The following is a 228395-nucleotide window of genomic DNA, read 5'->3' on the forward strand; positions in this document are numbered from 1 at the left end:
GCACGTCAAGAGCAAGTAGGTCGGATTAGGGGCGAAGCGCCGTAATCCGACACCATTGTTGGCATCGCAGTGTCGGATTACGCGCTTGCGCGCTAATCCGACCTACCCAATAACCCCAGGTTTTACATCACTATCCACTGCCCCTTGATGCGTGCTTCCAGGGGCTTGAAATTGATCTTGTAGGCCATCTTCGGGCTTTGCTCTATCCAGTAGCCCAGGTAGACATACGGCAGGCCCAGCTCCCGCGCCTGGGTGATCTGCCACAGCACGTCAAGAGCAAGTAGGTCGGATTAGGGGCGAAGCGCCGTAATCCGACACCATTGTTGGCATCGCAGTGTCGGATTACGCGCTTGCGCGCTAATCCGACCTACCCAATAACCCCAGGTTTACATCACTATCCACTGCCCCTTGATGCGTGCTTCCAGGGGCTTGAAGTTGATCTTGTAGGCCATCTTCGGGCTTTGCTCTATCCAGTAGCCCAGGTAGACATACGGCAGGCCCAGTTCCCGCGCCTGGGCGATCTGCCACAGCACGTTGTAGGTGCCGTACGAGGCGCCCGCCACGTCCGGGTCGAAGAAGGTGTACACGGACGACAGGCCATCGGCCAGCACGTCGATGATGCTGACCATGCGCAGCGTGCCGTCCGGCTCGCGGAATTCCACCAGGCGCGTGTTGACCCGGCTTTGCAGCAGGAATTGCGCGTACTGGTCGCGGCTGTCCTGGTCCATGCCGCCGCCCGCGTGGCGCGTGCTCTGGTAGCGCAGATACAGCTCGTAGTGTTCGTCGAGGAAGGACAGGGTGGCGACGCCGGCCCGCAGGTCGGCATGCCGGTTCCAGGCACGGCGCTGGTTGCGGTTGGGCGCGAATTCCTGCGCCACGACGCGCACGGGAATGCAGGCCTGGCAGCCGTCGCAGTACGGGCGATAGGTAAAAATGCCGCTGCGGCGAAAACCGTTGCGCACCAGTTCCGAATACACGTCGCTGTTGATCAGGTGCGAGGGCGTGGCCACCTGCGAGCGGGCCTGGCGGTCGTCCAGGTAGCTGCACGGGTAGGGCGCCGTTGTGTAGAACTGCAGGGTGGCAAACGGTAGTTCGTTCAGGTGCGTCATGCTGATCCTGTCTGGTCTGGCCGCGGCAATGGAAGTCTGCGTGGAGATATCATAGCTTTTTTATGCCGGTGTTGCAGATTGCCAGTCGGTGATTTGCGCTGCTTCAATGGCGCTGCGCACATGGGTGAGGAAACGCGCGCGTGAAATCGGCGCCGCGCCCAGCGAGGCCAGGTGTTTTGTTTCCTGCTGGCAGTCAATCATGGCCACGCCGCGGTCCTGCAGGAAGCGCACCAGGTGCGCCAGCGCGATCTTCGAGCCATCGGTCACGCGGGCGAACATCGACTCGCCATAGAACATGCGTCCGATTGACACGCCGTACGCGCCGCCCACCAGTTCCCCGTCCAGCCACAGTTCCGACGAATGCGCGTAGCCCAGCTTGTGCAAGCCCGTGTAGCCGGCGATGATTTCGTCCGAGATCCAGGTGCCCGGGCCATCCTTGCGCGGCGCCGCGCAGGCGCGCATGACGGCTTCGAAATCGCCATCGAAGCGCAGTTGCCAGCGTCCGTCCGTGGCGGCGCTGCGCTCGACCCTGCGCAGCGCCTTGGCCAGGCTGTCGGAGACCTTGAAGGCGTCCGTCATCAGCACCATGCGCGGATCGGTGCTCCACCAGAGGATGGGCTGGCCCTCGGAAAACCACGGGAAGATGCCGCGCCGGTAGGCGTCGAGCAGGCGCGCGGGCGACAGGTCGGCGCCAGCCGCCAGCAGGCCGGGCGCCTCGTCGGTGAGGGCGCGCGAGACGTCGGGAAACGGGGTGTGGATATCGAGCCAGGGGATCATGCGGCGTCACAGGTGGCGGTTGGACGGGGCTTACTCGGCATCGGCGCGCGCCATCGGGCGCGTGATGTCGCCCGTATGGAAACCATAGCTGCCGCCTTCGCGCATCTTGACCCTGTCGGCGAAGAACAGCTCCAGGGTGGCGCGGATGGTGGGGAAGGCCAGGTCATCCCAGGGAATCTGCGCTTCCGTGAACAGCTGCACTTCCAGGCTTTCGATGCCCGGGGCGAAATCGAGGTCGCGCAGGCGCGCCAGGTAGAACAGGTGGACCTGGTGCACGCGCTGCACGTTCAGCAGCGAGAACAGGGGACCCAGTTCGATATTGGCGCCCGCTTCTTCCACCGTTTCGCGCTCGGCCGCGTCGGAGGTGGTCTCGTCGTTTTCCATGAAGCCGGCCGGCAGGGTCCAGTAGCCGTAGCGCGGCTCGATGGCCCGCTTGCACAGCAAGACCTGCAGCTGGCCATCCTCTTCCCACACGGGGATGGAGCCGACCACCATTTTCGGGTTCTGGTAATGGATGGCATCGCAGTTGGCGCACACATAGCGCGGACGGTTGTCGCCCTCCGGGATGGTCAGGCTGACGGGATGGGCGCATTCGGAGCAGAATTTCATGGGCGGACTTAGGATAATGATGATGTCTAGTGTAACGCTTACTGTACACCGATTGCGCGTGGCGTGGCGTGATGGGCGGACACAATTCCAACCAGTAATTGGCCGAGCTTTTTTAATTAAATGGATCTATTGCAGTCGAAGTGGAGATAGCTATTGCCTAAGCCGTCAGTTTGCCCGTATAATTCGAGTGCGGGGTGGAGCAGTCTGGCAGCTCGTCGGGCTCATAACCCGAAGGTCACAGGTTCAAATCCTGTCCCCGCAACCAATACCGGAAAGCCGCTGATTCTTGCAAAAGATCGGCGGCTTTTTTCATTGTTATCCGACGGTAAACTCCGGCAGGCCGGCTGCGACTGAAATTGTCAATTTACGCCCTTTACGCTGCGCAACAATCTGGTATATAATTCGCCTGCGGGGTGGAGCAGTCTGGCAGCTCGTCGGGCTCATAACCCGAAGGTCACAGGTTCAAATCCTGTCCCCGCAACCAATTCGAAGCCGCTGATTCCTCGCAAGAGGGTCAGCGGTTTTTTCGTTGTGCGCGGCCGTTCACTGCACGGCCTGGCGCGCATACACCACCAGCCGCAAATGGCGGTCCGCATCGATGGTCAGCGAGGTGTGCTCATGGGCGATCTCTTCGCCGTCGACCAGCAGCGTGCGCACGCCCGCGCATGGCGCATGCACGTCATGGCGGCGCCACCACAGCTTGAATTCCGGCGAGACCTTTTCCAGTTCCTCGACCAGCGCATGGATGTCCGCTTCCTGCGTGGCGCGCGCGTAGTCGCGGCGAAAGCTCGACAGCATCAGCGGCGCCTGCTCTTCCCAGCCGACAAGGCGCTGGCGCAGCAGGGGATCGGTAAACAGCAGCCACAGCAGATTGCGGCGCGCGGCGGCATGCGCGCCGAAGCCGAACATGGTGTCGGCGTCCGCATTAAACGCCAGCACGTCCCAGCGCAGGTTGAGCACGTACGCCGGATGCGCCAGTTCGTGCATCAGGCGGCGCACCAGCGGCGGCACCACGCAAAACGTCTTGCCCTCTTCGGCGGGCGGACGCGCGTGCGCCAGCAGGAACAGGTGGCGGCGCTCGGCCGCATCGAGTTTGAGCACTTCAGCCAGTTTGTCGAGGAAGGCGCTGGAGACGCCGATGTCGCGCCCCTGTTCCAGCCAGGTGTACCAGGTCAGTCCCACGCCGGCCAGCGCGGCCACTTCCTCGCGGCGCAAGCCCGGAGTCCTGCGCCGTCCGCCGCCGGGCAAGCCCACGTCGTCGGGCGACAGGCGCGCGCGCCGCGCCTGCAGATAGGCGGCCAGTTCGTGGCGGGTGCGGGCCAAAGTGCGCATGCTACGGTCTTTCCGGTGAGCCTGTTGCTATCAGTAATAGCATAAACAGTTAAATTGTAATTGTTTATATTGTATTCCAGAATGCCTGCTTTCTTCCTGAAGGCCATTCCATGTCCGATTATTCTTCCCCTGGCGCCGCGACGCCTGCATCCCGTGCCGCCGTGCTGCCCGCCGCCGTCCACCTGATCGCCATCGGTGCGTTTGCGCTGGGCATGGCTTCGTATGTGACGGCGGGCCTGATGCCGCTGATCGCCGGCGCGTTTGCCGTTTCGATGGCGATGGCCGCGCAGCTGGTGACGGCGTTTACGCTGGCCTACGGCCTCGGTTCGCCGCTGGCCGTGGCCCTGCTGCCGGGCCGTGCGCAGCGCGCCGGCCTGTTGTGGGCGCTGGCCGTGTTCGTGCTGGCGAACGGGGCCAGCGCGCTGGCGCCCGATTTTGGCGCTTTGCTGGCCTTGCGGGCGCTGGCAGGCATCGCGTCCGGCGTGTATCTGGCGCTAGGCATCGCGGCGGCTGCGGCCGTTGCCGCGCCGGAGCAGCGGGGCAAGGCCATCGGCATGATCATGGGGGGCATGGCCAGCGGCACGGTGCTGGGCGTGCCGTTGAGCCTGTTGCTGGCCGAGCGGCTGGGCTGGGCCGCGGCACTGTGGCTGGTCGCCGCCCTCGGCGCGCTGGCGCTGGCCGGCTTGCTGTGCAGGTTGCCGGTCTTGCCGGCGGCGCCGGCGACCGCGCTGCGCCGCAAGCTGGCCTTGCTGGCCGATGGGCAGGTGCTGGTCATCTTGCTGGTGTCGCTGCTGGCTGCCATCGCCAGCCTGGGCATGTACACCTTCGTCGCGCCGCTGCTGGCATGGTCGACAGGCGGCGCCGCCCTGCCGGTGACGCCGTTCCTGTGGGCCTGGGGCCTGGGCGGCATCGCCGGCAGCATGCTGGTGGGATACTGGGCCGACAAGGTGGCGGCGCCGACGCTGACGCAAACCATCCTGTTGCTGCTGGCGCTGGCCTTGTGCGCGCTGCCGCTGGCGGCGGCGTGGTCGGCCTGGCTGATGCTGGCGCCGATCGTGCTGTGGGGGGCGGCCGGCTGGGCCCTGCAAGTGCCGCAGAACCAGCAGCTGCTGGCCGCGCGCGCCGCGCAGGGCGATGGCAACCTGGCCATTGCCCTCAACGAGTCGGCGCTGTACCTGGGCAGCGCCATCGGCGCCGCCAGCGGCGGCCTGTTGCTGCTGCTGGACTGGCCCATGTGGCTGCTGGTGGCCGGCGCCGCCGTGGTGGCCGCCGCCGCGCTGCTGCTGCAGTTATGTCACGCGCGCAGCGGCTAAGCCTTCTTCGCCAGCTGCATGGCCACGGGCAGGGCGCGGATGCGCTTGCCCGTGGCGGCGAAGATGGCGTTGCACAGGGCCGGGGCAATCGGCGGCGTGGCCGGTTCGCCCACGCCGCCCAGTTCCATGTCCAGCGTGCCGGGTACCAGGTGCGTGTGGATCACGCGCGGCGCGTCGGCGGCGCGCAGCACGGCGTAGTCGTGGAAATTGCTTTGCTCGACCCGGCCATTCTTGAAACTGATCTCGCCGCTCATGGCCAGGGACAGGCCCATGATGCAGGCGCCCTCGATCTGCGACCGCACGCGGTCCGGGTTGATCTGCGGACCGCAATCCATGGCGATGTCGACCCTGGGCACGATGACTTCGCCGGCTGCGTTGACTTCCACCTCGATCACGGCCGCCACATAGGTGACGAAGCTGTAGGACACGGCCAGGCCCAGGCCCCGACCCTTGGGCAGCTTGCGGCCCCAGCCCGCCTTGGCGGTCGCCAGCTCGATCACGTGGCGCATGCGGCCTATATCCACCGGATATTTTGCCGGGTCCTCGCCATAGTTCCAGCCGTCCGACAGGTCGGCCGGGTTGATCTTGCGCGCGGGGCCCAGGAGCGCCAGCAGGTAGTCGCGGTGGTCGCGCCTTGCCGCATGGGCCAGTTCGGCCGTGAACGACTGGATGGCAAACGCGTGCGGGATGTTCGACACGGAACGGAACCAGCCGATGCGCGTGTGGGCCGGCACTTCCGGCACCTCGACGCGGATGTTGGGAATCGCATACGGCACGTTGATGGCAGACATGCCCAGCTCGGACGCCGACTGCGTCTTCGCGTCCAGCGCAAAGGTCGAACTGATGGTGGGCGCGGCCGTGCGGTGCAGCCAGGCCGTCGGCATGCCCTTCGCGTCCAGCGACGCTTCCAGCCGTTCGACGGACACCGTGTGCAGGTAGTCGTGCTGCAGGTCGTCGTCGCGCGTCCACGTCAGCTTGACGGGCGCGCCATCCATGGCTTTCGACAGCAGCGCCGCCTCGACGGCGAAATCGGGCTTCGACTTGCGCCCGAAGCCGCCGCCCAGCAGGGTCACGTGCACGGTGACGTCGTCGAACGCCAGGCCCAGCGCCTTGGCCACGTTGCTGCGCGTCGCTTGCGGCGCCTGCACGCAGGCCCACACTTCCGCCTTGCCGCCGGCGATGCGCACGGTGGCGGCGGGCGGTTCCATGGTGGCGTGCGCCAGGTGGGGCAGGTAGTACTCAGCACTGAGCTTGCGCGCGGCGGGGGCGGCGGCCAGGGTGGCCACGGTCTTGCCCTGGTCGCGCGCCGGTTTCGCCGGCTGGCGCACGGCCGCTTCCAGCGTCTTGCGGAAGGCTTGCGAATCGTAAACGCCATTCGGGCCGTCTTCCCATTCCAGCACCAGCGCTTCGCGCCCCTTGATGGCGGCCCAGGTATTTTTCGCGATGACGGCCACGCCGCCCAGCGGGTTGAACATGGCGGGCGGCGGACTGCCCGCCAGTTCCACGATGCGCAGCACGCCCGGCACTTTCAGGGCCGCCGTCTTGTCCACGCTCTTCAGCTTGCCGCCAAACACGGGCGGCCTGGCGATGACGGCATACGCCATGCCATCGAGGCGCGTGTCGATGCCGAAGTGGGTGTTGCCCGTGACGATATCGTGCAGGTCGATGCCGCGCGTGCTGGCTTGCCCGATGTAGCGCAGCTCGCCGGCCGCTTTCAGGCTGATGCGGGCGCGCGGCGGCACGGGCAGCCTGGCCGCTTCCTCGGCCAGGGCACCGAACGACAGCGTGCGCCCGCTGGCCGCATGCACGACCGCGTGGTTGACGGCTTTCACCTCCGTGACGGGCACGTCCCAGCGCACGGCGGCCGCCGTTTCCAGCATCAGGCGCGCGGTGGCGCCCACGTGGCGCATGGCGCGGAACGAGTGGCGCATGCTGCGCGAGCCGTCCGTGTCCTGGCTGCCGTAACGCGCCTCGTCGGCGGGCGCCTGTTGTACGCGCACCTGGGCCCAGTCGGCGCCCAGTTCATCGGCCGCCACCATGGGCAGGCTGGTACGGATGCCCTGGCCCATTTCGGAGCGGTGCACCACGATGGTGACGATGCCGTCGGCGCCGATCGACAGGAATACCAGGGCGTCGTCGACCACGCCGCCAGCCATGCGCGCGCCGCCATATTTGACGGCATCGGCCGCCATCACGAGGCCGGAAGGACCCGCCACCAGGGTCAGGCCGGCCAGCGCGCCGGCGGCCTTGAGCCAGTTGCGCCGCGCGGGCGAATGTGCGGCAGGAGTGTCATGGATGCTCATTTGGCCGCTCCTTTCGCGCCGATGCTGGCCGACGCCTGCTTGATGGCCGCGTGGATGCGCGTGTAGGTGCCGCAGCGGCAGATATTGCCGCTCATCGCCTCGCGGATCTGCTGGTCGTTCGGTCTCGGCGTCTTGTGCAGCAGCGCCGTGGCCGACATGATCTGCCCGGCCTGACAGTAGCCGCATTGCGGCACGCCGTGTTCCTGCCACGCCTGTTGCAGCGCCAGGCCGACCTGGTCCTCGCCCACGGCTTCGATGGTGGTGATGCGCTTGCCGGCGGCGGCCGAAATCGGCGTCACGCAGGAGCGGATGGCCTCGCCGTCCATGTGCACGGTGCAGGCGCCGCACAGGGCCATGCCGCAGCCGAATTTGGTGCCGGTCATGCCCAGTTCGTCGCGCAGGGTCCACAGCAGGGGCGTGTCTTCAGGCAGGGCAACGTCGTGCTGCTTGCCATTGATGGTCAGGGTCGTCATGGTTATTCCTCGGAGTGGGATGGTACGGGGACGCGTGACGGCCATCCTTCCACGGATTGGCGCATCAGTAGCAGATGGTAGCATCAGCCGCCATGCGCTGCCGGGCGGCGGTTCCGGCACTGGCAGGCGGGCCCATAAAATGAATGCCTGCACAAGTTCTTCTATACTGCGGCTCCTGACATTGGGAGTTTGCTATGGCACACATCACACCGGCGCAAGGCTTGCCGGATATTCTCGCTCCCGGCTTGCAGGTGGTTTTTTGCGGTCTCAATCCTGGTGTGGACGCGGCGGCGGCCGGCCATCATTTTCTCGGCCGCGGCAACCGCTTCTGGCCGGTAGTGCACCTGGCCGGCTTCACGCCGCACCTGGTGGCGCCGCAAGACGATCGAAGCGTGCTCGCTTTCGGGCTGGGGTTGACGGCGGCCGTCGGGCGTCCCACAAGCCGCGCGGACCAGGTGGGGACGGACGAATTCGCGCAAGCGGCGGCGGGCCTGCTGCACAAGCTGGCGTGGGTGCGGCCGGAGTGGGTCGCCTTCCTCGGCAAGGCCGCCTATGCCGCGATGACGGGAAAACGCCAGGTGGACTGGGGCGAACAGCCGGAGCGCTTCGGCGGCGCGCGCGTGTGGATACTGCCCAATCCCAGTGGACTCAACCGCGGCTATTCGAAGGAGCGGCTGGTCGATGCGTATGCGGAATTCAGACGCGCTCAGCAGACGTCCCGCTGACGCGCGCGCAGGCGCGGCGTGACGAGCGGGAAAGGCGCGCAGTTTCAAGGGCAGCGGCGCCTGTCCCTTGTGCAGCAGGCTGACGGGCGATGGCGCTCAGCCCTGCCTCAGCGAGGTGCTTCGAGCTGCGCGTACACGGCGTTGGCGATCTTGCCCAGCTCCTGCCTGGGCAGGCCGGCCGACAGCGCGTAGCCGAGCTGGCCGTCGATCCAGTAAAACACGCTCAGTTCCTTTTCCTGCGTGTAGCGGAACGCCGTTTCCTGCCTGCCGGCCCGCTCCTTCGCCACATACAGGGTCAGGCGCTTGCCGCCGCCATCCTCGTACATGAATTGCGCCACGGGGCCGTCGCCGTCGCCAGGCAGCAGGCGACCGCCGATCAGCTGGTAGCCGAGCGGCGACAGCACGGGCGGCCGCAGCTGCGTGCCCAGGCGTTTCGACAGCCATTGCACCAGGTGGGCTTCCTGTTCCGCGCCCACTTCCACCGGGTGGCGCACCTCGGGCGTGTAGACGGCGTGCGCGATGGCGGCGCTGCGCGCCAGGGAAACGGAGGCGCTGGCGCTGGCCGTCGGGCCGTCGCTGCCGCCGCGCAGCAGCCAGCCGCCCGCGCCGCCAGCGACCACCAGCACGATGGCGGCCGCCGCCTGCATGGCGTGGCGCTGCCAGGCGCCGTTCGCCGCTGGCGCTGGCGGCGCGGTGGCGCTCAGCAGGGCTGCCGGCAAGGCTGCGTCCAGCACGGGATCGAACAGGGCGCGCAATTGCCGGTTCTGTTCGCGCCAGGCGTCCACCCTGGCGGCATCGTCCGGATGCTGGCGCAGGTGGGCTTCGAGCGCCGCGCGCTGTTCCTCGGGCAGCACGCCATCGGCCAGGGCATGCAGTTGCGCTTCGCTGATGGCTTGCGTATTCATTTCACGACTTTCAGGGTGGGCGCGCTGCCGCTGGCGGGACGGCCATCGAGCAGGGCGCGCAGTTTGTCGCGTCCCCGCGACAGGCGCGACATGACGGTGCCGACGGGGATGTCCAGGGTGGCCGCCACCTGCTCATACGGCATCTGTTCGAGCGCGACGAGCAGGATCACTTCGCGCTGCCCCAGCGGCAGGCGGGCCAGCGCCGCATCCATCTCGCCGATGGCGATCGACTGCCCCGGCGCCCGCTCCGGCGCGGGCAGCAGGGCGTCATCGTCGATATCCTGCAGCGCCAGGCCGGGACGGCGCAACTGGTCCACATGCAGGTTGTGCATGATGGAAAACAGCCAGGGACGCATCTCGCCGCCGCGCTGCCATTGGCCGAGCTTGCGCCAGGCCCGCTCGACCGTATCCTGCACCAGGTCGTCCGCGTGCACCTCGCCCGCCAGCGCGCGCGCATAGCGGCGCAGGCCCGGCAGGCAGGCTTGCAGCATGCGGCTGTCGTCAAATGCGGTCATCGTGACGGCGGGCCGGGATGCTCAGGGCTTGACGATGTGCCACACGTTCTTGAAATTGTCGCCGGCCACGTCGCCCGGCTTTTTGTCTTCCTTGTACAGGTACAGGGGCTTGCCCTTGTAGGTCAGCTGCATGGCGCCATTGTCTTCGCGCTTGATGCTGCCGTACGGGGCGGCGGGTGTCGCTTCGGTGGCGATGACGGCGGGCCAGGCGACCAGGCAGCCGCCGCTGCAGGCGCTCTTGCCGCTATCGGCGACATCCTTGTCGAACACATACACGGTCATGCCGCTGGCATTGACCAGCATGCCGTTGGCGGGCATGACGTCGGCGGCGAATGCCAGCGGGACGGACAAGGCGGTGAAAAGGGCGGTGGCGGCAAAAGTAGTAAAGCGCATGACGGTCTCCTTGAGGTTGTTGGGGGCTTGCAAGGGATAGACGCCTGCCGCCCGCCGTTTATTCCCGCTCGGGTGAACTATTTTTTTCCGCCGCGTGCAGGCTGGCCCACAGGTGGGCGGCCGCCATGGTGCGGTGCGGCGCGTACTGGCGCAACCACTGCTCCGTGCGCGCCATGTCCGGCTTGCTCTCTTCGCCGAGCAGCTTTTGCAGGGCGGCGCGGATGGCCACGTCGCCGTGCAGCGAGCAGTCGGCATAGCCGTAGCCGCGCAGCAGCGCGTAATTGACGGTCCACGGGCCGATGCCCTTCACGGCCAGCAGCGCCTGCGAAATGGCCGCCACCTCGCCCGATGCGTCCGGCTCCAGCGACAGTTCGCCGTCATCGACGAGGCGGGCCAGGCGCAGCACGGTTTCCGCCTTGGCGCGCGAGAATTTGCGGCCCGTCAAGTCCTCGACGGCCAGCCGGGCCACGTCGCGCGCCTCGGGGTAGCACCACAGGCCGCTGCTGTGCCGGCGCCCGGCCTGCAGAATAAACGTGCGGCGCAGGGCGATGGCGAACGGCAGGTTGATTTGCTGGCCGATGATGGCCCAGGTCAGCGCCTCGAACGGGCTGGCCGATTGCACGATGCGCAGGCCCGGGTTGACGCGGACCAGGGGCGCCATCAGCGGGTCGCCCGCCGCCAGCTGCGCGAACGGCTGCGGGTCGATGCGCAGGCCGAGGATGTTGAGCAGGGCGCCGTGCAGCCGTTCCCGCAGGCCCGCATCCGCATCGCTATCGCCATCGATGTCGGCGCGGCAGATGGCCGCATCATGCGTGAACGCCACGTCCAGCACGACGGCGGCGCCGGCAAGCAGGATGCCCTTGCGCAGGCCCGTGGCGGTGACCTGTTCGGCCACGGCTTCCGCATCGCGGCTGTGGAAGGCGATGACGTCGTCGCGGCGGTAGCCGGCGGGCAGGGGGAGGGTCCAGTGCAGCAGGGTCATGGCGGTCCGAAAATCAGGGAAAGTATCACGGTGGCGATGCGGGACGCATCCTGTTTCTTGCTGTCTGGCGCTAGCGCGCGCAGATGGCGGGCGTGGGCGGCGTCAAGGCCGCCGCGTGCTGGATCTGCAGGGTCTCGGGCACGCCATTTTTGACGGCCGTCAGTTCGGCCAGGATGGAAATGGCGATTTCGGCCGGCGTCTTGCTGCCGATGTACAGGCCGATGGGCGCGTGCAGGCGTGCCAGTTGCGCGGCGCTGACGTCGAACTGCAGCAGCCGTTCGCGGCGTTTGGCGTTGTTGGCGCGCGAACCGATGGCGCCGACGTAAAAGGCCGGGGATTTGAGCGCTTCCATCAGGGCCAGGTCATCGAGCTTGGGATCGTGCGTGAGGGCGACGACGGCGCTGCGGCTGTCGAGCTGCAGTTCCAGCACGAGGTCGTCCGGCATGGCGTGCAGCAGCGGCACGCCCGGCACGTTCCAGCCGCCGCGGTATTCCTCGCGCGGGTCGCAGACGATGACGTGATAATCCATGGCCATGGCGATTTGCGCCACGAAGCGCGACAGCTGGCTGGCGCCGATGATCAGCAGACGCCAGCGCGGGCCGTGCTGCGTGGTCAGCACCTCGTTTTCCAGGGTCAGCGCGGCGCCCGGCGCGGCGCGCCGCAGGGTGACGGCGCCGCTGCGCAAATCCAGGCGGCGTTCCACCAGTTCATGGGCTTCCAGGCGCGCCAGCAGCTCGGCCACCTGGCTGTCCGCATGCAGCGGTTCGATGGCCAGTTCGATGGTGCCGCCGCAGGGCAGGCCGAAACGGTGCGCCTCGTCGGCGCTGATGCCGTAGCTGACGATTTCCGGCTGCGTGCGCACGATGCCGTGCACGCGCACCGTGTCGATCAGGTCATCCTCGATGCAGCCGCCGGACACGGAACCGACCACCGTGCCATCGTCGCAGATGGCCAGCGTGGCGCCCACGGGACGGGGGCTGGAGCCCCAGGTCTTGATGACGGTGACCAGCTCGCACCGGTGCCCGGCGGCGAGCCAGGCGGCGCTGGTTTTCAGAACTTCAAGGTCGATGCTGTCCATGGGGCGCGAAGGTGGAATGCCGCGTGATGGCGGCGAACTATGGAATATACTACGCGTTCACCCAGCCTGCAGAAAGACGCTATGCCGCTAGAGAATCAACCGGAAGACGATGGCAATCCCAAGTTCGGCAAGCTGCTTGTCGTGCTGTTCCTGGCGGTGGTGTTCTGCGCCATCCTGACCTGGGTCATGGGCGCCTACTTCCCGAACTTCCCTGGCGCCTGAAGCAGCATTTGCTGTTCCAGGCGTCACGCTGATTACGGTTTCAGCGGTTTCTTCGCCGCCTGCTTCGCGCGCACGTCGATGACGGCGCGGTTGATGGCCGCCATGCGCGAGTTGGTGCCCGGATGCAGGGCCGTGTAGCCGTTGGCGACCGTGGCCGGCACTTGCGTGGCCAGGCGCTGCCAGAAGCGGGCGGCGTTGTCGATGTTGTAGCCGGCGCGCGCCAGCAGGTAGATGGCCAGCGTGTCGGCTTGCACGTCGAGTTCCTGCGGCATGGCCTTGATGCCGGCGGCGCCCGTCAGCATCGAGACGTCGGGCTGCACGGCGCCCAGGCTGTCGATGATGCTGCCGGAGGTGCCGGCCGTGCGCTGGCTGCGCGCGTGGTCGAGGATGTTGTGCGCCATTTCGCGGGCGATGACGAAGGCGATGCCTTCGTCATTTTGTGCCGCATTGACCATGCCGCGCGTGAGCATGATGCGCGAGCCGTCCGAATACGCATTGATATTGTCCGCATTGCCCAGGGCGACGCGGAAGGCGCAGGCGCGCGTGACGGGAATCTTCAGGTCCTGCTGCTGGCCGTCGCGGGCGATGGTCATGTTCAGGCTGGCGCTTTTCGAGGCCAGCGGGCCGACGATGGCGCCGAACGGGCCTTCCGCCTTGGGGCCCGAGGGCAGCGGCTTGCCTTCGGCCGCCAGCAAGCCGTCGCCCTTGCGCAAGCCTGCGCGCGCGGCGCCGCTGCCCGGCAGCACGCCGGACACCTGCATCTGTTCGCCGTAGCCGAGCGCCGCCTGCGCCGCGTCGGCATAGATGCCCGGATACGAATACTTGTTCTGTGCCGTGAAGCCCAGCAGGTTGCGCGCATACGTCTTGCACAGGTCCGCATTGTTGATCAGCAGGGGCGCCGAGACTTTCGACAGCCGGTCCTGCAGGGCCACCATCTTCACCAGCTCGTCCTGCGCCGCCTTTTGCTGCGCCGTCAAGGCCGGCGCGTCGGGTGCCGGCACGACATTGAACGGACCGCTGACAGTCGTCGCCGGCGTGGTGCAGCCGGTCAGGATGGCCGCGCTGGCCAGCAGGAGGGGAGTGGCCAATCGGCGCAGCGAAGTCTGGGCTGAGATCAGATGGCGGAAACCTGGCATAGACTATTCCTTCTTGTAACTCCTGACAAAACCTGCTGCGCGGCGCGATTTGCGGCCTCCGATGCTCACTGTGCATACGCACAGCTCGGCGTCCCGGCCGCAACTCACATCCGCTCGCTACGGTTTGTCAGTCGCTGTTAATGTTTGCCGGTGCTGCCGAAACCGCCAACACCGCGTTCGCTGTCGCCGAATTCCTCGACGACGTTAAAGCCCACTTGCAGCACCGGCACGATAATCAGCTGCGCCAGGCGCTCCATGGGATTGAGCGTGAATGCGCTCTGGCCCCGGTTCCAGGTCGATACCATCAGCTGGCCCTGGTAATCGGAGTCGATCAAGCCTACCAGATTCCCCAGCACGATGCCGTTCTTGTGGCCCATGCCGCTGCGCGGCAGGATCATGGCCGCATACGAGGGGTCGCCGATGTGGATCGCCAGGCCGGTGGGGATGAGCACGGTCTGGCCGGCTTCGATGGTGATGGGGGCGTCGATGCAGGCGCGCAGGTCGAGGCCCGCGCTGCCCGGGGTGGCGTAGGCCGGCAATTGTTCCTTCATGCGGGCGTCGAGGATTTTGATGTCGATATTTTTCATTGAAGCTTTACGATAAAACGGATGGAGGTTTATTTGAGCAGCGAATTCCTGGCGATGCGCTTGGAAATTTCCGAAATCAGCTGGCGTGCCAGGTTGAGTTTCGAGGCGCGCGGCAGCACGGTATGGCCGTCCTCGTCGAAGAGGATGATGGTGTTGTCGTCCTGGCCAAAGGTGTTCTGGCCGATATTGCCGACCAGCAGGGGGATGCCCTTTTTCTCGCGCTTGGTCGAACCGAATTCCACCAGGTTTTCCGATTCGGCGGCAAAGCCCACGCAGTACGGATAGCCGGCCAGGTTGGTGCGCGCCGCCACGGTGGCGAGGATGTCGGGATTTTGCGCGAACTGCAGTTCCGGCACGGAGCCGTCGGCCTGTTTTTTCATCTTCTGCTCGCTGGCGTTGACGACACGCCAGTCGGCGACGGCGGCGACGGCGACGAAGACATGCTGGCCATCGATGTGGGCCAGCACCGCATCATGCATCTGCTGCGCGCTTTGCACATTGATGCGGCGCACGCCAAACGGCGCATCGAGGGCCGTCGGGCCGGAAATGAGCAGCACTTCGGCGCCCGCTTCGCGCGCCGCGCGCGCCACCGCATAGCCCATCTTGCCCGAGGACAGATTGGTGATGCCGCGCACGGGGTCGATGGCTTCGAAGGTGGGGCCGGCCGTGACCAGCACGCGCTTGCCCGCCAGGACCTTCGGCTGGAAGGCGGCGATCAGCTCCGTCAGGAGCTGTTCCGGTTCCAGCATGCGGCCCAGGCCCACTTCGCCGCAAGCCTGTTCGCCGGCGGCGGGGCCGAAGATGGCGATGCCGTCGTCGCGCAGCTGCTGCACATTGCGCTGCGTGGCCGGGTTCTGCCACATTTCCACATTCATGGCCGGCGCCACCAGCAGGGGCAGGTGGGCCGGGCGGGCCAGGCACAGGGTCGACAGCAGGTCGTCGCACACGCCATGGGCGAGCTTGCGCATGAAGTCGGCCGAACACGGCGCGATCAGGATGGCGTCCGCATGGCGCGTCAAATCGATATGCGCCATGTTGTTGTCGATGCGCGCATCCCACTGACTCGTGTGCACGGGGTGGCCGGACAGCGCCTGCATCGTCACGGTCGTGATGAAGTGGCTGGCCGCATCCGTCATCACCACCTGCACCGAGGCACCCGCCTTGGTCAGGGCGCGGCACAGTTCCGCCGCCTTGTAGCAGGCGACGCCGCCCGAGAGTCCCAGGACGATTTTTTTGCCGGACAATTCCATGCTGTTCTCCCGCTGTATTGATTGCTTGTCTGAGTTACTTGTTCACGCGGCGCAGTTCATCGATGACGAACAGGGCCGCGCCGATGCAGATGGCGCTGTCGGCGATATTGAAGGCGGGGAAATGGCCCCAGCTTTTCCAGTGGAAGTCGAGGAAATCGACCACGTGGCCGTACATCAGGCGGTCGATGGCATTGCCCAGCGCGCCGCCGAGTATCAGCGCCAGGGCCCAGCAGAACATGCGCTGGCCGGCGTGCTTTTTCAGCAGGTAGATGATGTAGATGGCCGCCGCCAGGGCGATGCCGGTGAAGAAATAGCGCTGCCAGCCGCCCTGGTCGGACAGGAAGCTGAACGCGGCGCCCTTGTTATACGCGAGCACCAGGTTGAAATACGAAGTGATGACCATTTCCTGCGCATAGCGGAAGGTCTTCAGGATCGTGATCTTGGTGATCTGGTCGAACAGGATGACGATGGCGGCGATACCCAACCATGGCACCAGCGACGACGAGGATGACGATTTCGATGAAAAACGGTTTTTAGTGGCCATATTTTTCCAGGGAAGATAAAGCCGCCGCCTGGCAGCAGGCGGCGGTTGGACAGATAGCATACAACGGCGGGCAAAATCGTAGCGAGCGGCAGCGGGGCCCGGCGCCCCCGTTGGCCCGGGACGCAGCGCCGTACTTTAGTACGGGGCCGCCGAGGCAGCGAGCATCGCAGACCGCAAATCGCGACGCGCAGCAGATTTTGACGCCGTTGTTTAGGCGAAGCGGCGTTTCTCGCCCGCACCGAACAGGTTGCTGACGCAGCGGCCGCACAGGGTCGGATGCGCGGCGTCCGTGCCCACGTCGCTGCGGTAGTGCCAGCAGCGCTCGCACTTCGGCGCCGTCGACGCGGCCACGACCACTTCCTCGGCCGCTTCGTCGGCCACTTCGGCCACCGTTGCCTGCGACGTGATGAAGACGAACTTCAAGTCGTCGCCCAGGGTCGTCAACAGCTTGTATTTCATCGGCGCGGCCTTGATCGTCAGCTCCGCCTGCAGCGAGGAGCCGATGGCGCCCGAGGTGCGCAAGTCTTCCAGCTGCTTCGTCACATCCGTGCGCACGGCGCGCAGGGCCGTGTATTTCTCCAGCAGGTCGGCCGCGTCCGATACTTCCGGCAGCTGCCACCAGGTCTGCGTGAAGATGGTTTCATCGCTGGCGGCGTAGGCATCCGCGCCGGCGAAGACGGCCCACGCTTCCTCGGCCGTGAACGACAGGGCAGGAGCCATCAGGCGCAGCAGGCTTTGCGTGATGTGCCACAGGGCCGTCTGCGCGGAACGGCGCGCGTGCGAGGTCAGGCCCGTCGTGTACAGGCGGTCCTTCAGGATGTCCAGGTAGAAGCCGCCCAGGTCTTCCGAGCAGTACGTCTGCAGCTTCGACACGACCGGGTGGAACTCGTAGCGCGCGTAGTTGTTCTCGATCTGCTGCTGCAGCGAGGCCATGTTGGCGATCGCGTAGCGGTCGATCTCGAACAGCTCGGTTACCGGCACGGCGTCCGTGGCCGGATTGAAGTCCGAGGTGTTCGCCAGCAGGAAGCGCAGGGTGTTGCGGATGCGGCGATACGATTCCGTCACGCGCTTGAGGATTTCGTCCGAGATCGACAGTTCGCCCGTGTAGTCGGTCGAAGCGATCCACAGGCGCAGGATGTCGGCGCCCAGGGTGTCCGAGATCTTTTGCGGCGCCAGGGTATTGCCCAGCGACTTCGACATCTTCTTGCCTTCGCCATCGACCGTGAAGCCGTGCGTCAGCAGGGCCTTGTATGGCGGACGGCCATTCAGCATCGACGACACCAGCAAGGATGAGTGGAACCAGCCGCGATGCTGGTCCGAGCCTTCCAGGTACAGGTCGGCCGGGAATTGCAGCTGCGTCGAATGCGAGCCATGGCCTTGCGGGCCGCCCAGCACCGTCTGGTGCGTGGCGCCGGAATCGAACCACACGTCCAGCGTGTCCTTGTTCTTGGCGTAGATGGCCGCTTCGTCGCCGATCAGGTCAGCCAGGTCCAGCGATTGCCAGGCTTCGATGCCGCCCTTTTCGATCAGCTTGGCCACTTGCTCCAGCAGTTCCGCCGTGCGCGGATGCAGGTCGCCTGTTTCCTTGTGCACGATGAAGGCCATCGGCACGCCCCACTGGCGCTGGCGCGACAGGGTCCAGTCGGGACGGTTGGCGATCATGCCGTGCAGGCGCGCCTGGCCCCAGTCCGGGAAGAACTCGGTGTCGGCGATGCCCTTCAGGGCCGTCTCGCGCAGGGTGGCGCCGCCATCCTTCGGCGTCACGTCCATGCCGGCGAACCACTGCGAGGTGGCGCGGTAGATGATCGGCGTCTTATGGCGCCAGCAATGCATGTAGCTGTGGTCGAACATCTTGACTTCGAACAGCGCGCCCGCTTCCTTCAGGGCGTTGCAGATCGGCTTCGACGCTTCCCAGATGGTCATGCCGCCGAACAGGGGCAGGGTGGAGGCGAATTTGCCGTCGCCCATGACCGGCTTGATGATGTCGTCATCCTTCATGCCGTGCGCTTTGCACGAGATGAAGTCGTCCAGGCCGTAGGCGGGCGCCGAGTGCACCACGCCCGTGCCGCTTTCCGTGGTCACGTATTCGGCCAGGTACAGCGGCGACAGACGGTCGTAGAAGGCGTCGCTGGCGTGCAGCGGGTGGCGGAAGGCGATGCCGCCCAGGGCCGCGCCGTCGCAGGTGGCAATCGTCGTGCCTTCCAGCTTGAAGCGCGCCAGGCTGGCCACGACCAGGTCCTGCGCCAGGATCAGCAGCAGCGGCTGGCCATCGCGCTCGGTCTTCACCAGCGCGTATTTGACTTCCGGGTGCACGTTCAGCGCCTGGTTCGACGGGATGGTCCACGGCGTGGTGGTCCAGATGACGATGAAACCGTTCTCGGTCGGCAGCGATGGCAGGCCGAAGGCGGCCGCCAGTTTTGCCGGCTCGGCGAATTTGAAGCCGACGTCGATGGATGGATCGCGCTTTTCCGCGTATTCCACTTCCGCCTCGGCCAGGGCCGACTGGCAGTCGAAGCACCAGTTGACGGGTTTCAGGCCGCGGTACACATAGCCTTTTTCCAGCAGCTTGCCCAGCGCGCGCAATTCGTCGGCTTCATTGCCGTGCGCCATGGTCAGGTAGGGGTTGTCCCACTCGCCCAGCACGCCCAGGCGGATGAAGTCCTTCTTCTGGCGTTCGACCTGCACGTTGGCGTAGGCGCGGGCCTTTTCCAGCACGTCGGCCGTCGGCAGGTTCTTGCCATGCAGTTTTTCGATCTGGATCTCGATCGGCATGCCGTGGCAATCCCAGCCGGGCACGTACGGCGCGTCGAAGCCGGCCAGCGAGCGCGATTTGACGACCATGTCTTTCAGGATCTTGTTGACGGCGTGGCCCAGGTGGATGTCGCCATTCGCGTACGGCGGGCCGTCATGCAGGATGAATTTCGGCCGGCCGGCGGCGGCCTTGCGCACGCGCTCGTAGATTTTCTTGTCTTGCCATTGCTGTACCCATTGCGGCTCGCGCTTGGCCATGTCGCCGCGCATCGGGAACGAGGTTTCCGTCATGTTGACCGGGTATTTGCTTTCAGGCTTCTTGTTTTGCTTGGGCGTGGCTGGCTTGTTTTGGTCGGACATAGTCTTCTTTACTTGTATTGAATGATGTGTGGCGGCGGCGGGGGCCGCCAGGCGGCGGAGTTGGCCGGGGTCAAATTCGGTCGGTGGCGGTAATGGCGCCGCTGCGCTGCTCGAAATAGGCGCGCGCCTGGTTCGAGTCGCGCTCGATGGCGGCCGTCAGGGTGGGCAGGTCGTCGTATTTCTCTTCGTCGCGCAGCTTTTGCAGGAATTCCACGCGCACCAGCTTGCCGTAGCAGGACTGGTCGAAATCAAACACATGCACTTCCAGCAAGACGCGGCCGCTGTCGTCGACGGTGGGACGCACGCCCAGGCTGGCCACGGCCGGCAGCGGCAGCGGCCCCAGGCCATGCACCTGCACGATGAAGATGCCGGACAGGGCGGGGCGGTGCGCCACGCGCAGGTTGAGCGTGGGGAAGCCCAGGGTGCGGCCCAGCTTCTGGCCGTGGATCACATGGCCGGAAATGGCGTACGGATGGCCCAGCAGCTGCGTGGCCAGCGGGAAGTCGCCCGCGGCCAGGGCCAGGCGCACGGCCGACGACGAGATGCGCGTGCTGCCGTTCATCACGGTGGGCAATGTTTCTACGTGGAAACCATATTTGCGGCCCGCTTCCTGCAGCATGGCCACGTCGCCGGCGCGCCGGGCGCCATAGCAGAAATCGTCGCCGACCATCAGCCATTTCACGTGCAAGCCGTCGACGAGGACTTTTTCCGTGAATTCCTGCGGCGTCAAGGCGGCGAACTGGGCGCTGAAATGTTCGACGACGACGCGGTCGATGCCGGCGTCGTCGAGCGACTGCAGCTTGTCGCGCAGGTTGGCGATGCGCTGCGGCGCCTTCGACAGGTCGCCCGCGCGCTGCGCGAAGAATTCGCGCGGGTGCGGTTCGAACGTCATCACGGCCGCTTCAATGCCGAGCGTGGTCGCCGCGTCGCGCACGCGCGCCAGCAAGGCCTGATGGCCGATGTGGACACCGTCAAAATTGCCGATGGTCAAAGCGCAAGGCGCTCGTGCCTGGGCATTGGGAAGTCCGCGGAATACCTTCATAGGAATCTGATGAAAAACTGTGCCAAATGGGGGATTATACGGACTGTTTCAGGGATGCACAGCCGCAAGGGTGGGCCGAAGGGTAATTTCGCCCCTGAAATGGACAAAAAGCGTTGCCGGCAGGTGTGCTGGCAACGCTTTGGCAGGGATTTCGTGCACTCTCGACGTCGAACCCAGGCTTAGCGGGCGGCGGTGATTTGCGGCCGGGAAGCGCCGCCGTATCGGAGTACGGGGCGCCGGGCCAGCGAGCATCGCCGGCCGCAAAGCGCGACGCGCAGTCGCCTGGGGGCGATGTCGATTACTTGTTCATCAAGGCCCAGTAGCGTGCCAGGTCGGCCGCGCCATCCGTGCCCTTGACCGCTTTCAGGGCCGTCGAGGCGTTGGCTTTCTTGCCGGCGTGGACGTAGGCGATGCCCAGATGCAGCTTGGCTTCTTCCGCATACTTGGCCGTACCCAATTTCACGGCGTCGTTCATCAAGCCCAGGCCCTTGTCGGTCTGACCATCGTACACGAGGGCGAAGCCCAGCTTGCTCAAGCTGTCGGCGTCCTTGTTCTTGACGTATTCCGCTTCCGACTTGGCGGCGTTGGCTTTCAGGTCAGCCTGGGTTTTCAGGGCCAGGTCTTTCAGGCGCTGGTGGCGGGCCGCATCGGCGCCGGTACCCAGCACGCCTTTTTTGTAGCCCTGCTCGATGATGCTCAGCGCTTCGCCTGGATTGCCCGCTTGCAGGGCCAGCTGGCTGATTTCCATGTATTCGGAAGGCTTGGTGAACAGGCCGTTGGCCAAGCGCAGGCGCTGGACGTCCAGGCCCAGGCGTTGCGAGAAGCCAGGCTTGCCCGAAACGCGGTTCAGCAGGTCAGCCCAGTAGCTGGTCTTTGGATAGCTGCCAGCCAGTTTTTCCAGGGTGGCCACGTAGCCGGCCTTGTCGTTTTGCTTCAACTGGATGTTGGCCAGCATTTGCAGGCTCGCTTCCGAGTTGCCGCCGCGCGATTGCAGCTCTTTTGCCGCTTCGGCGTAGTTGCCGCTGACGTAGTAGGTCTGGATCAGCAGTTCGCGCATCTGTGGATCTTCGCGGTCTTTCAGCGAGCGTTTGATCCAGGTGATGGTATTTGGCCAGTCCTTGGCGCGGTAGTACATACCTGCCAGGGCTTGCGTGAATTTAGGGGCTTCGGCGGCGCTCAGGCGGCCGGAATTGATGACGGCTTCGAAGGCCTTGATGGCGGTGCCATTGTCGCCGGCGGCGGCAGCGGCCGAGGCGCGCACGCGTTCGATCTGGTAGCTTTCAAAGGCGGTCTTGCCGCCGACGCTGTCAGCTTCGCGCAGCTTGGCCAGCGCTTCCTTGTTCTTGCCGCTGCCAGCGAGTTTCTGCGCTTCTTGCAGTGGCTTGCCCACTTCGGCGCGCACGGTGTCCGCGGCATATGCCAGCGAGCCCAGGCCGATTACGGGAGTTGCTGCGGTAAAACCGATAGCGGCCATGACGAGGCCGAGATGAGCGAGACGAAACTTGGACATGAGAAAGTCTTTCAGTAAAAAGCGAATAGGCAGGAAGTCCTGCCTATTCGGATGTAAAGAGAACCTGATGCAACAGCTTACTGGAATTGCTCGTTGCCGACCAGACCGATTTTGGTCACGCCCAGACGCTGCGCCGACGCCATCACACCGGCGACGACTTTGTATTCCACCAGCTTGTTAGGACGCAGATGCACTTCCGGCTGGTCTGCTTGCGCAGCGATGTTGCTCAGCTTGGCTTCCAGCGTATTACGATCAGGAACGACCTGATTGTCCCACAAGATAGTGCCATCAAAATCGACATCGATCGTGACGACCACTGGTTCCGTTGTCGGTGGCGGCGGGGTGCCGACCGGCATGTTCAGGTTCACCGAGTGGTTTTGCTTAGGAATCGTGATGATCAACATGATAATCAGCACCAGCATCACGTCGATGAGGGGCGTCATATTCAGTTCCATCATTGGTTCCGGATCCGCGTTTGGCGAACTACCCGAACCGACATTCATACTCATAGTATTTCCTTTAAGAAGTCCAACGAAGCGCCGGGCGATGCCGCTGCCCGGCAAGCTCCTGCCAGTGGCGTCCCTGTGTGGCCGGGACGCCGCTGTCAGTCGCTATCAGCCCTTGTCAGGTGGTTCGGTGATGAAGCCGACCTTCTGGATCCCGGCACGTTGGGTCGTGTAAATAACCCGGCCGATCGATTCGTAGCGTGTTTCTTGGTCGCCACGAACGTGTACTTCCGGCTGCGGTACTTTCACTGCTTCAACTTTAAGATAATCGAACAGTTCGTTCGTGTCTTTCAGTTTCTTCTGGCCCAGATAGATCTCGCCATCCTTGTTGACAACGATGTTGACGTTTTCTGGCTTGCTTTGAAGGGCTTGGTTGGCCTCGATCGGCAGATCGATTTTCTGCAATTTGAGGACAACCGGACTGGTGATCAAGAAAATGATCAGCAAAACCAACATGATGTCGACGAGCGGCGTCGTGTTGATTTCTGACATTACTTGATCTTCATCTCCGCTGTCGGAGCCGACGGACATCGACATGATTCTTATCCGATCTTTTTAGCGCCGGCAGCACGGCCAGCTTCGCTGGTCGACATTGCGCCGGAGATCAGTACCGAGTGAACGTCGGCGCTGAACGAGCGTACGTCTTCCATTGCGGTTTTGTTACGACGAACCAGCCAGTTGTAACCCAGAACGGCAGGAACAGCGACCAGCAAACCGAAAGCGGTCATGATCAGTGCTTCACCAACTGGACCTGCAACTTTATCGATCGAAGCGTTACCGGTCATGCCGATGTTGGTCAGCGCGCCATAAATACCCCAAACGGTACCGAACAGACCGATAAACGGTGCGGTCGAACCAACGGTTGCCAGGAACGACAGGCCATCTTGCAGACGCGATTGAACTTTGTCCGAAGCGCGCTGGATCGACATCGTCACCCAGGTCGACAGATCGATTTGTTCCAGCAGGGCGCCGTCATGGTGAGCCGTTGCCTTGGTGCCCGATTCAGCGATGAAGCGGAATGGCGAGCCTTCGGTCAGGGTTGCCGAACCGGCAGCGATCGAAGGAGCTTTCCAGAATTTGGCAGCGGTTTCTTTAGCTTGCTTGAAGATCTTCATTTGATCCATCAGCTTGGTGATGATGATGTACCAGCTGCCGATCGACATGATGGCCAGGATGATCAGGGTGGCGCGTGGCACGAAGCCGCCGTCCCACACTGCTTGCAGGCCGAATGGGTTGTGGACTTCTTCGGTTTTGGCTGGAGCGGCTGCATCAGCGGCTGGAGCGGCTGCGTCTGCTGCAGGAGCTGCTGCGTCAGCGGCAACTGGTGCTGGTGCTGCGTCTGCCGCTGGAGCGGAAGCGGCAGCCGATGCTGGCGCGTCAGCGAATGCCGGTGCTGCTACCAGAGCGGTCGTAGCGGTGACGGACAACAGAACCGCGGCAAAAAATGCGGACAAACGGGTATTCTTAAACATGCTTCCTCCAAAATTAAAAATAACAGATCGCTGAACGTAATGACAACGAAATCATAGTGTGAAACAGGGGATAACTGTCTCGGGTTTTAATCCAGCGACCAAACGTATTGCATTTGCTGCCAGCCTTGTTCCGGCTTGCCGTCAACTGTTGCCGGCTTAAATGTACAGCGGCTGATACCTTGCACCGCGGCTTTGTCCAAGTCTCTGAAGCCGCTTGACTTCACGATCTTCGAATCAGCGACCTTGCCGTCTACACCGATCAGGAACGACAGTGTCACCACACCGGTTTCCTCGTTGCGCTGCGACGACTTTGGATAAGCCGGTTTTTCGCAGACACTGAAGTCAACCACGGCCGGCGTACGCACCGATTTGGCTGGTCCAGGAGTTGGCGCAGGCTGTGCAGGCGGTGCTGGCGGTGCCAATACATTCGTGGCTGGCTTCACGGCAGTCGTATTTGCAATCACGTTCTGCTGTGGTGGCGGCTGCTGCACGTTCACCTCGACTGGCGGAATGAATGGCGGCGGTGGCGCCTTCATTTCTGGCGGCGGTGGTGGCGGTGGAAGATCCTTCGGTGGAGGCGGTTTGACTTCCTCGATAATCTTGGTTTCAACCGGTTCCATCATTTTGGTGACCAACCGCTTGCCCAAGCCCGTCACGATCCCGTAAGCCGCGAGAACGTGCAGCAGGACAACGATAGTGATGCCTGTGTAGTTCTTGGGACTTTTCTCGTTCGAAAAATTCATGCCTGCTTTCTCCAAATACCATCTCTTGTCTTGCAACTGAACCCCAAAATGACGACACAAAGCTCCAGCCGTATCCGGGACGTCGCCGAATTATACATACGAATTCTTTATTTTACACAGATTTTTAACGCCTAAAACCGGTTAAATTTTTGGCGCTTTTGCGCCCTGAAAACGTACTTGCTTATGTCATCTTTGCACGCTTTCGGACAGAAAAAAAGGCGGTCTTATCGGTTTTTTACAGCCGTTTCGGGCTACCACTGCTAAGTTCTCCGATGTGCCGATCTGGCGGAATTATATTTCGTGATATTCAATATGGAAACTGCTAAATTTGGAGAAAAATCTTTCTTTTTGGAAATATTTTGGCGCGGAACCAGACCACTTAGCCGTTCACGTGCACCAAGCGGGTGCATTACGGACTTTATCCAGGTCAAAAAAGAGCCTTTTGACGACCGTTACGAGGCCGTCTAGCCATACTGAATTCCTATGTAGGTATAGGAAGCGCTTATATTCTTGCTATTGATTATTATCAACAAATCATTTTATGGCCGGACAACCGGGTCATCGCGCCGGTTACGCTTTTCCCGACGGCAATTTAATGTGCCGAGCACGACGCCCTGCGGATCGACCGTGTCGAGGTGCACGTCGAAACCCCACAGCCGGGCCACGTGCTTGAGCACTTCCGCCGCCTGCTGGTTCAGCGGCCGGCGCTGGAATTGGGTGTGGCGCAGGGTCAGGGCGCGGTCGTCGCGCGTATTCACGGACCACACCTGGATATTCGGCTCGCGGTTGCCCAGGTTGTACTGCTCCGCCAGCTGCTGGCGCACATAGCGGTAGCCGGCGTCGTCGTGGATGGCGGAAATGGCCAGCTTTTCATTCTTGTCGTCATCGAGCACGGCAAAGAAGTGAAATTCGCGGATCAGCCGCGGCGACAGGTACTGGGCGATAAAGCTTTCATCCTTGAAATTGCGCATGGCAAAGTCCAGGCTCTTGCGCCAGTCGCTGCCCGCCATGTCGGGAAACCAGGCGCGGTCTTCATCGGTCGGGTGTTCGCAGATGCGGCGGATGTCGCTCATCATGGCGAAGCCCAGCGCATACGGGTTGATGCCGCTGTAATAGGGGCTGTCGATGGGCGGCTGGTAGACGACGTTGGTATGGCTTTTCAGAAACTCCATCATGAAGCCGTCGCCCACCACGCCTTCGTCGTACAGCTGGTTCAATATGGTGTAGTGCCAGAACGTGGCCCAGCCCTCGTTCATGACCTGCGTCTGGCGCTGCGGATAGAAGTACTGGGAAATCTTGCGCACGATTCGCACCATCTCGCGCTGCCACGGTTCCAGCAGCGGCGCATATTTCTCGATGAAGTACAGCAGGTTTTCCTCGGGCTCGGGCGGAAAGCGCGCCACGGCCTTGCGCTGGTCTTCCTCTTCCTCCTCGTCCTCGCGGCGGGGCAGGGTGCGCCACAGCTGGTTGATCTGCGACTGCACATACTCTTCGCGCTCCTTCTGGCGCGCATATTCCTTGGCCATCGACAGTTTCGCTGGACGCTTGTAGCGGTCCACGCCATAGTTCTGGATGGCGTGGCAGGAGTCGAGCAGCAATTCCACGGCGTCGACGCCGTGGCGCTGTTCGCATTCGCTGATGTAATTCTTGGCAAACACCATATAGTCGATGATGGCGTCCGCATCCGTCCAGGCGCGGAACAGGTAATTGCCCTTGAAGAAGGAATTGTGGCCGTATGCCGCATGCGCGATCACCAGCGACTGCATGGTCAGGCTGTTTTCCTCCATTAAATAGGCGATGCACGGGTTCGAGTTGATGACGATCTCGTAGGCCAGACCCATCTGGCCCCGTTTGTAGCTTTTCTCGGTCGATAAAAAATGCTTGCCGAACGACCAATGGTTGTACGAGACGGGCATGCCGACCGAGGTGTAGGCATCCATCATTTGTTCGGCCGTGATGATTTCCAGCTGGTTCGGATAGGTGTCGAGGCCAAACTGTTTCGCCACGCGGCGGATTTCCTCGTGGATTTGCTCGATCAGCTCGAATGTCCATTCCGACTGCTCGGGCAGGGCGTTCGGGTGGCGCAGGCGCACGAACGGTTCGCCCGGAGTGTTGCTGGCGCGGTCAAAGGCTGCACTCATCATTTCACCTGTTTCTTGAACAGTTCGCGGAAGACCGGATAGATATCGGCCGGCGTGACGATCTTTTGCATGGCGAAATGGGCGTGATGGTCGAGCACGCCCGCGTATTGCTCCCACAGGTTTTGCTGCGGGCCGTCGGTGATCTCGACGTAGGTGTAGTACTGCACCTTGGGCATGATGGTATTGATCAGCAGCTGGCGGCACAGCATGGAGTCGTTGTCCCAGTTGTCGCCGTCGGATGCCTGCGCCACGTAGCTGTTCCATTGCCCGGCGCCATAGCGTTCGTCGATGATGTTATTGAGCAAATGCAAGGCCGACGACACGACGGTGCCGCCCGACTCGCGCGAATTGAAGAATTCCTGCTCGTCCACTTCCGCCGCTGCCGTGTGGTGGCGGATGAAGACCACCTCGATCTTGTCGTACGCGCGCTTGAGGAACAGATACAGCAGGATGAAGAAGCGCTTGGCCGTATCCTTGCGCGTTTCATCCATGGAGCCGGAAACGTCCATGATGCAGAACATCACGGCCTGCGTCATGGGCTTGGGCACCTTGATGCGGTTGCTGTAGCGCAAGTCAAACGGGTCGATGAAGGGGATGGCCAGCAAGCGCGTGTGCAGGTGGTGGATCAGGCGGCGCAGTTCCACCACCAGCGGGTCGCTGTCGGGCACGCCTTCGTGCAGCAGGGCCGCCAGGTCTTCCTCCGCCTGCGCCAGCTGCTTGCGGGCGCCGCCGCCGACGGCGATGCGCCGCCCCAGCGCGCCGCGCAGCGAGCGCAGCACGTGGATATTCGATGGCGTGCCCGACATGTTGTAGCCGGCGCGCTGGTTCTTGAATTCCGTGGTGGCCGTCAGCTGGGTTTTCACCATGTGCGGCAATTCCAAGTCTTCGAAGAAATAATTCATGAACTCTTCGCGCGACAATTCAAAGATGAAGTCGTCTTCCGTCGTCTCGTCGCTGTTGCCCGCCTTGCCGCGCCCGCTGCCAGCGCCGCCTTTCGGCCGCGCGATCTGGTCGCCCTTCAGGTATTCCTTGTTGCCGGGATTGACCACTTCCCACACGCCGCCATGCGCATGGCCGAACGACGGTTCGCCCACGTCCTTGACGGGGATGCTGACCTTTTCGCCATTCTCGACGTCCGTGATCGAGCGCCCCTTGATGGCGCGCCCCACGGCATCCTTGATCTGGCTCTTGTAACGCCGCAAGAAGCGCTCGCGGTTGACGGCGGACTTGTTCTTGCTTTGCAAGCGCCTGTCGATGAGGTATGTCAAAGGGTGCCTCCTTGCTTCTCGTCTTGCGCGTCCCGCCGTCTTGCTGGCGGGAACGCGCCCGCTGTCCGCGCTAGGATGACTTGCGTACGCGCAAGTACCATTCGCATAACAGGCGTACCTGCTTGGCCGTATAGCCTTTTTCCACCATGCGGGCCACGAAGTCGGCGTGCTTGTTGGCATCGTCGGCACTGGCCTTGGCATTGAAGGAAATCACGGGCAGCAATTCCTCCGTATTCGAAAACATCTTCTTCTCGATCACGGTGCGGAACTTCTCGTAACTGGTCCAGGCAGGATTCTTGCCGCCGTTGGACGCCCGCGCCCGCAAACCGAAGTTGACGATTTCGTTGCGGAAGTCTTTCGGATTAGAAATACCTGCCGGTTTCTCGATCTTCTCGAGTTCATTGTTCAGCGATTCGCGGTCGAAGCTCTCGCCCGTGTCCGGATCGCGGTATTCCTGGTCCTGTATCCAGAAATCGGCAAACGTTACATAGCGGTCGAAGATGTTCTGTCCGTATTCCGAATAGCTTTCCAGGTAGGCCGTCTGGATCTCCTTGCCGATGAATTCCACATAGCGCTGCGCCAGGTGCTCTTTTATATAGGAGAAGTAGCGCTGCTCGAGTTCCGGCGCGAACTGCTCGCGCTCGACTTGCTGTTCCAGTACATATAATAGATGCACGGGATTGGCCGCCACTTCGGAATTGTCAAAGTTGAACACTTTTGACAGGATCTTGAAGGCAAAGCGCGTCGACAGGCCGTTCATGCCCTCGTCGACCCCCGCATAATCCACGTATTCGTGCATGGACTTGGCTTTCGGATCCGTATCCTTGAGGTTTTCGCCATCGTAGACGAGCATCTTGGAAAAGATGCTCGAGTTTTCCGGGTCTTTCAGGCGCGACAGGATGGCGAACTGCGCCATCATGCGCAGCGTGCCGGGCGCGCACGGGGCCTTGACGAGCGAGGAATTGGCCACCAGCTTGTCGTAGATCTTGATTTCATCGGAAACGCGCAGGCAGTACGGCACCTTGACTATATAGATACGGTCAAGAAACGCCTCGTTGTTGCGGTTGTTTTTAAACGTCTTCCATTCCGACTCGTTCGAGTGGGCCAGGATGATGCCGTCGAAGGGGATGGCGCCGAAACCTTCCGTGCCCTTGTAATTGCCTTCCTGCGTGGCCGTCAGCAAGGGATGCAGGACCTTGATCGGCGCCTTGAACATTTCCACGAACTCCATCAGTCCCTGGTTGGCCAGGCACAGGCCGCCCGAATAGCTGTAGGCGTCCGGGTCGTCCTGCGCATAGTCCTCCAGCTTGCGGATGTCGACCTTGCCCACCAGCGAGGAAATGTCCTGGTTGTTTTCGTCGCCCGGCTCCGTTTTCGAGATGGCGATCTGTTTCAGCACGGACGGGTAGCGCTTGACGACGCGGAACTGGTTGATATCGCCATTGTATTCATGCAGGCGCTTGACGGCCCAGGGGCTGGGGATGTTGCGCAGGTAGCGGCGCGGGATGCCGTAATCCTCTTCCAGGATGGTGCCGTCCTCTTCCTCGTTGAACAGGCCCAGCGGCGATTCATTGACGGGCGAGCCTTTCAGGCAATAGAAGGGCACGTGTTCCATCAGCGACTTGAGTTTTTCCGCGATCGACGACTTGCCGCCGCCGACGGGCCCCAGCAGATACAGGATCTGCTTGCGTTCTTCCAGGCCTTGCGCCGCATGGCGGAAATAGGAAACCACCTGCTCGATGACTTCCTCGGTGCCGTAGAACTCGCGGAAGGCGGGGTAGATCTTGATCACCTTGTTGGCGAAGATGCGCGACAGCCGCGTGTCGTTGCGCGTGTCGACCAGTTGCGGCTCGCCGATGGCGGCCAGCATGCGTTCGGGCGCGCTGGCATACGTCAGCTTGTCCTTCTTGCACAGCGCCAGATATTCGGTGAGCGACATTTCCTCTTCGCGGGTGCGCTCGTAGCGTGCTGCGTAGTTATCAAAAATGGTCATGTCAATGTCCTTTAATGTCAACCTGAATTGCCAGTCACCATGGCCGCCCGCCTGGCATTCGCCCGGGCTTGCCGCTTTAATTTTTCCTGTACCCCATATCGATTTTTATTGTTGTTTCAAGCCCGGCTGTCTTTGCGAGTCCGGATTGCCCGGACCAAAAAACTGGCGCTTGATGCCGTGTGCTGACGTGGCCAGCCGGCTTTTTTTTCATGTGCTGATAGCGCTTGATGCACCTACCCTTACCCCATGAAATTAATTATTGCTCTAAAGGATCAGGAAGTCAAAAGATATGTCGTAATATCCTTAATACTTGTGTGTAAATTGTTGATTTAATTGGATAATTCTTCAAATTTTTCAGCGTTTCCAGTGAACTTTTTTCTGTCTCTTGAATCATCATACGACAATTCGCCAGCCTGTGCCGGGGCATGCCCGGCAGCGGTCGTTGTTGCCGTCGCGGCGGCCCGGCGCCGGTGAGGCCAGCCATCTTGCGCTAAGATGCGTGCATGTTTGATGGCCGCCGCCACCGTGCATCTTCCGCACCGCGCCTGGCGCGCGCAGGCCAGCATTTTTATAGTCACCGTATAAGGAACACCCATGATGAACCCACAACTGCGCGCGATCGTGCGCGGCATGCCGAAAGCCGAACTGCATATCCATATCGAAGGCTCGCTGGAGCCAGAACTGATTTTCGCACTGGCCGAGCGCAATGGCGTGCCTCTGGGCTATGAATCGGTGGAACACTTGCGCAGCGCCTATGCTTTTACGGATTTGCAGTCTTTTCTCGACATTTATTACGCTGGCGCAAGCGTGCTCTTGAAAGAGCAGGATTTCTATGACATGACGCAAGCCTATCTGCGCCGCGCCGAGGCGGACAATGTCTTGCACACGGAAATTTTCTTCGACCCGCAAACCCACACGGCGCGCGGCGTGGCGATGGCCGACGTGATCAACGGCATCTACCGCGCCTGCCAGGACAGCCCCGTCAGCGCGGCCCTGATCCTGTGCTTCCTGCGCCATTTGAGCGAGGAAGAAGCGTTCGAGACACTGGCAGACGCGCTGCCGCACCGCGACAAATTCATCGGCATCGGCCTCGATTCCTCGGAAGTGGGCAATCCGCCCGAGAAATTCTCGCGCGTGTTTGCCCGCTGCCGCGACCTGGGCCTGCATCTGGTGGCCCACGCGGGCGAGGAAGGACCGCCGGCCTACATCCGCACGGCGCTCGACGACTTGCAGGTCGAACGCATTGACCACGGCGTGCGCTGCCTGGAAGACGCGGAACTGACGGCCCGTCTGGCGCGCGAACAGGTCGCCCTGACCGTCTGCCCGCTGTCGAACACCAAGCTGCGCGTGTTCGACCAGATGCATGACCATAACCTGGTGCAATTGCTCGACGCCGGCTTGCTGGTGACGGTGAACTCGGACGATCCCGCGTACTTCGGCGGCTACATGAACGATAACTTCGACGCCATCTTCGATTCCTTGCCGCTGGGCCTGGCCCACGCCCAGCGCCTGGCGCGCAACGGCTTCATCGCCGCCTTCCTGCCGCAGGCGCAGAAAGACGTCTTCCTCGCCACCGTCGACGCCTACTTCGCGCAGCACGCCGCCGCCCACGGCGCCGCGCAATAACCTACATAAAGACCCGCCGCCCATGCTTCGCCTCTCCCTCAAAATGACCGGACGCGACTGGCGCGCCGGGCAACTGCGTTTCCTGCTCGTCGCGCTGATCGTGGCCGTGGCGGCCCTGTCGGCCGTCGGCTTCTTCGTCGACCGCCTGCGCGCCGGCCTGAACCGCGACGCACACCAGTTGCTGGGGGCCGACCTGGTCATCAGCGCCGACCAGCCCGTCAATGCGGCCTGGCGCGCGCAAGCCGTCCAGCGCGGCTTCGTGCTGGCCGATACGGTGACGTTTCCCAGCATGGCGCAGGCGGGCGCGGGCGAGCAGTCAAGCTCGCAGCTGGCCTCCATCAAGGCCGTCTCGCCCGGCTATCCGCAGCGGGGCAAGCTGAAGATCACCACCAACCTCGGCGAGGCGCAAGATGCCGTGGGGCGGCCAACGGACCAGGTGCCGGCGCCCGGCACCGTGTGGGTCGATGCGGCGATTCTTTCCAGTCTGAATGCGAAACTCGGCGACACGCTGACCCTGGGCGACAAGGCATTCACCGTGACGCAGCTGATCGCCAGCGAACCGGACCGCGGCGCTTCCTTCCTCAATTTCGCCCCGCGCGTGATGCTGCCCCTCGCTGACCTGGCCGCCACGGCGCTGGTGCAGAACGGTTCGCGCGTGTCGTACCGGCTGCTGCTGTCGGCGCCGCCCGCCAAGGCGGCCGAGCTTGCGCAATATCAAGCCTGGCTGGAGAACCAGATCAAGACGCAGGCCATCAAGGGCGTGCGCATCGAATCGCTGGAATCGGGCAGCCCGCAGATGCAATCGACGCTGGACCGCGCCGACCGCTTCCTGTCGCTCGTCGGCTTGCTGTCGGCCATGCTGGCGGCCGTTGCCGTGGCGATGGCGGCGCGCCGCTTCATGCTGCGCCACCTCGACGCCTGCGCCATGCTGCGCTGCCTGGGCCTGACGCAAAACCAGGTGACGGCCATGTACGTGATCGAATTTCTCTTCGTCGGCCTGGCCGGCAGCGTCGTCGGCGTGGCCGTCGGCTTCGGCGGCCACCTGGTGCTGCTGGAGCTGTTGGGCAAGCTGGTGCAGAATGACTTGCCGCCCGTCTCCATGCTGCCCGCCCTGCAGGGCGTGGCCACCGGCATGCTGCTCTTGCTGGGCTTTGCCTTGCCGCCGATTTTGCAGTTGCGCAATGTTCCGCATAACCGCGTGATCCGCCGCGAACAGGAGCCGCCGCAGGCGCTGGCCGTGGCCACCTACGGCCTGGGCATCGCCGCCTTCGTCGTGCTGCTCTTGTGGCAGGCGGGCGACGTCAAGCTGGCCTTGATGACGGCGGCCGGCTTCCTCGGCGGCTTCGCCCTGTTCGGCCTGGCCGGCTGGCTGGGCATCAAGTCGCTGAAGACCCTGCGCGGCGCCTTCAGGCACCAGGGCTGGCGCTTCGCCGTCACGTCCTTGCAGCGCCGTCCGGGCGCCACCGTCATCCAGGTGGTGTCGCTGGCCCTGGGCCTGATGGCCTTGCTGCTGCTGACGGTGGTGCGCGGCGACCTGATGGTGGCCTGGCGCAACGCCACGCCGCCCGACGCGCCGAACCGCTTCATGATCAATATCCTGCCCGAGCAAAAGGCGCCGATCGCCGCGCGCCTGGCCCAGGCCGGTGTCGCCAATGCCCCGCTGTATCCGATGATACGCGGGCGCCTGGTGGCCGTGAACGGCAACGCCATCACGGAAGACACTTACCAGGAAGACCGCGCCAAGGGCCTGGCCGACCGCGAATTCAACCTGTCGACGATGGCCGCCATGCAGGCGGAAAACAAGCTCGTGGCCGGCAAGTGGTTCAGCAATGCCCCGGGCGCGCCCGCCGAAGCGTCGGTGGAAGAGGGCATCGCCAAGACCCTGAAGCTGAAGCTGGGCGACAAGCTGCGCTTCGACATCGCCGGCCAGCCCGTCGAAGCGGCCATTACCAGCCTGCGCAAGCTGGAATGGGGGTCGATGCGCGTCAATTTCTTTGTCATCATCAATCCGGCCGCCATGGCGGACACGCCGCAGACGTGGATCACGGCCTTCCACCTGCCGCCCGCGCAGGCGGACCTGGGCAACGCCCTGCTGCGCGAGTATCCGAATTTGACGGTGGTCGACGTCGGCGGCGTGCTCAAGCAAATCCAGGGCGTGCTGGACCAGGTGGTGACGGCCGTCGAATTCCTGTTTGCCTTCACTCTGGCGTCGGGCTTGCTGGTGCTGTATGCGGCGCTGATGGGGTCGCAGGACGAGCGCACGCGCGAGGCGGGCCTGCTGCGCGCGCTGGGCGCCACGCGGCGCCAGCTGGCGCAGGCGCAGCTGATCGAGTTTTCGCTCGTGGGCGCGCTGGCCGGCCTGCTGGCGGCGACGGGTGCGGCCGCCATGGGCTGGGCGCTGGCCACCTACCAGTTCAAGTTCGCCTGGAGCTTCGCGCCCGGCGTGTGGGCCTTCGGCCTGCTGGCCGGCGCCCTGTGCGCGATCGCCGGCGGCTGGCTGGGACTGCGCAATGTCCTCAAGCATCCGCCGCTGCAGACCTTGCGCGAAAGCTAGGTTGCCAGCTACGCGCTGACGCTGTCGCCCGCGCCCGCGCGCAGAAATTGCGCGTAAGACATCACCGGCTGCCCCAGCTGGTGCGGCGGCACGTCGAACAGGGCCCAGAAGTACGTCACGCGGCCCAGGCAGATGGTGGGCGCGGCGCAGTAACGGAACCAGTTTTCACCGATCTGCGCCGCATACATGCCGTCGCTGTCGGCGTCGGAAAAATACGGGATAACGCGCATTTCCAGCAAGGCCAGCAGCAATGACTGGGGCGCGTCGTTGTCGCGCGCCATTTCGTACTGCGTGTGCAGGCTGCGTTCCGTCTCGATGATCATCAGCCGCGCCTGGCCATCGCGCGTGAAGAAGAGGATGCCGCTGGGATTGGGGAAAATATAGAATTCGACAAAGCCATGGCGCCGGCACAGTTCGTGGACGACGGCGGCCAGCGCCTCGTCCTGCAGGAAACTGTAGTCGTGCAGCATCAGCAAGTCGCGCACCGTGTCCGATTGCTGCAGGAAGAATTCGCGCTGCAGGGCGACGATTTCCTGTTCCAGGATGTCGAGCGCGTCATCGTCGCTCTTCTTGATGTAGCGGTCGATCAAGCCCCGGTTGAAGGCCGTCACGGCCACTTTCTCGTCGGCCGCCCCCGTAAATAGAATCTTCTTGCACGGCAAGTCGCGCACGGCCTGGCAAAACTCGAGGCCGTTCATCTGCGGCATTGAATAATCGACCACCAGCACGGACGGCACGGCAAAGCGCTGCGCCTGGCCGCTGATGCGCCAGATGCGTTCGATGTCGAGCGCCACGTTGCACTGGTCGGGCGGCAGGTTTTGCGTGTCGAAATTGACGTGCAGCGGCGTCTCGCCCAGCCGCGTGCTGTGGCGCAGCCAGTGCAGCGCGCTGCTGGTGTCGTGGAAGGTCTTGCGCGCCAGGCCCGGATCGAGCTGGAACGCCAGGCTTTTCAGGAAGGAATCGCTGTCGTCGATCAATACGGTCAGGGTCGGATGGGTGTAGACGGGCAGTTGCATGCGTCACCTCGCGCGGTGGATGGATGGAAAACGGTTGGGCCTGGGCCTGGGCGTGGCCAGCGGCTGCGGAAACTCCAGCACGAAGATGGCATAGGCGCCTTCGCGCGCCACGCAGCTGATGCGTGCATGCCACGCTTGCATGATTTGCCGGCACAGGGCCAGGCCGATGCCGCTGCCGTTGTGCGCGGGATAGGAATAGAAGCGGTCGAAGATCAGCGGCAATCGGCTGGCCGCGATGCCGCAGCCCGTGTCGATGAACAGCAGGCGCGGCATGGGACGCGCGCCATCGATGACGATGCGCACGCGGCCCTTGCCGGCGCGCTGGATGCCTTTCAGGGCATTGCGCAGCAAATTCAGCAAAATCACCACGCACAGCTCGGACTGGCCGGGAAAGCTGAAGTCGGTGCGCAGGTCGACCTTGACGATGTCGCGCTGCGCCGTGCTGGTGAACGGGTAGCGGCGCAGCACGGCGACGACGCTGTCGTGCATGTCCACCGTCTCGTTCGCCTCCAGCTTGCGGTTGACGGCGCTGGCGCTGAGCAGGAACAGGTCGATCATGTGGTGCATATGGCGCACTTCGAACTGGATGCGCGCCAGCGCTTCCAGGCTGGCCGCGCCCGGCTGCACGTCGTCGGCATCGCGCCGCAAGCCGCGCTGCAGGCCGCGCACGTTCGCTTCGACGCTGACGAGCGGCGTGCGCAATTCGTGCGCCACGCTGCCCAGTCCGGCCGCCAGTCCCGCCAGTTTTTCCTGCGCGCCCACATGACGGCCCACCTTGACCACGGACAGCACGGCGATCGTGAACCAGTGCACGGGCAGCTGCTGCAAGACGTCGCGGCTGAGCAGAAAGGCGGGTTCGCCAACGACGGCAAACGCCAGGCAGGCCAGCAGGGTACCGCTCAGGTAGGCCAGCATGGCGATGCGCGTATCGAAGTGGAACAGCACGATCAGCGCCACCAGCAGCGAATGCACCCACAGGGTTGAGGCGTGGTTCATCAGGAACATATACGTGAAGAAAAAGGGCAGTTCGAACGTCAGCCCCAGGAACAGGTACACGCTGAAGCCCATATTGCTGAAGCGCCCCGGCCACAGCGCGGGCAGGAACAGCAGCGCCGCGATGGTGCGCAGCGGCAACGATTCGTAGGGTTGCGGAAAGACATGCTGCCACAGCGCGTAGTACAGGGGCATGCCGAGCGCGCCGATGACGGCCAGCGTGCGCACCTGGGCGCGCCGCGTGGGCGTGTGTTCGATGGCGTCGTGGAAATGCAGGAAAGGCTGGAGGATCTTGCCTTGCCACCGTTTTCCGGAAGGGGACTGCGCATGCATCATGGTCGGGGGACGTGTTCGTTGAGGCGAATCAAGACAACATCATCGGCGTGTTCCTCCGGAAAAAGAGATATATCGCCATAACTGTTGAGATGGATCAATCACTTGCCGAATGGCTCGCGCATGTTGGACGCGGTAGTTCCCCCCGCAACCATTCCAGGAGTCCCCATGCCGAACGCCCTTTTCCCCCTGCCATCGAGCAAACTGCGCGCCGAACAACACTTGCCGGCCTTCGTGCGCGCGCGCATGGACGAGCACTATGTCGAGCGCATCGAGAAGCTGCTCGGTGGCGAACATTTACATGAATGGCAAGCCATGCCGGCCCGCGCGGTCATGTTGGCGGGCAATGATTACCTGAACATCGCCGGCGAGGCGGCGCTGCTGGCGGCCCAGTCCCGCGTCCTGCAGGGCGGCGGCGCCATGCTGATGTCGTCCGTGTTCCTGCAGGAAGGCAGCCGCCAGCACCGCCTCGAACGCAAGTTCGCGGATTTTCTCGGCAGCGAAGCCTGCGTGCTGGCGCAGTCGGGCTGGGCCGCCAATGTGGGCTTGCTGCAAAGCCTGGCCGGCCCCGGCATCCCCGTGTACCTGGACATGCTGGCGCACGCCTCGCTGTGGGAAGGCGTGCAGTCGGCGCAAGCCGCGCCCGTGCCTTTCCTGCACAACGATGGCGCCCACCTGCAGCGCCAGCTGGACAAGCATGGCCCCGGCATCATCGTCGTCGATGCGCTGTACAGCACGAACGGCAGCGTGGCGCCGCTGCCGCGGATGGTGGAGATCGCCGAGCGCAGCGGCAGCATGCTGATCGTCGACGAATCGCACTCGCTGGGCACGCACGGGCCGCAGGGCGCCGGCCTGGTGGTGGAGCTGGGGCTGGCCGAGCGCGTGCATTTCCGCACGGCCTCGCTGGCCAAGGCGTTTGCCGGGCGGGCCGGGCTGATCACCTGCTCGGCCCGCTTCAAGGGCTATTTTCTGTCCGCCTCGCGCCCGGCCATCTTCAGTTCCTGCCTGCTCGAACATGAACTGGCGTGGTTCGACGCCGCGCTCGATTTCATCCGCGCCGCCGATGCCCGCCGCGCCGCTCTGCGCCGCCACAGCGTGCAGCTGCGCCAGGGCCTGGCCGATCTCGGCTACAACGTCAGCGACGGCACGCAGCAGATCATCGCGCTGGAAGCGGGCAGCGAGCCCGATACCCTGATCCTGCGCAAGGCGTTGGAGCGGCACGGCATCTATGGCGCCGTCTTTTGCGCGCCGGCCACGCCGAAGAACCGCTCGCTGGTGCGCCTGACCCTGAACGCGGGCTTGCGCGAGGATGACTGCGCGCGCGTGCTGGCGGCCTGCGCGGCCATCCGCGAGGAAACGGGCATGGCGCGCTGGCCGTCGACGCGGCGCCTGCGCAAGCTGGCGCTGGTGTAAGGGGAATACGTCAGCCGCTGACGGGCTGGTTGCCGGCGATAGTGCCCAGTAGCATGGACAGGGGCGCCAGCTGTTCGGCGCTGGCATGGCCCAGCAATTCCTGGCCCAGCGCCTGCGCCGTCGCATTCGCGTGCGCCAGCAAGTCCAGGCCCGCGGCCGTGATGGCGGCATAGCCGACGCGCGCATCGCGCTGGTCGGCCTGGCGCGCCACCAGGCCGATTTTTTCCAGCGGCATCAGCGAGCGCGTGATGCCGGACGCCGTCAGCGCCAGGCGCTCGGCCAGGTCGATGCGGCGCAGGCGCCCGCCGGGGGCGCGCTGCAAGTGGTACAGCAATTGATAATCGCCAAAGCTCAAGCCATGCAGGTTGCCCAGGGTGCTGTCGAAGCGGCGCACCAGCATGGCCTGGGCGCGCGCCAGGCGCAGGCAGAAGTCCAGCGCGCTGCCGCCGTCCGGCGGCTGGGAAGTGTGATCGGTCATGGCGGTCCTTTGTATAGCCTGCGTAGTGCTTGAGTGCGCAAGTGTAACGCATGGCCGCCGAGCGTCTATCGCGGCAGGGAGCGTCTGCTGCTGACAGCGCATCAGGAGCCGGGACAAGGCGTGAGGAGGACGCGTGACGAGCCATGCGACGACGATCAACGCAGTCTCCGCTTCTGGAGGGCGGCAGCAGCGGAGGCATGCATCTACCGGGATAGGCGCTTAATACAGTGCCTGCCCCTGTTCCAGCAGTTGCGCCCGGTGCAGCGCCAGCAGGGCGTCGAGCTCGGCGTCCGCATCGACGGCGCGATCGTCGTCCGGCTGGACGGTGTCGATGATGGCAAGGCGGAAGGCCGCTGCGCCATCGCGCCGCCAGTCCGCCTGCAGGCGTGCATTGCGGTGCGTGCCCAGCGCCAGTTCGAAGCGGTGCCGGTTCAGCGCGCCGGGTGCGTTGCGGCTGCGTTCGAGCAACACGCAGCCGCTGGGAAGGTGCTGCAGCGCGATGATGCCCAGCGCGGGCGCTTGTTGCCGGTAAGCGGCTTTCAGGGCCGCTTGCTGTGTCTTGTCCATGCTTGGGCTTTCTCAAGGTTGAAGGGCGCCGTCGGCTTGTCCGATGCGCGGGATGCCGGTCAGCAGGGCGGCGGCGATGGCGGCCGCGAGCAGCAGGGCGCCGCCGGCGCAGAACAGTTCGCCCACCGTGAGGTGGCGCAGCAGCGCGCCCGTGGCCGCCGCCGACAGCGGCGCCAGGCCCAGGAAGATGGCCATGAACAGCGCCATCGCCCGGCCCAGCATGGCTGGCGCCACGCGCCGCTGTATCCAGGTAAAGATGGCTACTTGCAGATAGCCGCCCAGCATCCCCGTGACGGCCAGCAAGGCGGCGCCTTGCCAGCTGCCGTCGATTTGTCCCAGCGCCATCAGCAGCACGGCGACGGCGGCATCGGCCAGCAGCAGGATGGCGCCGAAGCGGCGGCGCAGCCAGGCGCCGCCCAGGCTGGAGGCCAGCATGCCGGCCAGGGTGCCGGCGCCATGCGCGGCCATCAGCAAGCCCAGCGCCGAGGCACCGTGCAGGCGTTCGCTGGCCAGCACGGGCAAGGCCACTTGCAGCGGCCCCATGACGAAGAAGGCCACGACGGCCCAGTAGGCATAGCAGCTGCGCAAGGGGATGTCGCGCCACACCATGGCCAGGCCCGCCGCCATGTCGCGCCACACGCCTTGCGCCGCGGCGGACATTGCCGCTGGCCGCAGGGTGACTTGCTGCAAGGTCCACGCCGAGAACAGAAACGTCAGCGCATCGATGGCAAAGGCGGCGGCCAGCGCCGCCATGCCGGTTTGCTGCGCGCCATCGTGGGCGCCAAGCACGAGCGCCGCCAGCAGGGGACCGGCCAGCAGCGACAGCTGGCGCGCGCCCATCTGCAGGCTGTTGGCCGTCTGCAGTGCCTGCGGCGGCACGGCCTGCGGCAGGATGGCCGAGCCTGCCGGGATGCCGAAGGCGGCAGCGATACCGAGCGCCAGCGCGGCCGCATACGCCAGCGCGAGGCTGGCCTGGCCCAGCCACAGCAGCCCTGCCAGCAACAGCAGGATGGCGGCATTGACCAATTTGCTCGCCAGCATCACGCGCCTGGGCGAATAGCGGTCGGCGACCGTGCCGCCCAGCAGTATCAGCACGGCGCGCGGCGCGCCCATCAGGGCCACGGCGATGCCCAGGCTGAGGCTATCGCCGGTCAGGCTCAGCACCAGCCAGGGCAGGGCCAGCATGCTGAACTGGTCGCCCAGCATGGAGACGAGGCCGCCGCCCAGCAGCCAGCGGAAGTTGCGATTGCGCATCAAGTTGGGGGTGGCGGAGGTTGGCATGTTCGTGCGCCCATGCGGGCCAGGTGTTTAAAATTGAATGGTAGTTGATATAAGCTTGATCAGTCAAGTATATTGCCATTTATTGTGGCAATGCTCGGGTGGCAATGCGGCCGGCGCTGCATGGGGCGCGGTGCTTGCGCTATCATGGCGGCCATGACTGATACCACTGCCCCCACCCTGTACGAGACCATCGGCGGCGCTCCCGTGCTGCGCGACATGGTCGACCGTTTTTATGATCTGATGGAGCTCGAGCCCGAGTTTGCCGGCATCCGCGTCATGCATCCGCCGTCGACGGACGGCTCGCGCGACAAGCTGTATTTCTTCCTCACGGGCTGGATGGGCGGCCCCGATTTGTACATCGAGAAATTCGGCCACCCGCGCCTGCGCGCGCGCCACCTGCCGTACGCCATCGGCACGAGCGAACGCGACCAGTGGCTGCGCGCCATGGCCTGGGCCATGGAAGACACGGGCATCGAAGAGTCCTTGCGCGTGCGCCTGATGGAGTCGTTCTATCAGACGGCCGACTGGATGCGCAACAAACCTGACTGATCCCATGAGCCCAATCGAGTTTTACAGCCTGCTGGGCGCCGTCGTCGTCGCCATCGTCCTGTTGCTTCTGCTCCTGCTGCGTCCGCGCGGCGGCGCCGGCGATGGCGCCACCACGCTGGCGCTGGTGCAGCAGCACCAGCAGCAAAGCCTGGAACGCATCGACCGGGTCGAGCGCGAAGTGCGGCTGCAGCTGCAGGCGTCGGCGCAGGCGACGCGGCAAGACCTGGCCGCCGGCCTGGCGCAATTCCAGGCGGCGACACTGCAGCAGCTCGACAGCCTGCGCACGCAGATGCAGGCGCAGGGGAAAGTCGGTCGCGAAGAGCAGGCGCAAAGCCTGGCGCGCTTCGCCGACAGCACCAACCAGACTTTGGCCCAGCTGACTGAATCGAATGCGCAGCGCATGCTGGAAGTGCGCGCCACCTTGGAAAACAAGATCCGCGAGCTGCAGGCGGACAATGGCGCGCGCCTGGAAGAGATGCGCAAGACGGTCGACGAGAAACTGCATGCGACGCTGGAGACGCGGCTCTCCGCCTCGTTCCAGCAAGTGTCGGAGCGGCTGGAAAAAGTCCACCAGGGCCTGGGCGAGATGCAGCAGCTGGCGCTGGGCGTGGGCGACCTGAAGCGGGTGCTCACCAACGTCAAGACGCGCGGCACCTGGGGCGAGGTGCAGCTGGAAATGCTGCTGGAGCAGGTACTCACTGTCGAACAGTATGCGAAGAACGTGGAAACCGTGGCCGGCAGCGGCGCGCGCGTGGAATTCGCCTTGAAACTGCCGGGCATGGTCGATGGCGGCGCGCCCGTGTGGATGCCGATCGATGCGAAATTCCCGAAAGAGCAATATGAACGCCTGGTCGAGGCGGCCGAGCGGGCCGATGCCGATGGCGTGGCCCTGGCCGGACGCGAGCTGGAGCGGGCCGTGCGCGGCGAGGCGAAGACCATCGCCGAGAAATACCTGGCGCCGCCGCAGACCACCGACTTTGCCATCCTGTTCCTGCCCACCGAGGGGTTGTATGCGGAAGTGATGCGCCGCCCCGGCCTGGCCGATGAATTGCAGCGCGTGCACCGGGTCAGCATCGCCGGGCCGTCCACGCTGACGGCCTTGCTCAACAGTCTGCAGATGGGCTTTCGCACGCTGGCGCTGGAAAAGCGTTCATCCGAAGTGTGGCAGGTGCTGGGCGCCGTCAAGACGGAATTTGGCAAGTTCGGCGACGTGCTGACGCAAACCAAACTGACCCTGGAACGGGCGGCGAAGAATATCGAAAGCGCGGAAGTGCGCAGCCGCCAGATGGCGCGCAAGCTCAAATCCGTGGAAGCCTTGCCGGGCGACGCGGCTGCCCTGTTGCTGGGCGCGGCGGACGCCGGCCTGACCGGCGAGGCGGGCGACGGCGAGTAGCGCCTTCGCCTATGCCGCTGGCGCCTGCCGGCGGCGGCGCGCGGCATAGGCCGTCAGCGCCAGTCCTGCCAGCAGCATGGCCCAGGTTTGCGGTTCGGGCACGGCTGGCAAGACCGTCGGGCCGGTGGGCGGCAGCGTCGGCAGGATCACGGTGGGCGGCACGATGATGCTGCTGCCCGTCGACCCTGGCGGCACCACATAGCCGCCACCCCCGCCGCCGCCACCGCCGCCCATGCCGGCCGGCGGCGCGATGCCGCCGACGGTGCGCACATAATCGAAGGGCAGGAAGGGAATGCTGGCCACGGCCGGCGGCGCGACGCCGCCCGTGAAGGACCCGCCGCGCAAGGCGTCGGGATTGTCGATCACGGGCACGCCGGGGGCGGCCGGCGCAGCCGGCGCGGCGGCCACGGGCGCGGCACCGCCGGGAGCGGCACCGGCCGCCGGCGGCGCCGATGCGGGCACCTGCGTGATGCGGCTGACATTGCGGCAAATGGTCGGCACGAGGATGCATTGTCCCTGCACGCAATACACGAGTCCCCGTTCCTGCATCTGCTCGCTCCAGCCCGAGCGCGTCACATTGCGGCAGACACGGCCCGGGCCGAAATGCATGTCGCTGATGCGCGCCTGGTAATTGCCCTTGCCGCGGATGGCGTCGCGGCTGATCACCACGATCTCATCGTACTGGCGCGCGCGCATGCGCTCCTTCAATTGTTCGCGCACGGGCGGCGCGATATCCGTATAGCGGTCCACGGCGGCCACCACGTCACCCATGAACGGATCGACGCCGGGGCGGTTCCAATTGCAGTTGTCCAGCACGTCGGCACGCGCGATGCCTTTGGCGTTGGCGGGCAGAGGCGCCAGGGACAACACGCTGAATATGACTGCTGTGCCCAGCATGCAGGCGCCCGCGATCCATGGAGTGTGTTGCGCTGCCAGTTTCTTCGAGGAAATCATATCAAAATTGAACTCTTTAGGTGAGTTCCGATGTTATCACCGAAGAAACTTCAATATCAACAAATAAATAAAATAATTACAATTAGTGTTGTGTTTATTTATATTTTCTATCGAGAAATAATTAATATTTTTATCTCATTTTTTTGGGGCGTGGCACAGTCCGCGTGCAAGGTGGCAATGAGGAAGATGGGCGCGGGTGCGCTGTCGCAGCGGGCGCAGGGGGGGGAGTGGGGGGAGGCGCCGCGCGCAGGCGGTACGATGTGCGGGCTGGAAGCGTCACGCCCGATGGGCATGACGTTGCCGAATACTTAGGTCAGGCCGTGGAACAGCACGATATCGACGGGGTCGCCGGCGGCCACGTGGCCTTGCGCCGCGTGCAGCACGATCATGCAATTGGCTTGCGTCATCGAGCGCAGGATGCCCGAGCCTTGCGCGCCCGTCACGCGCACGTGCTGGCGCCCGTCCGCGTCGCGTTCGACGATGCCGCGCTGATATTCCGTGCGGCCCCGTTTCTTGCGGATGGGCGCCTGCGCCGCCACTTGCAGCAGCGGCAGGCTGGCCGTGTCCGCATCGGCGCCCATCATGCGCAGCAGGGTGGGACGGGCGAGGAAATAAAACGTCGCCATCACGGCCACCGGGTTGCCGGGCAAGCCCAGCAGCAAGGCCGTTTCGCCGCCGCTGGCGATGCGGCCAAACGCCATGGGGCGGCCCGGGCGCATGTTGATTTGCCAGAAGGCCACTTCGCCGAGGCGCGCCAGGATCTCGCGCGTAAAGTCGGCCGCGCCGCTGGAGACGCCGCCCGAGGTGATGATGACGTCGGCAGCGGCACAGGCGCCGCGCAGGGCCGCTTCCAGCGCTTGCGGCTGATCCTTGACGATGCCCATGTCGAGCACCTCGCAGCCGAGCCGGGTCAGCATGCCCAGCAGGGTGTAGCGGTTGCTGTCGTAGATGCAGCCGGCATCGAGCTGCTCGCCGATCGAGCGCAATTCGTCGCCGGTGGAAAAGAAGGCCACGCGCAGGCGGCGGCGCACGGGCACCGTGGCGATGCCCAGCGAGGCCAGCAAGCCCAGTTCGGCCGGTCCCAGGCGCTTGCCCTGCAGCAAGGCCGGCTGGCCCTGCATCAAGTCTTCGCCCTTGAAGCGGCGGTTGTCGCCGGGGCGGATGCAGTCGGGCGCCACGGTAATGCCGTGCTCGCCGGCTTGCCGCACCAGCTCCTGCGGCACCACGCTGTCGCAGCCGTCCGGCATGACGGCGCCCGTCATGATGCGCGCGCACTGCCCGCGTTGTACCGTGACGGTGCCGGGGCGGCCGGCCAGGATGGTATCGACCACGGCCAGAGTCACGGGCGCGTCGCCGCCGAGGTCGGCACCGTGCAGCGCATAGCCATCCATGGCGGAATTGTCGTGCGCGGGCACGCTGATGGGCGAGATGATGTCGGCCGCCAGGATGCGCTCGAGCGCCTGCGGCAGCGGCAATTGTTCGATGTCCGCGACGGGAGCGACGGCGTCGGCCAGCATGGCCTGCGCCACCGGCACGTCCAGGCCCTGCGCCTGCAGAGCCGCCAGGTCGTCCGGCGTATTGATGTTGCCGAATGCGCGGCCATCCTCGAACAGCACTTCGGCCAGTTTCAAGGGGCCGTGCCAGGTGCGCATGCGGCGCTCGCCGGCCGCCAGGTAGGCGTCCAGCTGGGGCAGGGCCAATGTTTTCACCAGGCAAAAGACGGGATGCGGGCGGCGCACCGTCTGTCCCGTCGCAGGGTCGATTTCCTCGGTGACGGCGATGGCCAGGTCGGCATCGTGTGCGACGAGGCCGGCGGCCAGGCGCGCAGCCAGGTCGGACGGCAGCAGCGGCGAGTCGCAGGGCACCGTCAGCAGGTAGGGCGTGGCGGCGTGCTGCATGCCGCTGTGCAAGCCGGCCAGCGGGCCCAGCTGGCCAGGCAGCACGTCGCTCCACACGGGCAGGCCGAAGCGCGCGTAGGCGCCCGCGTGTTCGTTGGCGCTGATGGCCAGCTGGCCCACTTGCGGCGCCAGGCGCTGCAGCACGTGGCGCACGAGGGGCTGGCCGTGCAGGGGCAGCATGCCCTTGTCGGCCTGGCCCATGCGCGTGCCGCGCCCGCCAGCGAGGATGAGGCCGGTAATGTTGTGTTTATCTGTCATGAGAAGCGAAAATGTGGATGCATACGCCATGGTAGCAGCGGCGCGCGCGCGCCGCGCCCGATTCAGCCGCCGATGTACGACATTTCCACTTTCTTTTTACCGCGCTCAAGCGTGCCGCCCGTCAAGTCCGTCTGGCTGGTGCGCAATTGCGAATAGCGGTCCCCACGGCCGCGCCACAGTTGCGCCACCGCCGAGGAAATTTCGGCATCGCTGTGGCCGCCGCGCAGCAGGCTGCGCAGGTCGTGGCCGCTGCTGGCGAACAGGCACGTGTACAGCTTGCCTTCGGTCGATAGGCGGGCGCGGCTGCAGTCGCCGCAGAACGCTTGCGTGACGCTGGAAATGAGGCCGATTTCGCCGCCGCCGTCCGCATAGCGCCAGCGCGCGGCCGTCTCGCCCGTGTAGTTGGGCTCGATGGGCAGCAAGGGCATGTGTTCGCCGATGCGCCGCACGACGTCGGCCGAAGGGATGACTTCCTGCAAGTTCCAGCCGTTCGAGGCGCCCACGTCCATGTATTCGATGAAGCGCAGGATGTAGGGCGTGCCCTTGAAGTGGCGCGCCATCGGCACGATTTCCTGCTCGTTCATGCCGGCTTTGACCACCATGTTGATCTTGATCGGCCCCAGGCCCGCCTGGTGTGCCGCATCGATGCCGTGCAGCACGTCGGCGACGGCGAAATCGACGTCGTTCATGCGCTTGAAGGTGGCGTCGTCGAGCGAATCGAGCGACACGGTGACGCGGTTCAGGCCCGCATCCTTCAAGGCTTGCGCCTTCCTGGCCAGCAGGGAACCATTCGTCGTCAGGGTCAGGTCCAGCGGCTGGCCCGACGGCGTGCGCAGGGCGGCCAGCATGGCGATGAGCTTTTCGATATTTTTGCGCAGCAACGGTTCGCCGCCCGTCAGGCGGATCTTTTCCACGCCGTGCGCGACGAACAGGCGCGCGATGCGCGTGATTTCCTCGAACGACAGCAAGTCCGTGTGCGGCAGGTAGACGTGGTTCTTGTCGAACACGTCTTTCGGCATGCAATACACGCAGCGGAAATTGCAGCGGTCGGTAATCGAGATGCGCAGGTCGTGCAGGGGCCGGCCCAGGCGGTCGGCGACGTTGCCGCTGGGACTTTCCAGCCGGTCGGGTATCGCCGGCACCCCATTGCGGGCGTCGGCGAGGAAGATAATCTTGTCAGCCATGAAAGGTGATGCCACTTACGTTAAGTCGTTCAAGGCAGATACGATAGCACGAGGCCGAAGATGGCACAGGCGAGCAGCAATTTGATGGTTCCCATTTGAAACTTGATCAGCGCCACGCCAGCCGCCGCCGCGATGCCGACGGCCAGCCAGTCCCAGTGCGGCACGGGACTTTCTTGCCAGAAGACATGGTGACCAAAGAACAGGGCCAGGCTGGCGATGACGCCCACCACGGCCGCCGAGATGGCCGTCAGGGGCGCGTTCAGGCGCAGGTTGCCGCGCGACGCTTCCACCACGGGCGCGCCGGCGAGGATGAAGATGAACGAGGGCAGGAAGGTGAACCAGCTGGCGACCAGCGCGCCACCGATGCCGGCCAGCCACAGATGTTCGCCGGCGCTGCCCGCCGCCTGGCTCCAGCCGCCCACAAAACCGATGAAGGCGACGATCATGATCAGGGGGCCGGGCGTCGTTTCGCCCAGGGCCAGGCCATCCATCATCTGCGCGCTGCTGATCCAGTGGTAATGCTCGACGGCGCCCTGCACCAGGTAGGGCAGCACGGCGTAGGCGCCGCCGAACGTCAGCAGGGCGGCCTTGCTGAAAAACACGCCCATCTGCGCCAGCGGCTGCTCGCGCCCGCCCAGTAGCGCCAGGCCCAGCCAGGTGAGAAAGGCCAGCGCCACGCCCAGGGCGGCCGTGCCCAGCAGGCGCGGCCAGCTGAAGCGCGCGTGGGATGGCGTCGGCGTGTCGTCATCGATCAGGGCGGGGCCGAAGCGGGCCGCGCCCCCATGCGGCATGGCGCCGGCATGGAAATGCCCGGGCAGCCAGTGGCCGCCGGCCATGCCCAGCAGGGCGGCACCGAGCACGATCAGCGGAAATGGCAGATGTAGCGCGGCGATGGCGACAAATGCGGCAGCCGCAATGGCGGCCAGGCCGGGGCTGCGCAAGGTGCGCCGGGCCAGCCGCCAGCCCGCCGCCGCCACGATGGCGACGACGGCCGGCTTGACGCCGTACAGGATGCCGGCGATGGCGCTCACGTGGCCGTAGGCCAGGTACAGCCAGGACAGGGTGATCAGGAGCAACAGCGAGGGCAGCAGGAACAGCAGTCCCGCCACGATGCCGCCGCGCGTGCGGTGCATCAGCCAGCCGATGTAGATGGCCAGCTGGGTCGCTTCCGGTCCCGGCAGCAGCATGCAGTAGTTCAAGGCGTGCAGGAAGCGCTGTTCGGAAATCCAGCGCCGCTTTTCCACCAGTTCCGCATGCATCATGGCGATTTGCCCGGCCGGGCCGCCAAAGCTGACGCAGCCCAGCTTGAGCCAGTACCAGAAGGCGCTGCGCAGGCTGACGGCGGCGGGAGGGGCGGTGGTGGAGTCAGGGAGCATGGCTGGCGGTCTGGCTGGCGTGGGTTGGGTTAGGTATGCGGGGCATAAAAAAAGGGGAAGCCTGAGCTTCCCCTTTCATCATTGGCGGCTGGGTGACCCCGGCGCGCTTATGGACGCTGCGTGTTGACCTGGATCAACGGCTCATCCGATTGCGGCGGCAATGGCTTGCGTTCGCGTGGCTTGCGCACGGGCGCGACGGCCTTGGCGGCAGCTTCCTGTGCCAGGCGCAGCTTTTCCGGATCGGTGGCGGCCAGGGTCAGGCCGGCCGAACCGAGCACCGCGTTCAAGTCCAGCGGCGCGGCCACTGGCGCGGCAGGCGCTGGGGTTGGTGCAGGCGCTGGCGCAGCTACAGGAGCTGGCGCAGCTTCGGCAACCACGGGTGCGGCTTCCACCACGGCCGGGGCCGCTTCCACCACGACAGCGGCAGGCACCGCTTCGGCGACTGGCGCTTCTTCGATCACGGCGATCGCTTCGACCAGCGGCGCCGCTTCCACGACAGGCACGGCTTCCACGATGATTTCCGCTGGCGCCGGAGCAGGAGCAGCCTCGGCCTTCTCGGCAAAGCTGTACTCGGCGGCAGGAGCAGGCTCGGCAGCGGCCGGTACAGCTTGCGCTGCAGCAACGACGGCTTCGACAGGCGCTTCCGGCACGATCACGGCGGCAGGGGCGGCCACTTCAGCCACTTCAGCAGCAGGAACCGCTTCGGCAACGTCAGCGGCAGGCGCTGCTGCTTCTGCCTTGGCGATTTCCACGACCTGGGCCACTTCCACCACTTCCACCACGACGGCCGGTGCGGCATCAACGGCAGCTTCCACTGGCGCGGCAACGGCGACGACGGCGGTAGCAGCCGCTACCACGGCGACCGGGGCAGCGTCGGTTTCGTTGGCTGGCGCCACGGTAAAGCTGATCACCGGGGCGTCCTGGCCTTCGTTCTCGCCGTTTGCCGATTCGATCAGCTCGCCCGTTTCACGGTCGCGGCGGTTGCGGTTGCGGCCACCACGACGGCGGCGGCGGCGCGGTTCTTCGCCTTCGACGTCGTTTTCCGTCTCTTCGCCTTCAGGACCGGCGTTCGCCGGCGCTTTCAGCAAGTTCGCCGGTGCGGCGTCGGACTCGGGGCCGTTTGACGGCACGACCACGTTGATGGCGCTGGCGGCAGCGCCGACCAATGCCAGCTCTTCAGCTTTCACTTCAGCAACAACAGCCTTGTCGGCGCGCGGTTCGCGCGCTTCGCGTGGCTGGCGTGGCGGACGTTCGGCGCGCTCCGGGCGCTCGGCACGTTCCGGACGCTCGGCGCGTTCAGGACGTTCGCCGCGTTCGCGCGGTGCCGCTGCCGTGTCGCCATTCTCGCGCGCTTCACGCGGTTCGCGTGGCGGACGTGGCGGGCGTGGCGGACGTGCCGCTTTTTCCAGTGCTTCCGCTTCTTTCGCGGCGTCGTCCTGGGCTGGACGGCCCTGGCCCGGTTCGCGTTCTTCGCGGCCCGGCTTGCCATTGCGGCCACGGCCACGCGGGCCACGGCTGTTGCGGTCGCCGCGGTCGGCGCCGGCCGGCTTGGCCGGGGCGACAGGGGCTGGCGCCGGCGCCACCGGTGCCGGGGCGCCGGTGAAGAAGCTGATGATCTTGGCGATCAGGCCTTGCGGCGCGGCAGGCGCGGCCACCGGAGCTGGTTTCGCTTCGACGGGCTTGCGCTCGACCAGCGGTGCCGGCTGGTCAGGCGTGATCGTCTTGACGACGGCTTCCTGGCGCGGCTTGGCTTCTTCCTTCTGGCGCTTGCTGTAAGCCATGTCGGTTTCAGCGTGTTCGGCCAGGTTGTAGCTGGCCTGGCTATCTTCCAGACGCGGATCGTCGTGCTTGATGCGTTCCAGCTTGTAGTGCGGCGTTTCCAGATGCTTGTTCGGGATCAGGATCACGGCGATGCGGTGGCGGTTCTCGATCTTCAGCACTTCGCCGCGCTTTTCGTTGAGCAGGAAGGCGCCCACGTCGACGGGCACTTGCACGTGGATGGTGGCCGAGTTTTCCTTCATCGCCTCTTCCTGGATGATGCGCAGCACCTGCAGGGCGGACGATTCCGTATCGCGGATGTGGCCGGTGCCGGAGCAGCGCGGGCACGTCACGTGCGAACCTTCGGACAGCGAAGGACGCAGGCGCTGGCGCGACAGTTCCATCAGGCCGAAACGCGAAATCTTGCCCATTTGCACGCGGGCACGGTCATGGTGCAGTGCATCTTTCAGGCGCTGTTCCACTTCGCGCTGGTTCTTCGCCACTTCCATGTCGATGAAGTCGATGACGATCAGGCCACCCAGGTCGCGCAGGCGCAGCTGGCGGGCCACTTCTTCGGCCGCTTCGCAGTTGGTGTTGAAGGCGGTGGTCTCGATGTCCGAGCCGCGCGTGGCGCGGGCCGAGTTGACGTCGACGGAGACCAGGGCTTCCGTGTGGTCGATGACGATGGCACCGCCCGATGGCAGCGGCACGGTGCGGCTGTAGGCCGTTTCGATCTGGTGTTCGATCTGGAAGCGCGAGAACAGCGGCACGTCGTCGCTGTAGCGTTTTACGCGGTGCACCATGTCGGGCATCACGTGGCTCATGAACTGGTGCGCCTGGTCGTAGATCTCGTCGGTGTCGATCAGGATTTCGCCGATGTCGGGCTGGAAGTAGTCGCGGATGGCGCGGATGACGAGCGACGATTCCTGGTAGATCAGGAAGGCGCCGTTGGCCGACTTGCCGGCGCCTTCGATGGCGCGCCACAGTTGCATCAGGTAATTCAAGTCCCACTGCAGTTCATCGACGTTGCGGCCGATGCCGGCGGTGCGGGCGATCACGGACATGCCAGCTGGCAAGTCCAGTTTATCCATGGTTTCGCGCAATTCCTGGCGCTCTTCGCCTTCCACGCGGCGCGATACGCCACCGCCACGCGGGTTGTTCGGCATCAATACCAGGTAACGGCCGGCCAGCGAAACGAACGAGGTCAGGGCGGCGCCCTTGTTGCCGCGTTCTTCTTTTTCCACCTGGACCATGATTTCCTGGCCTTCGCGCAGCGCTTCCTTGACGGAGGCATTGCGCACGTCCACGCCTTCGCGGAAGTACGTGCGGGCAACTTCCTTGAAAGGCAGGAAGCCGTGGCGGTCTTCGCCATAGCTGACGAAGCACGCTTCGAGCGATGGCTCGATGCGCGTGATCACGCCCTTGTAGATGTTGGATTTGCGCTGTTCGCGCCCGGCTGTCTCGATATCGATGTCGATCAGTTTTTGTCCGTCGACAATCGCTACGCGCAGTTCTTCTTGCTGCGTGGCATTAAACAACATGCGTTTCATTTTTATAACTCCGCGACCCGTAGGCCATCTCAAAGCCGCTTCCGGGGAAGCGGCGAAAGTACAGGGATATATGCGAGAACGGGAGTGTTGGCGGGGGGAATGCCTTAGCGTGCGGAGCAACAACGTGTACGAGGTATACGTTGCGGCCGCAACAGGGCGCGGTGAGGTCGATCGTCATGCCGAGTGCACAGGACACCTGCAACTCATCTGAAGCAGCCCGGATGCCGGGGGCAGAGAATGCAGGTGGTCAGCAAATTCAGAGCCAAATCGTAAGCCGGCTCATTACAGGGATCGCGATGGCGAGGCTTGGCCTCAGCCTATTCATCGACAACCCTCAGTATTGTGGCCTCATACGGGGTTTGGCGAAAACGGCAAGCGTTATCAACTTCATCAACCCGCGAGCCCGACTCGATAAGTCGCGCTAACGGGTACTTATCCTTATAATCCAATACACTCTCTTCAGCATCTCCACGCGTTATCCGATTACAACTACGGTGCAACCTTGATTCGCGCAGGGATGGTGCATATACATTTTTTTCCACCGAATTTGCAATTTGGCGAGGCCGGTGGAGACGCCCCTGTGTAAAATGTGCTTTTATTCTTACACTCGCAGCAGCCAGGGCCGCAGCAAAAACAATTATATATTCAAAATGAAGGACTTAGAGAGATTTCTGGGAAGACATAGTAAATGAAGAGTCAAAATGATGTTGTTCCCCCTTCAACACCCCCGGTTCAGCCGCAAGCCCAATTCGTAACGATCGCCGAGGAAGAAGCAGGCCAGCGCATCGACAACTACTTATTAAGAGTGTGCAAGGGAGTGCCTAAAAGCCACATCTACCGGATCTTGCGATCGGGAGAAGTGCGGGTCAATAAAGGCCGTATCGATCAGCTGTACCGTCTCGCCGCCGGCGACGTGGTGCGCATTCCTCCCGTGCGCGTGGCCGAAAAGGCCCCCACGGGCGCGCCGGCCGCCGAATTTGCCATCATCTTCGAAGATGCGCAGCTGCTCGTCATCGACAAGCCGGCCGGCGTCGCCGTGCATGGCGGCTCGGGCGTGTCGTTCGGCGTGATCGAGCAATTGCGCGCTTCGCGTCCCGACGCCAAGTTCCTCGAGCTGGTGCACCGCCTGGACCGCGACACGTCCGGCCTGTTGTTGCTGGCAAAGAAACGTTCCGCGCTGACCAACTTGCACGAGCAGATGCGCGACGGCGTCACGGACAAGCGCTATCTGGTGCTGGTGGCCGGCGACTGGAAGAATGCGCGCCAGCATATCAAGTTGCCATTGCATAAATATACGACGGCCGAAGGCGAGCGCCGGGTGGCCGTGCAGGCCGATGGCCTGGCCTCGCACACGGTGTTTTCGCTGTTGCATAAATATCACAACTTCGCCTTGCTGGAAGCGGAATTGAAGACGGGACGCACGCACCAGATCCGGGTGCACCTGTCTTCGTCCGGCTTCCCCATCGCCGGCGACGATAAATATGGCGACTTTGCCCTCAACCGTGCCCTGTTGAAAGCCGACAGCACGCGCGGCGCCCTGAAACGCATGTTCCTGCATGCGCATCAAATCACGTTCACGCATCCGGAAACGGGCAAGACGATGACCCTGAATGCGCCGCTGGCTGCCGAATGCCAGCGTTTCTTGGTAAGCTTGGGCAAACCATTGGCCGTTGCCCCACGTTAAGTGTGGCCGGGACTATCCACAAGATAGCCAGGCCACTATTCATTCTCAAGGAGCCGGCGGCTATGTCGTCGGGAAACATGGCAAGAAAGCAATTTGATCTGATCGTCTTCGATTGGGACGGTACGCTGATAGACAGTACCTCGACCATCGTCAAGTGCATCCAGGCGTCGGCCAAAGACCTGGGCTTGCCTGTTCCCACCGAGTTGCTGGCTTCGCACGTGATCGGCCTGGGCTTGCAGGAAGCCATGCAGCTGGTGATGCCCGATGTCGAGCCGAAATACCATGCGCGCATGGCGGAGCGTTATCGCTATCACTATCTGTCGCGCGACCACGAGCTGGCCTTGTTTCCTGGCGTACAGGACATGCTGCAGGACTTGTCGCAGCAGGCGTATTTCCTCGCCGTCGCCACGGGCAAGAGCCGCGTCGGCCTGAACCGTTCGCTGAACGCCGTCAAGCTGCTGTCGCTGTTCGACGCGACGCGTTGCGCCGACGAAACGTTTTCCAAGCCCCATCCGGCCATGTTGCAGGAACTGACGCGCGAACTGGGGCAGGATATGCGCCGTACCGTGATGATCGGCGACACCAGCCATGATTTATTGATGGCAAGCAATGCGGGCGCGGCCGGTATTGCCGTAGAGTATGGTGCGCATCCTGTCGAGCAGTTGCAGGCATGCAAGCCCCTGTATTCGGCGGCCACGGTGACCGAGCTGCATCAATGGCTGAGCGAGCACGCATGATGAGTGACCTTGTCGACGTGTTCATCTGCGCCGCCGATGCGGTGGCCGAGGGGGGCAAGGGCGTGCGCTTTCCCGTCCTGGCCGGCGGCGAAACCACCACCGGCTTTGTCGTGCGTTATGACGGCAAGCCGTACGGCTACCTGAATCGCTGTGCCCACGTGCCGATCGAGCTGGACTGGGCCGAAGGCGAGTTTTTCGAATCCAGCGGCCTGTATCTGATGTGTTCGACGCATGGCGCCATCTATGTGCCCGACAGCGGCTATTGCGCGGGCGGCCCCTGCAAGGGCGGCCGCCTGCGTCCGATTCCCGTGGCCGAGCGCGATGGCCAGCTGTACTGGCAGCCTGACGATTATGTGCGGCCTGTGCCGGCCTGATGCCGGGCGCCGCCTTCCTGCAATTTAAGCAAAGTGAACTATGAGCGATAACACGAATGACAAGCTGGACAGCAGCGTGCCAGCCGCCGGCAACGGCGCCCCTGCAGGGCACTGGGAGCGCGACGTGCTGGAAAAGCTGGTGTTTGCGACCTTGCAGGAGCAGCGCGCGCACCGCCGCTGGAGCGTCTTCTTCAAGGTCTTCAGCCTGCTGATCGTGCTGTTCGCCCTGTGGGTGTTTTATGACTACAACAGCGCGGACGACAGCGAAACCCTGGGCCGTCACACGGCCCTGATCGACATCAGCGGCGCCATCGAGTCCGAAGGCAGCGGCTCGGCCGCCGTCGTCATCCCCGCGCTGGACAAGGCCTTTTCCGACAGCGGTTCCGTCGCCGTGGTGCTGCATATAAACAGTCCGGGCGGCAGTCCCGTGCAGGCCGGCATGATCGTCGACGAGATGCAGCGCTTGCGCAAGGGCTATCCGGACAAGCCGCTGTATGTGGTGGTCGATGAAATGTGCGCCTCGGGCGGCTATTACATCGCCGCCGCCGCCGACCGCATCTACGTCAACAAGGCCAGCGTCGTCGGTTCCATCGGCGTCTTGATGGATGGCTTCGGCTTCACGGGCGTGATGGAAAAGGTCGGCGTCGAGCGCCGCCTGCTGACGGCTGGCGAGAACAAGGGTTTCATGGATCCGTTCAGCCCGCTGACGGAAAAACACAAGGCGTATGCACAGGGCATGCTCGATGAAATCCACCAGCAGTTCATCGAAGTGGTGCGCACGGGCCGCGGCAAGCGCCTGAAGGAAACGCCGGAGACCTTCTCCGGCCTGTACTGGACGGGCGCGAAAGCCGTCGAGATGGGCCTGGCGGATGACTTCGGCACGGTCGACAGCGTGGCGCGCGACGTGGTCAAGGCGGAAGACATCGTCGACTACACGCAGCACGAAGGTTTGCCGGAACGGGTGCTGAAGAAATTTGGCGCAGCCATGGGCGCGGGGGCCATGAAGGCGGCCGTGCAGCAGGCGCAGCCGGCGTTGCGTTGAGGATATCTCTCGTATCAGCTTGGCAATCCAGTTGAGAATGATTTGCAATAAGATGCTGATTTGCCTTGAAAATCGACCTGCTTGGGCTATAGTGAAGCGGTAGTTCTTTTCAAGGAGGGGCGATATATCCAACTATGTTGTCAGTACTTTGATTGGCAGGTCCTGGAACTACTCGCCGCATCGCAGATGTGGTTTTGAGTGAATTTACATTCCTCACTAAAGTCCCGTTGGGGCTTGGGAACGGCGGCGCAATGCCGCCGTTTCCTTTTGTGTGCCGCCATCGCTGGCGCTATCGATGAGGGTACGGCTGCTGACGACCGCAACGCCACATGGCGCGCGGGGTGGAGTGGCATGCATGCGAGGGCAGGGCATGGGTGGCCGGGCATGGCCGCCTTCAGGCGGCGCAGTCGTTACAGTGCGCAGGCAAGGTCGGGGCAAGGGACTGCTTAGCCTGCGCGATGGTTTCCTTTGTGATCGGCGATGGGGCGGAGGCTGGCGCGGGCGCCGCGTCCTGGTTCTCGCTCAGCATGTCGGCCTGGGCAAAGCCTCCCTGTTCCAGCCAGCACATGAAATGGCATTGCGCCTCCGCGTGCCAGCGCATCTGGCTGGTCGCCATCGGCGCGTCGTCGCCGGCCACGAAGGCCTCTTCCCGCGAGGGGTGGGCGCCGCGCCAGCGCGCCACGGCCAGGTTAACTTTATGCATCGCATCCTGTTCGGTGGCGATACGGCGGCGCATGTCGTCTATGCTGCCTTGCAAGGCAATGGTGTCGGTGTGCTTCATACGATGTCCTTCCCGGTCGTTCGTGGCTACTGCCGAAATTCCTAAAGCACGTTAGGCGGATTCCTAACGAAGTTTCAGTCTATCAATGCAATATTCCGAGCGCTTGATCTATCTCAAAGGAATCGTTCATCAAACACATTGTGATGCATTTTTTGTGCGGCGATCGAATGACGTGCCTGGTAATTATTGTATTTAAATCAGTATTAAGCGGCAGGGTAGCTGGCACCGTGCCGCTTGCGGGCGATGGAGTTTTCCTTGCCGCCCTCCTTGTGCGAGTCAGCGATGCACTGCCCGACCGTTGCATGCTGAATGAGGAAACGCAGATGCATTATTTGCCAGCGATGGAAATTTTTATTTGTTTGACATCCTGGTTTGCAGGTGTGAAAATGTTGCCGATTTAATTAGCATGCCGATTTTGTTGATCGTATGCGTAATGAAAATCTATTTTCTGGTTCTGAATCATTTCAGCGATATCAAATCCCGCGTCCGCTTTCATTGTTGCTGCCACTTTCATACGGTTTGAAAGCGTGGTGGTGGTCGAGCAGGATATGCCGGGACATCGTGCAGGCAATTTCGAAATAAAGGGCGGTTGACGCACGTTGCCGAGTTGTTGTGTTACGGCAGTGCAGATTGCCATCTTGAAGGCTGGGGATACACAAGAGAGCCTTTTCTCCTTGCTGTCACTGGATAAAATGAGCCCATGTCCGTTGATGGGAAAAGTACTCCGCGATGCACTGCTTATTGATCCATCCTGTTCAGCTGTTAGTTTTTTGTTTGGTGCCGTGCCGCTCTTGGCCGGATGATTTTTGTCTATAGGGAAGGTGCATTGAATGTTTCAATTTTCCAATTTCGTTAAAAGTTCCAATTTTTATAAAAGCATGGCTTTGCTGTCGCTGTCCTTGATGTCGGCTTCCTCGCATGCACAAGGGGTGTCGTTCGATGCGGCGAATGTGACGATCACTACGATCGGTGTGCATGGGCCAACTCCGTATTTCCGCATTCAGGAGCCGCTGGCGGCGCAGTGTGCCTATCTGCTGATTTATATTCCCTCAGATAAGAAATCCATGTATGCGCAAGTGCTGGCGGCGAAACTGGCAGGAAGAAAATTAAGCCGTGTGAATTACACCTTGACGAATGGGCCGAATTCCGAATGCCACGCAGTTGTTGTGGAGATGGAATAGTTGTTTGGATTGCAAATCCCGGATTTACCCTATTTCAGGATGCATTGTGAGAAAATTTTTTGCGGCTTTGTGTTTTTTGTCTTTTTCGATATCCAATGCCTGCGCCTTAGAGACCGCGACTGGCAAGGTGATGAATATGGAAGCGACTTATCTTCCCGGGACTATATTTTTCCAGCTTGATGGCGGCAGCGCATCCTGTCCTGCCGGTGCCCGCATCGAATGGTCCAAGGCCGATCAGGCAAATAATAAAGCGATCTATGCGACCTTGCTGACTTCTTTGGTCTCTGGTGTAAAAGTTGGTGTCGTGATAAACGACGGCGACAAGACGTGCAAGGGGCAATTTATTTATGTGATAGCCAACTGATTGTCCCTTTATTCGCAGCGTACTGGATGCGAGTAGCGGGGAATTGTCGCCGCGGCATGTTGCCGTCATGCCCGCTGCTGAGCATCCGACGATCGCCAGGTGATGCACGAAGCGTGGACGGCGATGCGCGCCAGGTGGCGCCGACTGCATCGCCGACTGTAGCCGCTGCGGAAGGGGCGCCGCACGCCACCTGCCTTGAGCTTGCTTCTGTCCTACCCCTGGCGAATCTTCACGCTGCCAGCCGCTTCTGGTAAAGTCACGCCCATGAGTAAATTATCCCTAGACCGCATCCTGCAATCGCAGGGTTTTGGCACGCGTAAATATTGCCGTTCCCTTATCGACGATGGCGATGTCGTCATCGATGGCATCACCCAGACCAATTACCGCACCACCGTCGAGACCGATGGACTGGTGCTGCACGTCTTCGAGGAAGAGTGGGTCTACCGCCAGCACCTGTACCTGGCGCTGTACAAGCCGGCCAATTTCGAGTGCTCGCGCAAGCCCAGTCACCATCCCGGCGTACTGACCCTGTTGCCGGAACAGTTCACCTGGCGTGAAGTGCAGCCCGTCGGGCGGCTCGACCACGATACGACCGGCATGCTGCTGATGTCCGACGATGGCCCGTTTATCCATGCGCAATCGTCGCCGAAGCGTCACGTTCCGAAGATTTACCAGGCCACCACGCAAGAGCCCGTCACGGATGAGCTGGTGGCCCTGCTGCTGGCTGGCGTGCAATTGCATGACGAACCGGCGCCGCTGGCGGCCCTGGTCTGCGTCAAGCGTGGCGAGCACCAGCTGGAAATTGTGCTCGAGCAAGGCAAATACCACCAGGTCAAGCGCATGCTGGCCGCCGCCGGCAACCACTGCAGCGCGCTGCACCGTTCCGCCATTGGCAGCCTGACCCTGGAATCGCTGGGCATCGCCGAAGGCGAGTGGTGCTATCTCACGCCGGAACAACTGGCGCTGCTGGCCTGAAAACAGCTGACCTAAGCTGCTGCGCGTCGCGCTTTGCGGCCTGCGATGCTCGCCGTGCACTGGCACGGCTGCGCTTCTCGGCCGCAACTCACTGCCGCTCGCGATGGTTCTGTCTGCTGCTCCACCTCTCTCCTTAATCGCCAGATGCCGTGATTTCCCGGCTTTTTGGCGTCTTTAGCCCCTTATTGCCTGCATTTGACGAAGTTTCCCGCACATGAAATTAGCTACCCTGAACGATGGCACGCGCGATGGCCAGCTGGCTGTCGTCTCGCGCGACCTGAAAACGGCGCATCTGGCCGACGGCATCGCCTCGACCCTGCAAAAGGCGCTCGACGACTGGAGCTTCATCGCACCCCAGCTGGACTTGCTGTACCAGACCATCAATAGCGGACGCGGCCATCGTGCCTTCGACTTCGACCCCGCCAACTGCATGGCGCCCTTGCCGCGCAGCAGCCTGCGCGTGGCGGGCGCCGCTTACCTGCAGCAGATCGAACGGGCTTGCAAGGCCGCCGGGGTGGAAGCGCCCGCCAATCTGCGCGACGCTCCAAGGATGTACCAGGGCACCAGCGACGCTTTCCTCGGCGCCCACGACGACATTACCCTGGCGCACGAGCAGTGGGGCATCGATTACGAAGCGGGCATCGCCGCCATCACGGACGATGTCGCCATGGGCTCCACGCCGGACCAGGCGCACCTGAACATCAAGCTGCTGATGCTGGTCAACGACATCACCCTGCGCAACGTGGCGCCCGACGAGCAGGCCGGCGGCTACGGCTTCCTGCAGGCGAAGCCGGCCATGGCATGTTCTCCCGTGGCCATCACGCCCGACGAGCTGGGTGACGCCTGGCGCGGCGGCAAGGTGCATTACGCCCTGCGCTGCAGCCTGAATGGCAAGTTGTCGGGCCAGCCCCATGCGGGCGCCGACATGGCTTTCAATTATCCGCAACTGCTGGCCCATCTGTGCCAGACGCGCAACGTGCGGGCCGGCGGCGTGGTGAGCGCGGGCGGCGTCGCCAACAAGGAAATCAAGAAGGGTTTTTCCAGTATCGTTGAGCGACGTAACCAGGAGATGATCGCCGATGGCGTCGCCAGCACGCCGTTCCTGCTGTTTGGCGATGTCGTTCGACTGGAAATGCTGGGCGATGACGGCAAGTCGTTGTTTGGCGCGATTGAGCAAACCGTAAAGCAGGCCGAGGCGAGAAAAAATCGTTAGGACCCCGAGAAAATGGCCATGACGGCGTTGCAGTCCCTCGCCGTACATTCGTGCTGTCTTCGGGGCTGCGCCTTGTCCTGAGCATTTTTCGGTCTCCTTTGACGTGGCGCCTGCGGCGCCTTGTTTCATCTAGGCAAAGGAAATGCCGGGGAAATGCCCCCTTGTTCCGCCGATGGCGTGGGCCCGCTTGAACCGATAATGCGACATGCCCAGTCCGTATTGCGCCTAGCCAGGCCGCAGGACTTCACCGGAGTTGATTGATGTCGGAAGACAGCGACGCAGAAAAGACCGAAGCCGCGTCACCGAAGCGCCTCGAGCAGGCGCGTGAGGAAGGCGACGTTCCGCGATCGCGTGAAGTGGCCACGTTTACGGTGCTGATGGCGTCCGGCTGCTGCCTGTGGTTTGCCGGCGACGCCATCGTGCGCCGGCTGACGGCCGTCATGGTGTCCGGGCTGACACTCGACCGTGAACAGATACTCAATCCCGATGCGATGATGTTGCGCATCGGCTATGACGTGGGCTCGGTACTGCTGACCTGTTTGCCATATGCCGCGGCCATCATGCTCGTGGCGCTGGCCTCGCCCGTGCTGGTCGGTGGCTGGCTGTTCAGTTCCAAGGCGTTTACGCCGAATTTTGGCAAGCTCAACCCGATTCGCGGCCTGGGCAATATGGTGTCGAAGAATGCCCTGGTGGAATTGCTGAAGGCTGTCGCCAAGACCATCGTTGTCGGCGTCGTCGCCTGGCTGGTGATGCAGCATCAAAAGGATGCCGTGCTGGGCCTGTCGGTCGAATCGCTGCGCGCGGGCTCGGCGCACCTGATCAGCTTGCTGATCACGGCCTTTTTGCTGATCGTCGGCGCGCTGGGCCTGATCGCCGCCATCGACGGCCCCTACCAGATGTGGCACTACGCCAACAAGATGAAGATGACCTTGCAGGAAGTCAAGCAAGAGTCGAAGGAATCGGACGGCAATCCGCAGATCAAGGCGAAAATCCGCCAGATGCAGCATGAAATGTCGCGCCGCCGCATGATGGCCGACGTGCCGACGGCCGACGTGGTGGTGACCAACCCGACCCACTATGCGGTGGCGCTGAAATACGGCGAGAATTCGCGCGGCGCGCCGCAGGTGGTGGCCAAGGGCATCGACGAGGTGGCGGCGAAGATCCGCGAACTGGCCGGCGAGCACAAGGTCGCCATCCTGGAAGCGCCGGCCCTGGCGCGCGCGCTGTACAAGCACACGGAGATCGGCGACGAGATACCCGAAGCGCTGTACGGCGCCGTGGCCGAGGTGCTGGCGTATGTGTTCCAGCTGCGCAGCTACGGCAAGGGGCAGGGCGAGCGTCCCGACAAGCCGAAGAAACTGGACGTGCCGCCCGAGCTCGACCCGCAGAACCCCGCATCGCAGACACCGCCCGCAGCAGACGCGGCAGACAAGAATAAAGGAAGTGCACCATGAACGGTTTGACCATGCCAGCCTGGTTGAGCGGATTGAAAGGCAACGCCAGCAAGGGCCTCGCCGCGCCGATCATCATCATCATGCTGCTGGCGATGATGGTGCTGCCGCTGCCCGCCTTCATCCTCGACATCTTCTTCAGTTTCAACATCGCGCTGTCCATCATCGTGCTGCTGACGGCGCTGTACACGGTCAAGCCGCTCGACTTCATGGCCTTCCCGACCATCCTGCTCGTCTCGACCATGCTGCGCCTGTCGCTGAACGTGGCGTCCACGCGCGTGGTGCTGACGGAAGGCCATACGGGCGCCGACGCGGCCGGCAAGGTGATCGAAGCGTTCGGTCACTTCTTGATTGGCGGTAACTACACGGTCGGTATCGTGGTCTTCATCATTTTGACCATCATCAACTTTACCGTCGTCACCAAGGGTGCGGGCCGTATCGCCGAGGTGGGCGCCCGCTTCGCGCTGGACGCCATGCCGGGTAAGCAGATGGCCATCGACGCCGACCTGAATGCCGGCCTGATCGGCGAAGACGAGGCGCGCCGCCGCCGCACGGAAGTGGCGCAGGAAGCGGAATTCTATGGCGCCATGGACGGTGCCAGCAAATACGTGCGCGGCGACGCCATCGCCGGCATCATGGTCACCGTCATCAATATCGTCGGCGGCTTGCTGGTGGGCTTGCTGCAGCACGACATGGGCTTTGCCGATGCGCTCAAGAACTACACCCTGCTGGCCATCGGTGACGGCCTGGTGGCGCAGATTCCTTCGCTGATCATTTCCACGGCGGCCGGTATCGTCGTCTCGCGCGTGGCCAGCGAGCAGGACATCGGTACCCAGCTGGTGGGACAATTGTTTGCGAAACCGCAAGTGCTGTACATCACGGCCGGCATCATCGGCGGCATGGGCTTGATTCCCGGCATGCCGAACATGGTCTTCATCCTGCTGGCGTCCCTGCTGGCCGGTTCCGCGTATCTGATCAGCAAGAAGCGCACGCAGGCGAAAGAGGCGGCGGAGAAGCCGGCCGAGGTGCAGCAGGCCACGGTGGCGCCCGAGCAGGAAGAGGCCAGCTGGCAAGACATCATGCCCGTCGATACCCTGGGCCTGGAAGTGGGCTACCGCCTGATTCCGCTGGTCGACAAGACGCAGGGCGGCGAATTGCTCAAGCGCATCAAAGGCATCCGCAAGAAATTCGCCCAGGAGGTGGGCTTTTTGGCGCCGCCCGTGCATATCCGCGACAACCTGGAATTGAAGCCGTCGGCCTACCGCATCACGCTCAAGGGCGTGGAAGTGGGTGTCGGCGAAGCATTCAATGGCCAGTTCCTGGCGATCAACCCCGGCATGGCCAGCGGCACCTTGCCCGGCCTGTCCACGACGGACCCGGCCTTCGGCTTGCCGGCCACGTGGATCGAGGCCAGCCTGCGCGACCAGGCGCAGTCGATGGGCTACACGGTGGTCGATGCAGGCACCGTGGTGGCCACGCACCTGAACCACCTGATCACCTCGCACGCTTCCGAACTGCTGGGCCGCGCGGAAGTGCAGGCGCTGCTCGACCACCTGGGCAAGGATGCGCCGCGCCTGGTGGAAGACCTGGTGCCGAAGATGCTGTCGTTGTCGACGTTGCAAAAAGTGCTGCAGAACCTGCTCATGGAAGGCGTGCACATCCGCGACATGCGCACCATCATCGAAACCCTGGCCGAGCACACGGTGCACACGCAGGATCCGAACGACCTGACGGCGCTGGTGCGCGTGGCCCTGGGCCGCGCCATCGTGCAGCAACTGTTCCCCGGCGCGGCCGAACTGTCCGTGATGACGCTCGACAGCCGCCTCGAGCGCCTGCTGATGCAGGCGATGGGCAATGGCGGCGATGGCGCGGGCATCGAGCCTGGCCTGGCCGACACCATCGCCCACCAGGCGGGCCTGGCCGCGCAGCAGCAGGAAGCGCTGGGCCTGACGCCCGTGCTGCTGGTGCCGGCGCCGCTGCGCGCGCTGTTGTCGCGCTTCCTGCGCCGCGCCCTGCCGCAGCTGAAGGTGCTGTCGCATGCGGAAGTGCCGGAAACCAAGACCATCCGCGTCACCAGCCTGGTGGGCGCGCAGTAGTTGCCTGATAAGCAAGGCGGGGTCGTTCCGGCGCGAACGGCCCCGTTTTTTACTTGCCGCACCTCAATTTCCTCACGGCAAACTGAATAACGGGTACTTTCCCGTCCTGTTCCTTCGATCATTTCCCCAGTGCATCGCTAATAATGGAAACTGTCCGAGTGATCTGTGTCCATGTGGAAGACAGCACTCAAGCAACAGGAGTCGATGATGGTCACACCGTTCAGCCAGTACTGCGCCACCCCCGCCTCGGGAGGCCGGCCATGAATGTGAAGAAATTTACGGGCGCCTCGTCGCGCGATGCGCTGCGCAAGGTGCGCGAAGCGCTCGGCCCCGATGCCGTGATCCTGTCGAACCGCCAGGCCGATGGCGTGGTGGAAATCCTCGCGCTGGCCAATGACGATGCCGCCTCGCTGGCATCGCCGCCGGCCGCCTCGGAAATGGCCCAGCCGCGTCCCCAGTTGCAGACCCAGTTCGCCACGCCGCAGCGCGCGGCCGCCCCGGCCCAGCGCCCGGCCGCGCCGCGCCAGGCATCGTCCGAGCCAGTGGACATGGCCCGCATGCAGCAGATGATGGCCAGCGCGCTGGCGCACGTCAAAGAGAACGCCGCCGCCGAGATGAGCGGCATGATGAATGAAATCCGCGCCATGCGCGGCATGATGGAAACCCAGCTGGCGGAAATTTCGTGGGGTTCGACGCAGCAGCGCGAGCCGCAAAAAGCCGTCGTGCTGCGCGAAATGCTGGCGGCCGGCTTCTCGGCCAGCCTGGCGCGCTACCTGATCGACAAGCTGCCCGCCGGCCTGGACGGCGCGCAAAGCATGCGCTGGATCAAGACCGTGCTCAGTCGTAACCTGAATACTGTCGCCAATGAAGACGCCATGCTCGAGCAGGGCGGCGTATTCGCGCTGGTGGGCCCGACCGGCGTCGGCAAGACCACCAGCACGGCCAAGCTGGCGGCGCGCTGCGTGATGCGCCATGGCCCGGAAAAGCTGGCCCTGATCACCACGGACGCCTACCGTATCGGCGCGCACGAACAGCTGCGCATCTACGGCAAGATCCTCGGCGTGATGGTGCACTCGGTGAAGGACGAGGCCGACTTGCGCATCGCCCTGAAGGAATTGAAGAACAAGCACACGGTGCTGATCGATACGGTGGGCGTGAGCCAGCGCGACCAGATGGTGACGGAGCAGGTGGCCATGCTGTCGGGCGCCGGTGCCGACGTCAAACGCCTGCTGTGCCTGAATTCGACGGCAACGCAGGAAACGCTCAATGAAGTGGTGCGCGCCTACCAGGGCAGCGGCCTGGCCGGCTGCATCATGACCAAGCTCGACGAGGCGGCGTCCATCGGCAATGTGCTCGACGTGGTGATCCGCCAGAAGCTGAACCTGTTTTATGTGTCGAACGGCCAGCGCGTGCCGGAAGACCTGCACCTGGCCGACCGCGCCTACCTGATCGACCGCGCCTTCAAGCTTAAGCGCGATACGGCGGCGACGCAGTTTTCCGATGCCGAGCTGCCGCTGCTGATGGCGCAGGCGGCCGCCCGCAACAATGAAGCGCGCGGGGTGCACCTTGGCTAATTTCGATTTCGACCAGGCCGAAGGCCTGCGCCGCATGCTGGCCGGCCCGCAGCCGCGCGTCATGACGTTCCTGTCGGCCACGCCGCAGGACGACAAGGGCGCCATGCTGGTCAACCTGGGCGCTTCGCTCGCGTATGGCGGCAATGAAGTGCTGCTGGTCGACGCCAGCGGCGGCAGCGACGGCGTCGCCTCGCGCCTGGGACTGGCGCACGGCGCCAGCCTGCTCGACGTGGCGCGCCAGCAGTGCGGCCTGAACCAGGTGATCCACCAGGTGCCGCAGGGCTTCGGCGTGGCCCACCTGGGCGCGCGCAACCACCTGATGGACAGCAGCGACTATGCGGGCGACGAAGACACGCGCCGCCTGGGCAAGACCTTCGAAGTGATGGCGCGCCAGAGCGGCATCGTGCTGGTCGACGGCGTGGTGGCCGAGGAGGGCGCATGCTTCCCCGTGCCGCTGATGGCCTCGTCCGACATCGTGGTGCAGGTGTCGAACAGCGCCAATTCGATCAAGGCGGCCTATTGCCTGATCAAGCGACTGAACCAGGAGCTGGGACGGCGTCCGTTCGGCATTCTTGTCACCGGCGCTTCCGAATCCGAGGCAAAAGTGGTATACGATAATATGGCGCAGGCGGCGAGCCGCTACCTGGCCGTGAAACTGACGTCGATGGGTTCGGTGCCGGCCGATGAATACCTGCACCGCGCCGCGCGCCTGGGCCGCAGCGTGGTCGACGCGTTTCCGCTGGCGGGAGCCTCGGTGGCGTTTCGCGGACTGGCCGAGCGCCTGGTCCGTTCGGCGGCGCCGGTGCTGGGCACCACCTTGTACCAGACGGGGAGCGCACACCATTTCAGCGCCTGAATCCAACCGTAGCACCAGATAAGACGATAAAACAATAAGCAGCCTATGTACACGGTCAAAGGGAAATCGAACAAGGACTATTTGCTGACGGAGCATATCCCGCTGGTGAAGCGTCTGGCGCACCATATGAAGGCGAAATTGCCGCCTTCGGTCGAGGTCGATGACCTGATCCAGGCCGGCATGATCGGCCTGCTGGACGCCATCAGCCGCTATGAGGAAACGCATGGCGCGCAGTTCGAGACGTATGCCGTGCTGCGCATCCGCGGCGCCATGCTCGACGAGCTGCGCACCAGCGACTGGCTGCCGCGCAGCATGCGCCAGAACATGCGCAAGATCGAAGAGGCGATGAGCATTTTGCAGCAGCGCCTGGGCCACCCGCCGACGGAGTCGGAAGTGGCGAAACTGCTGAAAATGTCGCTGGCCGACTACCAGGAAATGCTGGGCGACGGCGGCGGCCACCAGCTGGTGTACTACGAAGATTTTCATGACCCGGACGGCAATGACAGCTTCCTCGACCGCCATTGCGTGGACGAGGACAGCGACCCCTTGCGGTCCCTGCTCGATACCGATTTCCGGCAATCCGTGATCGATGCCATCGACGCGCTGCCGCCACGCGAGAAAATACTCATGGGCCTGTACTACGAAGAAGAGCTGAACTTGAAGGAGATCGGCGCGGTGATGGGCGTATCGGAATCGCGCGTCTCGCAGCTGCATACCCAGGCCGTCGCGCGCCTGCGCGCAACCTTGAGGGAGCAGGCGTGGACTGGTCCAGCGTAATCGGGCTGGCGCTGGCGCTGGCGGGCCTCCTGGTCGGCCAGGCACTGGAGGGCGGCAAGATGGCCTCCCTGCTGCAGCCGGCCGCCTTCGCCATCGTTGTCATCGGCACCTTCGGCGCCGTGCTGCTGCAAACGCGCTTGCGCACCTTCGTGCGCGGCCTGGAAATGCTGCGCTGGGTGTTCCTGCCGCCTTCGGACACGCGCGCCGCGCTGGCGCGCGACATCGGGCAATGGAGCCTGACGGCGCGCCGCGACGGCCCGCTGGCCCTCGAGCGCCTGATGGAAAACACGGCCGACCGCTTCAACGCCAAGGGCTTGCGCATGATCGTCGACGGCATCGCGCCCGACAAGCTGCGCCAGCTGCTCGACGTGGAAATCTCCGCCTACGAGATGGCCGAGCGCCAGGCCGTCAAGGTGTGGGAATCGGCCGCCGGCTATTCGCCCACGATCGGCATCCTGGGCGCCGTGCTGGGCCTGATCCACGTGATGGAAAACCTCACCGACCCCAGCAAACTGGGCGGCGGCATCGCCGTGGCGTTCGTCTCCACCATCTATGGCGTGGGCCTGGCCAATCTGCTGTTCCTGCCGGTGGCAAATAAACTCAAGGCCATCGTTTCGCGCCGCGTGTTGCAGTATGAAATCACGGCCGCCGTGCTGTACGACATCGCCACGGGCGACCATACGCGCATCATCGAAGAGCGCGTGGCCAGCCTCCTGCACGAGCACTGACCATGATGCGGCGCGCGCGCAGGAAGTATGACGAGGAACCGGACAACCAGGACCGCTGGCTGATCTCGTACGCCGATTTCATCACCCTGCTGTTCGCCTTTTTCGTCGTCATGTATGCGATTTCGCAAATCAACGAAGGCAAGTACCGTGTCTTCCAGAGCGCCATCGGCCAGGCCTTCAGCCTGGACAAGGGCGCGCCGCCCATCCTCATGGAAGCGCCGCAGGCGATCCCGCTGCCGAATCCCGCCCTGAAGCGCCGCACGGAAGCCATCCGCCGCGAGCGCGAGCACATGACGCGCCTGGCGCAGGACCTGACGTCCACCCTGGCGCCGCTGGTCAAGGAAGGCAAGGTGCGCGTGACGCAGACGAGCCGCGGCGTCAGCGTGGAAATCAACGCCAGCGTGCTGTTCGACCCGGGCGCGGCGCGCCTGACACCGGAATCGGACCAGGCCCTGCGCGCCGTGGCCGTGCTGCTCAAGGACGACACGCACGACGTGCAGGTGGAAGGGCATACCGATGTGCAGCCGATCAGCAATTCGAACTTCGCCTCGAACTGGGAACTGTCGGCCGCGCGCGCCAGCGCCGTGGTGCGCCTGTTCATCGCCAGCGGCGTGCAAGCCACGCGCCTGACGGCCGTCGGCCACGCCGACAACATCCCCGTGGCGCCGAACGCCACGCCGGAAGGGCGCGCGCGCAACCGCCGCGTCGCCGTGACCATCCTCTCTGGCATCCCCGAGACGGTGACGGAAGTGCCGACGGCGCCGCCGGCCAACTGACAAGGCCTGACAAAACCGTCGCGAGCGGCAGCGAGGCTCGGCGCCCCCGTTGGTCCGAGAAGCGGAGCTGTGCCTTGCATGGGGCCGCCGAGGCCGTGAGCATCGGCGGGCGCAAATCGCGACGCGCAGCAGGTGTTGTCAGGTGTTCTATGTTAGTTGTGCTAAGCCTGGCCTTCCTGCCGGCGCGGCTTCGCGCCCTGGTGCGTGTCATGGGCTGGTCATACTGGACTGCTAGGCTGTCGCCCTTCTTTTCAGCTTCCAGGTCAATCCCATGTCTTATTCCAGAACCTTGCTTCCTTCGGCCATCGCCATCCTGTTGAGCGTCGCCGCCTGCGGCGGCGATGGCGGCCCGGACAGCAGCGTGCCGCCGCTGCCCGCCGGCCGCTGGATCGCCGGCGACCTGCACACCCACACCACGCAATCGGCCGATGCGGATGTCAGCCAGACGCTGGACAAGGTGCTGGCCAAGGCCTTTACCACGTATGGACTCGACTGGATGGCGCTGTCCAACCATTTGCGCGTTTCCACGCGCGATGCGCTGGGCGCGCCGCTGCCGGCGCCCATTCCGATGTCCATCGCTGCCGAACGCCATGAAATCCCGCGCGTCCAGGCGCTGCAGGCGGGCGGCGCCTACGCCGACAAGCTGGTCTTTTCCGGCTTCGAGTGGGACATGCCGACCCACGATCACATCGGCATCGGCCTGTTCGAAGGCAAGGACAAGCTCAGTGCCAGCACCCGGGGCATGAAGGAGTTCGAATACCTGTTCACCACGCGCGACGCCAGCATGTTCGACGCCGCCGACGTCGCCGCATGGAAAGGAAAATATGGCGAGGCGCGCTACAACAAGACGGCTGCCGACGCGCTGCAAGCGATCAACTGGCTCAGGCAGAATTATCCGGAAACCAGCTACGCCGTCATCAACCACCCGTCGCGCAACAAGGGCAGCTACAGCATCGCCGACTTGCGCGCCTTTAACGATGCCGCCCCCAACATCATGTTCGCCATCGAAGGCATGGTCGGCAACCAGATGGAGCCGGACCGCGGCGGCTATACGGCCGCCTACACGGACGACAATGCGCTGCTGCGCGTGTATGGCGGTGTCGACTACGTGGTGGCCAAGCTGGGCGGGCCATGGGACGCGCTGCTGGGCGAGGGCCGCCGCATCTGGAACCTGACCGACTCGGATACGCACTTCAAGATCGTCGGCGGCAACAGCAGCGGCTATTTCCCCGGCGAATATGCGAAGAACTATGTGTTCAACAGCGCGCAAGGGGCGCCGCAGGCGAAGGATTTGCTGGCCGGCTTGCGCTCGGGCAAGATGTTTTCCACCTATGGCGACTTGATCAACGCGCTGGACTTCAACCTGGCCAGCAAGGACGACCGCAAGGAGATGGGCGGCGAGCTGAAGGTCGGCAGCGGCGACACCGTCACGGTTACCATCCGCTTCAAGAGCCCGGCCAGGAACAACTACGAGAAGCCGGTCGACAGCGGCGTGGCCGCCAACGTCAAGCCCGTCGTCGACCATGTCGACCTGATCGTCGGCGATGTCGGCGCGAAGGCGGTGGCGGGCACGCCAGCCTACAACGTTGCCAGCAATGCCAGCACGCGCGTGCTCAAGCGCTTCACCAGCGCGGACTGGAAACTCGGGGCGGACGGCTACTACAGCGTGAGCTACCAGGCCACGGCGGCGAAGAACCAGTATTTCCGCCTGCGCGGCACCAATCTGGGGACCGATGTTGCCGGCCTGACGCAGGCGGGCGAACCGCTGGCCGACCAGCGCACGGGGGCCACGGACAGCACCCAGCGCTTCAATGACATCAACGACCGCAATTACCGCAGCCTGTGGTTCTATTCGAATCCGGTCTTCGTGACCGTGCGTTGATGGCGTCGCCGGCCGGCAGCGCGCCGCCGGATGGGGCGGGGGCCCGCTGCCGCTTGGTACAATCGGGGCCTTTCCCCACTTTTATCTCTCGACCATGAAAAGCAGTTCCCAGGGCGGCCTCGTGTATTCCACCGAAACGGGCCGCATGTGCCCCGCCTGCCGCCAGCCGCTGGCGCAGTGCGCATGCAAGGCCGCAGCGAAAGCGGCGCCGGCGGGCGACGGCGCCGTGCGCGTGTCGCGCCAGACCAAGGGCCGCGGCGGCAAGAGCGTCACCGTGGTGAAAGGCCTGGCGCTGGACGCCATCGCGCTGGCCCTGCTGGGCAAGCAGCTGCGCACGCAGTGCGGCTCGGGCGGCACCGTCAAGGATGGCGTCATCGAAGTGCAGGGTGACCACGTGGACGCCATCCTGGCCGCGCTGGTGAAATTGGGCCACCGGGCGAAGCAGGCCGGCGGCTGAGGTGCGGGCCGGTGCCGCGCGCCTGTGGTAACGTGCGTTTCCCGACCCCGCCCGCCACCCCATGATGAATCGCACACTTGCCAGCATCGCCATCGCCGCCATCGCCGCCATCGCGGCCGCGCTGGCGCTGGCGTACTGGCCCGCGTCCGACGGCGGCGCGCCGGCAGCGGCCACCGCCACCGCTGCTGCCGCCGCGCCGCCGGGGCGCAGCCTGGCCTCGTATTTTTCTGTCGATGCCTCCGTCCCCGCGGCCGAGGCACCCCTGGTCATCCCCCTGGCGCAGCGGCTCGCGCGGCTGGCCGCCAGCGGCAGGGCGGAAGATGCGTATGCCGCCTTCAATCTGATCGACGACTGCATGGTCTTCCTGCGGGAGGGGCGCTTGCCGGGGATGGAGTTCGAACTGGGGCGCGAGATGACGGCGGAAGAGAAGGTTGCCCAGCAGCAGCTATGTGCGGGCTTGACGCAGCGCCAGCGCGACGAACGCCTGGCCTACCTGGCCACCGCCGCGAAGGCGGGCGTGCCGGGCGCGAGCACGATTTTCCTGTCGGAAGGCCCGTTCGGCGACCGCAGCGCGCTGCGCAACCGTCCCGACGACCCGCTCGTGCAGGAATGGAAGCGCCAGGCCATCGCCCAGCTGACGGCGCAGGCGGACGAGGGCGAGCTGAGCAGCGTTTCGACCCTGATGATGGCGTATCTGCGCGATGGCGACGTGGTGCGCAAGGACGCGCCGCAAGCGTACGGCTACCTGCTGGCCCTGCGCATGGTGTATGGGGAACTGCTGGCGCCCGGCATCGCCAATCCGTATCAGGATGAATACTGGCACTGGCTGCAGGATGAGCTGACGCCGGCGCAGCAGGCCGCCGCCACGGCGAAGGCGCAAGCCATCGCGGCGAAATTTCGCCAGCATGCGGGGCGTCCCGCGCCCGCTTGAACGGACAGGGGCGCGCGCCTTGCCGCGGTAGTGCCGTGTCGGGGTGTTCGGCTTAGCCGATGACGACGCGCCGGTTCGGCGTATTCGTCGTCGGTTGGCCGCTGGGGCCGTAGAAATTGCCGCTTTGGGCCGTGGGGCGCAGGGCGTTCAGGGCGCCTTGCGTGTGCAGCATGTGCTTGTTGACCAGCAGACTGTTCAGGCGGTTCTGTTCCTTCGCTTCGCGCGTCGTCTCGAGCAGGGCTTTCCACAGGGGCGCCGCGTCGGCGATGCCGGCGCCGACCAGCCAGTCTTCCATGCCGGCTTCGGCGGCCATGAAACCGGCCGCCGCCAGGGCCTGGTGGCGTTGCGCCGCCAGCTGGCTCAACTGTCCTATCAGTGCCGTCTTGCGCACGGTGATCTCCGCAACCGCATCGATGTCAGCCGCAACCAGATGCAGCTGTTCTTCTTTCATCAATGCCAGCAATGTGGTCATGAGCTCTTGCTCGTCGCGCAGGCTGGAAAACGGAGTCACTGATTGCATGGGGGAAACCTATCTATTTCGTGAGTGCAGCAAGTCCTTGACTGTATCCAAGAGACCGTCCGCCACTTTTTCAGAGTTGACCTGGAACTGGCCGTCGGCGATCGCCAGCTTGATGCGTTCGACTTTTTTCGTGTCGAACACGGCGCCGCTGCCGGCAGTTGCACTGGCCGCTAATGCCTGTCCTTGCGGCGACAGGCGTACATTGTCCGACGTCGTCGGTGTTGCTTGCGCTTTCTCGGCATTGCGGGCACCCGAGGTATTCGCGGGCGCTACCGGCAGGCCGGGATTGCTTTTAATGGTGTTGTCGGTAATTTTCACAGCGTGATCCTCGTCTGGTCGAAGTCAAAAAACTCCGGGATATGTGTCATTATCGGCACCTTCTTCCGAAACTTTAGTGCGCCAGACCACAATATCGCTGTCCATCCGTATCTAGAAAGCCACCTCCACCAGGCCGCCGGCGCGCGCCACGCCGCTGATCTGCTGGCCGCCCTGGGTGCGTACCTGCACCACCTGGCCGTCGCCGGCGCTGCCGATGGCGCGTCCTTCTGATGCCACCTGGAAACCATTGCCACTGGAAACGACACGCACCAGCTGGCCCTGCATCACCACGGGCTTGCGGCGCAGGGTGTCGAGGCGCATCGGCGTACCCGGCGGCAGCGAGATATTCGTGCTGGCGCCCACCACCTGGGCCATGTCGGTGGCGATGCCTGCCGGCAATGCCGCCAGGTCGCCCTGCATCGTCACCAGCTGGCTGGCGTCGATGGCCTGTCCCTGCGCCAGCGGCACGGCGCTGGCCACGTAGTCGCCGACGACGGCCACGTTCGCCTGTAGATAGATGGTCCAGTTGGCCGGCGCCGTGCAGCGCACGCCGACGGTGGTCTTGCCCCAGGCGCGCGCGCCGGGGGCCATGAACGCTTGCGGCGCGGGGCAGGCGGCCAGGTTCAGGCGCGGATCGACGGCGCCGACGGTGACCGTCACCTTGCCGGGCAAGCCATTGCTTTGTACCTGCAGGAATTGCTCCACGCTGTCGCGCAGTGCTTCCGGCGTCTGGCGGCCGGCGTTTTGCGCCTGCGCCAGCGGCGCGGCGGCGGCCAGTGCGGCGGCAAGGGCGAGAAGGAAAGCAAGCGGTGTTTTCATGGTGATAGGCCTCTGGAATATTGCCATGATAGGGCGCGGCGGCCCGTTCGAAGCGCGGATTAGGGGGTAAAAGTGCGGTCTGATCCGGCGATGGTCTTGCCGGTGGGCACCGTACTATGTTTCCTGTCATCACTATACCGCCATCCTTCCGCCATCTCGGGCGCCAGTGGCAGATCTTTCCGGAGCCTGACATGATAGGGAAACTCGACGATTACATGCGCTTCAACGAGACGGCGCTGAGCCTGCGCTCGACGCGCCAGGAATTGCTCGCCTCGAATATCGCCAATGCCGACACGCCCAACTACAAGGCGCGCGACGTCGATTTCGCCAGCGCCCTGAAAGGGGCGATGGCGCGCAAGGATGGCGTGCCGCCCGCCCTGAAGGGCACGGCGCCGCAGCATATGCCGGGCAAGGGCGTCGCCGCCGCCGTGGAGGGCAGCGCGGGCGGCAAGGTCGAGACGCTGGCCGACGGCACGCCGCTGCTGTACCGCGCGCCGGCCCAGGGCGCCGTCGATGGCAATACGGTCGACATGGACCTCGAGCGCAATGCCTTTGCCGACAACGCCATCCGCTACGAGGCCGCCGTGACGTTCCTCAACTCGCAGATCAAGGGCATGCTGACGGCCATCCAGGGAGGGCAATAATCATGTCGCTATTTAATATCTTCAATGTTTCCGGTTCGGCCATGAGCGCCCAGGCGCAGCGCCTGAATACGGTGGCCAGCAACCTGGCCAATGCCGACAGCGCCACCAGCGCCAGTGGCGAAGCCTACCGCGCCAAGCAGGTGGTGTTCGAAGCCGTGCCCATGGCCAATGGCGCCACGGCCGTCAAGGTGCAGAAGGTGATCGAAGACCCGTCGCCGATGAAGCTGGTCTACGACCCGAAGAATCCGCTGGCCGACGAGAAGGGCTACGTCACCATGCCCAACGTGAATACGGTCGACGAGATGGTCAACATGCTGTCGGCGTCGCGCTCGTACCAGACCAACGTGGAAACCATGAACGCGGCCAAGTCGCTGCTCCTGAAAACCCTCACCATCGGCCAATAAGGCTGACTGACCATTATGGCAACCATCGATACCAGCAACACCGTCACCACCGACCTGATGGCGACGATGAATCCGAAGAAGACCACGGCCGATCCCGGCAGTGTGGAAGCGGAAACGAACAAGTTCCTGACCCTGCTGGTCACCCAGCTGAAGAATCAGGATCCGATGAACCCGCTCGACAATGCGCAGCTGACCAGCCAGCTGGCGCAGCTGTCCACGGTGACGGGCGTCAACAAGCTCAACACGACCCTGGAAACCCTGAAAGCCAGCTACCAGCAAGCCGAATCCATGCAGGCGGCCAACATCATCGGCCACGGTGTGTTGACGGCAGGCAAGGATATCAACCTGAGCAAGAGTGCCGCCCTGCTGGGCGTGGACCTGGCCACGCCGGCCGACAAGGTCAAGGTCATCATCTACAAGGATGGCAAGGAAGTCCACTCGATCGACCTGGGCGCGCAGGCGGCGGGCACCTTGCCGCTGGGCTGGAACGGCTCTACCGCCGATCTCGACAAGGACGGCAAGAACATCGTGCTGGCCGACGGCGCCTACACCTTCGCCGTGGAGGCCTCGCGCGGCGGCACCAAGCTCAAGGATGCGACGGCGCTGATGTTCGGTTCGGTCGCCAGCGTGTCGACGGGCGCCGGTGGCGTGAAATTGAATGTGCCGGGCGTGGGCAGCATCACCATGGCCGACGTGAAACAGATTCTGTAAGCCGCTTCCCCTTAGCGTGACCCTCTACCCCTAATTTCTACCAGGAGAACACAATGTCTTTCCAACAAGGCCTGAGCGGCTTGAATGGCGCCGCCAAATCGCTGGACGTCATCGGCAACAACATCGCCAACTCGTCGACCGTGGGTTTCAAGCAATCGCAGGCGCAGTTCGCCGACATCTATGCCAACTCGCTGTATGGCGTGGGCGGCAACCAGGCGGGAATCGGCGTGTCGGTTTCGCAAATCGCCCAGCAATTTAATCAGGGTAACCTGGAATCGTCGTCGAATCCCCTCGACATCGCCATCAATGGCGGCGGCTTCTTCCGTACCAGCGTCAACGGCGCCATCCAGTATTCGCGCAACGGCCAGTTCCAGGTCGACAAGAGCGGCTTCATCGTCAACGCCCAGCTGGCGCAGCTGACCGGCTATCCGGCCGACGTCAACGGCAAGATCGTCGCTGGCGCCGTCGTGCCCCTGCAGATCGACCAGTCGGACATGAAGCCGCAGGCAACGACCAAGATCAGCACGGAAGTCAACCTCAATTCCAATACGGCGATGCCGACCACGGTGCCGTTCAAGTCGACGGACGACACGTCGTACCACAAGTCGTTTCCCGTCGAAGTCTTCGATTCGCTGGGCAATTCCCACAATATGTCGAATTTCTACGTCAAGACGGGCACCAACACCTGGGATGTCTACTCGGCCATAGACGGCACGGAAGTGACGAGCATGAAGGCCGCGGCCGCCCTGCAGACGGACCCTGCCTCGCTGGCTGCGCGCGCCGCCTACCAGGCCGCCGCCACGGCCGTGCCGCTGGTGCCGGCCAATGTGACGGCCGCCGCCGTCGCCTATGGCAATGCAGCCGGCGCCGCCGTCTCGGCCGCCGCCGCCGCCGCGGGCGCCACGCCGGCGCAACTGGCCGCCATCGCCGCCACCTACGGCAGTGCCGTGCCGAATGGTGTCAACTCGAGCCGCACGCCGGACCAGATCGATGAAGCCATCCGCGCCGTGACCGTGGTGCCAGCCGTCAAGACCGGTTCGCTGGTCTTCAACACGGTCGGCAGCCTGGACCGGGCCGCCATGCTGGCCCTGACGCCGCCGCAAACCTTGCCCGTCACCGTCAACCTGCCGATCTTCCCGGCCACGGGCGCGAATGCGACCCTGTCGGTCCAGGTCGACTTCACCAAGTCCACCCAGCTGGGCACCGTCACGGCGGAAAAGAAAACGGAAGCGGACGGCTACAAGGCCGGCCAGCTGAGCCGCTTCGTCGTGGGTGACGACGGCGTCATCCAGGGCCAGTACAACAATGGCAAGACGCGCGCCCTGGGGCAGGTAGTACTCAGCAACTTTACCAACCCGAACGGCCTGCAGCCGCTGGGCAACAACGCCTGGGTGGAAAGCTCGGCTTCGGGCAAGCCCATCACGGGCGAGCCCAAGACGGGTACCCTGGGCAATTTGCGTGCCTCGGCCGTGGAAGTGTCGAACGTCGATTTGACGGCGGAACTGGTCAACATGATCACGGCGCAGCGCGCCTACCAGGCGAATGCGCAGACCATCAAGACGCAGGATTCGGTCCTGCAGACGCTGGTGAACCTGCGTTAACGTGGGGGCGCCTCGTTAAGCTGCTGCGCGTTTCACTACCGGGCCGACGTTGCTCGCTGTACCTCCGTACAGCTGCGCTACTCAACCCGGTATTGAACCGCTCGCTACGCTTCCCGAGGCACTCTCGATGTTGCAGTAGTACCGGGGTCTGACCCCAGCTTTCGTTTTGTACGGAGAAACACATGGACCGTCTCATCTACACCGCCGGCTCGGGCGCCAAGCACATCCTGGACAAGCAGGCGACCACCGCGAATAACCTGGCGAACGCCACCAGCACGGGTTTCCGCGCCCAGCTCGACTCGTTCCGCGCCGTGCCCGTGGTGGCCGACGGCATGATGCCGACGCGCGCCTTTGTCGTCGACTCGACGGTCGGCTCCGATTTCACGCAAGGTCCCATGCAGCACACGGGCCGCGCGCTCGACGTGGCCGTGGAAAACGGCGGCTGGATCGCCGTGCAGTCGGCCGACGGTTCCGAAGCCTACACGCGCAACGGCAGCCTGAAACTCAATGAAAACGGCATGCTGCAGACGCAGGCCGGCCTGATGGTGCAGGGCGATACGGGGCCCATGGCGATACCGCCCGGCGTGACGGTGGCGATTGCCAGCGACGGCACGGTGGGCACGATTTCCACCGACGTGCCGCCCGGTCCGTCGACGGTGCTGGGACGCATCAAGCTGGTCAATCCACCCGAGCAGCAACTGGTGCGCGGCGACGACGGCCTGTTCCGCCTGAAGGATGGCGCCGTCGCCCAGGCCGACCAGGCCGTCAAATTGACGACGGGCGCGCTCGAGGGCAGCAATGTCAGCCCCGTCGACTCCATGGTCAGCATGATCGCCCTGGCGCGCCAGTTCGAAACGCAAATGAGCCTGTTGAAGAATGCCGAGAATAACGCGGCGAAAGCCACCCAGATCCTCGCTTTGAATTGATGGGGGCAGCCGCATAATGGTCACATAGAAATAGTCTACAGGGCTGACTAGCGCTGTTATTGGAGAAAAATCATGATTCGTTCCCTTTGGATTGCCAAGACCGGCCTGGAAGCGCAACAGACGCAGATGGACGTGATCGCCAATAACCTGGCCAACGTCAGCACCACGGGCTTCAAGAAGTCGCGCGCCGTGTTTGAAGACTTGCTCTACCAAAATGTCCGCCAGCCGGGCGCGCAGTCCTCGCAGCAAACCCAGCTGCCATCGGGCTTGCAGATCGGTACCGGCGTGCGCACGGTGGCCACGGAACGCATCCATACCCAGGGCAATCCCCAGGCCTCGGGCAATTCGCGCGACGTGATGGTCAACGGTACCGGTTTCTTCCAGGTGCTGATGCCGGACGGCGCCACCGCCTACACGCGCGACGGCTCGTTCCAGACCGACAGCAACGGCCAGCTGGTCACTTCCGAAGGCTTCGTCATCCAGCCCGCCATCACCGTGCCGACCAATGCGCTGAGCCTGACCGTGGCGCGCGACGGCACCGTTTCCGTCACCCTGCCCGACACGGTGGCGCCATCGCAGATCGGCTCGCTGCAGCTGACCACTTTCGTCAACCCGGCCGGCCTCGAGTCGAAAGGCGAAAACCTGTACATGGAAACGGGCGCGTCCGGCGTGGCGCAGACCAATACCCCGGGCACCAACGGCGCCGGCGTGCTGATGCAGGGCTATATCGAGACGTCGAACGTCAACGTGGCCGAGGAAATGGTCAACATGATCCAGACGCAGCGCGCCTACGAGATCAACAGCAAGGCCATCACCACATCCGACCAGATGCTGCAGAAGCTTTCTCAGCTTTAATTTTTTTTAGTCGTCATGCCATCCGCCGCCGGATGGCAGCGGAGGTTCGTCATGCAATACCCCCTCATCGCCGTCTTGTCCGCAGTCCTGTTGTCCGGCTGCGCCATCACGCCCACCTCGATCGTGCAATACCCGACCACCACGCGCGCGCCGATGCCGGAACCCGTGGTCGTCAACAATGGCTCGATCTACCAGCCGTCGACTTACCGTCCCGCCTTCGAAGACCGCCGCGCGCGCCATGTGGGCGACACCATGACCATCGCCATCACCGAGCGCACGAACGCCGTCAAGGCGGGCGCCAGTTCCGGCAACAAGTCCGGCAGCGTGGGTTTCAGCACGCCCGGCTTCGCCCAGGGCCGCCTGGGCGGCACGGTTTCGGCGAATGGCGCGACGAAATTTGCCGATGGCGACAACCAGTCCGCCAGCAACACGTTTTCCGGCGTGATCGGCGTGACGGTGATCGAGGTATTGCCAAACGGTAATTTGATCGTGGCGGGCGAAAAGCAGATCGCCATGAACAAGGGCACGGAATTCATCCGCTTCTCGGGCATGGTCAATCCGGACACCATCGGCACGGGCAACGTCGTGCCGTCGACCCAGGTGGCCGACGCGCGCGTCGAATACCGCACCAACAGCCAGATCGACCGCGCCGAAATGGCCTCGATGGCGTCGCGCTTCTTCCTCAGTCTGTTGCCGTTCTGACCATGGCCACGTTTACCTTCCCCCGCCTTTTACTCGTCTGTGGCCTGGTTGGCGCCCTGCTGGCGCCCGTGGCGCAGGCCGAGCGCATCAAGGACCTGGCCAGCATCGCCGGCGTGCGCCAGAATCAGCTGATGGGCTATGGCCTCGTCGTCGGCCTCGACGGCAGCGGCGACCAGACCACGCAGACGCCGTTCACCATCCAGAGCGTGGCGGCCATGCTGCAGCAGCAGGGCGTCAACTTGCCGCAAGGCACGAGCTTGCAATTGAAGAACGTCGCCGCCGTGATGGTGACGACGGCCTTGCCCGCGTTTGCCCAGCCGGGCCAGTTGCTCGACGTGACGGTGTCGTCGATGGGGAACGCGAAAAGCTTGCGCGGCGGCACTTTATTGATGACGCCGCTGAAGGGCGCCGACGGCCAGGTGTACGGCATGGCGCAGGGCAACGTGCTTGTGGGCGGCGTGGGCGCGCAGGCGGCCGGCAGCTCCGTCGTCATCAACCACCTGAGCGTGGGGCGCATCTCGGGCGGCGCCACCGTCGAGCGCGCAGTCGCCTCGGCGCTGGGCGCCAACAACACGATCCGCCTGGAATTGAACGCCACCGATTTCGCCACGGCCAGCCGCGTGGTCGACGCCATCAACAGCCGCTATGGCGCCGGCACGGCCGCCGCGCTCGATGGGCGCGTGATCCAGGTGCAGTCGCCGGGCGGCAGCGACCAGCGCGTGGCGTTCCTGGGCCAGCTGGAAAGCATCGAAGTCAACCCGGCCCGCCTGGCGGCCAAGGTCATCATGAATGCGCGCACGGGCTCGGTGGTGATGAACCAGTCCGTGACCCTGGAAACATGTGCCATTTCGCACGGCAACCTGTCCGTCACCATCAATGTCGAGCCGCAGGTGAGCCAGCCGGCACCGCTGTCGGGCGGGCGCACGGTGGTCACGCAGACGGCGCAGATCGATATCAAGAAGGAACCGGGCAAGGTCATGCTGGTCAAGGGCGGCGCCTCGCTGTCCGACGTGGTGAAAGCCCTCAACGCCATCGGCGCCTCGCCGCAAGACTTGCTGGCCATCCTGCAGGCGATGAAGGCGGCCGGTTCGCTGCGCGCCGAACTTGAAATCATTTGATGGACACGCCATGATCAGCCAAACCGACCTCAGCAATACCGCCGCCTATGACGTGAAGGGCATGGATGGCTTGCGCCAGTCCGCCAAGGCGCGCGACCCCGCCGCCCTGAAAGAGGCGGCCACGCAATTCGAAGCCATGTTCATCAACATGATGATGAAAAGCATGCGCGACGCCACGCCGCAGGACGGCATCATGGATAGCCAGCAAAGCAAGATGTACACCTCGATGCTGGACCAGCAGACGAGCCAGAACCTGGCCAAGCGCGGCACGGGCCTGGCGGACGTGCTGATCCGCCAGCTGTCGTCGTCGAACCAGGCGCTGGCCGCCGATGGCGCCGAAGCGCCGTCGCCCCGTTCCTCGAGCATGGCGCAGGCGCTGGCCGCCTTCCGCCAGCAGCAGGGCGCGCTCACCGAGGGCGCGAGCGGTGCCACGGGCGGCAAGACCCTGAGCGACAAGGCCAACGCCACGCAGGCGCCGCACGTGCGCGCGTTCCAGGAAAAGCTGGGCGCACATGCGGAAGAGGCCAGCCGCGCCACCGGCATCCCGGCCAAGTTCATGCTGGGCCAGGCGGCGCTGGAAACGGGCTGGGGCAAGCGCGAAATCATCGCCCGCGACGGCAGCAGCAGCCACAACCTGTTCGGCATCAAGGCGTCCGGCGACTGGAAGGGCAAGGTCACGGAAGCCGTCACCACCGAATATGTGAATGGCAAGGCGCAGCGCAAGGTGGAGAAATTCCGTGCCTATGACAGCTATGCGGACAGCTTCAAGGATTACGCGCAGTTGATTACAAACAACAAGCGCTATGAAAAAGTGCTGGCCAGCGCCGGCGACGCCAGCACGTTTGCCCACGGCTTGCAAAAGGCCGGCTATGCGACGGACCCGAATTACGCTGCCAAATTGACAAAAATTATCAAGAATTCGCTGGTTGGTTAAGCCGCCGCCATATCCTGTGCAGGTCGCGTGCTTCAAGTTTTCGCTGCGGCTGCCGTAAATACTTTTGAGGGTAACCAATAAGACACCATGACTTCGAATCTACTCAGCATCGGTAAGAGCGGTTTGCTTGCAGCGCAGGTGGGCCTGTCGACGACCGGGCATAACATCACCAATGCCAACGTGGACGGCTACAACCGCCAGGTGGTGCTGCAGCAGACGGCGCAGTTCAACAATGCCGGTTATGGCTTCGTGGGCAATGGTACGGAAGTGTCGCAAGTGAAGCGCCAGTACGACAGTTTCATGGCCGCCCAGGTGAACAATGCGCAGGCGACCACCAGTTCGCTCGATGCGTATTACACGCAGATCAGCCAGATCGACAACCTGCTGGCCGACCCCACGGCCGGGCTGTCGCCGGCGATGGCCGATTTCTTCAAGGGCGTGCAGGATTTCAGCTCGAATCCCTCGTCCGTGTCGTCGCGCCAGGCATTGCTGTCGAGCGCCAACTCGCTGGCCTCGCGCTTCCAGGGCCTCAGCGCGCGCCTGACGGAAATCGGCGACGGCGTCAATTCGCAGATCACCTCGAATGTGAAGGTGATCAATTCCTACGCCAAGCAGATCGCCGAGCTGAATAACTCGATCGCCAGCCTGAGCGTCAATCAAAGCAACCAGCCCAACGATTTGCTCGACCAGCGCGACCAGCTGATCACGGAGATGAACAAATACGTCAAGACTACGGTCCAGCCTGGCTCGAACAACACGATCACCGTGTCGATCGGCTCGGGCCAGCCGCTGGTGGTGGGCGACAAGAACTTTGAGTTGGCCGTCACGCCTTCGCCGACGGACCCGCAGCGCCTGGACGTCGGCTATGTCACAGGCTCTACCGTCACCAAGCTGTCGGAAAGTTCGCTGACCGGTGGCGCGCTGGGCGGCTTGCTGGAATTCCGCAGTGGCAGCCTGGACCGTATCCAGAATTCGCTGGGCAAGGTCGCCATCGCCCTGGCCGCCACGTTCAATGACCAGCACAAGCTGGGCCAGGACTTGAATGGCGACATGGGCGGTGACTTTTTCAAGGTGCCCGATCCCATCATCGGCGCCGATTACCGCAACAATTCATCGAGCACGACGGCGCTGTCGGCCAAGGTCAGCGATCCGACCAAGCTGACGGGCAGCGATTACGCCGTGAGATATGACGGCGGCAATTATGTCGTGACGCGCCAGAGCGACGGCGCGAAAACGACCATCAACCCGTATCCGCAAACGGTGCCGCAAACCATCGATGGCGTGGATTTCTCGATTTCGGGCACGGCCGCCGAAGGCGACAACTTCATGGTCAGGCCGACCGCCAACGGCGCTGCCGGCCTCGGCGTGCTGATTACCGACCGCAACAAGCTAGCCGCCGGCGCGCCGATCGCCACGGGCGCGCCCGTCAGCAACACGGGTAGCGGCAAGCTTGGCCTGGGGAGCGTGGACAAGGCCTATTTGACGCCCGGCAATGCGCTTACGAGCACCGTGACCTTGACCTACGACAAGGTCAGCGGCTCGCTGTCGGGCTTCCCGGCAGGCCAGGCCGTGACGGTGAAGGGCTTGAACGGCAGCAGCACCACGTATCCGGCCGGCACGGCGAACATTCCGTACACGGAAGGCGACAGCTTCAACTTCGGCGGCATCAACGTCAGCATGACGGGCGCGCCGGCGCAGGGCGACAAGTTCACCATTGCGCCGAACTCGGGCGGCGTGGGCGACAGCCGCAATGCGGCGCTGCTGGCGAGCTTGCAGACGAAGAATATTCTCGACGGCGGCAAGGCCACGTTCCAGGGTTCGTACGCGGAAACCGTCAGCTTCGTGGGCAACAAGACGCGCGAAGTCCAGGTCAGCGGCTTGGCCAGCCTGGCGTTGTTGCAACAGACGAGTACGCAGCAGCAAGCCGTGTCCGGCGTCAACCTCGACGAAGAGGCGGCCAACCTGCTGCGCTACCAGCAGGCTTACCAGGCGTGCGGCAAGGTCATGCAGATTGCCAGCACCCTGTTCGACGTGGTCATCGGTCTCGGACGTTAATTCTTCATTATTCAGATTCAGCGATTTAAGCGGCGGCTTGTAGCGCCGCCGCCATCAGGAAGGGCAGCATCATGCGCATCAGTACCAGAATGATCTATGAAACGGGCAGCTCCCAGCTGAATAACCTGCAGGGCGCGCTGAACCGCACGCAGATGCAGCTGTCTGCCAACCGCCGCAACCTGACGCCGGCCGACGACCCGATCGCCTCGGCGCGCGCGCTGGAAGTGACGCAGTCGCAATCGATCAATACGCAGTTCGTGACGAACCGCTCGAACGCCAAGAATTTCCTCTCGCAGGAAGAGCTGGCGCTGGCCAGCACCACCTCGCTGATCGCCGACGTGAAGGATCTGGTTTTGAAGGCCGGCAATCCGGCGCTCAAGGATATCGACCGCCAGAGCCTGGCGACGGAGCTGAAAGGCCGCCTGACCGACCTGTTGGGCATCGCCAACACTTCCGACAATGCGGGCGGCTACCTGTTTTCCGGCTACAAATCGTCCACTCAGCCGTTCAGCCAGACTCCGGGCGGCGCCACCTATGTGGGCGACCAGGGCCAGCGCGAGCTGCAGGTAGGCTCGGCACGCTACCTGGCCACCAGCGACTCGGGCGCGACCGTGTTCGAGAACAATCTGACGGGCAACGGCAAGTTCACCACGGCGCCCGATCCAGGCAATTTCACGCGCGGCGGCGCCGGCATCATTTCCGGCGGCACCGTCACCGATCCCACCAAGTTGACGGGGCACAAGTACTCGATCGATTTCCAGGTGACGGGCACGGGCACCGACGCCAAGACGACCTATACCGTGACGGACGTGACCCTGGGCCAGACCATCCCGACTCCGGCCGTGCCGGTGGCCTATAAGGCGGGCGACGCCATCAACTTCGACGGCCAGCAAGTCAATATCACGGGCAAGCCGGCCGACCTGGACAAGTTCACCCTGGAGCCGAGCGGCAAGGAATCGATCTTTACCACCATCACCAACCTGATCGGCGCGCTGGGCCAGCCGGCCACGGGCGACGCCGGCCAGGCGCGCCTGACGGCCAGCCTGAACGCGGCGCACAATATCCTCGACACGGCTTACGACAATGTGCTGTCGGTGCGCGCGGAAGTCGGTTCGCGGCTGAAGGAACTCGATACCCTCGACAGCGCCGGCGACGACCTTGACCTGCAGTACGCGAGCACCCTGTCGGGCCTGCAGGACTTGGACATGGTGAAGGCGATTTCCCTGTTCAGCCAGCAGCAGATCACCCTGCAGGCGGCGCAGAAGTCGTTCACGTCCATCTCGGGACTGTCGCTGTTCAATTACATCAGCTGAGCCATTCGTTTCAGTGCGGGTACCGGGGAGCCGGGGCAGGGAGTGCATCTTCCTCCCCGGCTTTTTTGCGTGCGCAGGAAAGCCATTCCGACAAGATGGCCAGGTAGCCTGTGCAGGCAAACTGTGCAGGTTACCTGTATATCTGTTATAGTAGAGCCTGTTGATCCACTACCCGCTTCCCATGCCTACTCCACAAGACGAACACGAACAAGTGCTGCAACTGGCCGGCGAATTGCGCATTCTCATCGGCAAGCTGCGCCGCCGCCTGCGCGAAGAGGCGCATCTGGGCGACGTCAGCATGTCGCAGGCATCCGTGCTCAGCCGTCTCGAGCGCGACGGCCCGGCCACCGCCAGCAGCCTGGCGCGCGCCGAAGGCATGCGTCCGCAGTCGATGGCCGCCACCGTGCTGGCGCTGACGGAAGCGCAGATGGTGACGGGTTCGCCCGATCCGGCCGACGGGCGGCAGACCATCCTGAGCCTGACGGACAGCTGCCGCGCCTGGATCGCGGCCAGCCGCGCCGCGCGCGAAGACTGGCTGGCGCGCACCATTGAAACGCGGCTCACGCCGCAGGAAGTCACCGAACTGGACAAGGCGGTGGCATTACTCAAACGTTTGGCGCAGTGATCCGCTGAACCATTCACCCCGACCCCGGCAAGGAGCCCGCACGCCCAGATGAAAAACACATTCCGTTCGCTACGCAATCCCAATTACCGTATCTGGGCCGGCGGCGCCCTCGTGTCGAATGTCGGCACCTGGATGCAGCGCACGGCGCAGGATTGGCTGGTGCTCAGCGAATTGACGCAGCACAATGCCAGCGCCGTCGGCATCGTCATGGCCTTGCAATTCGGCCCGCAGCTGCTGTTGCTGCCCCTGACGGGCATGGCGGCCGACCTGCTGGACCGGAGAAAATTGCTGTTGTTCACGCAGGCGGCCATGGGCTTGCTGGCGCTGGGCCTGGGCGTGCTGTGCATCAGCGGCCTGGTGCAACTGTGGCATGTGTATGTGTTTGCCTTCCTGCTGGGCTGCGTGACGGCCTTCGATTCGCCCGTGCGCCAGACCTTCGTTTCCGAAATCGTCGACGAGGAAGACTTGACGAACGCCGTGGCGCTGAATTCCACCTCGTTCAATGCGGCGCGCATGCTGGGCCCGGCCGTGGCCGGCTTGCTGATCAGCAGCGTCGGCAGCGGCTGGGTCTTCATCATCAACGCCGTCTCGTTTGCCGCCGTGATCGGTTCGCTGTTGCTGCTGCGCGTGCAATTGCTGCGCCGCGCGCCGCGCCTGAAAGCCACGCGCGCCAGCCTGGGCGAAGGTTTCCGCTATGTGCGCCAGCGGCCGGACCTGATGGCCATCCTGCTGATGCTGTTCCTGATCGGCACCTTCGGCTTGAATTTCCCGATTTTCCTGTCGACCATGTCGGTGACGGCCTTCCATGCGGGGGCCGGCCAGTATGGCGTGCTCAGCTCCGTGATGGCTTGCGGTTCCGTGGCTGGCGCCCTGCTGGCGGCGGGGCGCGGCAGGCCCACCCTGGCGCTGCTGCTGGGTGCGGCCGCGCTGTTCGGCTTTGCCTGCGCGCTGGCGGCCGTGATGCCCAATTACTGGCTGTTCGGCATGGTGCTGGTGGTGATCGGCATCGCCGCGCAAACCTTTACCACCAGCGTCAACAGCAGCGTGCAACTGTCGACGGCGCCCGCCATGCGGGGCCGCGTGATGGCCATCCTGTTGGCGATCTCGGCTGGCGGCACGCCGCTGGGCGCGCCCATCGTGGGCTGGGTGGCCGATACCTTCGGCCCGCGCTGGGCGCTGGGCATAGGCGCCCTGTCGGGGCTGGCGGCGGCCCTGGTCGGCGTGCGCTACCTGGTCAGGCATCACCAGTTGCGCCTGAATTTGGACCTGCGGCGCTGGCGCCTTGCGCTGAGCAGCGACCAGCCCTGAGCGCCGGTCTTACGGTGCGGGCAGCGGCGCTGGCTTGGCCGGCGGCGCGGGGCGCAGGGGATTCGGCGGCACGGGCGGCGGCGGGCGGTCGCGCGTGGCGAAGCCGCGCGGCAGCAGACGTGCCGTTTCTATGCCGCGCAGGAACATGTTCTGGAATGGCGTGGCCAGGTAGGGCAGCACCATGCCGATCACCAGCAAGCCCACGCCCAGGGTGACGGGGAAGCCGATACCGAAGATGTTTAGCTGCGGCGCGGCGCGCGTCAAAATGCCCAGTGCCACGTTGGTCAGCAGCAGGGCGGCGATGATGGGCAGAGAAATTTGCAGGCCGGAACGGAAGATTTCCCCGCCCCAGGCGGCCAGCTGCTGGAAGCCGCCGCCGCTGACCGGACTCGATGAAATCGGCAGGCTGACGAAGCTTTCCGCCAGCGCCGCCAGCAAGACCAGGTGACCGTTGACAGTCAAAAACATCAACGTGGCCAGCATGACGAGGAACTGGCTGATGGCGGAAGACCTGCCCTTGGTTTGCGGGTCGAAGAACGAGGCGAAGCCCAGGCCCATGGTCAGGCTGCTGATTTCGCCGGCCATCTCGATGGCGGAAAACACGATGCGGATGGAAAAGCCCATGGCCAGTCCCACCAGCATTTCCTGCGTCAGTATCAGCAATCCCGCCAGCGACATGGGGTCGGTGGCGGGCAGGGCCGGCACGGTGGGGGCGATGATCATGGCCAGCATGACGCCCAGCGAGACCTTGACGGTGGCCGGCACGGCCGCGTTGCCGAACAGCGGGGCGGCCGCGATCAGGCCAAGGATGCGGCTAAGCGGCCACAGCAGCGCTGCGAGCCAGGTGTTCAGTTCGATGCTGGACAGGGTCAGCATGGCAACGGTGGCTGCACTAGCCCACCAGGTTCGGGATGCCCGTGAAGACCTGGCGCATGTAGTCGAGCATGACGGACAGCATCCATGGGCCGGCCACGACGATGGCGATGAAAATGCCCACCAGCTTGGGGATGAAGGACAGGGTCGCCTCGTTGATCTGCGTGGCGGCCTGGAAGATACTGACGATCAAGCCGATGATGAGGGCGACCAGCAGCATGGGCGCGGCCACCATCAGCGTGATTTCCATCGCATGGCGGCCCAGGGTCATGACGCTTTCGGGTGTCATCGCAGTCCTATCCTAGTAAAAACTCTGTGACAGCGAGCCCAGCAGTAACTGCCAGCCATCGACGAGCACGAACAGCATCAGCTTGAACGGCAGCGAGATCGTCGCCGGCGACATCATCATCATGCCCATCGACATCAGCACGCTGGCGACCACCATGTCGATGATGAGGAAGGGGATGAAGATGGCAAAACCGATCTGGAACGCCGTCTTCAGTTCGCTGGTGACGAAGGCCGGCACGAGGATGCGCAGCGGCACGTCTTCCGGGCCTTGCAAGTCCGGCGCGCGCGACATCTTGGCGAACAGGGCCAGGTCGGCCTGGCGCGTCTGTTTCAGCATGAAGGTTTTCAGCGGTTCGACGCCCTTGTCCATCGCCTGCTGCATGCTGATCTTGTTTTCCTGGTAAGGCTGGTAGGCATCCGTATAAATCTTGTCGAACACGGGGCCCATGACGAACAGGGTCAGGAACAGGGCCAGTCCCACCAGCACCTGGTTCGGCGGCGCCGATTGCGTGCCGATGGCCTGGCGCAGCAGGGACAGCACGATGATGATGCGCGTAAAGCAGGTCATCATCAACAGCGCCGCCGGCAGGAAGGTGAGCGACGTCATCAGGATGAGCGTCTGCACCGGCAGCGAATAGTTCTGGCCGCCACCTGGCGCCGGCGTGCTGGTAAACGCGGGGATGCCCGGCTCGGCCAGGGCCCACAGCGGCAGCGCCAGCGCGGCGACAGCCAGCAGCCAGGTCAGCGGAGTCTTGATATCGCGCAATGCCAGCGCCTGTTTCGCCTGCGTCATTGCGTGTTTATTTCCCATTGCGCTTTTCGATGGTCTGTTTCAGCCATTCGGAAAAATTGGCGGCCGCGGGGCCGTTTTGCGCCGTCGCCAGTTGCGGCAAGTCGCCTTCCTGGCGCGGCATGGTGGCCAGCGCATTCACGCGGCCGGGCGAGGCGCCGACGACGATCCACTGGTCGGCCACTTCGATCAGCACGATGCGTTCGCGCCCACCGAGGTTGAGCGAGCTGACGACGCGCATCCGTGCATTGCCGCCCATGGCTTTCGGACCGTAGCGCTTCATGAACCAGGCCAGGCCGATCAGCAGGGCCAGCACGAAGACGAGCGCGAAGATGGTTTGCAGCAAGCTGCCGGCGGACGATGTGGGCGCCATGGTCATCGGCGCGCCGGGCGGCATGGCGGGCAGGGCGGCGGCAGGCGAGGTGGTGGCCGCAGCCGTAGCCGCAGCCGCGGGGACGGCCCCGGCTTGCCCGCTTGCGCCCTCGGCAGGCGTGCTGGCGACGGCGGCGCTGGCCGCCGGCGCTGCTGTCGGGATGGAAGCGGGTGCCGGCGCCGCTTGGGCAATGCAGCATGCCGCCACGAGCGGCAGCATGGTGGAAATCAACAGGCCAGGCTTCATTTATTGAGTTTTCGGATACGTTCGGACGGCGTGATGATGTCGGTCAGGCGGATGCCGAACTTGTCATTCACCACCACCACTTCGCCCTGGGCGATCAGGCAGCCGTTGACCAGCACGTCCATCGGCTCGCCGGCCAGGCCGTCGAGCTCGACCACGGAACCCTGCGCCAGTTGCAGCAGGTTCTTGATGGCGATCTTGGTGCGGCCCAGTTCGACCGTCAGCTGCACGGGGATATCGAGAATGAAATCGATATCGTTGTGCGTTTCCGACTTCGACGCCTGCTTGGAAAAGTCCTTGAACACGGCGGCGCTGGCCGCGCTGGCCGTATTGGCGGCCTGGTTCTGCAGCGCTTCGGCTTCCGCCTTGGCCTGCTCGGCAATGGCCGCGCCCCAATCGTCTTCCGCGCTTTGGTCGTCTTGGTTGTCAGACATGTGTTTCTCCTGTTGTACAGATGCGGGCCGCAGCGCGCCCCGGGTATTTATCTATTGCAATTATTTAATGATTGTTCATGTTATCGGCATTGGCCAGCAACTTTTCAACCTTCAGCGCATATTGTCCGTTCAACACGCCATATGTGCAATCCATCACGGGCACGCCGTCGACGGTGGCGGCGATCAGTTCCGGGATGTTGAGCGGAATGATGTCGCCCACCTTCATGTTCAGGATTTCATCGAACGACACGCGCGCCGTGCCCAGCGACGCCACCAGCTCGACTTCGGCGATCTGGATCTGCTGCGTCATCAGGCGGATCCAGCGCTTGTCCACTTCCAGCGCCTCGCCCTGCAGGCTCGAGGTCAGCGAATCGCGGATCGGCTCGATCATCGAATACGGCATGCAGAAGTGGATTTGTCCGGAAACGGAGCCCAGTTCCACCGTAAACGTGGAAGCTACCACCACCTCGTTGGGCGTGGCGATGTTGGCGAACTGCGTGTTCATTTCCGAACGGATATATTCGAACTCGACGGGGAAGACCGGCTCCCACGACTTGGTATAGGCTTCGAAGACGATATCGAGGATGCGCAGAATGATGCGCTGCTCCGTCTGCGTAAAGTCGCGCCCTTCGACGCGCGTATGAAAGCGCCCGTCGCCGCCGAACAGGTTGTCGACCAGCAAAAACACGAGGCCCGGATCGAAGACCATCAGGGCCGTGCCGCGCAGCGGCTTCATGTGTACCAGGTTCAGATTGGTCGGCACCACCAGGTTGCGGATGAACTCGCTGTATTTCGAGACGCGCACGGAGCCGACCGACACTTCCGCGCTGCGGCGCAGGAAGTTGAACAGCCCCACGCGCAGCAGACGGGCAAAACGCTCGTTGATAATTTCCAACGTCGGCATCCGGCCGCGCACGATGCGCTCCTGGGTCGCCAGGTTGTAGGTACGAACTCCCGTGACGTCTTCCGGCGCCTGCGCGTCGTCCTGGTCTCCGTTGACGCCCTTCAGAAGGGCATCGACTTCTTCCTGGGAGAGGAAATTATCGGCCATGGCTGCTTATTGAATGATGAATGCGGTAAATAATACGTCCGTCACGTCCTGCTCCGGCCCTTTGTCCTCGAACGGCTGGTTCACCTGGCCGATGATTTCCGCCGCCAGTTGCTGCTTGCCTTCCACGGTATTGAGTTCCGAAGCTTTTTTGCCAGACAGCAACAGCAACAGGCGGCTGCGCACCTTCGGCATGTTCAGCTTGATCAAATCCATTTCTTCGGGACTGCTCGCCTGCAGGGTAAACGCGATCTGCAGGTATTGCTCGCCATTTTCCGGCTGCAAGTTGACGGTGAAGGCATCGATGGGCACGAATACGGGCGGGCCCGCCTTCGACACCTGTTTTTTCTTGCTGGAACTGGTGTCAGCCTTGTCGGACTTGCCATGCAAGAAATACCAGGCCGCACCGCCACCGAGGCCGCCAGCCAGTAGAACCGAGGCCAGCACTATGATCAGAAGCTTCTTTTTTGACGCGCCGGCCGGTGCCAGGGCTGCGTCTGCTTTCGGATCTGCTTTCATTTTTGGATTTGCTTTCAATGGTACTCGAGTGCATGGAAGTGGATCACGACGCCATTATGTCATTATCGGCAAATTCTGCGCAGAAGGATGCAGTGAAAAGAGGGCGGAAGCGCCCTCAACTCGATGTTTCTGCACGAAAAGTTCCAGCGCGGGCCGCCGCTGTGGCCTGCGGGCGACGAATTGCCGCTAGGCGAAGGTATCCACGGCGCCCAGGGTCGCCCTGCCGCGCGTGCCCGTGGCTGGCGCGATGGCGATCTCGCCGCCGGCGACGCCGCTACCCTGGCCATTGCCGCGGCGCCCGTCCGACGCCTCGCGGTTGCCATGGTTTTGCTGTTCCGGCGTGCCGGCCGAGACCGTGGCGCTGCCGAAGGCGATGCCCGCTTCGCTCATCATCTCGCGCAGGCGCGGCATGGCCGCTTCCAGCGCCTGGCGTACCTCGGGCTGGGCCGACATGAAGGCCGCGTCGGCCTGGTCATTGGTTACCGTCAAGACCACCTGCAAGGGGCCGAGGTCGGGCGGATTCAGGGTCAGGGTGGCGCTCTGGTCGCCGCCGGCCGCCATCCACACGACTTTCTGCCCCAGCTGCTGGTCCCAGGCCGGCGTGCCGACGCGGCCCGCCAGCTTGTCCGCCGGCACGGCTGCCGCCGCGGCCGCCTGTTGCAGCGCGCCTGGCTGCAGGGTCGCCGCCAGGCGGCTCAGGTCGGCAGGCGCTTCCTTCGGCAGTGCTTCGGTCATGGCGCTGCCCGCCTTGACGGTTGCCGCCAGCTGGGCGTCGATGGCCAGCTTGCCCGCCTCGCCCCTGGCGCCGGGCAGGCTGGCGCCAGGCTGCGCCGTGGTGGCCGCCTTGCCCTGGGCCTGGACCAGGCTGTCGGCGAAGTCGCCGCCGTCCGCTTGCGCGGCGGCCGCGGCCTTGCCGCCGCCCTGGCCAGCCAGTTGCAGGGCGGTGGCCGCCAGGCTCTTGCCGTCGGCCTTGACGCCGGTGCGCGGCGCCAGTTCCGGCGTCGCCTTGGCAGTCGCTGCCGGTGCCTGCATGGCCAACTGGATGCTGCCCACGAGGGCCAGCATCTCGGCGGCCGGGTCGGCTGGCGGCGGTACGGCAGCGGCGGCGGTGGCTGGCACGCTGGCCTCGGCCTCGCTGCCATCCTTGGCTGGCGGCGCGGGCGTCGTTGCTTCATTGGCGGAGCTGGCCTGGCTATCGGGCGCGGTGGTTTGTTCGGCTGGCTGCTGCACCGGCTTGGCTTCGCTGCCTGGTGCCTTGGCGGCCGGCGCAGGAGCGGCAGCCTGGGCCGGCGCAGGGACGGGAGCAGGGCGGGCCGGTGCTGTTTGCGCTTGCGCAAGATTGCGGCTGGCCTGGCGCTGTTCGATCTGGCGGTTCAGGGTGCGCTGGAAGTCGCCGTCGCTGCCGCCATTGGACGGCTGGGCGCGGTTGGCCGGGCCAGGCGTGGCATTCGGCGAGACAATCTGGGAAATCGGGTTTTGCAGGGTTTGCATGGTGCTGCCTCTGTGTTGCTTAGCGTTTGTAATAGGCTTGTCGAGCCGCGTGCTCATCCATTGCCTTCTGGTCGCGCTTGTTTTCCAGCTTCAGCGCCTGTTCCTGTGCCCGGTTGTTCAGGGTGGTGTACGACATGCGCTTGCGTTCGGCCAGTTGCCAGCGCATCTTTTCATTCTCGCTGCGCGCCTGCGCATGCTCGACCACTTGCTGCTGGCCCAGGATGGCGCTGTCGAGCTTGACCATGAAGGCCTGGAAGTTGCGGTAAGCCATGGGCGTGATGCCGTTGCTCATGCTCGCTTCGAAGCGCTTGGCATAGTCGTCGCGGTAGCCGGACAGCATGTCCAGCTTTTCGCGGCAATCGTCGAGCGCTTTCAGGGCCGCGCCCAGGCGCTTGGCGCAGTCGTCCGTTTCGCGCTGCGCAAGGTCGATCAGGGTGGCAAGTTGGGAAGGAGAGGCCATGACTGATTATATTCCCCGTGTGCAAGCCCTAATCAGTCGAATAGAGCGGTAAGTTGCCCCAAGCTCTCGTCCATGCTGACCCGCTCCGTGATTTGCTGTTGCAAAAACGCTTCAATCTTTTCATGCAGGGCGATGGCCTGGTCCAGCACGGGATCGGTGCCGGCGCTGTAGGCGCCCACGCTGATCAGGTCGCGGCTGCGTTCATAGCGCGAATACAGCTGTTTCAGCTTGCGCGCCTGCTGCTGGTGCTCGGGCGTGGTGATCGAGTGGGCGGCGCGCGAAATCGACTGTTCGATGTCGATGGCCGGATAGTGACCGGCCTCGGCCAGGCGCCGGTTCAGCACGATATGCCCGTCCAGGATGGCGCGCGCCGAGTCGGCGATCGGGTCCTGCTGGTCGTCGCCTTCCGTCAGCACGGTGTAGAAGGCCGTGATCGAGCCGCCGCCTTCCTCGCCATTGCCGGCCCGCTCCACCAGCACGGGCAGCTTGGCGAAGACGGACGGCGGATAGCCCTTGGTGGCGGGCGGCTCACCGATGGCCAGGGCGATTTCGCGCTGCGCCATGGCGTAGCGGGTCAGCGAATCCATGATCAACAGTACGTTTTGTCCCTGGTCGCGGAAATGCTCGGCAATCGCCGTCGCATAGGCGGCCCCTTGCAGGCGCATCAGCGGCGGCGTGTCGGCCGGCGCGGCCACGACGACTGAGCGGGCCAGGCCTTCGGCGCCGAGGATCTGTTCGATGAATTCCTTCACCTCGCGTCCCCGTTCGCCGATCAGGCCGACGACGATCACGTCCGCTTCCGTGTAGCGGGCCATCATGCCCAGCAGCACGCTTTTCCCTACGCCGGAACCCGCGAACAGGCCCATGCGCTGGCCACGGCCCACGGTCAGCATGGCATTGATCGAGCGCACGCCCACGTCCAGGGTGTCGACGATGGGCGCGCGGCCCAGCGGATTGGCGGGGCGCACGTTGATGGGGGCGCTGTCGGTCGTGTGCAGCGGACCCAGCTGGTCGAGCGGGCGGCCCGCGCCATCGAGCACGCGGCCCAGCAGCTGCGGCCCCACGGGCAGGTGGCGCGCGCGGTCGCTGGGGCGGCGGCGCGGATGGGCCACGCTGCCGGGACGGGGGATGGCCGGTTCGACGGAAAACACGCGCGTGCCGGGCACGATGCCTTCGACGTCGCTTTGCGGCATGAGGAACAGGCGGTCGCCTTCGAAGCCCACCACTTCCGCCTCGACCCGGCCGCCATTCGGCAGCGGCACGGTGCAGGCGGCGCCGACAGCCAGGCGCAGGCCCACGGCTTCCATCACGAGGCCGGCCACGCGCGTGACCCGGCCCGACACCTGCATCGGCTCGACGAAGCCGACCACGGCCGAACAGTCGCTCAGGTAGGCGCGCCAGCGCGCCGCGTGGGCAGGAGGGCCTTTGACGGGCTCGCTCACGGCGCCAGCCAGTCCAGGTCTTTGCCCAGCGCATGCGTCAGGCGGTGCCAGCGGGTGGACGTCTGCGCGTCGATCTGGTTGCTGGCCGTGTCGATCTTGCAGCCGCCGCGTTCCACGCTCGGGTCTTCGATGACGCGCCAGCCGCCCTTGTCGAGCTCGTCGCCGATGCCGTCGCGCACTACTTGCGCATCTTCCGGATTGAGCATCAGCAAGGCTGGTTGTTGCAGGACCGGCAAGTATTCGATGGCTTCGCGCACCACGGGCAGCATCAGCTCGGGGCGCACGGGCAAGGCTGTCTTCAGCATGCCCTTGGCCAGCTGCAAGGCCAGCTCCATCACGTCATTGGCGATCAGTTCGTCGGCCTGCTGCACGGCCGTGCCAAAGTCGACGGCGATGGTTTGCAGGTGCGCCAGTTCCACGGCGGAGACGGCCTTGCCTTCCGCATAGGATTGCGCGTGGCCGTCGGCGTGCCCGGCCGCATGGCCTTCCGCATAGCCGGCCGCGCGGCCTTCCTCGAATGCGGTGGCGCGCGCCTCCTCGCGGATGGCGTCGAGTTCTTCCTGCGTCGGGTATTCGAGCGGCGGCGCCAGCTCTTCCTCGTGCAGCTCGGCAAACGGATCGAACTCCGGCTCGGGCTCCGGTTCGAGCAGCTTGCGCGCGGCCACCACGCTGGGACGCTCGTCGCCAAACGAGGTCATTTCCCAGCGCTGGTACGCGGTTTGTTGCTCTTTGGGAATTAAATTAGACAAACGAATCCTCGCCTTTTCCGCCTAGGACAATCTGCCCCTCGTCCGCCAGGCGGCGCACGATCTGCAGGATCTGTTTCTGCTGCGATTCCACTTCCGACAGGCGCACGGGGCCTTTCGACTCGAGGTCTTCGCGCATCATCTCGCCGGCGCGCTGCGACATGTTCTTGAAGATCTTGTCGCGCAGCTCTTGCGAGGCGCCTTTCAGGGCGATGATCAGCATTTCCGACTGCACTTCGCGCAGCAGCAGCTGGATGCCGCGGTCGTCGATGTCGATCACGTTGTCGAACACGAACATTTCGTCCATGATCTTTTGCGCCATGTCGTTGTCGTAGTTCTTGATATTGTCCATGACGGAGCCTTCCTGCTCGCCGCTCATGAAGTTCAAGATTTCGGCCGCCGCGCGCACGCCGCCCAGCGACGATTTCTTGATGTTTTCGTTACCCGACAGCAGTTTCGTCAGCACGTCGTTGAGTTCGCGCAAGGCGGCCGGCTGCACGCCGTCCAGCGTGGCGATGCGCAAGACCACGTCGTTGCGCAGGCGGTCGGTAAAGTGGCCGAGGATTTCGCAAGCCTGATCGCGTTCCAGGTGGACGAGGATGGTGGCGATGATCTGCGGGTGTTCGTTGCGGATCAGCTCGGACACGGATTGCGAATCCATCCACTTCAGCGATTCGATGCCGGATGCATCCTTGCCGCCCAGGATGCGCGACAGCAGCACGGAGGCCTTGTCGTCGCCCAGCGCCTTGGTGAGCACTTGCCGGATGTATTCGTCCGAATCGAGGCCGACGGTGGAATTGAGTTCCGTCTGCGCGCGGAAGTCGTCCAGCACTTCGACCACCTGCTCGTGCGCGATGCCCTTCATGGTGGCCATGGCGGCGCCCAGCTTCAGCACTTCGCGCGGGCCGAGGAATTTCATCACTTCGGCCGCTTCGCTCTCGCCCAGGGCCAGCATCAGGATGGACGCTTTTTGCAGTCCCGTTGTCTCAGTCATTATTGCCTACCCATGCTTTGATTACGTTGGCCACCACGCGCGGGTCTTCCTGCGCCAGTTTCCTGGCCATTGCCAGGTTTTCGCGGTAGCCGCGGGCCGTGTCTTCTTCCAGTTCTTCCAGCTCGGCTTCGCTGAGCAGGACTTCGTTTTCTTCGTCCGTCTTGGCCAGTTCCGGCTCGACGACGGGCGGCGGCGCGCCGAAATCGTCGATCTTGCGCATCACGGGGCGCAGCATCGGGCGCACGATCTTGATGAAAATGTACAGCAGGATCAGGGCCGTGATGAGGAATTTCGCCAATTCCTTGGCCAGCGGCAAGTTGGCCGGGTCGCGCCACCACTCCAGCTTGCTTTCCGGCGCGCGGTCGATGCCGTCGAACGGCGAATTGGCCACGCTGAAGCTGTCGCCGCGGTCCTTGTTGTAGCCCATCGCTTCCTTGACCAGATTGTTGATCTGGACCATTTCGGCAGGGGAAATCGGCGTTACCGTGACCTTGCCATCCTTGCCGATGACGCGGCGGTAGTTGACGACCACGGCCACCGACAGGCGGCGCAGGCCGCCCATGGATTTCTGTTCGTAGCGCACGGTCTTGTCGACTTCATAATTTGTCGTCGATTCCTTTTGCGTCGGCGCCGTCGGCGCGCCGGCCGCCGCGCCCGGCGCTTCGGCCGTCAGCGGTGCCGTGGCCACGCCAGGCGGCTGGTTCGACAGCGCGCCGGGCACGCCGGACGGGTTGGCATTGCCGGCGCCCGTCGATTCGCTCGTTTGCTGGCTGCGGATGGTGGACGCTTCCGGCGGCGAGTTCGGCTTGTAGGTTTCAGCCGCCTGCTCGCTTTGCGAAAAATCAACGTCCGCCGTCGCTTCGGCGCGCACATTGCCTTCGCCGACGATGGGCAGCAGGATCGATTCGACCTGCTTGATCACGCTTTGCTGCAACTGCTGCACGTACTTCAATTGGTTCGGGTCCAGGCTCTTGATGCCGTTGGCGCGGTCCTTGTCCTTTTCCTGGTTCGACAGCAAGGTGCCCGCCTGGTCGACGACGGTGACATTGATCGGCAGCAATTCCGGCACGCTGGACGCCACCAGGTGCACGATGGCGCTCACCTGCAGCTGGTCCAGGCCGCGGCCTGGATGCAGGTTCAGCAGCACGGAAGCCGTCGGCTTTTGCTGTTCGCGCACGAAGACGGACGGTTTCGGCAAGGCCAGGTGGACTCTGGCCGTGTCGACGGCGGATACGGATTCGATCGATTTCGCCAGTTCGCCTTCCAGCGCGCGCTGGAAATTGACCTGTTCCAGGAATTGCGACACGCCCAGCTTCTGGTTTTCCATCAGCTCGAAACCCACGTTGCCGCCTTTCGGCAAGCCTTGCGCGGCCAGCTTCAGGCGCGCATCGTGGACTTGCTCGGACGGCACGAGTATGGCGCCGCCGCCTTCGGAAAACTTGTGCTTGATGCCCAGCTGGTCCAGCGACGCGGTGATGGCGCCGCCGTCGCGGTCCGTGAAGTTGGAGAACAGCACCTTGTACTCGGGCGGCTGGTTCCACATGTAGAGGGCCGCGCCGATGGCGATCAATGCCGCCACGCCCAGGCCGCGCAGGAAATTCTTGCCCATCGGCGTCTTGGCGAAGGCTTGCACGGACTCCACGGGAGAGCGCGCGGGCGCTGCTTCCGGTGGTATGCGGTTCACATCGATTTCTTCGGCTACAGCCATGATTGCCTTCCGGGGCGCGTGGTTTGACAGTTATCGGGTGGTGCGTGGGGGCCGCTTCCTCGGGAGGAGGGGCGATATGCAGAATTATCCGCCACTGTCACGCGCTTCAATCGTCCAAATAGAAGGCGCTTTTGCCGCCTGCTCGGCCGAGTGGCTGGCTTTTGCGCTGGTATTGTGGAACCCTGGCAACACGTGGTGGAAGTTATTGTACCCGGCGTTGCCTTGCTGGCCAGGGTTTTGTTCTCTGGAAGCAACAAGCAGGAATAGACGAGAATCGGGAGGCAAGGTGAAAACAGGCGGTATCGATAGCAGCAGGATCGAGGCGATGATCGCGCAGCTGAAGTCGGCGGCCACGCGGCCGGAAGCGAAAGTGCCGGCGATCCAGACCGAGGCCCCGGCAGCCAAGGTGAACTTCGCCGATGCGTTCAAGGGCGCGCTGGAATCCGTCAGCGGCGCGCAAAAGGCGTCGTCGGCCATGGGCCAGCGCTTTACCATGGGCGACGAGAAAGTCAGCCTGTCCGACGTGATGGTGTCGATGCAAAAGTCCAGCATCGAATTCCAGGCCACGGTACAGGTGCGCAACAAGTTGGTTGCTGCCTATCATGAAATCATGAATATGCAGGTGTAAGGTTTTTATATGTGTATGTCACGAACGGCGGGGTCCGACCATCAGGTTCGACCCCAGTCTTCGTTCTGGGTCACTGCTTGAATATCAACCCAGCCCTGCCATGCGTGCATTCCTCTCGCGTTCCAGCCGCGTGATATAGCGCTGCACGTGCGCGAGCATGCTGCGTGGCAAGTCGACGAACTGGCAGCCGAGGCGGCGGTTCAGCTTATTGTTGAGCAAAGTCATGTCCAGCGAGTTGCGGATCTGCAAGGTGGCGGTGACGATGCCGACGTCGGGCAAGTCGATGCGGCAGCCCGGATAATCCCTGCCGATGGTCTCGCCCAGCATCAATTTGTTGTCGAGGATGGCGATGCCGCCGCAGCTGATGTCGGCCAGCGGGAACAGCGTGTCGGCGCCGCCCAGCGCGGGCGGCAATGGAATCGAGACGCGCACGGGATTGCTGACGGGCGTCGTCATGCGGTAATACTCGCGCCGCTGCAAGCGGATCAGGGTTTCCGGCACGGCTATCTTCAAGGCCGGCGTGCCTTCATACTGGCACTCTTCCACCAGGGCGCTGGCGAACAGGATGCGGATCTTGTCGAGCGAGGTTTCAAACGAGATGCCGGTGGCGGCCACCATGCGCCGGTTCTGGTCGGCATTGACGGAGCGGTCGAGGATGACGGTGTTGCGCTCGGCATCGACTTCCAGGATCGAGGTGACGCACACATCGGATTCACCGTGGATCAGCATGCGGATCAGCTGGTTCTTTTCGCCGATGCTGCGTAACAGGGCGATGATTTCCCGCCGCGATTCCACTTCAAAGTCATGCCAGTTTTCGAGGCCGGAATCCATAATATGTGCTTGCATTGATGCCTGTCTATGTATCGATGGGAAGAGAGCTGGTGTCGGGCGGCGGCGGGATGGGGCCGCCGTTCGCAGATTCAATATGATATAACCAGGCCAGCAGTTCCGCAATCGCCCGATACAGGCCGGGCGGGATCTGGCGATCGAGGTCGACATCCATCAGCAAGGCCACCAATTCCTTCGATTCATGCACGAAGACGCCGTGCTCGCGCGCCGTGCTGATGATCTGGTCGGCGATCAGGCCGCTGCCCTTGGCCACCACCTTGGGCGCCGGCGCGCCGCTCTGGTAGGCCAGGGCGACGGCCGTCTGCGGCACCTTGCGCTTGGTGTCGTCAAGCATCGCCGTCTCCTGGCGCCGCGTCCGGCGCTTCGGCGGCGTCCGGCTTGCCGGCGATCGTCAGCGACGACAAGGGCCAGCCCGCCGCGTCGAGCGCCGCTTCCAGCCGCGCCGCATGCTGGCGCAGGGTCTCGGCGCTGCCTTCGCTGCCGGCCTGCATCTGGATCGCCACTCTGCCGCCCTGCAACACCACTTGCGCGGCCAGGTCGCCCAACAGGGGAAACTGGAAGCGCACGCTGCTGCGCCACGCCGTGGCCTCTTCGTCGCCGTCGCGGCCATCGTGCTGGCCGCCTTCCGGCGCATCTTTCGCGATATCCCACTGCATCTTCTGGCCCGGCCAGGCCTCGCCCTGCCACTGCACGCGCGCCTGTTCGTGCGTATGCAGCTGCAGATTGATCAGTTGCGCCGAGGCCAGGTCGGTGCCGCTTTTCTGGGTTTCGCCCTGGGCGGCCTTCTGCATCTGCGGTTCCAGCAGCAGCGAGGCCAGCGGACGCTTGCCCTCGGCCCATTCCGCCACATGCGATTCATAGAACAGGCCGCTGCTGCCGACGGCGTCGCGCAGCTTGTGCGCCACCTGGGCGGGATCGGCGCCGGGCGCGGCCATCAAGGGGGTCTTGCCCACCAGCGACAGCGGCGCGCCGGGCGCGCTTTCCGCCTGCACCAGCACGCTGCTGATGGCGCGCGCGGTGGTGCTCAGTTCCGGCGCGGGCGTGTCGCCGGCCAGCGCCGGCAGCAGGTTGGCCGGTGTCAGGGGCGCACGGCTGAGCAGGGTGGCGGCCGTGCTGCTGGCGCGCGTGCCTGCCTGGGCGGCGCCGGCCTGGGGGCCGCGCAGGTCGGCCGCCTCGGGTTCCGCTTCCGCGTCCGCATACGTCAGCAGGGCGCTGGCCGGCTGGTCGCGGTTATTGCCTATTTGAAAAGAGGGGCGGGGATTGATGCCGATCAAGGTCAGCGGGATTTCCGTGCCCAGCTGGGCGCCGGCGGGCAGCTGCATGCGGGCCGGCGTGCCGGCCACGCGCACCAGGTAGCTGCCGTCGCCCATGCGCGCCAGCACTTGCCCCTGCATGGATTTGCCGATCAGTCCCTGCAGCGAGCGCTGGAACTCGGCCTGGCGCGGATCGGCGACGCTGTCGGCCGGGCGCGTGACCTTGACCGGGGTCAGGGGCGTCATGCCGATGGCATCCATCTTCGGCAGCATGCCGCCCCCGCCCGTGTTTAAACGCCGTAGGCGTTGGCCAGGCGCCGTTCGGTGCCGGTGTTATTGATCAGCTTGGACAATTGCGCCATCCACGGCATGGTCAGGTCGCGGACCTTGCGGTCGTCTTCCAGGATCTGCTTGATCATGGCAACCTTGCGCAAACGGCCGGCGCTTTCCAGCACGACCTTTTCCTCATTCGCCTTCAGGGCGGCCACATGCGCGCCGATGCGCTGCTCGAGCACTTCCAGCTCGTCCCAGTCGGCGTTGGTGGCGGCGGTCACCATCTGGCCCGTCAGGGTCTGCATGGCTTCGTAGGTGGTCAATACTTCTTGATTCGTCATCATGGATCAGGCGCTCGCAAGGCTTGGCATACGTTTCAAATCGGCGCCGGGGGCGGCGGCGGGCGTGGCGCCAATGGCGTTCCAGGTTTCGCGCAGGTCGGTCAGCAGGCGCTGCACTTCTTCCAGCATGGCGATATCGTTGTTCAGATTGGCCGTCAGCAGGCGCGCGCTCATGTATTCATACAGGGCGTCGAGGCCCTCGGCGATCTGGCCGCCCACTTCCTTGTCCAGGCTGGCGCGCAAGCCGTTGTCGATGATCTGGATGGCTTTCGAGATGGACTTGCCTTTTTCCGGCACGTTGCCCGATTTCATGTGCATCTGCGCGCTGAGCACGGCCACCAGGGCGCCGTCGTACAGCATCACGATCAGCTTGTGCGGCGAGGCCGAGACGATACCCGTTTCCAGGCCGACCTTGGCATAGGCATTGACGCCGCGTTGTTGGGTTCCAAACATATGTTCTCCTGATGATAGCGCTTAGCGGTTGGCGGCAAGGGCGGCCAGCTGCTGGGTCAAATAGGATTGCGTGGTCGCCATTTTGCTCAGCGTTACGTCGAGGCGCGTGTACTGGGCCCGGTAGCGCGCTTCGATGGTGGTCAGCTTGTCGGCAAAGCGCTGGCGCTGGTCGGCCACATCCTTGATGCTGTTGTTGATGCCCGTGGTGCGGCCCGTGATGATGCCGTCCGTGCCGAGGAAGGAAGCGGCCAGGTTGTTCAGCTGGTAGGCATAGCCTTGCGAGAAGCTCACCGTGCCCCTGTCTCCCAGGCCGCCGCCCGTCACTTCGATCTTCAGGCCGTCGGCCGGCGAACCGGGCGCGCCCGTCAGGGTCTGGCCCGAACCGATGACGGCCTGGCCGCCGATGGTGCCGGCCACGTCCGTGCCCTTGGTGGGCGTGACGCCCGCGCCGATCAGCGAATCCACGGTCGTGCCGGTGACGGAGGAAACGGCCAGGTTGGAGACGGAACCGTAACGGGCCGACGCCACCACCAGGCGGCCATTGCCGTCGATCGAAGCCGTCACCGAGCCGCCATTGTCGCTGAAGGTCTTTACGCCGTTGATCGACGACTGGATCATGCCGGCCAGCTGGGCCGGTGTGTAATTGCCGGCAGGAATGGTCACGGTGGCCGTATTCTTGGCAGCGGCAGGGTCCGTGTCATTCAAGGTGACGCTCCAGGTGGTGTCGCTGGCGATCGTCGTCGAGGCCGGCAAGGCCACGGTGCCGCTCAGGGTGCCCTGGCTGGCCATGTTGGTGATGTTCAGCGCATACGAGCCGGGCTTGGTGGCGGCCGTCGAGCTGGTGAAGCTGACGTTGCTGTCCGTGGTTTTCCCCAAGGCCGAGAAGAGGCCGGCCACGTCGGAGAAGTTGGCGCTGATGGCCTTGTCCAGCACGGCCGAGTCCAGCACCAGGCTGCCGTCTTTCTGGAATGTAATACCGACCTGGTCCAGGGTCTTCAGGTTGCCTGCCAGGCCGGTGATCGATGTGCTCAGCTGCTTGCGCAGCTGGGACTGGATCGACTGCGTCGTCGAATCGCCGAGCATGACGCCGGCCTGCTTGGTTTCTGCGTTGTACGACGTCATCTTGGCGATCGACGCGTTCAAGTCGTTGTAGGCCTTGACGAAGGCGGTGACGCCGGTCTTCACCGTCGTCGTATCCTTGGACACGGACAGCGAGCTGCTGCCCACCTTCAGCACGTTCAGGGTCACGCCTTCGATGGCGCTGTCGATGCTGTTCGAGCTGTTCGTGATGGGAATGCCATTGACGCTGAGCATGGTGTTCTGCGCGGCGCTGTTCTGTTTCAGGTTTTGCGTGCCCGAGGCATCATAGGACAGCAAGTCGCTCAGCGCGCTGTCGGCCGGCTGGCCGTCGCTGCCGCTGAGCGAAATCTTCATGCTTGAATTGGCGCCCGACTTCGACGAGCTCAGCACCAGATGGTGGGGCTTGTCCGTGCCGTCGGAAACGATGCTGGCGGTCACGCCCAGGCCCGCATTGTTGATGGCGTCTCGGATGCCCTGCAGCGAATTGTTCGTCGAATCGATGACCACCGTGCCCGTCGCCTGCGTGGCATCCTGGGTAAAGCCGCTGCCGATATACGCGCCGCCGGCGCCGGCCGTCAGTCCGGCCGCCGCCGGATTGCTGCCGCCCACCGTGATGGGGCTGCCGTTGGTCGAGGCGAGCGTGATGGAGCTGGCAACGGTGACGTTAAATCCCGTGTTGGTGGCCGTCGAGGCATGGCCGATGCCGCCCTTGACGTCGCCCGTCACCACTTCCTCGATCTGGATGTTGGAGCCGTCCGCGCGCGTAAATTGCAGGGTGCCGTCGGCAGCCTTGCCGCTGACGGTGATGTTCGCTTCCGCCAGCGCATTCGAGACGGCGTTCGGGCCGGCCAGGGTGGTATCGAGCGAGGCGCCCGTGATGCCGGCGCCGGCGCCCACGCCATTGCCCTGCGTAACGATATTGATGCCGCCGACGGACAGCGAATACGTGCCATCTGCACCGGTGGCCACATTGCCATAGCCGGCGAACAGGGTGGCGCTGCTGGCGGCCGGCTGTGCCGTGGCCGTCACGCCCGTGGTGCTGCTCTTGGCGTTGATGGCTTCGGCCAGCGCGCGCGTGCTCTTGGTGGTGCTGTCGGTGGGAATGGCCGTGCCATTCAGGGTCAGGGAGCCGTTGTTGATGCCGTTTTGCAAAGTGGTACCGCTGAGTGCCGTACCTTTCATGCCGAAGATGCCACCGCTAACATTACCTAATTGAAATGAAATGGTGGTCTTGGCGCCCGAGCCGATGGTGGAAATCTTGCTGGCGTAGCCAGCCGAGGTCAGGGTTTGCGATTGCGCAAGCTGGCTGACATTGATGTTGTAATTGCCTGCCACGGCCTTGGCGCCGGCAGAGGCCGTAAATACGAGCGGGTCGGCAGGCATCGCCGAGACGGCGCGGAAATTGTTGCTGTTGCTCAGGCCCGAGAGCGACGTCTGGAAGGCGCCCACGGCGCCGCTCAGGGTACCCAGCGCGCTCAGCTTGGCCTGGTAGGAAGCGGTTTTCTTGTCGTACGTCGCCAGGGGCAGCGCTTCAGCGGTCATCAGCTTATCGATGAGGGCGGTGACGTCCAGCGTGCTGTTGCCGATGCCTGGGGAAGATAAGGTTGGTGAGATGGCCACTACATGCTCCTAGGAAAACACTAATATAAGCTGTTATCGGCAGAATCAATCAGGACTTGAGAGGGGCTTTTACGCTTCTGTTTTCAGTTGCCTGAGCAGGCAGGCCGGAATGCGGGGATGTTGTCGTGTGAACTGCATTAAAAAACAGGGCCAGTCCAGGTGGCTGGCTGGCCCTTGCTCGCGGTTTCTTTGCTGTATAGCACTGATCCTGCGTTTCTTGCCGGCATGAATTATGCGCTCTGGCTGATCAGCTGGCCTTTTGCCGAGGCAAATGACTTGGCAATTTCCAGTGCTTCCCGGGTCGGGATCTGGCGCAGGACTTCCTGCGTTTCCTGGTCGATGATCTTGACCACGGTGCGCTGGCTGTCTTCGTCGATGGAAAATTGCAAGCCCTGGGTCTTGACCTGTGGCGACTGGTTCAGCTCCGAAACGGCCTGGTCCAGCTGTTCGCGGCTCGGTTCCTTGCCGCTGGCCGTGGCGTCGATGCCGGTACCCGCATTGCGTGATGCCTGCGGACGTGCTGCGGCCGGTTCCGCGGCCGGGTAGTTCTTGTCGATGCGCGCTGCGGAGGCGGCAGCTATGGTGTCGATAGTCATGTTGCTCCCCTAGTGAAAATTCCCCTGCCGAAAAAATCCGGCAGGGGAACCTGAGTCCAGCGATGTCGCGTGGCTAATCGAAGATTAACCGCGCAGCAGGCTCAGCACGCCGTTTGGCAGCGAGTTCGCTTGTGCCAGCATGGCGGTACCAGCTTGTTGCAGGATCTGGCCACGGGTCATGCTGGCCGTTTCTGCAGCAAAGTCGGTATCGACGATGCGGCTGCGCGAGGCCGACAGGTTTTCCGTCGTCGATTGCAGGTTGGCGATCGCCGAGGAGAAGCGCGATTGCAAAGCACCGTACTGCGCGCGTTGGCTGTTGACCGTGGACAAGGCTGCATCCGTGATCTTCAGTGCCAGCTGGGCGCCTTCGAACGTGGTGACGTCCAGCGTGGCGACCGATTTCAGGCTCGAACCCTGGTTGGCGCCAACAGCTACGCCGCCCGTCAGTTTCAGGCCGGTAGCCGAAGTTTCGCTGACCGAGAAGCTGCTGTCGCCATCGAAGGTGACGCGGCCGTTGGCCACGGCGACGGCGGTCGAGGTTTTGGCATCGAATGCGGCCGCTGCCAGCTTCACGCCTTTTTCGTCGTACGTTTTCACGTCCAGCTTGGCGTTGGTCTGCGTGTTGCTGATCTTGATATCCGCGCCGGATGCATTGCTCAGCTTGATGCCGCCCTGGGAGGCATCGTACTGGGCGGTCACGCCCGTCTTGGCCGTTTGCGCATTGATCGCGTTGATGCCGGCGGCAAAGTCGGCAGCCGTGCCAGCGGTGCCGGTGACGGCGAACGATACGGTCACGGCGTCCGCTGCATTGGAGTTGTCCGAGTTGATCTTGAACGAATATGCTTCCACGCCCAGGGCCAGGTTGACATCGGTGCGGGCGTCAGCCGTTACGCCGGTGTTGGCGGTCTTGGCATTGACGGCGGCGGCAATCGACTTGGCCGACGAGGTGGCGTCCGTGGCGACGTCGGCGGCGCCGAACTTGCCCGAGATCTTGATCGAACCACCGTTGGTGGCGCTGGTGGCGGCCGCTGCTTGTACTGCAGCATTTTCCACGCGGTTGTTGCCGTAGGTGCTGGTCAGGAAGTTCGCGCCATTGGCCGAAATCAACTGGTTGGCATCGGCGCCGACCTGGAAGTTAGCCGTACCCATCGTGCCGTCCAGCAAAGCCTGGCCGTTGAACGAGGTGGTGGTGGCGATACGGTTCAATTCCGAGTTCAGCTGGCCGACTTCGGTTTGCAGAGCCTGGCGGTCGCTGGCCGAGTTGGTGGCGTTCGACGATTGCACGGCCAGTTGGCGGATGCGTTGCAGGATGTCGCCCGAGCTCGACAGTGCGCCCTCGGCCGTTTGCGCCAGCGACACGCCGTCATTGGCGTTGCGGGTCGCTTGCGTCATGCCGTTGATTTGCGACGTCATGCGGTCCGAAATCGACAGGCCGGCGGCATCGTCTTTGGCGCTGTTAATACGCAGGCCGGAGGACAGGCGTTGCAGCGAGGTGGTCAAGGCCGATTGCGAGGTCGACAGGTTGCGTTGCGAGTTCAGGGAAGCGATGTTGGTGTTAATTACTGCAGCCATTTTAATTCTCCAGACAGGTACTACATTGCGCTATGTGCTATTCACGTTGGTCTGCCTCTGTACTTTGAAGCAATCAAACCGTCGTTGTAATGTTTATCGGTGGCCGCCTGAAAAAGTTGATAGGAAAAAACATTCTTTATTTTATTTTTTTACCCTCAGCTTTCCGTGGAGCGGCCCGCTAGACGGCAGGTAAAAACAAAACTTGAGGGCAAAAAAAGTTTTATTTTTACCCGCATGCCCGTCTGTTGAGGACCCAGGAAGCGTATGCCGGTTGCCGGCCGCGGTTTTTAAGCCCCCATATATGGGCGTATTCCCCGCCTGCTCGTGGAATGATGCTTGGTTACAACTGGTAAGATTGTTCCCATCACACGTCCTGCCTGCCGTCACGGCGATGGCAGCGCAACTTCGCCTAACCATGAGTTTTTATGACAACGACTAATATGGCTGCCAGCGGCGCCTCCATTGCCCCACGGCCGCAGGAAATAGAGCAGGCCGTCGGCGAAGCCCTGGAGCAGGCGCAGCAACATCTGCGCGCGGAGCGCTATGACGAGGCGGCGCAGCTGTTCTTTGCCGTGCTCGAACTGGCGCCCGAGGAAGCGTTCGCCAATCGCCAGCTGGGATTGCTGTACTTGCGTACGGGCGATGCGGCAGGCAGCCTGCCGCACTTTGCCGCCGTGCTGGGGGCCGAGCCCGAGCAATCGACCAGTTGGCTCGACTATATAGAAGCGCTGATGCTGGCCGGGCAGGTCGACCTGGCGCAGCAGACGCTGGCACTGGGACGCCGCCATGGGCTCGATAGCCTGGCGGTCGATCAGCTGGAGCAAAAATTGCTGGAAAAGCAGCGGCAGGAGCATGCCGGCCTGGCTGGCGACGCCATGGCGGCGCATGGCAAGAAGGCCATGAGCGCCGATCAGAAGCTTTCCGAGCGTTTGACGGCCCTGTTTGACCGTGGCCATTATGCGGACATGGAGGTGGAGGCGCGCGCCGCCACGCGCCGCGCGCCGCGCGATGGCCTGGGCTGGAAAATGCTGGGCGCCGCCCTGCAAATGCAGGGCAGGGCCCGTGCAGCGCTGCCGTGCATGCAGAAAGCGCAACGTTTCTTTCCCGGCGATGCGGAAATACTGAACAATATAGGTCTTGTCCAGCAGGAGCTGGGGCGCTACGCTGCAGCCGAGTTGAGCTATCGCAAGGCTTTCAGCATGGTGCCCGACTTTTTTGGCGCCCATAGCAACCTGTTGTTTTTGCAAAATTACAATTCCACGGGATCGCCCGCCAAGCGTTTCGAGCAGGCATTGCGTTTTGGCAAGGCTGTCACGGCCTATGCCGCCCAGCCATTTCACCGCTGGGCTTGCCGCAAGGATCCCACGCGCCTGCGTATCGGTATCGTGTCGGGCGACTTGCGCCGCCATCCCGTCGGTTACTTCCTGGAAAGCTTGCTCGCCTCGCTCAATAGCGAAACCGTGGAACTGATCGCCTATCCCACGGTCGTCAAGGTCGATGAGCTGACGAACCGCCTCGCTCCCCATTTTTCCGCCTGGCGCCCTATCCATGACAAGACCGACGAGGCTGCCGCCGCCATGATCGACGCCGATGGCGTGCATGTGCTGCTGGACTTGAGCGGACATACGGCGGAAAACCGCCTGTCGCTGTTCGCCTGGCGGCCGGCCCCCGTGCAAGCCACCTGGCTCGGTTATTTCGCCACCACGGGCGTGGCGCAGATCGACTATCTGCTGGGCGACCGCTTTGTCGCGCCGCCAGGCGAGGCAGACCAGTTCACGGAAACCCTGTGGCGCATGCCCGACAGCTATCTGTGCTTTACCGCGCCCGAGTTCGACCTGGCGGTGGCGCCCTTGCCCGCGCTGGAGAATGGCTATGTGACGTTTGCCTGCTTTAATAATCTGGGCAAGATGAATGATGACGTGGTGGCCGTCTGGGCCAGGGTGCTGCAGCAGGTGCCCGATGCGCGCTTGTTCCTGAAAAATCCGCAGTTGGGCGACGCCGGCGTGCGTACCCATACGCTGGCGCGCTTTGCCGCGCACGGCATTCCTGCCGTACGCCTGCGCCTGGAAGGGCCGTCGTCGCGGCAAGAGTTGCTGGCCACCTACCAGCAAGCCGACATCGTGCTCGATCCCTTCCCGTATCCGGGCGGTACCACCAGCATGGAAGCACTGTGGATGGGCTTGCCCATCGTCACGCGCAAGGGCGACCGCTTCCTGTCGCACCTGGGCGAATCGGTCCTGCACAATGCGGGCTTGCCGGACTGGATCGCCGCCGATGATGACGCGTATGTGGCCATTGCCGTTCAGAAAGCCGGTGACCTGGCGTCCCTGGCCGCCCTGCGCGGCGGCTTGCGCGCCCAGGTACTGGCCTCGCCCCTGTACGACGCGCCCCGCTTTGCGCGCCATTTCGAAGACGCCATGTGGGGCATGTGGCGGGCGCGGATGGCGGTGATTGATAACGCAGGAGAAGAATAATGTCGCGTACCACCCTGATTACCGGCGGCGCCGGCTTCCTCGGCTCGCACCTGTGCGACCGCATGATCGCCGATGGCCACGACGTGCTGTGCGTGGATAATTTCTACACGGGCAGCAAGGACAATATCCGCCACCTGCTGGGCCACAAGCGCTTCGAGCTGCTGCGCCACGACGTCTGGCTGCCGCTGTACGTGGAAGTCGACCGCATCTACAACCTGGCGTGCCCAGCCAGTCCCGTGCATTACCAGAACGACCCCACCTCGACCACCAAGACCTCGGTGCTGGGCGCCATCAACATGCTGGGCCTGGCCAAGCGCAAGCGCGCGCGCATTCTGCAGGCGTCCACCTCGGAAGTGTATGGCGATCCGCAAGTGCATCCGCAACGCGAGGATTATTGGGGCCATGTCAATCCGATCGGCCCGCGCGCCTGCTACGATGAAGGCAAGCGCTGCGCCGAAACCCTGTTTTTCGATTACCACCGCCAGTCGGCCGTGGATATCCGCGTCGTGCGCATCTTCAATACCTATGGCCCGCGCATGCATCCGAACGACGGCCGCGTCGTCAGCAACTTCATCGTGCAGGCGCTGCGCGGCGAACCGATCACCCTGTACGGCGACGGCCAGCAGACGCGCTCGTTCTGCTATGTCGACGATTTGATCGAGGGCATGGTGCGCATGATGAACCAGACCCAGGAAATCGGCCCCATGAACCTGGGCAATCCTTCCGAATTCACCATCCGCGAACTGGCCGAGCTGGTGCTGCGCCTGACGGAATCGAAAAGCGAACTGGTCTTCCGCCCGCTGCCGGCCGACGACCCCGTGCGCCGCCAGCCCGATATCGCCAAGGCGCGCGCCGCCCTGGAATGGGAACCGACGGTGAGCCTGCATGATGGCTTGAAAGAAACCATCGCCTACTTCAAGAAAGTGATCTTTGCATGAAACAGCAATTGCTCCCGGCCGTGTGCCCGGTCTGCGCCCACACGGTGGCGGCGGCGTTTTTCGATGGCGGCCAGCAAGCCCTGGCCACCCTGGGCTGGCCGGCCAGCGCGGCCGAAGCGCAGGCGATGGCCGTGCAGCCGCACGATTTCGTGCAGTGCCCGCAGTGCACGCATGTGTGGAACCGCGCGTTTTCCTATGACGCCATTCCCTACCAAAACAATCCCAACCGCATGTTCAACAAGGGCGGTATCTGGAAAGGCCACCTGGCCGATACGCGCGACGTGCTGCTGGCCCGCTTGCCGGCCTCGCCCACGGTGATCGACATCGGTTGCGGCGAAGGCCATTTCGTGCGCGCGCTGGCCGACGCCAGGGGCGAGCAGGGGCGTTTCATCGGTTTCGACCCGAATGCCACGCCGGAAACGGGGCGCGGCGTGGAGTTTCATGCGCGCTATTTCCAGCCGCTGCAGGATGTGCCCGAGTTCGCGCCCGATGCGCTGGTGATCCGCCACGTGCTCGAGCACCTGACCGATCCCGCCTCCCTGGTCGAGCAGATGGCGTGGGCCGCCTCGCGTTCGGAGCAGCCGTGCTGGCTGTTTGCCGAAGTGCCGTGCATCGACCGTGTCTTCGCCACGGGCCGCCTGGCCGATTTCTTCTATGAACATATGTCGCATTTCACGACGGAATCGTTCCGCACCCTGATGCAGCGGGCCGGCGAGGTGGTGCAACTGGCGCATGGCTATGACGGCGAGGTCGTGTATGCGCTGGTGCGCCTGCAGGTCCCGAAGGCGCTGCGCGACCAGGCGCGCCACAGCAATGCATTTGCCGTTGCCGCCCAGCGCAGCCGCAAGACCATTGCCGCCCAGCTCGACACCCTGGCCACCGGCGGCCAGCGCGTGGCCATCTGGGGCGGCACGGGCAAGGCCGCCGCCTTCATGCACCAGTTCGGCGCCGACGCGCAGCGCTTCCCTCTGGTGGTCGACTCCGATCCGGACAAGGCCGGCACCTTCGTGCCTGGCCTGGGGCAGGAAATCGTCTACCGCGACGTGCTGAAAACGGCGCCGGTCGACGTCGTCATCATCCCCACGCAGTGGCGCGCCCGCGATATCGCGGCCGAAATGGCGCGCGAGGGTATCGTCGCCAAGTCCATCCTGATCGAGCACGAAGGCGGCTTGATCGATTTCTTTGCCGACGAGCACCCTTACCGCTGATTTCCCGCCAGGTGCCCAGCAGGCGCCGGAATGCAAAATGCCGCTCGATGAGCGGCATTTTTATTGGCTGCTGCCGTGAGAGGCGGCTCAGTCGGCCACCACCACGCGGTTCTTGCCCGTCTGCTTGGCCTGGTACATGGCGCGGTCGGCGCGTTTGACCAGTTCGGCCTGGTCTTCGTTGGGCAGGCGCAGGGCCACGCCGGCGGAAAACGTGATCAAGACTTTCTCGTTGTCGTGCAGGAAGAAATGCCGGGTCAGCTCGCGCTGCAGGCGCGTCATGGTCGAGGCGGCCGCATCGACCGTGGTTTCCGGCAGCAGGATGAGGAATTCCTCGCCGCCGAAGCGGGCGATGACATCCATCGAGCGCAGGGTTTCCTTGACGATCTTTACCAGGTGTTTCAGGGCCGCATCGCCGGCCAGGTGGCCGTAGGTGTCGTTCAGGCGCTTGAAGTCATCGAGGTCCAGCATGGCGATGCACAGCGGCGTGCCGCGGCGGTCGGAGCGGGCCGTCTCGCGTTCGAACACGTCGTCGAGGCCGCGGCGGTTCAGGCTGCCCGTCAGCTGGTCTTCACGCACCAGTTCGCTCATATGCTGGAGCTTGGCTTCCAGCGTGTGGATGCGCTGTTCCGCATCCTGCACTTCCTGGCGCGCCAGCACCATCTTGTCGCGTGCGCGCAACGCTTCGTTCTGCACCATGCGCGTTTCGCGCAGTACTTCGTCGAGCACGTGATTGAGTTCGCTGATGTTTTCCGCCTGGCTGATCTTTTCCGAATAGCCGCCGATCTTTTCGTGGAAGTCGCCCGTGCTGGCCGCCACCTGGCCCAGGCGGTCGATGAAGGTCATCATCATGTTCTTCACCGTCAGCTTGACGTCGGACAGGCTGTGCTTGAGCTGGCTTTGCTTGTAGATGACTTCCTTCAGGCTGCGCGTGGCGTCTTCCAGCGCGCGCTGGTCCAGCGGGCCGGCGATCAGGTTTTGCACGGCATCGACCTGGCCGCGCAGCCAGCTGTCGTCGTCGAGCAACTGGCTGACGTTGTCGAGCAGCAGCTTGAACAGGCGCAGCAGCAGTTCCTGCTGCTCGGCCGTATCGCCGCTCTTCAGTTCAATCTGGTAGCACAGCTGCTTCAGGCGCAGGGCCGCCTCGTTCAAGGCCTCTTCCGTGTGCGCCTGCTTGATGGCGGCGCCCAGCGATTCGGCCTCTTCCACCAGCGCGGGCGTGCCCGTCAGCAGGGTGGCGACGGCAAAGCCCAGGGTGCGGCTCAGTAATTCGCGCAGGGTGCGCGTCTGTTCGCCGTCCGGCAGGGGCGGCAATTCGATGCCGCCGCCTTTCTTGGCCTGTTTTTCCGCCAGCTGCGCCAGGGTGCGCGCATAGCTGTCCCAGTCGCGCGCCTTCAGGGCGCGCTGGAAGCGGCGGCCGAAGTCGCCCAGTTCGCCCGCCGATTCGCTCATCTTGGCGGCAAACTGCGTCAGCACGTTTTCCGCGCCGTTTTCCGTCGGGGCGCTGGCGGCCAGCACGGCCGCGGGCGCTGCCGGCGGGTCAGCCGGTTCGCTGATGCCGGCGATTTCATTGTAGATGTCGCGGTAGGCGCCCGGCGTGGGCGCGATGCGGCGCGTCGCCAGGCGGCGAAACGCTTCGCGGGCGATGTCGGCCGGGTTCATCGCCGCACCGGCGGCGGTATTCGTGGCGCCAGCCGGTGTATTTGCTGGCGAAGATGGCAATTTACTGGACATGTAGGCAAAGCCTTTTTAGATATATTCTAATTATCCTCATGATATGCGAGTTGGCAAAGAACTTATTGTGCGAGAAGCAAGGAGAAGTCCATCCAATTCGCCAGATGCCAGCCTGCATGCCGTGTCGGCGGCATCCGGCCGCCGTGCCCCGCTAGTCGATCAGCTGGTTGCGGATGGCGTAATGGGTCAGTTCGGCACTATTCTTGAGTTTCATTTTCACCAGCAAGCGGGCGCGGTATTCGCTGACGGTTTTCACGGACAGTTTCAGCTCCTCGGCGATGGCGCCCACCGTCTTGCCCGAGGCAATCATGACCAGCGTCTGGTATTCGCGGTCCGACAAGGTGTCGTGCAGGGCCGTTTCGTGGTCTTCGCCCACCGTGTTGGCCAGTTCCTGGGCCAGCGAGGCGCTGATGTACTTCAGGCCCTGCGCCACCTGGCGGATGGCCGTCACCAGTTCGCGCGGCGCGCTCTGCTTCGTCAGGTAGCCGGCGGCGCCCGCCTTGAGCGAGCGGATCGCGTACTGGTCTTCCCTGTGCATGGACAGCATCAGCACGGCCAGTTCCGGCTTTTCCTTCTTGATCTGCTTGAGCACCTCGATGCCGCTGCGGTCGGGCAGGGAGATGTCGAGCAGCAATACCTGGCATTTCGAGCCACGGAACAGCTTGATGGCGTCGTGGCCGTTTTCCGCTTCGCCGGCAACGACGATGTCGCGGGTATCGGCGAGGATCTGCTTCAAGCCTTCGCGCACGATCGCGTGATCGTCGGCGATAAATACCCGGATGGTGGCTTTTTCTTTCATGACTGCATTCGTTTCTTATCTGGTTCGCCTACGCTAGGCTGCGTCTTGCGGCGGCCTGGCATGCGCTGGCGCATGGGCTGCAGCCGCTATTATCGCCTCTCGCGGCGAGGCCAGCCTGATTTTTATGCTGAGTATGGTGCCGCCGTCGGGCGCATCCATCAGGCTCAGGCTGCCGCCCAGCGCGCTGGCGCGCTCGGTCATGCCGCGGATGCCGAACGATTGCGGCTTGGCGCGGTCGGAAAGGCGCATGCCGACGCCATTGTCGGCGATCGACAGGCCGAGATGCTGGCGCTGCCGGACCAGGCGCACCGCGACCTTGCTCGCCTGCGCGTGCTTGGCGATGTTCGTCAGCGCTTCCTGGGCGATGCGGAACAGGCTGGTGGCCTGGTCCAGTTCCAGCTCGATGTGCTGGCGGTTCGACGTGAACTGGCATTCGATGCCGGCCTGGCGCGCGAATTCCTTCACCTGCCAGTCCAGCGCGGCGACGATGCCCAGATCCAGCATGGAAGGGCGCAAGTCCAGCGAAATGCGGTGCACGGCGTCGATGCTGCGGTCGACCAGGGCATCGACATACTCGGCTTTTTCTTGCAACAGGGCATCGTCAGGCGGCAGGCGCCGGGCCAGCATGGCCAGCGCCATCTTGATCGCCGTCAAGTTGCCGCCCAGGTCATCATGCAATTCGCGCGCCAGGCGCGTGCGCTCGTGTTCCTTGACCTTGTCGATATGCGCCGTCAGTTCGGCCAGGCGGGCGCGCGACTGGCGCACTTCGATCTGTTCGAGCCGGCTTTCGGTGATATTCGTCATGATGCCTTCCCACTGCACCGTGCCGTCCGCCAGCGCGCGCGGCGTGGAGCGCAGGTTGATCCATTTCACATCCTTCCACGCATCGACCCAGATGCGGCCTTCCCAGTTCCAGCCCCACAGGGCGGTCTTCGACGCCTGCATCGAGTCCAGGTACGAGGCGCGGTCGTCCGCCAGGATCAGCTGGTAGAACAGTTCCGGGCGCGCATGCAGTTGCGCCGGACTCAGCCCCAGCAAGGCCTGGCAGCCGTCGCTCAGATAGGGAAAGGCGCTGCGGCCGTCCGCGTGCAGGCAGAACTGGTACACGAGGCCCGGCGTATTCGAGACGATGGCGTTAAAGCGCGATTGCACCTGTTCCAGCGCGGCGGCCGTGGCCTGCGGCGTGCGCAAGTCATCGCCCACGGCCAGGATCAGGGCGCGGCCCTGGTGGCTGGCGCGCGACAGGTGCAGCGTCAGCGAATAGCGGCTGCCATCGCGGCGCCGGGGCTGCACGTGGACGATGGTTTGCGCGCCGACGGCCTCGTCAAGGGCAGCCAGCTGGCGCGCCGGCACCTGCAGCGCCGGCGCCGCCGCCAGCAATTCCTCGCGCGTGGCGTGGCGGTTGCCGCAGGCGGCGTCGTTGGCGTCCAGCAATATCAGGCTGGCCGCGTCGTACAGATAGATTTCGGGCGCGGCCGCGCGCATGGCGGCGGCCAGCCGTGGCGGCGTGGCGGTCTCGGGCATGGCGGCAGGCTTTTTCATCAGCGGCGCGCGCGCCAGAAGGCGGCGAAACGGCGCAGCACGCGCGCCGGGCGGGAATCGTGGCGGCCCGTGGTGCGCGTGCGCAGGCGTTGCCACCAGGCACGGCGGGCGCGGCCCAGCGCAGCCGACAGGCGGCTGACGCGGCGCCACGGCCGCGTGGCGCGCAGGCGGGCGATCCAGCGGTCCTTGGTTTCCATGAACAGGCCATGCCAGCGGGCAAACCATGGCAGACTCAGCAGGGTGGGGCGCGTCAGGCTGTACAGCCGCGCCACGGCGGCCGCGCCGCCCAGCTTGGCGATGACGATCACGCCGATGCCGGAAAACGCATGGCCGCGCGCGATCGCCAGCAAGGCCAGCAGCTTGACGGGGAACAAGAGCACGGCCGGCAGAACGAAGACGGCCAGCGCCCAGTAGGGCGGCAACCGCTTGATCCATGCCTCGAGCGCATGCAGCGGTGGAAACTGCGCCACCACCTGCATGATGCGCGCGCCCGTCGCCCACAGCCATTCTTCCAGCAGCAGGAAGATGGCGGCCAGGTAGACCAGCGGCGCGAACAGCCAGCGCCTGAATCTGTAGAATTTTTTCATCCGTCTCCGTGTGCGGCGCAGGTTTGCCGCGATTGCCACGATGATACGTCAAAAAAGCCCGCTTGCCCCCGCGTCTGGTGTGCCGTCGCCCGTCTGGCGGGGCTACAATAGGCAGATGAATAAAGCCTTTGTAAAAGAATCGGACCACGACGACGATGAAGAAGCGGCCGCGCTGGCGCTGGCCATTCCCCCCGGCGCGAAGAACTACATCACGCCGGCCGGCTACCAGCGCATCAAGGACGAGCTGCTGCAGCTGATCGACGTGGACCGTCCGGAAGTGGTCAGAATCGTCCATTGGGCGGCGTCGAATGGCGACCGCTCGGAAAATGGCGACTATATCTATGGCAAGCGGCGCTTGCGCGAGATCGACCGCCGCATCCGTTTCCTGACGAAGCGCATGGATCTGGCCGCCATCGTCGACCCCAGCGTGCACCACGGCAGTGACCAGGTGTTCTTCGGCGCCACCGTAACTTACCGCACGGAAGATGGCGAAACGCACACGATCACCATCGTCGGCATCGATGAATTCGACCCGCTGAACGGCAAGATCAGCTGGGTGTCGCCGATGGCGCGCACCATCACCAAGGCGCGCGAGGGCGACCTGATCACCTTGAACACGCCGCTGGGCGCGCAGGAGCTGGAATTGCTGGAAGTGACGTATCCGGCGCCGGGGGAAACTTGAATTGATGCGCGTGGCATGAAAAAACGGCTGGGCAGAGAATCTGGCCAGCCGTTTTTTTAATTGCGCTCCCGAAGTATCCGGTTGACGCCGGCGACGCGGCGCACATTGCGCAGCAGGGCGGCCAGGTGGACGCGGTCTTTTACCTGCACGGTGAAGCGCAGCTGGTCGAGGACGTTGTCCTTGTCTTCGTCCATGCCCACATAGATGATGTTGGCGTCCGACTCGCCGATTTCCGCGGCCACGCGGGCGAGGATGCCCCGTTCGCTGTTGATCAGTACCTTGATGCGGCAGTCGAAGCGGCGGTTCAGTTCGCTTCCCCAGCGTACGGCGATCCAGCGGTCCGGTTCCTTGGCGCGCTGGCGTTTTGCCTGCGTGCAGTCGCTCGTGTGCACGAGCAGCCCCTGGTCGCGGCGCAGCTGGCCGATGATCTGGTCGCCTGGAATCGGCAGGCAGCACGGCGCCAGCTGCACGGAGACGCCTTCGCTGCCGCAGATGGTGACCGGGTCGAGTTCGCTGCCGCTATTGTGTTCCACCGGCATGCTGGCCGCTTCGCCGCCGATCAGGCCAAAGATGTGGCGCGCCACCAGCGTGGCCATGCGCTTGCCGATGCCGATGTCCGCGTACAGCTCGTCCATGGAATTGGCGCTCGATTCGTTGAGCAGGCGTTCCACCAGCGGCGCAGGCAGGTCGGCATCGATGTTCAGGGCTTGCAGCGCCTGCGACAGCAGCTGCTGGCCCAGCGCGATCGATTCGGGCAGGTTGATCGTGCGCAAATGGTGGCGGATGGCCGAACGGGCCTTGCCGGTACGCACGAACGACAGCCACGTCGGGCTGGGGCGCGACGAGGAATCGGTGATGATTTCCACGATGTCGCCATTGTGCAGTTCGGTGCGCAGCGGCGAGGTTTCGTTGTTGATTTTCACGGCCACGGTCTGGTCGCCGATGCCCGTATGGATCGAATACGCGAAGTCGATGGCCGTGGCGCCGCGCGGCAGCGCGATGATCTTCGACTTCGGCGTAAACACGTAGACGGAGTCGGGGAACAGGTCGACCTTGACGTGCTCGAGGAATTCGGCCGAGTCGCCCGTCTGCTGCTGGATGTCGAGCAGCGATTGCAGCCAGGCGTGCGTGCGCTGCTGCAGGTCGGACGGGTTCGATTCGCCGCTCTTGTACAGCCAGTGCGCCGCCACGCCGGACTCGGCCGTGCGGTGCATTTCCTGCGTGCGGATCTGGAATTCCACGGGCGTGCCGTAGGGGCCGATGACGGTCGTGTGCAGCGACTGGTAGCCGTTCAGCTTGCGGATCGCGATGTAATCCTTGAACTTGCCAGGCATGGGCTTGTACAGGCTGTGCAAGGTGCCCAGGGTGACATAGCAGTCGGCAAAGCTGCCCACCACCACGCGGAAGCCGTACACGTCCAGCACTTGCGAGAACGACAAGTGCTTGCTGCGCATCTTTTTATAGATGTCGTACAGGGTCTTTTCGCGGCCCGTGACGTCGGCCTCGATTTCGGCCATGGACAAGGTGCTTTTCACCGCTTCCATGATCTTGTTGACCACTTCTCGCCGGTTGCCGCGCGCCGCCTTGACGGCTTTCGCCAGCGTGCGGTAGCGCATCGGGTACAGGTGCGAGAACGACAGGTCCTGCAGCTCGTGGTAGATGTTGTTCAGGCCGAGGCGGTGCGCGATCGGCACGTACACTTCCATGGTCTCGCTGGCGATGCGGCGCTTCTTGGCCGCCGTCATGAAGTCCAGCGTGCGCATATTGTGCAGGCGGTCGGCCAGCTTGATCAGGATCACGCGCACATCGGAGGCCATGGCCAGCAGCATCTTGCGGAAGTTTTCCGCCTGCGCTTCGATCTGGCTCTGGAATTCGATCTTTTCCAGCTTCGACAGGCCGTCGACCAGATGCGCCACCGGTGCGCCGAAGCGCTCGATCAACTCATCCTTCTTGACGTCCTGGTCTTCCATGACGTCGTGCAGCAGGGCCGCCATGATGGCTTGCGCGTCGAGTTTCCAGTCGGCGCAGATTTCGGCGACGGCGATCGGGTGCGAGATGTACGGTTCGCCCGAGCGGCGCATCTGGCCCAGGTGCATTTCGTCGGAGAAGCGGTAGGCTTCCTTGACTTTTTTCAGGTCGGCGGGAGACAGGTATTCGGCCAGCTTGTCGGCCAGGTGGCTGACGGAGGCCACGCCCAGGGCGGGCGCTGCGGACATGCCGCCTGCGGACGTGCCGACACCGGGCGCGGAAGCGCCCTGTGGTTTTGCCGCCTGGCGCGAGGCCTGGGGCGGCAGTGCTGCGGAAGTCGTGTCGGCTGGGGTCAGACTCATAAAACGTCGCGTTACTTCACAGTGTGAATAAAGGATACGGTAGAACCAGGGGTCAGCACTGTTCCGGCACGCGGGTTCCCACTTACATCGGGACCTTTTTCAGCATTTCGATGCCGACTTTACCGGCAGCGATTTCACGCAGTGCGACAACGGTAGGCTTGTCCTTGGCTTCGACCTTAGGGGTGTGGCCTTGCAGCAACTGACGTGCGCGATAGGTCGCAGCCAGGGTCAGCTGGAAACGGTTAGGGATTTGCTTCAGGCAATCTTCGATTGTGATACGGGCCATAGTAACTCCTAAAATTTGTGCGTGGCGCTGTGTGAACTGGCGTGCAGACGAATTACTCTGCGTGCAGGCCCAGCTGGGCGAATAGCGATGCGTTGCGGGCCGCTTGTTGCGCAAACCGGCAACGGGCCGCTCTCACGATCGCGCTCAGTTCGGACAAAGCGACCGTAAACTCTTCATTGATAATAACATACTCGAACTCGGGAGCGTGTGCGATTTCGCCGCCGGCCGCCAGCAGGCGGCGCGTGATCACGTGCGGCTCATCCTGGCCGCGCTTGTTCAGGCGCTCTTCCAGCGCATCGATCGATGGCGGCAGGATGAAAATGCCGGCCGCGCGCGGGAATTGCTTGCGCACCTGGCGCGCGCCCTGCCAATCGATTTCCAGCAGGATATCGGTGCCGGCCAGCATTTGCTGCTCCACCATGATGCGCGAGGTGCCGTAGTAATTGCCATGCACTTCCGCCCATTCCAGGAACTCGCCCTGGTCGGCGCGCGCGACAAAGTCTTGCGCCGTCGTGAAATAGTACTCGCGGCCATGCTGCTCGCCCGGGCGGGGCGCGCGCGTGGTGGTCGAGATCGACAGCTTGATGCCCGGTTCCTGCGCCAGCAGCGCATTGACGAGGGTCGATTTGCCGGCGCCCGATGGCGCGGCGACCACGAACAGGCTGCCAGAGAAGGCGGTAGGGTGGCTCATGCTGATCTTTCCATGTCGTGTGATGTCGGCGCCTGCGCTTGCGCGGGCGGCGCCCAATTCAGTATTTTACCAAGAGGCAAGGCTGCCAGCCAGTCCCTGATGGCAGGCGGCGTCGCTGCCGCCCGCCAGCATGCATATTTTGCTTGTTATCTGAGAGAAATAGTTATCTAATTTGGAATGTGTTTTTCTTAACAACCATTCTTTGCTGACAGGGCGCGCGCATGAACAAATTCCCGTTTCTCAGTTTTCCACAGGCCATGCTGTTGCTGCGCGTGGCCATTGCCGTCATGTTCATGGCGCATGCCGTCACGCGCATCGCGAATGGCACGATCCCCCGCTTCGCCGGTTTCCTGGAAGACAAGGGATTCATCTACGGCCTGGCCGTCGTGTGGGCGATCACCGCCGTCGAGATCGTTTGCGGCAGCCTGCTCATCGTTGGCAAATACACGCGCTGGGCGGCGGCCGGGCTGATGGTGATCTGCCTCGGCGGCATCGCCATCGTGCATGCGGCCAAGGGCTGGTTCGTCGGCGAACACGGCGCCGGCGGCGTGGAATACAGCATCGTGCTGTTTGTCGCCTGCATCGTCATCGCCGCCAGCGACCGCTGGCGCGCCGAAACCCGCCTGGCCTGAGGCCTGGCCTGCGTTTTCCCTGCCCGGCTTCAGCGGGGCAGGCGGCCCAGCGCGATTTCGCCCGTGGTCAGGACGATGGCCCGTCCATTCACATCGGTGCAGTCGCGGTTGTTGATGCGCACGACGTTGCCGTCGACCGACACTTCCGCGCCCAGGGTGCTGCGCGAGCAGATGCGGTAAGAGGCGGCGTCGGCGCCCGTGTAGATGGCGGCGCCGCGTTCCTTGAGGGCGAAGCATCCGAACGTACAGCCCTCGATCGCATACGGCGATGGCCGCTGCGCCGTTTGCGCCTGCGCGCCCGCCGCCAGCAATGCCAGGGTGGCGGCGAGTGTCCATGTGCGTAGGGTCGTCATCGCTTACTCCAGGTTCTGCACCTGTTCGCGCATCTGCTCGATCAGCAGCTTCAAGTCCATCGAGGCGTCGGCCAGTTCCTTGACGGACGCCTTGGCGCCCAGCGTGTTGGCTTCGCGGTTCAGTTCCTGCATCATGAAGTCGAGGCGCTTGCCGACCTGGCCACCCTTGGTCAGGATGTGGCGCGTTTCGCCCAGGTGGGCCGACAGGCGCGCCAGTTCTTCCGAAACGTCGATGCGGATGCCGTACAAGATCACTTCCTGGCGGATGCGTTCCATGGCGTCCTGGCGCGACAGGGCCGAATTCGAGCCCTGGCTGGCCAGGCCCAATGCATCCTGCATGCGCTCGATGGCTTTTTGCTGGAAGGCGGCCACCACTTGCGGGATCAGGGGCGTGATGCGCTTGACGATGGCTTCCATCGCTTCTATGCGCGACACCAGAACAGCCTCGAGCGCGGCGCCTTCGCGCTTGCGGCTGTCGACGAAGGCGGCCACGGTGCGCTTGGTCAGCGCGCCCACATCCGCCTGCAGGGATTCCTGCCCCACTTGGGCTTCTTCGATGACGCCAGGCCAGCGCAGCAGTTCGGCCACCGTCATGACGGGCGCGGACACGAAATGCTGGCCCACCTCGGTTTGCAGGCGCGCCAGTTCCGCCAGCAGGGGCAGGTTCAGCGCCTGCGTGCCGGCCGTGGCTGCCTTGCGGCCAAAGCTCAGGCGTACCTCGACCTTGCCGCGCGTGATGGCGGACATGACGGCGGCGCGCAAGTCAGGCTCCAGCGCCCGCAAATCGTCATTGATGCGGAATTGCAGGTCGAGAAAGCGCGAATTGACGCTCTTGATTTCAATTGTCAGTGTGCCTGCAGCACCTTCGCTGGTGGCAACCGCGTAGCCTGTCATGCTTGAAATGCTCAAAGGATTCCCCGATTTGATCTTGTATACAGTCACTTATACACTTAATCAGCCAGCGCAGGCAATACCGCCCGCGCCGCAAAAACAGGACCGCATGGTCTGGTGGCCTGAAAATTGCTGAATAGTGTGCGTTTTACGGCATTGTAAAGAAAATTGTGTTTGGCGGGGCAGGATTGTAGGGATCATGTGTGCAGCGCCCCCGCGCGCGGCCCCATGCTGTTGCATGGCTGCAAATATGGCGGCGCGCGGTGTTAGAATCGCTGCCGCAACCCCAATCACACAGGACATCCCATGACATTCGAATCCCGCCCGAGCGGCCGCGCCGTCGACGCGCTGCGCGCCATCCGCATCACCCGCCAGTACACCAAGCATGCCGAAGGCTCGGTGCTGATCGAGTGCGGCGACACCAAGGTCATTTGCACCGCCAGCATCGAAGACAAGGTGCCGGGCTTCCTGAAGGGCAAGGGCCAGGGCTGGTTGACGGCCGAGTACGGCATGCTGCCGCGCTCGACGCACACGCGCATGGACCGCGAAGCGGCGCGCGGCAAGCAGTCGGGCCGCACGCAGGAAATCCAGCGCCTGATCGGCCGCTCGCTGCGCGCCGCCTTTGACTTGCAGGCATTCGGCGAACGCACCTTGCACCTCGATTGCGACGTGATCCAGGCCGACGGCGGCACGCGCACGGCCTCGATCACGGGCGCCATGGTGGCCGCGTATGACGCGTTTGCGCAGTTGCAGGCGCGCGGCGCCATCGCCGCCATCCCCGTAAAAAGCTTCGTCGCCGCCATCTCGGTGGGCGTCTACCAGGGCATGCCGGTGCTGGACCTGGACTACGTGGAAGACTCGGGCTGCGACACGGACATGAACGTGGTGATGACGGAAGCGGGCCACTTCATCGAAGTGCAGGGCACGGCCGAAGGCGCCGCTTTCGACCGCGCCGGCATGAACCGCCTGCTGGACCTGGCGCAGGGTGGCATCGCCGACCTGATCGCCCTGCAAAAGCAGGCCCTCGGGATCTGAACCGCGTTTAATCGCGTTTAATCTTTACGTAGATTTACACCTTTCTGCCCGCCGCGCCGGGCAAAAAGCCCACACCCGCCGCTGCCGGCGGCAGCGGCGGGCCAAGGTGGGGGACGCGCAAAAGGTTTACAATGTCGGCACTTCATTCGGCCCGCCTCGTGCGGCGCCGCTTAACCCGGATATTGTCACATGACCCAACGCCTGATCCTCGCATCAAACAACGCCGGCAAGCTCAAGGAATTCAACGAGCTGCTCTCGACCATCGGTTTTTCCGTGCACGCCCAGGGCGAGTACGACGTGCCGGAAGCGGACGAGCCATTCCACACCTTCGTTGAAAACGCCTTGCAAAAGGCCCGCCACGCGGCGCGCCTGACGGGATTGCCGGCGCTGGCCGACGATTCCGGCGTCTGCGTCAATGCCCTGGGCGGCGCGCCGGGCGTGTATTCGGCCCGTTATGCGGGCGAGCCGAAATCGGATGCGGCCAACAGCGCCAGGCTGATCGCCGACCTGGAGGCGCATGCCGACAAGTCCGCGTACTACTATTGCGTGCTGGTGTACGTGCGCCATGCGGACGACCCGCAGCCGGTGATCGCCGATGGCCGCTGGAATGGCGAGATGATCGCCACGCCGCGCGGCAAGGGCGGCTTCGGCTACGATCCGCATTTCTATCTTCCGGCCCTGGACAAGTGCGCGGCCGAACTGACGTCCGATGAAAAGAACGCGCTGTCGCACCGTGGCCAGGCCCTGCGCGCGCTGGTCGAGAAACTGCGATGATCCCGATCAAACTGGTCGGCGCTGTTGCCAAATCTGCCGCCAAGCCAGGCGCGGCCCCCGCGCCGCAGGAAGGCATTTCCGGCGCGGCCGGCGCGGCGTTGAAATACCTGCAGCCGGGCGCGCTGAACCTGACGGCCCTGCCGCCGCTGTCGCTGTACATCCATTTCCCGTGGTGCGTGAAAAAATGCCCGTATTGCGATTTCAATTCGCACGAGGTGCGCGGCGGTTTTCCGGAAGCGGAATACCTGGCGGCCCTGCGGCTGGACCTGGAAATGGCGCTGCCCCTGATCTGGGGCCGCAAGATCCACACGATTTTCATCGGCGGCGGCACGCCCAGCCTGATGTCGGCGGCGGGACTGGACCGCCTGATGTCGGACGTGCGCACCCTGCTGCCATTGGAGCCCGATTGCGAAATCACCATGGAAGCCAATCCGGGCACCTTTGAAACGGAAAAATTCAAGTCGTACCGGGCCAGCGGCATCAACCGCCTGTCGATCGGCATCCAGAGCTTCAATGGCCGCCACCTGCAGGCGCTGGGACGCATCCACGACGACGATGAAGCGCGCCGCGCGGTGGAGATCGCGCATGCGCATTTCGACAATTTCAACCTCGACCTGATGTATGCGCTGCCCACGCAGACGCTGGCCGAGGCGCGGCAGGACCTGGACACGGCGCTGTCGTTTGCGCCGCCGCACCTGTCGCTGTACCACCTGACCCTGGAGCCGAACACCCTGTTCGCCAAGTATCCGCCGGTGCTGCCTGACGACGACGAAAGCGCCGACATCGCCGACATGGTGGCCGAACGCGCGGCGCAGGCCGGCTACGGCCGTTATGAAGTATCGGCGTATGCGCAGCCGGGCCGCCAGGCCAAGCACAACCGCAATTACTGGGAGTTCGGCGATTACCTGGGCATCGGCGCGGGCGCCCACTCGAAGATATCGTTCCCGCACCGCGTTCTGCGCCAGGCCCGCTACAAGCAGCCGAAGGCGTATATGGACGCCGTGCTGGCCGGCCAGCCCGTGCAGGAAGAGCGCGAGCTGGCGCGCGAGGAAATGGGCTTCGAGTTCATGCTCAATACCCTGCGCCTGACGCAGGGTTTCTCGCCGAACCTGTTCGCCGAGCGCACGGGCCTGGCCATTAACGCCATCGACAGGCCGCTCAACGCGGCCGAGGCCAAGGGCTTGCTGTACCGCGACCACCAGATCATCCGCCCGACGGAACTGGGACTGCGCTTCCTGAACGACCTGCAGCAGATGTTCCTGGAAGACTGACGCCGCCTAGTGCGTGGTGGCGGCGCGCAGGCGCTGCAGCTTGGCCGCGTACAGGCCATGGTCGCCGCGCGTGGTGCTGTTGTCCATCGCCAGTTCCAGCTGGCGCCCGGCCTGCGCCAGCTGGCCCATGCGCGCATACGCCTGCGCCAGCCAGAAGTGGAACTCGTGGTAATACGGATCGCGCGCGATCTCGCGCTGGAACAGGCGCGCCGCTTCCTGGTAGTCGGCATTCTTCATGGCGATCTGGCCCAGGCTGAAAAAGTGGAAAGGCGGTTCCGGCTGCAGCGCCAGCAGCTTGCGCCGCATCAGCTGCGCTTCGTCCGTGCGGCCCAGGTTGTCGAGCGCCTGCGCCAGGTTCGACAGCAGCACGGTGCTCGCCGGCGAGCGTTCCAGCGCATAGGCCAGCGTGCGTCGCGCCGGCTCCATGTCGCCGTGGCGCAGCTGGATGATGCCCAGCGTGTTGAAGGCGCCGCCAAACGTGGGGTCTTGCAGGATGGCGGCGCGGGCAAACCAGTAGGCCTGATCGAGTTCGCCATTGGCCATGGTTTCGGCGGCGCGGTTGTTGAGGTACATGGCCAGGATGGTCGATTCGCTGATCGTGCGCGTGCGCTGTCCCGTCAGATCCTGGGCCGGCAGGAAATCGATCAGCAGTTCCGCATCGGCGTCATAGCTGTCGCTGTTCTGCGCCAGCTTCCGGCCCAGCACCAGGTTGACGTGGCCGGCCACAAAATACATGTCGCCGCTGCGGCTCCAGCTGTCTTCCCCCAGCACCGCCTGGTAGTGCACTTCCAGCCCCATTTCCTTGGCCAGGGTGGCCGTCATCAGCACCAGCGACAGGCAATTGCCGCTGCGCTCGTCGAACGTCTGCGCCGCCGTGCGCGTCATGGCGGCATCGTATTCCAGTTGCAGTCCCGCCTTGTTGTACAGCGCATTGGCGAGCGCGCGGCGGGGATTCTTGCCACGCGCCTCGCGCGCGATATCGACGCGCACGTAGCGCCGCATGGCCTCGCTCACGGCAAACGCCTGCTGCGGGTCGATCTTTGCCGTCGGCGCGGCAAAACTGGCATCGTTGAACAGGTCGGGTGGAGGCGGCGCGGCAGGCGGCGTGGCACAGGCGGCCAGGGCTGCGCACAGCAGCAGGGCAGACAGATGGCGCAGCGGCTGGCGCAATGGCAGTGGTATACGCTTCATGTTCGAACTCCCGCGAACGATGTCAGGCGCCAGACGTCTTGCTGCCGGTGGTGCGCCATGCCACCTGAAAACCTAGTATCCTCGCGGCCCGCCGCGCTGTCAAACCATTTCAGATGCATGCGTTTGCGGGCCGGAATCGCCGCCTAGAACTCTTCCCAGTCCTGGTCGCCGGCGATGTGCGCCGGGGTCTTCGGCGTGGCAGCGGCAGGCTTGCCCGTGCTGGCTGGCCTGGCCGCCTGGGCCGCGCGGGGGGCGGCGATCCGCGTGGCGGCGGGGCGGACAGGCGCGCTGGCGGCCGATGCCCTGGCCGGCGGCGCTGCGCGTGCCGGCGCCGCCGCGGCCATGTGTTCGAGCTGAAAGCCGGCCGCCACTTGCGCCAGGCGCGCCGCCTGGTCCTGCATGCTTTCGGCGGCTGCTGCCGCCTCTTCCACCAGGGCCGCGTTTTGCTGCGTCACCTGGTCCATTTGCGCGATCGCCTGGTTGACCTGGTCGATGCCCATGCTTTGCTCGGCGCTGGCGGCCGTGATCTCGGCCATGATGTCGGTGACGCGGCGCACGCTGTCGACCACCTCGCCCATGGTGCTGCCGGCCTGCTGCACCAGCCGCGTGCCGTTGTTGACCTGTTCCACCGAGTCGCCGATGAGGGCCTTGATTTCGCGCGCCGCCGCCGCCGAGCGCTGCGCCAGGTTGCGCACCTCGGTGGCGACGACGGCAAAGCCGCGTCCCTGTTCGCCGGCGCGCGCCGCTTCCACGGCGGCGTTCAGCGCCAGGATGTTGGTCTGGAAGGCGATGCCGTCGATGACGCCGATGATGTCGACGATCTTGGTCGACGCCGTATCGATGGCGCCCATGGTGTCGACCACCTGGCTGACGATGCTGCCGCCCCGTTCGGCCACGCCCGAGGCGGCCACCGCCATCTGGTTGGCCTGGCGCGCATTGTCGGCATTCTGCTTCACGGTCGACGTCAGTTCCTCCATCGACGACGCCGTCTCTTCCAGCGAGCTGGCCTGCTGTTCCGTGCGGGCCGACAGGTCCTGGTTGCCGGCGGCGATTTCGCCGGAGGCCGTGGCGATGGCGTTGGTGCCGCTCTGGACTTCCGATACCACCTTGCGCAGCGCTTCGTTCATGCCTTGCAGCGCCCGCATCAAGTCGCCGATTTCATCGCTGGCCGCAGCGGCAAAATGCGTGCGCAAGTCGCCGTCGGCCACCGTTTCGGCCACCTTCACGGCCGCCTGCAGCGGCACGGTGATCGAGCGCGTGATCAGCCAGGCGCAGACGCTGCCCAGCGCCACCACCAGCGCGCACAAGGTCAGCAGCAGGGTGAAGCTGCGGTCGTTGGCCGCCTCGATGGCTTGCGCCGTGGCGTCGATGGCCTTGCGCTGCTGCGCCAGCAGGGCCTTGACGTTGTTCTGGTAACTGGCGGCGGCCGGCGCGAAGCTGTCGCGGTAGGTGCTTTCCGCCTGTGCCGCGTTGCCGGCCTTGCGCGCATTCATCACCAGCGTCTTGGCGTCCTGGTACTTGACGCGCTCCGCCACGGACGCCTTGAAGATGGTTTTTTCTTCCTCGCTGTCGAGCAGCGATTCGATTTGCTTCAGCAGTTCGCTGCCCTGTTTGGTGCTGTCGGCGATGGTCTCGGCGAAGACGCTCGACAGGGTTTCATCCGTGCTCCTGGCGATCATCGAGGTGCGCGCGATGGCCGAGTAGATCAGCACATACCAGTCCGATACCAGGCGCTCCTTGGCCAGCGGCTTTTCCATCATTTGCCGCGTCGCCTCGGCGTTGATGTGCGCGCTGTACAGCGCGTATGAAGTGGAGATCACGGACAGCAGCAGCACCAGCGCGAAACCCGCTGCCAGGCGCGTGCCGATACGAAGATGGGAGAGGGCATGCATGGTCGAACTCCTGTCGCAAGGGGGGATTAAATTGCCTGTGCGACATAGTATGCACCGAGAAGTGACCAATAGGCGAGTGAAAAACGCTGTTGTTTTTATGCCTGTTGCGATGCGGCCCGCGCTACAGGTCGAGCGCCTGGCGCAAGTCCGGCTGTTCGGCCCAGCGGGCGAAGGCGGCGGCCATGCGCTCGCTTTCGGCAATGGCGCGGCGCCAGTCGCGCATGCGTGCGGCGTGATCCTGGCCGTAATGGGGGAAGTCGCGCCGGTCCGGCAATTTGCCGTTCGGCAGGCTGGCCACGAAGGCGGGCGAGGGCGAGACGAGGATCATGTTGTCGAGCGCAGGATCGGGGCCGCGCGCGCGGCGCCACGGCATGGCCTTGTCCAGCCAGCCAGGGACGATGTGGTCGGCGAAGTGCGGATACAGCACCAGGTCCGGTTCGCGCTGGTAGGGCAGGTGCAGGTGGTAGTCGACCAGGCCGCCGTCCCAGTAGCGTCCGGGCGGTGCGCCGGCGATGCCCTGCACCGCGTCGAGTACCAGCGGGATGGAGCCGGAAGCGAGCAGCGCGTCGCGCAGGTTGTCCTGCGCCAGCGGCACGAAGTGGGAGTGAAAGGCGTCGAAGCGCGAACGCAGCCAGCTGGCGCTGTCCGGCCCCGCATGGAACACCACGCGTTCCAGCGAACCTGCCAGGCGGGCGCGCGCCACGGCGTTGTTGGCCGCCGCCAGCAGGAAGCCGCGCCGGTCGCGCCACTTGCCCTGGCGCGCCAGCGTGCCGATACCGCGCACGGCCAGCACGGCCAGGCTGTGCCGGTCATGCCGCAGCAGGTGGGCATCCTGGCCATCGAGCATGGCGTCGAGCAGGGCGCGGCAGGTGCGGCTGACGTGGGCGCCATCGGGCTTGTCCGGATAGCGCTGGCCCACATATTCGCGCACCAGGCGGCGCTGCGCCGCGACGGGGTCGGGGAAAACGGCCGCCGCCATGCGCCAGGCACCGATCGAGGCGCCGACGAAGTGGCGCGGGCGCGGCGCCTGTGCCAGGAATTCGCCGAACAGCCAGCAATCGAGCTGGTGCAGGATCAGGCCTTTCGGTCCGCCGGCGGCGGCGGGGACGATGGCGACATCGCTTGCGCGCAAGCCCTGTTCGGCAATGCGGGCGCGGGCGCGGCGGCCCAGGCGGATGGTGATGGCGGACGAGGTAAGGGACATGCGCGCGGCGACTGGTGGTGGTGGTTTATTGTAGCGCCATTGCTCCCGCTCGCGATGCCATGCCAAAAAGCGGCGCCGTGCAGTGCACGGACGCCGCCTTTTGGCGGGGGCGCGGGCGATTAACGCAGTGCCGCGATCATCTGTTTCAGCTTGCCGGAATCGACGCAGAAGGCGCGGATGCCTTCGGCCAGCTTCTCCGTCGCCATCGCGTCTTCATTCATCATGAAGCGGAAGGCTTCTTCGTTCAGCGACATTTGCACGATGTTGGTCGACGGCGCCGCTTCGGCGCTCAGCTTGCGCTCCACGGGCGCATCGCTGTCGGCCAGCTTTTGCAGCAGGTCGGGGCTGATGGTGAGCAGGTCGCAGCCGGCCAGTTCGAGGATTTGCGAGGTGTTGCGGAAGCTCGCGCCCATGACTTCCGTCTTGTAGCCGAACTTGCGGTAGTAATTGTAGATGCGCTTGACGGATTGCACGCCCGGGTCTTCCGCGCCCACGTAGTCGATGCCCGTCGATTTCTTGTACCAGTCGTAGATGCGGCCGACGAACGGCGAAATCAGCTGCGCGCCCGCTTCGGCGCAGGCGATGGCCTGGGCCAGCGAGAACAGCAGGGTCATGTTGCAGCGGATGCCTTCCTTTTCGAGGATGGCGGCGGCGCGGATGCCTTCCCAGGTGGAGGCGATCTTGATCAGCACGCGCTCGCGCGGAATGCCCGCGTTCGAGTACAGGGCGATCAGGTCGCGGCCCTTGGCCACGGTGCCTTCCGTGTCGAACGACAGGCGCGCATCGACTTCGGTCGAGACGCGGCCAGGGATGGTTTGCAGGATTTCCACGCCAAACGCGATCAGCAGGCGGTCGATGATCTCGGCGGTGGAAGCGTTCGGATGGTCGCGCACGGCCTTTTCCAGCAGCGGCTTGTATTCATCCTTCTGCACGGCTTTCAGGATCAGCGACGGATTCGTCGTCGCGTCGCGCGGCGTGTAGGCCTGGATCGATTGGAAGTCGCCGGTGTCGGCCACCACGGTGGTAAATTGCTTCAGTTGTTCGAGTTGGTTCATGGCTGCGCGGGAAAGAGTGAAAGGGCTTGCCGGAGTATTGTACATAATCCGGCCGGAAGCGCCCGCGCTCTTTTCATGCCTGTAACATGGCGTGCTCGCCAAAACGTTGAGGGCAAGGCGCGCTTCCGCAGACAGTACGCCAGGGAAGCGCAGCGCCGCCATGGACGTGTTCCAGGCGCGCTAGCCGATGAAGGAATCGAACTGCATGTCGAATTCCTGCAGCGCCTTCTGCGCGTTCTGCATCTTCTTGCGGAATTCGGGACCGCGCTGCAGGGCCAGCCCGACGGCCAGCACGTCGATCACCACCAGGTAGGCCAGGCGCGCCGAAATCGGCGTGTAGGGATCGGTGTTGAAGACCAGGTCGATCGGGATCAGCACGGTCGCCAGGTCGGCCAGCGGCGTGCCCGATGGCGCCAGCACGATGACGTCGGCGCCGCCGCGGCGCGCCAGTTTCACGGAGCGCACGAGGGCGGGGCTGTTGCCGCGCTGCGAGATGGCCACCAGGCAGTCGCCGCCGCGCAACAGGGCCGCGGCGATGCTGTGGATGTTCGGATCGCTGTAGGCGACCGTCGGCACGCCCGAGCGGAAGAATTTGTGCTGCGCGTCGGCCGCCACGATGCCGGACGTGCCCTGGCCGTAGAATTCGATCTTGCTGGCGCGCGACAGGATGTCGAGCGCGCGCTGGATCGCTTCCGGATTCAGGTTGTTGCGCAGGTCGAGCAGGGTGTTGATCGAGCGGCTGCAGATTTTATTCACCAGGTCGGCCGCGAGGTCATCCTGCGCCGGCTGCTCGTTCGCGCCCGGCATGGCCAGGGCCAGGCCCTGCGCCAGTTTCAGCTTGAATTCATGCCAGCCGTCGTAGCCCAGCGTGCGGCAAAAGCGCACCACGGTCGGTTCCGACACCTGCGCGCTTTTCGCCAGCGCCGTGATGTTCTGGCTGACCGTCTGGTTGGGCTGGTCAAGCACGGCCAGCGCGACCTTCTTCTCCGACTTGGAGAGCGAATCGAGCTGGGTGCGGATGGAGTCAAGCAGCATCAGGGTAGTCTTCTGGGTTAGTTTTCGGGAGCTCGGGGACTGGCAAAGGTGAAGCAGGGAATTCGCGGAGCACCGCTCCGCGCCTGCGTAACGGCCGTGCCTTGCAAGGCACGGCTCCACGCCCTGCTAGCTTAGTCTTCTGGCAGGGCCTCTTCACGCCACTGCAGCCCGTCGCGGCCGATTAGGGCGCTGGCCGCGGCCGGGCCCCAGGTGCCGGCCGTGTACGGAATCGGCGCGCTGTCGTTCTGTTCCCAGTTGTCGAGAATCGGCTCGACCCACTCCCAGGCCGCTTCCAGTTCGTCGCCGCGCATGAACAGGGTCAGCTGGCCGCGCAGGACGTCGAGCAGCAAGCGCTCGTAAGCGTCCATGCGCGGCGTCTTGAACGATTCGCGGAAATCGAGTTCCAGTTCCGCCGGTTTCAAACGCATGCCGTCGCCCGGGGTCTTGGCCATCAGGTTCATGCGCAGGCCTTCGTCGGGCTGCAAGCGGATCACCAGGCAGTTCGGCTGGAAGCTGGACGTGGGCTGGTTGAAGATCGAGTGCGGGATCTGCTTGAAGCGCACGACGATTTCGGCCAGGCTGTCGGCCATGCGCTTGCCCGTGCGCAGGTAGAACGGCACGCCGGCCCAGCGCCAGGTGTCGATTTCCGCCTTCAGCGCAACGAAGGTCTCGGTGCGCGAGTGTTCTGGCGCATCCGGCTCGTCGCGGTAGCTCGGCACGGTGACGCCGTCGACGTGGCCGGCACGGTACTGGCCGCGCACGATGTTTTGCGCCAGCGTGGTGGGCGTGAATTTTTTGAGCGAACGCAGTACTTGCAGCTTTTCATCGCGCACGGCGTCCGGCGCGATCGAGGTCGGCGGTTCCATGGCGACGATGCACAGCAGTTGCAGCAAGTGGTTTTGCAGCATGTCGCGCAGCGCGCCCGACGTGTCGTAGTAACCCATGCGGTTGCCCACGCCCAGTTTCTCGGCGATGGTGATCTGCACGTCGGAAATCCATTCGCGGCGCCACAGCGGTTCGAACAGCACGTTGCCGAAGCGCAAGGCCAGCAAGTTCTGCACGGTTTCCTTGCCCAGGTAATGGTCGATGCGGTAGATCTGCGATTCCTGGAAAACCTTGCCCACTTCGGCATTGATCTGCTTGGCGCTGGCCAGGTCGCGGCCCAGCGGTTTTTCCAGCACCACGCGCGAATTCGGCGTGACCAGGCCATTTTCTTCCAGGTTGTCGCAGATCAAGGCGAACAGGTGCGGCGGCGTGGCCAGGTAGTACACGCGCGTCAGGTCGCTGCCGTCGCGCAGCGCTTCGACGAGGGGCGCGTAGGTCTTGGCATCGCTGGCGTTGAGCGATACATACACGATGCGCGCGCAGAAGCGGCTCCATGTGGCGGCATTCAGGGTGCTGGCCTTGATGTGCGGGCGGGCGCTGCTTTCCACCATTTTCAGGAAGGCGTCCTGGCCGCTGTCCTGGCGGCCCACGCAGATGATGCGCGCCGTCGGCGGCAAATCGTTCGCGACGTCGCGCGCATACATGGCAGGCAGCAATTTGCGCATTGCCAAATCGCCGCTGCCGCCAAACAGGACCAGATCAAAATCGGTAAGAGCCATAAGTGAGTGTCGTCGCAAAAGTAAAAGAGCCGGAGCGGGGAGGAGGCCGACCGGAAGTGCCAGTCTGTCACTACTATAATCGATGGTGTAAATTTACTACGTAGAACAGGCAATTGCAAGAAATTTTACTACATTTAATCTGCTGCCGTCGCAGTTTTGCCCGGCATCGCTCAGTGCGCCACTGCGTGCTCATTATATGCCGATCGCCGGCGTCGGCGCGGGGCATGCTTTACAACGGGGCTTTTCAAAGCAACCATGGTTGCCAGGGAAATTTTCGATTCTCACCATCATCATTTGCGCTGTAGCAACAAGCAAGTCAAGAAATGCTGCCAGGATGGCTGCTGGCGGCGTAAAGTAGCTTTGAGGAAAGTAAAAAACCGTATAATTCAGACTCGAATCGATAGCAACTATTGGTAGTACGAAGTTGTCCGATTCACACTGCACCGCTAGCGCCGGCCATGCCCCGAACCCGCCTTCCGACGTCCATGCGGCTGCAGTCAGCACTGCCCGCATTGCGGGCAGGCAGCTTAACTTTACAAGACGGCTCAAGGGGACACAATGAATTCAATGCAGCAAGATGTCGATGAACGCACCAGCCTGACAGGCAATAACAAATTCGAACTGTTCCTGTTCAAGCTGGGCACCAGCGATCACTCGACCAGCCGCGAACTATTCGGCATCAATGTGTTCAAAGTACGTGAAATCATGGAAATGCCGGCCATCACGGCGGTGGCAGGATCGCACCCCCACATGCTGGGCGTGGTCAATATCCGCGGCCAGATCGTGCCCGTGATCGACTTGCCGATGGCGGTCGGCTGCAAGAGCAATGGCTTGAAGATCCTGATGGTGACGGAATTTGCCCGTTCGACACAGGCGTTTGCCGTGGAAGAGGTCGATGAAATCGTGCGCCTGGAATGGAACCAGGTGCTGTCGGCCGAATCGAGCGTGGGTGGGGGACTGGTCACCAGCATCGCGCGCCTCGATGGCGACACGGACAAGACGCGCCTGGCGCAAGTGCTGGACGTCGAGCAAATCCTGCGCAACGTGCTGCCGTCGGGCGAGCCCGACGTGGACGAGCACAGCATCGGCCCGCAAGTGCGGTTGCCTGCTGGCGCCGTGATCCTGGCCGCCGACGATTCCGCGCTGGCCCGCTCGCTGATCGAAAAGGGCCTGGACGCGATGGGCGTGCCCTTCATCATGACCAAGACGGGCAAGGAAGCGTGGGAGCGCCTGCAAGCCATTTCCAGCCAGGCGGCGGCCGAAGGCAAGACGGCGAAAGACAAGGTGGCGCTGGTGCTGACGGACCTGGAAATGCCGGAGATGGATGGCTTTACCCTGACGCGCAACATCAAGAACGATGGCCGTTTTTCCTCGATTCCCGTGGTGATCCATTCGTCGCTGACGGGTTCGACCAACGAAGACCACGTCAAGGGTGTGGGCGCCGATGGTTATGTGGCCAAGTTTGTGGCGGCCGAGCTGGCGGAAACCATCCGCAAGGTGCTGGCGCGGTAACTCGATGTCGTGGTGGGCATGGCCGGCACCGGCATGCTTAGGCAGACACTGTCGTCGGATTACGCAGGGCGTAGCCCCGCTAATCCGACCTACGCGTTGACATGAAAAAGCGCCGGACCCTCGCGGGTGCCGGCGTTTTTTTATGCGTGAAACGATCGAAGCGCTGGGGTCAGTGGTAGGTCGGATTAGCGCAGCGAAGCTGCGCGTAATCCAACACCGGCAGGGCTGGCACCGGCATAGTCATGGCCGACATCGCTGTCGGATTACGCGGGGCGTAGCCCCGCTAATCCGACCTACGCGTTGACATGAAAAAGCACCGGACCCTCGCGGGTGCCGGTGTTTTTTTATGCGTGAAGCGATCGAAGCGCTGGGGTCAGTGGTAGGTCGGATTAGCGCAGCGAAGCTGCGCGTAATCCGACACCGGCAGGGCTGGCACCGGTATGCTCATGGCCGACACTGCTGTCGGATTACGCGGGGCGTAGCCCCGCTAATCCGACCTACGCGTTGGCATGAAAAAGCGCCGGACCCTCGCGGGTGCCGGCGCTTTTTTTATGCGTGAAGCGATCGAAGCGCTGGGGTCAGTGGTAGGTCGGATTGGCGCAGCGAAGCTGCGCGTAATCCGACACCGGCAGGGCCGGCACCGGTATGCCCATGGCCGACACCGCTGTCGGATTACGCAGGGCGTAGCCCCGCTAATCCGACCTACGCGTTGACATGAAAAAGCGCCGGACCCTCGCGGGTGCCGGCGTTTTTTTTATGCGTGAAGCGATAACAAGGCTGGGGTCAGATCCCCGGGGATGACAGCACAAGCCTGCGGGGTGGCGCCATTGCGGGTCTGCTCCCGGTACGCTCAGGCCTGGTACGGCGTTTCCGGCTGGCCCGCCACGTCCACGCGCACGGACAGCAGGTGGCCCGTCAACGGGTAGGCGGCGATCTCGGCGTTTGATCTGTTGTGGCTGGCGCTGGTGATGTACAGGGTGCGCAGGTCGGGGCCGCCAAATGTGACCATGGTGGGGCAGCGCACGGGCACGGCGATTTCACCGAGCAGGTGGCCATCGGGCGCGAAGCGCAGGATTTTGCCGCCTTCAAACATGGCCGACCAGTAATTGCCTTCGCTGTCGACGGCCGCGCCGTCCGGGCGTCCGCCGTAGTCCGCCGCCTTTTTATCGGTGGAGAAGCGCTGGAATGGCTGTGGCGCGGAAATGGCGCCCGTGGCCGCGTCGAAATCGAAGCGGTCGATGCGGTGCGTGGTGGTGTCCGAGTGGTACATGGTGCGCTTGTCCGGGGAAAAGCCCAGGCCGTTCGACACCGTCATGCCGCCCGACCAGACTTTGCGTACTTCTCCCTTTTCCAGCACGAACATTTCCGCCGCGTCAGCGCTGCGCGGCTCGAAAATGGTGCCGACCCAGAAGCGTCCGGCCGGGTCGACCTTGCCATCGTTGAAGCGCGTGGTGCTCATGTCGAACGGTGCCGGCGCGATGTGCACCAGGCTGCCCGTCTTCGTGTCGAGGTGGGCAAAGCCGCTGCGCAGGGCGACGATCAGGCCGCCGCCGGCATTGATGGCCAGCGCCGACGGTTCCGTCGGCATGCTCCACTGCTCATGCTTGCCGCTGGCCGGGTGCAGCCGGTGCACGGCGCGTCCATCGATGTCGACCCAGTACAGGGCCGCTTCCTTGCCATGCCACAGCGGGCATTCGCCCACTTGCATGGCTGTGTCGCTCACTACCTTGATTTCGTAAATATTCATTTATTCTTAATGTGGAGAGCGCTTAACAAAACCGTCGCGAGCGGAAGGGCGGGGCGGCCGAGAAGCGCAGCTGTGCCTGAGCACGGTGCGCATCGCAGGCTGCCTATGCCGACGCGCAGCAGGCTTGCTTATGCGTTATTAATTAGTATGCGGCTTTTGCGGCCTTGGCCAAGGCGATCAAGCCATTGGTCGAGCTGTCGTGATGGTCGGGACGGGCCTCACCCGTCAGTTCGGCCTGGATTTTCTTCGCCAGCACCTTGCCCAGTTCCACGCCCCACTGGTCGAAACTGTTGACGTTCCACAAGACGCCCTGCACGAAGGTCTTGTGTTCGTACAGTGCGATCAGGGCGCCCAGGGTGGTCGGGGTCAGCTGGTCCATCAAAATGGTGTTGCTGGGGCGGTTGCCGGGGAAGGTCTTGTGCGGCACCAGTGCTTCGATCTCGCCGTCCGGCAAGCCTTGCGCCTGCAAATCCAGACGCACTTCATCGCCCGTCTTGCCCGTCATGAAGGCTTCCGACTGGGCGAAGCAGTTGGCCAGCAGGGCGTCGTGGTGGCCCAGCAAGTCATGCGTGGCGCGCAGCGCGGCAATGAAGTCGATGGGCGTGATGTCGGTGCCCTGGTGCAGCAACTGGAAGTAGGCATGCTGCGCATTCGTGCCGCAGTCGCCCCAGATCACGGGCCCCGTCGGCATGCCGACAGGCTGGCCATCCTTGGTGACGCGCTTGCCGTTGCTTTCCATGTCCAGCTGTTGCAGATAGGCGGCAAAGCGGCTCAGGTCCTGGTGGTACGGCGCGATCGAGACGGAGCCGCAATCGAGGAACTGGCGGTTCCAGAAACCCACCATGGCCAGCACGACGGGCATGTTGTCTTCCAGCGGCGCCTGGCGGAAATGCTGGTCCATCGCATGCGCGCCGGCGAGGAAGTCGCTGAAGTATTCGAAGCCGACGGACAGGGCCACGGCCAGGCCGATCGAGGACCAGACGGAATAGCGGCCGCCGACCCAGTCCCAGAACGGGAACATGTTGTCAGGCGAAATGCCGAAGTCAACGATGGCTTGCGTGTTCGTCGAAACGGCCACGAAATGTTGCGCCAGGTCCTTTTCCTCGCCTTCGAGCAAAAACCAGGCGCGCGCCGTGTTGGCGTTGAGCATGGTTTCAGCGGTAACAAAGGTTTTCGACGCGACGATGAACAAGGTTGTTTCCGGATCGACTTTCGACAGGGTCGCTTCCATGTCGTGGCCGTCGACGTTGGAGACGAAATGCATTTCCAGGCCCGGGTTGGCGTAGGAGCGCAGCGCCAGGCAAGCCATTTTCGGGCCCAGGTCCGAGCCGCCGATGCCGATGTTGACGATGTCGCAGATCGGTTTGCCCGTGTAGCCGAGCCAGCTGCCATTGCGGACCTTGTCCGTAAACGCCTTCATGCGCTGCAGCACATCTTGCACGTCGGCATCGATATCCTGGCCATCCACCACCAGGGCGGTGCCGCGCGGCGCGCGCAAGGCCGTATGCAGAACGGCCCGATGTTCGGTAAGATTGATTTTCTCGCCCGTAAACATCGCTTCGCGCTGCGCTTCCACGCCGCGTTCGCGGGCCAGGTCCATCAGCAGCGCCATGGTGGCGGCGTCGACCCGGTTCTTCGAGTAATCGAGCAGCAGGCCGGCCGCATCGACCGTCATCGTCGGGAAACGTGCGGGATCGGCCGCGAACAGCTGGCGCAGATGCACGTCGCGCAGGCTGGCGCTATGCGCTTGCAGGGACTGGAAACTGGCGGTGGCGGTGATGGCGGGAATGGATGCTGGCTGGCGCATGGCGGTCGGCTTCGGTGCTTGTCTCGGTTGAAGGGAGCGCGGCGCGTTCGTCGTGGCGAATGGACGTGCCGGCGTTGATGTGAGAATAATACATCAGAAAAACGTAATTTCACTACAGTTTGTATGGGCGAACCGCATTTTTCGCGTTTTGTCCGCCCTTTATCCACGCCGTCGCTAGATAGGGGCGAAGCGATGGCACGCGGCATTCTGTTGTTTTGCCTTGAAAAGTCGCCAGTAAATGGATTATTTCTGTCGCCCGCCCCTGCAACGGTGCTTCTGCGCCAGCATTTTGTAGTAAAATTTCACGAAATACTCATTTTTAAGGAAATCCATATGGCGCTGCATCCAGTAGTCGAATCCGTAACAGCGCGCATCATCGCGCGCAGCCGGCCATCGCGCGGCGCCTACCTGGCGCATCTGGATGCGGCCCGCATCCAGGGCGTGCAGCGCGGTGCCCTGTCGTGCACCAACCTGGCGCACGGCTTTGCCGCGTTTCCCGCCAATGACAAGCTGTCGCTGAAGGAATACAAGAAGCCCTCCGTGGCCATCGTGTCCTCGTACAACGACATGCTGTCGGCGCACCAGCCGTTCGAAGGCTTTCCGCAGATCATCAAGCAAGCCGTGCGCGAAGTGGGTGCCGTCGCCCAGTTCGCCGGCGGCGTGCCCGCCATGTGCGATGGCGTGACGCAAGGCCAGCCGGGCATGGAACTGTCGCTGTTCTCGCGCGACACCATCGCCATGTCGACGGCCGTGGCGCTGTCGCACAATATGTTCGACTCGGCCCTGTACCTGGGCGTGTGCGACAAGATCGTGCCGGGCCTGTTGATCGGCGCGCTGCACTTCGGCCACTTGCCGGCCGTCTTCGTGCCGGCCGGTCCGATGACGTCGGGCCTGTCGAACCAGGAAAAAGCCAAGGTGCGCCAGCTGTACGCGCAAGGCAAGGCCACGCGCGAAGACTTGCTCGAAGGCGAATCGAAAGCCTACCATGGCGCCGGCACCTGTACCTTCTACGGTACTGCCAACAGCAACCAGATGCTGATGGAAGTGATGGGCCTGCACTTGCCGGGCGCCGCCTTCATCACGCCGAACACGCCGCTGCGCGATGCGCTGACGACGGCCGCCGCCCAGCGCGCCGCCGGCATCACGGCGCAAAGCGCCAACTACTTGCCAGTCGGCCATATTGTTGACGAGAAATGTATCGTCAACGCCGTCGTCGGCTTGCTGGCCACGGGCGGTTCGACCAACCACACGCTGCACCTGGTGGCCATCGCCAAGGCGGCCGGCATCGTCATCGACTGGAACGATTTCAACGAACTGTCGGCCATCGTGCCGATGCTCACGCGCATCTACCCGAACGGCGACGCCGACGTGAACCATTTCCACGCGGCCGGCGGCACCGGTTATCTGATCCGCGAACTGCTGGACGCGGGCCTGCTGCACGAAGACGTCACGACGATTCTGGGCAAGGGCCTGCGCGCGCACTGCATGGAGCCATTCCTCGGCGAAGACGGCAAGGTCTTCTGGAAAGATGCGCCGGCCACCAGCGCCGACGACAACGTGCTGCGCCCGGCATCGAACCCGTTCGCGCCGGACGGCGGCATGGTCCTGGTCGCGGGCAACCTGGGCCGCGCCGTGATGAAGGTCTCGGCCGTCAAGCCGCAGCACCGCACGGTGGAAGCGCCGGCGCTGGTGTTCAACTCGCAGGAAGATTTCATGGCCGCCTACAAGGCGGGATCGCTGGACCGCGATTTCGTCGCCGTGCTGCGCTTCCAGGGCCCGCGCGCCAACGGCATGCCGGAACTGCATGCGCTGACCCCGGCGCTGGCCAACCTGCAGGATGCGGGCCGCCACGTGGCGCTGGTCACCGATGGCCGCATGTCGGGCGCGTCGGGCAAGGTGCCGGCCGCCATCCACGTGTCGCCTGAAATCCTCGCCGGCGGCCCGCTGGGCCTGGTGCGCGACGGCGACATCATCCGCCTCGATGCGTTCACCGGCGTACTCGAAGCGCTGGTGCCGGCCGACGTCTGGCACGCCCGTTCGCTGGTGCAGGCCGACCTGTCGCCGAACCACATCGGCATGGGCCGCGAGCTGTTTTCCATGTTCCGTTCCACCGTCAGCGCGGCGGAAGAAGGTGCCACCACCTTCGGCCTGCCGTCGCCGATTCCCACCACCGTCGCCTTGCACGACGCCGACAATGTCGGCGATACCGTACCGGGTTCCGATGAAGACTTTTTGGCTAGGAAATAAGAGATGACCATGACACTACTGGAAATTATGCGCACCTCGAGCGTGATCCCCGTGATCGCGATCGACGACCCTGACCACGCCGTACCGCTGGCGCGCGCGCTGGTGGCGGGCGGCATCCGCGTGCTGGAAGTGACCCTGCGCACGAAACACGGCCTGGAAGCGATCCGCGCCATGTCGGCCGTGCCGGGCGCCATCGTCGGCGTGGGTACGCTGACCCGTCCCGAGGAATTCGTCCAGGCGCGCGATGCGGGCGCCGTCTTCGGCGTCTCGCCAGGCCTGACGTCGGCCCTGGTGGCGGCGGCGAAAAGCAGCGGCCTGCCATTGCTGCCGGGCGTGATGACGCCGGGTGAAGTGATGGCGGCGCGTGAAAACGGCTTCCAGCAACTGAAGCTGTTCCCGGCCGTGCCGGCCGGCGGCATCGGCATGCTCAACGCCATCTACGGCCCGCTGCCGGACGTGACGTTCTGCCCGACGGGCGGCATCTCGCAAGAGACGGCGTCGCAGTTCCTGGCCTTGAAGAACGTCGCCTGCGTGGGCGGTTCGTGGCTGACGCCGAAAGACGCGATCGCGGCCGGCAACTGGGACCGCATCACGGAAATCGCCAAGGCAGCCAGCGGCCTGCGCTCGGTCTAATCGGTACCGGCGCGGCAGGCTTGCATGCCTGCCGCGCTTTCTTTTTCTCTTCTCATGCGCGTCTTGCGCCGCCCCCTGACCATCGGCGAAACCGCCATGGCCCGCAGCGTCTTTCGCGACGCCATCGACTACGCGCGCGTGCGCGTCGTGCGCGGCTCCTTTTTACCGTTTGGCCTGCAAGACCAGAACACGGCGATGACGCCGCGCGGCAGCCTGCACTTCATGCCGGCCCAGTACCGCGACGATTTTTCGCGCGAGGGCAACGGCGGCAAGCTGTTCTTCATCCACGAAATGGTGCACGTGTGGCAGTACCAGCTCGGCTACGGCGTGCTGCTGCATGGCGTGCTGCTGGCGCTTTGCGGCGGCTACCTCCGGCAGCGCGCCTACCGCTACGATGCGCAGGCCGGCGGCATCCTGTCCGACTTCAACATGGAACAGCAGGGCGACATCATCGCCCACTATTTCGGCGCGCGCCAGCTGGGCATCCCCGCCTACGTGGCAAAGCTGCCCCAGTTGCAGGATATCCTGCAGGGTTTCCTGCTCGATCCCAGTGACCGCGCCTTGCTGCCGCGCTAATTTCCTTTCCTCCGCGAATTTTCTTACGCGCATAAATTTCTGCATATTCAAGCCTTGACTTTCGGCTTTGCATTACCTAAATTAAATTATACAAAGAACAATTTATTTGGTTTTATTGCAACGTCGGCACAAGACCGAGAGCAACCTGTCCAAGCGAGTAAATCATGCAGACTAGAAACAGCTGTAGGGGAATGTTGCGCCTGAAAAAACCATCGCGCGGTGCGGCACTGGTGGAGTTCGCCTTGATCGCCCCTATTCTTTTTTTCCTCATCGCCATGATCATGGAACTGGGAGTCATGTTCTGGGTTAACCTGACGATGCAGTACGCGGTGCGCGAAGGGGCCCGCTACTCCATCACGGGGCAAAACAACCTCGATCCCGCCAGCGCCAACAAGCAGCGCTATGAGGCTGTGCTACAAAAGGTCAAAGACAGTTCGCTGGGCCTGTATGCCATGGTCAGCCCCGTGGTAGTGGTCAATGGCGTATCGCAAGCGCCTTCCTCGTACAACAACAATATGTTTGGCGCCGCCGGCGATATCGTCGTCTTGCAGGTGAATTGTACCTGGCCCGTCATCACGCCCGCATGGCGCCTGATGGCCCTGCTCAATCCTAAAACGTCCACCAGCGCGCCCGGCCAGTACTCGTTCAGCGTCGCTGCCACCATGCGTAACGAGGCCTTCTGATGCTACCTCCTACACTTTCCCGGCGCGTGCGGCGCCAGCATGGCGTAGCCGCCGTGGAGTTCGCCCTGGTGCTGCCCTTCCTGCTGATGATGGCTGTGCCTGTCTTCGACCTGGCGCGCATCGTGCAAGGCGACATGATCCTTACCAACCTGAGCCGCGAAGGCGCCAACCTGGCCTCGCGCTCGTCGCAAGACCCGCAAACCATCATGACGGCGCTGGCGATGACGACACCGCCGCTGGACATGGCCAGCAATGGCAGCATATACATCAGCAAGATCATGGGCAACGGCCCAGGCAAGCAGAACGTCATTCTTGAACATTACCGCTGGACCCAGGGGCCGCAGCAGGCCAGCAAGGTGTGGAGCTGTAGCAGCTGGGCCAGCGACGGCACGGGCAAATGCACCAGCATCCCCAGCGCGGGTTCGCCCATCAACGATGCCATGAGCAACCAGTTGGCCAACGGCGAAGTCATTTATGTCGTCGAGGGGCTGTATCGCGCCAACATCCTGTTCGCTGGCATGAGCCTGGGCTTTGGCGCGCAAACGCCCCAGCTGAGCGGCAATCTGTACGCCAAGACCATTTTTTAGACACGCTGTCATTATTGTGCAGGCGCACGTGCAGGCGCCGGGAGAACATCATGAAAAGCATACGCAGGCAAACTGCAAAGCAAAAGGGGCAGGTCCTGATCGTCATCGGCCTGTCGATGGTGGTGCTGATCGGCGCGGTAGGCCTGGCCATCGATTCCGGCCTGGGTTTCATCATCCGCTCCAAGCTCAATGCGGCCGTCGATGCGGCCAGCATCGCCGCCGCGCGCGCCGTCACGCAAGGCGTGGGCGAAGCGGCGCAGCGGGCCAGCGCCCAGGCGGCCGCGCAGAAGTTCTTTGCCGTGAATTTTCCCACTGGCTATCTGGGAGCCACGCCCACTTTCAACGATCCCACCGTGACCTTTGACGCAGGCAAAGTGACCATTGATGCGGCCGCTACGGCCGCCGTGCCCGTGACCCTGATGCGCGTGCTGGGCTTCAATCTGCTGACGGTCAGTGCTTCGGCGCAAACCATCCGCAAAGACCTGGACCTGGCGTTCGTGATGGATACGTCGGGCTCGCTGGCTCCCGTCGGCTCCACTGTGATCAGCAGCGCCCAGCTGTTTCTCAACAAGTTCAATCCCGCGCTGGACCGCATGGCCCTGATTCATTTCTCGTATGGCGCAGAAGTCGATACGCCCATCAACACGGTGGCGCGCGGTTTCGACCAGACCGGCATGAACAAGATCATCGGCAAGTACTCGTTCGATGGCTTGACGAATTCGGCCGAGGGCATGTGGAATGGGCGTAACCAGCTCAACAGCATCGCCCTGGCTAACCGTTCCAGCCTGCGCGTGATCGTCTTCTTTTCCGATGGTTCGCCCAATACCATTTCCTCCGTCTTCAAGTTCAAGACGCCGGCGGACTGCAGCACGCCCGGTTCGCTGGTCACGGGCGACGGTACCAACACCGGCACACCAGCCGGCCTGTGGCTGATCGACAAGCAGGGCACGACGGCGTCCGGCAAGTGCAACCAAGGCACGAATATCGTCAAGAATCTCGATGCGGCCGCCTTGCCCCAATGGTATAACGCGCACAATCCGACGAACTTGCCTGCCTTGCAGGAGTTTTCCCTGATTACCGCCACGCCCCGTTCCGTCACCAACGATACCAGCAGCAATTCGGCTACCTGGATCAACGTCAACCGCGCCTCGCGCAACCTGCTCGAAGCGATGGCTACCAAGGCCCGCAGCGAAGGCATGTACGTGTTTACCCTGGGCCTGGGTAATGAGCTGACGAATGCCAACGGCCCCGCTCCCAGCGACAAGGGCGAAGACATCCTCAAGTGCATGGCCAACACGCCGGACGCCCTGTCGCGTTGTGTGAAGGCGGGCGCAGGCCAGCCAGTGGGCATCTATTGTCACGCAGCAAACTCGGACGAGTTGAAGCCTTGTTTCGAGAAACTTGCTTCGGCCATTTTGCGCATCAGCATGTAGATACGCAAAATAGATGGCCAGGGCCGGTTATCCCCTCCGGCCCTTTTTTATGCATGTGTAGAGGGGCAGGTCTGCCATTCTCACACGAACTCATCCTTAGTTGCTGCTGTGCTCAGACGCAGACAGTACCCGGATGACTGTTCTCGTCGATACGCCAAAAGCGGCGGCTATTTGCGACATGGTATAGGCGGTTGACAGATAGGCGCGTGCCATTGCCTCATCTCGATTGGCATATGTGCTGCAGTATGCCGCCAGGGGCAGGGCCACCGCTTTTCGCTGGATCATTGCCGCCTCCCTGAACTCGCCGGAACGCTGTGACTGCTGCTGCTTTGCAACGAACGCTTCATTGCCCAGCAGAACTTGATGGCGGATATGGGAAAGAAGGCTTGCCGCTCCTATGCCGGCGAGTATGAAGCGATAATATGCGGCCACGGCGTCATTGCGCTTGGTGCCGAACTGCTACAGGAGCCAGTCCGTTTCTAGCCAGCAAGGAGGCGCTGTGTCGCCGATGTAGTAATGATGGCTGCTCCAGTGCCAGGCATCCAGCGAGGACACCATACGCGCGCGCAGGGGATTGAGGACGATATAGCGGATCAGCGTCAGCAGATAGTTCTCTTTCTGCACCAAAATCGCCTTGTATCGTCCCTGGAAGAGGTGCCCGACAAGACGGTGTCGCCGATTGAAATGCTGGCTGTACAAGCCGTTTAGCTGGCGCATACCTTGCGATAAATTCGCCTCGGCCGTCTCAAGCAGCAAATGATAGTGATTGGTCATTTGGCAAAAACCATGCACGACAAAATGGTGTCGCTCACAGACTTGGCCAAGTACCTGCAGCCAGGCGATCTGGTCGGTATCGTCTCGATAAATTGCATGACGGCGATCGCCCCGCGCAGTCACATGATAGAGCGCGCCCGCAAATTCAAGTCGGAGAGGTCTCGTCATGCCGACAACGATAATCGATCCGCACATGAGAGTGCTGCGTTCGCTCAGACGTCGTGCACAGCCGCATTTTTTATAGAGCTGAGGCCGTGTCTGAATGGCAGACCTGACCCCACCTTTCTTTAATTTCCTCCAGCCATGCCCGGCAACAGCACGCGGTAGATTTGCAGGAAAGCGGGTCCCATGAGGACCACCAGCAGCGAAGGGAAGATAAAGAAGATCAGGGGAAACAGCAGTTTCAAGGCAATTTTCGCGGCCTGCTCTTCGGCCAGCTGGCGCCGCTTGGTGCGCAATTGGTCCGATTGCACGCGCAGGGAGGCGGCGATGCTGGTGCCGAAGCGTTCGGCCTGAATCAGCATGGCAACCAGGGCATCGACATCTTCCACGCCCGTGCGCAGGGCCAGGTTGCGCAAGGCCCGTTCCTTCGAATTGCCGGCGCGCAGTTCCAGCGTCAGCAGGTGCAGTTCCTCTGCCAGCACGGCGCTTTTCAGCGTGATTTCGGAGGCGACCCGCGCCAGCGCCGCATCCATGGCCAGGCCTGCTTCCACGCAGACCGTCATCAGGTCCAGCGCATCGGGAAAACTTTCAAAGATGTCGCGCTGGCGCAGGCGGATGCGGCGGTTCAGCCAGCCGTTCGGCAGGTAGTAGCCGAAACCGGCGGCCAGCAGCAGCCACAGCAGTAATGCCGTGCCGCTGTAATGCACGCCAGCGATGCTCAGGCCCAGGAATAGCAGCATGGGCAAGCCCACGGCGAGGGCCGTCTTGGCGCCAAAATACAGCAACGGCGCGGAGGGGTGGCGCAGGCCCGCGTTCATGAAGCGCAGGCGTATCTTCGACGTTTCCCAGCCTTCTTCGGGCAGGGACAGGCGCGCCAGCGGTCCGCTCAGCTTGACGAAGTGTGTCAGCCAGTGGCTGGCGCCACCCGTCCCGGCCGCGCCCACGCTGTCGAGGCGGTGGCGCAGCGGGTCGGGCACGGCCAGCAGCAGCACGAACATGGCGCCAACGAAGACGGCGACGAACAGCAAACCGAGAAAGCCCATTTGCATGGTAGTCATGATGTGTTCCCCTCAAAAAATCACACCCGGATATGGATGACCCTGCGCATGACGATGACGCCGAGCAGCATCAGCAACAGGGCGCCGCCCAGCATCTTTTGTCCGCCGGGATCTCGGTACAGCAACTCCAGGAAGGTGGGATTGGTCAGCTGTATCATGGCCGCAGCGCCAAACGGCAGCAGCGCCAGGATCCACGCCGACAGGCGCGCCTCGGCCGACAGCACGCGCACTTGCCCCAGCAGCTTGATGCGCTCGCGGATGATGTGACTGATGCTGTCGAGCAATTCCGACAGGTTGCCACCCGTTTCGCGCTGGATCAGCACGGCGATGACGAAATAGCGCACGTCCGTGCTGGGCACGCGCGTAGCCAGGTTCATCAGCGCATCCGGCATGGCGATGCCGAAGTTGACTTCGTCGAAAGCGATGCGAAATTCGTCGGCTAGCGGCGCGTTCATTTCCTCGCCGACCATTTTCAGGGCCGTGGGAAAGGCATGGCCGGCGCGCAGGGCACGGCTCATGAGTTCCAGCGCGTCCGGCAATTGCTGGCCGATGCGCTGCAGGCGGCGCGCCTTGGCGCGTTCGATGTAGTACAGGGGCAGCAGCGCGCAGGCAGTCGCTACCAGCAGACGCAGCAGCCAGGGCAGGTCGATCAGGCTGGCGCCGACCAGGCCGACGAGAAAGGCCAGCAGCACCAGCATGGCCCACTGCGCCACGCTCCACGTCAGCCCCGATTGTTCCAGCAGCCGGTCGAGCGCATGCACGCGCGGCACCTCCAGCAGCAGTTTCTGCAGCGCTGGCGTTTCGCTCAGCAGGCGCTGCTTGATCATCGACGTGTTCTGCTCGCCCGCGTGGGCCCCGGCCGACATCACGCGCAGGCGCCGCGCCACGCGTTCCGATTCCGGCCCGCGCACATTGTTCCAGCTCTGGTACAGGCCCGTGACGAGCAGCACCACGGCGATGAAGATCAGGGCCCCGAAGACATAATAACTGTAGTCCATGGCGTGGCTCCTCAATGGTATTGGCGGTTGGGATCGAACAGGCTTTCCGGGACGACGACGCCGAAGGCGCGCAGGCGGTCGAGGAAGCGTGGGCGCACGCCGCTGGCCTGGAAGTGGCCGCTGACGGCACCGTCCTGGGCCACGCCCGTCTGGCGGAAGGTGAAGATTTCCTGCATGGTGATCATTTCGCCTTCCATGCCCGTGATTTCCTGGATCGCCACCACCTTGCGCTTGCCGTCCGTCAGGCGCGCTACCTGCACCACTACGCCGATGGCTGCGCTGATCTGCTGGCGCATGGCCTTGCCCGGCAACATCGAAGCGGCCATGCTGATCATGTTTTCCAGCCGTGTCAGGGCATCGCGCGGCGTGTTGGCATGGATGGTGGCCATCGAGCCCTCATGGCCCGTGTTCATCGCCTGCAGCATGTCGAGCGCCTCGGCACCACGCACCTCGCCCAGGATGATGCGGTCGGGCCGCATCCGCAGGGCATTGCGCACCAGCGCGCGCTGCGTCACTTCGCCCTTGCCTTCGATGTTCGCGGGCCGCGTTTCCAGGCGCACCACGTGCGGCTGCTGCATCTGCAGTTCGGCCGCGTCCTCGATGGTGACGATGCGCTCGGTACCGCTGATGAAGCCCGATATCGCGTTGAGCATGGTGGTCTTGCCGCTACCGGTGCCGCCCGAGATCAGGATGTTGATCTTGGCCTTGCCCAGGCCCTGCAGGATTTGTGCCATTTCTGCCGTCAGGCTGTGATGTTCGACCAGGTCGGACAGCCGCAGCGGCTGGGCCGAAAAGCGCCGGATCGACATCACGGGCCCGTCGATGGCCAGCGGCGGGATGATGGCGTTGACGCGCGAGCCGTCCGGCAGGCGCGCATCGACCATGGGGCTCGATTCATCGATGCGCCGCCCCACGCGCGAGACGATCTTGTCGATGATCTTCATCAGGTGCGCATCGTCGGTGAAGCGGATGTCGCTCAGCTCGAGCTGGCCATGGCGTTCGACATACACCTGGCGGTGCGTGTTGACGAGAATGTCCGACACCGTCGGATCGTTCAGCAGCGGTTCGAGTGGACCGAAGCCCAGTACTTCGTCCTGGATGTCGCGCACCAGGGTGCGCCGTTCCAGGTCGTTGATGACGACGCTGTCTTCTTCCAGCAGGCGCCCCACCAGGACCTTCAGGTCGTCGCGTATTTGTTCCTGGGACAGGCGCTGCATGCCTTCCAGGTCGATGCGGTCGAGCAGGGACTGGTGCACGTGCTGCTTGAGTTCCTGGTAGGCGGGATTGTCGACGCTGCCGCCGCGCACTGCGCCGAAGGCCGTATTGCCGTTCGCGCCCGGGGCGCTGCCGAGGCGTTCGCGCAGGCTGGGGCCGGCGCCATTGATGTCGATGCTCATGCTGTTTCCCCTCGAAGATGGATGGGCCGGCTACGCTGGAACAGGCGTGAAAACAGGCCAGGCGTGCTGGCTGCGCGCGTGCCGCCCAGCTTGCGCGCGCACTCCTGCAGTGATTTGGCCAGCGGGCTGCCGGGCGCCAGCTTCAGCACGGGCACGCCCTGGTTGACCGAGGCAGCCGCCACCGCATAATGATTCGGCATGGCGTGGAAGATGTGGTGGCCATAGGCCGCTTCCAGGTCGCGCCCGCGGATTTCATCGGCGCCCGCATGGCGGTTCAGGATCAGGTGGATCTTGCTGGCCGGGTATTCCAGCGACTGGAACACCTGCAGCAGCCGCTTGCCATCGCGGATGTAGGGCAGGGTTGCCTGCACCACGGGACAGATCATGTCGGCGTGGTCGAGCGCACGCACGCTGATGGCATCGAGGCCGCGGCCCGTGTCGAGCACGATGAAGTCATATTCGTGGCGCGCCAGGTGCAGCAGCTGGTCGATGTGCTCGGGCTTGATGTCGCTCGCGTGGCCCGGGTCTTCGGGGGCGGCCAGGATACTGAAGTTTGGCGTCACCTGCACCATGCTGGCGGCGAGGAAGGAGGGGTCGAGGCGATGGATCTGCTGCGCCACGTGCGACAGCGTGGCGGCCGGCTTCTGGTCCGAGACAAACAGCGCAGCATCGCCAAATTGCAGGTTCAGGTCGAACAGCGCAACGCGCTGGTTGTCCTTTGCCAGCGCATAGGCCAGGTTGGCGGCGAGGAAGGTGGCGCCGCTGCCGCCCTTGCACGAGACGAAGGCGACGATCTTGCCATCGCGCCGCACATGGCGCGCGCTCTTGTCCTCGATGCGCTGCAGCGCCGCATTCAGCGCGGCGCCGGTGTCGGCTTGCGGCAGCACTTCGCGTACCCCCGCGCGCATGGCTTGCAGCAGGAAGTCGCTGCCCTGGTGCTGGCATTGCAGGATGATGGCCATGGCGGGCTGGCGGCTGGCCAGGCGTTCGATGCGCACCAGGTCGGCATCGTCGATGACGGACTGCGCCAGCAGCAGCACGTCCGGCGCAGCCATTTCGGCCGTGCCGGCCAGCCGTTCCAGGCTGCCGACGGCACTGTCGATATCGTCGCCCGCGTGGCGCTCGCGCAACAGTGCCGTCATCGCGGCCAGTTGTTTTTCGTTACTGGAAATAGTGAAGATTTTCACGGCAAGCTCCGGCAGTGGCTGGGTGGATGGGGCGCGCTTCAGCGTTTGCTGACACCGATCGTCAGCACGTCGGGAATCGGATCGGGCGCGCTGTAGGATTTCTGGTATAGCTTGTAGCCGCTGACGGCCGTCTTGCCATCGAGGCCCAGCACGGGATTGCGGTTGTAGACCGCGTCCGGATACAGGATTTGCTGTTGCTTGAGCAAGGTCACCGACTCGCCGAAATGGCTGTCGAGCACGGGGGTGGTGGTGGCGGCACAGCCGGCCAGCGCGCCGATCGCCGCTGCGCACAGCAGGCGGCGGGGCAGGGTGGTTGCGAAGGTTTTCATGGGGATGCTCCTATTTGAGATCATCGATGACGCTGGCCGACGGCATGCCCGCATCGGCTTTCGGCACGGCGCGATATTGCGGCACGTCGCTGTTGCCCGCCGTCGGCGTGGCGACGGGCATGGCTGCCGGCAGGGCAGGCGGTACGGGGGCCGCCAGGGCTGCCGGCGGCGGAGCGGACGCTGGTGCCGGCATCGGCATCGGCATCGGTGCTGGCGCTGGCTGTGGCGCTGGCGCCGTGCCTTCCATCTTGCCTTGCATGAACATGTCGCCGCGCGTGGGCTGCACATACGGATCGGTAGGCAATTTGTAGTCGGGCGGCAGCGGCTTGACCAGGTGCGGCGTGATGATGAAGACCAGTTCCGAGCGGTCCGTCTGGAAGTCCGTGCTGCGGAACAGGGCGCCCAGCACGGGCACTTCCCCGAGGCCCGGCAAGGCCTTGATATTGCTGGTCACATTGTTTTTGATCAAGCCGCCGATGGCGAAGCTCTGGCCGTCGAACAGCTGCACCGTGGTGGTGGCGCGCCGCGTGGTAAACGAAGGCAGGATGGCGGTGGTTGAAATGCCGGTGGCCGTGATGCCGATGCCTTCCTTGTTCAGGTCCGACACTTCCGGCGACACTTTCAGGTTGATGCGGCCACCTTCGAGCACGGTGGGGGTGAACTTCACGGCCACGCCAAACTCTTTTTCTTCTAGCGTGATGGTGGGCGTGCCACCATTGTTGGTCTGGCTGACGGGGATGAAGATCTTGCCGCCGGCCAGGAAGCTGGCTTCCTGGCCGCTGATGGCCATGATGTTCGGTTCGGCCAGCACCTTGATCAAGCCATCGCGCTTCTGCGCATCGAGGCCCAGGAAGTTGCCGTTACGGCTGTTGTTGGCGCCGAAGCCGCTGGGATTGTTACTGAGCAAGTTCGACAGCAGCGAATAGGTCCAGCCGCCGATGGTCTTGCTCAGTCCCAGGTTGGCGCCCAGTTGGTCGACCAGGGTTTTCGACACTTCCGCCACTTTCACTTCCAGCATTACCTGCTGTGGCGCGGCGATCGCCATCAGGTTGATCACGCGTGGCGAAGCCGATGGGCCGCCTGAAGGATCGGGTGCTGCGCCGGCTGCGGCCACGGGCGCCGCACCGGCAGTGGCAGCGCCGGCGGCGGGCCGCGAACCGCGCTGTGCATACGCGTTCGCCAGCGACATGGCCTGGTCGGCCTTGACGGTGTCGCTGACGACGCCCGACAGGATCAGGGTATCGCCGGCCACCGTCACGCGCAGGTCTTTTTCATTTGGCAGCAGCTCGCTCAGGCGTGCCTGCAGCAAACTGGCGTCGATGCTGACGGACAGGTCGATGATGCTTGCTTCATTGTTGCGGTTCCACACGATCAAGTTGGTCGTGCCCACGGATTTTCCCAGCAGGTAGACATCGGTGGTATTGAGCAGGATCACGTCGGCGATGCGCGGATCGCCCACCGAGACGCGGGCGACGGGAAACGGCAGGTGCATCAGGGTGGACTTGCCTTCGGCCAGGGCCATGTTGCGCGACAGCTCGGCGCGTCCGCCCACCTGGTCCAGCATGGCTTGCTGGGCCACCGGTTTCATGCGCGGCGCACGGCGCACGGCCTTGGGCGGCGGGGCGGCGGCGGCTGATGTGGCCGCGGGCGCTGGCGCGGCGCCCGGTGGCGTGGCCGACAGGCCCGGTGATGTGGCGGGTGCGCCCGCTTCGCCATGGGCGGCCGGGGTCAGGACGCCGATGGCGGCGATGGCGAGGGCCATGCGCAGGATGCGGCCTCCGTTTGCTGTGCTCAGTTTGCTCATGGTGCTCATGGCATGCTCCTCGTGGTGCGGATCGGGTGGCGATCAGCGTGGCGTTTCAGAATTGTTGGGAGCTGCGTTCCAGCCCCTTGATGACATCGACTTGCGGCCCGATTGGCCCTTGCGCCACGCGGCGGCGCACGACTGGCCGGGGAGCGGGGGCGGCCACCTGGGCGGCGACCTTGGCGTCAAGCAAGCTGGTCTTGGTGGCGCCGTCCGTGTTGACGGGCTTGTCTTCTATCTGGTTGCGCAGCACCAGCGACAAGGTGCCCACGCTGCGCGCCAGGTCGAGTTTTTCCGTCTGGTCGGGCGTCAGTTCCAGGGTCACGGCATTGACCACTTTGGGCTTGGTGTCGTCGCGGTTCGATTCCTGCGCGATGGCCAGCACGAGTATGCGTTCCAGCACGATTTTTGAAATGCTGGGATCGCGTCCCGTGCCCGTCTTGGCCGCGTCATCCTGCGTATTGACGAGGATGTCGACGTAGTTGCCGGGCAGGGCGAAGCCAGCCACGCCGACCACGTCATTGACCCGGACCGTCATGGCGCGCTTGCCTTCGCCCACCACGGCCGACAGGCCGCCCTGGGTGCCGGGGGGCGCCAGCTTGCTTTCCATGATCGGTTCGCCGTGCTGGATGCTGGTGCGCGTGACGCGCGCATCGAGCAGTTTCGGATCGTTGATGGCGCCCGGCGGCAGCGCGCTGCTGGGCCAGTCGACCATGCGCACCATTTCCGGCGCGATGCGCGCGCCCAGGCTGATGTCGACCAGGGCGACAGCGACCTTGTTGGTATTGCCCGAAGCCTGGGCATTGATCCAGCGCGCGGCCACGATGACCGCCACGAACGCCAGGATGACCGCAAAGGCCATCATCGTCAGAGCGCGTGCGTTTCTCATTTTGATACTCCTTTATGCAGGACCGCAGCCGGTCCGTTCTGTATGCCGGCGGAGCCGTCGGCGGCGCCGAAATAATTGTTCCAGGCCCAGTGCAGCGCGTCGGCCTCGAGCCGGGGCGGGCGGCCTTCATAGCGGGCCACGTCGCACAGCTGGGCCAGGATGTCGCGTGGGTAACAGGCCAGCAGGGGCCGCGCGTACTGGCCGTGCAGCTGCAGCAGGTAGTGGTAGGCGGCATGGTTGAAGGTCATGCCGAATTGTTCGCAGACGTGGCGGAACACGGCTTCGTAGTGGTAGCCGCTCAATTCGCCGACATGGATCTTGTAGCCGATGCGGCGCAGGAAGGAGTCGTCGGCCAGCTGCTGCGGCGCCAGGTTCGAGGAGAAGACCACGATGACGTCGAACGGTACGGGAAACTTGTAGCCCGTATGCAGCGACAGGTAATCGACGCGGCGCGCCATCGGCACGATCCAGCGGTTCATCAGTTCCACGGGCGAGCAGCGCTGGCGGCCCAGGTCATCGATGATGAAGATGCCGTTGTTCGCCTTCAGGTGCGGCGGCGCCTGGTACAGACGGGCACCGGGATCGAATTGCAGGTCGAGCATGTCGAGCGTCAGTTCGCCGCCCGTCAGTACCGTGGGACGGGATGCGCGCACCCAGCGGGGGTCGGCCGGCGGCGCCACGTCGGCGGCCAGCGTGTGCAGCATGGGATCGAGGAAGGGCAGCACTTCGCCATCGACCATCACGGCGTGCGGCAGGGCGATGGTGCCGCTGAGCAAGCCATGCAGGCGCTCGGCCAGATAGGTCTTGCCGCTGCCGGCGGGTCCGTGCAGGAACAGGGCGCGGCCCGAATTCATGGCCGCGCCCAACTGGTCGAGCACCGAGGTGCAGGCCACCACGTCGTGGAACTGCTGCATCATGCTTTCCCGCGTGACGTGCATGTGCGCCACGCTTTGCGCCAGGACCTGCGCGCTGTAGTGGGCCAGGGTGACGGGCGCCGGACCGCTGTAGGCGTTGCGCCGCAAATAGTCTGCGGCGCGCAGGCGCCCCTGGTCGACCAGGTGATAGTGCTGGTCGGCGTCCGTGCCGCTATAGCCGTTGCGCTGTACTTCGCACAGTTTTTCGGCGCGCATGAAGGTCAGCAGCGGTTCGAGCACGCCGGCGCCCAGTTTCACATGGGACGACAGGGCCGGCAGGCCGATCTGGCCGCGCAGGAACATGACCTTGACCAGCAGTTCCACCAGGAACAGGAACGGCAGGCCTGTTTCAGCCACGTTGCGCGGTGCGCGCTGCATGGCCGGCATGATGCTGCCGTCGGCAGGCGCTTCTGGGTAGGTATCGGGCATGATGATCGCTCCTTTTGCCGGATGGCGAAGTCAGAAGATGAATGGCAGAAGCCGGTATTTCACTTGCCGCATGTACACGCGGTAGCGCACGTCGGTGGACAGGAAGCGCTCTTCGCGCAGCAGGCGCAGCACCAGCAGCAGCATGGCGACCGCATACACGGCCGTGTTGCCAGGCGATGCATTGCTGAGCAGATATGCGGTCGACGACACCACATAGCTGGAGTACACGGGATGGCGCACGAAGCGGTACATGCCCTGCGTCTTGATGCTGCGCTGCGCCACCACCAGGCCGAAGCTGCGGTTCAGCGACAGCAGGCCGGCGATCTGCAGGCAGCAGCCGAAGGCCAGCAGGTAGCGCGCAGCGGGCCAGATGGTCATCTCGGATGGCGAGAAAAGGAATGGCGTGAAGGTGGCGCCGACGGCCAGCAGCCAGTCGCCCGCATCGGTCGAGACGCTGATGGGCGCGGTGCGCACGATGAACAGCAGGGCAGAGATGGTTTCGGCGCCACAGAACAGCAAGTAGCTCCAGTCGCCGCTGTGCTGATAGGCCAGCACATGGACCCAGGCAAACACGCTCCACAGGCAGGCCATGAAGATGCTGCAGGCGTGGCTGGCGCGGCGTGAACTGAACAGAGTGGCGATGTTTTCCATGGTCGTAGTCCCGGTTGGGTGGCGCGCCGTTCAGCGCAAGCTCCACAGTTGCGTGTAATGGAGGAAGAGTTGCAGTCCCGTACCGCTGGCGATGGCGAAGGCGTATGCCAGCCTGCCGCTGGCCGCCGGCGGTTCGGCGATGCTGGCAACGCCGCCGGCAAGGCTGTGCAGCAGGGCGCCCAGCAGCATGTCGCAGGTATTTTTCAGGACCCGGCGCAGGCGCCGCCCTGCCAGCGCGGCGGCCAGCGCCAGCACGCCGCCGGCCAGGCAGGTCAGTAGCACGGCTTCGAGCACGCCGAGTGGCCCCAGGAAGGCGCCGCACATGGCCATCAGCTTGACGTCGCCGGCGCCCAGCGCGCGTAGCAGATACATGGGTAGCAGCAGGGCCAGTCCGGCGCCGGCGCCGGCCAGTGCCGGCAGCAGGCCCAGGCCGCCGAATGCGGGATCGAACAGGCCGCTGCCAGCAGGCACGGCAGTGTTGAGCAGCAGCCCTGCCAGCGTGCCGCACAGCACCAGGCGGTTGGGGATGCGGCGGCTGCGCAGGTCGTGCCACAGCGCGGCGGCCAGCAGGCCGGCCAGGATGGCCAGGCACAGCAGCATGGCAGGATGGGCGTTCATGGCGTCACCCCTTCCTTGTTGAGGCAGGGGGCGATGCCCAGCGGCAGGCTGGCTGGCGCGCCGCGCCGGCGCAGGGCCAGGCCCACCGCTTGCCAGATCAGTACGGCCCCTGCCGCCCCCACATAGCCGTCCAGCGCATAGTGCCAGCCCAGATGGACGGAGCCGAGCATGATCAGCACGGTAAAGGCGGCCAGGGCGATGCCGGCGGCGCGGCGGATGGGCCAGGCGACCAGGGCCATCAGGACAGAGGTGGCCACGTGCATGCTGGGCATGGCGGAAATACCCAGTTCGCCAACTGTGCCGCCGCTCTGGTAGCCCTGCCACAGCATGTCCTGCACCTTCAGGGCCCAGACGGGAATGCTGTGATTGCTGTCATGCAGGTAGGCCATCAGTGGCGCATACGGATCGCTGGCATGGAAGTGGCCGTAATAGCAGGGACCGGCGGAGGAGAACAGCAGCGCTGCCACGCTGCCCAGGACGATCCACGCGATGGTAAAGCTGAGCAGGAACTGCATGCGCAGCAGGGGGCGCCGGGTATCGAGGATCAGCCAGTACAGCAGCGCATAAAACAGCAGGAACCAGAAATGGTAAGCCACGTTCAGCAGGCCCGTCAGCAGGGGATGGCCCAGCAGAGGCTGCAGCCACGCCCAAGGGGCCGTGCCGCCATGCAGGGCGATGTCGATGGCCGACAGGCGGGCGTCCCAGTCAAACGGGTGCAGCCGGGGAATGGCGGCCTTGAAGGTGGTAAAGCTGAGGGCGAACAGCGGCACGAGCAGCAGCGCAGGCAGCGCATGCATCAGGCGCTCGCGGTGCAGGTGGCGGCGCAGTTCCTGGCCCAGGAAATGGCACAGGCGCGCGGGGCGCAGCATGCACATCACGTATCCTGTCCAGGCGCACAGCAGGAAGACGGGTCCCGTCAGGGCGGCCAGGGCGAAGCTGGCCAGCAGGGGGGCGATGTCGTGGCGTGTCGGCCTGCTGCCCGTGAGCCACAGGACCACGGCCGTATAGGCCAGTACCAGCAGCAGCAGCGCGCGGTGGCTGTGCAGCGAGGTGCGCAGGCTGGCGGGGATGTTCATGACAGCGCCAGGACGACCTGGTCCTTGATGGTGGTGAAAAGCAGAGCCAGGCTGTCGCCGGCCAGGGTGACGGCCACGACGATGACCACGGCCAGCAGTCCGGCCAGCAGCGCATATTCGAGTGCGGTGACGGCAGTTTCCTCATACAGGCAGGACAGCAGAGAATTCACGATGGGCCTCGCAGTCGTTGGATGGCAGTGCGGGTGGGCGCTCAAGGCGGCGTGCTGGCCATGCCGCCTGCGGTACTCCGGACAAGGCGGCTGCCTTGCCCGGAGTGCTGCGCTTAGGCATTGGCAGTGGTCAGGGCCGTGCCGATCTTCGTGAACGTGGTTTTCAGTTGCGTGCCAACGATGGTGACGGAGGCGATGATGACGACGGCGATCAAGGCGGCGATCAGGCCATACTCAATCGCGGTCACGCCATCCTCTTCGCGGATGAAATTTTTGATGAAGTTCATGATGATGACTCCTAGAGTAAGAGAGAACTGCAGGGAACGACAAAGGTTGAACAGCATGGTTGCCGTGAACGGCGGCATCATGGACTTTGCCCCAATGCCAGCAGTCCGATGATGCAGACCACCACCACCAGCGCCGCCGTCAGCGCATAGCGGTAAAACGCCGCTTTTTGCTTGCCTTGCAGATACGTGGCCAGGCGCGAGGGGAGGTACTTGTCAAAACGCATGCTGTACTCCGTCTCGATGGACTGCGACTGGTGGCGGAATGGACACTGGTACGTTCACTATAGAAGTGGACGTATTGATCTACATCAGAAGAATCTCCCGTTTATGGCAGGAGGATTTGCTCGATTTTTTCGTGACAATTGTCATGCCCGAGTTTGCCTGGCGCATGGCGCGCCCGGCCGCTGGCAGCGGATGAAAGGGGAGAGATGCGGCCGCGCGGCGGCGGGCGCGTACGAAGATGTCAGGCGGTGGACGGCAACTCGCCCAGGCGGTGCTTGGTGGCGTAGGCGTACAGTTCCAGGCGGTTGTACACGCCCAGCTTGCGGTAGATCGAGGTCAGGTGGTTGCGCAGGGTATGCTCTGAAATGAACAGCTGGTTGGCCAGCAGCTTGGCGGGCGTGCCGCTGCCGTGCACGAGGGCGGCGATGATTTTTCTTTCCTTTAAGGTCAGGCTGGCCACGGCGGCGGCCTGCGCCGAGCCGCCGCCCGGTTGCGTCAGCTGTGTCAGCATGCGGCCCAGCATCGCGTGTTCCAGCCACAGTTCGCCGTGGTAGACCTTTTCGATGGCTTTCAGCACCATCTCGGCTGGCGCGTCCTTGCTGATGATGCCGCGCGCGCCTTTCAGGATGGCCTGGTCCAGGACGGCCTGGTCGTGGCTGGCCGTCAGCACGAGGATGCGCGTGCTGCCCCGCTGCACCAGCGCCGGCAGGATGGCCAGCGAGCTGACGCCGCCCAGGTCCAGGTCCAGCACGATAACGTCGGGTTCCAGCGCTGCCGCCTGCGCCAGTGCTTCGCTGCTGTCCGATGCCGTGGCAATGACGTGCATGCCCGAGTGTTCGCCGCCGATCAGCCGTTCCAGGCCCCACAGCATGGTCTTGTGGTCATCGACGAGCAGGACGCGGATGGCCGTGCTGGTGCTTTGCTGGTGCTGGAGGGAGTTCATATGGGGATTTCGATCTGGACGGAGGTGTTGCCCAAGGTATTGTGCGTGACCCTGGCGCTGCCACCGAGGGCGGCGGCACGTTCGGCCAGCGAGTCGGGCAGGAAGTCGGGCACGTGCGCGGCCGCGCATTCGTTGTCGATGCTGATGTGTAACGCCCCCTGCACGCAGGTCAGCTTGATGGCGCCGTGGCGCGCCGACGTATGCTTGCGGATATTGCTCATGCCTTCGTTGACGATCTGGAATACTTCGGCCGCCAAGCGATCGTTGATATGCAGGTCGCCCTCGATATGCAAGGCGATGTCGATGTCATAGAATTCGTGGATCTGCGCTGCCTGGCGCCGCAGCGCCACCAGCAGTTCCGGCTCGCTTTGCACCTGGCCGTTCTTGAAGGTGCGCGCATAGCTGCGCAGGTCGGCGATCACCTGGCCCGACATGATGATCAGTTTTTCCAGTTCCGGCAGCAGGGGATTGTCGGGCAGTGCCTCGTTGCGCAGGGCGGCCAGGCCGTGGCGCAGGCCGATATACGGCTGGATGGCCGTGTCGTGCAGGTCGCGCGCGATCTTTTCGCGCTCGCGCGAGGCCGCCTGCGAAGCAAGGCGGTCGAGCAGGTCGATGTTTTCAATGACGGGAAATGCCTGTGCGCCGATATGGCTGAGGAAAAGGGCGTCGGTCTTGCTCAGGCTGGTCGTGGAAACGATGTAGAGGCGCCCTGTTCCATTGCGCAAAGGCAAGGGGGTGCTGATAAACGAGTGTGCTTCGAGCAGCTCGGCCAGGCTGGCGCCGGCCGCATCGTCATGGCGCAGCCAACGCATGCTGTCCGCATCCAGCGTGCGCACACCGCCTGTCCATGGCAGCCAGCTTGACAGTGGGCAGTTGTAGAGTACGATTTTTTCGGCCGGGAAGGCCAGCAAGGGGCTGGCGGCTTCATCGCTGAGGATGGCGCTGGTCGTGACCGCCTCCGTCCCCGTATGCACGGCGCTGCGCAGCGACCAGTGCGGCGCCCCCTTGTCCTGCATCGCCAGCAGGCAGCTGCGGGCATGGAAATAGCTGCGGGTTTTGTCCAGCACCGAGGTGATGGTCTGGTCGACGCCGAAGCGGGGATTCGACAGCTGGCTGACATCGCGCAGCAGGGCCAGGTGGCTGCGCTGCGTGATGGCCGAGCCGCCCCAGTAGGCGATCATGTAACCGAGTGCCAGCAGGAAGGTGGTGCGTAGTAGCAGACGCGACAGTTCCGCATCCGTTTCGCCGAACAGGGCCGTGGCGGCGAACAGGCCGGCCGAGGCCAGGGTAATGCGCGCGCCTTCCTCGAAGCCCCGCTGGAACGACGAGGTCAGGATGGCAAAGAAAAAAAACAGGAAGAAAAAATTGTTATGGTTGCTGCTGGAAAACACGATCAGTCCGTACCAAGCCACGTCCAGCCAGTACAGCAAGATGTCCTGGGGTAGGCTGAAGCCCAGCAGTGCTAGCACGTAGAGCAGCAGGCTGTGCACCGTATAGGCAGAAAAGATCAGCCAGGTGATCTTGCTCAATTTGCCGGCGCTTTCGGGGTCGATGAAGAGGGTCAGCAAGGTTGCGCTGGACAACAGCAGGCGCATGCCGTTCACCATGGTCGTATCCAGGCCGATGCCTGGTAGGCGGGATTTCAGGGGCAGATCGAGGTTCACAAGCACTCCTGGCCGTATCCGCGCAGGAACGGCGCATGCGCTTAAAGGGATACCGCAGATAAATTCTTGTTGTTTTTGCTGCAATCAGGGACGAGTCTACGCATCCGCCGTAAAGATGTCTACAGGAATTATGCGTGGCGGCGTTGGCCGCGCGCGACAGTCCCTGCGCTGGCCCGCGGGATCAGGGGGGCTGCACCATCACGCGGTTGCGGCCGGCGCGTTTGGCCAGGTACAGGGCGCGGTCGGCGGCGCCGATGAGGGCGGAAATTTCCAGTGCCTGGTGCGCGTGCTGCGTGGCGATGCCGATGCTGACCGTGATGTGCTTGACGTCATTGCCTGTCTTGGCATGGGGAATGCGCAAGTCGGCCGCGCGCTGGCGGATCGCCTCGGCCAGCTGCAGCGCCTGTTCGTCATCCGTGTCGGGCAGGATGGCGGCAAATTCTTCGCCGCCATAGCGCGCCAGCAAGTCGGTGGGGCGCTGCAGCATGGCGGCCAGTTCCGCCGCCACGTGGATCAGGCAGCCATCGCCCTGCTGGTGGCCATAGTGGTCGTTGTAGTCCTTGAAATGGTCGATATCGATCATCAGCAGCGACAGCGGACTGTCGGTGCGCATGGCGCGCCGCATTTCCTTCTCGATGGCCACGTCGAAGTGGCGGCGGTTGGCGATGCCCGTCAAGCCGTCGGAAAAGGTTTGCGAGCGCAAGACCATGGTCTGTTCGCGCAGCAGCTTTTCGCGGCCGACGGCAATGGTGACATCATTGATCTGGATCAGGCAATGGCGTGGCGAACCGGGTAAATTGATCGGTGTGACGGCGATGGCTTGCTGCATGCGTTCCTGGCCTTCGGCACAGCCCGTGTTCGCGCCATGCGTGTACAGCGCAAATGGCGCCTTGTGCAAGGTTTGCGACAGCAGCGACTGGAAATTGTCGCGCAGGGCCTGGATGATGGCCGAGTCGATGCGCTTGTGGCGCAGCTCGGGGAAGACGGCGAAGAAATCCTGGCCCAGCACCATCTCGGGCTGCCAGGCGGAGTGGCGCGCCATCCAGCGGTTCCATAGCACGATGCGGTGCTGCTCATCGAGCACGATGGCGCCCAGGTTGACGGCGCCAAGTATGCTTTCGAGCAGGGCGAGTCGATGTAATGCATCCGGCATGATCTTCACGCCTGTCCCAGGACCTTGGCCAGATAGCGGCTGACCTGCTGTTTCAGGTCGTGCAAGGCGGACAGGTCGAGTACAAACGCGACGTAACCGTGGATCTGGTGCTTGGACAGCACGAAATCGATATGCAGCATCAGCACGACGGCGTCGTCGTCCTGGCCGCCGAACGAGGAGAGGATTTCCGCGCTGGTGCCCACGTGGTACAGCGGCAGCGAGCCATGCAGTTCGCTGTCGAACAGGTTGGCCAGGGTGCCCACGCAGGAATTGAGGATGATGTTGCCGATTTCGCTCATCGCTTCCTGTTCCATCTCCGTCAGTTCCTGCAGCGGCATGGCGTCGCCCACCATCAGGCGCACGATTTCCAGGCTCTTGTCTTCAGGAAACATCAAGATGGCTTCGGTGGCAAACGCGCCGTCGTAGTGCTGGCTGACGCCGCAGATGCGTTCGCCGTCCTTCTTGCTGCCGAGTAGGGCAGCCGCATCGGCGCGGTTCAGGAAGGTGATCGACGGCACCGACATGGTGACTTCTTCATTCACGATCTCGCTCATCGCGGCGGCGGCGTGGCCCACCCCGATGTTGAATATCTCTACCAGGGCATCGTTTTCCAGTTCGGAGAGATTGACCATGCTCACAGTCCCAGTGAATCGATCAGCTGATGAATGCGGGTTTCCGTGATCGGTTTTTCCATGAAGCCGACGCCCAGTTCGCTGGCGCGGTTGCGGATGGCGTTTTGCACGTTGGCCGTGACGAGGATGATGGGCGTGTGCGGGCACAGCGCGCGCAATTGTTCGGCCGCCGCCACGCCGCCCATGCCGGGCATGTTGACATCCAGTAGTATCAGCACAGGGCTGGCGGTCTTGACTTTTTCCAGGGCTTCTTCACCCGTCGCCGCCTCGATCACTTGCCAATCGGCATGTTTGCTGAGGATGAACTGGTGCGACATCAAACGTGAAACCCGGCTGTCATCGACAACAAGTACCTGTTTACTGTGAGTCATTTGCTATTCCTGAAACGTCATGTGTGTCAATAGTCGCATTTTCGCATATTTTAACGGGCATACGGAGTAATTGGCCAATCCATTGCCCTTGAGCAAAATTCATGGCGCCATCGTGGAACAAATGCCACGGCCGGTGTTCAAGGGCCGCTTGCGGGGCTAACGATCCGTTAAAATAGCGCCATTCCCCACTTCAGCCTTTTTTGCCATGACCCAAGACGAATTGAAACAAGCCGTAGCCCGCGCCGCCATTAATTATGTGGTGGACGGTGAAATCATCGGTGTCGGTACCGGTTCCACCGCGAACTTTTTCATCGATGAGCTGGCCAAGATCAAGGACCGCATCAAAGGGACGGTCGCCTCGTCGGAAGCGACGGCTGCCCGCCTGGCCGGCCATGGCATCCCCGTCTTCAGCCTGAATGACGTCGAGTCGATCGCCGTCTATATCGATGGCGCCGACGAGATCACGGCCAGCGGCGCCATGATCAAGGGCGGCGGCGCGGCCTTGACGCGCGAAAAGATCGTTGCCTCCGTGTCGAAACAGTTCGTCTGCATCGCCGACGGCTCCAAGCTGGTCGAGACCCTGGGCGCCTTCCCGCTGCCGGTGGAAGTGGTGCCGATGGCGCGCGCCGCCGTGTCGCGCCAGCTGGCCGCGCTGGGCGGCACGCCCCGTTTGCGCCTGAAGGCGGGCAGCGATGACGCTTTCATCACCGACAACGGCGGCGAGATCATCGACGTGCTGGGCTTGCAGATCGCCGACCCGGTGGCGCTGGAGCAGCAGATCAACCAGATCGTCGGCGTCATCGCCGTCGGCCTGTTCGCCGCGCGCGGCGCGAATGTCTGCCTGCTGGGCATGCCGGAAGGCGTGCGTACGCTGAGCTACTAAGACGATAGCCGGCCTTCGCCGGCAGTCGCATCTGTATTAAACGGCGGCCCCTTGCGGGCCGCTTGTCATGTGCGCCTGGCGATACACGGCCACGGTGCGCAGCAAGCCGCCCAGGAAGATGCCGCTGAAGCAGCCGTACGCGGCGCAGACGGGCAGCACGAAGCCCGGCGCGTGGGCATAAGCAGGTACGATGGCGAGGGTCACGGCCACCGCATATTTCATGCAGAAGATGCTCATCATCAAGGCCATCGGCAGCCAGCTGCCGGGGCGCCGCACGCTGCCGCGTTCGCAGATGACGACGATATGGCGCGTATCGGTCAGCGTCCAGGCCAGCGCCGCGCCCGTCACGGCTCCTGCCATCCAGGCGAATGGCGCCAGGCCGGCGAAGCCGAAACTGCCGTACACGCCGCTCAGGGACAGGGCCAGCATGACCAGGGGAATGATGCACAGCTTGCGCAAGCTCACTTCGCGCGCGCGGCTGGCCAGCACGCCCCGGTACACGAGAAAGCCCAGGATGGCCCAGACGTAGAGGGGAGTGTGGCTGAAGATTTGTTGCAACATGGTGTCCGCCTTGAAGTGAGGTTGTCGATGGACGTACTGTGCCTGCCGGCGGCGCGGGCGGCGAGCGGTGTGCGACGAAACGGGGAAGGTCTGCCGTGAAAGGGATTCAGGCGGCGTGAAACGGGAAGGGGATAAAGGCGACGCCGGGCTAAAAAGATTGAACGGTGCCGGTACCTCTTGACACCGTGGCGGGCAAGCGCCATATCGGGCCACGTAGCGGCGCTGACCATCGGGTACAGCGCGCAACGGAGGCCCGAGAAGGCGCTGCGCCGTGCTTACTCGGTTGGGGGCACGTAACCCATGGCCGCATCGGCGCCATCGCCGAAGAAATGCTTTTCCATCTGCGTGGCCAGGTATTTGCGGGCGCGCGCGTCGGCCAGGTTCAAACGGTTTTCATTGACCAGCATGGTCTGGTGCTTGAGCCAGGCGGCCCATGCTTCTTTCGACACGGATTCGTAAATTTTCTTGCCCAGTTCGCCCGGGTACGGCGGGAAGTCCAGTCCTTCGGCTTCCTTGTTGAGTTTGATGCAGTGGATCGTGCGGGCCATCTGTGCTCCTGAATCAGTGTAGAGATAAAGCGTGATTATAAGGCACTTTGCGCGTCCCCTCGCGGGGCCGTCGCGGCCTGCCGACGCGCCGTCTGCCGCGCCCTTGCGCTGGATCAAATTTGATCTGCGCCGTCCTAGCTAGTAAGATGCCTTATCGCGCCAGCCGCAGGCTGCGCCCCTTCACAGTAAATAGTAACAATTAACCAATATGGAATCCCCTATGGCCTCAGTGAAAGTCAATGGCATCGATGTCAGCAATGAAGGCAGCTTTGTGCTGTTTGGCGGCATCAACGTGCTCGAATCGCGCGATCTCGCCATGCGCGCCTGCGAAGAATATGTGCGCGTCACGCAAAAACTGGGTATTCCATATGTGTTCAAGGCCAGTTTCGACAAGGCCAACCGCTCGTCCATCCACTCCTACCGCGGCCCGGGCCTGGAAGAAGGCATGCGCATCTTCCAGGACGTGAAGGCCGCCTTCGGCGTGCCCGTGATTACCGACGTGCATGAGCCATGGCAGGCGCAGCAGGTGGCCGAAGTGGTCGACGTGCTGCAATTGCCCGCCTTCCTGGCGCGCCAGACGGACCTCGTCGTGGCCCTGGCGAAAACGGGCAAGGTGATCAACATCAAGAAGCCGCAATTCCTCAGCCCTGGCCAGATGGCCAACATCGTCGAGAAATTCAAGGAAGCGGGCAACGATCAATTGATCCTGTGCGACCGTGGCACTTGCCTCGGTTACGACAACCTGGTGGTCGATATGCTGGGCTTTGGCGTCATGAAGAAGACGTGCGGCGACCTGCCCATCATCTTCGACGTCACGCACGCGCTGCAGCAGCGCGATCCCGGTGGCGCCGCTTCGGGCGGCCGCCGCCAGCAAGTGGCGGACCTGGCGCGCGCCGGTCTGGCCGTCGGCATCGCCGGCCTGTTCCTGGAAGCCCATCCGGACCCGGACAACGCCCGCTGCGACGGCCCCAGCGCCTTGCCGCTGGACCAGCTGGAACCGTTCCTGGCGCAATTGAAGGCGCTCGACGACCTGGTCAAGTCGTTTGCGCCGCTGAATATCAAGTAATGGTCTTTGAGTAAAGAAAAAGCCCGGCATGCCGGGCTTTTTTTATGGCATGGAACAAAATGGCCAGGCCGGGCGCGTTGCCGAAGACAGTACGAATGCGGCGAGGCAAGGCCGCAACGCCCTGGACCTCCTATCGAGTGGGCTACAGGGTCTTGATCAGCACCTGCGACTTGCGCTGCCAGTTATACATATGCTGGCGGTCCTTCGGCAAATCGTCGACGGTGGCCGGCACGAAGCCGCGTTTCTTGAACCAGTGCGAGGTGCGCGTGGTCAAGACGAACAGCTTGTTCAGGCCGGCGGCGCGCGCGCGGTTTTCCATGTGTTTCAGGATGCGTTCGCCATCGCCCTGGGCTTGCACTTCCGGATTGACCGTCAGGCACGCCATTTCCGCCATTTTTTGCGCGGGGAACGGGTACAGGGCGGCGCAGCCGAAGATGACGCCGTCATGCTCGATGACGGAGAAATAATCGATTTCGCGTTCGATCAGCTCGCGGCCCCGCTTGACTAAAGTGCCGTCCGCTTCCAGCGGTTCGATCAGTTTAATGATGCCGCCCACGTCTTCGATGGTGGCCTGGCGCAGGCTTTCCAGGTTTTCATGGCTGATCATGGTGCCCACGCCATCATGGGTAAACAATTCCAGCAGGGCCGAACCATCCATCGAGAAGGGCACGATGTGCGAGCGCTCGACGCCGTTATGGCATGCCTTGACGCAATGTTTCAGGTAAAACGCGGTGGCGTCCGGCAAGAAGCCGGCCATCAGCACGGCTTCGGCCTGGTGCGACGACAGTTCGCGGATTTCCACGCCCGTGGCGTCTTCCATCATCGGCGTTTCCGTGATGAAAATCAGCTTGTCCGCGTGCAGGGCGATGGCGGCGCTGCAGGCCACGTCTTCCATGGTCAGGTTGAACGCTTCGCCGGTCGGCGAGAAGCCCAGCGGCGACAGCAGCACCAGGCCGTCCGAACCGAGGATGGAATGGATGGTTTCGGCGTCGACCTTGCGCGTGATCCCCGTCAGTTCCAGATCCACGCCATCGATCACGCCCAGCGGACGTGCCGTGATGAAGTTGCCGGAAATGATACGGATGGCCGCATGCGACATCGGCGTGTTCGGCAAGCCCTGGCTGAAGGCGGCCTCGATATCGAGGCGCAGCTCGCCGGCCGCTTCCTTCGCGCATTCCAGGGCGGCAATATCCGTGATGCGCACGCCATTGTGGAAGCGGCCTTCGACGTTACGCAGGGCCAGCTGCTCGGCTACCTGCGGTCGCGAGCCGTAGACGACGGTGACGTTGATGTCCAGCGCATGCAGCAGGGACAGATCATGGGCCAGCACCTGCAGCGCCCCGGCGCTGACGAGTTCACCGGGGAAGGCGACCACGAAGGTCTTGCCGCGAAAGGCGTGGATGTAGGGCGCGACTGAGCGCAGCCATTGGACGAATTGGGTAGGGTTTTCCATTAAGCGCATTATAATTCGCTGCGCGATGTGCGCGCTTAAAATACCTGTAAAAAACAATGTCTTCAGCCAGCAATAAGTCTTCCCCTCCTTCCCCTGTTGCGAATGTGTCTATTCCTGCGCCCGTTTCCGGGGCCGGCGACACCGCTACGGCGCCAGCGGCTGCCCCTGCGCAGCCGCGCGATGGCGGCCGCCAGCGCCCGCCCGTGAGCCAGCAAAGGCCACAGCCGCCGCGCGCGGAGCAGCAGAAACAGCAGCAGCGGCAGCAACAGCAGCAGCGCGCCGGAGAGGGCAAGCCCCAGCCTGCGCGCCCGCCACGCGAGGGACAGGCGCCGCGCAATGCGCCGGCCGGCCGCGAGCATCATGAAAACCGCGACAGCCGCGACACGGCCCGCGCCGCGCGCGAGGCCGAGAAGGCATTCCGCAATCCGCTGCCGCCGATCACCTATCCGGAAGACTTGCCCGTCTCGGGCCGCCGCGCCGAAATCGCCAAGGCCCTGACGGAAAACCAGGTGATCATCGTCTCGGGCGAGACGGGGTCCGGCAAGACGACGCAGCTGCCGAAGATTTGCCTGGAACTGGGGCGTGGCCAGAAGGGCTTGATCGGCCACACGCAGCCACGGCGTATCGCCGCCTCGTCGACGGCCAAGCGCATCGCGCAGGAACTCGGCACGCCGCTGGGCGAAACCGTGGGTTTCAAGGTGCGCTTCGCCGACACGCTGACCAAGGGCGCATCCGTCAAGCTGATGACGGACGGTATCTTGCTGGCCGAGACGCAGACCGACCCGTTGTTGAAAAATTACGACACCATCATCATCGATGAAGCGCATGAGCGCAGCCTGAACATCGATTTCCTGCTTGGCTATCTGAAGCAGCTGCTGCCGCGCCGGCCCGACCTGAAGATCATCATCACCTCGGCCACCATCGACGCCGAGCGTTTCGCGCGGCATTTCGGCACGCCGGAGAAACCCGCGCCCGTGATCGAAGTGTCGGGCCGCCTGTACCAGGTGGAAGTGCGCTACCGCCCCGTGGAGCGCGAGCAGGTGGCCATGCCAGGCGCCAACGCGAATGCCGACAAGCCAGGGCAGAGGACCGCCGCCGCGCGCGAAAAGCGCGACCTGATGGATGCCGTCGTCGATGGCGTGGAAGAACTGTGCCGCATCGGTTCGGGCGACGTGCTGGTGTTCTTGCCGGGCGAGCGCGAAATCCGCGACTGCGCCGAAGCGCTGCGCAAGCACCATCCGCCGCATGTGGAAATTTTACCGCTGTTCGCCCGCCTGTCGGCCGAGGAGCAGGAGCGCGTGTTCAAGACCAGCAATGCGCGCCGCATCGTGCTGGCCACCAACGTGGCGGAAACGTCGCTGACCGTGCCCGGCATCCGCTACGTGGTCGACGCGGGCCTGGCGCGCGTGAAGCGTTACAGCTACCGCAACAAGGTCGAGCAGCTGCAGGTCGAGCCGATCGCGCAGTCCGCCGCCAACCAGCGCGCTGGCCGCTGCGGCCGCGTGGCCGACGGCGTCTGCATCCGCCTGTACGAAGAACAGGATTATCTGCTGCGGCCGAAATTCACGGAGCCGGAAATCCTGCGCTCCTCGCTGGCCGCCGTCATTCTGCGCATGAAGTCGCTGCACCTGACGGACGTGGAAACCTTCCCCTTCATCGAGCCGCCGCTGGCGCGCGCGATCGCCGACGGCTATCAATTGCTGCAGGAACTGGGCGCCGTCGACGAGGTCAACAAGCTCACGCCGCTGGGCAACAAGCTGGCCAAGCTGCCGCTGGACCCGCGCGTGGGCCGCATGATCCTCGCCGCGCTCGATAACGCGTGTTTGACGGAAGTGCTGATCGTCGCTTCGGCCCTGTCCGTGCAAGACCCGCGCGACCGCCCGATGGAGCACCAGCAGGCGGCCGACGAGGCGCACAAGAAGTTTGCCGATGAAAAATCGGAATTCCTCAGCTACCTGAAAATCTGGCGCTGGTTCGAGTCCGCCATCGAGCACAAGAAAACCAACCGCCAGCTGCAGGACAATTGCCGCACGAATTTCCTGTCGCAGATGCGCTTGCGCGAATGGCGCGACGTGCATTCGCAGTTGTTGACCATCGTCAAGGAGCAGGGCTGGCGCCTGAACGAAGCGCCGGCCACCTATGATAATCTGCACATGGCCTTGCTGACCGGCTTGCTGGGCAATATCGGCTTCAAGGGCGAGGACGAGCCGGGCGCCGGCTATCTGGGCGCGCGCGGCATCAAGTTCCATATCTGGCCCGGTTCCTCGCTGCTGAAAAAGCCGGGCAAGTGGATCATGGCGGCCGAGCTGGTCGACACGACGCGTTTGTACGCGCGCTGCGTGGCGCAGATCCAGCCCGAATGGCTGGAAAAAGTGGGCGAGCACCTGCTGAAGAAATCGTGGGGCGAACCGCGCTGGGAAAAACGCTCGGCGCAGGTGACGGCGTCCGAACGGGCGACCCTGTATGGCCTGGTGGTGTACAGCCAGCGCCGCATCAATTATGGCAATTTCAACTTGCCGGAAGCGCGCGAAATCTTCATCCGCGACGCCCTCGTCGGCGGCGACTTCGACACGCGCGCACCGTTCTTTGCGCACAACCACAAGTTGATCAAGGACATTGAAAACCTCGAACACAAATCGCGCCGCCTCGACGTGCTGGTCGACGATGAACTGATCGCCGCCTTCTACGACAAGCTGCTGCCGGCCGACGTGTGCAATGGCGCCGGTTTCGAGAAGTGGCACAAGGACGCCGTGCGCGAGAATCCGAAGCTGCTGTACCTGAACCGTGACGAGCTGATGCGTCACGAAGCGGCCGGCGTGACGACGGATCTGTTCCCGAAAACCATGTCCGTGACGGGCCTGGAGATGGGTCTCACGTACCACTTCGAGCCGGGCAGCGTGCGCGATGGCGTCACCTTGAGCGTGCCGCTGTATGCGCTGAACCAGTTGCCGCGCGAGCGTTGCGAATGGCTGGTGCCGGGCATGCTGAAGGAAAAAGTGCACCTGCTGTTGAAATCGCTGCCGCAAAAGCTGCGCCGCCACTGCGTGCCGCTGCCCGATTACGCGGCCAAGTTCTGCGAGCGCGTGCACGCGGCGGGCGTGTTTGGCCGTGGCGACCTGATCGATGCCATCATCGCCGACATCCGCACGCAGATCACGATCAACGTGCTGACGACGGACTTCAAGCCGGAAACCCTGCCTGCCCATCACTTCATGAATTTCAAGGTGATCGACGAGCACGGCCGCCAGCTGGACATGGGCCGCAACCTGGCCACCTTGCAGGCGGAATTCGGCGGCCAGGCGCGCCAGAGTTTCCAGAAGCTGGCGGAGGTGTCTGGCGTATCGGGCGCGGGTACGCCTGCTGCCCGCGTGGCGGGCGCGCAAGTGGCGTCACGGCTGCAGGCGCAAGCGCAGGGCGCCACTGCCGTGGCGGGCAAGGGCGGCACACCCGCCAAGGGCGCTGCCGCGGCAGCGCCGGCATCCGCGAATGCCACCGTGTCGCAGCACATGGGCTTGACGGGCTGGACCTTTGGCGAATTGCCGGAACTGCTGGAAATCGTGCAGGGCAAGCTGACCCTGATCGGCTTCCCGGCCCTGGTCGACAAGGGCACGCATTGCGACCTCGAAGTGTTCGACGATCCCACCGTGGCCGCGCGCACGCACAAGGTTGGCTTGCGCCGCCTGTTCGCGCTGCAGATGAAGGAGCAGATCAAGTACGTCGAGAAAAGCATCCCTGGCTTGCAGCAGATGGGCATGCAATTCATGGCCCTCGGTTCGCAAGAGGAGCTGCGCGAGCAGATCATCAACAAGGCGCTCGATATTGCGTGTTTGCAAGATCCGCTGCCGCTGGACGCCGCCTCGTTTGCCAAGCGCCAGGCGGAGGGCAAGTCGCGCCTGGTGTTGCTGGTCAATGAAATTGCCCGCCTGCTGTCGCAAGTGCTGACGGAATTCCACGGTTTGCCGAAACGCCTGCAAAATATTCCCGCGGCGGCCGCCAGCGATATCCAGGCGCAGCTGCAGGGCCTCGTGCATAAGCGCTTCCTGACGGAAAACGAGTACACGCAACTGGCGCATTTCCCCCGCTATTTGAAGGCGATCAATGTGCGCCTGGAAAAATTGCGTGCCGACCCCGCGCGCGACACCAAGTTGATGGCCGAGTGGCAATCGGCGGCCGCGCCGTATTTGCGCCAGGCCAAGGATCGCCAGGCTGGCAAGAACACGGACCCGAAACTCGTCGATTTCCGCTGGATGCTGGAAGAGCTGCGCGTGTCGCTGTTTGCGCAGGAATTGCGCACGCCGATGCCCGTGTCTGCCAAGCGTCTGCAAAAGGTATGGGAATCGATGCAGCGCTAGGTCGGATGAGCGCGTCCAAAGGGCGCGCGTAATCCGACAACATCGTTGGCGCGAGTGGTGGATGATGTCGTGGGCCGGCGGTGGGGTGTCGGTGGCGTCACGGGTGGTGTCGGATTACGCGGCTGCGCCGCTAATCAGACCTACGCCGACGTACGCCGACCGACGCGTCCCCGGGGCTTGCCTGATCAATTGCGCTTGTCCAGCCCATCATCATCGCCGAGCGAGGAGCGGGCAGCCAGGTCGCTTTGGCTGCTGCCCGTGCCGGCGCGGCTGCCGCTCATCGAGGTGCCGGACAGGCTGCCTTCGCTGTCCGATTGCAGGCTGGCGCCACCGCGCAGGTCGCTGCCGGACTGCATGCGCCCGCCCACCATGCTGTCGTAGCGCGTGCCGCTGCCATAGAACGCTTCCATCTGCTGGTTCCACGCGTCGCTGCCCATGTCGGGCCAGTTGTTCTTGTCGAAGCCGGGCGCGTCTTTCAGCTGGCCTTTTTCCACGTTCAGCAGGAGGCGCTTGTTGACGGGGTCGAGCGTCAGGCGCTCCCAGGGCACGGCAAACAGCTTGTCGCCCATGCCCAGGATGCCGCCGAAGGACAGCACGGCATAGGCGATCTGACCCGTGCGCATGTCGAGCATGATTTCCTTGATGTCGCCCAGTTCTTCATCGCTGTGATTGTAGACATCGTCGCCAATCAGGGTGTCGGCCCCCATCAAGGCTGGCCCGGGGCCGTCGTGGTTGCGGTACATGCCCAAGATGTCTCGGTCCAGATAGCTCATGGTGTTCTCTCCTGTGTGAAGTGCTGATCGAACACCCAGATTAAGCATACGGCCAAGGTCGCGCTTGATCTGCCTCAATGGTGTCCGGGGCACTTTTATATGCGGGCAAACGTACGGTGCCGTAAGCCAATTGCGGTACTCTATGTGCTCAACGGAGGAGAGCGCGCATGCTGATTACGCAACGAGGCAGTTCGACGACCCGGCGCCATGCTCCACAGCGACAGACGGATTGCTTGCCATGGTGAAGCCCGCAACCAAGTGGTTGCGCGGCTTGCTGCGCGTCGGCAAGGCGCAGCAGCGCACGGCGACCAAGCTGGCGCAGGTGCTGTTCGGCCCCGTGTCCGCCAAGCTCAAGCCCCGTGGCAAGGTCAGGGTCAAGGCCGTGAGCAAGAGCATCGTCAAGACCGCGGGCAAGGCCGTGGCCAAGCCCGCCAAGCCGCGCGCCAAGCCTGCCGGCGACGCGCTGGCGCGTTCCGCCGCACCAGCGCTGGCGCCCTTCGCCACGCCGCTGTCGCCGCCGCGCGCGCGCAAGCGGCCCGCGCCTGCGCCGGGCAAGTGGCTGGCCGCCCACTATGCGCCGTTGCCGGAGCTGGGACAGTTGCCGGGCCGGCGCCTGAGCTATTTCCTGTACTTGCCGGACAAGCCGCCGAACGCGGTCATGAGCAGGCGTGGCCGGCCGCTGCTGGTGATGCTGCATGGCTGCGAGCAGAGCGCCACGCAGTTTGCCGAGGGCACGCGCATGAACCGCCTGGCCGAGCGCAAGGGCTATGCCGTGCTGTATCCGCAGCAGTCCATGCGCTCGCATGCGCGGCGCTGCTGGAAGTGGTACGACAGGCTGACGCAGGAGGGCGGCGGCGATGCGCGCCTGATCGTCGGCGCCATCGAGCAGGTGGCGGCGCGCCATGCGATCGACCGCGCGCGCATCTATATCTGCGGCATTTCCGCCGGCGCCGGCATGGCGCATATCGTGGCCCTGAATCACCCGCAGCTGTTTGCCGCGCTGGGCCTGCATTCGGGCCCCGTGTTCGGTGCCGGGCATAACCTGATCGGCGCGCTGAACGTGATGCAGCATGGCGCCGCCGCCCGCATGGACGCGGCCATCGACGAGGTGCTGGCGCGCCAGCCCGCGTTTCCCCGCCTGCCCACCCTGCTGCTGCAAGGGCTGTCAGACAAGGTGGTGCGCCCCGTGAACCAGGCGCAGCTGGTGCGCCAGAGCCTGCGCGTGAACCGCATGCCGGCCGACACGCTGGTGACGGCGCAGCGCCTGCCGGCGGGGGCGGCGGGCAGCCGCAACCCGGCCCATGCGTATGCGCTGCATGATTATCAGGTGGGCAAGGATGTGCTGCTGCGCGTGGCGCAGATCGAACACCTCGAGCACGCCTGGAGCGGCGGCGACGCCAGCCTGCCGTTCAACGACAAGGCCAGGCCCGACGCCAGCAAGATGCTGCTCGATTTTTTCGCGCGCCACCGCCGCGCCTGAGTTGCCGATAGCTTGCCGATAAGGTGCCGGACTGCGCCGTGCTGCGGCGCGGCCGTCACTGGTACACCTGCTTTCTCCCGTCTGGCGTGGCGCCGGGCTTGCCGCCGCGCGGCCGCGCAAGCGTGCCGGCAGGCCGCCTGCACGCTTTTTCTTCCATCGCATCGCATATGGCCCTGCCGTGATTTTCGCGCAAGTGGTATTGTTGCGGTATTTGAAAATAACAAAAATAGCGGTAAAAAACACTAAGTGGTATACAATTGGTACACGTTATCAGTGTTGGGCCCGGCTTGCCGCGCCACTCCCTGGAGACAGGGAAGCGCCGCCGGCAGCCGCCTACGTTACGGAATTCGCCATGTATATCAAGTCCAGACAGCTGCTGTGGTTTTTTGCGTTTTTCCTCGTATTTGAGCTCAATATCTATTTGTCGAATGACATGATCATGCCGGCGATGCTGGTCATCGTCGACGAGTTTCAGGCGGATCAAAAGTTCATTCCCCTGTCCTTGAGCCTGTATCTGCTCGGCGGCAGTTCCCTGCAGATTTTCCTCGGGCCGCTGGCCGACTATATCGGCAAGCGCAAACTGGTGTTGACGGGCAATACGCTGTTCTTGCTGGCTACCTTGACGGTGCCGTTTGCCACCTCGATCGAGCAATTTCTTGCCGTGCGCTTCGTGCAGGGCATGGGCTGCTGCTTCATCTTTGTCGGCTATGCCATGATCCATGAGCTGTTCGACGACATGGCGGCCGTCAAACTCAGCAGTATTCTGTCCAGCACCACCATCCTCGCGCCCCTGGCAGGGCCCATCCTCGGCAGCGCCATCCTCAGCCAGCTGGACTGGCGCTATGTGTTTTTCCTCTCCGGCCTGCTGGCGCTGCTGTCCCTGCTGGGCTTGTTCAAGTGCATGCCGCAGATGGCCGTGACGCGGCCGCGGCTCGATGCCGGCGCCATCGTGCGCAGCTATGCGCGCATCTTCGGCAACGGACGCTTCATGTTCGGCATGTTTACGGCAGGGCTGGCCACCGTGCCCCTGACGGCCTGGATCGGCTTTTCGCCCATCTTCGTGCTGCAGGAAATGGGCGCGTCCTACGCCACCTATATCGCGCTGCAATGCGCGATCCTGTCGGGCTTTGTCCTCAGCAGCATCGCCATCCAGCGCCTGCGGCAAGACTTTCCCCTCGTCTCCCTGCTGCGCATGGGCGGACTGGTCGCCGCGGCCGGCATGCTGGGCGCCGGCGCGGGCCGCCATCACGTCGATGTGTTTGCGGCCTGCATGTTTGTCTATTCCATCGGTTTCGGCTTGTTCAACGGCGCCCTGATCCGCAGTGCGATTACGGCCAGCAAGGAATCGCTGACCCTGACGACGGCCGCCATGAGCCTGCTGTATTGCGTCTATTTGTCCGCCTGGCTGCAGCTGTACAACGTGCTGTGCCAGCGCTTCGGCTATGCGCTGGAAACGTATGCGCTGCTGAATCTTCCCGTCATTCTGATCATCGTGGCTTGCCTGCTGATATTTACGCGGGGCATGGCGGGGCGCCGGGGAAGCGAGGTGCTGCTGCCCCAGCGTTGATGGCGCAACGATGCGCGTGTTGTTGACCTTGTTTTACCTCATACGAAGTTTACCTACACTCTCCTGTGGAAGATGGTGCGTTCATGAAAATAGATGACCTGGCCTCAAAACACGATCAAGCAAAGATTTTCAACCTGGAATATGAGTTTCGCATCAATAAGCTGAAACTCGATTACATCAAGCTGGCCGATGCGGGGCCGGCCGGCGCCGGCAGCGCGCAGATGGCCGAGGAACACCAGGCCGGCATTGCCGCCCTGCGCAGTTTCATCGGCGCCAATTTTACGCATTTCAATGCGGCAAGCTGTTCATCGCTGAGCTGCATCCCCACGCGCGCGCTCGGCGACGACGAGCGCTACCTGCACCGCATCTGGATGGGCGGGCAATTGCCGGCCATCGCGGCCGAGGCGATACAGCAGTGGGGCGCGGCGCTCGACGAGGTGCGCCACAATGGCGGCGCGCCGTATGTCTCCATCCTGTGGGTGTGGGATGCGGGGCAGTTGCGCAACGACGAACGCTTCAGCCCGACGGGCGGGGCCGGGCGCTACACGGTCGGCCGCTACGCCTTCGGCGGCACGACCCTGCATATCAACTCGCTGCGCGCGCTGGCGCTGGATTTCGCGCCGGAACGCTTCGACTTGCTCGATACCCTGCATGCGCAGCGCTATTTCGCCACCCTGTCCGATTATTTCCGCATCCTTATCATGTGCGAATACGGCGGCATCTATATGGATGTCGACACCATCCCGCACAATCCGGCGACGATCTTCCTGATGAAGCCGGAAGTGCCCGATTATTTCCAGCGCAATAACGGCGACGCTGGGGACACGCGCCATCATGTGAGCTGGATGAATCTGTTTCTCGATGAAACCGGCATGCTGATCGCCAAGCGCAATGATGCGGCACTGCGCTCGATCCAGCGCAATGTGAACCGCGCCTATGCGGGTATCGACCAGCAGATTCCCCGTTCCTGCCCGCAATTCGAAGCGCGGCTGTTTGGCCAGTTCTATGCCGAATGGAAGCAGCATCTGGGCCGGACCCTGCTCAGTCATGCCGAGTTCTACCAACGCTATTGCGTGCTGTACGACGGCGTGCGCGAAAGCGTCGTGGGCGGCATCCGCGGCATGCGCTTGCTCGACGACATCATCACGGACATGCACATTCCCCTCAGCGCGGAGGAGCGGCGCGCGTATGTGCGCTGCATCGCCGGACTGGACGATATCGACTGGCAACTCGATGATCCTTTGAGCCTGGTCAATGTCGTCGATGTGTTCGACATCGAGGAAGTGCCGCGCATGGCGTATGCTGCCCAATTGCGGGCGGAAATCGATCATTTCCACTATTACTCCGTGCTGTCGGACGATCCGCAGCTGGACCGCGTGAATGCCATCTTTTGCCGCTACCTGGTGGCCCACCGTTCCATGCATATCGCCGCAGGCGCCTTCTGGCGTCCCACCGTGGGTCGCCACGGCAGCGGCATGCCGGCAGCCAACGATGCCACCATGGCCGAAGACGAGGGCCAGGCGGGCTTGCTGTCGCATGCCCCGCTCAGGCTGGTGCCCGGCGAACTGCTGGGTGACGAGGCGAAGAACCGCATGGCGAAATTGCTGTTCGCCACCAGCTATCTCGAGTACTGCTCGTTCGGCAATAAATTGAATCTGCAATTCGTCGAACTGCAGCGGCGGCAGAATATCGAGCCCTACCTGGCGCATATCCATGGCTTGCACGACGAGGACGAGCGCTTCATCGGCTTTTTCACGGCCGCGACGATGGCCGAGTTCCAGGCCTGCGGCGCCGTCTCGTATTACCGCGATGACATGAAGGCGCTCGATGACGCCTATGACGAATTCGTGCTCGCGCATGCGCGCGCCGACGATTGCTTCGTCAGCAGCCTGGCCATCGACGAGAAATACCGGGGGCAGGGCTTGTTCAAGCAGATGTTCAATGAAATCCGCGACCTGGCCGGCCGCAAGGGCTGCGCGCGGATCACCCTGACGGTGTGGGAAAAGAGCGAAGCCTTGCAAGTGTACCTGCACAAGGGTTTTCGCAGCGTGGGCACGTTCGACTATGCGTACAGCCTGTTCTACGACCGCCTGCACTTCCTCGTATATGAGGGAAACTGAGGAGGGAAACTGAGGAAGGAAACAGCGGAAGGAAACAGCGGGGAACAGGGGCGGCTGGCGGCCGCCCCTTGACGAGACTTACAGGGCCAGGAAGGCGAGGGCCGCCACGGCCGTCGGCAGCAGGGCGCCGGCCAGCAGGCCGACGGCGCCGATCGATTCATCCTTGAAGCCGCGGCGCAGCAGGGCCACGCCAGCCGGGTTCGGCGCATTGGCGATGACGGTCAGGCCGCCGCCGGCCACGGCGCCCGCCACCAGCATGTATTTCGCTTCGTCCGTCATGCCGACGATCAGCGAACCGAGGTAGGTCAGGGCGGCATTGTCGGTGATCGCCGTCAAACCTAGGGCGCCGAAGAACAGGGCCAGCGGTTTCAGGCTGGAAACGATGGGCTGCAGCCACCATTGCTGCATGCCGCCCAGCACCACCAGGCCGCCGAGGAAGAATCCGACCAATAAACCTTCCTTCAGGATCAGCGGGCTTTGATAGCGCTCATAGGCCTGCACGAAGCCGAGGAAGAACAGGAACAGGCCGATGAACAGCACCGGATGGTGCGCCAGCGCCACCACGCCAGCGAGCACGATCATGTGCACGAGGCTGATGGCCAGCGGCACTTTCGGCGCTTCCACTTCACCGGCCTTCGGCTTGATGTCGGACGTGTTGCTGTGCAGGTATTTGCGCAGCAGGATGCTCACGCCCGTGGCGTTGACCAGCACGGCGATGGCCGCTTTCCAGCCGAAATGGCTGGCCATGAAGGCGCTGTCCCAGTTCCAGGTGGTGGCGACCATCAGCACGGGCGGCGCCGCGTACGAGGTCAAGGTGCCGCCGATGGAAACGTTGACGAAGAGCACGCCCAGCGCGCCATATTTCAGCCATTCAGGGATGCCCGGGCGAAAGATTTGCGGCGCCAGCATCAGCGCGGCCAGGGTCATGGCGGCCGGTTCCGTGATCATCGAGCCCGTCAGGGGCACGAGGGCCAGGCCCAGCCAGACGAGGGCCAGTTCCGTACGCAGCGGCATCACGCGCGCCACTCCTTTCAGCAGGCGCTGCACGGCGTCGAGCACGGGGCGCGAGGCGGCCACCACCATGACGACAAAGACGAACAGCGGCTCCGTGTACTGGCGCGACTCGGCATATTCGATGGCCGCATCGCCGCCCGAGACAAAGGCCATGATGATGATCAAGATGAAGGCCCAGAAGCCGAACACAACTTCTACTTCGCCCAGCAGGTGCAGCAAGCCCGCATGGCGCGGATGGCGGTTTGCCAAGGTTTCAAACGACTTGGCGGCGAAGGTGTGGATGAGCGCAAGGCCGAAGACGATCGCGCTGATGAGTTGGATGGTGGTCAAATGAGTTTCCTTATGGACGGAGGATGCCGACTGGTACGTTGCCAGACGGTAAGGAGAGTGCTTATGGTACAGCAATCGATGCCCAGAACGGGTTTTTTCGGACGTGGCGGAGCGGCCCTGGCAGCGGCAATGCGCAGATAAGCCTTGCCAAAAGCGGGACTGGATAGTACTGTATATGCATACAGTATTCATCTTCCTCTTTCTTCATATTAAATCATGCAACATTCCGAATTGATGGCGTCACCGGAAGCCTTGCACCCGTCCCTGTGGCGCGCCTCGCAGCTGGGACAGGCGGCCACGCGCTGCCTGGACACGGGCTTTGCCGCGCTATCCGCGCAGCTGCCCGGCGGCGGCTGGCCTTGCGGCAGCCTGATCGATTTATTGGTGCAGCAGCCGGGCAGCGGCGAATTGCGCCTGCTGGCGCCCGCGCTGGCCCAGTTGCGTGATCTGCCCATCGTGCTGTTGCAGCCGCCCCATCCGCCGCAGGCGCTGGCCTTGGCCGCGCAAGGCCTGGCGCCGTCGCAACTGCTGTGGCTGCGCAGCGCCGGCAGCAAGGATGCCTTGTGGGCGGCGGAAAACATCTTGCGCAGCGGCAGTTGCGGCGCCCTGCTGTTCTGGCAGACGCACGTACGCGGCGACAGCCTGCGCCGGCTGCACCTGGCGGCGCAAGGCGGCCATACCCTGTTCTGCATGCTGCGCCCGCTGCATGGCGCGCAGGATGCGTCGCCGGCGCCGTTGCGCCTGTCCGTGCGGCCGGCCGCCGGCGGCATCGAGATCGGCTTCATCAAGCGCCGGGGACCGCAGCGCGATGCGCCGCTGTTCCTGCCCCTGCAACCTCCTTCTGTAATGCTACGCCATGCGACTCTGGATCGGCCTTTGCCTGCCCCGGCTCCCGCTCGAAGTGTTTTGCCCGCGCTGGTCGGCTGATATTCTCGGCGTGGTGCTGGAGCAGGAGCAAGTGATGGCCGTGTCGCCGCTGGCGCGGGCCGCCGGCATCCGGCCCGGCATGCGCCGCGCGGGCGCGCTGATGCTGGCGCCGCAGGCGCGCCTGCACGAACGCTCGCCCGAACGGGAAGCGCTGGCCCTGCAAGAGGTGGCGCTGGCGCTGCTGCAATATTCGCCGCTGGTGGCGCAGGGCGAGGAAGCGACCCTGCTGGTCGACGCGGGCGCCAGCCTGCGCCTGTTTGGCGGCGTGCGCGCCCTGTGCCGGCAGATCGCGGCCAGCTTGCGTGCGCTTGGCTACACGGCCCAGCTATCGTGCGCGCCCACGGCGCGCGGCGCCTGGCTGCTGGCGCGCGCCGGTACGCGCCGGGGCCGGGTGCTGGGCATGGAGAGCCTCGTGCGCCGCCTCGACCGCCTGCCGTGCGCCTGGCTGCCGCCCGCGCGCCCCTGGCTCGACTGGCTGGACGGCATCGGCTGCCGCACCCTGGGGCAGTTGCGCCAGTTGCCCCGGCCCGGCCTGCAGCGCCGCTGTGGCGCGGCCCTGCTCGACATGCTCGACGATGCGCATGGACACGGCACGGAACTGTTCGTCTGGCTGGAAGCGCCGCCCACGTTTCGCGCCAGTCTGGAGTTGTTCGACCGCGTGGAACACGCGGACGCGCTGCTGTTCGGCGCGCGCCGCCTGCTGCAGCAAATGACGGGCTGGCTATGCGCGCGGCAATTCGCCGTCGAACGCATCGCGCTGCTGCTGGCGCACGAGCGGGGCCGGGTGGCGCGCCCGCCCACCGTCATCGAGCTGGCCCTGGGCGAGGCCGTCTGGCGCGACGAGCACTTGTTGCGCTTGCTCAAGGAGCGCCTGGCGCAGCTGGTACTGGATGCGCCCGTGATCGGCCTGACCCTGGAAGCGCTGCAAGTGCAGCCGATGGCGCCGCCCAGCGCCACCCTGTTTCCCGAGCCGGGCGGCACGCCGCAGGAGCGCCAGCGCCTGATGGAATTGCTGGTGGCGCGCCTGGGCGCAGAAAATGTCTTGCAGGCATCACCGCACGCCGATTACCGCCCCGAGGCAGCCAACCAGTGGCTGCCGCTGCCGGCCAAGCCCATTGCAAGAAGCGCGGTGCCGGACTTGCCGCCCGGCTTGTCCGGCATGCCCCGTCCCGGCTGGCTGCTGGCCCAGCCCATCGCCCTGCTGATGCGCGAGCACCGGCCATTCTATGGCTCACCGCTGAAGATGGTCTCCGTGGCCGAACGCATCGAGGCGGGCTGGTGGGGGCAGTCGCAGGCGCGCGATTATTTCATTGCGGAAGGACGCGACCACGCCCATTACTGGGTCTACCGCGAACGCATCGCCGGCAGCGGCGAAGATGCCGTACCGCGCTGGTTCCTGCATGGCTTGTTTGGCTGAGCCGGTGGCGCGGCACAGGCAGGGCAAGCCGCCGCATGCGCTGCCCTGCTGAAATGGCCGTGCTTGGCTATACTGGCTGCCCGGCGTCGCGTCTTTCATATCAATAAAGGATTTCCATGTCACAGCTTTCCGACTTTCCCATCACCAAGAAATGGCCTGCCCAGCATCCCGAGCGCCTGCAGCTGTATTCGCTGCCGACGCCGAACGGCATCAAGGTGTCGATCCTGCTGGAAGAGCTAGGCCTGGCGTACGAGCCGCACCTGGTCAGTTTCGAGCAAAACGACCAGCTGTCGCCCGCCTTCCTGTCGCTCAATCCGAACAACAAGATTCCCGCCATCCTCGACCCGCAGGGGCCCGATGGCAAGCCGCTGGCGCTGTTCGAGTCGGGCGCCATCCTGCTGTACTTGGCCGAGAAGACGGGCCAGTTCCTGCCGCAGGACGCGGGCTTGCGCTATGAAACCATGCAGTGGCTGATGTTCCAGATGGGCGGTATCGGCCCCATGTTCGGCCAGGTGGGCTTCTTCCACAAGTTCGCCGGCAAGGATTACGCAGACAAGCGTCCGCTCGAGCGCTACATCGGCGAATCGAAGCGCCTGCTGGGCGTGCTCGAGCAGCGCCTGCAGGGCCGCGACTGGATCATGGGCGGGCAATACACGATCGCCGACATCGCCATCTTCCCGTGGGTGCGCTGCCTGGTGGGCTTCTATGGCGCCGGCGAGCTGGTCGGCATCGACAATTTCCCGAACGTGCAGCGCGTGCTCGATGCCTTCCTTGCCCGTCCCGCCGTCGCCAGGGGCCTCGATATACCCAAACGCGATTAATTCTGGCCGCCTGCGCCGCTGGCCGGGCGGCGCTACAATGCGCCATCGGCCGGCATGCCCGGCAGCTTTGATCTGAGACAATGAAATCCACCCGGCAAGATTTTCCCGGCGCGCACGGCCATGTGCTGGCGGCGCGGCTCGACGCGCCCGATGGCGCCATCCGCGCCTATGCGCTGTTCGCCCACTGCTTCACGTGCGGCAAGGACGTGCTGGCCGCGCGGCGCATCGCGCAAGGTTTGACGGAACACGGCATCGCCGTGCTGCGCTTCGATTTCACGGGGCTGGGCGCCAGCGAAGGCGAGTTCGCCGCCACCAATTTTTCATCGAATGTGGACGACCTGGTGGTGGCTGCTGATTTCCTGCGCGCCAGGCACGCGGCACCGCAATTGCTGATCGGTCATAGCCTGGGCGGCGCGGCCGTGCTGGCCGCCGCCGCGCAAGTGCCGGAAGCAACGGCCGTGGTGACCCTGGCCGCGCCGAGCACGCCCGCCTACGTGACGCGCATGTTCAGCGATCACCTGGAGAAAATCGCCGCCGAGGGCGAAGCGCTGGTGCAGCTGGAAGGGCGACCGTTTCGCATCCGCCAGCAATTCGTCGACGACGCGGGCAGCCACAGTTTAAAAGACCACATCGCCGGCCTGCGCCGCGCCCTGCTGGTGATGCACGCGCCGAACGACACGACGGTGAGCCTGTCGAACGCGATGGATATTTTTACGGCAGCGAAACACCCGAAAAGCTTCGTCTCGCTCGACGACGCCGATCATTTATTGACGGGGCGCAATGATGCGGCGTATGTCGCCAATGTCATCGCCGCCTGGAGCGCGCGCTACCTGCAGCCGCAGTGATCAGGCATCCGGCCGCGCCAGTGCGGCGCTGATCGCATGGCAATCCGATTCATAGCCATGCAGGGGCAAGGATTGCAGCCTCCTGGCGTACCGCTCCATGGCGGCGGAATCTTGTGTTGCCGCCGCCGCTTGCGCCTGTTGCCCCAGTTCGCTGATGATGGCGGAATAGCACATATTGCTGTGAAACGCAGTCTGGAAGACGCCCGCATAAAAGGCCAGGAGGGCGGTGGACAGGACGGCGATGGCGGCAATGCTGAAACGGAGCATGAAGTCTTTCGCATGAAAAACGCCGTAACGGCACAGGGCAGATACGGCGCAGATGGCGGAACCGGTTGGATAAGCTGGGTGCCTGAAAAGTGCCCAGGGCAAGGCAACAAGGCCATGGGCCTTTTGCAGGCCCTCAGTCCTCGTCGAACTCGGCGGAAAGGTCTTTCCAGCCCTTGCTGGCCGCAAAGGCAGAAAATTCTTCCGGCGCTTCCAGAACGATCAGTTTCTTGTCTTGCAGGCCCAGGTCGCCATGGCCGAAGTCGGGGCCCACGTAGCCGAGGCTGCGCAAGCGGGCCAGGATGTGGCCGACCAGGGTCTTGTCCTTGTAGGCGCCCGCTTCGAGCGGGGCGGAAAAATCGACGTAGACGTCGATGATGCCGTAGCCTTCGTCGAAGATGCGGATGGCCTTGATGTCGTGGGCACGGCCGGAGCCGTCGGTGGCCTTGAAGGGGCCGCTGAGCTGGATGTCGGTGTCATTGTTCATGCCGCCAGCATACACCAAAAGCCGGCCCCGCAGAGGGGGCGCCACGCAAAATCCCCATGCCCGCGAGCACCTCAGCGCGCCTGCAGGATGGCCGACAGGCGGTCGCGCGTACCGGCGATGCGCTCCAGTTGCGGATACTTCAGGCCGCCATGGTAGTCGAGCGCCACCGTCTGGAATTGCTTGCCCTTCTTGACCAGCAAGTTGATCGGCTGCTTGCCCTCCCTGGCCGCCTGGATCGCCGCCTTCAGGAGCTTGGCCGTGTACGCCGTGCCATTCACGGCCAGCAAGGTGGTGTTGCCCGACAGGCCGGCCTGGAAGGCGGGACCGTCCCACAGCAGCTTGCCGATCTTGCCCTCCTTGTCGACGCTCAAACCCAGCGAATACGTCAGGTCCGTGCCCTTGCCGCGTTCTTCCGTCGCTTTCATGAACGGCGTGGGCGTGTCGCGGTAGACCAGTTTCCAGCCGGCGCGGGCCAGGCCGTCGAGCGGCGCGCCGGGGCCATGGCCGTCCAGGCGGCTGCGCAGAAAACGTGCCCAGTCGTGCGGCTGCACGGCGTTCAGGGCCGCCACCACGTCGTCGAAGGTGTAGGGCAGGGGCGTGGTGCTGCCATCCTGCACGCCGAAGAAGGCGCGCGCGAAATCGTCGAGCGAACGGCGTTCGCCCGACAGTTCGCGGATGGTGGTGTCGACGTCGAGCCACACCAGCGCCCCTTCCATGTAGTAATCTTCATCGCGCTGCCAGCTGCTCCAGCCGATGGGACGGCGGCCATTGATGATGGGATCGTTGGTCGTGTCCTGCATGGCGCGCCAGCTGCGCCCGGGCATCACGTCATACTGGGCCGCCGTCGCCGCGAACAGGTCGCGCATATTGGCCGGCGCCACCAGGCCGGAGCGGGCCGCCAGCACATTGCCCCAGTACTGCGTCTGGCCTTCATACACCCACAGCAGGCTGTTTTGCAGCGGCGTGTTGAAATCCGGCGTGTCCTGCCCGCCCGGACGGCGGAACTTGCCGTTCCACGAATGCGCGAGTTCGTGCGGCAGCAGCACGCGGCCCGCCTCGTTCTTGTCCCAGTCGCTGAAATAGCCGGGCTTGACGCCGTTTTCGCTCGATTGCAGGTGCTCGCGGCCGATGCCGCCGAACTCGTCGCTCAAGGCCAGCAAAAAATCATAGTGGCGGTAATGGCGCGAAGCGAACAATTTATAGGCTTGCTGCAGCATGGCGCGGTGCTTCTCGACTTGCTGCGGCGTCGCTTCCAGGCTGTCGGCGCTGTCGGCCATCACGTTCAGGTACACGGGGACTTTGGCGCCCGGATCGAGGTCGATGCGCTCGAAATGGCGTCCGGCAAAGACGGGCGAGTCGACCAGGGTGTCGAGGTCCAGCGGTTCGAAATCGACTTGCTGGCTGGCCGGCGTGGCCGCACGCGCGCGCACTTCCAGGGCGCTGGCAAATTCCCAGCCGGCAGGCAGGGTCAAGCTGGGCTGCACGACGATGTCGCGCGCGGCCCGTCCGGCCGGATACAGGGTCATCGCATGCCATTGCACGCCCAGCATGGCGCTCGTCATGGTGATGCGGCCCTGGCTGGCGTCGACGGGCGAGAGGAACTGGTATTGCGCTTCCACGGCCGTGGCGCCGGGTGGCACGTCGAGGTGGAAGGCGAACATGTTGACGGGATCGCGCCGCCATTCCAGGGGCTGGCCGTTGGCGGACAGGCGCAGGCCGGCCAGCTGGTTCAGCGGCCCGCTGGGACCGTGGTTGCCCGGCACCCATTGCGGATAGAGCAGGGTCAGCTTGCCGGGCGCGGCCGGGATGCTCTCGCGGATGCTGAAAATCTGCTGCGCCACGTTGCTGGCGTCCACATGCAGGACGATGGGCGCGGGTGAGGCGGCCTGGGCCGCACTGGCAGCGAGGAAGATCAAGGACAAGCACAGGAGGGAACGGGACATGTGGCGGCGGGCTGGGGTGGCAAAGGGGCAGTATAAGTAATCCTCGGGAAAATTTTGTGAAATTGTGACAAACAGAGCCGGACGCCATGCAAGGCGGTCGCCGCGACGCGGTGCACGCACTGCCAGCGGTGGGCAACACCGCAGGGCGCCCGTTATGGAAGCCAGAAGTCACCGTAATGTATTGGGGGTTACTGCGCATCGTGTAAAAATTTCTTACAAATTTAGGGGCGTCTGGGGCGTTTTGCGCCGATTTCAAGGCCTTGAAAGGGGCTCGAATGGACGTATATCGGTAGCAAGCGGATGCTCATGGTGAGGTCCGCGATACTTATCGCTTAACTGAAAGGATATTTAATCATGCGTACTTTTGACCTTGCTCCTCTGTATCGTTCCGCCATTGGCTTCGACCGTCTGGCACAGCTGCTCAACGAACAGCGCGCCGATGCGCAGCCGAGCTATCCACCGTACAACATCGAACTGGTGTCGGAAGATAAATACCGGATCGTGATGGCATTGGCCGGCTTCTCGCGCGAAGAGATCGACATCATCACGGAACGCGATTCGCTGCACGTCACGGGCCGCAAGCAGAAAGATGGCGTCGAGCGCACCTTCTTGCACCGCGGTATCGCCGCCCGCGATTTCGAACAGCGCTTCCAGCTGGCCAACCATGTGAAGGTCACGGGCGCCACGTTTGAAAACGGCATGCTGACCATCGACCTGGTGCGTGAAGTGCCCGAAGCGCTGAAACCGCGCAAGATCGAGATCGAAGCCGGCAGCACGGCCACCGTCAGCGCGCTGGAACAGCGCCAGGCGGCCTAGGCTGACCCAGGCGCCCCTGCGGGTGCTTGAGCAGGCGGGAGGGTTCCGTCCTCCCATGCAGTAGAATACTGGCCGGTTTATCCGGCCAGTGTTGCGTCTGCACCCATGACAGCATTCCCCCTTTGTGACATTTTTCCGTGCAGCTGCCCATGCATGCGGAACGCAGGATTAAGCCATGCTTAAAGGCGCAAATGCCTGTTTCCAAATGGAAAAATGTTAAGCACCGCCTAAGACTCGTGGCCCAATATTGCATACATCAAAATCTCATTGAATGAGGAGCAATTCATGGAACAGCAAGCGAATAACGCATCTCTCAAGATCAAACGCACCGTAGCCGCGCTGGCCGCGATCGGTGTGCTGGGCGCCGGTGGCGCCATGGTCGTACATCAGAACAATGCCGGCGCGAATGCCGCGGCGGCAGCCGCCCCCGTGGCTGCCGCTGTCGCGCCCGTCGCCGTGGCGCCGCTGGTGGCCTTGCCCGACTTTAGCCAGATCGCCGCGCGCAACAGCCCGGCCGTGGTGAACATCAGCGTGACGGGCAGCACCAAGGTCGCGTATGACCCGTCGGCCCAGGCTGGCAACGACGACTTCGGCAACGATCCCTTCTTCGAATTCTTCCGTCGCTTCCAGGGCCCGCAAGGGGGACAGCGCGGCGGCCGCGACGTGCCCACGCACGGCCTCGGTTCCGGCTTCATCGTCAGTCCGGACGGCATCATCATGACGAATGCCCACGTGGTGCGCGATGCGCGCGAAGTGACCGTCAAGCTCAACGACCGCCGCGAATTCCGCGCCAAGGTGCTGGGCACGGATCCGAAGACCGATATCGCCGTGCTGAAGATCGACGCCAACAACCTGCCCATCGTGCCGCTCGGCCATTCGAGCGACTTGAAAGTGGGCGAATGGGTGCTGGCCATCGGTTCGCCGTATGGTTTCGACAGCACGGTGACGGCCGGCGTGGTCAGCGCCAAGGGCCGTTCCCTGCCTGACGACAGCAATGTGCCCTTCATCCAGACCGACGTCGCGGTGAACCCTGGCAACTCGGGCGGTCCGCTGTTCAACACGCGCGGCGAAGTGGTCGGCATCAATTCGCAGATCTACAGCCAGACGGGCGGCTTCCAGGGCCTGTCGTTCGCCATCCCGATCGACCTGGCCAGCCGCATCAAGGACCAGATCGTCGCCACGGGCAAGGCCAGCCACGCCAAGCTGGGCGTGACGGTGCAGGAAGTCAACCAGGGCTTTGCCGACTCGTTCAAGCTGGCCACGCCGGAAGGCGCGCTGGTCGCCAACGTGGAGCGCGGCAGCCCGGCCGACAAGGCGGGCCTGAAGTCGGGCGACGTGGTGCGCAAGGTAAATGGTCAGCGCATCGTTGCTTCGGCCGACTTGCCGGCGCTGGTGGGCACTTCCTTGCCTGGCGACAAGATCAACATGGATGTCTGGCGCGACGGCAAGATCGTCAGCCTGACGGCCACGCTGGGCAATGCGGCCGACAAGGTGGCCGAAGTGGCGAAGAGCGATAGCGCCGCCGGCAAGGTGAAACTGGGCCTGGCCCTGCGTCCGTTACAATCGGATGAAAAACGCGAGGCGGGCATCAGCGCCGGCCTGCTGGTGGAAGACGCGGGCGGCGCTGCGGCCAATGCCGGGGTGCAGCCGGGCGACGTGCTATTGTCGGTCAATGGCCGTCCCGTCAATACCGTCGAGCAGGTGCGCGACGTCGTCGACAAGTCCGCCAAGTCGGTGGCCTTGCTGATACAGCGCGGCCCCGATAAGATCTTCATTCCCGTGCGCCTCGGTTGATCTGGCGCAGGATGCAAGGTCGATAAAACAGTGAATATGAAGGAGTAGGGCATGCGGCTATTGCTGGTGGAAGACGATACGATGATCGGCGAGGTGGTGCTCGACTTGCTGCGCGCCGAGCATTACGCGGTGGACTGGGTCAAGGATGGCGACATGGCCGATACGGCCCTGCAAACGCAAACCTATGACCTGGTGCTGCTGGACCTGGGCTTGCCGCGCAAGGATGGTCTCGACGTGCTGCGTTCGATGCGTTTGCGCAAACTCGACACGCCGGTACTCGTGGCCACGGCGCGCGACGCCGTCGAGCAGCGCATCGCGGGACTCGACGCGGGCGCCGACGATTACGTGTTGAAGCCGTATGACCTCGATGAGTTACTGGCGCGCATACGCGCCTTGCTGCGGCGCGCCTCGGGACGGCCGGAACCGATCTTCGAGCACCAGGGCGTGTCCATCAATCCGCTGACGCGCGAAGTGATCGCCGATGGCCATCCCGTCAACCTGTCGGCGCGCGAGTGGGCCGTGCTCGAAGCGCTGATCGCGCGCCCCGGCATCGTGCTGTCGCGCGCGCAGCTGGAAGAAAAGCTGTACAGTTGGAAGGATGAAGTCAACAGCAATGCCGTGGAAGTGTATATCCACGGCTTGCGCAAGAAGCTGGGCAGCGACCTGATCCAGAACGTGCGCGGCCTCGGCTACATGGTGCCGAAGGCATGAGGATGAAGGTCACGGTGACGCACTCGCTGCGCGGCCGTCTGCTGTGGTTTTTGCTGGCGGCCATCATCATGGCGGCCCTGGCGCAGGCGTCGATCGCCTACCGCAGCGCCCTGTACGACGCCGACCAGATCTTCGATTACCACATGCAGCAGATGGCCCTGTCGCTGCGCTCCGGCGCGCCGCTGGCCAACCATGCGCAAGCCTTGCCGGCCGATCCCGTCAACAACGACATGGTGGTGCAGGTATGGACGCCGGATGGCGTGCAGGTGTTCCGTTCGATCACGCGCGCGGAACTGCCGCAGCGCGCCGTGCTGGGCTTTTCCAACGTGAAGGCCAACGGCACCACCTACCGCATCTTTTCCGTGCAGACCAGTTCCCAGACCGTGCAGATCGCCCAGGACATGGCCGTGCGCAAGCGCATGGCCGGCAGCCTGGCGCTGCGCACGGTCGGCCCCATCGCGCTGATGGCGCCGATTTTGATGCTGGTCGTGTGGTGGGTCGTCAGCGGTTCGCTGGCGCCCGTCTCGCGCGTGCGCAAGCAGGTGGCGGCGCGCCAGGCGGACGACTTGTCGCCCGTCTCGGAAGCGGGCTTGCCCGATGAAGTGCGCCCCCTCGTGCATGAACTGAACCTGCTGTTCGGGCGCGTGAAGACGGCGTTCGACGCGCAGCAGCATTTCGTCGCCGACGCCGCGCATGAATTGCGCACGCCGCTGGCGGCCCTGAAACTGCAGGTATTGAGCCTGGAGCGGGCCGAATCGGCGGACAAGCGCAGCCTGGCGATTTCCCGCGTGAGCGCCGGCATCGAGCGGGCCACGCGCCTGGTCGAACAGCTGCTGGTGCTGGCGCGCCAGGAAGCGAGCGCCGCCAGCGGCGACCAGCTGCAGGCGGTGGACTTGAACGACGTCGTCAAGCGGGCGCTGGGCGACATGGCGGGCATCGCGCAGGCGCGCAAGATCGACCTGGGCCTGCACCACATGGACCCGGCCAAGGTGGCCGGCCAGGCCGACGCCCTCAACATCATGCTGCGCAACCTGGTCGACAACGCCATCAAATACACGCCGCAGGGTGGCACGGTCGACATCGACTTGCGTGCCAGTCCCGTCGGCGTGACCCTGTCGGTGGAAGACAGCGGCCCCGGCATCCCGCCCGAGGAGCGCGAGCGCGTCTTCAGCCGCTTCTACCGCGTGCCGGGCACGGACGCCAATGGCAGCGGCCTGGGGCTGGCCATCATCAAGGCCATCGCCGAACGCCACGGCGCGCGCCTGGTGCTGGACAAGTCCGAACGCCTGGGCGGCCTGTGCGTGCGCGTGGAGTTTCCGCTTCGGCCAGTGAAAACGTGATTTCATCGTAGGCGGCCGTATTACCGGAAAACGGTGCTGGCAAAGCTGGCGACATTGAAATAAAAAAGCCTGGAATGAGATATTCCAGGCTTTTTTATTTCAATGCCGGATTCCGGATATATATTCTGTGTACCGTCAGAATATGATGCCGGAGACATCTTCGCCATCGGACCAGCGCGTACACGTATTAGTGCCATACACGCTGATAACCTGGCCGCTTACCCGGGCAGCCAGCAGCATCGCCATTTGCTGTTTTCCCGTGGTCGATTTTTCATCGGCAATGATCCAGTAGGAATGGGTCGCGCAGGCGGGTTTTCCCGTGGCCTTATTTTCCATCTCAAAATAGATCATGCCATCGCTGGACCGAACGATCAGGTTCAGGACTTTTCCGTTTTGTTCCCCCGCATAGGCGATATTCGATTGCGTGGCGAATAGCAAGGCGAATATGGAGATGAACTTATGCATGATTTCCTTGTATTGTTGACTAAAAAAATATTCTAAATTGTATTGGAGATATTGAGCAAGCGTTCGGCGTTATTTTTACAGCTGCTGCACGGTGATGGATTTATGCTCGATATGATTTTGCAGAAGTTGATCGGGGTTTGATTTTTTTGCGCCATGTGCATTGACGTATCCTTGCCATATCTATATTGTTTGCGCAATAAGCAAGATATTCAATGTATTAGGTCATGGAGCACAGCATGAAGAAAATCGGATTTTCAGGAACCCTCGACCCCATTACCAACGGCCATATGTGGGTGATCGGCGAGGCGCGTTCGCTCGCCGACGAGGTGATCGTCTTCCTGTCGCAAAACCCCGCCAAGAAACCGCAATTTCCCGCCGAGGACCGCAAGCGCATCATCGAGCAGAGCGCGCGCGAGTGCGGCTGGGAGAATGTACAGGTGGTCATCGTCAAAGGGGATTACACGGCGCGCGCGGCGAAAAAGCACGGCTGCGACTATCTGATACGCGGCATTCGCACGACAGCCGATTTCGACTATGAAAACCTGATCCAGCAAACGAATGTGGACGTGTTGCAGGGCGCCAAGACCATTTTCGTGATGCCGCCGCGCGACCTCGGTTCCGTCAGCTCCAGCTTCGTCAAGGCACTGGAAGGCCCCGTCGGCTGGAACTGGACCATGAAAAAATTCGTTCCCGGCCCCGCCTACCAGGCGTGGATCCTCGACTGCCTGCGCAAGGAATGGGAAGCGCTGTGGAATTACTCCAGCGTAGCCGAGGCCGAGATCGTCCTGTTTGACCACTGGTTCGCACACCTGACGGGACCGCAGGCGTATGGCGGCGTGGACCGCCACTATCACAACCTCGATCACCTGGTGCACGGCTTGTCCGAGATCCGTGTCTGGGCCGACAACACCTACGCAGCCAAGCGCGATAGCGCGCTGCTGAAGAAGGCATTCTGGTTCCACGACGCCGTCTACAGCCACGATGAAGATGCGCTGTATTCGAGCGAAGAGGCGAGCGCCCAGCTGTGGCTGGGCAGCGGCCTCGATGCGGGCGACAACGCTGATGTCGCGCAACTGATCCGCGCCACCGACCACTTCCAGGCTTCCTCGATTACGCATGCGTTAAAGGATGTCATGCTCAGCGCCGACCTGGCCATCCTGGGGCAGGACGACGAAGTCTATCAAGCCTACACGCAAGCGATCGGCCGCGAATACGCGCACGTCGACCCCGTGCGCTTCAAGCAGCAACGGAGCTTGGCCCTGCAGCATTTATGTGGCAAGGCGCAGGCGGGGAAGCTGTTTGGCGATGCATATTTTGCGGATCAGTACAACGGGCGCGCCATTGAAAATATGAGCAATGAAATTGCCAGATTGTAAATTTGCATGTGGCTGAGGGGCATGATTTTGGTTGAGTGAAATAAATTTTTATATTTGTGAATTAATTTTTTCTTATAAGAGAGAATATGTCTAAAAAAATAAAATTGCTTATTTTGTTTTTAGTTTGTCCGAATTTTCTGTTCGCGCAAAATTTAAAAATTGAAAAAGATCCATATGGGGAGCAGGCGGATTTGCGCATGCATGAAAATTATGGATCTTTTGATAGTGTCGATCCATATTCTGGAAACTTGCGTATAAGTCAAAAAGAACTTGTTTTAAGAAATAGTGGCGGGTTTGATCTGGGTGTTTTTAGGAATTATGATGTTTCACGTATTTTTTTTAGTGGAAATGATGAAAACTATCAAAAGTCTGCAACATTTGTCGGCTTCGGTTGGGGGTGGTCCGTCAATGTGGCACCAAAGTTATTGATGAATTTGCGGCCGATAGAATGGGGGCCATTGGATCCGATTGAAAAATTTGATCAGGTATGTACAAAAAAAACTGATACTCTCGGGGTTGATTATTTGCTGGAACATGTCGATGGTAAACTCGAGTCATTGCATCATTTTGATAGTACATATGCGATAGTAAGTGCATCGAATTGGAAGTTGACCTGCGATCAAAGTGGTATCCATGTTTTGCATTCACCAGACGGTACTTCTTATAGAATGGATGTAAAAACCCATTTGATTACGTCGGCAGTTCATATGGCTAATCAAAACTATAACGATGACAATCGTCCCGCGTTAAGTTTGTTAGTTCAGGCAAGCAAGATTACTGATAAATTTGGAAATTGGTTTGCAATTGAATATCTGGATGCCAAAGATCCAAAAGTTTTTGGAACATCGTATGTTCTTACTGCATCTAAGCTGCCTGCTGTGATTACATCGAGCGATAGTCAGGTACTGAGGTTGAATTATGAAAGTGGTGTGGCGGGCACATCAATTTATGCTCCAGGCCGAACCGCCAGGCTGAGTACGATAGTGCGATCGGATGGCGCAGTATGGACCTATAAATATAAAAATACCGCGACGCAAAGTACTCCAACAGGGGTTGTCAATCCCCCCAGCCAGATATATAGCTTGCTGACTGAAGTCATACGGCCGGATGGAGATAAATGGTTATTTGATTACTGGGATAATGTTCAGTTTATTGCGGCAAATGAAGTTGGTCAACCGCTCGGCATACCCACGAAAAGAGCCACCAGTGATAAATTGAAACGCGTTACCTTGCCAACGGGTGGGACGGTATCATACGAATATGAGGCATCCAAGGCTTTCCCACGTTGGATTTCAACATATGAAGCGACTGGTGAAAATGTTCTTGAAGCAAATGAAGGCACTATTTTGCAGAATGTGCGAGTGAAGAAGAGAAGTACTTCTGATAACGCAATATGGAATTATACTTATAAGCCAGGAACAGTTCGGGGTGAATATGATATGACCACCGTAGATGGACCTGAAGGGCGTACTCAATACAAGCATATTGGAGTTAATTTTTTTACACCGCCAATTGTGGCTTCTTCGGGAGATATCGTATGGGGTTATGGTACCTACGAAAATAATGTCGCATGGAAAGTGGGTTTGTTGCTGGAGAAGAAAGTTGGCGATAACTATATTGAAACCTACTCTTGGGATTATCGCGACTTTGCGTTAGGGGGGAATACAGTTGTTGGCCGGATTGGTCTGATGGATTTTCCCGCAAAAACACCTAAATTACTCGAAAAAACCATTTTGATGGATGGGGCCAGCTATCAGAGAAAAAATTCGAATTTTGATTCAATGGGGAATATTGGAAGAATCGTTGAAAGTGGGCCAAATGGGGGGGCAAAGGATACGACTATAACGTATGTTAATGATACCAATCGATGGATACTTGGCGTTCTAAAATCATCAACTTCAGAAGTTGAAACTGTTTCCAAGGAATTGGACGCGAATTATAGTGTTTTGTCGCAAACAATCAATGGCGTAACCGAAAAGTATACGTATGATTCGATGGGGAATGTATCAACAAAAACTGCACCGCGAGGATTGCTATACACTTATTCAAATTACAAGCGTGGTGTTGCACAAAAAGAGAACCAGCCTGAAGATATCATCCTGACACGGATTGTCGATGATAGCGGAAATGTTATCTCTGATACCAATGGAGAGGGGCGGACTACTACGTATACATACGATGGATTGGATCGTATGACATCGACTACATATCCTGTACGTAATAAAGTGATGATGGTGTATGGTGCCAATTCAAGGACAGTGTTGCGTGGTCCATTGACAGAGGAAGCCAGATATGATGCTTTCGGCCGTGTATCGAGTATAAGTTTAGGTGGAGTAGTAAAAACTTTTGAGTATGACGGGTTGGGGCGAATGATTTTCGATTCTCATCCTGGTGCAAGTTCCGGAAATAGTTACCAATACGATCAACTAGGCAGAATTGTTCGATTGGGAAATTCGGACGGCACTTTCGAAAGTTATTCTTATGCTGCCGGCACAAACCATGTTGTCGATGAGCGAGGTTACAAGAGCAGCTACAAGTATCGTTCCTACGCCGATCACAAAGAAGGCCTGCTAATGGAAGTAACGGCACCCGAAGTGTCGGCTAATATTATTATCGAGCGTAATCCGAATGGCTTGATTTCTTCGGTTTCTCAGGACGGTCAGAAGCGTAGCTACACCTATGATGCGAATAATTATCTTGTCAGCGTCATCAATCCTGAAACCGGTACTACTATCTATGGCCGTGATGCTGCAGGAAATATGACGTCAAAAACTGTCGGCTCATCGGGAAGAACCATCTACACCTACGATGGACAAAATCGTCTGATTTCTTCAGTTTATCCAGGTGATACACCGTCAGTTACTAATAGTTATAATAAAAATGGAAAAATCCTGACCAGTACTTCTGCTGGCGGAAATCGTATTTATGAGTATGATGGGAATGGAAATCTGATTGTGGATTCCTTGACCGTTGATGGAAATACTTTTTCTGCATTGTATTCCTATACTAACAATGATCAATTGCGTTCGACGACATATCCTCGTTCGGGACGTGTGGTTAGTTATTCTCCCGATGTTTTGGGGCGACCAACCAAAGTGTCGGGATATGTGAATTCGATCAGTTACTGGCCATCTGGGCAATTGCGTGAAGTAAGCTACAAAAATGGTACCGTCACTAAATATGATCAAAATGTGAGATTGTGGCCAAGTAATTTTACAACTGAGAAAAATGGCGGGTCGATTTATCTCAATTCAAACTATGGTTTTGATGGCAGTGGAAACCTCACCAGCATAAACGATGTAAGCGATGCCAGTTACAACCGAACTCTTCGTTATGACGGCATTAACCGGTTGGTCGGTATTGACGGTCCTTGGGGGGCTGGTACTATTTCTTATAGCGGTGGTGGTAATATCACTCGTCAAATTCTGGGAAATTGGAATGTTTCCTATCAGTATCAGAATAATCGTTTGAGCAGCGTATCTGGCAGCCGCAACGGTAGCTATGCCTATGATGCCTATGGAAATATCACTGCTGCACCAGGGGTGAATTATAGTTTCGACAATCATTCTAATTTACGGTGCGTGAACTGTCATGATGTGGCCAATAAGCTGGAGTATGGCTATGACGCATCCGGTCAACGCAGTATCGTCGCAAAAGGCGGCATCAAAAATTATGAAATGTACGGTGCTGATGGTAAATTGCTGATTGAGTTTCGTCCAGCAATGAGCGACAAGCTGGTGGAATATTTTTATTTGGGTAATAAGCGGATTGCTCAGCGTATCAGTCCATCGTTCAGCGCAAACCAGAATCCTGGACGGCCTGATAATCCAGCAGGACCTAGCGATCCGAATGACGTGAATGATCCGGCAAATGGGGTAGGCGAAAGTACGCCGCCAGGAATCGACCCTGATACAGGTTTGCCTTTTAATAAGCCAATTGATCCATCAATGATTTCCATTATCATGCAAATTTTAATGGATGACTGATTTTTAAATATCGGATATTTTTTAATTTATAATAATTTATTGTGGATAATATATGAGGCTGTTAAAGTGTAATTTTTTGAAAATTTCATTTATTTTCATTGCTTCTCTCCTGTCATTTTATTCTCATGCTGATACTGTAACTTATTATCACAATGACATATCTGGAAGTCCGCTCGTCGCTACGGATAGTGGGGGAAATTTGCTATGGAAGGAAAATTATCGTCCATACGGCGACAAGATAAATATTGAGGCCGCAGGCACTGATAACAAGATTGGCTTTCATGGCAGGCCTTTTGATAATGTCAGCGGTTTGTCCTATATGGGGGCACGTTATTACGATCCTCTGCTGGGAAGGTTTATCGGAATAGATCCACAGACGGTGAATCCAGACGATGTTCATGGATTCAATCGCTACTCTTATGGAAATAACAATCCTTATAGATTTGTCGATCCTGATGGACATAGTCCAATTGATGTGGCATTCCTTGCCTGGGATATAGGAAAGCTGGGTCTGGCAATGTATACCGGCGTCGGGGTTGGTGGTGCCGTAGCCGATGTCGCGATGAGTGTTGTGGGAGTGATGAGTCCTATCCCAGGAACCGGACAGGCAATGAAGATTGCCAGGGCTGCAGAGCATGCAGTTGAGGCGACGAAAGTTGTCAAGTCTGCTGGAAAAATCGGCAGGGAAGGTGAGGCCGCCGTTCGTGCACATTATAAAATCGGTGCATCACCCAAAAAATTGATTGACATGAACGGCCGTAAGCGCAGGCCTGACGGCTTGAACAACGTGGAGTTGAGTGAGGTGAAGAATACCTCTAGGCAAGCTTGGACTCAGCAATTGCGAGACTATTCGGCATACGCCAAGGAAAATAATCTTAACTTTGTCCTGTATGTGCGGCCAAGCACCAAACTGACGCCGCCACTTGAAAAAGCGCTGCGCGAAGGGCATGTGGAGATAAAATATATCATTCCATTGCACTCAGCCAAGTAAATAATCAGGAACGTTATATGAACAAGAAAAAATTACCCCGTGAGCCACTCACCGAAGAGCAGTTGGAAAAGATGAAGCTCGACGATTTTGATAAGGTGGAACTGACGGATAGCGAACTGGCTTTATTGAGAAAAATAAATGAGGCCAGAAAATTGGAAACAAAAGAGCGTGCCGTCAGGCTGCTTGCCGAGCAAGAGCCAATTCTGCAAGAGCTCGCTGGCATAGGGTATGAGGTGGAATCCTTATGGGAATTGATCGATTCGGAAGAAAAGTACACCAACGCAATCCCAATATTGCTGAAACATTTATTGTTACCTTATTCCGATAGGACACGGGATCAGCTGGCGCGTGCGCTGGCTGTGAAAGAGGCGCGTCCTGCCTGGCCTGTGCTGGTTGAACAGTATTGCAAGACGCCTATCGGAAAAGGACTGGTGGCGCCTGGCGATACAAAGGAGTTGCCGCTGAGCGCCAAGTCAGGTCTGGCTTGTGCCTTGTCTGTTACCGTGGATGAGTCAACCATGCCTACCCTGATTTCCCTGATCAAGGATCCCGCGCATGGCGATAGCCGGATACTGCTGCTGTCGCCGTTGAAAAAATCCAAAAACGAGGCGGCCAAGGCGGTACTGGCTGAGCTTGCTGAAGACCCTGTCTTTAAAAGAGAGATCGCTTCCTGGCGCAAACCCAAAAGCTGAGATTGGGGCAGGCAAGCTAGCCTGTAGTGGAGACTCTTTTTTGAATGGCAAATGCCAGCGCATCCTCGAGCCGGTCATTGCCCCAGAATAGCTCGCCCGCGCTGATGAAGCTGGGCGTGCCAAACAGCTTCAGCGCCTGCGCCTGTTCAGTCTGGCGGCGCAGGCGCAGCTTGTTGTCCTGTGTCAAAGCCCGCGCCAGGATGGCCGGTGCGTCCAGCCCCAGTTCCGTTAATACCTCGCTGACCGCTTCGACGTTGTCGATCTCGCGGTCCGCGGCAAAATTCATCGTCATCATGCGCTGCGCAAACGGCGCGATCCAGCCCTGGTCGGCACCGACGAGGGCCACGCGCATGGGCAGCAGGGCCGTGCGGGGGAAGGTGCCGGGCTGGCGCCACGGCAAGCCATATTTCTCGCATAGGCGCGCCATGTCGCGCCACATGTAGTCGCCCTTGATTTTTTGCACAACGAAGGGCGACGTTTCCCATCCCAAGGACTTGAAGACGACGCCCAGCAGAAAAGGCTTCCAGACGACGTCAACGTTCTGCTCACGCGCCAGTGCCTCGATGCGCATGGCGCTCAGGTAGCTGTAGTTGCTGCCGAAATCGAACCAGAATTCCAGTGTGGGCATGATCATGACATCTCACCATGTGGCGGTTCAGGTTTCATCGTAGATGGATTGCAGGATGGTGAAATGATGGTTTCAACGGGCGTCGGCGTCTCTTTTTTCTGCCACGTATCGATAGTCGATACCCTTGTCCCATCGATTTTGCCAGTGAAGCAGGAACGATTTTGCCAATTCTGGACTGTTCCATACGACAACGACATTTTCGCTATTTGACGTGGCAGCATCCCTGCTGTAGTTGAAACTCCCATTTTGAACGGACACATCATCAGCAACGATGTATTTATCATGATGCATGGCATAAACTGAAATAGTTTTCGTTGGAATGCCAGTCTTGAATAGCAGGTCGAGGACCGCGATGCTGTTCTTTCGCTGGTTTCGCCGGGCATCAACAATTACCTGGACATCGACTCCTCGTTTCTTAGCGTTCAGCAACGCTTCTGCTATCTGGAGAGAGTTGAAGGAGTACGCGGCGAGTCTGATTTTGGAAACGGATGTATTGATGACCTTGAGAACCAATTCCTCTGCTCCCCTATCAGGGGAAAATGCATTTTCAATGGTCACAGCAGGTGTGCCGGATTGGCCAGGTACCCCTTCCGGCCGGCCGGCTCCCTGAGCTATCGACGCGAACGTAGCAGCAAAAATGGCGATAACGGCGATCTTTTTCATTATTAATAATCAGTATTAAATAATTAATCTTGTCGGCGGTTTTGCCTGTAAACATAGATGATAGTGTCAATGGCATGGCAGCGCTGCTGATACCCTTCACAGTCTGATCTGGCGTCGCGCCGGCCCCCAACGCACGATTGCATCCACAGGCGAAAGCCGCCATTAATCACTCGTATCGAGACAGCGACAAAAAAACAGCGGCTGCCCACACTGGCGCAGCCGCTGTTGTCACGCGCATCGCGGGATCAGAACTTCACCCACAACCGCCCGAAGTACGATGCGCCATTCAGGCCGAACTGCACGCTGTCGTACTTGAAGCCGTTGTCCGTCTCGTCGGCGTTCTGCGTGGTGGGCTTGATGTTGAAGATGTTGTTGCCGCCAAACGTCAGCTTGGTGTTCTTGTTGATGCTGTAGGTAAAGCTCAGGTCGGCTGAGGTCTTGGCCTGGTAGCGCGCGTTCGGCACGCCTTCGGCCGTACCGCTGAAGGTGCCCAGGGTTTGCGGGCCGAAGTAGATGATGCGCAAGTCCGATTCCAGCTTGCCCGTGATGTAGTCGAAGCCCAAGGTGGCTTTCGCGCGCGGGCCGCCCTGTTCGATGAACAGGCGCTCGCGTTCGGACAGCAGCACGTCTTCGTAGCCTTTCAGCGAGTCGGGCGTCTTGACCTTCGTCACTTCCGTCTTGCTCAGGTTGAGGGCCAGGAAGCTGTTCAGGCGGTTGCCGGCCAGTTCGCCCTTGTGCGAGGCCGTCAGGTCCAGTCCCCGCGTGCGCGTGTCGATGGAGTTGACGAAAAATTGCGCCTCGCCCACGCCCAGCAAGGCCAGGCGCGCCGCCAGGTCAGGGTAGTTGTCGGCATTGAAGCGGCCCGACAGCACGATGCGGTCCTTGATCTTGATGTTGTACAGGTCGGCCGTCACGGAGATGGCTTGCGTCGGCGTCCAGGTGGCGCCGAAGGTGAAGCTGGTGGATTTTTCTTCCTTCAGTTTCGGGATGCCGGCCGCGTTGGCGACGGCGCCGCCATTGGGCGCCAGCACCACGTCGGTGGGAACGCCGCCGATGAAGTCGGTGAAGGTGGACGAGAAATACACTTGCTGCAGGGACGGCGCGCGGAAGCCCGTGCTGGCCGAGCCGCGCAGCAGCACCTCGGGCGCCACCTTATAGCTGGCGGCCAGCTTGCCCGTCACGGTGGAACCGAAATCGCTGAATTTCTCGTAGCGCAGGGCGGCCTGGGTTTTCAGGCGTTCCGTCCAGTCCAGTTCCACGTCGCCATACGCGGCGATGCTGTGGCGCCTGGCCTTGGTGGCGTCGCCGGGCTGGAAGCCGGGGAAGCCCTGGCTGCCCGCGTTGCCGCCCACGCCCACGCCGTCGGCGTCGATGTAGGAAGCTTCTTCGCCGGCCATGATCTTGTATTCCTCGCTGCGGTATTCGGCGCCGAAGGCCACGTTCATGCCGCGCATCACCGTGTCGTAATAGCGGCTGAAGTCGGCGTTGCTGGTCAGCTGCTGGAACGAGAAACCGCCCGCGTCAAAGTTGCTGGCGCTCACGCCCTTGCCGCCGGCCAGCAAGTCGCGGTTGGCGATGGAAGCGTTGAGGGTATGGCTGATGTCGTAGCGCATCTTGTTGTAGCCATAGGTTTGCGAGAAATCCGCATGCCATTCGCCGATCTGGCTGCGGTGGCCGATGGTGGCGTACTGGTCGTCGATCTTGCCATTGATGAAAGGCACGAAGCCGTCCGGATACATGGCGGCCGAATTGCGCGACGGGATGTCGTCGCTGCCGATGCCGCCGCGGCCAAACGCGGCGCTCGACGCGTCGCGCGTCTGCGCGCCCGCCGTGAAGTACAGTTTCCCAGTGGTGCTGGTGGCATAGTCGCCATTCACGTACAGGGTTTTGTTCTTGGACTTGGTGTCGCCGATGATGCGCATGCTGTCCGCATCGGCGCGGTTCGAGCGGCCCCGGTCCAGGTATTCACCCGTGATGGCAATCGTGCCCTTGTCGCCGAGGGCGATGCCGCAGTAGGCGGACGTCATGTAGTTCTTGCCATCGCCGGCCGAGTACTGGCTGTAGCCGGCCACCGCCTCGCAGCCCAGGCTTTTCTTCAGTTCGATATCGATCACGCCGGCAATGGCGTCCGAGCCGTACTGGGCGGCGGCGCCGTCGCGCAGCACTTGCACATTCTTGATCGCCAGCAAGGGAATCGCATTCATGTCCGTGCCCGTGTTGCCGCGGTTGCGCGCGCCGAACAGGTTGACGAGGGCCGTCGTGTGGCGCCGCTTGCCGTTCACCAGCACCAGCGTCTGGTCGGAGCCGAGTCCGCGCAGGGCGGCCGAATCGATGAGGTCGGCCCCGTCGGCGCCCGTCTGGCGCGTGGAGTTGAACGAAGGCGAAATGTATTGCAGCGATTGCGCCAGATCAAATTGTCCGCCTTGCTCCGCCACCCTGGAAATGGGGATGATATCGACCGGCACCATGGTGTCCGTGGCGGAACTGGCGACCCGGCGCGAGCCGACCACGCTGACCGTTTGCACGGGGCCATCCGTGGCAGCCGCTTCCGTGTTCTGGGCCATGGCGGCGGGACTGAAGGCGGCCAGGGCGGCGCTGCCGTACAGACTGATGAGGACTGCTTTATGCAAGGTGGTGAGGGTCGGCACGCAGTATCTCCAGGTCGATGGTTGATGTTATTGCTCACTCGATTCTAGTGCCAACATTTCAAGACTCACCAGCGATACTTTGTTTTGTTATTACAAATTGCCAGTAACTGTTGTTTCCTGGTTGATTATCTTTTGCTCAATGCTTTGCCTGCCTTGCGCTGGTGCGGCATGCCCCATTCAGGTGCTGCGTTGCACCATGCCGCCCACCCGGATTTCATGCGCGCTGTATTGCACCTGGATCAGGCACGGCTGCTGCGTCAGGTGGCCCTGATGCAGGCGCAGCGACTGCTGCAAGTGCGCTGCCAGCGCCCCTGCCGCCACGCCGGTGGCGCTGTCTTCCAGCGCCGGATCGAGGTGGTTGAAATTGCGCCCTTCGTATTCGCTTTCGCCCGTGCGGCAATACGCATAGCAGCCGCTGACCTTATGCAGGGCACTCCAGTCGGCGATCAATTCCAGGTTCGGCCGCAAGGCGCGCAGGGTGGTGCGGTCGGCCACTTCCAGCAGCAGCTTCGGACTGCCCACGGAAGCGATCACGGGCGGTGACGCCAGGTGCATGTGCTGGCCCATCAGTTCCGACGGCACATAGCGCTCGATGGCGACGGCGGGGGCAGGCTGGGGCGCCAGGCCGATGAACAATCCCTGCGCGCTGCGCAGCAGGTGCAAGGCTTGTCCGCGCATGGCGGTCGTGACCGTCAATGTCGCCGGCGCGCCAGGCGCCGTCAGCAAGACGTGGCTGGCTGCCAGGGTGGCGTGCAGGCACAGGGGACTGCGCGTGTGCGGATAGAAATAGTCGAGCACGATACCGCCATCGGCCTGGCGGTCGATGAAGACGCAGGCGCTCACATTGCGCTCGCGGGCAAAGCGCTGGCGCCCGGTTTCGCCGCTGTCGTCGTTTTCCACGACCAGCGCCGCATTGCCGCCGCCGGGTTCGGCACCGAAACATTTTAAAAGGTGAACGTTCATGGTGAGCGATGCGCAAGGTAAAACGTCAGCATAACTGAGAAGTCCCACTCAAGATGAGTATAATATACTGTGTTTATATACAGTTATTGAGGTAGATCATGGGGCGCGCAGCCTTACCCGAGTATGCTGAGTTGTACTGCCTGAGCAATTTCAGCTTCCTGCATGGCGCCTCGCATGCACAGGAGCTGGTGGCGCGCGCCGTGCAGCTCGGCTACCACGCGCTGGCCATCACGGACGAGTGTTCGCTGGCCGGCGTCGTGCGCGCCCATGCGACGGCCAAGCGGGCCGATTTTCCCCTGATCATAGGCGCGCATTTTCACCTGACGCAGGCTGACGGCAGCCCGGGCCTGTCCTTGCTGGCGCTGGTGCGGGACCCCGAAGGCTATGGCAACCTGTCGGAACTGATCACCATGGCGCGCACGCGGGCGGCCAAGGGGCGCTATCTGCTGACCCCCGATGATCTTGCCGCGCCATCGGCCGAATTCGCCCATTTGCGGGGTTTGCCCGGCTGCCTGATGGTCTTGCTGCCCAGCTATCCGGCGCAGCTGGAAACCGTGCATGCGCAGGGGGCGTGGATGGCGTCCACCTTTGGCCGCGAACGCAGCTGGGTGGGCTTGAACTTGCTGCAGCGGGCGCAGGACGACGCGCACCGTCTTGCCGTGCAGGAAGCGGCGCAGGCGCTGGGCTTGTCCGTGGCGGCCGTGGGCCACGTGTGCATGCATGTGCGCTCGCGCAAGCCCTTGCTCGATACACTGTGCGCGATTCGCGTGGGCAAGCCCGTGGGCGAATGCGGCTATGCGCTGGCGCAGAACGCGGAACAGCATCTGCGTGCGCGCTTGCGCCTGGCCAATGTGTATCCGCCGCAGGCGCTGGCGGAAACCGTGCGCATCGCCGACATGTGCACATTCTCGCTCGACAGCCTGCGTTATGACTATCCCGACGAACTGGTGCCGCACGGCCATACACCAGCGACTTATTTGCGCCAGGAAACGTATGCGGGCGCGCGCCTGCGCTTTCCGCTGGGCATACCTGCCAACGTGCAGGAGCAGATCGAGCAGGAGCTGGCGCTGATCGCCGAGCTGTCGTATGAAGCCTACTTTTTGACCGTGTACGACATCGTGCGCTTTGCGCGCACGCAAAACATCCTGTGCCAGGGCAGGGGTTCGGCCGCCAATTCGGCCGTCTGCTATTGCCTGCACATCACGGAAGTGGACCCGGCGCGCGGCAATTCGCTGGTCGGGCGCTTCATGTCGCGCGAGCGTAATGAACCGCCCGATATCGACGTCGATTTCGAGCACCAGCGGCGCGAAGAGGTCATTCAATATATCTACGGAAAATATGGCCGCGAGCGGGCCGCGCTGGCGGCCGTGGTGATCAGCTACCGGCCGAAGAGCGCCTTGCGCGACAGCGGCAGGGCGCTGGGGATCGACCTGGCCATCGTGGAAAAAGTGTCCAAGGCGCATCGCTGGTTCGACGGCAAGCGCGATCTGCTGGACCGCCTGGCCGAATGCGGACTCGACCCGGAGGCGGAATTGTCGCAGCAGTGGGCCGGCTTGGCGCAGCAATTGCTGGGATTTCCCCGCCACTTGTCCCAGCATCCGGGCGGCTTCGTCATTGCGCATGGAAAATTATCGCGCCTGGTGCCGATTGAAAATGCCACCATGGCCGAGCGCAGCGTCATCGAGTGGGACAAGAATGACCTCGAGGAACTGGGCTTGATGAAGGTCGATGTGCTGGCGCTGGGCATGCTGTCGGCCCTGCGTCGCGCCCTGGAGCTGGTGGGGGCGCGGCGCGGCGAGGAATTCCGCCTGCAGGATATTCCCCGCGAAGACCCGGCCACCTACGACATGATGTGCCTGGCCGACACCATCGGCGTGTTCCAGATCGAGTCGCGCGCGCAGATGAGCATGCTGCCCCGCCTGCGGCCCCGTGAATTCTACGACCTCGTCATCGAGGTGGCGCTGGTGCGTCCCGGCCCCATTCAGGGCGGCATGGTGCATCCGTATCTGCAGCGGCGCCAGAAAAAGGAGCCGGTCGACTATCCGAAGGGCCTGGAAAAGGCGCTGGGGCGCACCCTGGGCATCCCGATCTTCCAGGAGCAGGTGATGCAGGTGGCCATCATCGCCGCCGATTTCACGCCGGGCGAGGCGGACCAGTTGCGGCGCGCCATGGCGGCCTGGAAACGCAAGGGCGGCATGAACAATTACAAGGAACGCATCGTCGAAACGATGGTCAAAAATCAGTATGAGCGAAAGTTCGCGGAAGCCATCTTCAGCCAGATCGAGGGCTTTGGCGAATACGGTTTTCCCGAGTCGCACGCGGCCAGTTTCGCCCTGCTGACGTATGCCAGTTCCTGGCTGAAATGCCACGAACCGGCCGCTTTCTTGTGCGCCTTGCTCAATAGCCAGCCCATGGGCTTTTACAGTCCCTCACAACTGGTGCAGGATGCGCGCCGGCATGGCGTGCGAGTGCAGCCCGTCGACGTGGCTGTCAGCGGCTGGGAGGCAACGCTGGAAGCGGCGGGGGAGCAGGGCGCCGCGCCCGCCGTGCGCCTGGGCTTGAACAGCCTGTTCGGCATGCGCGCAGAGGCCGCCCGGCGCATCGAGGATGCGCGCGTCATCGCCGCCTTTGCGGACGTGGCCGACCTGGCCCGGCGTGGCGGTCTGGATCGCCATGACTTGCAGGTGCTGGCCGCTGGCAACGCGCTGCACGCGCTGGCCGGTCACCGCCGCACGGCGCTGTGGCAGGCGGCTGGCGCCGTGCCGGGCAAGGATCTGCTGCGTTCCACCACGCATGAGGAGGACTTGCCCGCGCTGCCCGCACCGACGGAAGGCGAGGCCATCGTCAGCGATTACCGCGCGCAGGGGCTGACCCTGGGGCGCCACCCGCTGGCGCTGCTGCGTACGCAGTTGCTGGCGCAGCGCTTCCTGCCCGCCTCCACGCTGATGACTTACACGAACGGGCAGGTGGCGCGCGCCTGCGGCATCGTCACCGTGCGTCAGCGGCCTGGCACGGCCAAGGGCGTCATCTTCATGACCCTGGAAGACGAGACGGGCACGGTGAACGTCATCGTCTGGCCAGACCTGGTGGAAAGCCAGCGGCGCGAAGTGCTGAGCGCGCCGCTGCTGGGAGTGTATGGCGTGTGGCAGAGGGAAGGCATCGTGCGCAACCTGGTGGCCAGGCGCCTGGTCGACATGTCGCATTTGCTGGGACGCTTGCGTACCAGCAGCCGCGATTTTTGCTGAGTGTTGTATAAAAGGATGCCGGCATGGCATGATTTACGCATGACACCCTTGCCCGAACCGACTCTGCGTCCCGCCCTGGTGGCGGACGCGCCCGCCATCGTTGCCCTGATCGATGACTTGATGCCTTTTTTGACCCTGCACCCGGACGGTGCGGGAGCGGAAAGGTTCATCGAGCATTGCCGCCAGCCGGCCATCGAAGGCTATCTGTCGCAGAGCCGCTATGCCTACCAGCTCGCGCATATCGATGGCGAACTGGCCGGCGTGGTGGCCATGCGCGACAACACGCATCTGTTCCACATGTTCGTGCCGCGCGCGCTGCACCGGCGCGGCATGGCGCGCCGGCTGTGGCAGGCGGCGCGTGACGCTGCCATCGCCGCCGGCAATACGACGGGCTTTACGGTGAACGCCTCCCTGTATGCCTTGCCCCTGTATGCGCGCCTGGGCTTTGTCGCCACCGGGCCGAAGGTGGAGATGGATGGCATCGCCTTCGTGCCGATGCGCATGGCACTGGATTGACTATCCACCCAGGAGCGGGGACCTCAGCGACCTGGTGCCCGTCGCGTATCTGTGCGCACTTCCATCAATAGCCCGCGCTGTTGCAGAATGATTCTGCCCACAAGGAAGGCGATTCCCCAGCTGAACATGGCAGCCGCAAGGAACAGTGTCCGGCCATCCGGTTCCTGATAGTGTCGAAATAAATGGCTGCATCCGCACACAAGACCGCTGACGCCAAACAGCAATAATGGCTTCACATCGGCGATGAAGTTCGCATAGGCGCCGGGGCCACATTGTGCGTCCACTTTGGCGGCCAGCGACGGCACCTGGAATGGATATCCGCTGATTTTGCTGGCGAACAGCGCGGCCGCCAGGATTTGTGCCAGTAAAAGCCAGTAATCGCGCGATAAATCAACACCGTGAAGCAGCTTGTCCGGGAAGGTATGGACGGAATAATAGGCCATGCCGCATATCCAGATAGCGGCGGCAATGGCTTTTGAGATGCTCATCGTTGATCCTGAAAGGGTTGGTCTTAATACCAGGCGCGCCACATTACACCATCAAGCGAGCAGAGCCAAGCGATGACAGCAAGGGACCGCCGGCCAGGCTACGCCCCCTGCATGCGTTTGACCTGCCTGACGCATTACCACCTGACGATCTTGCCTGGATTCATGATGTTCTTCGGATCCAGCGCGTGCTTGACGGCGCGCATGGTGTCGATGGCGCCTACACCGTGTTCCTCCACGAGGAAGGCCATCTTGTGCATGCCCACGCCGTGCTCGCCCGTGCAGGTGCCGTCCATGCCGATGGCGCGCGTGACCATGTCGCTGTTGACCTTTTCGGCGCGCGCGATGTCGGCCGGATCATCGGGGTCGACCAGCATCTGCACGTGGAAATTGCCGTCGCCCACATGGCCGATGATGGCGTAGACGAGGCCCTGCGCTTCGCAATCGGCCTTGGTGGCCAGGATGCACTCGGCCAGGCGCGAAATCGGCACGCAGCAATCGGTAGAAATGGCGCGGCTGCCGGGGCGCATCTGCAGCAGCGCGAAATACGCGTTGTGGCGCGCAGCCCACAGGCGCGAGCGTTCTTCGGGGCGGCTGGCCCACTCGAAATCGCTGGCGCCGTGTTCCGCCGCGATGTCCTGCACCAGCTGCGCCTGTTCGGCGACGCTGGCCGGCGTGCCGTGGAATTCGAACAGCAGCAGCGGTTTTTCCGGCAGCGCCATCTTGTCGTAGGCGTTGATGGCTTTCACGCCGTTTTCATCGAGAAACTCGACCCGCGCCACGGGCACGCCCATCTGGATGGTCTGGATCACGGCGCTGACGGCTTCGCCCGTGCCGGGGAACGAGCACACGGCCGCCGAGATCGCTTCCGGCAGCGGGCACAGTTTCACCGTCACTTCCGTGATGATGCCCAGCGTCCCCTCGCTGCCGACGAACAGGCGCGTCAGGTCGTAGCCGGCCGACGATTTTTTCGCCCGCGTGCCCGTTTTGATGATGCGGCCATCGGCCGTCACCACCGTCAGAGCCAGCACGTTTTCGCGCATCGTGCCGTAGCGCACGGCGTTCGTGCCCGAGGCGCGCGTGGCCGCCATGCCGCCCAGCGAGGCATTGGCGCCCGGGTCGATGGGAAAGAACAGGCCCGTGTCGCGGATTTCCTCGTTGAGTTGCTTGCGCGTCACCCCGGCCTGCACGGTGGCCGTCAAGTCTTCACCATGCACTGCCACCATCTGGTGCATTTGCGACAGATCAATCGTGACGCCGCCATGCAGGGCCAGCACGTGGCCTTCGAGCGAGGTGCCGCTGCCGTAGGCGATGACGGGCACGTCGTGCGCGCTGCACAGCTTGACGGCGGCCGCCACTTCCTCGGTGGAATGGGCGAAGATGACGGCGTCCGGCAGCATGGGAGGATAGCTCGACTCGTCGCGGCCATGGTGTTCGCGCATGGCTTGCGTCATGGAAAAGCGGTCGGCAAAAATCAGGGAAAGTACGGCAGCAAGGGATTCCGGCAGCGGTTTTTTCAGTGCCGCCAACTGGTCAGTATGGTTCACGCGTGTCCTCCGTTTATTTTATTCTACTCTGCAACTGCGGATTGCAGCGGAGCAGTCATCCTGGATTTTTGCCCATTGTAAAAAAATCAGCGGGGAGTGTCGTGTCTTGGTTGTAAATGAGAATCATTTCTATTAAAATGCCCGCCTGAGTGTTTTTGCAACAGCTTTGATCCGCAGCTTTGACCCGAAAGGCCATGCCCATGAAATTTCCCCTGTCCCTCTCCGCTGTCCTGCCCGCCTGCGTGCTGGCCCTGAGCGCCTGCAGCAGCGTCGCGCCGGCAGGCAGCGTGGCCACCGGCACTGCCGCCGCCACGCCTGCCGCTGCGCCAGAGGTGCGCCAGCTGGGCGAGATCGTCGACTTGCGCAGCGGCCAGCGCCTGAGCGCCGAGCAACTGCTGGCCCAGCTGGCCGCCGCGCCGCGCGTCATCATCGGCGAGCAGCATGACCAGCTCAGCCATCATCGGATCGAGCAATGGCTGTTGCAGCAACTGCAGGGCCGGCGTCCGCAAGGCAGCGTGCTGCTGGAAATGCTGAATCCGGACCAGCAAGCCAAGGTGGACAAGGTCAAGCCGTGGCTGCAGACGGATCCCGTCGTGCGTCCCGAGCACGTGGCCGAGCTGGTGGCGTGGCAACCGAACTGGAAGTGGGAGCAGTATGGCGACCTCGTGATGACCGTGATGCGCGCGCCGTATCCCGTCTGGTCGGCCAACCTGGACCGTAGTGAAATCAAGCAAATGTTTGCCGACAAGCCTGGCGTGCAGGGCAAGCATTCGAACCTGGCCAACGACGGCAAGGTGCATGACAAATTAAAGGACATCATCCGCGTCATGCATGACAACCAGATCGACGAGCCGCGCCTGGCCGCCATGCTGTCGGTGCAGCAACAGCGCGACCGCCGCATGGCCGAGCGCCTGCTGGCCGCGCCGGCGCCGGCCGTGCTGATCGCCGGCGCCTACCATGCGCACAAGGACCTGGGCGTGCCGCTGCACGTGCAGGACTTGACGGGCGGCCCCGCGCCGCTGGTGCTGGTGCTGGCCCGCCAGGGCGCCGAGGTCAAGGCGCCGCAGGCGGACTTTGTGTGGTTCACGCCGGTTGCGGCGCCCGCCGTCGCCAGCGCCAGGTAAGGCGTTTGACGTCAGCCGTTTGATATCGCCGGGCATTCCGCCCGGCACTCTCCCCCCAGCAAGCTCTTCCATAGCAGCCAGGTAGTCCGTCCGATTTTTTGCATGCGCGTGCGCGCCGTTGGCGCAGCCATGCCTGTTGATTGTTGAAGCTCCCATGCGTACCCCTTCGTCCTATCTCCAAGCCGCTACCTGCGGCGTCGTTCTTTCCCTGTTGCATGCCGGCGCGCAAGCGTCCGCGCTGCCGCATGACATGTCGCCGCTGGGCATGTTTATCGCCGCCGACCAGGTGGTGAAAAGCGTCCTCATCGGTTTATTGATCGCCGCGCTGGCCACCTGGGTGGTCTTGCTGGTGAAGGGCGCCAGCTTGCTGAAAGCCCGGCGCGACGCGGCGCAAGCCGTTGCCGTGCTGAAGCAGGCCACGTGCTTGGCGGATGCAGCAATAAAGAGCGGGGCGTCGTTGCTGGCCCAAGGTTTGCTCGATGATGTACAGCAGGAACTGAATTTGTCGCACGCCCATGCGCCGGCACCGGCGTTGAAGGAGCGCGCCGGTTTTCGCCAGGAACAGTTGATCGCGCACAAGGTACGCAACATGACGCAAGGCATCGGTCTCCTGGCCAGCATAGGCGCCGTGGCGCCGTTCGTTGGCCTGTTCGGCACCGTGTGGGGCATCATGAACAGTTTCATCGGCATTGCCGTCAGCCAGAGCACGAACCTGGCCACCGTCGCGCCGGGCATCGCGGAAGCCTTGCTGGCGACAGCGCTGGGCCTGGTGGCGGCCATTCCCGCCGTCGTCATCTATAACGTGCTCAGCCGTGGCATCAATCAGTACAAGGCGCAGCTGCGCGCCGCCTCGGCGCAAGTGCTGCTGATGCTGAGCCGCGACCTCGACACGCGCAAGCAGGCCTGAGCCATGGCCAGCCTGTTCCCTTCCCAGGATGACGCTACGGCCGACATGCCGGAGTTGAGCGAGATCAATGTCACGCCCTTCATCGACGTGATGCTGGTGTTGTTGATCATCTTCATGGTGGTCTCGCCGCTGGCCACCGTCGACCTGAAGATCGACTTGCCGGCCGCCACGGCCAAGCCCGAGCCGCGCCCCGAAAAACCGCTGTTCGTTTCACTGAAGGCCGACCACAGCCTGTACCTGGGCGAGTCGCCTGTGGCGCGCGCGCAACTGGGCCGCCTGCTCGACGCGCAGACGGGCGGCGACCGCCAGCGCACGCTGTTTTTCCAGGCCGACAAGCAGGCCGCGTATGAAGACGTGCTGGGCGTGATGGATGCCTTGCGCCAGGCCGGCTACCTGAAAGTGGGCCTGGTGGGCCGGGAGGGCGGGTGAGTGCGCCGTCCATGCTGGCGCCGCGTCCCGTTCTGAACTGGGGCATCGCCACGGCGCTGGTGGTGGCCACGGCGCTGGCCTTGCTGCTGTGGGCCGGCTGGCAGCCTGCGATGGTCACGCCCGCCAATCCGGCGGCCAGCGTGATGGTGGTGTTTGCCGCGCAGGCGATGTCGCCGGAGACGCAGCAGGCGGCTGCGGCAGGGGCGCGCCAGTCGGTGGCGTCCAGCGCGGCCCGGCCGCCAAAGAGCACCGTCCGGCAACAGGCGCTGCCCGTGCTGGCGCGCGCCGCCGCGCCGGAGATCGTTGCGGCGGAAAAAGAGGAGAAGGCGGCGGCCAGTCCATCAACGGAGCCGGGCAAGGATGCCGCCAAGGAAGCGGCATTGCCCGCGCAAGCCAGCAGCAGTGCCACGCCGGCGCCCGCCGCCGTGCGCGGCCCGCAGGCGGCGCCGTTGAATAGCGACACGCCGTCGTCCAGCGCGGCGCCGGCCAGCTGGCAAAGCCGGGTGCTCGGCCACCTGGCCCGCTTCAAGCGCTATCCGGGCGATGCACGCCAGCGCAAGCGGGCCGGCGCCGCCTGGGTGCGCTTCCAGGTGGACCGCGACGGCAAGCTGCTGTCCAGCGAATTGATCACCTCATCGGGCACGGTGCTGCTCGACCGCGAAGCGCTGCAAGTGCTCGAGCGCGCGCAACCGCTGCCTGCGCCGCCCGGCAACGTATTGCACCAGGGCACGGTGACCGTCACCTTGCCCGTCTCGTTCAAGCTGGAAGCGGGACAAGACAAGGCATGAGGATGCCGATTGCTTTTCATTAAAAAAATCTGACCATAACAAATCGAGGGTGTATGCATATCAAGAGAATGGCGCAAGCCGTGGGCGTTTGCATGGCGTTGCTGGCGCAGCAGGCGCAGGCGCAGGAAAATAGCGCGGGCAAGGTGGAGTTTTCAGCGCTGAATGTATCGGGTGAAACGGTGTCCGTGGAACAGCAGGCGCTGGAAAAGCCGGGCGCCGTCAGCGCGCGCGGCCCCGATACGCGCCTGCAGAGCGTGGACCAGATCGTGCGCGGCATGCCGGGCACGTTCACGCAGATTGATCCGGGACAAGGCGCCATCAGCGTGAATATCCGTGGCTTGTCCGGCATGGGCCGCGTCAACATGATGGTCGATGGCGTGACGCAGAATTACTACGGCAGCGCGCCGTCGGATGTGTCGCATGGCGGCGTGCCCGGCAGCCAGTTCGGCACCCTGATCGACCCGAACTTCATCATCGGCGTGGATGTGTCACGGGGCAACGCCGTCGGCAGCGACGGCATCAATGCGCTCGGCGGCAGCGCCAATTTCCGCACCATCGGTGTCGATGACGTCGTCTTCGCGGGCGAAAAGACGGGCGCGCGCACGAAGATGTCGGCGGGCAGCAACGGCGTGGGACGCAGCGCCATGCTGGCCGTGGGCATGAAAAACCCCGCCTTCGACGGCGGCAGCGTGGGTTTCCTGGCGGCTAGCAGCGCGAGTGTCATCGGCAACAACTACAAGAATGGCAAGGGTACGGACAGCGAGGAATTCGGCTTCGGCTACAACCGTTTTTACAAGCAGAAGCCGAAGTCGCAATTGCTCAAGCTGGACTTGAAACTGAGCGACTTCCACGCACTGGAACTGTCGGCGCGCGATTACCGCAACACGTTTACGCGCCGCGACATCCAGAGTAATGATTACTATGTGAAATATCACTACACGCCGTTTTCCGAATTGATCGACCTCAATGTGATCGCCAGCAGCAGCCGCGGCAATCAGAAATACATGCCCGAGGCCTTGATGAATTTCGTCAACACCAACGCGGCCAACCGCGCCGACGCCGTCGACATCAATAACACCAGCAGCTTCAGGCTGGCCGGTGGCGACGCGCTGGTGACGGTGGGCGGCAAGTTGATGCGCAATGAGTACAGCAAGCACGTGGAAAGCCTGGTGCAGGACCCGGACAATCCCGATGCCAACCAGCAATCGATTGAAAACAATACGTTTGGCCCCACGGGCAAGCAAAAGATCGACAGCCTGTACGCGGGCCTGCAGTACAACCGCGGCATCTATCAAGTCCATGCGGGATTGAACTACACGCGCTTCGAGCTGACCGGCTACAAGCCCGCCTGCGACGAGCGCGTGAAGTGCTTCCCGCAGGGGGCGGCGCATATCGCGCTGAAGGAGCATGGCATCAACCCGTCGCTGCTGGTTTCCGCGCAGGTGGCGCCGTGGTTCCAGCCGTTCGCCAGCGCCGAGCGCACCATGCGCGGCCCGAATCCGCAGGAAGTGTTTTTCTCGAATGACGGCGGGGCGTCGATGAACCCCTTCCTGAAGGGCGAGAAATCGACCACCTACCAGCTGGGTTTTAATTCCAGCCTGCATGGCTTGCTGACTGCCAACGACGCGCTGAACTTCAAGGCCCTGTATTTCAAGAGCAAGATCGACGGCTATATCACCAGCCAGTCCTTCCTCGTCTGCGATGGCGGCCGCAAGTGCAATATGGCGGAAGTGCTGGCCACGGACTGGCAGACGGTCGATGAGTACGTGACGAATATGTATATCTACATCAACTCGGCCACGCCCGTGCGCACGCGCGGCTGGGAGCTGGAAGCGCAATACCAGCTGGGGCCGGCCTATGCGCGCCTGTCGTACACGCGCGAAAAGACCAGCCAGCCCACCTCGATCGCCAGCGCGTGGTTTGGCGCGGCCGATATCAGCGAGCTGCCCAGCACGTATTACAACCTCGACGTGGGCACGCGCCTGTTCGACAACAAGATGGAGCTGGGCGCCATCATCAAGCACACGGGCGCCAACCGCCGCCTGTCGCCGGAAAATAATACGGATGAAGTGACGGGCGACATCGTCAAGGTGGACAATCCGAAGATCCCGGCCGTGATCGACCTGTATGCCAGTTACCAGGTGACGAAAAACCTGTTCCTGCGCCTGTCCGTGCAGAACGCCATGGACAAGGATTACTCGGAAGCGCTGAACCGGCTGAACTCGATGCCGTCGCAGTCGAACGAGAATACGCCGATGAGTACGGCGCGCGGCAGGACGTATGTGGCAGGGCTGGAATACCGCTTTTAAGGTGGGCGTGACACCACCCCGGTGCCTGGCGCCGGGGTGGTTGCGGCGAGCTTAGTAGTCGCGCGGGGTGGTTCCATAATAGCTGTGGATGGAGTTCACCCACGTGGTATCGGCCATGTTCGGCCAGTTATCCGTGTCGAAGCCCGGTGCGTTTTCGATGCGTTCCTTGTCGACGTTGAGCGTGAAGCGCTTGTTGACGGTGTCGAGCAGCAGCGCTTCCCAGGGCACGGCGAACAGCTTTTCGCCGATGGTAAAGACCCCGCCGTGCGACATGACGGCATAGGCGATCTTGCCGCTGCGCATGTCGATCATGATTTCCTTGATTTCGCCCAGGTGTTCATCCTTGGCGTTGCGCACATGGTCGCCGATCAGGGTGTCTGCACCCATCAGTTCAGGGCCGGGGCCTTTATGGCCGCGGTTGACATACATGCCGTAGGCGTCGCGTTCTTCGTAGCTCATGATGATCCTCCGTTGAAAAATTCCAGTCTGGGCGCATGTCGTGGCAGGGTCTGTTCGCTCGCCCACACAACATATGGAATTGGAAATATTTCAATTATTGCTATTGGGTAATTTTGTTGTGCGTAGACAGCAGGAGGGGGCGGGATAGTCGGCATTTGGCGCAAATTTCCGCGCGCGGGGAGCGCCGCAGGCGGGCTTTAGTGTATAATTTCAATTTCCCGCACGTGCCGTTCGGCACCATCTGCAATGACCAAATTTGTCTTCGTCACTGGTGGCGTTGTGTCTTCCCTTGGAAAAGGGATTGCCGCCGCCTCCCTCGCCGCGATCCTCGAATCGCGCGGCCTTAAAGTCACCATGCTCAAGCTCGACCCGTATATCAACGTCGATCCTGGCACGATGAGTCCTATGCAACACGGTGAAGTATTCGTTACCGACGACGGGGCCGAAACCGACCTCGACCTCGGTCACTACGAGCGCTTCATCTCCACCCGCATGAAAAAGGTGAATAACTTCACCACTGGCCAGATCTATGAATCGGTGATCCGCAAGGAACGCCGGGGCGAATATCTGGGCAAGACCGTGCAGGTGATTCCGCATATCACCAATGAAATCCAGGATTACATCCGCCGTGGCGCCGAAGGCTACGACGTGGCCCTGTGCGAAATCGGCGGCACCGTCGGCGATATCGAATCGCTGCCCTTCCTGGAAGCGGCGCGTCAGCTGAGCCTGCGCGCCGGCCGCAAGAACACGGCCTTCGTCCATCTGACCCTGGTGCCGTACATCGCCTCGGCCGGTGAACTGAAAACCAAGCCGACCCAGCACTCGGTGCAAAAGCTGCGCGAAATCGGCATCTTGCCGAATGCGCTGCTGTGCCGCGCCGACCGCGCCATCCCGGAAGACGAGCGCGCGAAAATCTCGCTGTTCTCGAACATCGAGGAAGACGCCGTCATTTCCGTGTGGGACGTCGACACCATCTACAAAGTGCCGCAGATGCTGCACGACCAGGGTCTGGACAAGATCATCTGCGACGCGCTGGACCTCGATCCGGCGCCGGCAGACCTGTCGATCTGGAGCAAGCTGATTTATACGATGGAGCATCCGAAGGCGGAAGTGACCGTCGGCATGGTCGGCAAGTATGTCGAGCTGACCGAGTCGTACAAGTCGCTGATCGAAGCGCTGCGCCACGCCGGCATCCACACGGAAAGCCGCGTCAACATCGAGTACATCGATTCGGAAGAAATCGAAACGACCGGTTGCGACGGCCTGGGCAAGTACGACGCCATCCTGGTACCGGGCGGCTTCGGCAAGCGCGGCGTGGAAGGCAAGATCAAGGCGGCCCAGTTCGCCCGTGAAAACAAGATCCCTTACCTGGGCATCTGCCTGGGCATGCAAGTGGCCCTGATCGAATACGCGCGCAACAAGGCAGGCATGCCGAACGCGAATTCGACCGAGTTCGACCTTGATACGGATCAACCTGTTGTTGCACTGATCAATGAGTGGCAAAACCACGATGGTAAAGTCGAGTTGCGCGATGAAAACTCGGACCTGGGCGGTACCATGCGCCTGGGCGCGCAGACCTGCGCCGTCAATCCGGGCACCCTCGCCGCCGAAATCTATGGCAGCGTGGTGACCGAGCGTCACCGCCATCGCTACGAAGCCAATAATCACTACCTGGCCCGTGTCGAAGCGGCTGGCCTGATCGTGTCGGCCCGCACGCCAAGCGAAGATTTGTGCGAAATCATGGAATTGCCACGCACGGGCGAAAATGCCCACCCATGGTATATGGGCGTGCAATACCACCCTGAGTTCAAATCGACGCCACGCACCGGCCATCCGTTGTTTACCTCGTTCATCAAGGCAGCGCTGGCGCACAAAGAAGCCAACGCGGCCGCGGAATAACGCGGGTCGATAGCGACAGTATTACCCGTAAGACAGCTCCCGGCCAGATTGTTCCCGCCGGGAGTTTCTTTGCCCCCCTTTGTGCAATTGCGCATCAGAACGCAGTGTGCAGCCCCTGTTACGCTTAACTTTGGAGAATGACATGAGTGCTATTGTTGATATTATCGGTCGCGAAATCCTGGACTCGCGCGGCAACCCGACCGTCGAATGCGACGTGTTGCTGGAATCGGGCGTGATGGGCCGTGCGGCCGTACCGTCGGGTGCCTCGACCGGTTCGCGCGAAGCCGTGGAATTGCGCGATGGCGACGCCAAGCGCTACTTCGGCAAGGGCGTGCTGCAAGCATGCGAAAACATCAATACCGAAATCTCCGAAGCCATCATGGGCCTGGACGCCAATGAACAGGCTTTCCTGGACCGTACCCTGATCGACCTGGACGGCACGGAAAACAAATCGCGCCTGGGCGCCAACGCCATCCTGGCCGTCTCCATGGCCGTTGCCAAGGCTGCCGCCGAAGAAGCGGGCTTGCCGCTGTACCGCTATTTCGGCGGTTCGGGCGCCATGCAGATGCCAGTGCCGATGATGAACGTCATCAACGGCGGCGCGCACGCCGACAACAACCTGGACATCCAGGAATTCATGATCATTCCCGTCGGCGCACCGTCGTTCAAGGAAGCCGTCCGCTACGGCGCGGAAGTGTTCCACACGCTGAAGAAAATCCTGCACAAGAAGGGTTTGAACACCAACGTGGGCGACGAAGGCGGTTTTGCGCCATCCTTGGCCAACCATGAAGAAGCCATCAAGCTGATCATCCAGGCCATCGAAGAAGCCGGCTACGAGCCAGGCACGCAGATCGCCATCGGCCTCGATTGCGCCGCGTCCGAGTTCTACAAGAACGGCAAGTACGAAATGGAAGGCGAAGGCCTGAGCCTGACCGCCACCGAGTTCACCAACCTGCTGGCGACCTGGTGCGACAAGTACCCGATCATCTCGATCGAAGACGCGATGCATGAAGGCGACTGGGATGGCTGGGCGATCCTGACGGCGGAACTGGGCAAGAAAGTGCAACTGGTCGGCGACGACCTGTATGTCACCAACACCAAGATCCTGAAAGAAGGCATCTCGAAAGGCATCGCCAACTCGATCCTGATCAAGATCAACCAGATCGGTACCCTGACGGAAACGTTCGCCGCCATCGAAATGGCCAAGCGCGCCGGCTACACGGCCGTCATTTCGCACCGCTCGGGCGAAACGGAAGACTCGACCATCGCCGATATCGCCGTTGCCACGAACGCTTTGCAGATCAAGACCGGCTCGATGTCGCGTTCGGACCGCATGGCCAAGTACAATCAGCTGCTGCGTATCGAAGAAGACCTGGGCGACGTTGCCAGCTATCCAGGACGCGATGCGTTCTATAATCTGAAGTAAGCTGATGTAAAACCCACTGGCCGGCCGGAGATGTTCCGGCCGGTTTTTTAACTGAATGCCCCATGCGCCTGATTACGCTCGCCCTGGCAGCCTTGCTGCTGTTGATCCAATTTCCCCTCTGGCTGGGTAAAGGCGGCTGGCTGCGTGTTGCCGACATGGAAGCCCAAGTGGCGGTGGCCAACAAGAAGAATATGGAATTGAAGGCGCGCAACGCCAAGCTCGAATCCGAAGTGCGCGACCTGAAGGACGGCACGGGTGCGGTCGAGGAGCGTGCCCGCTATGAGCTGGGCATGGTCAAACAGAATGAGATTTTCGTGCAGATCGTGCGCAAGGGCCAGACCCCGCCACTGCTGGAAACGCCGGTGGACGCTGCCGCGCCACACTAAGAACTACCACTTCCCCTTGCCAGCCTGGACCGATTGCCAGGCTGGCATGTCACTGCTGGCCACGCGCCGCATTGCCGCGCTGCTGGCCAAGCCTGTTCTTATCTACTGCTTGTTCTTGCTACTTGTACTGCTCTGCACACGACTGGCCGCATGGCGCGGCGCGCTGGATACCGCCTTGCTGCTTGCTGATCAGAAACGGGCTTTGCCGGTCGAGATCAGGTAAAAATGGATGCCGGTAACGACGACGGCGACAGCGATCAATGCAGTTTCGAGAAACATCATAATAATTCCAGTAAGTTGTTTATAAAGAGTTACAACGCCTAACAAAACCGTCGCGAGCGGAAGGGAGAGGCGGCTAAGAAGCGCAACCGTACTCCGGTACGGTGAGCATCGCAGGCCACCTATGCCGACGCGCAGCAGGTTTTGGTAGGTGTACTTAGGTAAAAAACGTTCGGGTCCAGGCGCCAAGCCGAAGACAGTACGAACGTACGGCAAGGCGCAGGCAACGCCGCCCTGAACGTTTTCTTAACCGCGCGAGGCCAGGAAGCGCAGTTCGGCGGCCAGGTTCGGCATCAGGCGCTCATGGCGCGCCGCTTCCGAGTTCAGCAGGGCGAAATCGCGCTTGCTAGGGCGCACATAGCGCTCGTCGTCAGTGCTGGCCGCCGGGGTGCCGGTGGCGATGACTTCCTTCTGTGCCAGTTCGCTGTAAGGCTTGGAAGCGAGCAGGGCGCCCAGGAAGGCGCGCGTGGCGCGGCCCAGGTTGCTGAAATAGTTGTCGTCGTTGCTGTAAGTGTTGGTGAAAGTGGACATATGCCCTCCATGAATGGTCTGTTGTTGCATTGCACAATAATGGAGTTGCCGATATATGTCTAATTCCAAATTCCAATTTCAGAAATTCAAGAAACGCATAATAAGGGCGTAGCCGCCGGCCACGCCCCGAAAAAGAATTTGTTACGAAATGTTTATCCGGCGGCCAGGCGACCCAGACCCGGGTCGTCGCTGAAAAAGCCGTCCAGTCCCGTCTCGATATAACGCCGCATTTCCGCCACGGAACCGGCTTCGTTGCGCGCGTTTTCACCGTTGCCATCGCGGAAATCGGCCGCCAGGAAACGGTTTTCCGGACGGAAGGTCCACGTGTGCAGCAGCAGGCCCGCCTGGTGCGCATCGTCGACGATGGACGTGGCTTGTGCCAGGCGCTGGTCGGCGCCCAGCGGGATGACGCCCCGCGTGGGCGGCGCCACCACGTCCGCGTAGCCGGCGATCTCGCGCAGGCCGGCCGGCGTCGTCATTTGCCCGAATGTCAATTTTCCGCCGGCCTTGGCCACGTCCATCGGACGGATATCGCCGCCCACCACCAGCTGCATCAGGCGCACGTTGGCGCGCCGTCCCAGCTTCTCGCGCAAGTACTTCAGATTGGCCACTTCGAAGGACTGGATCTCGATCGGCGCGCGGCGCGTGTACTCGTGCGCCAGCATGGTCGAGAGGAAACGGTCTTCCAGTGCCAGGCCCGCATCGCGGAAGTAGGTGGAACTTTTCAGCTCCGGCACGAGGCCGATGACGCGGCCGCTGGCGGCAGATTGCGCTGCAACAAAATCGATGATTTCTTCCCAGGTCGGGATCTGGAATTGTCCATCGTACAAGGTGTTACCAGTGCGCACTTTCGGCAGCCGTTCGATGGCGCGCAGGGTCTTCAGTTCGGCCAAGGTGAAATCATCGACGAACCAGCCCTCGTGCCATTCGCCGTCGACCAGCTTCTTGCCGCGCCGGCTGGCGAACTCGGGACGGCGCGCCACGTCGGTGGTGTCGATCAGGTTGCTTTCATGGCGCGCCACGAGGATGCCGTCGCGCGTGGCCACCAGGTCCGGCTCGACGTAGTCGGCGCCGTCGAGGATGGCCTTGGCGTACGAGGCCAGCGTGTGTTCGGGGCGCAGGGCGCTGGCGCCGCGGTGGGCGAAGACCAGCGGCCGCGCCGGCGGAGTGGCCAGCAGGCCGGCGGCAAAGCCGGGCGCGCTGGCCAGTGCCAGGCCGCCGACGGCCGCCTGCACGAAGCGGCGGCGCGAGAAATGCCGTTGCGGCAAGACAGGGGCGAGATGCGGCGCGCGCATCAGAAGTCCGCCGTCAAGGTCAGGAAACCCTGGCGCGGCGCGATGGGGAAGGTGTTGTAGGTCTTGTCGGCCGCGCCCACCACCACGTTCAGCGAGCCTTCGCGGTTGGCCAGGTTGCTGACGTTGACGCGCCAGCGCGGGTTCTTCAGCCAGCCGGCCATGGCCGGCAGCTTGCCCGACATGCCCAGGCCCATCAGGAAATAGCTGGGCACGGACAAATCGTTCGTGTACGTCGCATAGCGCTTGCCCACATAGTCTCCCGTCAGCTGCACTTCGATATCGCCAAACGTGGCCGAGGCAACGAATTTGTTCAGCCACTCGGGCGAGCCCGGCACGTTTTTGCCAGCCGTCAAGACCAGCGCGGCGCCATTGCTGTAATTGTCCGCGTACTGCGAACGGTTGTACGACAGGGCATTGTAGAAGGAAAAATTGTTGCCGAAGTGCACAGTACCGGCGATGTCGATGCCGTCCGTGCGCACGCTGCCCACGTTGGCCAGCACGGGGTTGCCGCCAATGATGGAGGAAATCACGGGCGTCGGGCTGATCTGCAGCAAGCGGTTGCTGAAATCGACGTGGTACACATTGACTTGTCCATCGATGGCCGTGATGGCGCCCAGGTTCATGGGGTGGCTGCCGCGCACGCCCACTTCATAGGTGAGGGCCGTTTCCGGCTTGGCGTCGCGCTTGAACAGGTCGAAGGCGGCCTGGTTCGACAAGCTCCACGGCGACGCGCCGCCGCCGCCGTAGGTGACGAACTGGCGCATGTTTTTCTGGATATTGAAGTACAGCTGGTCTTGCGGCGTGAAGTCCCAGCGCGCGCCCACTTGCGGCAGGAACCATTTTTTTGTCGCGATGGAGCCGACGGGCAGGGCCGTCGAACCGCCGGCAATGGCGCCCTTGGCCGGCTGCACGGGGAACTGGCCATCGGCAAACTGCAGGCTGGACTTGAAGCCGGCCTGCAGCGCGATATCGGGGCGGATGCGCCATTCATCCTGCAAGTGCAGCTGCACCACCTTGTTGTCGATCTCGCTGCCGTACTGCGTGATCAAAGGATTGCTGGGGCGGTCGTACGGCGAGGTCGGGTGGTTGACGTCCAGCGCATACCAGCGGCGGTAGGCGGACGAGCGGTTCTGTTCCAGCCACAGGCCCGCTTCGAGCTGGTGGTTGCCGATTTCCTTGCGCAGCGTGGAAATGAAGCCGCCGCGCTTGATGTCGTATTCCGTCGTGCGCACGGCGTAGCCCGAGTTGCCGAAGACTTCCTTCAGGTTCTGCTTCGGGTAGTAGACGCTGAACAGGCCCGGCAAGCCGGCCACGCCGATGGGGCCGGCCACCACGCCGGCACCGTCATCCTTGTGGTAATACACCTGGTTCGACCAGGTCGTGCCCTCCGACAGGTTGGCGTCGAACTTGGCGTAGGCCAGGTAATCGGTGCGCTGCGCATCGCTGTAGTAGTTGCGGTAATTGTTGCCATCGGCGGCAGGCGTGGCGCCCGTCGGCGACAGGTAATTGAGGGCCGCCTTGAAGTCGGGATACAGGAAGGGGCGCGTGTATGGCGCGCTCGTCTCGCCCTTCACGTGCACGGTGCTGTCCTCGTTCGGCTCGATCTTGTCCGAGTAATTGAAGAACAGGGTCAGCTTGCCCGCCTCGCTGCGGTTGACGTATTTGGCGTTGAACTGGTCGCCGCCCTGGCGCGCATCGAAGTCCCAGGCGCGCGCTTCATGGTGCAGGATGGAAAAATAGGCGCTGCTGCCGTCGCCAAAGGCACCCGTGTCGTAGCGGGCAAACGTGCGCGAGGTGCGGTGGCTGCCCACGGTTTGCTGCACGCTGGCGCCCTGCGCGGCCAGCGGGTCGCTGGAATAGGTTTCGATGGTGCCGCCCAGGTTGCTGGTCGAGGCCGTGGCCAGGTCGCCGGCGCCCGAGGACAGCACGACGCTGCGCACGTTTTCGCTGATCACGGCGCGTTGCGGCGACAGGCCGTTGTAGTTGCCGTACTGCTGGTCGCCCAGCGGTACGCCATCCATGGTGTAGCCCAGTTGCTGGCCGGAAAAGCCGTGCACGAACAGCGACAGGTTTTGCTCGTTGTTGCCCCATGGATCGGCCGTCTGGAAGCTGACGCCGGGCAGGGTTTGCAGGGCTTTCAGGGGATTCGTGCCGGGCAGGATTTTCTGGATTTCATTCTTGCTCAGGGCGACGGAAGAACGCGTCTTGCGCGAGGAAATCTCCACGGTGGCCATAGGCGCATTGTCGTCGGCAGCCGGGGCAGCAGCAGCCATGTCGGTGGCGGCCGAGGCCACGGCGGCGGCCACGGCCGTTTGCGCCAGCGCCGGCAAGGAGAGGCCCGCGGCGCAGGCGCCCAGCAAAACGTGGAAGGAATGGCGGCGCAGGGCCAGCGTCAAGTGGGTATTCATCATCAGCCTGTGGAAAGTATTGGAAGTAATACAAGCTGCGCAGCGTAACGGCGGCGCGTGACGGGCTGATGACGAACTGATGACGGGACGATGACAGCAGAAACAATTGCGCCGCCTCAGGGGCGGCGCGGCAGGTTCATTGCGAAAGTGTAATGATCAGTTGATGCTGGCGGCGGGCGGGATGAGAACCTCGGCCGGCGCATCCGTGACGAACAGCTGCGCGCAATCGACCTTGTCGAACTCATAGTGCTGGCCGCAGAAATCGCAGTTCACACCCACTTGGCCCACTTCTTCCAGCGTGCTGTTGACTTCTTCCTCGCCCAGCATCTTGAGCATATTGCCGACTTTTTCGCGCGTGCAGCTGCAATGGAAGCTCGGGTGCAGGGGATCGAAGACGCGGATGGTTTCTTCCCAGAACAAGCGCTGCATCAGGGTGTCGATGTCGGTCGAGAGAATTTCCGCCTCTTTCAGGGTCGAGGCCAGCATCACGGCACGGTTCCACGTGTCGAGCGCGTCTTCTTCCGAGACGGGCGTCGCTTCGGCCTTGCCGCCATGGTGGGGCAGCTTTTGCAGCAGCAGGCCGCGCGAGACGCTGTCGTCCGTGGCCAGCCACAGGCGCGTGTCGAGCTGTTCCGAGCGCAACATGTAGTTTTCGATCACGGTCGCCATGTCGTCGCCGTCCAGCGGCACGATGCCCTGGTACGGCTGCTGGCCCGGCACCTTGTCGGCCGGGTCCAGGGTGATGATGAAGCGGCCCTTGCCCGTGGCGTTGAGCAATTGCGGCACGGTGGCGACATCGGCGATGACGGCGTCCGGGTCCAGCTTGGCCGTGGCGCGCAAGCGCAGGTCCGAATCGCACTCGACCACCATCAGGCGCACGGGACCGTCGCCATGGATCTGCATGATGATGGAGCCGTTGAATTTCAGATTGGCCGACAGCAGGGCGGCGGCGGCCACCATTTCGCCCAGCACTTTTTTCACGGCCGTCGGGTAGGCGTGGCGCGACACCACTTCCTGCCAGGTGCCGGACACGTCGATGAACTGGCCGCGCACGGCGGCGTTGTCGAAAATAAACTTTTGCAGGGTGTCCTGGCCGGTGGGGATAGCGCTGACGGCGCCCGTGGTTTCAGTCGTCATTCTTTTATCCAATCTTCTTGAGTTGCGTATTAAATAGCTGGCCGCGTTGCACATAGTTCACGGCGTTGCCTTGTAGTCTGGTGATATCGTCTGCCGTCAGGGGCCGCACGGCTTTCGCCGGTGAGCCGATGATCAGCATATTGTCGGGAAATTCCTTGCCTTCCGTGACCAGGGCGCCCGCGCCGACCAGGCATCCCTTGCCGATCTTCGCGCCGTTCAGGATCACGGCCTGAATGCCGATCAGGGCGCCATCGCCAATCGTGCATCCATGCAACATTGCCTGGTGGCCGATGGTCACGTTCGACCCGATGTCGAGCGGGTAACCGGGGTCCGTGTGCAGCACGGCGCCTTCCTGCACATTGCTGTTGGCGCCCACGGTGATGCGTTCATTGTCGCCGCGGATGGTGGCGCCGAACCATACGGAGGTATTCGCTTCCAGCGTCACCTTGCCGATCACGTTGGCCGTGTCGGCGACAAAAGCGGAAGCATCAATCTGCGGCGCATCGGCGCCCAATTGGTAGAGTGTCATCGTTAGCCCGTGGCGGTGTGGAAGCGCCGGGCATGGCCGGACGCTGGAATGTACGCTATTTTACGCTGTTGCGAGGCAAGTCTTCACGGTCGCGCCCTGGCCGCGCCCAAGCCGTCGCCGACGCGGCTCCGCCGATCCGCTATAATTATCGAACGGTCGTACTTTTATGCGTACAATATCTACAGACACACCATGTGGCGCCATCCGCGCTACTTTCAAGGCAGGCATCCGATGAAACCCATGAAACTTTCCCGTTCCGAATTCATCAACATCCGCGGCGCGCGCACGCATGTGCGCCACTGGGGCCGCGAAGGCGCGCCCATTCTCTTCATGGTGCATGGCTGGATGGACGTGGCCGCCTCATTCCAGTTCGTCGTCGACGAGCTGGCGGGCGACTGGCACGTGATCGCGCCCGACTGGCGCGGCTTCGGCCTCAGCGACTACACGCAGTCCGATACCTACTGGTTCCCCGATTACCTGGCCGACCTGGACGCCATGCTGCTCCATTATTCGCCGGACGCGCCCGTCAAGCTGCTGGGCCACAGCATGGGCGCCAATGTGGCCGGCCTGTACGCGGGCGTGCGGCCCGAGCGCATCAGCCGTTTCATCAACCTGGAAGGCTTCGGCATGATGGCGACGAAGCCGGAGCAGGCGCCGGGACGCTACGCCAAGTGGCTCGACGAATTGCGCGAGCCGCCCGTGATGCGCAGCTATCCGACGCAGAAGGCCGTGGCCGAGCGCCTGCAAAAGACCAATCCGCGCCTGCCGGACGCGCGCGCCGCCTTCCTGGCCGAACACTGGTCGGCGCAGAACGAGGCGGGCGAGTGGGATATTCTCGGCGACCCGCTGCACAAGCGCGTCAATCCCATCCTGTACCAGGTGGAAGAGGTGATGGCGTGCTGGCGCCGCATCACGGCGCCCGTGCTGTGGGTGGAGGCCGACGACACCAATATGTGGCAATGGATGGGCCCCAAGGAGGAGGCGCGCATCGAAATCGACCGTCGTTTGGCCTGTATCAAGGATGTGCGCTGTGAAATGCTCAACGATGCGGGCCACATGCTGCATCATGACCAGCCGGCCGCCCTGGCGCGCCTGGTGGAGGCGTTCCTGGCCTGATGTGGCGGGAACGCTGCTTCTGCTTTTGACAAGCAGCGTACAATGAAAACTTCTTTCATGTTGAGCCCGTGCAGGGTATTGTTTTCGTATGCTTAAAGTCGACCTGCATTGTCATTCGAATATCTCCGACGGCGTGCTGGCGCCCGCCGCCGTGGCCGCGCACGCACGCAAGGCCGGCGTCGATGTGTGGGCGCTGACCGACCACGATGAAGTGTCCGGCATCGCCGCCGCGCGCACGGCCGCGCTGGACCTGGGCATGCGCTTCGTGGCCGGCGTGGAAATTTCCATCACCTGGGCCGGCGAAACCGTGCATATCGTCGGCTTGCAGGTCGATGAAAACAATCGGGCCCTCGTGCAGGGCTTGCACCAGACGCGCTCGGGGCGCGATGCGCGCGGCCGCGAGATCGCCCGCCAGCTGGACCTGGCCGGCATTCCCGACGCCTACGAGGGCGCGCTGAAATTCGTCGGCAACCCGGACCTGATGTCGCGCACGCACTTTGCCCGCTACATCGTGGAAACGGGGAAATGCGCGAATATCCCCGACGTGTTCAAGAAATACCTGTCGGAAGGCAAGCCCGGTTATGTCGAGCACCGCTGGGCCACCCTGGCCGAAGCGGTGGGCTGGATACGCGGCGCGGGCGGCGTGGCCGTCATCGCCCATCCGGGCCGCTACCGTTTCAGCTACATGGCGCAAGGCGTGCTGTTCGATGAATTCAAGCAACTGGGCGGCGTGGCCATCGAAGTCGTCACGGGCAGCCACAGTCCGGACCAGTATCCGGAATACGCGCGCCTGGCCAACGATTACGGCTTCCTCGCCTCGCGCGGCACGGACTTCCATGCGCCGGGCGAGTCGCGCGTGGACTTTGCCATGCTGCCGCCGTTGCCTGCCAATGTCACGCCCATCTGGCACGACTGGTTTTAGTTTGCAGCCAGGCAAATCTTCTGTGCGGCGCGCCCTGCGGCCGGCGATGCTCACTGTGCTGTAGCACAGCTGCGCTGCTCGGCCACAAAGCACTGCCGCTCGCGAGATGTTCCCGGCTGCCGATGCGCCGGCGTGCGGCCAGAGCTGCTTGAAATCTGCGCTGGCGCACATATCTTTTTGTTATTCTTGTTATATATAGTCACCTGGAGCCATCGCCCATGAAACGTATCGTCCTTTTTATTGCTACCAACCTGGCCGTGATGCTGGTGCTGTCGCTCGTCCTCAGCTTGTTGGGCGTGGGCAATCCGGCGCGCGGCAGTACCCTGAACCTGGGCAGCCTGCTCGTGTTTTCGCTGGTGGTCGGTTTCACGGGGTCGATCTTTTCCTTGCTGATCAGCAAACCGATGGCCAAGTGGAGCACGGGTGCGCGCGTCATCGACAACCCCGCTTCGTCGACCGAGTTGTGGCTGGTCAATACCGTGCGCGCCCTGTCCGAGCGGGCCGGCATCGGCATGCCGGAAGTGGCCGTCTACGAGGGCGACGCGAATGCGTTCGCCACGGGCGCGTTCAAGAATTCGGCGCTGGTGGCCGTCTCGACCGGTTTGCTGCAAAGCATGAACCGCGATGAAGTCGAAGCCGTACTGGGCCATGAAATCGCCCACGTGGCCAATGGCGACATGGTGACCCTGACCCTGATCCAGGGCGTGGTGAACACCTTTGTCGTCTTCATGGCGCGCGTGGTGGGCTTCTTTGTCGATAACGTCTTGCTGAAAAATAATAACCGCGAAGGCGGCGGGCGCGGCATCGGCTATTTCGTCACCGTCATGGTGTGCGAAGTGATCTTCGGCTTGCTCGCTTCCATCATCGTGGCCTGGTTCTCGCGCCAGCGCGAATTCCGCGCCGACGCCGGCTCGGCCAAATTGCTGGGCAGCCCGACGCCGATGATGCATGCGCTGGCCCGCCTCGGCGGCGTGCCGCCGGGCGAGCTGCCGCAATCGATGCAGGCGCTGGGCATCAGCGGCGGCAATGGCGGCTGGGGCGCGCTGTTCGCCACCCATCCGCCGATCGAGCAACGCATCGCCGCCCTGCGCGGCGTGCAATAATGATAACTTATGCCAATAATGAAGAACGCTTAAACCATGAGTCAATTTTTTCAGATTCACCCTGACAATCCGCAGTTGCGCCTGATCAAGCAGGCGGCGCAGATCATCCAGTCGGGCGGCGTGGTGGCCTTGCCTACCGATTCCTGCTACGCGCTGGTGTGCCAGCTCGACGACAAGGGCGCCGTCGAGCGCCTGCGCCGCATCCGTGGCGTGGATGAAAAGCATCACCTGACCTTGCTGTGCCGCGACTTGAGCGAGCTGGGCGTGTACGCCAGGGTCGACAACCGCCAGTTCCGCCTGCTCAAGGCGGCCACGCCGGGCGCCTACACGTTTATCCTCGAGGCGACCAAGGAAGTGCCGCGCCGCCTCAGCCATCCGTCGCGCAAGACCATCGGCCTGCGCGTGCCGCAGCACCGCATCGTGCAATGCCTGCTGGAAGAGCTGGGCCAGCCCCTGCTGGGTGCCACGTTGACCCTGCCCGGCGACGAGGAAAGCCTGACGGATGCCGACACCATCCGCGAGCGCCTGGAAAAGCTGGTCGACCTGATCATCGATGGCGGCGTCTGCGCGCATGGTCCCAGCACGGTGATCGACTTGACGGGGCCCGAGCCGGAAGTGGTGCGCGTGGGCCGTGGCGACCCGGCCGTGCTGGGTTTGTAGGCGGCTGCAGCGGGCGCTGTCTTTACAACGCCTGGCCGACCCGCAGCGAGCGGCAGCGGGTGGCGGCCAGGAAGCGTCGCCGTGCCTTCGAACAGGGGGCATCGCGGGCCGCAAATCGCGTCGCGCAGCAGGTTTTGACAGATGTTCTTAATGACAACATAAGAAAGGGGCCGGGACGCCTCTGGTAGAATCGCGGTCATGAGCGATTTCAATACGATAGTCCAGACCGTTGCGGTGTACCTGGTGCCGGTGCTGTTTGCCATTTCCCTGCATGAGGCCGCGCACGGCTATGCCGCCCGTTATTTCGGCGATCCCACGGCGTCGAACGAGGGCCGGCTGAGCCTCAATCCGATCCGGCATATCGATCCTTTCGGCACGATCTTGCTGCCGCTGATACTGTATTTCACGATCCAGGTGCCGTTCGGCTATGCCAAGCCGGTGCCCGTCGATTTCAGCCGCCTGCGCAATCCGAAGAAGCAGATGGCCTGGGTGGCGTTTGCCGGTCCCGGTGCGAACTTCGTCATGGGCCTTGCCTGGATGATCGCCTTCGTCGTGCTCAGCGTCTTGCCGCCGACGGAACTGGGCATGTTTTTCCGCAAGATGGCTGGCGCCGGCGTCAGCGTCAATGCGGCCATGTTTGTCTTTAACCTGATTCCCGTGCCGCCGCTCGACGGCGGGCGCATCGTCACCGGCTTGCTGCCGATGCAGCTGGCGCGTCCTTACGCCAGCATCGAGCGCTATGGCCTGTATGTGTTCGGCGCGCTGGTATTGCTGATGTACACGGGTATCCTGAACCGCGCCCTGCTGGCGGCGATCGAGTTTGTCATCGGCATTTTCCTCATGCTGGTGACCCCGCTTACCGCACTCTTGAGCTGATGCGCCGCTGCAGCGGCAGGCCACACGGGCACAACGTAACAAAATCTGATGGAAGTACCGATGCAAGTAACTGAACAAGTAGTTGATATGGAAGCGATTTCCGGCTGGGTGCGCCGTTGGGCCCCTCTGATTCCCGGTGGCGAAGTGCTGGACCTGGCTTGCGGCAGCGGCCGCCATGCGCGCCACCTGGTCAGCCTGGGCCACCCGGTGATCGCGCTCGACCACGATCCGGAAATGCTGGAAAAGGCAGCCGGCACGGGCATCACCACCTCGCTGGTGGACCTGGAGGCGCCGGGCGCCGCGTGGCCGTTCGCGGCGGACCGCTTTGCCGGCATCGTCGTCACCAATTATTTGCACCGGCCCTTGCTCGACGCGATGATCGCCAGCCTGGCGCCCGATGGCGTGCTGGTGTACGAAACGTTCGCCGAAGGCAATGAGCAGTTCGGCAAGCCGTCGAATCCGAAATTCCTCCTGAAGGAAGGCGAGATGCTGGCCTGGGCGCTCGAGCACGGCCTGCGCGTGGTCGCCTATGAAGATGGGCGCGTGGAACAGCCAAAAGCTGCTCTGGTGCAACGAATTTGTGCCGTTCGGCCAGATTTTCCACGGTTGGCAGCCCTGCTGCCGACGTTTTGAGCGGCGTTTCTAAGTCAGAATGCACCACAGGCGCGGGCTATCCGCTACAATCGTTGTTTTATTTATCGGCGCTATAAACTTACTATGATCAAGGGCAGCATTGTAGCAATCGTCACCCCGATGCACGCGGACGGCAGTCTGGACTTTCCAGGTCTGCGCAAGCTGATCGACTGGCATATCGCCGAGGGTACGGACGGCATCGTCATCGTTGGCACCACGGGCGAATCGGCAACAGTGAGCGTGGAAGAGCACTGCGAACTGATCCAGTTGACCGTCGA

212 protein-coding genes, 2 tRNA genes and 1 pseudogene (1 of these 215 only partly in view) are annotated in these 228395 nt (G+C 63.1%); 95 read left to right on the forward strand and 120 right to left on the reverse strand.

Annotated elements, in window-relative coordinates:
• Positions 1 to 122: 122 nt before the first annotated feature.
• From O0880_RS04235 to O0880_RS04250, 4 genes and pseudogenes are all read right to left on the reverse strand, one after another.
• Positions 123 to 272: pseudogene (locus tag O0880_RS04235) on the reverse strand (arginyltransferase); the annotation flags it as partial.
• Between the two features lie 114 nt (positions 273 to 386).
• Positions 387 to 1109: an arginyltransferase gene (locus tag O0880_RS04240; RefSeq protein ID WP_071322322.1), complete on the reverse strand. Its 723-nt coding sequence runs from the start codon at positions 1107 to 1109 to the stop codon at positions 387 to 389.
• 60 nt (positions 1110 to 1169) lie between these two features.
• Positions 1170 to 1886, reverse strand: a complete 717-nt coding sequence (gene aat / locus O0880_RS04245; protein ID WP_289885223.1) for a leucyl/phenylalanyl-tRNA--protein transferase — start codon at positions 1884 to 1886, stop codon at positions 1170 to 1172.
• 30 nt (positions 1887 to 1916) lie between these two features.
• Complete coding sequence (locus O0880_RS04250; protein ID WP_071322324.1) at positions 1917 to 2495, reverse strand: NUDIX hydrolase; 579 nt, start codon at positions 2493 to 2495, stop codon at positions 1917 to 1919.
• Between the two features lie 188 nt (positions 2496 to 2683).
• Here O0880_RS04250 and O0880_RS04255 point away from each other — a divergent pair.
• Positions 2684 to 2760, forward strand: a tRNA-Met gene (locus O0880_RS04255).
• A 142-nt stretch (positions 2761 to 2902) separates the two neighbouring features.
• Positions 2903 to 2979: transfer RNA gene (locus O0880_RS04260), tRNA-Met, on the forward strand.
• Positions 2980 to 3038: 59 nt separating this feature from the next.
• Here O0880_RS04260 and O0880_RS04265 read toward each other — a convergent pair.
• Positions 3039 to 3827 carry a helix-turn-helix transcriptional regulator gene (locus O0880_RS04265; protein WP_289885225.1) on the reverse strand — a complete coding sequence of 263 codons (789 nt, stop codon included), beginning with the start codon at positions 3825 to 3827 and terminating at the stop codon, positions 3039 to 3041.
• A gap of 110 nt (positions 3828 to 3937) precedes the next feature.
• Here O0880_RS04265 and O0880_RS04270 point away from each other — a divergent pair, with 110 nt between their 5' ends.
• Positions 3938 to 5140, forward strand: a complete 1203-nt coding sequence (locus O0880_RS04270) for an MFS transporter (RefSeq protein ID WP_289885226.1) — start codon at positions 3938 to 3940, stop codon at positions 5138 to 5140.
• Here O0880_RS04270 and O0880_RS04275 read toward each other — a convergent pair.
• On the reverse strand, positions 5137 to 7443 hold the full coding sequence (locus O0880_RS04275) for a xanthine dehydrogenase family protein molybdopterin-binding subunit (RefSeq protein ID WP_289885227.1): 2307 nt from the start codon (positions 7441 to 7443) through the stop codon (positions 5137 to 5139). The genes O0880_RS04270 and O0880_RS04275 overlap by 4 nt on opposite strands.
• Positions 7440 to 7916, reverse strand: coding sequence for a (2Fe-2S)-binding protein (locus tag O0880_RS04280; RefSeq protein ID WP_289885228.1), 477 nt, complete (start codon positions 7914 to 7916; stop codon positions 7440 to 7442). Before O0880_RS04280 ends, O0880_RS04275 begins: the two co-directional genes overlap by 4 nt.
• Positions 7917 to 8110: 194 nt before the next feature.
• On the opposite strand from O0880_RS04280, the gene mug reads away from it, so the two are divergent.
• Positions 8111 to 8641 (forward strand): G/U mismatch-specific DNA glycosylase, encoded by a 531-nt coding sequence (gene mug, locus O0880_RS04285; protein ID WP_289885229.1) that lies wholly within the window; start codon positions 8111 to 8113, stop codon positions 8639 to 8641.
• A 107-nt stretch (positions 8642 to 8748) separates the two neighbouring features.
• On the opposite strand, the gene O0880_RS04290 is transcribed toward mug, so the two are convergent.
• The 5 genes from O0880_RS04290 to O0880_RS04310 all read right to left on the reverse strand — a co-directional run bounded on the left by O0880_RS04290 (position 8749) and on the right by O0880_RS04310 (position 12514).
• Positions 8749 to 9546 (reverse strand): anti-sigma factor, encoded by a 798-nt coding sequence (locus O0880_RS04290; RefSeq protein WP_289885230.1) that lies wholly within the window; start codon positions 9544 to 9546, stop codon positions 8749 to 8751.
• Positions 9543 to 10061, reverse strand: coding sequence for an RNA polymerase sigma factor (locus tag O0880_RS04295; protein ID WP_289885232.1), 519 nt, complete (start codon positions 10059 to 10061; stop codon positions 9543 to 9545). Before O0880_RS04295 ends, O0880_RS04290 begins: the two co-directional genes overlap by 4 nt.
• A gap of 21 nt (positions 10062 to 10082) precedes the next feature.
• Complete coding sequence (locus tag O0880_RS04300) at positions 10083 to 10454, reverse strand: hypothetical protein (RefSeq protein ID WP_289885233.1); 372 nt, start codon at positions 10452 to 10454, stop codon at positions 10083 to 10085.
• Between the two features lie 58 nt (positions 10455 to 10512).
• The gene (locus tag O0880_RS04305; protein ID WP_289885234.1) at positions 10513 to 11436 is read right to left on the reverse strand and encodes a DNA-3-methyladenine glycosylase 2; all 924 of its coding nucleotides are present in this window, start codon (positions 11434 to 11436) and stop codon (positions 10513 to 10515) included.
• Between the two features lie 70 nt (positions 11437 to 11506).
• A complete protein-coding gene (locus tag O0880_RS04310) occupies positions 11507 to 12514 on the reverse strand; it encodes an XdhC family protein (protein WP_289885236.1) in 1008 nt (335 codons plus the stop codon).
• 81 nt (positions 12515 to 12595) lie between these two features.
• Here O0880_RS04310 and O0880_RS04315 point away from each other — a divergent pair, with 81 nt between their 5' ends.
• Positions 12596 to 12736 (forward strand): hypothetical protein, encoded by a 141-nt coding sequence (locus O0880_RS04315; RefSeq protein ID WP_198043872.1) that lies wholly within the window; start codon positions 12596 to 12598, stop codon positions 12734 to 12736.
• Positions 12737 to 12768: 32 nt separating this feature from the next.
• Here O0880_RS04315 and O0880_RS04320 read toward each other — a convergent pair whose 3' ends face one another.
• The 14 genes from O0880_RS04320 to O0880_RS04385 all read right to left on the reverse strand — a co-directional run bounded on the left by O0880_RS04320 (position 12769) and on the right by O0880_RS04385 (position 30039).
• Positions 12769 to 13824, reverse strand: a complete 1056-nt coding sequence (locus tag O0880_RS04320; protein ID WP_335589260.1) for a M48 family metallopeptidase — start codon at positions 13822 to 13824, stop codon at positions 12769 to 12771.
• 185 nt (positions 13825 to 14009) lie between these two features.
• On the reverse strand, positions 14010 to 14459 hold the full coding sequence (gene dut / locus O0880_RS04325) for a dUTP diphosphatase (protein WP_071322335.1): 450 nt from the start codon (positions 14457 to 14459) through the stop codon (positions 14010 to 14012).
• Between the two features lie 29 nt (positions 14460 to 14488).
• Complete coding sequence (gene coaBC, locus O0880_RS04330) at positions 14489 to 15709, reverse strand: bifunctional phosphopantothenoylcysteine decarboxylase/phosphopantothenate--cysteine ligase CoaBC (RefSeq protein ID WP_289885240.1); 1221 nt, start codon at positions 15707 to 15709, stop codon at positions 14489 to 14491.
• A 34-nt stretch (positions 15710 to 15743) separates the two neighbouring features.
• Positions 15744 to 16253: a signal peptidase II gene (lspA, locus tag O0880_RS04335; protein ID WP_071322337.1), complete on the reverse strand. Its 510-nt coding sequence runs from the start codon at positions 16251 to 16253 to the stop codon at positions 15744 to 15746.
• 210 nt (positions 16254 to 16463) lie between these two features.
• Positions 16464 to 19364, reverse strand: coding sequence for an isoleucine--tRNA ligase (gene ileS / locus O0880_RS04340; RefSeq protein ID WP_289885242.1), 2901 nt, complete (start codon positions 19362 to 19364; stop codon positions 16464 to 16466).
• A 70-nt stretch (positions 19365 to 19434) separates the two neighbouring features.
• A complete protein-coding gene (locus tag O0880_RS04345) occupies positions 19435 to 20406 on the reverse strand; it encodes a bifunctional riboflavin kinase/FAD synthetase (protein WP_071322339.1) in 972 nt (323 codons plus the stop codon).
• Positions 20407 to 20704: 298 nt separating this feature from the next.
• Complete coding sequence (locus O0880_RS04350) at positions 20705 to 21916, reverse strand: tetratricopeptide repeat protein (RefSeq protein WP_071322340.1); 1212 nt, start codon at positions 21914 to 21916, stop codon at positions 20705 to 20707.
• Positions 21917 to 21993: 77 nt separating this feature from the next.
• Positions 21994 to 22425, reverse strand: coding sequence for a biopolymer transporter ExbD (locus O0880_RS04355; protein ID WP_198043873.1), 432 nt, complete (start codon positions 22423 to 22425; stop codon positions 21994 to 21996).
• A 105-nt stretch (positions 22426 to 22530) separates the two neighbouring features.
• The gene (locus O0880_RS04360; RefSeq protein ID WP_071322342.1) at positions 22531 to 22959 is read right to left on the reverse strand and encodes a biopolymer transporter ExbD; all 429 of its coding nucleotides are present in this window, start codon (positions 22957 to 22959) and stop codon (positions 22531 to 22533) included.
• Between the two features lie 5 nt (positions 22960 to 22964).
• Positions 22965 to 23894 (reverse strand): MotA/TolQ/ExbB proton channel family protein, encoded by a 930-nt coding sequence (locus O0880_RS04365; protein WP_232251050.1) that lies wholly within the window; start codon positions 23892 to 23894, stop codon positions 22965 to 22967.
• Between the two features lie 86 nt (positions 23895 to 23980).
• Positions 23981 to 24637, reverse strand: coding sequence for an energy transducer TonB (locus O0880_RS04370; RefSeq protein ID WP_034754161.1), 657 nt, complete (start codon positions 24635 to 24637; stop codon positions 23981 to 23983).
• Positions 24638 to 25176: 539 nt separating this feature from the next.
• Entirely contained in the window at positions 25177 to 26778 is a 1602-nt protein-coding gene (locus tag O0880_RS04375) for a SpoVR family protein (protein WP_071322344.1), read from the reverse strand.
• Positions 26778 to 28046 carry a YeaH/YhbH family protein gene (locus tag O0880_RS04380; RefSeq protein ID WP_071322345.1) on the reverse strand — a complete coding sequence of 423 codons (1269 nt, stop codon included), beginning with the start codon at positions 28044 to 28046 and terminating at the stop codon, positions 26778 to 26780. The genes O0880_RS04375 and O0880_RS04380 overlap by 1 nt, the downstream gene beginning before the upstream one ends.
• A 70-nt stretch (positions 28047 to 28116) precedes the next feature.
• The gene (locus O0880_RS04385) at positions 28117 to 30039 is read right to left on the reverse strand and encodes a PrkA family serine protein kinase (protein ID WP_034754154.1); all 1923 of its coding nucleotides are present in this window, start codon (positions 30037 to 30039) and stop codon (positions 28117 to 28119) included.
• A gap of 594 nt (positions 30040 to 30633) precedes the next feature.
• Between O0880_RS04385 and O0880_RS04390 the strand changes: the two genes are divergently transcribed.
• Positions 30634 to 31665 carry an adenosine deaminase gene (locus O0880_RS04390; protein WP_071322346.1) on the forward strand — a complete coding sequence of 344 codons (1032 nt, stop codon included), beginning with the start codon at positions 30634 to 30636 and terminating at the stop codon, positions 31663 to 31665.
• Positions 31666 to 31687: 22 nt separating this feature from the next.
• The gene (locus O0880_RS04395) at positions 31688 to 34219 is read left to right on the forward strand and encodes an FtsX-like permease family protein (RefSeq protein ID WP_289885251.1); all 2532 of its coding nucleotides are present in this window, start codon (positions 31688 to 31690) and stop codon (positions 34217 to 34219) included.
• Positions 34220 to 34227: 8 nt separating this feature from the next.
• Here the strand turns inward: O0880_RS04395 and O0880_RS04400 are convergent, their stop codons facing one another.
• Positions 34228 to 35235 (reverse strand): response regulator, encoded by a 1008-nt coding sequence (locus O0880_RS04400; RefSeq protein ID WP_071322348.1) that lies wholly within the window; start codon positions 35233 to 35235, stop codon positions 34228 to 34230.
• 3 nt (positions 35236 to 35238) lie between these two features.
• The gene (locus O0880_RS04405; RefSeq protein ID WP_289885255.1) at positions 35239 to 36564 is read right to left on the reverse strand and encodes a HAMP domain-containing sensor histidine kinase; all 1326 of its coding nucleotides are present in this window, start codon (positions 36562 to 36564) and stop codon (positions 35239 to 35241) included.
• 165 nt (positions 36565 to 36729) lie between these two features.
• Between O0880_RS04405 and cqsA the strand changes: the two genes are divergently transcribed.
• Positions 36730 to 37974 carry an alpha-hydroxyketone-type quorum-sensing autoinducer synthase gene (gene cqsA, locus O0880_RS04410; RefSeq protein ID WP_289885256.1) on the forward strand — a complete coding sequence of 415 codons (1245 nt, stop codon included), beginning with the start codon at positions 36730 to 36732 and terminating at the stop codon, positions 37972 to 37974.
• Between the two features lie 10 nt (positions 37975 to 37984).
• On the opposite strand, the gene O0880_RS04415 is transcribed toward cqsA, so the two are convergent.
• The 3 genes from O0880_RS04415 to O0880_RS04425 all read right to left on the reverse strand — a co-directional run bounded on the left by O0880_RS04415 (position 37985) and on the right by O0880_RS04425 (position 40300).
• Positions 37985 to 38452 carry a MarR family winged helix-turn-helix transcriptional regulator gene (locus O0880_RS04415; protein WP_071322351.1) on the reverse strand — a complete coding sequence of 156 codons (468 nt, stop codon included), beginning with the start codon at positions 38450 to 38452 and terminating at the stop codon, positions 37985 to 37987.
• 219 nt (positions 38453 to 38671) lie between these two features.
• On the reverse strand, positions 38672 to 39019 hold the full coding sequence (locus tag O0880_RS04420; RefSeq protein ID WP_289885257.1) for a GIY-YIG nuclease family protein: 348 nt from the start codon (positions 39017 to 39019) through the stop codon (positions 38672 to 38674).
• 12 nt (positions 39020 to 39031) lie between these two features.
• Positions 39032 to 40300, reverse strand: a complete 1269-nt coding sequence (locus O0880_RS04425) for an MFS transporter (RefSeq protein ID WP_071322353.1) — start codon at positions 40298 to 40300, stop codon at positions 39032 to 39034.
• A gap of 144 nt (positions 40301 to 40444) precedes the next feature.
• On the opposite strand from O0880_RS04425, the gene O0880_RS04430 reads away from it, so the two are divergent.
• Both O0880_RS04430 and rmuC read left to right on the forward strand, forming a co-directional pair.
• Positions 40445 to 40849 (forward strand): group II truncated hemoglobin, encoded by a 405-nt coding sequence (locus O0880_RS04430; RefSeq protein ID WP_156894688.1) that lies wholly within the window; start codon positions 40445 to 40447, stop codon positions 40847 to 40849.
• A gap of 4 nt (positions 40850 to 40853) precedes the next feature.
• On the forward strand, positions 40854 to 42242 hold the full coding sequence (gene rmuC, locus O0880_RS04435; RefSeq protein ID WP_289885258.1) for a DNA recombination protein RmuC: 1389 nt from the start codon (positions 40854 to 40856) through the stop codon (positions 42240 to 42242).
• 9 nt (positions 42243 to 42251) lie between these two features.
• Here rmuC and O0880_RS04440 read toward each other — a convergent pair whose 3' ends face one another.
• Entirely contained in the window at positions 42252 to 43139 is an 888-nt protein-coding gene (locus O0880_RS04440; protein WP_289885259.1) for an MHFG family PEP-CTERM protein, read from the reverse strand.
• Between the two features lie 87 nt (positions 43140 to 43226).
• Here O0880_RS04440 and O0880_RS04445 point away from each other — a divergent pair, with 87 nt between their 5' ends.
• On the forward strand, positions 43227 to 43508 hold the full coding sequence (locus O0880_RS04445) for a hypothetical protein (protein WP_289885260.1): 282 nt from the start codon (positions 43227 to 43229) through the stop codon (positions 43506 to 43508).
• On the opposite strand, the gene glp is transcribed toward O0880_RS04445, so the two are convergent.
• The 4 genes from glp to O0880_RS04465 all read right to left on the reverse strand — a co-directional run bounded on the left by glp (position 43505) and on the right by O0880_RS04465 (position 51220).
• Complete coding sequence (glp, locus tag O0880_RS04450; RefSeq protein ID WP_289885261.1) at positions 43505 to 45352, reverse strand: gephyrin-like molybdotransferase Glp; 1848 nt, start codon at positions 45350 to 45352, stop codon at positions 43505 to 43507. The genes O0880_RS04445 and glp overlap by 4 nt on opposite strands.
• 62 nt (positions 45353 to 45414) lie before the next feature.
• Complete coding sequence (gene moaA / locus O0880_RS04455; RefSeq protein ID WP_289885262.1) at positions 45415 to 46536, reverse strand: GTP 3',8-cyclase MoaA; 1122 nt, start codon at positions 46534 to 46536, stop codon at positions 45415 to 45417.
• A 29-nt stretch (positions 46537 to 46565) separates the two neighbouring features.
• On the reverse strand, positions 46566 to 47912 hold the full coding sequence (chrA, locus tag O0880_RS04460; protein ID WP_289885263.1) for a chromate efflux transporter: 1347 nt from the start codon (positions 47910 to 47912) through the stop codon (positions 46566 to 46568).
• A gap of 107 nt (positions 47913 to 48019) precedes the next feature.
• The gene (locus O0880_RS04465) at positions 48020 to 51220 is read right to left on the reverse strand and encodes an Rne/Rng family ribonuclease (RefSeq protein WP_289885264.1); all 3201 of its coding nucleotides are present in this window, start codon (positions 51218 to 51220) and stop codon (positions 48020 to 48022) included.
• Between the two features lie 688 nt (positions 51221 to 51908).
• Here O0880_RS04465 and O0880_RS04470 point away from each other — a divergent pair.
• The 4 genes from O0880_RS04470 (at position 51909) to O0880_RS04485 (ending at position 55057) form a co-directional block, all read left to right on the forward strand.
• The gene (locus O0880_RS04470; RefSeq protein WP_071322360.1) at positions 51909 to 52904 is read left to right on the forward strand and encodes an RluA family pseudouridine synthase; all 996 of its coding nucleotides are present in this window, start codon (positions 51909 to 51911) and stop codon (positions 52902 to 52904) included.
• Positions 52905 to 52981: 77 nt separating this feature from the next.
• A complete protein-coding gene (locus tag O0880_RS04475) occupies positions 52982 to 53641 on the forward strand; it encodes an HAD-IIIA family hydrolase (RefSeq protein ID WP_071326253.1) in 660 nt (219 codons plus the stop codon).
• The gene (locus O0880_RS04480) at positions 53638 to 54015 is read left to right on the forward strand and encodes a Rieske 2Fe-2S domain-containing protein (protein ID WP_071322361.1); all 378 of its coding nucleotides are present in this window, start codon (positions 53638 to 53640) and stop codon (positions 54013 to 54015) included. The genes O0880_RS04475 and O0880_RS04480 overlap by 4 nt, the downstream gene beginning before the upstream one ends.
• Before the next feature lie 40 nt (positions 54016 to 54055).
• Entirely contained in the window at positions 54056 to 55057 is a 1002-nt protein-coding gene (locus O0880_RS04485; protein ID WP_289885265.1) for a S49 family peptidase, read from the forward strand.
• A 394-nt stretch (positions 55058 to 55451) separates the two neighbouring features.
• Here the strand turns inward: O0880_RS04485 and O0880_RS04490 are convergent, their stop codons facing one another.
• Positions 55452 to 55838, reverse strand: coding sequence for a hypothetical protein (locus tag O0880_RS04490; protein WP_289885266.1), 387 nt, complete (start codon positions 55836 to 55838; stop codon positions 55452 to 55454).
• Positions 55839 to 56005: 167 nt separating this feature from the next.
• On the opposite strand from O0880_RS04490, the gene O0880_RS04495 reads away from it, so the two are divergent.
• From O0880_RS04495 to O0880_RS04565, 15 genes are all read left to right on the forward strand, one after another.
• On the forward strand, positions 56006 to 56239 hold the full coding sequence (locus O0880_RS04495; RefSeq protein ID WP_289885267.1) for a hypothetical protein: 234 nt from the start codon (positions 56006 to 56008) through the stop codon (positions 56237 to 56239).
• 429 nt (positions 56240 to 56668) lie between these two features.
• On the forward strand, positions 56669 to 57019 hold the full coding sequence (locus O0880_RS04500) for a hypothetical protein (protein WP_289885268.1): 351 nt from the start codon (positions 56669 to 56671) through the stop codon (positions 57017 to 57019).
• A 46-nt stretch (positions 57020 to 57065) separates the two neighbouring features.
• A complete protein-coding gene (locus tag O0880_RS04505) occupies positions 57066 to 57383 on the forward strand; it encodes a hypothetical protein (protein ID WP_289885269.1) in 318 nt (105 codons plus the stop codon).
• Between the two features lie 264 nt (positions 57384 to 57647).
• Entirely contained in the window at positions 57648 to 58358 is a 711-nt protein-coding gene (locus O0880_RS04510; RefSeq protein ID WP_071322365.1) for a 16S rRNA pseudouridine(516) synthase, read from the forward strand.
• 214 nt (positions 58359 to 58572) lie between these two features.
• A complete protein-coding gene (locus tag O0880_RS04515; RefSeq protein WP_289885270.1) occupies positions 58573 to 59571 on the forward strand; it encodes a fumarylacetoacetate hydrolase family protein in 999 nt (332 codons plus the stop codon).
• 260 nt (positions 59572 to 59831) lie between these two features.
• On the forward strand, positions 59832 to 61025 hold the full coding sequence (gene flhB / locus O0880_RS04520; RefSeq protein ID WP_071322367.1) for a flagellar biosynthesis protein FlhB: 1194 nt from the start codon (positions 59832 to 59834) through the stop codon (positions 61023 to 61025).
• A complete protein-coding gene (gene flhA, locus O0880_RS04525) occupies positions 61022 to 63118 on the forward strand; it encodes a flagellar biosynthesis protein FlhA (protein WP_071322368.1) in 2097 nt (698 codons plus the stop codon). The genes flhB and flhA overlap by 4 nt, the downstream gene beginning before the upstream one ends.
• Before the next feature lie 260 nt (positions 63119 to 63378).
• A complete protein-coding gene (gene flhF, locus O0880_RS04530; protein WP_071322369.1) occupies positions 63379 to 64692 on the forward strand; it encodes a flagellar biosynthesis protein FlhF in 1314 nt (437 codons plus the stop codon).
• Entirely contained in the window at positions 64685 to 65548 is an 864-nt protein-coding gene (locus tag O0880_RS04535) for an antiactivator of flagellar biosynthesis FleN protein (RefSeq protein ID WP_071322370.1), read from the forward strand. Before flhF ends, O0880_RS04535 begins: the two co-directional genes overlap by 8 nt.
• Before the next feature lie 45 nt (positions 65549 to 65593).
• Positions 65594 to 66325: an RNA polymerase sigma factor FliA gene (locus tag O0880_RS04540; protein WP_071322371.1), complete on the forward strand. Its 732-nt coding sequence runs from the start codon at positions 65594 to 65596 to the stop codon at positions 66323 to 66325.
• A complete protein-coding gene (locus O0880_RS04545; RefSeq protein WP_071322372.1) occupies positions 66307 to 67053 on the forward strand; it encodes a flagellar motor protein in 747 nt (248 codons plus the stop codon). Before O0880_RS04540 ends, O0880_RS04545 begins: the two co-directional genes overlap by 19 nt.
• Before the next feature lie 5 nt (positions 67054 to 67058).
• Positions 67059 to 67829: a flagellar motor protein MotD gene (gene motD, locus O0880_RS04550; RefSeq protein WP_289887288.1), complete on the forward strand. Its 771-nt coding sequence runs from the start codon at positions 67059 to 67061 to the stop codon at positions 67827 to 67829.
• 271 nt (positions 67830 to 68100) lie between these two features.
• On the forward strand, positions 68101 to 69711 hold the full coding sequence (locus tag O0880_RS04555) for an S-layer protein (protein WP_289885272.1): 1611 nt from the start codon (positions 68101 to 68103) through the stop codon (positions 69709 to 69711).
• Positions 69712 to 69805: 94 nt separating this feature from the next.
• The gene (locus tag O0880_RS04560; RefSeq protein WP_289885273.1) at positions 69806 to 70168 is read left to right on the forward strand and encodes a translation initiation factor Sui1; all 363 of its coding nucleotides are present in this window, start codon (positions 69806 to 69808) and stop codon (positions 70166 to 70168) included.
• Between the two features lie 61 nt (positions 70169 to 70229).
• Positions 70230 to 71099, forward strand: a complete 870-nt coding sequence (locus tag O0880_RS04565; RefSeq protein WP_289885274.1) for a hypothetical protein — start codon at positions 70230 to 70232, stop codon at positions 71097 to 71099.
• Positions 71100 to 71151: 52 nt separating this feature from the next.
• Here O0880_RS04565 and O0880_RS04570 read toward each other — a convergent pair whose 3' ends face one another.
• The 3 genes from O0880_RS04570 to flgA form a co-directional block, all read right to left on the reverse strand.
• Positions 71152 to 71619, reverse strand: coding sequence for a flagellar protein FlgN (locus tag O0880_RS04570; RefSeq protein ID WP_071322376.1), 468 nt, complete (start codon positions 71617 to 71619; stop codon positions 71152 to 71154).
• 9 nt (positions 71620 to 71628) lie between these two features.
• Positions 71629 to 71937 (reverse strand): flagellar biosynthesis anti-sigma factor FlgM, encoded by a 309-nt coding sequence (flgM, locus tag O0880_RS04575; protein WP_034754089.1) that lies wholly within the window; start codon positions 71935 to 71937, stop codon positions 71629 to 71631.
• Between the two features lie 111 nt (positions 71938 to 72048).
• Positions 72049 to 72756, reverse strand: coding sequence for a flagellar basal body P-ring formation chaperone FlgA (gene flgA / locus O0880_RS04580; protein ID WP_289885275.1), 708 nt, complete (start codon positions 72754 to 72756; stop codon positions 72049 to 72051).
• 191 nt (positions 72757 to 72947) lie between these two features.
• Here flgA and flgB point away from each other — a divergent pair, with 191 nt between their 5' ends.
• The 13 genes from flgB (at position 72948) to O0880_RS04645 (ending at position 85952) form a co-directional block, all read left to right on the forward strand.
• Positions 72948 to 73400: a flagellar basal body rod protein FlgB gene (gene flgB, locus O0880_RS04585; RefSeq protein ID WP_289885276.1), complete on the forward strand. Its 453-nt coding sequence runs from the start codon at positions 72948 to 72950 to the stop codon at positions 73398 to 73400.
• A gap of 2 nt (positions 73401 to 73402) precedes the next feature.
• A complete protein-coding gene (flgC, locus tag O0880_RS04590) occupies positions 73403 to 73804 on the forward strand; it encodes a flagellar basal body rod protein FlgC (protein ID WP_071322379.1) in 402 nt (133 codons plus the stop codon).
• Between the two features lie 15 nt (positions 73805 to 73819).
• The gene (locus O0880_RS04595) at positions 73820 to 74515 is read left to right on the forward strand and encodes a flagellar hook assembly protein FlgD (RefSeq protein ID WP_071322380.1); all 696 of its coding nucleotides are present in this window, start codon (positions 73820 to 73822) and stop codon (positions 74513 to 74515) included.
• Positions 74516 to 74568: 53 nt separating this feature from the next.
• Complete coding sequence (locus tag O0880_RS04600) at positions 74569 to 76116, forward strand: flagellar hook protein FlgE (RefSeq protein ID WP_071322381.1); 1548 nt, start codon at positions 74569 to 74571, stop codon at positions 76114 to 76116.
• 182 nt (positions 76117 to 76298) lie between these two features.
• On the forward strand, positions 76299 to 77042 hold the full coding sequence (locus O0880_RS04605) for a flagellar basal body rod protein FlgF (RefSeq protein WP_071322382.1): 744 nt from the start codon (positions 76299 to 76301) through the stop codon (positions 77040 to 77042).
• 72 nt (positions 77043 to 77114) lie between these two features.
• On the forward strand, positions 77115 to 77897 hold the full coding sequence (gene flgG, locus O0880_RS04610) for a flagellar basal-body rod protein FlgG (protein ID WP_071322383.1): 783 nt from the start codon (positions 77115 to 77117) through the stop codon (positions 77895 to 77897).
• Positions 77898 to 77948: 51 nt separating this feature from the next.
• Positions 77949 to 78599, forward strand: a complete 651-nt coding sequence (locus tag O0880_RS04615) for a flagellar basal body L-ring protein FlgH (protein WP_071322384.1) — start codon at positions 77949 to 77951, stop codon at positions 78597 to 78599.
• Positions 78600 to 78601: 2 nt separating this feature from the next.
• On the forward strand, positions 78602 to 79717 hold the full coding sequence (locus tag O0880_RS04620; protein WP_289885277.1) for a flagellar basal body P-ring protein FlgI: 1116 nt from the start codon (positions 78602 to 78604) through the stop codon (positions 79715 to 79717).
• 10 nt (positions 79718 to 79727) lie between these two features.
• Positions 79728 to 80651, forward strand: a complete 924-nt coding sequence (gene flgJ / locus O0880_RS04625) for a flagellar assembly peptidoglycan hydrolase FlgJ (protein ID WP_071322386.1) — start codon at positions 79728 to 79730, stop codon at positions 80649 to 80651.
• Positions 80652 to 80738: 87 nt separating this feature from the next.
• Positions 80739 to 82706 (forward strand): flagellar hook-associated protein FlgK, encoded by a 1968-nt coding sequence (flgK, locus tag O0880_RS04630; protein ID WP_289885278.1) that lies wholly within the window; start codon positions 80739 to 80741, stop codon positions 82704 to 82706.
• A gap of 71 nt (positions 82707 to 82777) precedes the next feature.
• On the forward strand, positions 82778 to 84019 hold the full coding sequence (gene flgL / locus O0880_RS04635) for a flagellar hook-associated protein FlgL (protein WP_289885279.1): 1242 nt from the start codon (positions 82778 to 82780) through the stop codon (positions 84017 to 84019).
• 181 nt (positions 84020 to 84200) lie between these two features.
• Positions 84201 to 84644 (forward strand): MarR family transcriptional regulator, encoded by a 444-nt coding sequence (locus tag O0880_RS04640; protein WP_289885280.1) that lies wholly within the window; start codon positions 84201 to 84203, stop codon positions 84642 to 84644.
• 48 nt (positions 84645 to 84692) lie between these two features.
• On the forward strand, positions 84693 to 85952 hold the full coding sequence (locus O0880_RS04645) for an MFS transporter (RefSeq protein ID WP_289885281.1): 1260 nt from the start codon (positions 84693 to 84695) through the stop codon (positions 85950 to 85952).
• 9 nt (positions 85953 to 85961) lie between these two features.
• On the opposite strand, the gene fliR is transcribed toward O0880_RS04645, so the two are convergent.
• The 13 genes from fliR to fliF all read right to left on the reverse strand — a co-directional run bounded on the left by fliR (position 85962) and on the right by fliF (position 97361).
• Complete coding sequence (gene fliR, locus O0880_RS04650) at positions 85962 to 86828, reverse strand: flagellar biosynthetic protein FliR (RefSeq protein WP_289885282.1); 867 nt, start codon at positions 86826 to 86828, stop codon at positions 85962 to 85964.
• Positions 86829 to 86844: 16 nt separating this feature from the next.
• A complete protein-coding gene (gene fliQ, locus O0880_RS04655) occupies positions 86845 to 87114 on the reverse strand; it encodes a flagellar biosynthesis protein FliQ (protein ID WP_071322392.1) in 270 nt (89 codons plus the stop codon).
• A gap of 12 nt (positions 87115 to 87126) precedes the next feature.
• Positions 87127 to 87825, reverse strand: coding sequence for a flagellar type III secretion system pore protein FliP (gene fliP / locus O0880_RS04660; RefSeq protein ID WP_354669888.1), 699 nt, complete (start codon positions 87823 to 87825; stop codon positions 87127 to 87129).
• Between the two features lie 88 nt (positions 87826 to 87913).
• A complete protein-coding gene (gene fliO, locus O0880_RS04665; RefSeq protein WP_289885284.1) occupies positions 87914 to 88522 on the reverse strand; it encodes a flagellar biosynthetic protein FliO in 609 nt (202 codons plus the stop codon).
• Positions 88519 to 88953 (reverse strand): flagellar motor switch protein FliN, encoded by a 435-nt coding sequence (gene fliN / locus O0880_RS04670; RefSeq protein WP_034754038.1) that lies wholly within the window; start codon positions 88951 to 88953, stop codon positions 88519 to 88521. Before fliN ends, fliO begins: the two co-directional genes overlap by 4 nt.
• A 64-nt stretch (positions 88954 to 89017) precedes the next feature.
• Positions 89018 to 90004 (reverse strand): flagellar motor switch protein FliM, encoded by a 987-nt coding sequence (gene fliM / locus O0880_RS04675; RefSeq protein ID WP_034754035.1) that lies wholly within the window; start codon positions 90002 to 90004, stop codon positions 89018 to 89020.
• A gap of 6 nt (positions 90005 to 90010) precedes the next feature.
• Positions 90011 to 90520 carry a flagellar basal body-associated protein FliL gene (gene fliL / locus O0880_RS04680; RefSeq protein ID WP_289885287.1) on the reverse strand — a complete coding sequence of 170 codons (510 nt, stop codon included), beginning with the start codon at positions 90518 to 90520 and terminating at the stop codon, positions 90011 to 90013.
• A 186-nt stretch (positions 90521 to 90706) separates the two neighbouring features.
• Complete coding sequence (locus tag O0880_RS04685) at positions 90707 to 92011, reverse strand: flagellar hook-length control protein FliK (protein ID WP_289885288.1); 1305 nt, start codon at positions 92009 to 92011, stop codon at positions 90707 to 90709.
• A 19-nt stretch (positions 92012 to 92030) separates the two neighbouring features.
• Positions 92031 to 92471 (reverse strand): flagellar export protein FliJ, encoded by a 441-nt coding sequence (fliJ, locus tag O0880_RS04690; protein WP_071322397.1) that lies wholly within the window; start codon positions 92469 to 92471, stop codon positions 92031 to 92033.
• Between the two features lie 32 nt (positions 92472 to 92503).
• The gene (gene fliI / locus O0880_RS04695) at positions 92504 to 93820 is read right to left on the reverse strand and encodes a flagellar protein export ATPase FliI (protein WP_232251296.1); all 1317 of its coding nucleotides are present in this window, start codon (positions 93818 to 93820) and stop codon (positions 92504 to 92506) included.
• Between the two features lie 89 nt (positions 93821 to 93909).
• A complete protein-coding gene (fliH, locus tag O0880_RS04700; RefSeq protein ID WP_289885290.1) occupies positions 93910 to 94662 on the reverse strand; it encodes a flagellar assembly protein FliH in 753 nt (250 codons plus the stop codon).
• Positions 94655 to 95653, reverse strand: coding sequence for a flagellar motor switch protein FliG (gene fliG, locus O0880_RS04705; RefSeq protein WP_034787109.1), 999 nt, complete (start codon positions 95651 to 95653; stop codon positions 94655 to 94657). Before fliG ends, fliH begins: the two co-directional genes overlap by 8 nt.
• Positions 95646 to 97361 carry a flagellar basal-body MS-ring/collar protein FliF gene (gene fliF, locus O0880_RS04710; protein WP_289885291.1) on the reverse strand — a complete coding sequence of 572 codons (1716 nt, stop codon included), beginning with the start codon at positions 97359 to 97361 and terminating at the stop codon, positions 95646 to 95648. Before fliF ends, fliG begins: the two co-directional genes overlap by 8 nt.
• 325 nt (positions 97362 to 97686) lie before the next feature.
• Between fliF and fliE the strand changes: the two genes are divergently transcribed.
• Positions 97687 to 97989 (forward strand): flagellar hook-basal body complex protein FliE, encoded by a 303-nt coding sequence (gene fliE, locus O0880_RS04715; RefSeq protein ID WP_289887291.1) that lies wholly within the window; start codon positions 97687 to 97689, stop codon positions 97987 to 97989.
• A gap of 84 nt (positions 97990 to 98073) precedes the next feature.
• On the opposite strand, the gene O0880_RS04720 is transcribed toward fliE, so the two are convergent.
• The 8 genes from O0880_RS04720 to O0880_RS04755 all read right to left on the reverse strand — a co-directional run bounded on the left by O0880_RS04720 (position 98074) and on the right by O0880_RS04755 (position 106026).
• A complete protein-coding gene (locus tag O0880_RS04720) occupies positions 98074 to 98820 on the reverse strand; it encodes a flagellar brake protein (RefSeq protein ID WP_083411645.1) in 747 nt (248 codons plus the stop codon).
• 25 nt (positions 98821 to 98845) lie between these two features.
• Positions 98846 to 99172, reverse strand: coding sequence for an EscU/YscU/HrcU family type III secretion system export apparatus switch protein (locus tag O0880_RS04725; protein WP_071322403.1), 327 nt, complete (start codon positions 99170 to 99172; stop codon positions 98846 to 98848).
• Positions 99165 to 100364: a flagellar hook-length control protein FliK gene (locus O0880_RS04730; protein ID WP_289885293.1), complete on the reverse strand. Its 1200-nt coding sequence runs from the start codon at positions 100362 to 100364 to the stop codon at positions 99165 to 99167. The genes O0880_RS04725 and O0880_RS04730 overlap by 8 nt, the downstream gene beginning before the upstream one ends.
• A 17-nt stretch (positions 100365 to 100381) precedes the next feature.
• Positions 100382 to 100708, reverse strand: a complete 327-nt coding sequence (locus O0880_RS04735) for a flagellar protein FliT (RefSeq protein WP_289885295.1) — start codon at positions 100706 to 100708, stop codon at positions 100382 to 100384.
• 3 nt (positions 100709 to 100711) lie between these two features.
• Positions 100712 to 101158 carry a flagellar export chaperone FliS gene (fliS, locus tag O0880_RS04740; RefSeq protein WP_071322406.1) on the reverse strand — a complete coding sequence of 149 codons (447 nt, stop codon included), beginning with the start codon at positions 101156 to 101158 and terminating at the stop codon, positions 100712 to 100714.
• Positions 101159 to 101179: 21 nt separating this feature from the next.
• Complete coding sequence (gene fliD / locus O0880_RS04745) at positions 101180 to 103858, reverse strand: flagellar filament capping protein FliD (protein ID WP_289885296.1); 2679 nt, start codon at positions 103856 to 103858, stop codon at positions 101180 to 101182.
• Positions 103859 to 104088: 230 nt separating this feature from the next.
• Positions 104089 to 104454, reverse strand: a complete 366-nt coding sequence (locus tag O0880_RS04750; RefSeq protein WP_289885297.1) for a flagellar protein FlaG — start codon at positions 104452 to 104454, stop codon at positions 104089 to 104091.
• A gap of 84 nt (positions 104455 to 104538) precedes the next feature.
• Complete coding sequence (locus O0880_RS04755) at positions 104539 to 106026, reverse strand: flagellin (protein ID WP_071322408.1); 1488 nt, start codon at positions 106024 to 106026, stop codon at positions 104539 to 104541.
• A gap of 425 nt (positions 106027 to 106451) precedes the next feature.
• On the opposite strand from O0880_RS04755, the gene O0880_RS04760 reads away from it, so the two are divergent.
• Genes O0880_RS04760 through O0880_RS04770 form a run of 3 tightly spaced genes read left to right on the forward strand, consistent with a single transcriptional unit; the run spans position 106452 to position 110646 of the window.
• Positions 106452 to 108500: a glycosyltransferase family 41 protein gene (locus O0880_RS04760; RefSeq protein WP_289885299.1), complete on the forward strand. Its 2049-nt coding sequence runs from the start codon at positions 106452 to 106454 to the stop codon at positions 108498 to 108500.
• On the forward strand, positions 108500 to 109438 hold the full coding sequence (locus O0880_RS04765) for a UDP-glucuronic acid decarboxylase family protein (RefSeq protein WP_071322410.1): 939 nt from the start codon (positions 108500 to 108502) through the stop codon (positions 109436 to 109438). Before O0880_RS04760 ends, O0880_RS04765 begins: the two co-directional genes overlap by 1 nt.
• Positions 109435 to 110646 carry a class I SAM-dependent methyltransferase gene (locus O0880_RS04770; RefSeq protein WP_289885302.1) on the forward strand — a complete coding sequence of 404 codons (1212 nt, stop codon included), beginning with the start codon at positions 109435 to 109437 and terminating at the stop codon, positions 110644 to 110646. The genes O0880_RS04765 and O0880_RS04770 overlap by 4 nt, the downstream gene beginning before the upstream one ends.
• A gap of 87 nt (positions 110647 to 110733) precedes the next feature.
• Here the strand turns inward: O0880_RS04770 and O0880_RS04775 are convergent, their stop codons facing one another.
• The 4 genes from O0880_RS04775 to O0880_RS04790 all read right to left on the reverse strand — a co-directional run bounded on the left by O0880_RS04775 (position 110734) and on the right by O0880_RS04790 (position 115305).
• Positions 110734 to 112305: a GGDEF domain-containing protein gene (locus tag O0880_RS04775; protein WP_071322412.1), complete on the reverse strand. Its 1572-nt coding sequence runs from the start codon at positions 112303 to 112305 to the stop codon at positions 110734 to 110736.
• A gap of 223 nt (positions 112306 to 112528) precedes the next feature.
• On the reverse strand, positions 112529 to 113176 hold the full coding sequence (locus O0880_RS04780) for a response regulator transcription factor (RefSeq protein ID WP_289885304.1): 648 nt from the start codon (positions 113174 to 113176) through the stop codon (positions 112529 to 112531).
• Between the two features lie 33 nt (positions 113177 to 113209).
• Positions 113210 to 114718 carry a sensor histidine kinase gene (locus O0880_RS04785; protein ID WP_289885305.1) on the reverse strand — a complete coding sequence of 503 codons (1509 nt, stop codon included), beginning with the start codon at positions 114716 to 114718 and terminating at the stop codon, positions 113210 to 113212.
• On the reverse strand, positions 114718 to 115305 hold the full coding sequence (locus O0880_RS04790; RefSeq protein WP_071322414.1) for a hypothetical protein: 588 nt from the start codon (positions 115303 to 115305) through the stop codon (positions 114718 to 114720). The genes O0880_RS04785 and O0880_RS04790 overlap by 1 nt, the downstream gene beginning before the upstream one ends.
• A gap of 115 nt (positions 115306 to 115420) precedes the next feature.
• On the opposite strand from O0880_RS04790, the gene greB reads away from it, so the two are divergent.
• Complete coding sequence (greB, locus tag O0880_RS04795) at positions 115421 to 115987, forward strand: transcription elongation factor GreB (protein ID WP_071322415.1); 567 nt, start codon at positions 115421 to 115423, stop codon at positions 115985 to 115987.
• A 56-nt stretch (positions 115988 to 116043) separates the two neighbouring features.
• Here the strand turns inward: greB and O0880_RS04800 are convergent, their stop codons facing one another.
• The 3 genes from O0880_RS04800 to gmk form a co-directional block, all read right to left on the reverse strand.
• Positions 116044 to 118317 (reverse strand): bifunctional (p)ppGpp synthetase/guanosine-3',5'-bis(diphosphate) 3'-pyrophosphohydrolase, encoded by a 2274-nt coding sequence (locus O0880_RS04800; RefSeq protein ID WP_289885310.1) that lies wholly within the window; start codon positions 118315 to 118317, stop codon positions 116044 to 116046.
• Between the two features lie 82 nt (positions 118318 to 118399).
• Positions 118400 to 118603 carry a DNA-directed RNA polymerase subunit omega gene (rpoZ, locus tag O0880_RS04805; protein WP_010400723.1) on the reverse strand — a complete coding sequence of 68 codons (204 nt, stop codon included), beginning with the start codon at positions 118601 to 118603 and terminating at the stop codon, positions 118400 to 118402.
• A 52-nt stretch (positions 118604 to 118655) separates the two neighbouring features.
• Complete coding sequence (gmk, locus tag O0880_RS04810) at positions 118656 to 119294, reverse strand: guanylate kinase (RefSeq protein WP_198043874.1); 639 nt, start codon at positions 119292 to 119294, stop codon at positions 118656 to 118658.
• A gap of 221 nt (positions 119295 to 119515) precedes the next feature.
• On the opposite strand from gmk, the gene O0880_RS04815 reads away from it, so the two are divergent.
• Positions 119516 to 119926, forward strand: a complete 411-nt coding sequence (locus O0880_RS04815) for a DoxX family protein (RefSeq protein WP_289885325.1) — start codon at positions 119516 to 119518, stop codon at positions 119924 to 119926.
• Between the two features lie 29 nt (positions 119927 to 119955).
• On the opposite strand, the gene O0880_RS04820 is transcribed toward O0880_RS04815, so the two are convergent.
• Positions 119956 to 120279, reverse strand: a complete 324-nt coding sequence (locus O0880_RS04820; RefSeq protein ID WP_289885327.1) for a hypothetical protein — start codon at positions 120277 to 120279, stop codon at positions 119956 to 119958.
• A gap of 3 nt (positions 120280 to 120282) precedes the next feature.
• Entirely contained in the window at positions 120283 to 121173 is an 891-nt protein-coding gene (locus tag O0880_RS04825) for a YicC/YloC family endoribonuclease (protein WP_071322418.1), read from the reverse strand.
• Positions 121174 to 121476: 303 nt separating this feature from the next.
• Between O0880_RS04825 and rph the strand changes: the two genes are divergently transcribed.
• The 3 genes from rph to hemW all read left to right on the forward strand — a co-directional run bounded on the left by rph (position 121477) and on the right by hemW (position 124250).
• On the forward strand, positions 121477 to 122205 hold the full coding sequence (rph, locus tag O0880_RS04830; RefSeq protein ID WP_071322419.1) for a ribonuclease PH: 729 nt from the start codon (positions 121477 to 121479) through the stop codon (positions 122203 to 122205).
• 189 nt (positions 122206 to 122394) lie between these two features.
• The gene (gene rdgB, locus O0880_RS04835; protein ID WP_071322420.1) at positions 122395 to 122979 is read left to right on the forward strand and encodes an RdgB/HAM1 family non-canonical purine NTP pyrophosphatase; all 585 of its coding nucleotides are present in this window, start codon (positions 122395 to 122397) and stop codon (positions 122977 to 122979) included.
• Positions 122976 to 124250, forward strand: a complete 1275-nt coding sequence (gene hemW / locus O0880_RS04840; protein WP_289885330.1) for a radical SAM family heme chaperone HemW — start codon at positions 122976 to 122978, stop codon at positions 124248 to 124250. The genes rdgB and hemW overlap by 4 nt, the downstream gene beginning before the upstream one ends.
• 6 nt (positions 124251 to 124256) lie before the next feature.
• Here hemW and O0880_RS04845 read toward each other — a convergent pair whose 3' ends face one another.
• The 6 genes from O0880_RS04845 to zwf all read right to left on the reverse strand — a co-directional run bounded on the left by O0880_RS04845 (position 124257) and on the right by zwf (position 132231).
• Positions 124257 to 125441, reverse strand: a complete 1185-nt coding sequence (locus tag O0880_RS04845; protein ID WP_289885331.1) for a tetratricopeptide repeat protein — start codon at positions 125439 to 125441, stop codon at positions 124257 to 124259.
• A 143-nt stretch (positions 125442 to 125584) separates the two neighbouring features.
• Positions 125585 to 127333 carry a methyl-accepting chemotaxis protein gene (locus tag O0880_RS04850; protein WP_289885333.1) on the reverse strand — a complete coding sequence of 583 codons (1749 nt, stop codon included), beginning with the start codon at positions 127331 to 127333 and terminating at the stop codon, positions 125585 to 125587.
• 121 nt (positions 127334 to 127454) lie between these two features.
• Positions 127455 to 128537, reverse strand: coding sequence for a patatin-like phospholipase family protein (locus O0880_RS04855; protein ID WP_071322423.1), 1083 nt, complete (start codon positions 128535 to 128537; stop codon positions 127455 to 127457).
• 119 nt (positions 128538 to 128656) lie between these two features.
• Positions 128657 to 129592: a transaldolase gene (tal, locus tag O0880_RS04860; RefSeq protein WP_289885335.1), complete on the reverse strand. Its 936-nt coding sequence runs from the start codon at positions 129590 to 129592 to the stop codon at positions 128657 to 128659.
• 180 nt (positions 129593 to 129772) lie between these two features.
• Positions 129773 to 130627 carry an SIS domain-containing protein gene (locus tag O0880_RS04865; protein ID WP_071075885.1) on the reverse strand — a complete coding sequence of 285 codons (855 nt, stop codon included), beginning with the start codon at positions 130625 to 130627 and terminating at the stop codon, positions 129773 to 129775.
• Between the two features lie 131 nt (positions 130628 to 130758).
• On the reverse strand, positions 130759 to 132231 hold the full coding sequence (gene zwf, locus O0880_RS04870) for a glucose-6-phosphate dehydrogenase (RefSeq protein ID WP_071322425.1): 1473 nt from the start codon (positions 132229 to 132231) through the stop codon (positions 130759 to 130761).
• A gap of 558 nt (positions 132232 to 132789) precedes the next feature.
• Between zwf and O0880_RS04875 the strand changes: the two genes are divergently transcribed.
• Positions 132790 to 133743 (forward strand): chemotaxis protein, encoded by a 954-nt coding sequence (locus O0880_RS04875; protein ID WP_071322426.1) that lies wholly within the window; start codon positions 132790 to 132792, stop codon positions 133741 to 133743.
• A gap of 850 nt (positions 133744 to 134593) precedes the next feature.
• Here O0880_RS04875 and O0880_RS04880 read toward each other — a convergent pair.
• The gene (locus O0880_RS04880; RefSeq protein WP_289885339.1) at positions 134594 to 135490 is read right to left on the reverse strand and encodes an SMP-30/gluconolactonase/LRE family protein; all 897 of its coding nucleotides are present in this window, start codon (positions 135488 to 135490) and stop codon (positions 134594 to 134596) included.
• A gap of 142 nt (positions 135491 to 135632) precedes the next feature.
• Entirely contained in the window at positions 135633 to 137297 is a 1665-nt protein-coding gene (pgi, locus tag O0880_RS04885) for a glucose-6-phosphate isomerase (RefSeq protein WP_289885341.1), read from the reverse strand.
• Between the two features lie 333 nt (positions 137298 to 137630).
• Here pgi and edd point away from each other — a divergent pair, with 333 nt between their 5' ends.
• The 6 genes from edd to O0880_RS04915 all read left to right on the forward strand — a co-directional run bounded on the left by edd (position 137631) and on the right by O0880_RS04915 (position 143456).
• Complete coding sequence (gene edd / locus O0880_RS04890) at positions 137631 to 139544, forward strand: phosphogluconate dehydratase (RefSeq protein ID WP_071322429.1); 1914 nt, start codon at positions 137631 to 137633, stop codon at positions 139542 to 139544.
• Between the two features lie 3 nt (positions 139545 to 139547).
• Entirely contained in the window at positions 139548 to 140177 is a 630-nt protein-coding gene (gene eda / locus O0880_RS04895; protein WP_289885343.1) for a bifunctional 4-hydroxy-2-oxoglutarate aldolase/2-dehydro-3-deoxy-phosphogluconate aldolase, read from the forward strand.
• 63 nt (positions 140178 to 140240) lie between these two features.
• Positions 140241 to 140753 carry a Rhs element Vgr protein gene (locus tag O0880_RS04900; protein ID WP_287778085.1) on the forward strand — a complete coding sequence of 171 codons (513 nt, stop codon included), beginning with the start codon at positions 140241 to 140243 and terminating at the stop codon, positions 140751 to 140753.
• Positions 140754 to 140944: 191 nt separating this feature from the next.
• On the forward strand, positions 140945 to 141436 hold the full coding sequence (locus O0880_RS04905) for a TadE family protein (protein WP_287778083.1): 492 nt from the start codon (positions 140945 to 140947) through the stop codon (positions 141434 to 141436).
• On the forward strand, positions 141436 to 142023 hold the full coding sequence (locus O0880_RS04910; protein ID WP_287778082.1) for a TadE/TadG family type IV pilus assembly protein: 588 nt from the start codon (positions 141436 to 141438) through the stop codon (positions 142021 to 142023). The genes O0880_RS04905 and O0880_RS04910 overlap by 1 nt, the downstream gene beginning before the upstream one ends.
• Before the next feature lie 50 nt (positions 142024 to 142073).
• Positions 142074 to 143456 (forward strand): vWA domain-containing protein, encoded by a 1383-nt coding sequence (locus O0880_RS04915; protein WP_289885350.1) that lies wholly within the window; start codon positions 142074 to 142076, stop codon positions 143454 to 143456.
• 96 nt (positions 143457 to 143552) lie between these two features.
• Here the strand turns inward: O0880_RS04915 and O0880_RS04920 are convergent, their stop codons facing one another.
• The 21 genes from O0880_RS04920 to O0880_RS05020 form a co-directional block, all read right to left on the reverse strand.
• Positions 143553 to 143888 carry a hypothetical protein gene (locus tag O0880_RS04920; RefSeq protein WP_289885353.1) on the reverse strand — a complete coding sequence of 112 codons (336 nt, stop codon included), beginning with the start codon at positions 143886 to 143888 and terminating at the stop codon, positions 143553 to 143555.
• 27 nt (positions 143889 to 143915) lie between these two features.
• Positions 143916 to 144398, reverse strand: coding sequence for a transposase (locus O0880_RS04925; protein WP_289885354.1), 483 nt, complete (start codon positions 144396 to 144398; stop codon positions 143916 to 143918).
• A 119-nt stretch (positions 144399 to 144517) separates the two neighbouring features.
• Positions 144518 to 145450 carry a type II secretion system F family protein gene (locus O0880_RS04930; RefSeq protein ID WP_287778077.1) on the reverse strand — a complete coding sequence of 311 codons (933 nt, stop codon included), beginning with the start codon at positions 145448 to 145450 and terminating at the stop codon, positions 144518 to 144520.
• Positions 145451 to 145470: 20 nt separating this feature from the next.
• On the reverse strand, positions 145471 to 146448 hold the full coding sequence (locus O0880_RS04935; RefSeq protein ID WP_289885355.1) for a type II secretion system F family protein: 978 nt from the start codon (positions 146446 to 146448) through the stop codon (positions 145471 to 145473).
• An 11-nt stretch (positions 146449 to 146459) separates the two neighbouring features.
• Positions 146460 to 147845, reverse strand: coding sequence for a CpaF family protein (locus tag O0880_RS04940; RefSeq protein WP_287778075.1), 1386 nt, complete (start codon positions 147843 to 147845; stop codon positions 146460 to 146462).
• Positions 147842 to 149032: an AAA family ATPase gene (locus O0880_RS04945; protein WP_289885356.1), complete on the reverse strand. Its 1191-nt coding sequence runs from the start codon at positions 149030 to 149032 to the stop codon at positions 147842 to 147844. The genes O0880_RS04940 and O0880_RS04945 overlap by 4 nt, the downstream gene beginning before the upstream one ends.
• Before the next feature lie 38 nt (positions 149033 to 149070).
• Positions 149071 to 149361 carry a pilus assembly protein gene (locus tag O0880_RS04950; RefSeq protein ID WP_287778071.1) on the reverse strand — a complete coding sequence of 97 codons (291 nt, stop codon included), beginning with the start codon at positions 149359 to 149361 and terminating at the stop codon, positions 149071 to 149073.
• Positions 149362 to 149371: 10 nt separating this feature from the next.
• Positions 149372 to 151174: a type II and III secretion system protein family protein gene (locus O0880_RS04955; RefSeq protein WP_289885358.1), complete on the reverse strand. Its 1803-nt coding sequence runs from the start codon at positions 151172 to 151174 to the stop codon at positions 149372 to 149374.
• Positions 151175 to 151220: 46 nt separating this feature from the next.
• On the reverse strand, positions 151221 to 152054 hold the full coding sequence (gene cpaB, locus O0880_RS04960; RefSeq protein WP_289885360.1) for a Flp pilus assembly protein CpaB: 834 nt from the start codon (positions 152052 to 152054) through the stop codon (positions 151221 to 151223).
• The gene (locus O0880_RS04965; RefSeq protein WP_289885362.1) at positions 152051 to 153397 is read right to left on the reverse strand and encodes an ATP-binding protein; all 1347 of its coding nucleotides are present in this window, start codon (positions 153395 to 153397) and stop codon (positions 152051 to 152053) included. Before O0880_RS04965 ends, cpaB begins: the two co-directional genes overlap by 4 nt.
• A gap of 30 nt (positions 153398 to 153427) precedes the next feature.
• Positions 153428 to 154048 carry an isoprenylcysteine carboxylmethyltransferase family protein gene (locus O0880_RS04970; protein WP_287778065.1) on the reverse strand — a complete coding sequence of 207 codons (621 nt, stop codon included), beginning with the start codon at positions 154046 to 154048 and terminating at the stop codon, positions 153428 to 153430.
• A 30-nt stretch (positions 154049 to 154078) separates the two neighbouring features.
• The gene (locus O0880_RS04975) at positions 154079 to 154666 is read right to left on the reverse strand and encodes an A24 family peptidase (RefSeq protein ID WP_289885367.1); all 588 of its coding nucleotides are present in this window, start codon (positions 154664 to 154666) and stop codon (positions 154079 to 154081) included.
• Positions 154663 to 155742, reverse strand: coding sequence for a phosphatase PAP2 family protein (locus O0880_RS04980; protein WP_289885369.1), 1080 nt, complete (start codon positions 155740 to 155742; stop codon positions 154663 to 154665). Before O0880_RS04980 ends, O0880_RS04975 begins: the two co-directional genes overlap by 4 nt.
• On the reverse strand, positions 155739 to 155912 hold the full coding sequence (locus O0880_RS04985; RefSeq protein ID WP_289885371.1) for a Flp family type IVb pilin: 174 nt from the start codon (positions 155910 to 155912) through the stop codon (positions 155739 to 155741). Before O0880_RS04985 ends, O0880_RS04980 begins: the two co-directional genes overlap by 4 nt.
• Before the next feature lie 113 nt (positions 155913 to 156025).
• Positions 156026 to 156199 carry a Flp family type IVb pilin gene (locus O0880_RS04990; RefSeq protein ID WP_287778058.1) on the reverse strand — a complete coding sequence of 58 codons (174 nt, stop codon included), beginning with the start codon at positions 156197 to 156199 and terminating at the stop codon, positions 156026 to 156028.
• Positions 156200 to 156276: 77 nt separating this feature from the next.
• Positions 156277 to 156423: a hypothetical protein gene (locus O0880_RS04995; RefSeq protein WP_289885373.1), complete on the reverse strand. Its 147-nt coding sequence runs from the start codon at positions 156421 to 156423 to the stop codon at positions 156277 to 156279.
• A gap of 239 nt (positions 156424 to 156662) precedes the next feature.
• Entirely contained in the window at positions 156663 to 157364 is a 702-nt protein-coding gene (locus tag O0880_RS05000) for a response regulator transcription factor (RefSeq protein WP_289885374.1), read from the reverse strand.
• Positions 157361 to 159028, reverse strand: a complete 1668-nt coding sequence (locus tag O0880_RS05005) for a histidine kinase (RefSeq protein WP_289885376.1) — start codon at positions 159026 to 159028, stop codon at positions 157361 to 157363. The genes O0880_RS05000 and O0880_RS05005 overlap by 4 nt, the downstream gene beginning before the upstream one ends.
• Positions 159029 to 159209: 181 nt before the next feature.
• Positions 159210 to 160181 carry a diguanylate cyclase gene (locus O0880_RS05010; RefSeq protein WP_071326263.1) on the reverse strand — a complete coding sequence of 324 codons (972 nt, stop codon included), beginning with the start codon at positions 160179 to 160181 and terminating at the stop codon, positions 159210 to 159212.
• Between the two features lie 5 nt (positions 160182 to 160186).
• Positions 160187 to 160813, reverse strand: a complete 627-nt coding sequence (locus O0880_RS05015; protein WP_071322448.1) for a chemotaxis protein CheC — start codon at positions 160811 to 160813, stop codon at positions 160187 to 160189.
• A gap of 2 nt (positions 160814 to 160815) precedes the next feature.
• Positions 160816 to 161184 (reverse strand): response regulator, encoded by a 369-nt coding sequence (locus O0880_RS05020; RefSeq protein WP_071322449.1) that lies wholly within the window; start codon positions 161182 to 161184, stop codon positions 160816 to 160818.
• A 205-nt stretch (positions 161185 to 161389) separates the two neighbouring features.
• Between O0880_RS05020 and rpiA the strand changes: the two genes are divergently transcribed.
• Complete coding sequence (rpiA, locus tag O0880_RS05025) at positions 161390 to 162067, forward strand: ribose-5-phosphate isomerase RpiA (RefSeq protein WP_071322450.1); 678 nt, start codon at positions 161390 to 161392, stop codon at positions 162065 to 162067.
• Between the two features lie 36 nt (positions 162068 to 162103).
• On the opposite strand, the gene O0880_RS05030 is transcribed toward rpiA, so the two are convergent.
• Together O0880_RS05030 and O0880_RS05035 are read right to left on the reverse strand one after the other, a co-directional pair.
• Complete coding sequence (locus tag O0880_RS05030; protein ID WP_071322451.1) at positions 162104 to 162628, reverse strand: DUF6622 family protein; 525 nt, start codon at positions 162626 to 162628, stop codon at positions 162104 to 162106.
• A gap of 275 nt (positions 162629 to 162903) precedes the next feature.
• Positions 162904 to 163176 (reverse strand): oxidative damage protection protein, encoded by a 273-nt coding sequence (locus O0880_RS05035; RefSeq protein ID WP_034750797.1) that lies wholly within the window; start codon positions 163174 to 163176, stop codon positions 162904 to 162906.
• A 220-nt stretch (positions 163177 to 163396) separates the two neighbouring features.
• On the opposite strand from O0880_RS05035, the gene kdsA reads away from it, so the two are divergent.
• On the forward strand, positions 163397 to 164242 hold the full coding sequence (gene kdsA / locus O0880_RS05040) for a 3-deoxy-8-phosphooctulonate synthase (RefSeq protein WP_289885387.1): 846 nt from the start codon (positions 163397 to 163399) through the stop codon (positions 164240 to 164242).
• 142 nt (positions 164243 to 164384) lie between these two features.
• Here kdsA and argA read toward each other — a convergent pair whose 3' ends face one another.
• Positions 164385 to 165695: an amino-acid N-acetyltransferase gene (gene argA / locus O0880_RS05045; RefSeq protein ID WP_046685875.1), complete on the reverse strand. Its 1311-nt coding sequence runs from the start codon at positions 165693 to 165695 to the stop codon at positions 164385 to 164387.
• A 203-nt stretch (positions 165696 to 165898) separates the two neighbouring features.
• Between argA and hrpA the strand changes: the two genes are divergently transcribed.
• Complete coding sequence (hrpA, locus tag O0880_RS05050) at positions 165899 to 170047, forward strand: ATP-dependent RNA helicase HrpA (RefSeq protein WP_289885389.1); 4149 nt, start codon at positions 165899 to 165901, stop codon at positions 170045 to 170047.
• Between the two features lie 185 nt (positions 170048 to 170232).
• On the opposite strand, the gene O0880_RS05055 is transcribed toward hrpA, so the two are convergent.
• Complete coding sequence (locus O0880_RS05055; protein ID WP_289885390.1) at positions 170233 to 170820, reverse strand: PRC-barrel domain-containing protein; 588 nt, start codon at positions 170818 to 170820, stop codon at positions 170233 to 170235.
• A gap of 238 nt (positions 170821 to 171058) precedes the next feature.
• Here O0880_RS05055 and O0880_RS05060 point away from each other — a divergent pair, with 238 nt between their 5' ends.
• From O0880_RS05060 to O0880_RS05070, 3 genes are all read left to right on the forward strand, one after another.
• Positions 171059 to 172300 carry a PHB depolymerase family esterase gene (locus tag O0880_RS05060; RefSeq protein WP_289885391.1) on the forward strand — a complete coding sequence of 414 codons (1242 nt, stop codon included), beginning with the start codon at positions 171059 to 171061 and terminating at the stop codon, positions 172298 to 172300.
• Positions 172301 to 172652: 352 nt separating this feature from the next.
• Positions 172653 to 173867 (forward strand): MFS transporter, encoded by a 1215-nt coding sequence (locus O0880_RS05065; protein ID WP_071322455.1) that lies wholly within the window; start codon positions 172653 to 172655, stop codon positions 173865 to 173867.
• A gap of 83 nt (positions 173868 to 173950) precedes the next feature.
• Complete coding sequence (locus O0880_RS05070) at positions 173951 to 175987, forward strand: GNAT family N-acetyltransferase (protein WP_071322456.1); 2037 nt, start codon at positions 173951 to 173953, stop codon at positions 175985 to 175987.
• Positions 175988 to 176065: 78 nt separating this feature from the next.
• Here the strand turns inward: O0880_RS05070 and O0880_RS05075 are convergent, their stop codons facing one another.
• Complete coding sequence (locus O0880_RS05075; RefSeq protein WP_289885394.1) at positions 176066 to 177331, reverse strand: putative Na+/H+ antiporter; 1266 nt, start codon at positions 177329 to 177331, stop codon at positions 176066 to 176068.
• Positions 177332 to 177547: 216 nt separating this feature from the next.
• Between O0880_RS05075 and imuA the strand changes: the two genes are divergently transcribed.
• The 4 genes from imuA to O0880_RS05095 all read left to right on the forward strand — a co-directional run bounded on the left by imuA (position 177548) and on the right by O0880_RS05095 (position 181341).
• Complete coding sequence (imuA, locus tag O0880_RS05080; protein ID WP_289885396.1) at positions 177548 to 178258, forward strand: translesion DNA synthesis-associated protein ImuA; 711 nt, start codon at positions 177548 to 177550, stop codon at positions 178256 to 178258.
• Entirely contained in the window at positions 178188 to 179675 is a 1488-nt protein-coding gene (locus tag O0880_RS05085; protein WP_289885397.1) for a DNA polymerase Y family protein, read from the forward strand. The genes imuA and O0880_RS05085 overlap by 71 nt, the downstream gene beginning before the upstream one ends.
• A gap of 116 nt (positions 179676 to 179791) precedes the next feature.
• Positions 179792 to 180496 carry a glutathione S-transferase N-terminal domain-containing protein gene (locus tag O0880_RS05090; protein ID WP_071322459.1) on the forward strand — a complete coding sequence of 235 codons (705 nt, stop codon included), beginning with the start codon at positions 179792 to 179794 and terminating at the stop codon, positions 180494 to 180496.
• Between the two features lie 80 nt (positions 180497 to 180576).
• Positions 180577 to 181341 (forward strand): alpha/beta hydrolase, encoded by a 765-nt coding sequence (locus O0880_RS05095; protein WP_071322460.1) that lies wholly within the window; start codon positions 180577 to 180579, stop codon positions 181339 to 181341.
• Here O0880_RS05095 and O0880_RS05100 read toward each other — a convergent pair whose 3' ends face one another.
• The 3 genes from O0880_RS05100 to O0880_RS05110 all read right to left on the reverse strand — a co-directional run bounded on the left by O0880_RS05100 (position 181342) and on the right by O0880_RS05110 (position 184035).
• On the reverse strand, positions 181342 to 181608 hold the full coding sequence (locus O0880_RS05100; RefSeq protein WP_289885400.1) for a hypothetical protein: 267 nt from the start codon (positions 181606 to 181608) through the stop codon (positions 181342 to 181344).
• Between the two features lie 133 nt (positions 181609 to 181741).
• Complete coding sequence (locus O0880_RS05105; RefSeq protein ID WP_071326266.1) at positions 181742 to 182092, reverse strand: hypothetical protein; 351 nt, start codon at positions 182090 to 182092, stop codon at positions 181742 to 181744.
• Between the two features lie 71 nt (positions 182093 to 182163).
• A complete protein-coding gene (locus O0880_RS05110) occupies positions 182164 to 184035 on the reverse strand; it encodes a peptidase M61 (protein WP_289885401.1) in 1872 nt (623 codons plus the stop codon).
• Positions 184036 to 184389: 354 nt separating this feature from the next.
• Between O0880_RS05110 and O0880_RS05115 the strand changes: the two genes are divergently transcribed.
• The 4 genes from O0880_RS05115 (at position 184390) to O0880_RS05130 (ending at position 188696) form a co-directional block, all read left to right on the forward strand.
• A complete protein-coding gene (locus O0880_RS05115) occupies positions 184390 to 184851 on the forward strand; it encodes an Hsp20 family protein (RefSeq protein WP_071322463.1) in 462 nt (153 codons plus the stop codon).
• 285 nt (positions 184852 to 185136) lie between these two features.
• Positions 185137 to 186645 (forward strand): Do family serine endopeptidase, encoded by a 1509-nt coding sequence (locus tag O0880_RS05120; RefSeq protein WP_289885405.1) that lies wholly within the window; start codon positions 185137 to 185139, stop codon positions 186643 to 186645.
• 51 nt (positions 186646 to 186696) lie between these two features.
• Complete coding sequence (locus tag O0880_RS05125) at positions 186697 to 187356, forward strand: response regulator transcription factor (RefSeq protein WP_071322464.1); 660 nt, start codon at positions 186697 to 186699, stop codon at positions 187354 to 187356.
• A gap of 2 nt (positions 187357 to 187358) precedes the next feature.
• Positions 187359 to 188696 (forward strand): ATP-binding protein, encoded by a 1338-nt coding sequence (locus O0880_RS05130; protein WP_071322465.1) that lies wholly within the window; start codon positions 187359 to 187361, stop codon positions 188694 to 188696.
• A gap of 135 nt (positions 188697 to 188831) precedes the next feature.
• On the opposite strand, the gene O0880_RS05135 is transcribed toward O0880_RS05130, so the two are convergent.
• Positions 188832 to 189161, reverse strand: coding sequence for a hypothetical protein (locus O0880_RS05135; protein ID WP_289885413.1), 330 nt, complete (start codon positions 189159 to 189161; stop codon positions 188832 to 188834).
• Between the two features lie 236 nt (positions 189162 to 189397).
• Here O0880_RS05135 and coaD point away from each other — a divergent pair, with 236 nt between their 5' ends.
• The 4 genes from coaD (at position 189398) to O0880_RS05155 (ending at position 196206) form a co-directional block, all read left to right on the forward strand.
• Positions 189398 to 190537, forward strand: coding sequence for a pantetheine-phosphate adenylyltransferase (coaD, locus tag O0880_RS05140; RefSeq protein WP_289885415.1), 1140 nt, complete (start codon positions 189398 to 189400; stop codon positions 190535 to 190537).
• Positions 190538 to 190623: 86 nt separating this feature from the next.
• On the forward strand, positions 190624 to 194523 hold the full coding sequence (locus tag O0880_RS05145; RefSeq protein ID WP_289885417.1) for a hypothetical protein: 3900 nt from the start codon (positions 190624 to 190626) through the stop codon (positions 194521 to 194523).
• Between the two features lie 52 nt (positions 194524 to 194575).
• A complete protein-coding gene (locus O0880_RS05150) occupies positions 194576 to 195514 on the forward strand; it encodes an RHS repeat-associated core domain-containing protein (RefSeq protein ID WP_289885420.1) in 939 nt (312 codons plus the stop codon).
• 17 nt (positions 195515 to 195531) lie between these two features.
• The gene (locus O0880_RS05155; RefSeq protein ID WP_289885422.1) at positions 195532 to 196206 is read left to right on the forward strand and encodes a hypothetical protein; all 675 of its coding nucleotides are present in this window, start codon (positions 195532 to 195534) and stop codon (positions 196204 to 196206) included.
• Positions 196207 to 196222: 16 nt separating this feature from the next.
• On the opposite strand, the gene O0880_RS05160 is transcribed toward O0880_RS05155, so the two are convergent.
• The 4 genes from O0880_RS05160 to O0880_RS05175 all read right to left on the reverse strand — a co-directional run bounded on the left by O0880_RS05160 (position 196223) and on the right by O0880_RS05175 (position 201108).
• Entirely contained in the window at positions 196223 to 196840 is a 618-nt protein-coding gene (locus O0880_RS05160) for a 2-hydroxychromene-2-carboxylate isomerase (protein WP_289885423.1), read from the reverse strand.
• Between the two features lie 66 nt (positions 196841 to 196906).
• Positions 196907 to 197497, reverse strand: a complete 591-nt coding sequence (locus tag O0880_RS05165; protein ID WP_289885425.1) for a phospholipase D family protein — start codon at positions 197495 to 197497, stop codon at positions 196907 to 196909.
• 245 nt (positions 197498 to 197742) lie between these two features.
• Positions 197743 to 200145, reverse strand: a complete 2403-nt coding sequence (locus O0880_RS05170; protein WP_289885426.1) for a TonB-dependent receptor — start codon at positions 200143 to 200145, stop codon at positions 197743 to 197745.
• A gap of 177 nt (positions 200146 to 200322) precedes the next feature.
• Positions 200323 to 201108 (reverse strand): PhzF family phenazine biosynthesis protein, encoded by a 786-nt coding sequence (locus O0880_RS05175; RefSeq protein ID WP_289885428.1) that lies wholly within the window; start codon positions 201106 to 201108, stop codon positions 200323 to 200325.
• A 98-nt stretch (positions 201109 to 201206) separates the two neighbouring features.
• On the opposite strand from O0880_RS05175, the gene O0880_RS05180 reads away from it, so the two are divergent.
• Together O0880_RS05180 and O0880_RS05185 are read left to right on the forward strand one after the other, a co-directional pair.
• Positions 201207 to 204353 (forward strand): error-prone DNA polymerase, encoded by a 3147-nt coding sequence (locus O0880_RS05180; protein WP_289885429.1) that lies wholly within the window; start codon positions 201207 to 201209, stop codon positions 204351 to 204353.
• Between the two features lie 39 nt (positions 204354 to 204392).
• Positions 204393 to 204869, forward strand: coding sequence for a GNAT family N-acetyltransferase (locus O0880_RS05185; protein WP_289885430.1), 477 nt, complete (start codon positions 204393 to 204395; stop codon positions 204867 to 204869).
• Between the two features lie 23 nt (positions 204870 to 204892).
• Here O0880_RS05185 and O0880_RS05190 read toward each other — a convergent pair whose 3' ends face one another.
• Positions 204893 to 205357: a hypothetical protein gene (locus O0880_RS05190; protein ID WP_289885432.1), complete on the reverse strand. Its 465-nt coding sequence runs from the start codon at positions 205355 to 205357 to the stop codon at positions 204893 to 204895.
• Between the two features lie 134 nt (positions 205358 to 205491).
• On the reverse strand, positions 205492 to 206901 hold the full coding sequence (locus O0880_RS05195) for an FAD-linked oxidase C-terminal domain-containing protein (RefSeq protein WP_289885433.1): 1410 nt from the start codon (positions 206899 to 206901) through the stop codon (positions 205492 to 205494).
• A gap of 200 nt (positions 206902 to 207101) precedes the next feature.
• Here O0880_RS05195 and O0880_RS05200 point away from each other — a divergent pair, with 200 nt between their 5' ends.
• The 5 genes from O0880_RS05200 to O0880_RS05220 all read left to right on the forward strand — a co-directional run bounded on the left by O0880_RS05200 (position 207102) and on the right by O0880_RS05220 (position 212458).
• The gene (locus O0880_RS05200) at positions 207102 to 208025 is read left to right on the forward strand and encodes a ChaN family lipoprotein (protein ID WP_289885435.1); all 924 of its coding nucleotides are present in this window, start codon (positions 207102 to 207104) and stop codon (positions 208023 to 208025) included.
• Between the two features lie 154 nt (positions 208026 to 208179).
• Positions 208180 to 208932, forward strand: coding sequence for a tonB-system energizer ExbB (exbB, locus tag O0880_RS05205; protein WP_289885437.1), 753 nt, complete (start codon positions 208180 to 208182; stop codon positions 208930 to 208932).
• 3 nt (positions 208933 to 208935) lie between these two features.
• The gene (exbD, locus tag O0880_RS05210) at positions 208936 to 209361 is read left to right on the forward strand and encodes a TonB system transport protein ExbD (protein WP_071322474.1); all 426 of its coding nucleotides are present in this window, start codon (positions 208936 to 208938) and stop codon (positions 209359 to 209361) included.
• Positions 209358 to 210149 (forward strand): TonB family protein, encoded by a 792-nt coding sequence (locus tag O0880_RS05215; RefSeq protein WP_289885440.1) that lies wholly within the window; start codon positions 209358 to 209360, stop codon positions 210147 to 210149. Before exbD ends, O0880_RS05215 begins: the two co-directional genes overlap by 4 nt.
• Before the next feature lie 53 nt (positions 210150 to 210202).
• Positions 210203 to 212458, forward strand: coding sequence for a TonB-dependent receptor (locus tag O0880_RS05220; protein ID WP_289885443.1), 2256 nt, complete (start codon positions 210203 to 210205; stop codon positions 212456 to 212458).
• Between the two features lie 51 nt (positions 212459 to 212509).
• Here the strand turns inward: O0880_RS05220 and O0880_RS05225 are convergent, their stop codons facing one another.
• The gene (locus tag O0880_RS05225; protein ID WP_289885444.1) at positions 212510 to 212917 is read right to left on the reverse strand and encodes a PRC-barrel domain-containing protein; all 408 of its coding nucleotides are present in this window, start codon (positions 212915 to 212917) and stop codon (positions 212510 to 212512) included.
• 246 nt (positions 212918 to 213163) lie between these two features.
• Between O0880_RS05225 and O0880_RS05230 the strand changes: the two genes are divergently transcribed.
• From O0880_RS05230 to O0880_RS05245, 4 genes are all read left to right on the forward strand, one after another.
• Complete coding sequence (locus tag O0880_RS05230) at positions 213164 to 214816, forward strand: CTP synthase (protein ID WP_071322477.1); 1653 nt, start codon at positions 213164 to 213166, stop codon at positions 214814 to 214816.
• 142 nt (positions 214817 to 214958) lie between these two features.
• Positions 214959 to 216242, forward strand: a complete 1284-nt coding sequence (eno, locus tag O0880_RS05235) for a phosphopyruvate hydratase (protein ID WP_071322478.1) — start codon at positions 214959 to 214961, stop codon at positions 216240 to 216242.
• A gap of 62 nt (positions 216243 to 216304) precedes the next feature.
• Positions 216305 to 216628 (forward strand): cell division protein FtsB, encoded by a 324-nt coding sequence (ftsB, locus tag O0880_RS05240; protein WP_035821182.1) that lies wholly within the window; start codon positions 216305 to 216307, stop codon positions 216626 to 216628.
• Between the two features lie 46 nt (positions 216629 to 216674).
• Entirely contained in the window at positions 216675 to 216851 is a 177-nt protein-coding gene (locus tag O0880_RS05245) for a hypothetical protein (protein WP_289885450.1), read from the forward strand.
• Between the two features lie 302 nt (positions 216852 to 217153).
• On the opposite strand, the gene O0880_RS05250 is transcribed toward O0880_RS05245, so the two are convergent.
• The 5 genes from O0880_RS05250 to O0880_RS05270 all read right to left on the reverse strand — a co-directional run bounded on the left by O0880_RS05250 (position 217154) and on the right by O0880_RS05270 (position 222807).
• The gene (locus tag O0880_RS05250; protein WP_071322479.1) at positions 217154 to 217438 is read right to left on the reverse strand and encodes a hypothetical protein; all 285 of its coding nucleotides are present in this window, start codon (positions 217436 to 217438) and stop codon (positions 217154 to 217156) included.
• Positions 217439 to 217590: 152 nt separating this feature from the next.
• Entirely contained in the window at positions 217591 to 218733 is a 1143-nt protein-coding gene (locus O0880_RS05255; RefSeq protein WP_289885451.1) for a glycerophosphodiester phosphodiesterase, read from the reverse strand.
• Positions 218733 to 221144 (reverse strand): TonB-dependent receptor, encoded by a 2412-nt coding sequence (locus O0880_RS05260; protein WP_289885452.1) that lies wholly within the window; start codon positions 221142 to 221144, stop codon positions 218733 to 218735. Before O0880_RS05260 ends, O0880_RS05255 begins: the two co-directional genes overlap by 1 nt.
• A gap of 153 nt (positions 221145 to 221297) precedes the next feature.
• A complete protein-coding gene (gene hslO, locus O0880_RS05265; RefSeq protein WP_071322481.1) occupies positions 221298 to 222278 on the reverse strand; it encodes an Hsp33 family molecular chaperone HslO in 981 nt (326 codons plus the stop codon).
• 4 nt (positions 222279 to 222282) lie between these two features.
• Positions 222283 to 222807 (reverse strand): gamma carbonic anhydrase family protein, encoded by a 525-nt coding sequence (locus O0880_RS05270; protein ID WP_289885453.1) that lies wholly within the window; start codon positions 222805 to 222807, stop codon positions 222283 to 222285.
• A 240-nt stretch (positions 222808 to 223047) separates the two neighbouring features.
• Between O0880_RS05270 and O0880_RS05275 the strand changes: the two genes are divergently transcribed.
• The 7 genes from O0880_RS05275 to dapA all read left to right on the forward strand — a co-directional run.
• On the forward strand, positions 223048 to 223923 hold the full coding sequence (locus O0880_RS05275) for an alpha/beta hydrolase (protein ID WP_289885456.1): 876 nt from the start codon (positions 223048 to 223050) through the stop codon (positions 223921 to 223923).
• Positions 223924 to 224011: 88 nt separating this feature from the next.
• Positions 224012 to 224845, forward strand: coding sequence for a 3',5'-nucleoside bisphosphate phosphatase (locus tag O0880_RS05280; protein WP_071322484.1), 834 nt, complete (start codon positions 224012 to 224014; stop codon positions 224843 to 224845).
• Positions 224846 to 225063: 218 nt separating this feature from the next.
• Complete coding sequence (gene htpX, locus O0880_RS05285) at positions 225064 to 225948, forward strand: protease HtpX (RefSeq protein WP_289885459.1); 885 nt, start codon at positions 225064 to 225066, stop codon at positions 225946 to 225948.
• Between the two features lie 36 nt (positions 225949 to 225984).
• Entirely contained in the window at positions 225985 to 226608 is a 624-nt protein-coding gene (locus O0880_RS05290) for an L-threonylcarbamoyladenylate synthase (protein ID WP_046685844.1), read from the forward strand.
• Positions 226609 to 226806: 198 nt separating this feature from the next.
• Positions 226807 to 227484, forward strand: a complete 678-nt coding sequence (locus tag O0880_RS05295; RefSeq protein WP_289885462.1) for a site-2 protease family protein — start codon at positions 226807 to 226809, stop codon at positions 227482 to 227484.
• 60 nt (positions 227485 to 227544) lie between these two features.
• Complete coding sequence (locus O0880_RS05300) at positions 227545 to 228117, forward strand: class I SAM-dependent methyltransferase (protein ID WP_289885463.1); 573 nt, start codon at positions 227545 to 227547, stop codon at positions 228115 to 228117.
• Between the two features lie 84 nt (positions 228118 to 228201).
• Positions 228202 to 228395 carry the start of a 4-hydroxy-tetrahydrodipicolinate synthase gene (dapA, locus tag O0880_RS05305; protein WP_071322487.1) on the forward strand. 685 nt of this gene lie beyond the right edge of the window, so the window shows 194 of its 879 coding nt (coding positions 1–194); its start codon is at positions 228202 to 228204; its stop codon lies beyond the right edge, outside the window.

The organism is Janthinobacterium sp. SUN118 (genome assembly GCF_030397695.1).
Taxonomy (GTDB): domain Bacteria; phylum Pseudomonadota; class Gammaproteobacteria; order Burkholderiales; family Burkholderiaceae_D; genus Janthinobacterium.

Bases quoted from the DNA above. Each gene is read 5' to 3' on its own strand.
- O0880_RS04880 (WP_289885339.1), bottom strand. From the start codon at position 135,490: ATGAATATTTACGAAATCAAGGTAGTGAGCGACACAGCCATGCAAGTG.
- edd (WP_071322429.1), top strand. From the start codon at position 137,631: ATGGCGCTGCATCCAGTAGTCGAATCCGTAACAGCGCGCATCATCGCG.
- O0880_RS05280 (WP_071322484.1), top strand. From the start codon at position 224,012: ATGCTTAAAGTCGACCTGCATTGTCATTCGAATATCTCCGACGGCGTG.
- O0880_RS04930 (WP_287778077.1), bottom strand. From the start codon at position 145,450: ATGACTACCATGCAAATGGGCTTTCTCGGTTTGCTGTTCGTCGCCGTC.
- exbD (WP_071322474.1), top strand. From the start codon at position 208,936: ATGGCCAGCCTGTTCCCTTCCCAGGATGACGCTACGGCCGACATGCCG.
- O0880_RS04785 (WP_289885305.1), bottom strand. From the start codon at position 114,718: ATGAAAAAGCCTGCCGCCATGCCCGAGACCGCCACGCCGCCACGGCTG.
- O0880_RS04560 (WP_289885273.1), top strand. From the start codon at position 69,806: ATGAAAAGCAGTTCCCAGGGCGGCCTCGTGTATTCCACCGAAACGGGC.
- O0880_RS05150 (WP_289885420.1), top strand. From the start codon at position 194,576: ATGAGGCTGTTAAAGTGTAATTTTTTGAAAATTTCATTTATTTTCATT.
- hemW (WP_289885330.1), top strand. From the start codon at position 122,976: ATGATCCCGATCAAACTGGTCGGCGCTGTTGCCAAATCTGCCGCCAAG.
- fliO (WP_289885284.1), bottom strand. From the start codon at position 88,522: ATGAAGCCTGGCCTGTTGATTTCCACCATGCTGCCGCTCGTGGCGGCA.
- O0880_RS04405 (WP_289885255.1), bottom strand. From the start codon at position 36,564: ATGATGCATGCGCAGTCCCCTTCCGGAAAACGGTGGCAAGGCAAGATC.
- flgL (WP_289885279.1), top strand. From the start codon at position 82,778: ATGCGCATCAGTACCAGAATGATCTATGAAACGGGCAGCTCCCAGCTG.
- O0880_RS05155 (WP_289885422.1), top strand. From the start codon at position 195,532: ATGAACAAGAAAAAATTACCCCGTGAGCCACTCACCGAAGAGCAGTTG.
- O0880_RS05090 (WP_071322459.1), top strand. From the start codon at position 179,792: ATGTCACAGCTTTCCGACTTTCCCATCACCAAGAAATGGCCTGCCCAG.
- O0880_RS04865 (WP_071075885.1), bottom strand. From the start codon at position 130,627: ATGCTGCTTGACTCCATCCGCACCCAGCTCGATTCGCTCTCCAAGTCG.
- O0880_RS04720 (WP_083411645.1), bottom strand. From the start codon at position 98,820: ATGGATTCCGGCCTCGAAAACTGGCATGACTTTGAAGTGGAATCGCGG.
- mug (WP_289885229.1), top strand. From the start codon at position 8,111: ATGGCACACATCACACCGGCGCAAGGCTTGCCGGATATTCTCGCTCCC.
- O0880_RS04420 (WP_289885257.1), bottom strand. From the start codon at position 39,019: ATGGACAAGACACAGCAAGCGGCCCTGAAAGCCGCTTACCGGCAACAA.
- O0880_RS05260 (WP_289885452.1), bottom strand. From the start codon at position 221,144: ATGATGAATACCCACTTGACGCTGGCCCTGCGCCGCCATTCCTTCCAC.
- moaA (WP_289885262.1), bottom strand. From the start codon at position 46,536: ATGGCTGACAAGATTATCTTCCTCGCCGACGCCCGCAATGGGGTGCCG.
- O0880_RS04270 (WP_289885226.1), top strand. From the start codon at position 3,938: ATGTCCGATTATTCTTCCCCTGGCGCCGCGACGCCTGCATCCCGTGCC.
- O0880_RS04755 (WP_071322408.1), bottom strand. From the start codon at position 106,026: ATGGCTGCAGTAATTAACACCAACATCGCTTCCCTGAACTCGCAACGC.
- O0880_RS04300 (WP_289885233.1), bottom strand. From the start codon at position 10,454: ATGCGCTTTACTACTTTTGCCGCCACCGCCCTTTTCACCGCCTTGTCC.
- rpoZ (WP_010400723.1), bottom strand. From the start codon at position 118,603: ATGGCCCGTATCACAATCGAAGATTGCCTGAAGCAAATCCCTAACCGT.
- flgK (WP_289885278.1), top strand. From the start codon at position 80,739: ATGACTTCGAATCTACTCAGCATCGGTAAGAGCGGTTTGCTTGCAGCG.
- hslO (WP_071322481.1), bottom strand. From the start codon at position 222,278: ATGACGACTGAAACCACGGGCGCCGTCAGCGCTATCCCCACCGGCCAG.
- O0880_RS04360 (WP_071322342.1), bottom strand. From the start codon at position 22,959: ATGTCGATGTCCGTCGGCTCCGACAGCGGAGATGAAGATCAAGTAATG.
- O0880_RS04640 (WP_289885280.1), top strand. From the start codon at position 84,201: ATGCCTACTCCACAAGACGAACACGAACAAGTGCTGCAACTGGCCGGC.
- O0880_RS05070 (WP_071322456.1), top strand. From the start codon at position 173,951: ATGAAAATAGATGACCTGGCCTCAAAACACGATCAAGCAAAGATTTTC.
- O0880_RS04265 (WP_289885225.1), bottom strand. From the start codon at position 3,827: ATGCGCACTTTGGCCCGCACCCGCCACGAACTGGCCGCCTATCTGCAG.
- O0880_RS04390 (WP_071322346.1), top strand. From the start codon at position 30,634: ATGATGAACCCACAACTGCGCGCGATCGTGCGCGGCATGCCGAAAGCC.
- flgB (WP_289885276.1), top strand. From the start codon at position 72,948: ATGATAGGGAAACTCGACGATTACATGCGCTTCAACGAGACGGCGCTG.
- fliI (WP_232251296.1), bottom strand. From the start codon at position 93,820: ATGCAGGTGTCGGGCCGGGTCACGCGCGTGGCCGGCCTCGTGATGGAA.
- O0880_RS05180 (WP_289885429.1), top strand. From the start codon at position 201,207: ATGGGGCGCGCAGCCTTACCCGAGTATGCTGAGTTGTACTGCCTGAGC.
- O0880_RS04645 (WP_289885281.1), top strand. From the start codon at position 84,693: ATGAAAAACACATTCCGTTCGCTACGCAATCCCAATTACCGTATCTGG.
- rmuC (WP_289885258.1), top strand. From the start codon at position 40,854: ATGAGCCCAATCGAGTTTTACAGCCTGCTGGGCGCCGTCGTCGTCGCC.
- flhB (WP_071322367.1), top strand. From the start codon at position 59,832: ATGTCGGAAGACAGCGACGCAGAAAAGACCGAAGCCGCGTCACCGAAG.
- O0880_RS05020 (WP_071322449.1), bottom strand. From the start codon at position 161,184: ATGACTCACAGTAAACAGGTACTTGTTGTCGATGACAGCCGGGTTTCA.
- O0880_RS04910 (WP_287778082.1), top strand. From the start codon at position 141,436: ATGCTACCTCCTACACTTTCCCGGCGCGTGCGGCGCCAGCATGGCGTA.
- O0880_RS04620 (WP_289885277.1), top strand. From the start codon at position 78,602: ATGGCCACGTTTACCTTCCCCCGCCTTTTACTCGTCTGTGGCCTGGTT.
- O0880_RS04555 (WP_289885272.1), top strand. From the start codon at position 68,101: ATGTCTTATTCCAGAACCTTGCTTCCTTCGGCCATCGCCATCCTGTTG.
- O0880_RS04990 (WP_287778058.1), bottom strand. From the start codon at position 156,199: ATGAACTTCATCAAAAATTTCATCCGCGAAGAGGATGGCGTGACCGCG.
- lspA (WP_071322337.1), bottom strand. From the start codon at position 16,253: ATGGCCACTAAAAACCGTTTTTCATCGAAATCGTCATCCTCGTCGTCG.
- O0880_RS05120 (WP_289885405.1), top strand. From the start codon at position 185,137: ATGGAACAGCAAGCGAATAACGCATCTCTCAAGATCAAACGCACCGTA.
- O0880_RS04780 (WP_289885304.1), bottom strand. From the start codon at position 113,176: ATGAAAGAAAAAGCCACCATCCGGGTATTTATCGCCGACGATCACGCG.
- O0880_RS04280 (WP_289885228.1), bottom strand. From the start codon at position 7,916: ATGACGACCCTGACCATCAATGGCAAGCAGCACGACGTTGCCCTGCCT.
- O0880_RS04355 (WP_198043873.1), bottom strand. From the start codon at position 22,425: ATGAGTATGAATGTCGGTTCGGGTAGTTCGCCAAACGCGGATCCGGAA.
- O0880_RS04495 (WP_289885267.1), top strand. From the start codon at position 56,006: ATGACGTGCCTGGTAATTATTGTATTTAAATCAGTATTAAGCGGCAGG.
- O0880_RS05130 (WP_071322465.1), top strand. From the start codon at position 187,359: ATGAAGGTCACGGTGACGCACTCGCTGCGCGGCCGTCTGCTGTGGTTT.
- O0880_RS05255 (WP_289885451.1), bottom strand. From the start codon at position 218,733: ATGCGCGCGCCGCATCTCGCCCCTGTCTTGCCGCAACGGCATTTCTCG.
- O0880_RS05165 (WP_289885425.1), bottom strand. From the start codon at position 197,497: ATGAAAAAGATCGCCGTTATCGCCATTTTTGCTGCTACGTTCGCGTCG.
- O0880_RS04465 (WP_289885264.1), bottom strand. From the start codon at position 51,220: ATGAAACGCATGTTGTTTAATGCCACGCAGCAAGAAGAACTGCGCGTA.
- flgC (WP_071322379.1), top strand. From the start codon at position 73,403: ATGTCGCTATTTAATATCTTCAATGTTTCCGGTTCGGCCATGAGCGCC.
- O0880_RS04875 (WP_071322426.1), top strand. From the start codon at position 132,790: ATGAATTCAATGCAGCAAGATGTCGATGAACGCACCAGCCTGACAGGC.
- O0880_RS04510 (WP_071322365.1), top strand. From the start codon at position 57,648: ATGAGTAAATTATCCCTAGACCGCATCCTGCAATCGCAGGGTTTTGGC.
- O0880_RS04290 (WP_289885230.1), bottom strand. From the start codon at position 9,546: ATGAATACGCAAGCCATCAGCGAAGCGCAACTGCATGCCCTGGCCGAT.
- O0880_RS05295 (WP_289885462.1), top strand. From the start codon at position 226,807: ATGAGCGATTTCAATACGATAGTCCAGACCGTTGCGGTGTACCTGGTG.
- O0880_RS04515 (WP_289885270.1), top strand. From the start codon at position 58,573: ATGAAATTAGCTACCCTGAACGATGGCACGCGCGATGGCCAGCTGGCT.
- O0880_RS04540 (WP_071322371.1), top strand. From the start codon at position 65,594: ATGTACACGGTCAAAGGGAAATCGAACAAGGACTATTTGCTGACGGAG.
- O0880_RS04305 (WP_289885234.1), bottom strand. From the start codon at position 11,436: ATGACCCTGCTGCACTGGACCCTCCCCCTGCCCGCCGGCTACCGCCGC.
- fliQ (WP_071322392.1), bottom strand. From the start codon at position 87,114: ATGACACCCGAAAGCGTCATGACCCTGGGCCGCCATGCGATGGAAATC.
- O0880_RS04995 (WP_289885373.1), bottom strand. From the start codon at position 156,423: ATGCGTTTTGACAAGTACCTCCCCTCGCGCCTGGCCACGTATCTGCAA.
- O0880_RS05115 (WP_071322463.1), top strand. From the start codon at position 184,390: ATGCGTACTTTTGACCTTGCTCCTCTGTATCGTTCCGCCATTGGCTTC.
- O0880_RS05175 (WP_289885428.1), bottom strand. From the start codon at position 201,108: ATGAACGTTCACCTTTTAAAATGTTTCGGTGCCGAACCCGGCGGCGGC.
- O0880_RS04905 (WP_287778083.1), top strand. From the start codon at position 140,945: ATGTTGCGCCTGAAAAAACCATCGCGCGGTGCGGCACTGGTGGAGTTC.
- rdgB (WP_071322420.1), top strand. From the start codon at position 122,395: ATGACCCAACGCCTGATCCTCGCATCAAACAACGCCGGCAAGCTCAAG.
- fliS (WP_071322406.1), bottom strand. From the start codon at position 101,158: ATGTTTGGAACCCAACAACGCGGCGTCAATGCCTATGCCAAGGTCGGC.
- O0880_RS04775 (WP_071322412.1), bottom strand. From the start codon at position 112,305: ATGAACCCGGCCGACATCGCCCGCGAAGCGTTTCGCCGCCTGGCGACG.
- exbB (WP_289885437.1), top strand. From the start codon at position 208,180: ATGCGTACCCCTTCGTCCTATCTCCAAGCCGCTACCTGCGGCGTCGTT.
- O0880_RS04965 (WP_289885362.1), bottom strand. From the start codon at position 153,397: ATGCCCGATACCTACCCAGAAGCGCCTGCCGACGGCAGCATCATGCCG.
- cqsA (WP_289885256.1), top strand. From the start codon at position 36,730: ATGCCGAACGCCCTTTTCCCCCTGCCATCGAGCAAACTGCGCGCCGAA.
- O0880_RS04770 (WP_289885302.1), top strand. From the start codon at position 109,435: ATGAAACAGCAATTGCTCCCGGCCGTGTGCCCGGTCTGCGCCCACACG.
- O0880_RS04685 (WP_289885288.1), bottom strand. From the start codon at position 92,011: ATGCAAACCCTGCAAAACCCGATTTCCCAGATTGTCTCGCCGAATGCC.
- O0880_RS04500 (WP_289885268.1), top strand. From the start codon at position 56,669: ATGTTTCAATTTTCCAATTTCGTTAAAAGTTCCAATTTTTATAAAAGC.
- O0880_RS04605 (WP_071322382.1), top strand. From the start codon at position 76,299: ATGGACCGTCTCATCTACACCGCCGGCTCGGGCGCCAAGCACATCCTG.
- O0880_RS04955 (WP_289885358.1), bottom strand. From the start codon at position 151,174: ATGAGCACCATGAGCAAACTGAGCACAGCAAACGGAGGCCGCATCCTG.
- O0880_RS04975 (WP_289885367.1), bottom strand. From the start codon at position 154,666: ATGAACGCCCATCCTGCCATGCTGCTGTGCCTGGCCATCCTGGCCGGC.
- pgi (WP_289885341.1), bottom strand. From the start codon at position 137,297: ATGCGCCAGCCAGCATCCATTCCCGCCATCACCGCCACCGCCAGTTTC.
- ftsB (WP_035821182.1), top strand. From the start codon at position 216,305: ATGCGCCTGATTACGCTCGCCCTGGCAGCCTTGCTGCTGTTGATCCAA.
- ileS (WP_289885242.1), bottom strand. From the start codon at position 19,364: ATGTCCGACCAAAACAAGCCAGCCACGCCCAAGCAAAACAAGAAGCCT.
- O0880_RS04765 (WP_071322410.1), top strand. From the start codon at position 108,500: ATGTCGCGTACCACCCTGATTACCGGCGGCGCCGGCTTCCTCGGCTCG.
- O0880_RS04275 (WP_289885227.1), bottom strand. From the start codon at position 7,443: ATGAGCATCCATGACACTCCTGCCGCACATTCGCCCGCGCGGCGCAAC.
- O0880_RS04850 (WP_289885333.1), bottom strand. From the start codon at position 127,333: ATGCATGCCCTCTCCCATCTTCGTATCGGCACGCGCCTGGCAGCGGGT.
- fliJ (WP_071322397.1), bottom strand. From the start codon at position 92,471: ATGGCCTCTCCTTCCCAACTTGCCACCCTGATCGACCTTGCGCAGCGC.
- O0880_RS05270 (WP_289885453.1), bottom strand. From the start codon at position 222,807: ATGACACTCTACCAATTGGGCGCCGATGCGCCGCAGATTGATGCTTCC.
- flhF (WP_071322369.1), top strand. From the start codon at position 63,379: ATGAATGTGAAGAAATTTACGGGCGCCTCGTCGCGCGATGCGCTGCGC.
- O0880_RS05060 (WP_289885391.1), top strand. From the start codon at position 171,059: ATGGTGAAGCCCGCAACCAAGTGGTTGCGCGGCTTGCTGCGCGTCGGC.
- O0880_RS05015 (WP_071322448.1), bottom strand. From the start codon at position 160,813: ATGGTCAATCTCTCCGAACTGGAAAACGATGCCCTGGTAGAGATATTC.
- O0880_RS05185 (WP_289885430.1), top strand. From the start codon at position 204,393: ATGACACCCTTGCCCGAACCGACTCTGCGTCCCGCCCTGGTGGCGGAC.
- O0880_RS04490 (WP_289885266.1), bottom strand. From the start codon at position 55,838: ATGAAGCACACCGACACCATTGCCTTGCAAGGCAGCATAGACGACATG.
- fliN (WP_034754038.1), bottom strand. From the start codon at position 88,953: ATGTCTGACAACCAAGACGACCAAAGCGCGGAAGACGATTGGGGCGCG.
- O0880_RS04250 (WP_071322324.1), bottom strand. From the start codon at position 2,495: ATGAAATTCTGCTCCGAATGCGCCCATCCCGTCAGCCTGACCATCCCG.
- O0880_RS04480 (WP_071322361.1), top strand. From the start codon at position 53,638: ATGATGAGTGACCTTGTCGACGTGTTCATCTGCGCCGCCGATGCGGTG.
- O0880_RS04425 (WP_071322353.1), bottom strand. From the start codon at position 40,300: ATGCCAACCTCCGCCACCCCCAACTTGATGCGCAATCGCAACTTCCGC.
- O0880_RS05055 (WP_289885390.1), bottom strand. From the start codon at position 170,820: ATGAGCTATCTGGACCGAGACATCTTGGGCATGTACCGCAACCACGAC.
- O0880_RS04415 (WP_071322351.1), bottom strand. From the start codon at position 38,452: ATGACCGATCACACTTCCCAGCCGCCGGACGGCGGCAGCGCGCTGGAC.
- O0880_RS05230 (WP_071322477.1), top strand. From the start codon at position 213,164: ATGACCAAATTTGTCTTCGTCACTGGTGGCGTTGTGTCTTCCCTTGGA.
- O0880_RS04845 (WP_289885331.1), bottom strand. From the start codon at position 125,441: ATGAAGCGTATACCACTGCCATTGCGCCAGCCGCTGCGCCATCTGTCT.
- O0880_RS04295 (WP_289885232.1), bottom strand. From the start codon at position 10,061: ATGACCGCATTTGACGACAGCCGCATGCTGCAAGCCTGCCTGCCGGGC.
- fliG (WP_034787109.1), bottom strand. From the start codon at position 95,653: ATGACTGAGACAACGGGACTGCAAAAAGCGTCCATCCTGATGCTGGCC.
- O0880_RS04730 (WP_289885293.1), bottom strand. From the start codon at position 100,364: ATGCTGCCGAAGATGGATGCCATCGGCATGACGCCCCTGACCCCGGTC.
- O0880_RS04470 (WP_071322360.1), top strand. From the start codon at position 51,909: ATGAAGAGTCAAAATGATGTTGTTCCCCCTTCAACACCCCCGGTTCAG.
- O0880_RS04615 (WP_071322384.1), top strand. From the start codon at position 77,949: ATGCAATACCCCCTCATCGCCGTCTTGTCCGCAGTCCTGTTGTCCGGC.
- O0880_RS05220 (WP_289885443.1), top strand. From the start codon at position 210,203: ATGCATATCAAGAGAATGGCGCAAGCCGTGGGCGTTTGCATGGCGTTG.
- O0880_RS04595 (WP_071322380.1), top strand. From the start codon at position 73,820: ATGGCAACCATCGATACCAGCAACACCGTCACCACCGACCTGATGGCG.
- O0880_RS04395 (WP_289885251.1), top strand. From the start codon at position 31,688: ATGCTTCGCCTCTCCCTCAAAATGACCGGACGCGACTGGCGCGCCGGG.
- O0880_RS04350 (WP_071322340.1), bottom strand. From the start codon at position 21,916: ATGTCCAAGTTTCGTCTCGCTCATCTCGGCCTCGTCATGGCCGCTATC.
- O0880_RS05245 (WP_289885450.1), top strand. From the start codon at position 216,675: ATGTCACTGCTGGCCACGCGCCGCATTGCCGCGCTGCTGGCCAAGCCT.
- O0880_RS05160 (WP_289885423.1), bottom strand. From the start codon at position 196,840: ATGATCATGCCCACACTGGAATTCTGGTTCGATTTCGGCAGCAACTAC.
- O0880_RS04315 (WP_198043872.1), top strand. From the start codon at position 12,596: ATGCCGCTAGAGAATCAACCGGAAGACGATGGCAATCCCAAGTTCGGC.
- O0880_RS05100 (WP_289885400.1), bottom strand. From the start codon at position 181,608: ATGCTCCGTTTCAGCATTGCCGCCATCGCCGTCCTGTCCACCGCCCTC.
- rph (WP_071322419.1), top strand. From the start codon at position 121,477: ATGACATTCGAATCCCGCCCGAGCGGCCGCGCCGTCGACGCGCTGCGC.
- O0880_RS04565 (WP_289885274.1), top strand. From the start codon at position 70,230: ATGATGAATCGCACACTTGCCAGCATCGCCATCGCCGCCATCGCCGCC.
- O0880_RS05030 (WP_071322451.1), bottom strand. From the start codon at position 162,628: ATGTTGCAACAAATCTTCAGCCACACTCCCCTCTACGTCTGGGCCATC.
- O0880_RS04970 (WP_287778065.1), bottom strand. From the start codon at position 154,048: ATGGAAAACATCGCCACTCTGTTCAGTTCACGCCGCGCCAGCCACGCC.
- cpaB (WP_289885360.1), bottom strand. From the start codon at position 152,054: ATGAGAAACGCACGCGCTCTGACGATGATGGCCTTTGCGGTCATCCTG.
- fliF (WP_289885291.1), bottom strand. From the start codon at position 97,361: ATGGCTGTAGCCGAAGAAATCGATGTGAACCGCATACCACCGGAAGCA.
- O0880_RS05290 (WP_046685844.1), top strand. From the start codon at position 225,985: ATGAGTCAATTTTTTCAGATTCACCCTGACAATCCGCAGTTGCGCCTG.
- O0880_RS05000 (WP_289885374.1), bottom strand. From the start codon at position 157,364: ATGAACTCCCTCCAGCACCAGCAAAGCACCAGCACGGCCATCCGCGTC.
- flhA (WP_071322368.1), top strand. From the start codon at position 61,022: ATGAACGGTTTGACCATGCCAGCCTGGTTGAGCGGATTGAAAGGCAAC.
- O0880_RS04725 (WP_071322403.1), bottom strand. From the start codon at position 99,172: ATGCTTGACGACACCAAGCGCAAGGTGCCGCAGACGGCCGTCGCCCTG.
- kdsA (WP_289885387.1), top strand. From the start codon at position 163,397: ATGGCCTCAGTGAAAGTCAATGGCATCGATGTCAGCAATGAAGGCAGC.
- O0880_RS04365 (WP_232251050.1), bottom strand. From the start codon at position 23,894: ATGTTTAAGAATACCCGTTTGTCCGCATTTTTTGCCGCGGTTCTGTTG.
- O0880_RS05300 (WP_289885463.1), top strand. From the start codon at position 227,545: ATGCAAGTAACTGAACAAGTAGTTGATATGGAAGCGATTTCCGGCTGG.
- greB (WP_071322415.1), top strand. From the start codon at position 115,421: ATGAATAAAGCCTTTGTAAAAGAATCGGACCACGACGACGATGAAGAA.
- eda (WP_289885343.1), top strand. From the start codon at position 139,548: ATGACCATGACACTACTGGAAATTATGCGCACCTCGAGCGTGATCCCC.
- O0880_RS04800 (WP_289885310.1), bottom strand. From the start codon at position 118,317: ATGAGTCTGACCCCAGCCGACACGACTTCCGCAGCACTGCCGCCCCAG.
- fliE (WP_289887291.1), top strand. From the start codon at position 97,687: ATGATCGCGCAGCTGAAGTCGGCGGCCACGCGGCCGGAAGCGAAAGTG.
- O0880_RS04400 (WP_071322348.1), bottom strand. From the start codon at position 35,235: ATGCAACTGCCCGTCTACACCCATCCGACCCTGACCGTATTGATCGAC.
- O0880_RS04370 (WP_034754161.1), bottom strand. From the start codon at position 24,637: ATGAATTTTTCGAACGAGAAAAGTCCCAAGAACTACACAGGCATCACT.
- O0880_RS04855 (WP_071322423.1), bottom strand. From the start codon at position 128,537: ATGTCCCTTACCTCGTCCGCCATCACCATCCGCCTGGGCCGCCGCGCC.
- chrA (WP_289885263.1), bottom strand. From the start codon at position 47,912: ATGCTCCCTGACTCCACCACCGCCCCTCCCGCCGCCGTCAGCCTGCGC.
- fliM (WP_034754035.1), bottom strand. From the start codon at position 90,004: ATGGCCGATAATTTCCTCTCCCAGGAAGAAGTCGATGCCCTTCTGAAG.
- O0880_RS05010 (WP_071326263.1), bottom strand. From the start codon at position 160,181: ATGCCGGATGCATTACATCGACTCGCCCTGCTCGAAAGCATACTTGGC.
- O0880_RS04345 (WP_071322339.1), bottom strand. From the start codon at position 20,406: ATGAAGGTATTCCGCGGACTTCCCAATGCCCAGGCACGAGCGCCTTGC.
- O0880_RS05200 (WP_289885435.1), top strand. From the start codon at position 207,102: ATGAAATTTCCCCTGTCCCTCTCCGCTGTCCTGCCCGCCTGCGTGCTG.
- O0880_RS05035 (WP_034750797.1), bottom strand. From the start codon at position 163,176: ATGGCCCGCACGATCCACTGCATCAAACTCAACAAGGAAGCCGAAGGA.
- htpX (WP_289885459.1), top strand. From the start codon at position 225,064: ATGAAACGTATCGTCCTTTTTATTGCTACCAACCTGGCCGTGATGCTG.
- fliR (WP_289885282.1), bottom strand. From the start codon at position 86,828: ATGCTGACCCTGTCCAGCATCGAACTGAACACCTGGCTCGCAGCGCTG.
- O0880_RS05145 (WP_289885417.1), top strand. From the start codon at position 190,624: ATGTCTAAAAAAATAAAATTGCTTATTTTGTTTTTAGTTTGTCCGAAT.
- coaBC (WP_289885240.1), bottom strand. From the start codon at position 15,709: ATGGAATTGTCCGGCAAAAAAATCGTCCTGGGACTCTCGGGCGGCGTC.
- O0880_RS04600 (WP_071322381.1), top strand. From the start codon at position 74,569: ATGTCTTTCCAACAAGGCCTGAGCGGCTTGAATGGCGCCGCCAAATCG.
- O0880_RS04980 (WP_289885369.1), bottom strand. From the start codon at position 155,742: ATGAACATCCCCGCCAGCCTGCGCACCTCGCTGCACAGCCACCGCGCG.
- O0880_RS05275 (WP_289885456.1), top strand. From the start codon at position 223,048: ATGAAACTTTCCCGTTCCGAATTCATCAACATCCGCGGCGCGCGCACG.
- flgJ (WP_071322386.1), top strand. From the start codon at position 79,728: ATGATCAGCCAAACCGACCTCAGCAATACCGCCGCCTATGACGTGAAG.
- O0880_RS04475 (WP_071326253.1), top strand. From the start codon at position 52,982: ATGGCAAGAAAGCAATTTGATCTGATCGTCTTCGATTGGGACGGTACG.
- O0880_RS04485 (WP_289885265.1), top strand. From the start codon at position 54,056: ATGAGCGATAACACGAATGACAAGCTGGACAGCAGCGTGCCAGCCGCC.
- O0880_RS05105 (WP_071326266.1), bottom strand. From the start codon at position 182,092: ATGAACAATGACACCGACATCCAGCTCAGCGGCCCCTTCAAGGCCACC.
- O0880_RS04760 (WP_289885299.1), top strand. From the start codon at position 106,452: ATGACAACGACTAATATGGCTGCCAGCGGCGCCTCCATTGCCCCACGG.
- O0880_RS04735 (WP_289885295.1), bottom strand. From the start codon at position 100,708: ATGATGACGAATCAAGAAGTATTGACCACCTACGAAGCCATGCAGACC.
- O0880_RS05125 (WP_071322464.1), top strand. From the start codon at position 186,697: ATGCGGCTATTGCTGGTGGAAGACGATACGATGATCGGCGAGGTGGTG.
- O0880_RS05095 (WP_071322460.1), top strand. From the start codon at position 180,577: ATGAAATCCACCCGGCAAGATTTTCCCGGCGCGCACGGCCATGTGCTG.
- O0880_RS05250 (WP_071322479.1), bottom strand. From the start codon at position 217,438: ATGTCCACTTTCACCAACACTTACAGCAACGACGACAACTATTTCAGC.
- eno (WP_071322478.1), top strand. From the start codon at position 214,959: ATGAGTGCTATTGTTGATATTATCGGTCGCGAAATCCTGGACTCGCGC.
- O0880_RS04790 (WP_071322414.1), bottom strand. From the start codon at position 115,305: ATGAAAAAATTCTACAGATTCAGGCGCTGGCTGTTCGCGCCGCTGGTC.
- O0880_RS05065 (WP_071322455.1), top strand. From the start codon at position 172,653: ATGTATATCAAGTCCAGACAGCTGCTGTGGTTTTTTGCGTTTTTCCTC.
- imuA (WP_289885396.1), top strand. From the start codon at position 177,548: ATGCAACATTCCGAATTGATGGCGTCACCGGAAGCCTTGCACCCGTCC.
- tal (WP_289885335.1), bottom strand. From the start codon at position 129,592: ATGAACCAACTCGAACAACTGAAGCAATTTACCACCGTGGTGGCCGAC.
- O0880_RS04570 (WP_071322376.1), bottom strand. From the start codon at position 71,619: ATGCAATCAGTGACTCCGTTTTCCAGCCTGCGCGACGAGCAAGAGCTC.
- O0880_RS04750 (WP_289885297.1), bottom strand. From the start codon at position 104,454: ATGACTATCGACACCATAGCTGCCGCCTCCGCAGCGCGCATCGACAAG.
- rpiA (WP_071322450.1), top strand. From the start codon at position 161,390: ATGACCCAAGACGAATTGAAACAAGCCGTAGCCCGCGCCGCCATTAAT.
- O0880_RS04935 (WP_289885355.1), bottom strand. From the start codon at position 146,448: ATGGACTACAGTTATTATGTCTTCGGGGCCCTGATCTTCATCGCCGTG.
- O0880_RS05190 (WP_289885432.1), bottom strand. From the start codon at position 205,357: ATGAGCATCTCAAAAGCCATTGCCGCCGCTATCTGGATATGCGGCATG.
- coaD (WP_289885415.1), top strand. From the start codon at position 189,398: ATGAAGAAAATCGGATTTTCAGGAACCCTCGACCCCATTACCAACGGC.
- O0880_RS04915 (WP_289885350.1), top strand. From the start codon at position 142,074: ATGAAAAGCATACGCAGGCAAACTGCAAAGCAAAAGGGGCAGGTCCTG.
- dut (WP_071322335.1), bottom strand. From the start codon at position 14,459: ATGAAAAATATCGACATCAAAATCCTCGACGCCCGCATGAAGGAACAA.
- gmk (WP_198043874.1), bottom strand. From the start codon at position 119,294: ATGAGCCACCCTACCGCCTTCTCTGGCAGCCTGTTCGTGGTCGCCGCG.
- O0880_RS05085 (WP_289885397.1), top strand. From the start codon at position 178,188: ATGCGACTCTGGATCGGCCTTTGCCTGCCCCGGCTCCCGCTCGAAGTG.
- flgG (WP_071322383.1), top strand. From the start codon at position 77,115: ATGATTCGTTCCCTTTGGATTGCCAAGACCGGCCTGGAAGCGCAACAG.
- O0880_RS04385 (WP_034754154.1), bottom strand. From the start codon at position 30,039: ATGACCATTTTTGATAACTACGCAGCACGCTACGAGCGCACCCGCGAA.
- O0880_RS05135 (WP_289885413.1), bottom strand. From the start codon at position 189,161: ATGCATAAGTTCATCTCCATATTCGCCTTGCTATTCGCCACGCAATCG.
- fliL (WP_289885287.1), bottom strand. From the start codon at position 90,520: ATGAAAGCAGATCCGAAAGCAGACGCAGCCCTGGCACCGGCCGGCGCG.
- argA (WP_046685875.1), bottom strand. From the start codon at position 165,695: ATGGAAAACCCTACCCAATTCGTCCAATGGCTGCGCTCAGTCGCGCCC.
- O0880_RS04815 (WP_289885325.1), top strand. From the start codon at position 119,516: ATGAACAAATTCCCGTTTCTCAGTTTTCCACAGGCCATGCTGTTGCTG.
- motD (WP_289887288.1), top strand. From the start codon at position 67,059: ATGCGGCGCGCGCGCAGGAAGTATGACGAGGAACCGGACAACCAGGAC.
- O0880_RS04440 (WP_289885259.1), bottom strand. From the start codon at position 43,139: ATGCTGGGCACAGCAGTCATATTCAGCGTGTTGTCCCTGGCGCCTCTG.
- zwf (WP_071322425.1), bottom strand. From the start codon at position 132,231: ATGGCTCTTACCGATTTTGATCTGGTCCTGTTTGGCGGCAGCGGCGAT.
- O0880_RS04950 (WP_287778071.1), bottom strand. From the start codon at position 149,361: ATGAAAACCTTCGCAACCACCCTGCCCCGCCGCCTGCTGTGCGCAGCG.
- O0880_RS04925 (WP_289885354.1), bottom strand. From the start codon at position 144,398: ATGACGAGACCTCTCCGACTTGAATTTGCGGGCGCGCTCTATCATGTG.
- O0880_RS04825 (WP_071322418.1), bottom strand. From the start codon at position 121,173: ATGACAGGCTACGCGGTTGCCACCAGCGAAGGTGCTGCAGGCACACTG.
- O0880_RS04310 (WP_289885236.1), bottom strand. From the start codon at position 12,514: ATGGACAGCATCGACCTTGAAGTTCTGAAAACCAGCGCCGCCTGGCTC.
- O0880_RS04375 (WP_071322344.1), bottom strand. From the start codon at position 26,778: ATGAGTGCAGCCTTTGACCGCGCCAGCAACACTCCGGGCGAACCGTTC.
- glp (WP_289885261.1), bottom strand. From the start codon at position 45,352: ATGACAGATAAACACAACATTACCGGCCTCATCCTCGCTGGCGGGCGC.
- O0880_RS04430 (WP_156894688.1), top strand. From the start codon at position 40,445: ATGGCGGCCATGACTGATACCACTGCCCCCACCCTGTACGAGACCATC.
- O0880_RS04445 (WP_289885260.1), top strand. From the start codon at position 43,227: ATGTTATCACCGAAGAAACTTCAATATCAACAAATAAATAAAATAATT.
- O0880_RS04240 (WP_071322322.1), bottom strand. From the start codon at position 1,109: ATGACGCACCTGAACGAACTACCGTTTGCCACCCTGCAGTTCTACACA.
- O0880_RS04820 (WP_289885327.1), bottom strand. From the start codon at position 120,279: ATGACGACCCTACGCACATGGACACTCGCCGCCACCCTGGCATTGCTG.
- O0880_RS05225 (WP_289885444.1), bottom strand. From the start codon at position 212,917: ATGAGCTACGAAGAACGCGACGCCTACGGCATGTATGTCAACCGCGGC.
- aat (WP_289885223.1), bottom strand. From the start codon at position 1,886: ATGATCCCCTGGCTCGATATCCACACCCCGTTTCCCGACGTCTCGCGC.
- O0880_RS04940 (WP_287778075.1), bottom strand. From the start codon at position 147,845: ATGAGCATCGACATCAATGGCGCCGGCCCCAGCCTGCGCGAACGCCTC.
- O0880_RS05110 (WP_289885401.1), bottom strand. From the start codon at position 184,035: ATGTCCCGTTCCCTCCTGTGCTTGTCCTTGATCTTCCTCGCTGCCAGT.
- flgA (WP_289885275.1), bottom strand. From the start codon at position 72,756: ATGAAAACACCGCTTGCTTTCCTTCTCGCCCTTGCCGCCGCACTGGCC.